The sequence below is a fragment of the Flavisericum labens genome (assembly GCF_045446075.1).
Lineage (GTDB): Bacteria > Bacteroidota > Bacteroidia > Flavobacteriales > Flavobacteriaceae > Flavisericum > Flavisericum labens.
In genome coordinates, this window is the sequence record NZ_JBJJBQ010000005.1 from 1 (window position 1) to 230,686 (window position 230,686).

202 protein-coding genes, 7 tRNA genes and 1 pseudogene (1 of these 210 cut by a window edge) are annotated in these 230,686 nt (G+C 36.1%); 89 read left to right on the plus strand and 121 right to left on the minus strand.

Features of this window, described 5'->3' with window-relative positions; translation table 11 throughout:
- Nucleotides 1-213 precede the first annotated feature (213 nt).
- Nucleotides 214-720, minus strand: coding sequence for a hypothetical protein (locus tag ACIEHO_RS09615; protein ID WP_406971091.1), 507 nt, complete (start codon nucleotides 718-720; stop codon nucleotides 214-216).
- A gap of 80 nt (nucleotides 721-800) precedes the next feature.
- Here ACIEHO_RS09615 and ACIEHO_RS09620 point away from each other — a divergent pair, with 80 nt between their 5' ends.
- Together ACIEHO_RS09620 and ACIEHO_RS09625 are read left to right on the plus strand one after the other, a co-directional pair.
- A complete protein-coding gene (locus ACIEHO_RS09620; RefSeq protein WP_406971093.1) occupies nucleotides 801-1,388 on the plus strand; it encodes a hypothetical protein in 588 nt (195 codons plus the stop codon).
- On the plus strand, nucleotides 1,367-1,555 hold the full coding sequence (locus ACIEHO_RS09625; RefSeq protein ID WP_406971095.1) for a hypothetical protein: 189 nt from the start codon (nucleotides 1,367-1,369) through the stop codon (nucleotides 1,553-1,555). The genes ACIEHO_RS09620 and ACIEHO_RS09625 overlap by 22 nt, the downstream gene beginning before the upstream one ends.
- A gap of 189 nt (nucleotides 1,556-1,744) precedes the next feature.
- Here ACIEHO_RS09625 and ACIEHO_RS09630 read toward each other — a convergent pair whose 3' ends face one another.
- The 4 genes from ACIEHO_RS09630 to ACIEHO_RS09645 all read right to left on the minus strand — a co-directional run bounded on the left by ACIEHO_RS09630 (nucleotide 1,745) and on the right by ACIEHO_RS09645 (nucleotide 4,464).
- Nucleotides 1,745-2,173, minus strand: a complete 429-nt coding sequence (locus ACIEHO_RS09630) for a hypothetical protein (RefSeq protein ID WP_406971097.1) — start codon at nucleotides 2,171-2,173, stop codon at nucleotides 1,745-1,747.
- A 170-nt stretch (nucleotides 2,174-2,343) separates the two neighbouring features.
- A complete protein-coding gene (locus tag ACIEHO_RS09635) occupies nucleotides 2,344-2,796 on the minus strand; it encodes a hypothetical protein (protein ID WP_406971099.1) in 453 nt (150 codons plus the stop codon).
- The gene (locus ACIEHO_RS09640; protein ID WP_406971101.1) at nucleotides 2,793-3,131 is read right to left on the minus strand and encodes a hypothetical protein; all 339 of its coding nucleotides are present in this window, start codon (nucleotides 3,129-3,131) and stop codon (nucleotides 2,793-2,795) included. Before ACIEHO_RS09640 ends, ACIEHO_RS09635 begins: the two co-directional genes overlap by 4 nt.
- Nucleotides 3,132-3,276: 145 nt before the next feature.
- Nucleotides 3,277-4,464, minus strand: coding sequence for a DUF4932 domain-containing protein (locus ACIEHO_RS09645; protein ID WP_406971103.1), 1,188 nt, complete (start codon nucleotides 4,462-4,464; stop codon nucleotides 3,277-3,279).
- Between the two features lie 327 nt (nucleotides 4,465-4,791).
- Between ACIEHO_RS09645 and ACIEHO_RS09650 the strand changes: the two genes are divergently transcribed.
- Nucleotides 4,792-5,247 (plus strand): hypothetical protein, encoded by a 456-nt coding sequence (locus ACIEHO_RS09650; RefSeq protein WP_406971105.1) that lies wholly within the window; start codon nucleotides 4,792-4,794, stop codon nucleotides 5,245-5,247.
- 273 nt (nucleotides 5,248-5,520) lie between these two features.
- Here the strand turns inward: ACIEHO_RS09650 and ACIEHO_RS09655 are convergent, their stop codons facing one another.
- The gene (locus ACIEHO_RS09655; protein WP_406971107.1) at nucleotides 5,521-6,438 is read right to left on the minus strand and encodes a tyrosine-type recombinase/integrase; all 918 of its coding nucleotides are present in this window, start codon (nucleotides 6,436-6,438) and stop codon (nucleotides 5,521-5,523) included.
- A 100-nt stretch (nucleotides 6,439-6,538) separates the two neighbouring features.
- Here ACIEHO_RS09655 and ACIEHO_RS09660 point away from each other — a divergent pair, with 100 nt between their 5' ends.
- Both ACIEHO_RS09660 and ACIEHO_RS09665 read left to right on the plus strand, forming a co-directional pair.
- Nucleotides 6,539-6,919 (plus strand): hypothetical protein, encoded by a 381-nt coding sequence (locus ACIEHO_RS09660; RefSeq protein ID WP_406971109.1) that lies wholly within the window; start codon nucleotides 6,539-6,541, stop codon nucleotides 6,917-6,919.
- 163 nt (nucleotides 6,920-7,082) lie between these two features.
- Nucleotides 7,083-7,159 (plus strand) — tRNA-Ala (locus ACIEHO_RS09665).
- 51 nt (nucleotides 7,160-7,210) lie between these two features.
- Here the strand turns inward: ACIEHO_RS09665 and ACIEHO_RS09670 are convergent.
- The 7 genes from ACIEHO_RS09670 to ACIEHO_RS09700 all read right to left on the minus strand — a co-directional run bounded on the left by ACIEHO_RS09670 (nucleotide 7,211) and on the right by ACIEHO_RS09700 (nucleotide 20,823).
- Nucleotides 7,211-9,406, minus strand: coding sequence for a heavy metal translocating P-type ATPase (locus ACIEHO_RS09670; protein ID WP_406971111.1), 2,196 nt, complete (start codon nucleotides 9,404-9,406; stop codon nucleotides 7,211-7,213).
- A gap of 163 nt (nucleotides 9,407-9,569) precedes the next feature.
- Nucleotides 9,570-11,249: a glycerol-3-phosphate dehydrogenase/oxidase gene (locus ACIEHO_RS09675; protein ID WP_406971113.1), complete on the minus strand. Its 1,680-nt coding sequence runs from the start codon at nucleotides 11,247-11,249 to the stop codon at nucleotides 9,570-9,572.
- A gap of 36 nt (nucleotides 11,250-11,285) precedes the next feature.
- Entirely contained in the window at nucleotides 11,286-12,125 is an 840-nt protein-coding gene (locus ACIEHO_RS09680) for an alpha/beta hydrolase family protein (RefSeq protein ID WP_406971115.1), read from the minus strand.
- A gap of 3 nt (nucleotides 12,126-12,128) precedes the next feature.
- Entirely contained in the window at nucleotides 12,129-14,891 is a 2,763-nt protein-coding gene (locus ACIEHO_RS09685) for a PD-(D/E)XK nuclease family protein (RefSeq protein WP_406971117.1), read from the minus strand.
- Nucleotides 14,892-14,958: 67 nt separating this feature from the next.
- Nucleotides 14,959-16,350: an OmpA family protein gene (locus ACIEHO_RS09690; protein ID WP_406971119.1), complete on the minus strand. Its 1,392-nt coding sequence runs from the start codon at nucleotides 16,348-16,350 to the stop codon at nucleotides 14,959-14,961.
- Nucleotides 16,351-16,473: 123 nt separating this feature from the next.
- Nucleotides 16,474-17,667: a glycine C-acetyltransferase gene (gene kbl / locus ACIEHO_RS09695; protein WP_406971120.1), complete on the minus strand. Its 1,194-nt coding sequence runs from the start codon at nucleotides 17,665-17,667 to the stop codon at nucleotides 16,474-16,476.
- A gap of 21 nt (nucleotides 17,668-17,688) precedes the next feature.
- The gene (locus ACIEHO_RS09700; RefSeq protein ID WP_406971122.1) at nucleotides 17,689-20,823 is read right to left on the minus strand and encodes a UvrD-helicase domain-containing protein; all 3,135 of its coding nucleotides are present in this window, start codon (nucleotides 20,821-20,823) and stop codon (nucleotides 17,689-17,691) included.
- Between the two features lie 125 nt (nucleotides 20,824-20,948).
- Between ACIEHO_RS09700 and ACIEHO_RS09705 the strand changes: the two genes are divergently transcribed.
- The gene (locus ACIEHO_RS09705) at nucleotides 20,949-21,557 is read left to right on the plus strand and encodes a superoxide dismutase (protein ID WP_406971124.1); all 609 of its coding nucleotides are present in this window, start codon (nucleotides 20,949-20,951) and stop codon (nucleotides 21,555-21,557) included.
- 479 nt (nucleotides 21,558-22,036) lie between these two features.
- Here ACIEHO_RS09705 and ACIEHO_RS09710 read toward each other — a convergent pair whose 3' ends face one another.
- The 4 genes from ACIEHO_RS09710 to purN all read right to left on the minus strand — a co-directional run bounded on the left by ACIEHO_RS09710 (nucleotide 22,037) and on the right by purN (nucleotide 26,416).
- Nucleotides 22,037-23,935, minus strand: a complete 1,899-nt coding sequence (locus ACIEHO_RS09710) for an amidophosphoribosyltransferase (RefSeq protein WP_406971126.1) — start codon at nucleotides 23,933-23,935, stop codon at nucleotides 22,037-22,039.
- Between the two features lie 146 nt (nucleotides 23,936-24,081).
- Entirely contained in the window at nucleotides 24,082-25,008 is a 927-nt protein-coding gene (locus ACIEHO_RS09715; RefSeq protein WP_406971128.1) for a PfkB family carbohydrate kinase, read from the minus strand.
- Between the two features lie 207 nt (nucleotides 25,009-25,215).
- Nucleotides 25,216-25,857 (minus strand): ribonuclease H1 domain-containing protein, encoded by a 642-nt coding sequence (locus ACIEHO_RS09720; protein ID WP_406971130.1) that lies wholly within the window; start codon nucleotides 25,855-25,857, stop codon nucleotides 25,216-25,218.
- Entirely contained in the window at nucleotides 25,850-26,416 is a 567-nt protein-coding gene (gene purN / locus ACIEHO_RS09725) for a phosphoribosylglycinamide formyltransferase (protein ID WP_406971132.1), read from the minus strand. The genes ACIEHO_RS09720 and purN overlap by 8 nt, the downstream gene beginning before the upstream one ends.
- Before the next feature lie 185 nt (nucleotides 26,417-26,601).
- On the opposite strand from purN, the gene ACIEHO_RS09730 reads away from it, so the two are divergent.
- From ACIEHO_RS09730 to ACIEHO_RS09760, 7 genes are all read left to right on the plus strand, one after another.
- Nucleotides 26,602-26,835, plus strand: coding sequence for an acyl carrier protein (locus ACIEHO_RS09730; protein WP_008269813.1), 234 nt, complete (start codon nucleotides 26,602-26,604; stop codon nucleotides 26,833-26,835).
- Nucleotides 26,836-26,847: 12 nt separating this feature from the next.
- A complete protein-coding gene (fabF, locus tag ACIEHO_RS09735) occupies nucleotides 26,848-28,098 on the plus strand; it encodes a beta-ketoacyl-ACP synthase II (protein WP_406971136.1) in 1,251 nt (416 codons plus the stop codon).
- A gap of 98 nt (nucleotides 28,099-28,196) precedes the next feature.
- Nucleotides 28,197-28,937: a ribonuclease III gene (rnc, locus tag ACIEHO_RS09740; RefSeq protein ID WP_406971138.1), complete on the plus strand. Its 741-nt coding sequence runs from the start codon at nucleotides 28,197-28,199 to the stop codon at nucleotides 28,935-28,937.
- A gap of 120 nt (nucleotides 28,938-29,057) precedes the next feature.
- Complete coding sequence (locus ACIEHO_RS09745) at nucleotides 29,058-29,543, plus strand: IPExxxVDY family protein (RefSeq protein WP_406971140.1); 486 nt, start codon at nucleotides 29,058-29,060, stop codon at nucleotides 29,541-29,543.
- Entirely contained in the window at nucleotides 29,543-30,988 is a 1,446-nt protein-coding gene (pyk, locus tag ACIEHO_RS09750; protein WP_406971142.1) for a pyruvate kinase, read from the plus strand. The genes ACIEHO_RS09745 and pyk overlap by 1 nt, the downstream gene beginning before the upstream one ends.
- Nucleotides 30,989-31,210: 222 nt before the next feature.
- Nucleotides 31,211-34,621 carry a transcription-repair coupling factor gene (mfd, locus tag ACIEHO_RS09755; RefSeq protein WP_406971144.1) on the plus strand — a complete coding sequence of 1,137 codons (3,411 nt, stop codon included), beginning with the start codon at nucleotides 31,211-31,213 and terminating at the stop codon, nucleotides 34,619-34,621.
- Between the two features lie 34 nt (nucleotides 34,622-34,655).
- Nucleotides 34,656-35,993 carry a TlpA family protein disulfide reductase gene (locus tag ACIEHO_RS09760; RefSeq protein WP_406971146.1) on the plus strand — a complete coding sequence of 446 codons (1,338 nt, stop codon included), beginning with the start codon at nucleotides 34,656-34,658 and terminating at the stop codon, nucleotides 35,991-35,993.
- A gap of 6 nt (nucleotides 35,994-35,999) precedes the next feature.
- On the opposite strand, the gene ACIEHO_RS09765 is transcribed toward ACIEHO_RS09760, so the two are convergent.
- The 9 genes from ACIEHO_RS09765 to ACIEHO_RS09805 form a co-directional block, all read right to left on the minus strand.
- Nucleotides 36,000-36,359: a YraN family protein gene (locus ACIEHO_RS09765; protein WP_406971148.1), complete on the minus strand. Its 360-nt coding sequence runs from the start codon at nucleotides 36,357-36,359 to the stop codon at nucleotides 36,000-36,002.
- Between the two features lie 14 nt (nucleotides 36,360-36,373).
- A complete protein-coding gene (locus tag ACIEHO_RS09770) occupies nucleotides 36,374-38,338 on the minus strand; it encodes a DUF3857 domain-containing protein (protein ID WP_406971150.1) in 1,965 nt (654 codons plus the stop codon).
- A 10-nt stretch (nucleotides 38,339-38,348) separates the two neighbouring features.
- On the minus strand, nucleotides 38,349-40,271 hold the full coding sequence (locus tag ACIEHO_RS09775; protein WP_406971152.1) for a DUF3857 domain-containing protein: 1,923 nt from the start codon (nucleotides 40,269-40,271) through the stop codon (nucleotides 38,349-38,351).
- A gap of 2 nt (nucleotides 40,272-40,273) precedes the next feature.
- Entirely contained in the window at nucleotides 40,274-43,570 is a 3,297-nt protein-coding gene (locus ACIEHO_RS09780) for a hypothetical protein (protein WP_406971154.1), read from the minus strand.
- 168 nt (nucleotides 43,571-43,738) lie between these two features.
- A complete protein-coding gene (locus tag ACIEHO_RS09785) occupies nucleotides 43,739-44,899 on the minus strand; it encodes a metal ABC transporter permease (RefSeq protein ID WP_406971156.1) in 1,161 nt (386 codons plus the stop codon).
- Nucleotides 44,892-46,019, minus strand: coding sequence for an iron chelate uptake ABC transporter family permease subunit (locus tag ACIEHO_RS09790; protein ID WP_406971158.1), 1,128 nt, complete (start codon nucleotides 46,017-46,019; stop codon nucleotides 44,892-44,894). Before ACIEHO_RS09790 ends, ACIEHO_RS09785 begins: the two co-directional genes overlap by 8 nt.
- Before the next feature lie 2 nt (nucleotides 46,020-46,021).
- Complete coding sequence (locus ACIEHO_RS09795; RefSeq protein WP_406971160.1) at nucleotides 46,022-46,801, minus strand: metal ABC transporter ATP-binding protein; 780 nt, start codon at nucleotides 46,799-46,801, stop codon at nucleotides 46,022-46,024.
- A 202-nt stretch (nucleotides 46,802-47,003) separates the two neighbouring features.
- Complete coding sequence (locus tag ACIEHO_RS09800) at nucleotides 47,004-47,909, minus strand: metal ABC transporter solute-binding protein, Zn/Mn family (RefSeq protein ID WP_406971161.1); 906 nt, start codon at nucleotides 47,907-47,909, stop codon at nucleotides 47,004-47,006.
- Nucleotides 47,910-47,918: 9 nt separating this feature from the next.
- Nucleotides 47,919-50,162 (minus strand): TonB-dependent receptor, encoded by a 2,244-nt coding sequence (locus tag ACIEHO_RS09805; RefSeq protein WP_406971163.1) that lies wholly within the window; start codon nucleotides 50,160-50,162, stop codon nucleotides 47,919-47,921.
- 102 nt (nucleotides 50,163-50,264) lie between these two features.
- Between ACIEHO_RS09805 and ACIEHO_RS09810 the strand changes: the two genes are divergently transcribed.
- Nucleotides 50,265-50,918, plus strand: coding sequence for a metal-dependent transcriptional regulator (locus ACIEHO_RS09810; protein WP_406971585.1), 654 nt, complete (start codon nucleotides 50,265-50,267; stop codon nucleotides 50,916-50,918).
- A 179-nt stretch (nucleotides 50,919-51,097) separates the two neighbouring features.
- Here ACIEHO_RS09810 and feoB read toward each other — a convergent pair whose 3' ends face one another.
- The 3 genes from feoB to ACIEHO_RS09825 form a co-directional block, all read right to left on the minus strand.
- Nucleotides 51,098-53,197 carry a ferrous iron transport protein B gene (gene feoB / locus ACIEHO_RS09815; protein ID WP_406971165.1) on the minus strand — a complete coding sequence of 700 codons (2,100 nt, stop codon included), beginning with the start codon at nucleotides 53,195-53,197 and terminating at the stop codon, nucleotides 51,098-51,100.
- Nucleotides 53,190-53,426 (minus strand): FeoA family protein, encoded by a 237-nt coding sequence (locus ACIEHO_RS09820; RefSeq protein ID WP_406971167.1) that lies wholly within the window; start codon nucleotides 53,424-53,426, stop codon nucleotides 53,190-53,192. Before ACIEHO_RS09820 ends, feoB begins: the two co-directional genes overlap by 8 nt.
- Before the next feature lie 643 nt (nucleotides 53,427-54,069).
- Complete coding sequence (locus ACIEHO_RS09825; protein ID WP_406971587.1) at nucleotides 54,070-54,744, minus strand: SCO family protein; 675 nt, start codon at nucleotides 54,742-54,744, stop codon at nucleotides 54,070-54,072.
- Between the two features lie 161 nt (nucleotides 54,745-54,905).
- On the opposite strand from ACIEHO_RS09825, the gene rseP reads away from it, so the two are divergent.
- From rseP to ACIEHO_RS09840, 3 genes are all read left to right on the plus strand, one after another.
- Nucleotides 54,906-56,252, plus strand: a complete 1,347-nt coding sequence (gene rseP, locus ACIEHO_RS09830) for an RIP metalloprotease RseP (RefSeq protein WP_406971169.1) — start codon at nucleotides 54,906-54,908, stop codon at nucleotides 56,250-56,252.
- 73 nt (nucleotides 56,253-56,325) lie between these two features.
- Nucleotides 56,326-56,399 (plus strand) — tRNA-Asn (locus ACIEHO_RS09835).
- 57 nt (nucleotides 56,400-56,456) lie between these two features.
- Nucleotides 56,457-56,528, plus strand: a tRNA-Arg gene (locus ACIEHO_RS09840).
- Between the two features lie 246 nt (nucleotides 56,529-56,774).
- On the opposite strand, the gene ACIEHO_RS09845 is transcribed toward ACIEHO_RS09840, so the two are convergent.
- The 3 genes from ACIEHO_RS09845 to ACIEHO_RS09855 all read right to left on the minus strand — a co-directional run bounded on the left by ACIEHO_RS09845 (nucleotide 56,775) and on the right by ACIEHO_RS09855 (nucleotide 58,351).
- On the minus strand, nucleotides 56,775-56,903 hold the full coding sequence (locus ACIEHO_RS09845) for a T9SS type A sorting domain-containing protein (protein ID WP_406971589.1): 129 nt from the start codon (nucleotides 56,901-56,903) through the stop codon (nucleotides 56,775-56,777).
- A gap of 75 nt (nucleotides 56,904-56,978) precedes the next feature.
- Nucleotides 56,979-57,323 carry a VOC family protein gene (locus ACIEHO_RS09850; RefSeq protein ID WP_406971171.1) on the minus strand — a complete coding sequence of 115 codons (345 nt, stop codon included), beginning with the start codon at nucleotides 57,321-57,323 and terminating at the stop codon, nucleotides 56,979-56,981.
- A gap of 26 nt (nucleotides 57,324-57,349) precedes the next feature.
- The gene (locus tag ACIEHO_RS09855; protein ID WP_406971173.1) at nucleotides 57,350-58,351 is read right to left on the minus strand and encodes an NAD(P)H-dependent glycerol-3-phosphate dehydrogenase; all 1,002 of its coding nucleotides are present in this window, start codon (nucleotides 58,349-58,351) and stop codon (nucleotides 57,350-57,352) included.
- Nucleotides 58,352-58,482: 131 nt separating this feature from the next.
- Here ACIEHO_RS09855 and ACIEHO_RS09860 point away from each other — a divergent pair, with 131 nt between their 5' ends.
- Nucleotides 58,483-59,442 carry a nicotinic acid mononucleotide adenyltransferase gene (locus tag ACIEHO_RS09860; protein ID WP_406971175.1) on the plus strand — a complete coding sequence of 320 codons (960 nt, stop codon included), beginning with the start codon at nucleotides 58,483-58,485 and terminating at the stop codon, nucleotides 59,440-59,442.
- Nucleotides 59,443-59,516: 74 nt separating this feature from the next.
- On the opposite strand, the gene nadD is transcribed toward ACIEHO_RS09860, so the two are convergent.
- From nadD to ACIEHO_RS09880, 4 genes are all read right to left on the minus strand, one after another.
- Nucleotides 59,517-60,095, minus strand: coding sequence for a nicotinate (nicotinamide) nucleotide adenylyltransferase (nadD, locus tag ACIEHO_RS09865; RefSeq protein ID WP_406971177.1), 579 nt, complete (start codon nucleotides 60,093-60,095; stop codon nucleotides 59,517-59,519).
- A gap of 10 nt (nucleotides 60,096-60,105) precedes the next feature.
- Nucleotides 60,106-60,693, minus strand: a complete 588-nt coding sequence (gmk, locus tag ACIEHO_RS09870) for a guanylate kinase (RefSeq protein WP_406971179.1) — start codon at nucleotides 60,691-60,693, stop codon at nucleotides 60,106-60,108.
- Between the two features lie 16 nt (nucleotides 60,694-60,709).
- A complete protein-coding gene (locus ACIEHO_RS09875) occupies nucleotides 60,710-61,567 on the minus strand; it encodes a YicC/YloC family endoribonuclease (RefSeq protein WP_406971181.1) in 858 nt (285 codons plus the stop codon).
- 150 nt (nucleotides 61,568-61,717) lie between these two features.
- Nucleotides 61,718-61,799 (minus strand) — tRNA-Leu (locus ACIEHO_RS09880).
- A 144-nt stretch (nucleotides 61,800-61,943) separates the two neighbouring features.
- Here ACIEHO_RS09880 and ACIEHO_RS09885 point away from each other — a divergent pair.
- On the plus strand, nucleotides 61,944-62,885 hold the full coding sequence (locus tag ACIEHO_RS09885; RefSeq protein ID WP_406971183.1) for a ribose-phosphate pyrophosphokinase: 942 nt from the start codon (nucleotides 61,944-61,946) through the stop codon (nucleotides 62,883-62,885).
- 56 nt (nucleotides 62,886-62,941) lie between these two features.
- Nucleotides 62,942-63,586 carry a 50S ribosomal protein L25/general stress protein Ctc gene (locus ACIEHO_RS09890; RefSeq protein ID WP_406971185.1) on the plus strand — a complete coding sequence of 215 codons (645 nt, stop codon included), beginning with the start codon at nucleotides 62,942-62,944 and terminating at the stop codon, nucleotides 63,584-63,586.
- 527 nt (nucleotides 63,587-64,113) lie between these two features.
- On the opposite strand, the gene ACIEHO_RS09895 is transcribed toward ACIEHO_RS09890, so the two are convergent.
- The 6 genes from ACIEHO_RS09895 to ACIEHO_RS09920 all read right to left on the minus strand — a co-directional run bounded on the left by ACIEHO_RS09895 (nucleotide 64,114) and on the right by ACIEHO_RS09920 (nucleotide 71,531).
- Nucleotides 64,114-64,746: a response regulator gene (locus tag ACIEHO_RS09895; protein ID WP_406971187.1), complete on the minus strand. Its 633-nt coding sequence runs from the start codon at nucleotides 64,744-64,746 to the stop codon at nucleotides 64,114-64,116.
- Between the two features lie 22 nt (nucleotides 64,747-64,768).
- Nucleotides 64,769-65,221, minus strand: coding sequence for a retropepsin-like aspartic protease (locus tag ACIEHO_RS09900; protein ID WP_406971189.1), 453 nt, complete (start codon nucleotides 65,219-65,221; stop codon nucleotides 64,769-64,771).
- The gene (locus tag ACIEHO_RS09905) at nucleotides 65,184-67,742 is read right to left on the minus strand and encodes a CHAT domain-containing protein (RefSeq protein WP_406971191.1); all 2,559 of its coding nucleotides are present in this window, start codon (nucleotides 67,740-67,742) and stop codon (nucleotides 65,184-65,186) included. Before ACIEHO_RS09905 ends, ACIEHO_RS09900 begins: the two co-directional genes overlap by 38 nt.
- Nucleotides 67,743-67,772: 30 nt before the next feature.
- Nucleotides 67,773-69,725, minus strand: coding sequence for a DUF7849 domain-containing protein (locus ACIEHO_RS09910; protein WP_406971193.1), 1,953 nt, complete (start codon nucleotides 69,723-69,725; stop codon nucleotides 67,773-67,775).
- Between the two features lie 293 nt (nucleotides 69,726-70,018).
- Nucleotides 70,019-71,005, minus strand: coding sequence for a hypothetical protein (locus ACIEHO_RS09915; protein WP_406971195.1), 987 nt, complete (start codon nucleotides 71,003-71,005; stop codon nucleotides 70,019-70,021).
- A gap of 85 nt (nucleotides 71,006-71,090) precedes the next feature.
- Nucleotides 71,091-71,531 (minus strand): hypothetical protein, encoded by a 441-nt coding sequence (locus ACIEHO_RS09920; protein WP_406971197.1) that lies wholly within the window; start codon nucleotides 71,529-71,531, stop codon nucleotides 71,091-71,093.
- Between the two features lie 135 nt (nucleotides 71,532-71,666).
- Between ACIEHO_RS09920 and ACIEHO_RS09925 the strand changes: the two genes are divergently transcribed.
- The 11 genes from ACIEHO_RS09925 (at nucleotide 71,667) to ACIEHO_RS09975 (ending at nucleotide 78,539) form a co-directional block, all read left to right on the plus strand.
- Complete coding sequence (locus tag ACIEHO_RS09925) at nucleotides 71,667-72,248, plus strand: RNA polymerase sigma factor (RefSeq protein ID WP_406971199.1); 582 nt, start codon at nucleotides 71,667-71,669, stop codon at nucleotides 72,246-72,248.
- A 4-nt stretch (nucleotides 72,249-72,252) separates the two neighbouring features.
- Nucleotides 72,253-72,999 carry a tetratricopeptide repeat protein gene (locus ACIEHO_RS09930; RefSeq protein WP_406971201.1) on the plus strand — a complete coding sequence of 249 codons (747 nt, stop codon included), beginning with the start codon at nucleotides 72,253-72,255 and terminating at the stop codon, nucleotides 72,997-72,999.
- A 99-nt stretch (nucleotides 73,000-73,098) separates the two neighbouring features.
- Nucleotides 73,099-73,866, plus strand: a complete 768-nt coding sequence (locus tag ACIEHO_RS09935) for a TatD family hydrolase (RefSeq protein WP_406971203.1) — start codon at nucleotides 73,099-73,101, stop codon at nucleotides 73,864-73,866.
- 35 nt (nucleotides 73,867-73,901) lie between these two features.
- The gene (locus ACIEHO_RS09940) at nucleotides 73,902-74,936 is read left to right on the plus strand and encodes an asparaginase (RefSeq protein ID WP_406971205.1); all 1,035 of its coding nucleotides are present in this window, start codon (nucleotides 73,902-73,904) and stop codon (nucleotides 74,934-74,936) included.
- A 75-nt stretch (nucleotides 74,937-75,011) separates the two neighbouring features.
- A tRNA-Ser gene (locus tag ACIEHO_RS09945) sits at nucleotides 75,012-75,099 on the plus strand.
- A gap of 74 nt (nucleotides 75,100-75,173) precedes the next feature.
- Nucleotides 75,174-75,956: a MotA/TolQ/ExbB proton channel family protein gene (locus tag ACIEHO_RS09950; RefSeq protein ID WP_406971207.1), complete on the plus strand. Its 783-nt coding sequence runs from the start codon at nucleotides 75,174-75,176 to the stop codon at nucleotides 75,954-75,956.
- A 29-nt stretch (nucleotides 75,957-75,985) separates the two neighbouring features.
- A complete protein-coding gene (locus ACIEHO_RS09955) occupies nucleotides 75,986-76,417 on the plus strand; it encodes a hypothetical protein (protein WP_406971209.1) in 432 nt (143 codons plus the stop codon).
- A 3-nt stretch (nucleotides 76,418-76,420) separates the two neighbouring features.
- Nucleotides 76,421-77,005 (plus strand): ExbD/TolR family protein, encoded by a 585-nt coding sequence (locus tag ACIEHO_RS09960; protein ID WP_406971211.1) that lies wholly within the window; start codon nucleotides 76,421-76,423, stop codon nucleotides 77,003-77,005.
- Between the two features lie 23 nt (nucleotides 77,006-77,028).
- Nucleotides 77,029-77,502 (plus strand): ExbD/TolR family protein, encoded by a 474-nt coding sequence (locus ACIEHO_RS09965; RefSeq protein WP_406971213.1) that lies wholly within the window; start codon nucleotides 77,029-77,031, stop codon nucleotides 77,500-77,502.
- A 119-nt stretch (nucleotides 77,503-77,621) separates the two neighbouring features.
- A complete protein-coding gene (locus tag ACIEHO_RS09970; RefSeq protein ID WP_406971215.1) occupies nucleotides 77,622-78,308 on the plus strand; it encodes a porin family protein in 687 nt (228 codons plus the stop codon).
- A 12-nt stretch (nucleotides 78,309-78,320) separates the two neighbouring features.
- Nucleotides 78,321-78,539 carry a hypothetical protein gene (locus ACIEHO_RS09975; RefSeq protein ID WP_406971217.1) on the plus strand — a complete coding sequence of 73 codons (219 nt, stop codon included), beginning with the start codon at nucleotides 78,321-78,323 and terminating at the stop codon, nucleotides 78,537-78,539.
- 214 nt (nucleotides 78,540-78,753) lie between these two features.
- Here the strand turns inward: ACIEHO_RS09975 and ACIEHO_RS09980 are convergent, their stop codons facing one another.
- The 12 genes from ACIEHO_RS09980 to ACIEHO_RS10035 all read right to left on the minus strand — a co-directional run bounded on the left by ACIEHO_RS09980 (nucleotide 78,754) and on the right by ACIEHO_RS10035 (nucleotide 92,147).
- Nucleotides 78,754-79,359: a hypothetical protein gene (locus ACIEHO_RS09980; RefSeq protein WP_406971219.1), complete on the minus strand. Its 606-nt coding sequence runs from the start codon at nucleotides 79,357-79,359 to the stop codon at nucleotides 78,754-78,756.
- Nucleotides 79,359-80,819 (minus strand): RNA polymerase factor sigma-54, encoded by a 1,461-nt coding sequence (rpoN, locus tag ACIEHO_RS09985; protein ID WP_406971221.1) that lies wholly within the window; start codon nucleotides 80,817-80,819, stop codon nucleotides 79,359-79,361. The genes ACIEHO_RS09980 and rpoN overlap by 1 nt, the downstream gene beginning before the upstream one ends.
- A gap of 94 nt (nucleotides 80,820-80,913) precedes the next feature.
- A complete protein-coding gene (gene asnS / locus ACIEHO_RS09990; protein WP_406971223.1) occupies nucleotides 80,914-82,347 on the minus strand; it encodes an asparagine--tRNA ligase in 1,434 nt (477 codons plus the stop codon).
- Nucleotides 82,348-82,434: 87 nt separating this feature from the next.
- Nucleotides 82,435-84,825 carry an efflux RND transporter permease subunit gene (locus ACIEHO_RS09995; RefSeq protein ID WP_406971225.1) on the minus strand — a complete coding sequence of 797 codons (2,391 nt, stop codon included), beginning with the start codon at nucleotides 84,823-84,825 and terminating at the stop codon, nucleotides 82,435-82,437.
- A gap of 47 nt (nucleotides 84,826-84,872) precedes the next feature.
- Nucleotides 84,873-86,144: a hypothetical protein gene (locus ACIEHO_RS10000; RefSeq protein WP_406971227.1), complete on the minus strand. Its 1,272-nt coding sequence runs from the start codon at nucleotides 86,142-86,144 to the stop codon at nucleotides 84,873-84,875.
- A 60-nt stretch (nucleotides 86,145-86,204) separates the two neighbouring features.
- Entirely contained in the window at nucleotides 86,205-86,762 is a 558-nt protein-coding gene (frr, locus tag ACIEHO_RS10005) for a ribosome recycling factor (RefSeq protein ID WP_406971229.1), read from the minus strand.
- 49 nt (nucleotides 86,763-86,811) lie between these two features.
- Nucleotides 86,812-87,519: a UMP kinase gene (pyrH, locus tag ACIEHO_RS10010; protein ID WP_406971231.1), complete on the minus strand. Its 708-nt coding sequence runs from the start codon at nucleotides 87,517-87,519 to the stop codon at nucleotides 86,812-86,814.
- 175 nt (nucleotides 87,520-87,694) lie between these two features.
- The gene (gene tsf / locus ACIEHO_RS10015; RefSeq protein WP_406971233.1) at nucleotides 87,695-88,669 is read right to left on the minus strand and encodes a translation elongation factor Ts; all 975 of its coding nucleotides are present in this window, start codon (nucleotides 88,667-88,669) and stop codon (nucleotides 87,695-87,697) included.
- An 85-nt stretch (nucleotides 88,670-88,754) separates the two neighbouring features.
- On the minus strand, nucleotides 88,755-89,528 hold the full coding sequence (rpsB, locus tag ACIEHO_RS10020) for a 30S ribosomal protein S2 (RefSeq protein WP_406971235.1): 774 nt from the start codon (nucleotides 89,526-89,528) through the stop codon (nucleotides 88,755-88,757).
- Nucleotides 89,529-89,721: 193 nt separating this feature from the next.
- Nucleotides 89,722-90,108 (minus strand): 30S ribosomal protein S9, encoded by a 387-nt coding sequence (rpsI, locus tag ACIEHO_RS10025; RefSeq protein ID WP_406971237.1) that lies wholly within the window; start codon nucleotides 90,106-90,108, stop codon nucleotides 89,722-89,724.
- Nucleotides 90,108-90,563 carry a 50S ribosomal protein L13 gene (gene rplM / locus ACIEHO_RS10030; protein WP_406971239.1) on the minus strand — a complete coding sequence of 152 codons (456 nt, stop codon included), beginning with the start codon at nucleotides 90,561-90,563 and terminating at the stop codon, nucleotides 90,108-90,110. Before rplM ends, rpsI begins: the two co-directional genes overlap by 1 nt.
- Nucleotides 90,564-90,749: 186 nt before the next feature.
- Nucleotides 90,750-92,147 (minus strand): Gfo/Idh/MocA family oxidoreductase, encoded by a 1,398-nt coding sequence (locus ACIEHO_RS10035; protein WP_406971241.1) that lies wholly within the window; start codon nucleotides 92,145-92,147, stop codon nucleotides 90,750-90,752.
- 200 nt (nucleotides 92,148-92,347) lie between these two features.
- Here ACIEHO_RS10035 and ACIEHO_RS10040 point away from each other — a divergent pair, with 200 nt between their 5' ends.
- A complete protein-coding gene (locus ACIEHO_RS10040) occupies nucleotides 92,348-94,288 on the plus strand; it encodes a YgiQ family radical SAM protein (protein WP_406971243.1) in 1,941 nt (646 codons plus the stop codon).
- Between the two features lie 8 nt (nucleotides 94,289-94,296).
- Here ACIEHO_RS10040 and polA read toward each other — a convergent pair whose 3' ends face one another.
- Nucleotides 94,297-97,143, minus strand: a complete 2,847-nt coding sequence (gene polA / locus ACIEHO_RS10045; RefSeq protein WP_406971245.1) for a DNA polymerase I — start codon at nucleotides 97,141-97,143, stop codon at nucleotides 94,297-94,299.
- 170 nt (nucleotides 97,144-97,313) lie between these two features.
- On the opposite strand from polA, the gene ACIEHO_RS10050 reads away from it, so the two are divergent.
- Together ACIEHO_RS10050 and ACIEHO_RS10055 are read left to right on the plus strand one after the other, a co-directional pair.
- On the plus strand, nucleotides 97,314-98,543 hold the full coding sequence (locus ACIEHO_RS10050) for a metallophosphoesterase (protein ID WP_406971247.1): 1,230 nt from the start codon (nucleotides 97,314-97,316) through the stop codon (nucleotides 98,541-98,543).
- A 54-nt stretch (nucleotides 98,544-98,597) separates the two neighbouring features.
- On the plus strand, nucleotides 98,598-98,894 hold the full coding sequence (locus ACIEHO_RS10055) for a thioredoxin family protein (RefSeq protein ID WP_406971249.1): 297 nt from the start codon (nucleotides 98,598-98,600) through the stop codon (nucleotides 98,892-98,894).
- 7 nt (nucleotides 98,895-98,901) lie between these two features.
- Here ACIEHO_RS10055 and ACIEHO_RS10060 read toward each other — a convergent pair whose 3' ends face one another.
- The gene (locus ACIEHO_RS10060; protein WP_406971251.1) at nucleotides 98,902-99,549 is read right to left on the minus strand and encodes a polysaccharide deacetylase family protein; all 648 of its coding nucleotides are present in this window, start codon (nucleotides 99,547-99,549) and stop codon (nucleotides 98,902-98,904) included.
- An 8-nt stretch (nucleotides 99,550-99,557) separates the two neighbouring features.
- The gene (locus ACIEHO_RS10065) at nucleotides 99,558-102,869 is read right to left on the minus strand and encodes a glycosyltransferase family 117 protein (protein WP_406971253.1); all 3,312 of its coding nucleotides are present in this window, start codon (nucleotides 102,867-102,869) and stop codon (nucleotides 99,558-99,560) included.
- Nucleotides 102,870-103,020: 151 nt separating this feature from the next.
- On the opposite strand from ACIEHO_RS10065, the gene ACIEHO_RS10070 reads away from it, so the two are divergent.
- Nucleotides 103,021-103,093: transfer RNA gene (locus ACIEHO_RS10070), tRNA-Gln, on the plus strand.
- Nucleotides 103,094-103,169: 76 nt separating this feature from the next.
- On the opposite strand, the gene ACIEHO_RS10075 is transcribed toward ACIEHO_RS10070, so the two are convergent.
- The 4 genes from ACIEHO_RS10075 to ACIEHO_RS10090 form a co-directional block, all read right to left on the minus strand.
- Complete coding sequence (locus ACIEHO_RS10075) at nucleotides 103,170-103,370, minus strand: hypothetical protein (protein WP_406971255.1); 201 nt, start codon at nucleotides 103,368-103,370, stop codon at nucleotides 103,170-103,172.
- A 1-nt stretch (nucleotide 103,371) separates the two neighbouring features.
- Nucleotides 103,372-103,719, minus strand: coding sequence for a hypothetical protein (locus ACIEHO_RS10080; RefSeq protein ID WP_406971257.1), 348 nt, complete (start codon nucleotides 103,717-103,719; stop codon nucleotides 103,372-103,374).
- 3 nt (nucleotides 103,720-103,722) lie between these two features.
- A complete protein-coding gene (locus ACIEHO_RS10085) occupies nucleotides 103,723-104,055 on the minus strand; it encodes a YtxH domain-containing protein (protein ID WP_406971259.1) in 333 nt (110 codons plus the stop codon).
- Between the two features lie 125 nt (nucleotides 104,056-104,180).
- Nucleotides 104,181-104,537, minus strand: coding sequence for an arsenate reductase family protein (locus tag ACIEHO_RS10090; protein WP_406971261.1), 357 nt, complete (start codon nucleotides 104,535-104,537; stop codon nucleotides 104,181-104,183).
- A 58-nt stretch (nucleotides 104,538-104,595) separates the two neighbouring features.
- Between ACIEHO_RS10090 and ACIEHO_RS10095 the strand changes: the two genes are divergently transcribed.
- On the plus strand, nucleotides 104,596-105,060 hold the full coding sequence (locus ACIEHO_RS10095) for a DinB family protein (RefSeq protein ID WP_406971263.1): 465 nt from the start codon (nucleotides 104,596-104,598) through the stop codon (nucleotides 105,058-105,060).
- Here the strand turns inward: ACIEHO_RS10095 and ACIEHO_RS10100 are convergent.
- On the minus strand, nucleotides 105,040-105,762 hold the full coding sequence (locus tag ACIEHO_RS10100; RefSeq protein ID WP_406971265.1) for a DUF3298 and DUF4163 domain-containing protein: 723 nt from the start codon (nucleotides 105,760-105,762) through the stop codon (nucleotides 105,040-105,042). The genes ACIEHO_RS10095 and ACIEHO_RS10100 overlap by 21 nt on opposite strands.
- Nucleotides 105,763-105,868: 106 nt before the next feature.
- Nucleotides 105,869-106,705 carry a THC0290_0291 family protein gene (locus ACIEHO_RS10105; protein ID WP_406971267.1) on the minus strand — a complete coding sequence of 279 codons (837 nt, stop codon included), beginning with the start codon at nucleotides 106,703-106,705 and terminating at the stop codon, nucleotides 105,869-105,871.
- Nucleotides 106,706-106,904: 199 nt separating this feature from the next.
- Between ACIEHO_RS10105 and gdhA the strand changes: the two genes are divergently transcribed.
- The 4 genes from gdhA (at nucleotide 106,905) to ACIEHO_RS10125 (ending at nucleotide 113,847) form a co-directional block, all read left to right on the plus strand.
- Entirely contained in the window at nucleotides 106,905-108,248 is a 1,344-nt protein-coding gene (gdhA, locus tag ACIEHO_RS10110; RefSeq protein WP_406971269.1) for an NADP-specific glutamate dehydrogenase, read from the plus strand.
- Nucleotides 108,249-108,363: 115 nt separating this feature from the next.
- Complete coding sequence (gene porZ / locus ACIEHO_RS10115; RefSeq protein WP_406971271.1) at nucleotides 108,364-110,712, plus strand: type IX secretion system anionic LPS delivery protein PorZ; 2,349 nt, start codon at nucleotides 108,364-108,366, stop codon at nucleotides 110,710-110,712.
- Nucleotides 110,712-111,431: a DNA repair protein RecO gene (recO, locus tag ACIEHO_RS10120; RefSeq protein ID WP_406971273.1), complete on the plus strand. Its 720-nt coding sequence runs from the start codon at nucleotides 110,712-110,714 to the stop codon at nucleotides 111,429-111,431. Before porZ ends, recO begins: the two co-directional genes overlap by 1 nt.
- Before the next feature lie 4 nt (nucleotides 111,432-111,435).
- Nucleotides 111,436-113,847, plus strand: a complete 2,412-nt coding sequence (locus tag ACIEHO_RS10125) for a TonB-dependent receptor plug domain-containing protein (protein ID WP_406971275.1) — start codon at nucleotides 111,436-111,438, stop codon at nucleotides 113,845-113,847.
- Between the two features lie 89 nt (nucleotides 113,848-113,936).
- Here ACIEHO_RS10125 and ACIEHO_RS10130 read toward each other — a convergent pair whose 3' ends face one another.
- Nucleotides 113,937-116,363: a T9SS type A sorting domain-containing protein gene (locus ACIEHO_RS10130; protein ID WP_406971277.1), complete on the minus strand. Its 2,427-nt coding sequence runs from the start codon at nucleotides 116,361-116,363 to the stop codon at nucleotides 113,937-113,939.
- 105 nt (nucleotides 116,364-116,468) lie between these two features.
- On the opposite strand from ACIEHO_RS10130, the gene ACIEHO_RS10135 reads away from it, so the two are divergent.
- A complete protein-coding gene (locus ACIEHO_RS10135) occupies nucleotides 116,469-116,945 on the plus strand; it encodes a regulatory protein RecX (protein ID WP_406971279.1) in 477 nt (158 codons plus the stop codon).
- 71 nt (nucleotides 116,946-117,016) lie between these two features.
- Here ACIEHO_RS10135 and ACIEHO_RS10140 read toward each other — a convergent pair whose 3' ends face one another.
- The 5 genes from ACIEHO_RS10140 to bioB form a co-directional block, all read right to left on the minus strand.
- Nucleotides 117,017-117,532: a DUF6646 family protein gene (locus tag ACIEHO_RS10140; RefSeq protein ID WP_406971281.1), complete on the minus strand. Its 516-nt coding sequence runs from the start codon at nucleotides 117,530-117,532 to the stop codon at nucleotides 117,017-117,019.
- Between the two features lie 63 nt (nucleotides 117,533-117,595).
- A complete protein-coding gene (locus tag ACIEHO_RS10145) occupies nucleotides 117,596-118,456 on the minus strand; it encodes a cupin-like domain-containing protein (RefSeq protein WP_406971283.1) in 861 nt (286 codons plus the stop codon).
- A 188-nt stretch (nucleotides 118,457-118,644) separates the two neighbouring features.
- Entirely contained in the window at nucleotides 118,645-120,075 is a 1,431-nt protein-coding gene (locus tag ACIEHO_RS10150; protein WP_406971286.1) for a flotillin family protein, read from the minus strand.
- The gene (locus tag ACIEHO_RS10155) at nucleotides 120,044-120,673 is read right to left on the minus strand and encodes a hypothetical protein (protein ID WP_406971288.1); all 630 of its coding nucleotides are present in this window, start codon (nucleotides 120,671-120,673) and stop codon (nucleotides 120,044-120,046) included. Before ACIEHO_RS10155 ends, ACIEHO_RS10150 begins: the two co-directional genes overlap by 32 nt.
- Before the next feature lie 331 nt (nucleotides 120,674-121,004).
- On the minus strand, nucleotides 121,005-122,099 hold the full coding sequence (gene bioB, locus ACIEHO_RS10160; RefSeq protein WP_406971290.1) for a biotin synthase BioB: 1,095 nt from the start codon (nucleotides 122,097-122,099) through the stop codon (nucleotides 121,005-121,007).
- Nucleotides 122,100-122,298: 199 nt separating this feature from the next.
- Between bioB and ACIEHO_RS10165 the strand changes: the two genes are divergently transcribed.
- Nucleotides 122,299-123,273 (plus strand): GDSL-type esterase/lipase family protein, encoded by a 975-nt coding sequence (locus ACIEHO_RS10165; RefSeq protein WP_406971292.1) that lies wholly within the window; start codon nucleotides 122,299-122,301, stop codon nucleotides 123,271-123,273.
- Nucleotides 123,274-123,277: 4 nt separating this feature from the next.
- Here the strand turns inward: ACIEHO_RS10165 and ACIEHO_RS10170 are convergent, their stop codons facing one another.
- The 5 genes from ACIEHO_RS10170 to ACIEHO_RS10190 form a co-directional block, all read right to left on the minus strand.
- Nucleotides 123,278-124,435, minus strand: coding sequence for a beta-ketoacyl synthase N-terminal-like domain-containing protein (locus ACIEHO_RS10170; RefSeq protein ID WP_406971294.1), 1,158 nt, complete (start codon nucleotides 124,433-124,435; stop codon nucleotides 123,278-123,280).
- A 63-nt stretch (nucleotides 124,436-124,498) separates the two neighbouring features.
- Nucleotides 124,499-125,764: an adenosylmethionine--8-amino-7-oxononanoate transaminase gene (gene bioA, locus ACIEHO_RS10175; protein ID WP_406971296.1), complete on the minus strand. Its 1,266-nt coding sequence runs from the start codon at nucleotides 125,762-125,764 to the stop codon at nucleotides 124,499-124,501.
- Nucleotides 125,761-126,369 carry a dethiobiotin synthase gene (gene bioD / locus ACIEHO_RS10180; RefSeq protein ID WP_406971298.1) on the minus strand — a complete coding sequence of 203 codons (609 nt, stop codon included), beginning with the start codon at nucleotides 126,367-126,369 and terminating at the stop codon, nucleotides 125,761-125,763. The genes bioA and bioD overlap by 4 nt, the downstream gene beginning before the upstream one ends.
- On the minus strand, nucleotides 126,366-126,779 hold the full coding sequence (locus ACIEHO_RS10185; protein ID WP_406971300.1) for a putative signal transducing protein: 414 nt from the start codon (nucleotides 126,777-126,779) through the stop codon (nucleotides 126,366-126,368). The genes bioD and ACIEHO_RS10185 overlap by 4 nt, the downstream gene beginning before the upstream one ends.
- Entirely contained in the window at nucleotides 126,772-127,932 is a 1,161-nt protein-coding gene (locus tag ACIEHO_RS10190) for an aminotransferase class I/II-fold pyridoxal phosphate-dependent enzyme (RefSeq protein ID WP_406971302.1), read from the minus strand. Before ACIEHO_RS10190 ends, ACIEHO_RS10185 begins: the two co-directional genes overlap by 8 nt.
- A 114-nt stretch (nucleotides 127,933-128,046) precedes the next feature.
- On the opposite strand from ACIEHO_RS10190, the gene ACIEHO_RS10195 reads away from it, so the two are divergent.
- Genes ACIEHO_RS10195 through ACIEHO_RS10205 form a run of 3 tightly spaced genes read left to right on the plus strand, consistent with a single transcriptional unit; the run spans nucleotide 128,047 to nucleotide 129,264 of the window.
- Entirely contained in the window at nucleotides 128,047-128,574 is a 528-nt protein-coding gene (locus tag ACIEHO_RS10195; protein WP_406971304.1) for a DUF2975 domain-containing protein, read from the plus strand.
- Between the two features lie 2 nt (nucleotides 128,575-128,576).
- Nucleotides 128,577-128,783: a helix-turn-helix domain-containing protein gene (locus ACIEHO_RS10200; RefSeq protein WP_406971306.1), complete on the plus strand. Its 207-nt coding sequence runs from the start codon at nucleotides 128,577-128,579 to the stop codon at nucleotides 128,781-128,783.
- Nucleotides 128,784-128,820: 37 nt separating this feature from the next.
- On the plus strand, nucleotides 128,821-129,264 hold the full coding sequence (locus tag ACIEHO_RS10205; protein ID WP_406971308.1) for a DUF3157 family protein: 444 nt from the start codon (nucleotides 128,821-128,823) through the stop codon (nucleotides 129,262-129,264).
- A gap of 7 nt (nucleotides 129,265-129,271) precedes the next feature.
- On the opposite strand, the gene dinB is transcribed toward ACIEHO_RS10205, so the two are convergent.
- The gene (gene dinB, locus ACIEHO_RS10210) at nucleotides 129,272-130,489 is read right to left on the minus strand and encodes a DNA polymerase IV (protein WP_406971310.1); all 1,218 of its coding nucleotides are present in this window, start codon (nucleotides 130,487-130,489) and stop codon (nucleotides 129,272-129,274) included.
- Nucleotides 130,490-130,494: 5 nt separating this feature from the next.
- A complete protein-coding gene (locus tag ACIEHO_RS10215; RefSeq protein ID WP_406971312.1) occupies nucleotides 130,495-133,566 on the minus strand; it encodes a DNA polymerase III subunit alpha in 3,072 nt (1,023 codons plus the stop codon).
- An 87-nt stretch (nucleotides 133,567-133,653) separates the two neighbouring features.
- On the opposite strand from ACIEHO_RS10215, the gene ACIEHO_RS10220 reads away from it, so the two are divergent.
- Nucleotides 133,654-134,418, plus strand: coding sequence for an XRE family transcriptional regulator (locus tag ACIEHO_RS10220; RefSeq protein WP_406971314.1), 765 nt, complete (start codon nucleotides 133,654-133,656; stop codon nucleotides 134,416-134,418).
- Between the two features lie 70 nt (nucleotides 134,419-134,488).
- Here the strand turns inward: ACIEHO_RS10220 and ACIEHO_RS10225 are convergent, their stop codons facing one another.
- The 6 genes from ACIEHO_RS10225 to ACIEHO_RS10250 form a co-directional block, all read right to left on the minus strand.
- Nucleotides 134,489-134,767 carry a F0F1 ATP synthase subunit epsilon gene (locus ACIEHO_RS10225; RefSeq protein ID WP_406971316.1) on the minus strand — a complete coding sequence of 93 codons (279 nt, stop codon included), beginning with the start codon at nucleotides 134,765-134,767 and terminating at the stop codon, nucleotides 134,489-134,491.
- An 82-nt stretch (nucleotides 134,768-134,849) separates the two neighbouring features.
- A complete protein-coding gene (gene atpD, locus ACIEHO_RS10230; RefSeq protein ID WP_406971318.1) occupies nucleotides 134,850-136,358 on the minus strand; it encodes a F0F1 ATP synthase subunit beta in 1,509 nt (502 codons plus the stop codon).
- Between the two features lie 194 nt (nucleotides 136,359-136,552).
- A complete protein-coding gene (locus tag ACIEHO_RS10235) occupies nucleotides 136,553-139,372 on the minus strand; it encodes a TonB-dependent receptor (protein WP_406971320.1) in 2,820 nt (939 codons plus the stop codon).
- A gap of 222 nt (nucleotides 139,373-139,594) precedes the next feature.
- Complete coding sequence (gene glmS / locus ACIEHO_RS10240; protein ID WP_406971322.1) at nucleotides 139,595-141,448, minus strand: glutamine--fructose-6-phosphate transaminase (isomerizing); 1,854 nt, start codon at nucleotides 141,446-141,448, stop codon at nucleotides 139,595-139,597.
- 167 nt (nucleotides 141,449-141,615) lie between these two features.
- Nucleotides 141,616-143,217, minus strand: a complete 1,602-nt coding sequence (locus ACIEHO_RS10245) for a DUF4270 domain-containing protein (RefSeq protein WP_406971324.1) — start codon at nucleotides 143,215-143,217, stop codon at nucleotides 141,616-141,618.
- A 22-nt stretch (nucleotides 143,218-143,239) separates the two neighbouring features.
- Complete coding sequence (locus tag ACIEHO_RS10250; protein WP_406971326.1) at nucleotides 143,240-144,049, minus strand: glycogen/starch synthase; 810 nt, start codon at nucleotides 144,047-144,049, stop codon at nucleotides 143,240-143,242.
- A 200-nt stretch (nucleotides 144,050-144,249) separates the two neighbouring features.
- On the opposite strand from ACIEHO_RS10250, the gene panC reads away from it, so the two are divergent.
- The 9 genes from panC (at nucleotide 144,250) to ACIEHO_RS10295 (ending at nucleotide 154,118) form a co-directional block, all read left to right on the plus strand.
- Nucleotides 144,250-145,101 carry a pantoate--beta-alanine ligase gene (panC, locus tag ACIEHO_RS10255; RefSeq protein WP_406971328.1) on the plus strand — a complete coding sequence of 284 codons (852 nt, stop codon included), beginning with the start codon at nucleotides 144,250-144,252 and terminating at the stop codon, nucleotides 145,099-145,101.
- A gap of 13 nt (nucleotides 145,102-145,114) precedes the next feature.
- On the plus strand, nucleotides 145,115-145,465 hold the full coding sequence (panD, locus tag ACIEHO_RS10260) for an aspartate 1-decarboxylase (RefSeq protein WP_072400238.1): 351 nt from the start codon (nucleotides 145,115-145,117) through the stop codon (nucleotides 145,463-145,465).
- A gap of 4 nt (nucleotides 145,466-145,469) precedes the next feature.
- Nucleotides 145,470-146,423 carry a lysylphosphatidylglycerol synthase transmembrane domain-containing protein gene (locus tag ACIEHO_RS10265; protein WP_406971331.1) on the plus strand — a complete coding sequence of 318 codons (954 nt, stop codon included), beginning with the start codon at nucleotides 145,470-145,472 and terminating at the stop codon, nucleotides 146,421-146,423.
- A gap of 78 nt (nucleotides 146,424-146,501) precedes the next feature.
- Complete coding sequence (locus tag ACIEHO_RS10270; protein ID WP_406971333.1) at nucleotides 146,502-147,653, plus strand: alpha/beta hydrolase; 1,152 nt, start codon at nucleotides 146,502-146,504, stop codon at nucleotides 147,651-147,653.
- 30 nt (nucleotides 147,654-147,683) lie between these two features.
- Nucleotides 147,684-149,042 carry a DNA repair protein RadA gene (radA, locus tag ACIEHO_RS10275; protein WP_406971335.1) on the plus strand — a complete coding sequence of 453 codons (1,359 nt, stop codon included), beginning with the start codon at nucleotides 147,684-147,686 and terminating at the stop codon, nucleotides 149,040-149,042.
- 83 nt (nucleotides 149,043-149,125) lie between these two features.
- Nucleotides 149,126-150,898 (plus strand): MutS-related protein, encoded by a 1,773-nt coding sequence (locus ACIEHO_RS10280; protein ID WP_406971337.1) that lies wholly within the window; start codon nucleotides 149,126-149,128, stop codon nucleotides 150,896-150,898.
- A gap of 54 nt (nucleotides 150,899-150,952) precedes the next feature.
- The gene (gene lhgO / locus ACIEHO_RS10285; protein ID WP_406971339.1) at nucleotides 150,953-152,176 is read left to right on the plus strand and encodes an L-2-hydroxyglutarate oxidase; all 1,224 of its coding nucleotides are present in this window, start codon (nucleotides 150,953-150,955) and stop codon (nucleotides 152,174-152,176) included.
- Between the two features lie 14 nt (nucleotides 152,177-152,190).
- Nucleotides 152,191-153,336, plus strand: coding sequence for a methionine aminotransferase (locus ACIEHO_RS10290; protein ID WP_406971341.1), 1,146 nt, complete (start codon nucleotides 152,191-152,193; stop codon nucleotides 153,334-153,336).
- A gap of 2 nt (nucleotides 153,337-153,338) precedes the next feature.
- Nucleotides 153,339-154,118, plus strand: coding sequence for an amidohydrolase (locus ACIEHO_RS10295; RefSeq protein WP_406971343.1), 780 nt, complete (start codon nucleotides 153,339-153,341; stop codon nucleotides 154,116-154,118).
- Here the strand turns inward: ACIEHO_RS10295 and ACIEHO_RS10300 are convergent.
- Nucleotides 154,111-155,712, minus strand: a complete 1,602-nt coding sequence (locus tag ACIEHO_RS10300) for an Ig-like domain-containing protein (protein ID WP_406971345.1) — start codon at nucleotides 155,710-155,712, stop codon at nucleotides 154,111-154,113. The genes ACIEHO_RS10295 and ACIEHO_RS10300 overlap by 8 nt on opposite strands.
- 58 nt (nucleotides 155,713-155,770) lie before the next feature.
- Nucleotides 155,771-156,448 carry a ComF family protein gene (locus ACIEHO_RS10305; protein ID WP_406971347.1) on the minus strand — a complete coding sequence of 226 codons (678 nt, stop codon included), beginning with the start codon at nucleotides 156,446-156,448 and terminating at the stop codon, nucleotides 155,771-155,773.
- Nucleotides 156,449-156,549: 101 nt separating this feature from the next.
- On the opposite strand from ACIEHO_RS10305, the gene ACIEHO_RS10310 reads away from it, so the two are divergent.
- Nucleotides 156,550-158,094, plus strand: coding sequence for a glycine--tRNA ligase (locus ACIEHO_RS10310; protein ID WP_406971349.1), 1,545 nt, complete (start codon nucleotides 156,550-156,552; stop codon nucleotides 158,092-158,094).
- Nucleotides 158,095-158,173: 79 nt separating this feature from the next.
- Here ACIEHO_RS10310 and ACIEHO_RS10315 read toward each other — a convergent pair whose 3' ends face one another.
- Both ACIEHO_RS10315 and ACIEHO_RS10320 read right to left on the minus strand, forming a co-directional pair.
- Nucleotides 158,174-158,644 carry an Lrp/AsnC family transcriptional regulator gene (locus tag ACIEHO_RS10315; protein WP_406971351.1) on the minus strand — a complete coding sequence of 157 codons (471 nt, stop codon included), beginning with the start codon at nucleotides 158,642-158,644 and terminating at the stop codon, nucleotides 158,174-158,176.
- A gap of 153 nt (nucleotides 158,645-158,797) precedes the next feature.
- A complete protein-coding gene (locus ACIEHO_RS10320) occupies nucleotides 158,798-160,162 on the minus strand; it encodes a saccharopine dehydrogenase family protein (protein ID WP_406971591.1) in 1,365 nt (454 codons plus the stop codon).
- 107 nt (nucleotides 160,163-160,269) lie between these two features.
- Here ACIEHO_RS10320 and ACIEHO_RS10325 point away from each other — a divergent pair, with 107 nt between their 5' ends.
- From ACIEHO_RS10325 to ACIEHO_RS10335, 3 genes are all read left to right on the plus strand, one after another.
- Complete coding sequence (locus ACIEHO_RS10325; protein WP_406971353.1) at nucleotides 160,270-160,662, plus strand: DUF423 domain-containing protein; 393 nt, start codon at nucleotides 160,270-160,272, stop codon at nucleotides 160,660-160,662.
- Nucleotides 160,663-160,709: 47 nt separating this feature from the next.
- Nucleotides 160,710-162,326, plus strand: coding sequence for a phosphoenolpyruvate carboxykinase (ATP) (pckA, locus tag ACIEHO_RS10330; protein WP_406971355.1), 1,617 nt, complete (start codon nucleotides 160,710-160,712; stop codon nucleotides 162,324-162,326).
- A gap of 145 nt (nucleotides 162,327-162,471) precedes the next feature.
- Nucleotides 162,472-164,637 carry a prolyl oligopeptidase family serine peptidase gene (locus tag ACIEHO_RS10335; RefSeq protein WP_406971357.1) on the plus strand — a complete coding sequence of 722 codons (2,166 nt, stop codon included), beginning with the start codon at nucleotides 162,472-162,474 and terminating at the stop codon, nucleotides 164,635-164,637.
- Nucleotides 164,638-164,675: 38 nt separating this feature from the next.
- On the opposite strand, the gene ACIEHO_RS10340 is transcribed toward ACIEHO_RS10335, so the two are convergent.
- From ACIEHO_RS10340 to ACIEHO_RS10350, 3 genes are all read right to left on the minus strand, one after another.
- Complete coding sequence (locus tag ACIEHO_RS10340) at nucleotides 164,676-164,990, minus strand: hypothetical protein (protein WP_406971359.1); 315 nt, start codon at nucleotides 164,988-164,990, stop codon at nucleotides 164,676-164,678.
- A gap of 140 nt (nucleotides 164,991-165,130) precedes the next feature.
- Nucleotides 165,131-165,880, minus strand: coding sequence for a uroporphyrinogen-III synthase (locus tag ACIEHO_RS10345; protein WP_406971361.1), 750 nt, complete (start codon nucleotides 165,878-165,880; stop codon nucleotides 165,131-165,133).
- Between the two features lie 23 nt (nucleotides 165,881-165,903).
- Nucleotides 165,904-166,548, minus strand: a complete 645-nt coding sequence (locus ACIEHO_RS10350) for a DUF4271 domain-containing protein (protein WP_406971363.1) — start codon at nucleotides 166,546-166,548, stop codon at nucleotides 165,904-165,906.
- A gap of 119 nt (nucleotides 166,549-166,667) precedes the next feature.
- Here ACIEHO_RS10350 and ACIEHO_RS10355 point away from each other — a divergent pair, with 119 nt between their 5' ends.
- Genes ACIEHO_RS10355 through ACIEHO_RS10365 form a run of 3 tightly spaced genes read left to right on the plus strand, consistent with a single transcriptional unit; the run spans nucleotide 166,668 to nucleotide 169,291 of the window.
- The gene (locus ACIEHO_RS10355; RefSeq protein ID WP_406971365.1) at nucleotides 166,668-167,390 is read left to right on the plus strand and encodes a polyprenol monophosphomannose synthase; all 723 of its coding nucleotides are present in this window, start codon (nucleotides 166,668-166,670) and stop codon (nucleotides 167,388-167,390) included.
- A gap of 9 nt (nucleotides 167,391-167,399) precedes the next feature.
- Nucleotides 167,400-168,743, plus strand: a complete 1,344-nt coding sequence (locus ACIEHO_RS10360) for a dihydroorotase (protein WP_406971367.1) — start codon at nucleotides 167,400-167,402, stop codon at nucleotides 168,741-168,743.
- Nucleotides 168,740-169,291 carry a DUF4296 domain-containing protein gene (locus ACIEHO_RS10365; protein WP_406971369.1) on the plus strand — a complete coding sequence of 184 codons (552 nt, stop codon included), beginning with the start codon at nucleotides 168,740-168,742 and terminating at the stop codon, nucleotides 169,289-169,291. The genes ACIEHO_RS10360 and ACIEHO_RS10365 overlap by 4 nt, the downstream gene beginning before the upstream one ends.
- Here the strand turns inward: ACIEHO_RS10365 and ACIEHO_RS10370 are convergent.
- On the minus strand, nucleotides 169,263-170,264 hold the full coding sequence (locus ACIEHO_RS10370) for an NAD-dependent epimerase/dehydratase family protein (RefSeq protein ID WP_406971371.1): 1,002 nt from the start codon (nucleotides 170,262-170,264) through the stop codon (nucleotides 169,263-169,265). The genes ACIEHO_RS10365 and ACIEHO_RS10370 overlap by 29 nt on opposite strands.
- 211 nt (nucleotides 170,265-170,475) lie before the next feature.
- Here ACIEHO_RS10370 and tyrS point away from each other — a divergent pair, with 211 nt between their 5' ends.
- Nucleotides 170,476-171,771, plus strand: coding sequence for a tyrosine--tRNA ligase (tyrS, locus tag ACIEHO_RS10375; protein WP_406971373.1), 1,296 nt, complete (start codon nucleotides 170,476-170,478; stop codon nucleotides 171,769-171,771).
- Between the two features lie 126 nt (nucleotides 171,772-171,897).
- Here the strand turns inward: tyrS and ACIEHO_RS10380 are convergent, their stop codons facing one another.
- The 3 genes from ACIEHO_RS10380 to ACIEHO_RS10390 all read right to left on the minus strand — a co-directional run bounded on the left by ACIEHO_RS10380 (nucleotide 171,898) and on the right by ACIEHO_RS10390 (nucleotide 173,837).
- Nucleotides 171,898-172,344 carry a YHS domain-containing (seleno)protein gene (locus tag ACIEHO_RS10380; RefSeq protein WP_406971375.1) on the minus strand — a complete coding sequence of 149 codons (447 nt, stop codon included), beginning with the start codon at nucleotides 172,342-172,344 and terminating at the stop codon, nucleotides 171,898-171,900.
- 48 nt (nucleotides 172,345-172,392) lie between these two features.
- Nucleotides 172,393-173,373 carry a LuxE/PaaK family acyltransferase gene (locus tag ACIEHO_RS10385; RefSeq protein WP_406971377.1) on the minus strand — a complete coding sequence of 327 codons (981 nt, stop codon included), beginning with the start codon at nucleotides 173,371-173,373 and terminating at the stop codon, nucleotides 172,393-172,395.
- Between the two features lie 119 nt (nucleotides 173,374-173,492).
- Nucleotides 173,493-173,837 carry a T9SS type A sorting domain-containing protein gene (locus ACIEHO_RS10390; protein ID WP_406971379.1) on the minus strand — a complete coding sequence of 115 codons (345 nt, stop codon included), beginning with the start codon at nucleotides 173,835-173,837 and terminating at the stop codon, nucleotides 173,493-173,495.
- 206 nt (nucleotides 173,838-174,043) lie between these two features.
- Between ACIEHO_RS10390 and ACIEHO_RS10395 the strand changes: the two genes are divergently transcribed.
- Complete coding sequence (locus ACIEHO_RS10395; RefSeq protein WP_406971381.1) at nucleotides 174,044-174,724, plus strand: response regulator transcription factor; 681 nt, start codon at nucleotides 174,044-174,046, stop codon at nucleotides 174,722-174,724.
- A complete protein-coding gene (locus ACIEHO_RS10400; protein ID WP_406971383.1) occupies nucleotides 174,724-175,767 on the plus strand; it encodes a sensor histidine kinase in 1,044 nt (347 codons plus the stop codon). The genes ACIEHO_RS10395 and ACIEHO_RS10400 overlap by 1 nt, the downstream gene beginning before the upstream one ends.
- Here ACIEHO_RS10400 and ACIEHO_RS10405 read toward each other — a convergent pair.
- Nucleotides 175,750-176,796 carry a glycosyltransferase gene (locus ACIEHO_RS10405; RefSeq protein WP_406971385.1) on the minus strand — a complete coding sequence of 349 codons (1,047 nt, stop codon included), beginning with the start codon at nucleotides 176,794-176,796 and terminating at the stop codon, nucleotides 175,750-175,752. The two genes, ACIEHO_RS10400 and ACIEHO_RS10405, sit on opposite strands and share 18 nt — an antisense overlap.
- Nucleotides 176,797-177,039: 243 nt before the next feature.
- Here ACIEHO_RS10405 and trmB point away from each other — a divergent pair, with 243 nt between their 5' ends.
- The 3 genes from trmB to ACIEHO_RS10420 are packed head-to-tail and all read left to right on the plus strand — an operon-like array spanning nucleotide 177,040 to nucleotide 178,678.
- Nucleotides 177,040-177,714, plus strand: a complete 675-nt coding sequence (gene trmB / locus ACIEHO_RS10410) for a tRNA (guanosine(46)-N7)-methyltransferase TrmB (protein ID WP_406971387.1) — start codon at nucleotides 177,040-177,042, stop codon at nucleotides 177,712-177,714.
- 2 nt (nucleotides 177,715-177,716) lie between these two features.
- The gene (locus ACIEHO_RS10415; protein WP_406971389.1) at nucleotides 177,717-178,346 is read left to right on the plus strand and encodes a LysE family transporter; all 630 of its coding nucleotides are present in this window, start codon (nucleotides 177,717-177,719) and stop codon (nucleotides 178,344-178,346) included.
- A 2-nt stretch (nucleotides 178,347-178,348) separates the two neighbouring features.
- Entirely contained in the window at nucleotides 178,349-178,678 is a 330-nt protein-coding gene (locus tag ACIEHO_RS10420) for an MGMT family protein (RefSeq protein WP_406971391.1), read from the plus strand.
- A gap of 8 nt (nucleotides 178,679-178,686) precedes the next feature.
- Here ACIEHO_RS10420 and ACIEHO_RS10425 read toward each other — a convergent pair whose 3' ends face one another.
- Nucleotides 178,687-179,523, minus strand: coding sequence for a hypothetical protein (locus tag ACIEHO_RS10425; RefSeq protein WP_406971393.1), 837 nt, complete (start codon nucleotides 179,521-179,523; stop codon nucleotides 178,687-178,689).
- Nucleotides 179,524-179,720: 197 nt separating this feature from the next.
- Here ACIEHO_RS10425 and ACIEHO_RS10430 point away from each other — a divergent pair, with 197 nt between their 5' ends.
- The 3 genes from ACIEHO_RS10430 (at nucleotide 179,721) to ACIEHO_RS10440 (ending at nucleotide 181,691) form a co-directional block, all read left to right on the plus strand.
- A complete protein-coding gene (locus ACIEHO_RS10430) occupies nucleotides 179,721-180,857 on the plus strand; it encodes an Mrp/NBP35 family ATP-binding protein (protein WP_406971395.1) in 1,137 nt (378 codons plus the stop codon).
- Nucleotides 180,858-180,908: 51 nt separating this feature from the next.
- Nucleotides 180,909-181,157 (plus strand): NifU family protein, encoded by a 249-nt coding sequence (locus ACIEHO_RS10435; RefSeq protein WP_406971397.1) that lies wholly within the window; start codon nucleotides 180,909-180,911, stop codon nucleotides 181,155-181,157.
- 204 nt (nucleotides 181,158-181,361) lie between these two features.
- The gene (locus ACIEHO_RS10440; protein WP_406971399.1) at nucleotides 181,362-181,691 is read left to right on the plus strand and encodes a 2Fe-2S iron-sulfur cluster-binding family protein; all 330 of its coding nucleotides are present in this window, start codon (nucleotides 181,362-181,364) and stop codon (nucleotides 181,689-181,691) included.
- Between the two features lie 5 nt (nucleotides 181,692-181,696).
- Here the strand turns inward: ACIEHO_RS10440 and ACIEHO_RS10445 are convergent, their stop codons facing one another.
- The 5 genes from ACIEHO_RS10445 to ACIEHO_RS10465 all read right to left on the minus strand — a co-directional run bounded on the left by ACIEHO_RS10445 (nucleotide 181,697) and on the right by ACIEHO_RS10465 (nucleotide 189,099).
- Nucleotides 181,697-182,596: a metallophosphoesterase family protein gene (locus ACIEHO_RS10445; protein WP_406971401.1), complete on the minus strand. Its 900-nt coding sequence runs from the start codon at nucleotides 182,594-182,596 to the stop codon at nucleotides 181,697-181,699.
- Between the two features lie 54 nt (nucleotides 182,597-182,650).
- A complete protein-coding gene (locus tag ACIEHO_RS10450; RefSeq protein WP_406971403.1) occupies nucleotides 182,651-183,403 on the minus strand; it encodes an SGNH/GDSL hydrolase family protein in 753 nt (250 codons plus the stop codon).
- Nucleotides 183,404-183,554: 151 nt separating this feature from the next.
- A complete protein-coding gene (locus tag ACIEHO_RS10455) occupies nucleotides 183,555-187,007 on the minus strand; it encodes a hypothetical protein (RefSeq protein ID WP_406971405.1) in 3,453 nt (1,150 codons plus the stop codon).
- Nucleotides 187,008-187,154: 147 nt separating this feature from the next.
- Nucleotides 187,155-188,333: an acyl-CoA dehydrogenase family protein gene (locus ACIEHO_RS10460; protein WP_406971407.1), complete on the minus strand. Its 1,179-nt coding sequence runs from the start codon at nucleotides 188,331-188,333 to the stop codon at nucleotides 187,155-187,157.
- Nucleotides 188,334-188,439: 106 nt separating this feature from the next.
- Nucleotides 188,440-189,099 carry a tRNA1(Val) (adenine(37)-N6)-methyltransferase gene (locus ACIEHO_RS10465; RefSeq protein ID WP_406971409.1) on the minus strand — a complete coding sequence of 220 codons (660 nt, stop codon included), beginning with the start codon at nucleotides 189,097-189,099 and terminating at the stop codon, nucleotides 188,440-188,442.
- 187 nt (nucleotides 189,100-189,286) lie between these two features.
- On the opposite strand from ACIEHO_RS10465, the gene ACIEHO_RS10470 reads away from it, so the two are divergent.
- Both ACIEHO_RS10470 and ACIEHO_RS10475 read left to right on the plus strand, forming a co-directional pair.
- The gene (locus tag ACIEHO_RS10470) at nucleotides 189,287-189,766 is read left to right on the plus strand and encodes a DUF2383 domain-containing protein (protein ID WP_406971411.1); all 480 of its coding nucleotides are present in this window, start codon (nucleotides 189,287-189,289) and stop codon (nucleotides 189,764-189,766) included.
- A gap of 148 nt (nucleotides 189,767-189,914) precedes the next feature.
- Entirely contained in the window at nucleotides 189,915-190,364 is a 450-nt protein-coding gene (locus ACIEHO_RS10475) for a PA2169 family four-helix-bundle protein (RefSeq protein WP_406971413.1), read from the plus strand.
- 68 nt (nucleotides 190,365-190,432) lie between these two features.
- Here the strand turns inward: ACIEHO_RS10475 and rimM are convergent, their stop codons facing one another.
- The 3 genes from rimM to ACIEHO_RS10490 form a co-directional block, all read right to left on the minus strand.
- Nucleotides 190,433-190,960, minus strand: a complete 528-nt coding sequence (rimM, locus tag ACIEHO_RS10480; protein ID WP_406971415.1) for a ribosome maturation factor RimM — start codon at nucleotides 190,958-190,960, stop codon at nucleotides 190,433-190,435.
- Between the two features lie 159 nt (nucleotides 190,961-191,119).
- Nucleotides 191,120-191,638: a 30S ribosomal protein S16 gene (locus ACIEHO_RS10485; protein ID WP_406971417.1), complete on the minus strand. Its 519-nt coding sequence runs from the start codon at nucleotides 191,636-191,638 to the stop codon at nucleotides 191,120-191,122.
- A gap of 119 nt (nucleotides 191,639-191,757) precedes the next feature.
- On the minus strand, nucleotides 191,758-192,831 hold the full coding sequence (locus ACIEHO_RS10490; RefSeq protein ID WP_406971419.1) for a lactonase family protein: 1,074 nt from the start codon (nucleotides 192,829-192,831) through the stop codon (nucleotides 191,758-191,760).
- A 230-nt stretch (nucleotides 192,832-193,061) separates the two neighbouring features.
- Between ACIEHO_RS10490 and ACIEHO_RS10495 the strand changes: the two genes are divergently transcribed.
- Together ACIEHO_RS10495 and dnaE are read left to right on the plus strand one after the other, a co-directional pair.
- On the plus strand, nucleotides 193,062-193,511 hold the full coding sequence (locus ACIEHO_RS10495) for a ferritin-like domain-containing protein (protein ID WP_406971421.1): 450 nt from the start codon (nucleotides 193,062-193,064) through the stop codon (nucleotides 193,509-193,511).
- Nucleotides 193,512-193,683: 172 nt separating this feature from the next.
- A complete protein-coding gene (gene dnaE / locus ACIEHO_RS10500) occupies nucleotides 193,684-198,072 on the plus strand; it encodes a DNA polymerase III subunit alpha (RefSeq protein WP_406971423.1) in 4,389 nt (1,462 codons plus the stop codon).
- A gap of 71 nt (nucleotides 198,073-198,143) precedes the next feature.
- On the opposite strand, the gene ACIEHO_RS10505 is transcribed toward dnaE, so the two are convergent.
- From ACIEHO_RS10505 to ACIEHO_RS10525, 5 genes are all read right to left on the minus strand, one after another.
- On the minus strand, nucleotides 198,144-198,746 hold the full coding sequence (locus ACIEHO_RS10505; RefSeq protein ID WP_406971425.1) for a MarR family winged helix-turn-helix transcriptional regulator: 603 nt from the start codon (nucleotides 198,744-198,746) through the stop codon (nucleotides 198,144-198,146).
- A 51-nt stretch (nucleotides 198,747-198,797) separates the two neighbouring features.
- Nucleotides 198,798-199,061 carry a DUF2024 family protein gene (locus tag ACIEHO_RS10510; RefSeq protein WP_406971427.1) on the minus strand — a complete coding sequence of 88 codons (264 nt, stop codon included), beginning with the start codon at nucleotides 199,059-199,061 and terminating at the stop codon, nucleotides 198,798-198,800.
- Nucleotides 199,062-199,128: 67 nt separating this feature from the next.
- Nucleotides 199,129-199,362 carry a thioredoxin family protein gene (locus ACIEHO_RS10515; RefSeq protein WP_406971429.1) on the minus strand — a complete coding sequence of 78 codons (234 nt, stop codon included), beginning with the start codon at nucleotides 199,360-199,362 and terminating at the stop codon, nucleotides 199,129-199,131.
- A 128-nt stretch (nucleotides 199,363-199,490) separates the two neighbouring features.
- On the minus strand, nucleotides 199,491-201,056 hold the full coding sequence (locus tag ACIEHO_RS10520; RefSeq protein WP_406971431.1) for a 4Fe-4S binding protein: 1,566 nt from the start codon (nucleotides 201,054-201,056) through the stop codon (nucleotides 199,491-199,493).
- A gap of 22 nt (nucleotides 201,057-201,078) precedes the next feature.
- On the minus strand, nucleotides 201,079-202,389 hold the full coding sequence (locus ACIEHO_RS10525; RefSeq protein WP_406971433.1) for an NAD(P)/FAD-dependent oxidoreductase: 1,311 nt from the start codon (nucleotides 202,387-202,389) through the stop codon (nucleotides 201,079-201,081).
- A gap of 203 nt (nucleotides 202,390-202,592) precedes the next feature.
- Between ACIEHO_RS10525 and ACIEHO_RS10530 the strand changes: the two genes are divergently transcribed.
- The 3 genes from ACIEHO_RS10530 to ACIEHO_RS10540 are packed head-to-tail and all read left to right on the plus strand — an operon-like array spanning nucleotide 202,593 to nucleotide 205,805.
- A complete protein-coding gene (locus ACIEHO_RS10530; protein WP_406971435.1) occupies nucleotides 202,593-203,507 on the plus strand; it encodes a hypothetical protein in 915 nt (304 codons plus the stop codon).
- A gap of 35 nt (nucleotides 203,508-203,542) precedes the next feature.
- Nucleotides 203,543-204,544 (plus strand): glycoside hydrolase family 113, encoded by a 1,002-nt coding sequence (locus ACIEHO_RS10535; RefSeq protein WP_406971437.1) that lies wholly within the window; start codon nucleotides 203,543-203,545, stop codon nucleotides 204,542-204,544.
- Nucleotides 204,537-205,805: a POTRA domain-containing protein gene (locus ACIEHO_RS10540; protein WP_406971439.1), complete on the plus strand. Its 1,269-nt coding sequence runs from the start codon at nucleotides 204,537-204,539 to the stop codon at nucleotides 205,803-205,805. Before ACIEHO_RS10535 ends, ACIEHO_RS10540 begins: the two co-directional genes overlap by 8 nt.
- Nucleotides 205,806-205,808: 3 nt before the next feature.
- Here the strand turns inward: ACIEHO_RS10540 and ACIEHO_RS10545 are convergent, their stop codons facing one another.
- Nucleotides 205,809-209,261 carry a pyruvate carboxylase gene (locus tag ACIEHO_RS10545; RefSeq protein ID WP_406971441.1) on the minus strand — a complete coding sequence of 1,151 codons (3,453 nt, stop codon included), beginning with the start codon at nucleotides 209,259-209,261 and terminating at the stop codon, nucleotides 205,809-205,811.
- A 145-nt stretch (nucleotides 209,262-209,406) separates the two neighbouring features.
- On the opposite strand from ACIEHO_RS10545, the gene ACIEHO_RS10550 reads away from it, so the two are divergent.
- Nucleotides 209,407-210,138, plus strand: coding sequence for a metallophosphoesterase family protein (locus ACIEHO_RS10550; RefSeq protein ID WP_406971443.1), 732 nt, complete (start codon nucleotides 209,407-209,409; stop codon nucleotides 210,136-210,138).
- 95 nt (nucleotides 210,139-210,233) lie between these two features.
- Here the strand turns inward: ACIEHO_RS10550 and ACIEHO_RS10555 are convergent, their stop codons facing one another.
- The 12 genes and pseudogenes from ACIEHO_RS10555 to ACIEHO_RS10610 all read right to left on the minus strand — a co-directional run bounded on the left by ACIEHO_RS10555 (nucleotide 210,234) and on the right by ACIEHO_RS10610 (nucleotide 220,201).
- Nucleotides 210,234-211,325 carry a sialate O-acetylesterase gene (locus tag ACIEHO_RS10555; RefSeq protein ID WP_406971445.1) on the minus strand — a complete coding sequence of 364 codons (1,092 nt, stop codon included), beginning with the start codon at nucleotides 211,323-211,325 and terminating at the stop codon, nucleotides 210,234-210,236.
- A 168-nt stretch (nucleotides 211,326-211,493) separates the two neighbouring features.
- Complete coding sequence (locus ACIEHO_RS10560) at nucleotides 211,494-212,186, minus strand: TIGR04283 family arsenosugar biosynthesis glycosyltransferase (RefSeq protein WP_406971447.1); 693 nt, start codon at nucleotides 212,184-212,186, stop codon at nucleotides 211,494-211,496.
- Nucleotides 212,179-212,877 (minus strand): DUF547 domain-containing protein, encoded by a 699-nt coding sequence (locus ACIEHO_RS10565; protein WP_406971449.1) that lies wholly within the window; start codon nucleotides 212,875-212,877, stop codon nucleotides 212,179-212,181. The genes ACIEHO_RS10560 and ACIEHO_RS10565 overlap by 8 nt, the downstream gene beginning before the upstream one ends.
- A pseudogene (locus tag ACIEHO_RS10570) lies at nucleotides 212,874-213,328 on the minus strand (sterol desaturase family protein); the annotation flags it as partial. The gene ACIEHO_RS10565 and the pseudogene ACIEHO_RS10570, both read right to left, overlap by 4 nt.
- 69 nt (nucleotides 213,329-213,397) lie before the next feature.
- Complete coding sequence (gene arsM, locus ACIEHO_RS10575) at nucleotides 213,398-214,366, minus strand: arsenosugar biosynthesis arsenite methyltransferase ArsM (RefSeq protein ID WP_406971451.1); 969 nt, start codon at nucleotides 214,364-214,366, stop codon at nucleotides 213,398-213,400.
- A gap of 81 nt (nucleotides 214,367-214,447) precedes the next feature.
- Entirely contained in the window at nucleotides 214,448-215,260 is an 813-nt protein-coding gene (locus tag ACIEHO_RS10580) for a purine-nucleoside phosphorylase (RefSeq protein ID WP_406971453.1), read from the minus strand.
- Nucleotides 215,253-215,882 (minus strand): TIGR04282 family arsenosugar biosynthesis glycosyltransferase, encoded by a 630-nt coding sequence (locus tag ACIEHO_RS10585; RefSeq protein WP_406971455.1) that lies wholly within the window; start codon nucleotides 215,880-215,882, stop codon nucleotides 215,253-215,255. The genes ACIEHO_RS10580 and ACIEHO_RS10585 overlap by 8 nt, the downstream gene beginning before the upstream one ends.
- Nucleotides 215,875-216,369 (minus strand): rhodanese-like domain-containing protein, encoded by a 495-nt coding sequence (locus ACIEHO_RS10590; RefSeq protein WP_406971457.1) that lies wholly within the window; start codon nucleotides 216,367-216,369, stop codon nucleotides 215,875-215,877. Before ACIEHO_RS10590 ends, ACIEHO_RS10585 begins: the two co-directional genes overlap by 8 nt.
- Before the next feature lie 3 nt (nucleotides 216,370-216,372).
- Nucleotides 216,373-217,428: an arsenosugar biosynthesis radical SAM (seleno)protein ArsS gene (gene arsS, locus ACIEHO_RS10595; RefSeq protein WP_406971459.1), complete on the minus strand. Its 1,056-nt coding sequence runs from the start codon at nucleotides 217,426-217,428 to the stop codon at nucleotides 216,373-216,375.
- Between the two features lie 119 nt (nucleotides 217,429-217,547).
- Nucleotides 217,548-217,883, minus strand: a complete 336-nt coding sequence (locus ACIEHO_RS10600; protein WP_406971461.1) for an arsenosugar biosynthesis-associated peroxidase-like protein — start codon at nucleotides 217,881-217,883, stop codon at nucleotides 217,548-217,550.
- A gap of 177 nt (nucleotides 217,884-218,060) precedes the next feature.
- On the minus strand, nucleotides 218,061-219,002 hold the full coding sequence (locus ACIEHO_RS10605) for a LamG-like jellyroll fold domain-containing protein (RefSeq protein WP_406971463.1): 942 nt from the start codon (nucleotides 219,000-219,002) through the stop codon (nucleotides 218,061-218,063).
- A gap of 56 nt (nucleotides 219,003-219,058) precedes the next feature.
- Entirely contained in the window at nucleotides 219,059-220,201 is a 1,143-nt protein-coding gene (locus tag ACIEHO_RS10610) for an acyl-CoA dehydrogenase (protein ID WP_406971465.1), read from the minus strand.
- A 93-nt stretch (nucleotides 220,202-220,294) separates the two neighbouring features.
- On the opposite strand from ACIEHO_RS10610, the gene ACIEHO_RS10615 reads away from it, so the two are divergent.
- The 10 genes from ACIEHO_RS10615 to ACIEHO_RS10660 form a co-directional block, all read left to right on the plus strand.
- A complete protein-coding gene (locus tag ACIEHO_RS10615) occupies nucleotides 220,295-221,359 on the plus strand; it encodes an anhydro-N-acetylmuramic acid kinase (protein WP_406971467.1) in 1,065 nt (354 codons plus the stop codon).
- A 416-nt stretch (nucleotides 221,360-221,775) separates the two neighbouring features.
- Nucleotides 221,776-223,002: a Glu/Leu/Phe/Val dehydrogenase dimerization domain-containing protein gene (locus ACIEHO_RS10620; protein WP_406971469.1), complete on the plus strand. Its 1,227-nt coding sequence runs from the start codon at nucleotides 221,776-221,778 to the stop codon at nucleotides 223,000-223,002.
- 11 nt (nucleotides 223,003-223,013) lie between these two features.
- A complete protein-coding gene (gene nhaD, locus ACIEHO_RS10625) occupies nucleotides 223,014-224,414 on the plus strand; it encodes a sodium:proton antiporter NhaD (protein WP_406971471.1) in 1,401 nt (466 codons plus the stop codon).
- A gap of 149 nt (nucleotides 224,415-224,563) precedes the next feature.
- Complete coding sequence (locus ACIEHO_RS10630) at nucleotides 224,564-225,265, plus strand: MotA/TolQ/ExbB proton channel family protein (RefSeq protein WP_406971473.1); 702 nt, start codon at nucleotides 224,564-224,566, stop codon at nucleotides 225,263-225,265.
- Between the two features lies 1 nt (nucleotide 225,266).
- Nucleotides 225,267-225,659: an ExbD/TolR family protein gene (locus tag ACIEHO_RS10635; protein WP_406971475.1), complete on the plus strand. Its 393-nt coding sequence runs from the start codon at nucleotides 225,267-225,269 to the stop codon at nucleotides 225,657-225,659.
- 43 nt (nucleotides 225,660-225,702) lie between these two features.
- Nucleotides 225,703-226,557 (plus strand): energy transducer TonB, encoded by an 855-nt coding sequence (locus ACIEHO_RS10640; protein ID WP_406971593.1) that lies wholly within the window; start codon nucleotides 225,703-225,705, stop codon nucleotides 226,555-226,557.
- Between the two features lie 6 nt (nucleotides 226,558-226,563).
- The gene (locus ACIEHO_RS10645; protein WP_406971477.1) at nucleotides 226,564-227,781 is read left to right on the plus strand and encodes a bifunctional folylpolyglutamate synthase/dihydrofolate synthase; all 1,218 of its coding nucleotides are present in this window, start codon (nucleotides 226,564-226,566) and stop codon (nucleotides 227,779-227,781) included.
- Nucleotides 227,782-227,845: 64 nt separating this feature from the next.
- Nucleotides 227,846-227,920, plus strand: a tRNA-Val gene (locus ACIEHO_RS10650).
- Between the two features lie 231 nt (nucleotides 227,921-228,151).
- Nucleotides 228,152-229,414, plus strand: coding sequence for a site-specific integrase (locus ACIEHO_RS10655; protein WP_406971479.1), 1,263 nt, complete (start codon nucleotides 228,152-228,154; stop codon nucleotides 229,412-229,414).
- 229 nt (nucleotides 229,415-229,643) lie between these two features.
- A protein-coding gene (locus ACIEHO_RS10660; protein WP_406971481.1) for a ParB/RepB/Spo0J family partition protein crosses the window boundary here: on the plus strand, nucleotides 229,644-230,686 show its 5' portion. Its footprint extends 745 nt past the window's final position; only the first 1,043 of its 1,788 coding nucleotides appear in the window; its start codon is at nucleotides 229,644-229,646; the stop codon falls past the right edge of the window.

A 230,686-nucleotide genomic window follows, 5' to 3' on the forward strand; every position in this document is an offset into this window, starting at 1 on the left:
AAGTATTTAAAGATTAATAATCGACCTATGTTTTTTGAATTCAATTTCATTCAGTTTTTCAAATGCACTACAACGGTTTCGTATAACCGTCAGTTACGGGTTAAAGTTACACAAACTTTCGGCAGAGACCGACGGTAGCAATTCCGAGTGGATTCGGACGTAGTCGAATCCGCCGTAATTGCGGTTATACATTGTTGTACGCTGGCTTTTTTGTCAGTCGTCATATTCTGCCAATTCAATTTCCTCATCGTTTGGCAACCAGCCATTATTAATTTTTTCAATCAAGTCAGTCAAATGCCTTTTCACTTTCCGCTTGGTAAAGTCCAAACAAACGACTTTATCAGTTTCCTTAAATCCGTCGAATGCCAAAGTCGTAGCAAACCAAAATCCTTCGCTAAAATTTTGATGAGCTGTTGTAACTGGCGACAATTCATATGCAAATTTCTTTTTTGTACGTAATTCAAAGTCCAATGCTCGTCCAGTTATTTCTTCGTCAAAATACTGTTCAGTCCAATGAGCAAGAGTTCCAGCGCTACAAGTATATGCGACATTTTTATCCATACAAATTTTCACAGCTGGCGGAACTAATTCTTCATCTTCCTTATTTGCTATTGTAAATACAATCCAATCATTTTTCGGCAAAGAATTTTTCCATTCAGAATTATTTCTAACCTGAACGTAATATATTTTCCTTCTATTAATTCTACCTAAAAGTTCCATTTTTCAGCTTGCGTACAACGTTAAAGTATAAGGTTTCGTTGCGTGGGTTAAGCAAAAAACTAATAAATAAAAACAAAATTATGAGTAAACAAATAATTTCTAAAAATACAGAAAATAGTAATGGACTTTATACGTTGTTACCAACTGATAAAAAGGGCGTTGCTGACGTAGGAAGCAAAATATGCACAAAGTGTAACAAAGTTAAATCTATTGATAATTATAGCAAATACAAATACAAGCCAAAAAAAGACGGAACGCAAAAAATAGGAATTAGAAGTTATTGTAACAAATGTAAAAACCAAATGACAAAGGATTGGTTTGATAAAAATAAGGGTTATAAAAAAAAATGGCGAAAAGAAAACCCTGAAAAAGTAAAAGAAGAAAATTTAAGAGCAAAAACAAGAACTGATAAATGGCGAGAAGAAAATAAAAAAGAATTAAAAGTTAAGAAAGCAAAGTATAGATTAAAAAACCTTGAATACATAAAATCTAAAAAACCTTTAGAAGAAAAAAAAGCAATAGAAGAATTGCAAGATAATTATGTTATATCTCAAATAACAAAAAGGTCTAAATTAACAAGTAAAGAGGTTAGGAAATATCCTGAATTAATAGAAGCAAAAAGAATAATAATTAAAACAAAAAGATTATGCAGAACATCACAGAATTAAGAAAAAGCTTAGCAGACAATTACGAAAAAATGAAAGCTGGCGAAATGGAAATTAAACAAGGTAAAGAACTTTCTAATTGTGCAGGAAAAATAATTCAATCTTTAAAAGTTGAATTAGAATACCAAACCTTATTAGGTACAAATAAAGAAATTGATTACTTAAAATAATTAAGAGTGTGCTTATTCATTCAACCGTTTGAGTGAGTCCCTTTTTATTTGTTGGTAACGGCTTGGCTATGATTTGTTGCGTGGTAAGACAATGAATTAGCAAATACACACCTAATAGAAAATCCGCAAGGATTTTCGTAAGCAAGCCAGTACAAGCAATAAATTATAGGTGTTGTTACCACACGTTTTTTATAAATTAATCAAAATAGAATAAGATGTCAAACATAAAAGAGAAACAATTAAACAGGAAAAACAAATATATTCTAAATATTTATAGATGGTGGGTCGGTCTGCTCTGTCGAATCCGACTTTCTGGTCGTCAAGAAGTTGTAATATTTGTTCCTTCTTTTTTATCAAAGAAAGATTTAGAACAACTGTATCCGCAAATAGAATTATCACTCCGAGAAGGATTCCGAGTGACATTGTGGAAATTGTAATAATAAACAAAACTGATTCTATGCAATTATGTTCAGATTCTGATTTTAATGAAACAAAAATAGCTAAAAAAGCAGATGCAATGGTCAATGTGTTTTTTAACCATTCCCTATATACTTTATTTCTTTCGTCTTGTAGGCTTTTTAAATCCTCAAGATGTTTTAGGGTGTCTTTTATTTCCATTGTTTTGTTTTTAGAGTAAGAGTTTAAAATGTGTGGTAACGTTTGGAATATGCGTAGTGCGGGATTTCAAAGCTCCAAACTATCAAATCACACAACTGTTTATTAATTGTTATATCGTTCATATTTAGCACTTTCCCCGCATTACGTATATTTATTGTTGTGCTTAGTTTTTATTCTTTTATCATTGTATCAAGTTCCAATTGAGTCCTAAAAATAAACTCTTCATTTTCTGCGACACCTTCATGTTCAAAATCAACCAATAATTTACATTCCACTTTATATAAATTATCGTCAATTCTTTTCAAAGCTAATCTCTGAATGTCACATGGATTATGGGCACTGCCAACATAAACCGAAATTTCTGTCTCATCTTCAGAGGATGAAGTTAATATAAGGTCATCTAAATCGGTTGGCTCTTTTAGATTAAGATTTAACCATTCAACAACAATTTCAGTCTCTACAGGTTGCGATTCATATTCTAGTCCTGAGTTGAAAGGTTCGAGTGGGATATAAATTCTATGAAATAATGTTTTCTTTAACCCTATGTTTTTATTCTCAATGAAATATATCTCAATTTTTCCTTTTTTAGGCTTAGTCTTATTTTGTAGGTCTACTTTATTCATCTTATCTCATCAATAATATCGCTTGTAATTTCTAATCGATATTTTGGGTTATCAACATTTGAATCAAACGGAACTATCACAACATCAGCCCAAGCAACCTTATCAGGATTACCTAAATAAGGAGATTCTTCAAGTACAAACCATGAATCCCGACCGTCCCATATTAATCTATAACAATGTTTTTTAGTTTTATTAATCCAAATAAAGAATCTTGAACCAAAGGACTCCTCATGATACTGGCTATCTTTTAAAGAATATCCTTTATTCAAAAGAATGCTGTTCATCGCTTCTTTTAGTTGTTCACAGGTTTCCTTTATGTTATTCAGTCTGTCCATAAATTAAGCACAACGGTTTAGGCTATGGGTAGTTGCGTAAATTTAGCAAAAAAATCGCAAGTACGCACGGACTGATAATTCCGCAGGAATTTCAGGGTGGGCGAGTAGAAGCAATTACTTATAGCCATTGTTATGCCACGTTTTTTTATTTTAGTTTTTCATTTACAAATTCTGGCGTGCTTTTCTCAAATACACCTAAAAGTTCGGGAATAAAATCTTTCCACATCGGATATTTTTCTCGGTTATTCTCGAATTCAATTACTTTTTCCTCCAATTGCGGAAGAAAAATAAAATGCTCTAAATTGGTGTGATAATTTCGTAAATAATCAGCCCTTTCTTCATCATTCTGAATTTCGGCTATTCTAATCTCTCCCAAGCGAACAAAACTCTCAACAACATAAACATTCCAATTTTGGATGCCTTTTGTTTCCATTATTTTTTTTAATCGGTCAGTAAATAGATTCGAAGAGTTTTCAATTTGTTTTTGGAAAGGTTCAAGTTCCGAATTGACAAATGAATGTCCAAATTCGTGTATTGTTAAAGTTCTTGCTCTCGGTTGATAATCAAAACCAAAGTGGTCATAATTCTTTTTTGTAGAACCGACCGATACCTGAACGTAAGGGCTCATAATTTCATAAACAATTTTCTTATTGTCTTTTTCGACTGTTGTTCCAATTCCACGTCCTTCATTGTCTTCTATTGGCCAAATCATCATTGGACTTATCAAAGCAACGTATTTTTCTCTGCTATCTCCATAGTATTCCTCCATTGCCTCCGTAAATCCTTTTGGTATGTGAGTTTGAACCTCGTTGATAGCACCACTGTAGAAATTTGCATTTTTAATATAGAAATCATTAATGTTCTCAGTTTGGTAGAAATTGTAAAGTACTTGTAAATAATTTGAAATTAATTTTTCCAGTGCTGTTTTTTTATCGTTTTTCAAATGGGTTTGTGAAAATTTAAAGCCCAAAGGTTTTTGCAAAAGGTCAAATTCTGGTTGCTCTAATAAAATTCTCATCATAACATCGTTGCCATACCCAAAACTCCCCAATGTATCATTAAGTTTGGCTGTTTCAATCGCAATTTTACTTTGGGTCAAATTTCCAAAATCAGTTAGTGCTTTTGCAACTATAGGTTGATATTCCTTACAAGTTTTTAGCTTAAATCCCTCCCATTGTTTGTTAGTTTTTCTATGGTCAATAGAGAGTATCTCGGCAAGAAAATATGTTTCTATATTTTTGTTAAAGTCCGCGCTGAATTTATCTGGTTGTTTTTTTTCTGTTTGGCAAGAAAGGAATAAGGTAAAAATTCCTAAGGTCAATAATTTTTGCATCAAGTTCAGTTTTGTGTTCTATTTTTATAGACGTTATTTTTTGTCAAATGGTTGCCTGATGACAATTTTTTGGTCAAATGTGGCATAACGGTTTGTACATGCTTTGTAGCGTATGCAAGCCGAAAGATAGTAAATAAAAACTGACGTAGAAAATTCGATAGGATTTTCGGAAGTAAAAAGAACCAAGCTATAAAGTATGTATGGTGTTGCCAACTGTACTTCAAAAGCGGTTCAGACGTTCATTGATTTGCAGATAACTTTATTTTTTAGAGCGTAGGCAAATTAATTTTAGTAAAAATTAAAAGATAACACGTAAATTAGTACAAAATGAAAACAGATTTAAAAATGGATAGAATTAAAGAACGACAAAAACTTTCCGCATTAGGGATGTCTTATAGTATTCAACGAATGGATTTATTAATAGTTTCAATAAGTGGAGCTGGAATATATGTATGCTTAGAAACATTAAAATACATTAGCGATAAAGAGTTAAACACTAGTAATTTAATAAAGTGGTCAGGAGGAGTTCTTTTATTTGCTATAATAGTCAATTTTATATCTCAATTTTTAGGGCATAGGTCAAATTTAAACGACTACTTAATGTGCGAAACTAAATTAGACGCAGGTAGTAAAATAAGCAAAAAAGAACAGACAATTATTGATAGATATGACTGTAAGGCAGAATCATATAATAAAGCAACTAATATATTTAACTATGCAAGTGCTTTATCTATGTTCGTTGGTCTAATCCTGTTATTATCATATTTCCTTATGGCTTTCTAGTCGGAGGTCTGCCACCGCCTTTATTTGGTGCTGAGGGGGTTGGAAATTCTCTTTTTAATGGAATAATTTTAGGTTGAGGAGTCGGGTTATTTGGTTTTGGAGTTATTGGTTTTGTCGGTTGTTTTCCCATAATGTTTAAATTTTAATTATAATATTTTAAAAAGTCCGATTTTAAAAAAGGTCGGAAAAAAATAAAGAGATTTCAGTAGTCAGTATAGTAAATGCTTGGTTCAGTATTGTTGGCAACTATATAATAAACGTATTTTATTGCGTTTATTTCCTATTTGTAAATGTATTGAATTTTCCTATCTTTTCGAAAGGACTTTCAATATTTATAAGATTAGTAGTACTTACATGCGTGTAAATCTCTGTAGTCTTAGAACTGTTATGTCCTAATAGCTTTTGTATGTACCTTAAATTGGTTCCAGCATCCAATAAATGGGTGGCAAATGAGTGTCTTAACGTGTGAACTGTGGCTGGAATATTGACGCCAGCTTTCTTTCTGGAGCGATTAAATGTTTGTCTAATGCTGGATACGCTGTATGGCTTTCCATTAACCCCCTCAAACAACCATTCTTTTGGTCTATATAATTTATAATAAGCTCTTAACTGTTCCAATAGACTTGGAGATAACAATGTGATTCTGTCCTTCTTCCCCTTGGCGTTTCTCACCCACACACGCATATTGGAGGAGTCAATGTCTTCAACTTTTAAGTTGATGCATTCAGATATCCTTAAACCACATCCATATATAACTGATAAGATGGTCTTATGCTTTATATTGTTGGTGACATCTATAATTCTTCCCACTTCTTCCATGGATAATACTTTAGGTAGTGTCTTTGACTTTCGTGGTCGGCAAAAGTCATATTGTATCTTAGGTAAGTTCAGGACTTTCTCAATATAGAATTTAATGGCGTTTATGCTTTGGTTCTGGTAGGACGAAGATACATGGCGCATCGTCACCAGTTCTTTATGATAATGCATTATATGGGCTGTAGTGACCTGATGGAGGGGCATTGGGTGTATGTGCTCAAGAAACTGTTTAAACATGTGCAAGTAGGTCTTAATTGTGTTAGGGCTATAATTCTTTAAGGTCAGTTTTTGCATCATTAAATCCATTGCCAACTGGTAGTCAGGCTTTGCGGCTATAACATTAGCAATGGGCGTGAGACTGGAATCGGTTTTCATAGGGTAAAAATCACAATAATTCAATTTAAAACCGTATTTTTAAACGCTTATATACGTATATAGACGTCTAAAAACATGTATTATGCAAATGAAGTTTTGTTTGTCCTGTAATAAGGAACTGGTGGGTAGAACTGATAAGAAGTTCTGTGATGCCCAATGTAGAAGTACCTACCATAATAAAAATAGACCACTACATGAAATAACGATTCAGAGGACCAATAGCGCACTTAGGAGAAACAGGAGCTTACTAGCTCATTTCTGCCCTAGTGGTAAGAGTACAGTAAGGAAAGATGTGTTGATGCAATCAGGCTACCAATTTGGAGTATTCACCCATATATTCCCCTTTAAAAAAGGGACGTATTACTTCTGTTATGATTATGGGTTTCTCCCTATCAAAGATGATAAAGGCATTGAAAAGATGCTCATAGTTCAAAAACAAGATTATATGGAAACATCTGGTTTTAATCCTTGGGCTTTGTAAAGTAAATTTTTAATACTTAAATTATTATAATTTTTTTAAAATGGTGGTGGGTTTTTGTGGTGGGTTTTTGCAATTAAATGTATACATTTGCATAATTTTGCAGTTAAATGCTTATTTACTTAAAATAAGCGAAACGCTTGTAAATACTATACATAAACCAAAAGGGGATGTAGCTCAGTTGGCTAGAGCGCTTGACTGGCAGTCAAGAGGTCGTCGGTTCGAATCCGATCTTCTCCACCAAAGAAAAAGCTTCCAATTTCTTGGAAGCTTTTTTGTTTAAAATTGAATTTTTCATACTTCGTATCGTAATAGCCTTAGTGCATTTAAAACAACCACTAAAGTTGACCCTTCATGCCCTACTACGGCTGGGCCAATGGCAATGGTTCCCATAATTGTTAAAGGCACTAAAATTGCTACCATACCAAGACTAATTATCAAGTTTTGTTTTATAATACGTTTGGCTTTTCGGCTTAGGCCAATAGCAAACGGCAGATTGTTCAACTTATCGGCCATGAGTGCAATATCTGCTGTTTCTAAAGCAACGTCCGAGCCTGCTGCACCCATGGCAATACCAACGGTACTTTTGGCCATAGCAGGAGCATCATTAACGCCATCGCCTACCATGGCCACGCGGCCTTCTTCTTTTTTAAGTTGTTCGATGGCATTTACTTTTTCCTCTGGCAGTAAGCTACCCAAAGGGTCTGTAATCCCAATATTTTTAGCAATGGCATCGGCTACTTTTTGATTGTCGCCAGTAAGCATTATCATCCTTTTAATACCAAGTTTTTTCAAACTTTCCAGGGTTGATTTGGCTTCCATACGAGCAACATCCATAACCGAAATGATACCCAAGTATTCTTCACCCTGATGAACAATCATGGCTGTATGCCCGCCAGACTCCAGCTCAGACATTTTTAAGTCAATCTCTTCTGGAATCTTGGTTTTTGTTAATTCTTCAAAAAGTCTTCGGTTGCCAATGTGAACTATACTTCCATTCCATTCGGCTTGAATTCCTCTAGCTATTAATGCTTTTAAGTTTTCTGCCTCTGGAATATCATTAGTACCCAATTCTTTTGTTCCGCCTTTAACTATGGCTGCTGCTAAAGGGTGATCGCTTAATGCTTCAACCGCAACAGCGACCATTAGTAAATGGGACTTGGTAACATTTCCAAAGGGAATAGCATGGGTTAGGGTTGGCCTACCTTCGGTAAGTGTTCCTGTTTTGTCAAAAGCTATGGCATTTAAGCCACCTAAATCTTCAAGAGGTCGCCCTCCTTTAATCAATACACCTTGGCGAGCGGCGCGGGCAATTCCTGCTAATACTGCACTTGGGGTGGAAATGGCTAAAGCACATGGTGATGCTGCTATTAAAACCGACATAGAACGGTAAAAACTATCTTGAAACGTTTCATCGACAACCAAATAGGCAAATAATAACGCTACGACTAACGCTAGGACAAAAGGAACGTAATATTTTTCAAATTTATCTGTGAGATGTTGTGTGGGCGATTTTTGTGTTTCGGCCTCCTTCACTAAAGTAATTAAACGAGAAAGCGTACTGTCTTTGGCTTCTTTCAATACTTTGATTTCCAAAACTCCACTGCCATTAATGGTGCCTGCAAAAACTCTATGCTCTGGAAGGAGTTTGTTAACTTCATTTTCGCTTTGCCAATTCGGACTGGAACGTTTATCGACAGGCAAACTTTCACCCGTAATGGATGCCTGATTAACAGGACTGCTTCCTTTAGAGACTACACCATCGGCGGCAATTTTTGAATTGGGTTTTACAACGATGATATCCCCTAGTTTTAATTGTTCTATATGTACTTCCGTCAATTCACCATTCTTTTTGACCATGGCCATAGGCGGAGCTAAATCGGAAAGGGCGGCTATGGATTTTTTTGTGCGTTTCATAGCATAGTGCTCTAGGGCGTGACCTAAGCTAAACAAAAAAAGAAGTAAAGCGCCTTCTCCCCATTTGCCTAGTGCAGCCGCACCTATTGCAGCGAACAACATCAAAAAATCTATTTCAAATTTCCCTCTTACTAAATCTTTACCGGCAGTAATAAACGTGAAGAAACCTCCAAAAACAGCTCCGATGATAAAAAGTGTGGTAGAAATGGATTCAGGCATATTTGCTATAAAGGAAAAAACAGCCCCGACACTCCAAAATAAACCACTAATAATGGCAAAATAGAGTTCGGTATTTTCTCCTAAAAAGTAGAGTGGGGAATGGCTGTAGCCAGTTTCTTTCTGGTATTTATGTTCATCGCCGTTTTCTACGTGCAGTATATTTAAGCCTAGGTTTTTGATTTTTTCTAGAATAACGGTTTGGGTGGTTTGACTACTATCCCATTCCAGTTGGGTCCTACCCGAAGCAGAAACAGAAACTTGATTAATGCCTTTTTCTTTTCTCAGTATTTGCTCAATTCTCCGAGCTTTTCGAGAATGATGGACTTTACTAAGTTCTACATGCAGCTTTTTCATATTGGATTAGTAGACATTTCAGAATCTCAAGTGTTTCGTAGAAGTAAATAGCTTGTTTAAAGATATAAATTTTAAATGGGGTAGAGGTATGTAATTAGCTAATTATTACTGCGCACTTCAGCCTTAATTTATACACTAAATATAAGTCTATAATGCGTGTATGTTATTCAAATTCTTTATCATAAAAAGTTGTGGCGTCCTGTATCAAGGTGTTTAAACTTTGTTTTTCTTCCAGTATACGTTTGTCATCCCAATTGAGATATTCAGCCATATCCTCTAAAATGAGCATTGAGTATCTTTTTACACCCGAAATATTGAAAAAAAGGCGTCCTGTCCTGCGTACGAAAAAATCTGTTAGGCTATTTACCATTTCGTTGTTGATGGTGTACCATAATTCGGCACGAATTAACCGTTCCAATGGATGGTCGTTATTAAAATCTTCAGACTTTAATATGATGGTTTCAGCCTGTTTGCCAAATGTTGAGCACAGATATTGAGCACGATAAGGGTTATTAATACCCAAAATGGCGAGTTTTTTTTCTAGCTTGTTTTGGTAAAGGCTAACTTCTGTATCCGATTGAAAAGCTGGACTTACTAGAGGTAGTTGCAAAGTCTTAGAGTTCTCAAAATTTTGCTTCTTATCTGTATCCATTGTTTTTAAAACTGCTTCAATGGCACGTTGTGCCATTTTACGGTAACCAGTAAGTTTTCCACCAGCAATTGAAATTAGGCCACTTTCGGAAATGAATAGCTCATCTTTCCTCGACAGTTCTGAAGGCGCTTTGTTGTCCTCATGGATTAATGGTCTCAATCCGGCCCAACATGATTCTACATCTTCTATGGTCAAATTTAGTGAAGTAAAAACATTATTTATGGCATTGATGAGGTAAAGTGCATCGTTTTTAGTGGCTACCACGCGGTCTAAACTTCCAGAATAGTTGCTATCGGTAGTGCCCACGTATGTTATGCGCCCTCTAGGTATGGCAAAAATCATGCGGCCGTCGGGCACATCAAAGTAAATAGATTGTTTTATGGGGAGTTTTTCAAATGGAAAAACAATGTGTACTCCTTTGGTTATATGCAGGTGCTTATGGGTTAAAGAATGGTCTTTCTTTCGCAAATCATCAACCCACGGCCCTGTAGCCGAAATATAGTGCCGTGCTTTTAGGGTGAATTGATTTTTGGTATTGTGGTCAATGCAATTAAGACTTTTTATTTTAGAGTGTTCATCATAATTGAAGGACTGCATTTCGCAATAATTGATTGCTGTTGTTCCAAATGAAGTGGCCGTTTTTAATACTTCGATGGTTAGCCTGGCATCGTCAGTACGATATTCAGAATAAAGTCCCCCACCTAGCACTCTTGATTTATCGAGTAGCGGTTCTTTCTCAAGGGTTTCTGCTTTATTGAGCATTACCCTTTTATCATCTCCATTTACATCGGCTAAATAATCATAAATTTTGAGACCTATAGTGGTCATTAGTTTGCCGTAGGTACCATTCTTTATTAAAGGGATTAGCATTTTCTCCGGAACCACTAAATGCGGTGCTAATTTGTGTACTATGGCACGTTCGGTGCCCGATTCTCGTACTAAACCAATTTCGAATTGTTTTAAATATCGGAGGCCACCATGAATGAGTTTTGTAGATTTATTACTTGTACCCGACGCAAAATCGTTTTTTTCGACTAGACAGACTTTCAAACCTCTGCTGGCCGCATCCAACGCAATTCCGGAGCCTGTAATACCTCCTCCTATAATAGCCAAATCAAAAGTTTCAGATTGAAGTTTTTTAAGCTGTTCTGCTCTGTTTAAAACTGAAAACCCCAATGTGTCGTCTACCATATGCTAATTTAGTTGATTGAATATAAGCAATTACGCTTATTTTAAAAACGAAATAGTAGTATTTATTACTTGTTTTAAATCTTGCGGGATGGTCTTTTGTTCCCAAGGATGTGAAGCTCCAAAAACGTGATTGGCACCTTTAATTATTTCCAATTTGCTATTTGGTTGCCAGCTGTGGAGGTCTTTGGCCTCTTTAACCTTAACGCTGGTATCGGCATCGCCATGAATAATCAAATACGGAATTTTTAAGTTAGAAACCGCATGCTTAATGTTAAGCCGCTGTTCATTAGCTTTAAAATCTTTATAAAACTGATAATAATGTGGCATTTGTTGTTTGGTTCTTCCGTTTAAAACATATTTTACACCATCTTTTTTCCATTGTTCAGAATCGCCAGAAATGGGTGCTCTACTTCCGTAATCTGAAACGCCTGCCAAACTTACCACTTTTTTAATACGGTTATCTTCTTCAGCATTAATGGTTACAATGCCTCCTGCTCGGCTGTGCCCCATGAGGTATATGGTCTGTTTATCTATTTCATTTTTATATTCAGAAGTACTATCAATCCAATCTATTACGCTTTGTAAATCATCTACTTCTTTGGTATAGTTATTATTTCCGAAGGCTGCCAAATCTGGGAAATCCATGGGTTGTTCAACCGTTCCGCCGTTATGTGAAAAGTTGAATTTTATGAAAAAGAACCCCGCCTGAGCAAATTCTTGAGCCATTAAATCCCAAGCCCCCCAATCTTTAAACCCTTTATAGCCATGGCAAAATATAAGGATGGGTTTTTCAGTTTGGTTTTCATTAAAACACACATCGGCCAAAATGGGCTTATTGTGTTTTCCTGGTATAATAATATTTTTGGTCGCGGTCATGTTCTAAACTTCTTTTTCGATGAAATCTATATCTGGGTTGCATATTTCAATAATTAATTTTTTCAGTTCGGTTTCAAAAGATGAAAGCGTTTCTGGAGTAATTATAGCGTCTTTTTTCTTGCTGTAAGTTGATTCTTTTTTGGAAAACTTTAAAAACCCTGAGCTTAAATTTTTAAATGAAACAATACCAGCCTCAATTGGAAATTTCAGGTCATTAGAAGCCTGCATCATGTACGCATAACTAAGGACTTGAAAACTTTTGCTGTATTTTTTGTAGTCGGTAGTTATGTCTGCCCAATCAACAATTTCTACTTGGTTAGATTCTACTTTGCCCGTTTTGTAATCTATAATTCTAACCATGCCGTTGTATTCGTCCACACGGTCTACTTTTCCTTTTAGTTTTACGGGGGAGTTTAGCTCGGGAATATCGATTTCAATTTCGCTGTTGGCTTCAACAGCAATGATTTTTATTTTATTTCCAGCTTTAATATCCTTGAGCTCCAAATCTAAAAAATTAGAAACATAGCGTTTAGCGATTTCAAAAATGATTAAATTTTTCCCCGTCGAAATATCACCTTGTTTGTATTCATTTCTAAAATGAAAGCTTACGCGTTCTTCAATTTTAGCCTTTAATTGGTTTATGGTTTCGGGGTTTAAAACTTGACCAGTAAGTGGTTTGTAAAAATCTTCCAGAGTGTTATGAACAACAGTACCCAAGGTGTTGGCCGCAACGGTTTCTTCAACATCGTTGTGCTGCCTTATTTTCAAAATACTTTGATAATAAAAATCGATGGGGTTTCTAATGTAGTTCGTTAATGATGATGGCGAAAATCCGGCATTGGCCAATACAGTCAATTGATTTTGTAAGGCTGGAGTTTTCTTGATTTGGTTCTGTTCGTTATGTATTACGGGTACTTTCGGGGCAATTATCTTATGGTTGATGTTGTGTATGCCTTGCAGTTCCAATTGGGTGATAAAACGACTTTTTTCGCCTCCAGTGAGCACATCAGCTTCGGTATTGTAAAGGATATAAACATTTTTAGCACGTTGTAACAATCTGTAAAAATGGTAGGTGTAAACGGCGTCTTTTTCCTTATATGTTGGTAAATTGTTTTCTAATTTTACATCAAATGGAATAAAGGAATTGTTGGTTTTTCCCGATGGTAAAATCCCTTCGTTTACTGAAGAAATAATAACGGTTTCAAAATCAAGCACACGCGATTCCAACATGCCCATAATTTGTAAACCCTGTAGCGGTTCCCCTTGAAAATCTAAGGTTTCCGAACTCAATAGCTCTTTGTAAACACTATGCAAGGTAGCTACATTGTTAATGTGTTGATTTTGCGAATTTAACCGTGAAATTTCATTAAAAAGTACATTGAATCGGTACAAGTATTCCAATGAAAGTAGGTTGGCGCTTTTGTCTTCATCCAAATAATCTTTAATAGACAGAATTAATTTTGAGCAATTTTCGAGAGCGGATTCTAATGAATTTTCCCAATTCGAAAACAGCAAATCAATAATCTCTGAAAATTGAGGAGCAATCTTTTCAAGTTTTTGTTTCGTTAAGTATACCAGATTATTGGTGTCAATGGTTTCCATGATTACAGAAGTATAATCTGTGTTGTCCAAAAAGAATAGCGGTTTAACAAACTGGTGTGAAATAATTTTTACAATATCTTTATAGTAAAAGGACTTTGCTCCTGTTTTTTGTAGTTGAAATAGCGACTCAAATAACGAGGCCAAAGGAATGGACTTTAGGGGAAACCCCATAGTGATATTAAGGGCATTGATGTTTGAAGGAATGGAATTAAGCACTGGAATCAATAAGTTTTCGTCACCTAAAACCACGGCCGTATTCTGTAGAGATGGATGGTTTCGCTGTATTTTTTTTAATAGAGAACCAATATATTTTGCCTGCCCGATATTTTTTGGAATTCCGGAAACAGATATGTTTTTTTCTTCAGAATAGTTGCTTGCTATCCAATTAAACGGATGGTTTTTAAAATATTTCCAATCTTTTTTATGTTGTCTAGTAAACAGACCAGCATCATGATTTTTGTCGTTGAAGAATTCAGCATCAACATCCCAGTAAATGGATGTTGTATTATTTTGTAGCAGTTTTTGGATTATTGTTGATTCAGCCGTGTTTAGCGCATTAAAGCCCAGAAATACATGCTGTTTTCCGCTATTATCCTCAACGTAAGATTCAATATTCTCAACTGCTTCTCGATAAATTAAGCCCTGATAGCCTATTTGATGTGATAATAGATTTTGTGTAAAATGCTTGTAATATTTATGTAGTCTATTCCAGAAGGAAAGATAGTTTTTTACAAAATCTGTCTGGTTTTTTTCAATTGACCAATGGTCGCTTTCAATTTCTTTAATAGCACTTAGATAATTGAAAATCTTGTCTTGTGGAATAAGGTATCGATCAATCTCATTAAAGTCTTGGAGTAGTATTTGTGCCCATTTAGAAAAGGTCTCAAATGAATCTCGTTGAGATCGTTCTGTTAAACCGGAATAGGAGTTATAAAATTCAAAAAGTAGTTCGGTATTCGATATACTTTTTAATTGTGATAATTGCTCAACAAATTCTTCAATACTTAAAATTTCCGGGGAAAACGCTGTTTTTTCTACAACCTGTGGCAATTGATGCTTCAAGAATAAACCAGCCCGTTTACTAGGAACGATAAAGGTTAATGCGGAAAAATTAGAGTTATTTTTTTTTAAGTCTTTTAAAACATCAAAAATGAAAGTTGTCATATTATAAAAATAAAAAACGCCTCGGATATCCGAGGCGTTTTTTAAACATATTATTTAATTATCTTGTTTATTTTACCAAGTTAATTTCTACACGTCTGTTGTTAGCTCTACCAGCTCTAGTTTTGTTAGAATCAATTGGTTTAGCTTCTCCATATCCAAGAGCAGAAAGTCTAAACTCGTCAATACCGTTTTCAACTAAATATTCTTTAACTGAAAGTGCTCTTTTTTCAGAAAGCCCTTGGTTTAATTTTTCACTACCAACGCTATCAGTATGTCCTTCAACTGTAAATTTAGAATTAGGATATTCGTTTAGAATTTTGATAATATCACCTAAAACTTCTTCAGATTGTTTTTTGATTGTAGATTTACCTGTATCGAACAAGATAGTTTTAGCATACTCGTTAAGAGTTTTTTGAACTTCGGCAGTCACTTCAGGACAACCGTCGTTAGCAACAGTACCTTTTACTTCAGGACACTTATCGTCTTTATCTAAAACGCCATCACCGTCAGTATCTGGCCATGGGCAACCATTGTTTGCAGCAGGACCAGCTTCGTTAGGACATTTATCGTCAGCATCAGTTACACCATCACCGTCAGCATCTGGACAACCAGCTAAAGCAGCTAAACCAGCAACTGTAGGACAGTTATCTTTATTATCAGCAACACCATCGCCGTCAGAATCAGGACAACCGTTAAGTTCGGCTAAACCAGCTTCGTTAGGACAATCATCTTTGCTATCTTCAATACCGTCACCGTCAGAATCAGGACAACCGTTGAAAGCTTCTAATCCAGCAACATCTGGACAAGCATCATCTTTGTCATAAATACCATCACCATCTGTATCAGTTCCTCCAAACTTAATAGAGATACCTGCTGTGTGTTGGAAGTGTGTTTGTAAATAATCTTCGAAAGCGTGTTTGTAGGCAGTCTGTAACGTTAAACCAACATTTTCGCTAAACCAAATATTTAAACCTAAAGTACCATTAACAGTACCAGCACCGATTTCATCAATCCAAGTGTAACCACCACCAACACCTACGTAAGGGTCAAGAGTGGTGTCTTGTAGGAAATTATACTTTATTGTTCCGTCTACTCCATAGTAAGACAAATCGTCAACTTTATATACTTCCCCAGTTGTTGTACCTGCTACATCTCCCCAGTTTTCAATTTTATTAAGTGATCCAGTAATTCCAAAAGAAAAACCACTACTTAAGTATTTCGATACAGAAATAGTTGATAAAGATGGTAGGATGTTCCAGTGGTCACTCGCGTTAAAAAATTCATCACCTAATGATTTACCTAAAAAAGCATCACCTACTACGCCATCTCCAGAAGGGAAAGCGTCAACTGCGTTTGCTCCGATGGTAATTTGCCAAGGATTGTTTTCGTCTTGCGCATTTACGTTGCTATAACCAAGTACAAGCAACATAGCGAACAATAATCTGCTAAGATTTTTCATATTCAAAAGTTTAATTTTTAAGTGTTAATTGTGAACAAAAGTAAGTTGTTAAATATTATTAACAAAGACAAATATATAAAAAAATACCACAAATTGACCATTCGTCGATAGTTCAGATTGAATTTAGATAATATTTAAAGCTTTACCTGCATTAGTAAAGGCTTCTATTGCTTTGTCTAAATGTTGCTTAGTATGCGAAGCCGATAGTTGCACTCTAATTCTAGCTTTATCTTTAGGTACAACAGGGAAAAAGAATCCGATAACATAAATACCCTCCCTTAAAAGCATATTGGCCATGGTTTGCGATAGCTTTGCATCATAAAGCATCACGGGAACAATGGCCGAATTACCGTCAATAATATCAAAACCTGCTGTTTTCATACCTTTTTTAAAATAGTTGGTATTCCATTCCAAAGTATCGCGTAAGGCAGTATTGCTGTCCAACATGTCAAAAACCTTTATTGAAGCTCCAACTATAGCCGGAGCCAAAGAGTTTGAGAATAAATAGGGTCTTGAACGTTGTCGAAGCATATCGATTATCTCTTTTTTTCCGGTAGTATAGCCACCCATGGCACCTCCAAGCGCTTTGCCTAATGTTCCGGTAATAATGTCTATGCGGTTTAATACATTTTTTTCTTCAAGAGTTCCCCTACCAGTTTTCCCAATGAATCCAGCTGCATGGCATTCATCAATCATTACAAGGGCGTCATGTTTTTCGGCTAAATCACAAATTTTATCCAAAGGAGCTAACATGCCATCCATTGAGAACACACCATCTGTAACAATAATTTTAAATCTTGAACCGTTCGTGTTAGCTTCTATGAGCTGTTTTTCCAAATCGGCCATATCACTATTTTCGTAACGGTATCGCGCTGCTTTGCACAATCGAACACCATCAATTATGGATGCGTGATTTAAGGAGTCTGAAATTATAGCGTCTTCTTTGCCCAAGAGCGGTTCAAAAACACCACCATTGGCATCAAAGGCAGCGGCATATAAAATAGTGTCTTCAGTTTGATAAAAATTGGCTATTTTTTGCTCTAATTCTTTATGAATATCCTGTGTGCCGCAAATGAAACGCACAGAACTCATGCCAAACCCATGAGAATCTAGAGTATCTTTTGCAGCTTGAATGACTTCAGGGTGGGAAGACAGCCCTAAATAGTTATTGGCACAAAAATTTAACACTTTTTCGCCTGTACTTAAGGTTATTTCGGCACCTTGGGCGGAAGTAATGATACGTTCCTCTTTGTAAAGCCCATTATTTTTTATGTTTTGTAGCTCTTCTTTTAGATGATTTTTCAGTTTTCCGTACATTTCATTACGTTTTACGCAAATTTAAACATCTTTTACCTTAATATCGTCATTTATATAAACTAAGATTTTCTTTTTGATGTTAATATGCATCTCTTCCAAAACATCTTGATACAACTGAAGCTGCTGCGCATGTTTTTTGTCTTCAAAACCAGTTTTATAGTCTATTATAATGCCTTCGTTTTTTGAGTTAACAGCTACTTTGTCGGGCCGAAGTATAATACCTTGTTGGGTAATGATATCGCGTTCGTTGTATGTCGTATATGTTGAAGTATAAAACTCTTCAAGTTTGGGATGTTCAACAATTTGAAGAATAACTTCTTTTAACAGCAAAGCCTGTGAACTATCAATAGCGGATGTTTTTAAGAAATCGTTGATGACAAATTCAACATCGGCTTTTGTTATAATTTTCGCCATAATATCATGGATTAAGTTTCCTTTTTCTATGGCCTCTCTTTGAGCAGAATTCCATAAATAACTTGACTTCGTGACTACTTTTATATTGTGTTGTTCTTTGGCTGTTGAAATAAATTCTTGCTGGAACTGAGTATGTTTTTCTTTTTCTTTGGAAGCAGTTGAACTTTTATGTGGTTTCCCGAAGCTATAGCTTGTTTCTGAATCTTGCCAAATGCCCAGATACTGCAAATAACTTATTAATAAACCGGAGTATTTTTTTGTATTAGCCTCCCCTTTTGTTGAAATATCTTTTGCTGAAACCACATACAATTGTTCTACGGAGCGGGTTAAGGCAACGTATAGCAGATTTATATTATCTAATTCTAATTCAGATTGATGCTTATTGTATATGCGTAATCCCTCTTCGCCAAAAAATTCAAAATCTCTATTATAATTAAGCAAAGTGTGTGTAAAGCCGTGGTATTTATCTGGGTTAATTTGAAACCATTCTTTAGGTTCTTTTTCGCGGTAAATTTCTAAATCGGCATAAGGAAAAATAACAACAGGAAACTCTAACCCTTTTGATTTGTGTATGGTCATAATTTGAACGGCATCCTGCCCCAAGGGAGACACAATGCTCAAGTTGTCTTTCTTTTTTTCAAAATACTCCAAAAACCCAGAGATGTCAGAACCTTTCTTCTGTGAAAAATCTAGAACAACATCCAAATAAAATTGCACATAGCCATTGGTGTTTTTAATCAAATTAAAACTTCTCACAATGGTTTCGTTTAAGTCGTAAAGCGGAAGTTTCAGTAAATCACTAGTTTTTATAAATATATCGTGATTTTTTAAGGATTTCAATAATTCTGAAAAAGTCAACTCAATATGGCTTGCAAAGAAGCTGTGCCTGTCTTCAATTTTAAAATGCTGGGCTAAAAAATTTAAAACCCTAATTTTTATTTCTTTGTTTTTAGGCTGTACCAAAAGTCCTAAAAAATCAATTAAGAAGACCACTTCGGGCGAGTTGTTTAAGAGTAATGTTTCAGAAGAAATAATAGGAATTTGGTTTTGGCTTAAAAAATTGGCCACGGCCACACCCTCTTTTTTCTTCCTGACCAAAACACAAATATTTTCAAATTTAAAACCATTTTTTAAGCAAGTGTTAATTTTTTGCAGTACCTCGTTTGGAAAGATTTCATTTCGGTCGTCGTCTTTATCAATATCTAAAAACGATAGTTGTACATAGCCTTCATGTTCTTTAGTAATGTCCTGTTTCACATTGTTGTACAAATGGCTATAAGCCTTATTATCAAACACCTGATTGGCCAAAAATTTAAAAAGACCGTTATTGAACTCCACCACCTCTTTAAAACTCCGATAATTGGACGGAAGGTTTTCAACGTGTTTATCTACATAAAACGGATTATCTTCATTAAATAGCCCAATAAACTGTTCGGCCTTTCCACCACGCCAACGGTAAATGGCTTGTTTGGCATCGCCCACCAGCATGGCACTTCCGTTTTCTGAAGACAGCGAATTGCTTAATAATGGTACCAAGTTTTGCCATTGCACCACCGAAGTGTCTTGAAATTCGTCAATAAAATAATGTTTGAATTTCTCGCCAATGCGCTCGTAAATAAAAGGTGTGGGCTGTTCTTTAATCTCATTATTAATTATAGAATTAAATTCTGAAATAAGCATTTTGTTTTGCTCTTCCTTTAGCGTAGCTAATTCTTGGTTTATGGAATTTAAGACCGAAAGTGGCGTGATGTTTTTGTAAAACGATTTTAAAAATTTATGATGAAAAACAGCTTGTTTAGTTTCATAAAAGCTTGATGCTATTTGAGGCTGAATTTGCTCTATAGTTGATGCGATACTGTCGGTTACCCGCTTTGGGTAAAGTGTTTTGGTTTCAATATCTTCCTGCCATTTGGCCGTAAAATTTACGTCGAAGTTTTTGCTGCTTAATTTTTCAAAATGTTTGGGCAAGTAGCCGCCTGAAAAATCTCCAAACTCTAGGCCTGCTTCTTCAATTTCCGATAGAACATTTTTTGCTAGTTCAATAATGGTTTTTTCTGTCGCTTTAATGTCACTTTTTAATAGGCTTTTTAAAGATTTAAAATCCAATAAGGTTTTATCTTTTAGAGTTTCAATAAACCGTATGTCATTCTCATTAACTAACTGTTTGGCTATTTTGTTAAAATCGATGGCTACGTCCCAGCTTTTATCATCGTCGGCTTTTTCAATGGCAAAGTCGACTAAAACTTGGGTCAAGTCATTGTTTGTGCCTGCTTTCGAAATTAAACGGTCCACGGCTTCACTTAAAAGGGAATCTTGGTCTAATTCAACCTCAAAATTCAATGGTAATTTTAGGTCGTGGGCAAAGGTTCTGATAATTCTGTGGGTAAACCCATCAATGGTCGATATATCAAAAGCAGCGTAATTATGTAGAATGTTATTCAATAATTTTGCTGACTTCTCATGAAGTTTTACGGGTTCCATTTTCAGTTCTTCACAAATTGATAGAAACATACTGTGGCTCGTCGTTAAAATTTGGGTTTTCGAAAATATTTTTAGGGTTTCAATAATGCGTTCCTTCATTTCGGCAACCGCTTTATTGGTAAAAGTAATGGCCAAGATTCGCTTAAACTCGTAATGATTATTGGATTCCAATAAAATTTTTAAATATTCTTTTACCAGAGTGTATGTTTTTCCACTTCCTGCTGAAGCATTATATATGGTAAATGGATAATTTTTTGACATTAAGATTTCTTTGCTTACAAGATAAAAACTATCAATGGTTTCATAACGATTTATTATTTTTTATTGAGGTGTATTATCCGTAAATTTGAAGGAAATTAAATATTAATAATTTAAAACAAAAAATTATGGCTTTCGAATTACCGAAATTAGGATACAATTATGATGCTTTAGAGCCGCATATTGATGCGCGTACTATGGAAATTCATCATACGAAGCACCACCAGGGATATACTAATAATTTAAATGCTGCTATTGAAGGAACCGATTTAGAAGGAAAATCAATTGAAGATATCCTTACAAATCTGGATATGAGCAACGGTGCAGTAAGAAACAATGGTGGAGGGTTTTATAACCACTCTTTGTTCTGGAACGTGTTGAGCCCAGAGGATAGAGGTTATTTATCTGGTGAATTAAAAGATGCCATTGAGGCTGCTTATGGTTCAAAAGAAGCATTTATTGAAGCATTCAGTAAAGCTGCAGCTACTCGTTTTGGATCTGGTTGGGCTTGGCTTTGTGTACATAAAGGAGGAAAGGTTGAAGTTTGTTCTTCACCAAATCAAGACAACCCGTTAATGCCAGGAGTTGGCTGTGGTGGAACACCTATTTTAGGACTTGATGTATGGGAGCATGCTTATTACTTAAATTACCAAAACCGTCGTCCGGATTACATAAAAGCATTTTTTAACGTAATCAACTGGAATGAAGCTGAAAAACGTTATGCTGAAGCGAAATAATTAGCTTAAAAAATTTAACAATAGCCTGGAGAAGATTTCTTCGGGCTTTTTTTATGCAAAAAAAGAAAATTTATAAAATGAAAAAGGTGAACAGATGTTCACCTTTTTGCCCCAAATCTACCATAAACTTAACCTACTTATGTTATGGTGGTTGACAAGATATAGTAATTAGTAGGTTTGCTGAAATATATTAGTTGAACGGCGTAAATATTGGCTTAACTAGATAGAAATAATTATTAAGATAAAAGGATGGTTGGAAAATAAAGAATAGGGCATTTGGCAAAAAAGCATAAAAAAAGGCGAACAGATGTTCACCTTTTTTTGCCCCAAATCTACCATGAACTTAACCTACTTATGTTATGGTGAGACCAAGTTATGCGTATTTTAGATAAACGAAGTATTTTTTAGATTAAATACATATTTTTAGGATGAAATACATATTTTGTGGTTTTCCTATAATCAAATTATTAATGTCGTAATTAATAGGCTCGTTCTTTGTTGCCTTCATAAAAATTGATGAATGCGCGATTAACAACTCGGTTGCCTCCAACGGTAGGATAATTACCTGTAAAGTACCAATCTCCCAAATGCTCAGGACAGGCTTTATGTAGATTTTCAACCGGTTGAAAAATAATTTTTACCTCGGCATTTATCGATTCGTCACTTAGTAATTCTGAGATTTTATCAGAAATTTGTTCATCTGTAAAAGGGGCGTAAATTTCCTTAACAAAGTTTTGTACGTGTTTGTCGTCTAAATCGGTTTGTTCTATACATTTTTCGTATACATCCTTCACTATACCGTACAGGTTTGCTTCTTTGAGCAACTCTAAAGTCGCTCTGAACGCTATTAAATCTTCTAATCGTGCCATATCAATACCGTAGCAATCTGGATATCTAATTTGTGGCGCCGATGAAACCACAATGATTTTTTTAGGATTCAAACGATCCAGCATTTTAAGGATACTCTTCTTCAATGTAGTGCCACGAACAATACTATCGTCAATAATAACTAGATTGTCGTTTGGCTTAATTACACCATAGGTAATATCGTAAACGTGGGCTACCAAATCATCACGACTGCTATCTTCAGTAATAAATGTCCTTAGTTTTACGTCTTTAATTGCAATTTTTTCCACCCTTGTACGCTCAGATAGAATTTCTGTAACTTTTTCAGCAGATAGTGAACGTTGTCCGTTTAAAATTTTAGCTGTTTTGGTTTTATTGATAAAGGCTTCAGCGGTTTCAATCATGCCAAAAAATGAAGTTTCAGCCGTATTTGGGATATAGGAAAATACCGTGTTTTTGGTGTCATTATCAATGGCTTCAAGTACTTTGGGCATTAATAATTTACCTAACATTTTTCGTTCTTGGTAAATTTCGGCATCACTTCCTCTGGAAAAGTAAATGCGCTCAAAAGAACAAGATTTTCTTTCTAGAGGTTTTAAAATTTGTTTTAACCTAACGTCGCCCGATTTTTTGGTAATAATCGCTTGCCCAGGTTCCAGTTCAATAATATCTTCAAACTTTACATTGAAAACGGTTTGAATCACGGGGCGTTCTGAGGCCACAACTACTATTTCGTCATCTTTGTAATAATATGCTGGACGAATCCCTGCAGGGTCTCTTAAAACAAACGAATCGCCGTGCCCAATAAGTCCGGCCATGGCGTAACCACCATCCCAATTTTTTGCGGCACGCCTTAATATTTTACCCACTTTAAGACGTTCGGCAATAAGTGGCGAGGCTTGTTGTTTATTATAGCCTTCTTTTTTAAGGTCTTTATATATTTTACTAACGGCATCATCTAAAAAATGACCGATTTTTTCCATAATAGTAATGGTATCGGTATATTCCTTTGGATGCTGCCCCAATTCAATAAGATTAGAAAAAAGTTCTTTAACATTGGTCATGTTAAAGTTGCCTGCCATAATCAGGTTTCTGTGCATCCAATTGTTTTGTCTTAAAAAAGGATGAACACTTTCTACACTGTTTTTTCCAAATGTGCCGTAGCGTACATGACCAAGCAAAACTTCACCAATGTACGGGATGTTTCTTTTTTGGGCATCAACATCATCTTTATATTCTGGGTTATCCTCAAAAGCTTTATTTACTCTGTCGTTTATCTGGCCAAAAATATCTTGAATGGGTTGTTGTGCTACAGATCGAACCCTGCTTATGTAACGTTCTCCGGGTTTTGTGTTTAGTTTTATGCTGGCAAACCCAGCGCCATCTTGACCACGGTTGTGCTGTTTTTCCATCATAAGGTACATTTTGTTTACCCCATAAAATGCACTGCCGTATTTTTCTTTGTAATATTCCAAAGGTTTTAAAAGCCTAATTACGGCAATTCCACATTCGTGTTTTATAGCATCACTCATATTATAGATGTTTTCGCTTTAGTCATTAACTTATTCCACATTGTTGATTTTGCAGAATTGGATTTGTTTTTATTCGTTGCTCCTTAACAAAGTTAAACAGAAATGTTGTTCAATTAAAAACGCACCCTGTTTTTGGGCGCGCTGGTTTATGTTAATTCTATGTCAAATTGCGTTAACTGCTTAAACTGCAACAGTCGCTTATGTACTTCGCTGTGCGATAAATTTTGCATGCGCTCTGTGCCAAATTTTTCAACACAAAACGACGCTAATGTTGACCCGTAAATAACGGCATTTTTCATGTTTTCAAAAGATATGTCTTCCGTTTTAGCCAAGTAGCCAGAAAAACCACCAGCAAAGGTGTCGCCTGCTCCGGTGGGGTCAAAAACTTCTTCCAGAGGAAGCGCAGGTGCGTAAAAAACATGCTCATCATGAAACAGCAAAGCCCCATGCTCTCCTTTTTTGATAACCACATATTGTGGTCCCATTTCTTGGATTTTTCTGGCCGCAACCACCAACGAATATTCTCCAGTTAATTGTCTGGCTTCTTCGTCGTTTATCGTAATAACGTCTGCACGTTTTATCACCTTTATTAAATCTTCCAAGGCGCAGTCCATCCAAAAATTCATGGTGTCTAAAATCACCATTTTTGGTTTTTTATCCATTTGGTTTAAAACACCTGCTTGGACGAGCGGATGCAAGTTTCCTAACATCACTACTTCAGCATCTTTATAATCTTCGGGAACAACGGGGTTGAAATCTGCAAGGGTATTTAATTCGGTAATTAGGGTGTCACGCGAATTCATGTCGTTATGGTAGCGCCCACTCCAAAAGAAAGTTTTGCCTTCTTTTACAATTTCAATACCCGAAATATCGATGTTTTTGTTTGATAATAAATCTAAATATTCCTGAGGAAAATCACCACCAACAACCGAAACCGCTGCCGTGTCAACATCAAAATGAGAAGCGGCCAAGCCAATAAATGTAGCTGCTCCGCCCAGTATTTTATCAGTTTTGCCGAAAGGTGTTTCAATAGCATCAAAGGCTACGGTACCTACTATTACTAATTTACCCATGAAAGGTTTCGTGCTTTTTCTTTGCAAATATAATTCTTTTAAATACTATTTAGTCATTAATAAGTGGTATTAACTTTTAATTGATGTTTTTTTAGATGAAGTGTGACTTAATAAAAAATGATGTGTCTTAAGTATAACTGCTGTTATCAACTATAAAAATTGGGGGATGAATTTATTCGTTCTCCGATTTTTTGGCTTTTAACAGGATTATTTCCTTCCAAAATCGGCAGGGATTTCACCCCAGGCTTTGGTTTCCCATTTAACTATCACGGTATTATAGCTATTCTTTTTTAGCCATTCTACAGCGCGGTCTACCAATTCAAATAAGGCTTTGTTTTTGTCGTTGCGTTCTAGCTTAGTATTGCAGGTTTTCTTTTTAACCCAACTTATGGCTGTACGCGAATCGGTATAAATAATACGATTGCTGTTGTTTTTTTTCAACAATGCCAAACCGTGAACGATGGCCAGAAACTCACCAATATTATTAGTGCCTTCCTCAAAAGGCCCCTGAATAAACAATTGTTTTTTGGTTTTTGTATCTACACCACGATATTCCATTTTACCGGGGTTGCCAGAAGAGGCCGCATCAACCGAAATAGAATTGTAATTGGGTTGGCCTATTTTTTTTAGCTGTTCGGCAGAAAGCTCACTTTTAAAAGTTTTGCTTTTGCCAATATAGTCTTTGTAGTTGCTGTTTAAAGCTTTTTTTGCTGCGTCAAAAGTTGAAAAAGATTTGTATTGAGCGCCTTGAAAATTGGTTATTTGTGCTTTGCAATCGTCCCATTTTTCAAAAACGCCTGTTTTGTGGCCTTTCCAAACGGTATAATATTTTTTTTTCTTTTTACTCATTTAACAACTTCTCTACAACTTTCGGGAAATGCACCATTTCCAAATCATGGATTTTTTCTGCTACATCATCAGCGGTATCCGTTGGTAGCACCTCACATTTTGCCTGAAAAATAATGGCGCCTTCATCATAATGCTCGTTAACATAATGAATGGTTATGCCTGTTTCGGTTTCTTTATTTTCAACCACGGCTTTATGCACGTGCATACCATACATGCCTTTGCCGCCAAATTTTGGCAATAATGCAGGATGGACATTAATCACCTTATTAGGGAATTCATCTAAAATAAATTCAGGAAACTTCCATAAAAAGCCCGCCAGAACTATTAAATCTGGTTTAGAAGCTCTTAATATATTAAATACATCGTCAGTTTCAGATAGTGCTATTCTGTTGAAGGCCAATGCGCTAACTTTTAGTTTTTTTGCCCGATCTAAAACTTTGGCATGAGGATTGTTAGTAAGTACCTGAATAACAGACGCATTATCGCTGTTGTGAAAAAACTTAATTAAATTTTCAGCATTAGTACCACTTCCGGACGCAAAAATTACAATACGTTTCATTTTACAGACTATAATATTATGATTATTCGAACAAAAAAAAGAATAATTATTAACAATTAAGAGGGATTATATAAATACTTAAAAGTAATTTTAGTAAATTACGGACACATTTTTAAAGTAAAAGTGTGTTTTAAAATAAAGTTTTTTATTTTTGCCAACTAATTAAAACTTAAAATTAAAAGATTATGTCAGACATTGCATCAAGAGTAAAAGCGATTATCGTAGACAAATTAGGAGTTGATGAGAACGAAGTTGTTACTGAAGCCAGCTTCACAAACGATTTAGGAGCAGACTCTTTAGACACTGTAGAATTAATAATGGAATTCGAAAAAGAGTTCGATATCCAAATTCCAGACGACCAAGCAGAAAACATTGCAACTGTTGGTCAAGCTATATCTTATATAGAAGAAGCAAAATAAGCAAAATACTTTATGGAATTAAAGCGAGTTGTAGTCACAGGATTAGGGGCTTTAACACCTATTGGCAATACCAAAGAAGAATATTGGGAAGGCTTGGTTAGTGGTAAAAGCGGTGCTGCGCCTATAACATATTATGACACCGAAAAGTTTAAAACCAAGTTCGCTTGCGAGCTTAAAAACTTTAACGTTACTGATTTTATTGATAGAAAAGAGGCTCGTAAAATGGACAAGTTTGCACAATACGCCATGGTGGCGGCAGACGAAGCCATTGCGGATTCTAAACTAAATTTAGATGAGGTAAACAAGTTACGTGTTGGTGTTATATGGGGAGCAGGTATTGGAGGTTTGGAAACGTTTCAAAATGAGGTGATGAATTTTGCCGCAGGTGACGGAACTCCAAGATTCAACCCTTTCTTTATTCCAAAAATGATTGCTGATATAGCACCAGGAAACATCTCTATAAAACATGGTTTTATGGGACCAAATTACACAACGGTTTCAGCATGTGCATCTTCAGCCAATGCTATGTTCGATGCTTTAAACTCTATACGTTTAGGGCATACAGATGTGGTAGTAACAGGAGGAAGTGAAGCAGCGGTTACCATTGCGGGTATGGGTGGTTTTAATGCTATGCATGCTTTATCTACAAGAAACGAAAGTCCAGAAACAGCCTCACGTCCGTTTGATGCAACCAGAGATGGTTTTGTGTTGGGAGAAGGTGCTGGGGCACTTGTTCTTGAAGAATATGAACATGCAAAAGCCAGAGGCGCAAAAATATATGCAGAGTTTATTGGAGGCGGATTGTCTTCAGATGCGCATCATATGACGGCTCCTCACCCAGATGGAATTGGTGTTATTGCAGTGATGAAAAATTGTTTAGAGAATGCAGGCCTAAAACCAGAAGATGTAGACCATATCAATACACATGGTACATCAACACCGTTAGGTGATGTGGCCGAGCTTAAAGCAATTTCAGAAGTATTTGGCAGTCACGCAAAAAATATAAATATCAATTCAACAAAATCAATGACAGGGCACTTACTTGGTGCTGCTGGAGCTATTGAAGCTATTTCAACCATTATGGCTATGGAAAACGGTATTGTGCCGCCAACCATTAACCACAAAACGGTAGACGAAAACATTGATCCAGAATTAAATTTAACCTTAAACAAGGCTCAAAAGCGCGACGTAAAAGTAGTAATGAGTAATACATTTGGATTTGGCGGTCACAACGCTTGTGTAGTATTCAAAAAAATAGATTAAATCCCGAATGAGATAAACCATAACGATAAATTAAATTTTACATTAAAATGAACCATGGTTTATTACATCTGACATTAAAATAAAATATTAATACTCAGATGAAAAGCATTCGCAACATATTAAATTCCCGTTTTAAACGCAGCGGGAATTTTTTTATGGAACTAAATAAGATTTTAGGATTTAAGCCCAAGAATATAAGGTACTACAAAAAGGCCTTTACCCATCGTTCTATGAATATCAAGGACGAAGAAGGGAATCCGTTTAATTATGAAAGGCTAGAGTTTTTGGGAGATGCCATGCTTAGTTCTGTCATTGCATCCCATCTTTATGTAGAGGTGCCCAGTGGCGACGAAGGTTACTTAACCAAAATGCGTTCTAAGGTTGTTAGCCGCGAGCATTTAAATGAACTCGGTAAAGATTTAAATCTTATCGATTTAGTACAAAGCAAAATTCCTGCGGGGCAGTTTGGTGATAATATTCATGGTAATTTGTTTGAAGCTTTGGTGGGTGCCATCTTTCTAGACCGAGGTTATAAATACTGTGAAAAGTTTATCTATAAACGCGTAATTATTCCTTATGTAGATATCCAAAAGCTGGAAGGTAGAGTAATAAGCTACAAAAGTTTGCTTATAGAATGGTGCCAGAAAGAAAAGAAAACCTTTGGTTACAACGTCTATGAAGATACTGGTAATGACGATGTAAGGCATTTTTCTGTTAAGTTATCCATAGACGATAAAGTGGTAGCCAAAGCAAGGGCTACTTCAAAGAAAAAAGCTGAAGAAAAAGCATCAAAACGCGCCTTCTTCGCTTTTCAAAGTAAAATGTCTAAAATGATTTAGGCATATCTTCCTAAAAGTCATTCACTACAACGTTTTAGTTATTTTTGTTGGTAAGATTAGTGTTAACTTAATACAATACAATTTTATAAATATTATATTTACGAAATTTTAAAACGAGTTATGGCTGTTCACAAACTTGTTCTTGATGATGCTTTTGATGATGCAGTCTTTGTGCTTTTGGCCATACATTGTCGATTAGAAGATTATCGCTTGGCTTATCTTTTAAACAAAAATTTAGGAGTTTCCCTGGCGAGAAAAGATAATGATATCGATAGTATAAAGAAGCAAGCATCGTATTCAATTTATGAATGGGAAGACGAAAGACAGCTTATAACTTGGAGTTTGGTTTCAAATATTTGTAAAACAGAAGAAATTAAGCAAACAAATCAAAAGTCGTTATTCGACACTGAAGAAAAAATAATAAAGACATTTCATTTATTGCCAGAACACAAAACTGTAAACTATTTTTTGAAAATTGATGGTGACTTCGGTCAACACAAAGAAAAATATATTTTAGAAACTATTTTAAAAATACCCCAAATAGCAACAGCATACAGTATTGATTCTAGCCAATTGAAATCTAAAGACAATTTAATTTTTAACTAATGTCAGCAGCACAGAAAAAAACCAAAATAGTAGCAACCCTAGGTCCGGCTACAAGCACAAAAGAAGTTCTAAAAGGCATGCTTGAAGAAGGCGTAAATGTATTTAGAATAAACTTCTCTCATGCCGATTATAAAGATGTGGAAGAACGTATCAAAATGATACGCGAACTTAATAAAGAGTACGGATTCACAGCAGCTATATTGGCTGATTTACAAGGCCCGAAACTTCGTGTGGGCGTTATGAAGGAAGAAGTAGTTGTTAACCCTGGCGATGAAATAATATTTGCTACCGGCGAACGCTTCGAAGGCACCAAAGAGCGTGTTTACATGACTTACGATAGGTTTCCACAAGATGCAAAACCGGGTGAGCGTATTCTTTTAGATGACGGAAAACTTATTTTTGAAGTGGCTTCAACCGATAAAAAATCTGAAGTAAAAGCCAAAGTGATTCAGGGTGGGCCATTAAAATCTAAAAAAGGAGTTAATCTTCCAAATACCAACATCTCTCAACCCGCATTAACTGAAAAAGATATTGAAGATGCCATTTTTGCCATCAAACAAGATGTTGATTGGATTGCGCTTTCCTTTGTTCGCCATGCTGAAGATTTAATGCAACTACGCGATTTAATTAATAAACATACCAAACACAAAATTCCAATTGTAGCCAAAATTGAAAAACCCGAGGCCGTTGAAAATATTGATAAAATCGTGGCGCATTGCGATGGTATTATGGTAGCTCGTGGTGATTTGGGTGTTGAGGTTCCTGCTCAGGAAGTGCCGCTCATTCAAAAACAACTGGTGTTACGCGCAAAAAAGGCCAGAATTCCGGTAATTATTGCTACACAAATGATGGAAACCATGATTTCCAGCCTAACGCCTACACGTGCCGAGGTAAACGACGTGGCCAACTCGGTAATGGATGGCGCCGATGCCGTAATGCTATCTGGTGAAACATCGGTAGGTGAATATCCGGTTCAGGTTATCAAACAAATGGCCGATATTTTAAAAAGTGTTGAAAACTCCGAATTAATCAAGGTGCCACAATTACCACCTCACATTCGTACCAACCGTTATATTACAAAATCAATTTGTTATCACGCGGCCAATATGGCTAACGAAATTAGCGCCAAAGCTATTTCTACACTTACAAATAGTGGTTATACGGCGTTTCAAATTTCGGCTTGGAGACCGTCGTGCCATATACTAGTATTTACATCCAACCAGCGTATTTTAACCAGATTGAGTTTGCTTTGGGGCGTTCGTGCATTTTATTACGATAAATTTGTGAGCACAGACGAAACCATTGAAGATGTAAACGCCATTGCTTGTAAAGAACGTTATTTAGACGTTGGAGATATGGTTATCAGCTTAGCAGCTATGCCAATTCAAGCCAAGGGTATGGTAAATACACTTCGTGTTACAGAAATAGAAACTTGTAATTTTTAAATAATTATTTTGGGCGTTACCCCAAAAGGGGTCGGGCTTTCCATTATATCTTTTAAACAAAACGTGCTGCAAACCGCAGCACGTTTTGTTTAAAAGGATGCCATTTCAATCCCTAACGCATGGCAGAACAAACTTCAACTTTTCAAAAAATATTGAGAAATTTAGCGATAAACCAAAGAAAATAATCCGAAACCTTATATTTGCACCTCAAAACAAAATGAGGTGAGTAAAACCACTATCTCGCAAATTTTTTCACAGCTTTTGCAAACGCAAAAACTGCGAAAAGCTATTGCCCAAACCCAAAGCAAAACCCATTTAAAGGGGCTTGTAGGGTCTTCATTATCCTTTGTTGTTTCAAATGCTTTTAAAGAAGTCCAAAAACCTTTCTTAATGGTTTTTAACGATAAAGAAGAGGCCGCACATTACTTAAACGACTTGGAGCAACTTTGTGACGAAAAGAACGTATTGTTTTATCCGGGTAGCTATCGCAGACCCTATGATATTGAGGAAACCGATAACGCTAACGTATTGTTGCGTGCCGAAGTTTTAAATCGCATTAATTCGCAAAAGAAACCGGCCATTATCGTTACCTACCCCGATGCCCTTTTTGAGCAAGTGGTTACTAGACGAGAGTTGGAGCGAAACACATTAAAAGTTTCCGTAAACGATAATTTGTCCATCGACTTTATTAACGAAGTTCTTTTTGAATATCAATTTAAACGTGTAGATTTTGTTACCGAACCCGGCGAGTTTTCGGTGCGTGGCGGAATTGTAGATGTGTTCTCGTTTTCGAATGATAAACCTTACCGGATTGAATTTTTTGGCGATGAGGTAGACAGTATCCGGACATTCGATGTGGAAACACAATTATCCATCGAGCAAATTAAAAAAATCAACATTATTGCCAATGTGGCCAATAAGTTGATGGAAGAAAAACGTCAGAGTTTTTTAAAGTATATCGCCCAAAAAACGGTGGTGTGTATAAAAAACACCGACTTGATGTTTTCAAGAATAGATGATTTCTATACCAAAGCAGAAGATGCTTTTAAAAATCTTTCATCAGATATAAAACATGCCGAACCCAGTGAATTGTTTTGTGATTCGGCATTATTAAAAAAGCAATTATTGGAATTTTCAATAGTTGAGTTTGGTTCTTCGGCCGTTTTTCAAAATAACGTCATTGCTAGCGCAGAGAAGCAATCTGCTTCAGAGGAAGGGATTACTTCGTCGAAAACGCCTCGTAATGGCGAAATAGAATTCAAAACCACGCCACAGCCGTCATTCAACAAGCAATTCAATTTGCTTATCCAAGATTTAAATGAAAATCACAACAAGGGCTATACCAATTATATTGCCTGTGGAAGTGAACAACAAGCCAAGCGCTTCCATGATATTTTTGATGATTCCAATCTAGAGGTTAGCCCGTATAACACGGTTATTTTATCGCTTCATCAAGGATTTATAGATCACGATGCGAAAACAGTTTGCTATACCGACCACCAAATTTTTGAGCGTTACCATAAATTTCATCTTAAAAGCGGTTATGCCAAAAAGCAGGCCATTACCTTAAAGGAACTCACCAATTTAGATATTGGCGATTACGTCACCCACATCGATCATGGTATTGGCCGTTTTGGAGGGCTTCAAAAAATAGATGTTGAAGGTAAAAAGCAGGAAGCCATTAAGTTAATTTATGGCGAGCGCGACGTATTGTATTTAAGCATCCATTCGCTGCATAAAATCACTAAGTTTAACGGGAAAGACGGTAAACCTCCAAAGATTTACAAACTGGGCAGCAAAGCCTGGAAAACCTTAAAACAGAAAACTAAAGCCCGTGTAAAACACGTAGCTTTCAATCTCATAAAACTTTACGCCAAACGTAAAGCCGAAAAAGGATTTCAGTATAACCCGGATAGTTATATGCAACACGAGTTGGAGGCTTCTTTTATTTATGAAGATACGCCAGACCAAAGTACGGCTACGGCCGATATAAAAGCCGATATGGAAAGTGAACGCCCCATGGACAGACTGGTTTGTGGAGATGTAGGTTTCGGTAAAACAGAGGTGGCCATTCGGGCAGCGTTTAAGGCGGTTGATAATGGCAAACAAGTGGCCGTTTTAGTGCCAACAACAATTTTAGCTTATCAGCATTACCGAACGTTTAGGCAACGTTTAAAAGATTTCCCGGTAACGGTAGATTATCTTAACCGTTTTAGAACTGCCAAAGAAAAACGTGAAACTTTAGAAAACTTAGGAGGAGGAAAAGTCGATATAGTCATTGGCACGCACCAATTGGTAAATAAGAATGTAACATTTAAAGATTTAGGACTTTTAATTGTTGACGAAGAACAAAAATTTGGGGTGGCCGTAAAGGAAAAGCTAAAAACCCTTAAGGAAAATGTTGATGTGTTAACATTAACCGCAACACCTATTCCCAGAACCCTCCAGTTCAGTTTAATGGCTGCTCGCGATTTATCTGTCATTACTACACCACCACCAAATAGATATCCCATTGAAAGCCATGTAATTCGATTTAATGAAGAAACCATTCGTGATGCAGTAAGCTATGAAATTGAGCGTGGCGGGCAAATTTTCTTCATTCATAACAGAATTGAAAATATTAAAGAGGTTGCCGGCATGATTCAACGTTTGGTACCAGACGCCAAGATTGGAATTGGTCATGGGCAGATGGAAGGCAAAAAGCTTGAGCAGCTCATGCTTCAATTTATGGATGGCGCTTTTGACGTCTTGGTAAGTACCACGATTGTTGAAAGTGGTTTGGATGTGCCCAATGCCAACACCATTTTTATTAACAATGCCAACAATTTTGGATTGAGCGATTTGCACCAAATGCGAGGTCGTGTAGGGCGAAGTAACAAGAAAGCATTCTGTTATTTTATTACTCCAGAATATTCGGCCATGACCGATGATGCTAGAAAGCGAATTACTGCCCTTGAGCAATTTACAGAACTTGGTAGTGGATTCAACATCGCCATGAAAGATTTGGAAATTCGTGGTGCTGGGGATTTGTTGGGTGGAGAACAAAGCGGTTTCATAAATGAAATAGGATTTGACACCTATCAGAAAATATTAAACGAAGCCATTGAAGAACTTAAGGAAAATGAGTTTAAAGAGCTGTACAATGAATCCGAAGACGATAAAGTCTATGTTAAGGATGTAACTATCGATTCCGATTTCGAGCTACTTTTTCCAGATAGTTATATCAATAATATTACCGAACGTTTAAATCTGTACACCCAATTAAATAACCTAAAAACAGAAGAAGAATTGCATACTTTTGAAAACGATTTGATAGATCGATTTGGAGAATTGCCTAAACAAGTGACTGATTTGTTAAATAGTGTCAAAATAAAGTGGTTAGCAACCAAAATTGGATTTGAAAAAGTGGTGATGAAAAAGGAAAAATTGATTGGATATTTTTTAAACGACCAGCAAAGTCGTTTTTATCAAAGCAAAAATTTCACGAAAGTGTTGCAGTTTGTTCAAACGCATCCAAACGCCTGTAAAATGAAAGAAAAACAAACCCGAAATGGTTTGCGTTTAATGCTTACTTTCGATAACATTAAAACAGTAAAACAAGCCTTAGAAGCTTTGCAACCTATTGTGGCTTGATTATTGTTTTTAACAAAATAAATGAGTTATTAATTTGAAACGATTATTTTTTTTAGCGGTTTTATTTCCAAGTTTAATTTGGGCCCAGCACACCATCAAAGGTGTGTTTTCTCCACCCGAAGATTATAATGTCGCACTTTTGTATAAAGTAACGCCAACGGTATCAGAGTATGTGGGTAATTCTGAAATACAAAAAGAAGGTTGGTTTGAGTTTAAGTTAGATTCAACTGCCAAGAAAGGTATATACCGTTTAGTTTATGCTATTCCTCAGGAAGATTATAATTTCGATATTATCTACAACGGAAAAGAAAGTATAGAACTTGCTTTTAACTCTGAAACGGGTGTGGATTTCATAAAATCGGCTGAAAACAAATTATTGGCATCTTACACTAACAGCATGTCATTGGTTACTCAAAGCATTGGTAATTATTTTAGTCAAGAAAGTCAAGATACGACGGCGTTAAAGGCAATTTTCAAAACACAAAGAGAAACTCAGTTGAATTATGAAAAAGCTGCTAAAGGCTCAATTGCGTTGGAGTTTATAAAAGCGAACAAGCCTTTTATTCCAAATAAGGTGTTAGATGTGGAAACATATATAAAGAAGTTAGAAGCGCATTATTTTGACCACATAGACTTCACCAATAAAACACTACAAAGTTCTGGTTTATTTCAAGAAAAGATGCTGAACTTTGTCTTTGGCATGTCTTCAGAAACCAAAGATGATGTTGAAACTTACAAGGAGAATATTGATTTGTTTTGTGTTAAAATGAAAGCTGCTCCGATAAAAGTAAAACGAATTTTATTGGTCGATTTATGGCAGCAAATGGCCGATTTGGGGTATGAAGCGGTTGCCAACCATATTTCTGAAAATTATTTGATGGATATTGCCGTGGCACTTAATGATCAAGAGTTACTGCATACGCTCATTTTATACAAAGATACTTCTATAGGTAATGAAGCCCCCAATTTTAATGTAGAGGTTAAAGAAAATGGAAAATTGGTTTCTAAAAAATTGAGTGATCTAAATGTAGCCAAAAACTATATTATTGTTTTTTGGAGTAGTACATGTCCGCATTGTTTAGATGAAATTCCACAATTGTTCGAGTTTGAAAAAAAACAAGAAAAAGGCAAGGTTAAAGTTGTTGCCATTGCCCTTGAAGACGATCCTTATCAATGGAAGAGCCTAACTTATGACCTTCCTAGTTTCATTCATGTTTATGGCGAAGGAAAATGGGATAACGAGATTGCTAACCAGTATGGCGTAACTTCAACCCCAACGTACTTCATTTTAAACGAGAAAAAAGAAATTGCCGCTAAACCAGTAACTTTTGAGGACTTGAAGGCGTTTTTTGATACTGAAGATAAAGATTAGCGTTTGTCAAAAATGATAAAATGCATTTTCTAAATGCTCAATTCTATAGCCTTTTCCTTCTTTTACAATGGCTATAATATCAAAACGTACCTCTACATCTAATTCGTTTACGGTGACGTATTCGTTAACGGCTTTTACTAAGCGCTGAATCTGTTTCGGTTTTACAAAATCTTGTGGATTGCCAAAATCGGTCGTGGATCGGGTTTTTACTTCAATAATAGCCAGCGTATCATTTTTCTGGGCGATAACGTCAACCTCGGCTTTGTCAAAACGGTAGTTGCGCTCAATAACATCATAGCCATTTTTCAGTAGAACATCTACCGCCAATTGTTCGCCTTTTTTGCCAAGTTGGTTGTGTTGAGCCATTTCTTAAAATGAGCTTATATCGGCTCAAAAACAAGAACCAATTTATTGAAATCTGCAGCGCTGTTGATTACAGTTCTGTAATCTTCGTAATTCTCCGTTGCTATTATATTTTCTCTGTAATGCTCGTCGGCAGTAATGGTTAAAAGGTTATTGTCAAGTGCAAAATAAGAGTGGAAAATAAGTGTTTCTTCTCCATTTTTCATAAACGAGTTTTTTATATTGATATCTTCTAAATTAGCTATCTTATAACCTTCAGGAATTGTTATGTTAATTGTTCTGTAGTAACTTCTTGTAAATTCATTTTCAACAGGAAGTACACGTTCTTTTTCTTGATAAAGTTGCATTTGTCTACCAATTAAATCGCCAACTTTTAAAAGGTACTTTTTGCCAGCGTTTTCAACTAATGCCTCTGTGTTAAAATCTATAATAAATTGAATCGGTTCAACCCCAAATAATTCTGGATCGTCATTTATAATTTCATTATTTGTAATGTTTATGTCTTCGTTTATATTTTTTGCAAACCCTTCAATTAATTCTTTCTTTGCTTCATCCTTAGTTAAATGGATGTATGGTTGAAAATACATGGCATAGTAACCTGTCATAGAGCGATGGAGCTTGACCAAACAATTTGAAATATTATTCTTTTCAAAATCTACATCTATTTTCATTTTGTCGACCGTTTTGTCTGCCTTTATCGGTTTAACGTATTTAACCTTACCAAGACCAGACACAAAATCACCAACTTTAACTTCTTTTATGAAAAGACCATAATTGTCGGTTAAATAGGCAGGAGGAAAGCCATATCTTGAGTTTAATTCTATAGGCGATAAGTACTTTTTTGATTTATTGAAGTAGATTAAAAAATCAGTTAAAAAATTGTTGGCTTCAAAATTTTTATCAAACTTTAAATCCTGTCTGTTACTGGTAAGTACTATTTCATGTTTTATATTGAGAGTTTTGAATAACGCGGCATATAGCTTTAGCAAACCTACTTCGTTAGCGATTTTTTTATTTAATATTTCATCTAAGTCTTTAAAATTACTACTGCTGTCTTCGGTAACATATACATTTGATTTGATAAAGAATTCAAGTTTTCTAATGAGAGCTTCTTCATTTAGTTCTTCATCTTTTGTAGCTTCTTTGATGAATTTTTTAAGTAGATTTTGTGTTTTTCCCTTTAATTCATCATAGTAAAAAGCATAAAGATTTTGGGCAACTTTACCATAGGAAGATATGTCTTTGGAGTTATCGGCAGTATTTCTGTCGAGTTTATAAACAATAGCTTTTTTAGACGCATTGTAGGCTGAAACTTCTTCATTTTCTAACGACTCTATTTGGTCAATTTTTAAATTCCAGTGCAGTTTGTCTTTAGAAATTGTGTCTCTGGTTATTTCTGGAGTGTCATTATAGGTTTTAAATTCGAATATTAAATTGTTTGGAGCGAATAAATCGAACTCCACATTGTTTTTTTTGTAATCTGATTGCAACGTGATTTTATTGCCCTTGTATCTTGGATACCTCCTAACTACATAGTAGTATTCTATAAAACTTCCTTTTTCTATACCTTCAAAAGCAAAAAACTTATAGTTGCGACCTGTTTCTTCGTCTTGCGCCGTTAGTATTTTGCTTTCGTCCAATTCAATAATTTCACCATTCTTGTTTATAACTCTAGCCCTGTTAACTTTAAGTTCGGAGTTTGAAGTATATGGTAAATACACTTTATTGTAATCTTCAATTTTATCATCAGAATTTAACCATAAAACACGGTGCTCTAAAAAGTACTCAACAAGCCCTTCTTCTTGAAAGAAAAACTCAGTGAGTATTTTGTCTTTCACGGCGATAATGGGGTCTTCAGTTCCTTTTGCAATAGTGTATGAAGGGTTTTCATTCCATGAGTAATTGATGTAAAACGGTTTATTCTGAGATAATGCTATGTTTAAAAAGAATAAAAGTGCTAAAGTTAGTTTTGATTTTGGCATGTAAGATGATTTAAGATTTTTTTAATACAATAACCTCTTTATAAGCTTTTTCTATTTTTTTTATGAGCTTATTAACTTCCTTTTGTTGATTAAGGTTTAGGCTAATTGAATTTAAGCTATAGGTATGATTGTATTTAATTACGTTGTGGTTTATCTCGTAATCAATACTTGCATTCATGTAATCGTTAGACAGGTTAATGTTTTTTGGAATATAATTTAGTTTATAGCCTGCTGGAATATTTAAGTAAGTTGTGTAGTTTAAGTAGTTGGTATGCTCGTATTCAATATCATTTTTTCGGTCTTCTTGAGTTTTGTAAGCCGATAAGTCTTTATTTAAATTTAAATTGAGATAAATTTCATCTCCCATTTTCTTAGCATAACCATTAATTGTAAAGTCATAAATTATGATTAAGTTCTTTTCGTAATCAAATTTATTGGTTTCATTAAAAGAATGAATTAAAAATTTATTATTCCCTTTTTGCAATCTGGAATTATAAAACTCTTTTATTTTTTCCTCGGTTGTTTTTTCCTCTAAAAAGTGAAACGTATCCATTTTGTTGTACCCAGCAACTTCTGCTTTGGACTGTCCTACCAAGTTTTCATCGACTAAGTTTATTGTAGTTGTATCTATAACGGCGTTTTTTATAGCAGGCATTATCGGTACTTTTTTGATAATAAAATTAGATGCTCCATTAGCAATTAAAGCCTCTTTACCTTGAATAAATGAGGTTGGGTACGCAATAGACTGGTATCTTCCTGTGGCATCTAAAAAGTATGTATGACCATCTTTACTAGTATAAGATAAAATCATGTGATTGTCGACCATAGGAGTTGGTAACTCTTCATAGCTATAAGGTATGCTTCTAGTGCCAATCCAGGTTAAGTCTCCTTTTATACCAGCAATCTCTAACATTCGGTATAGAATACTGGAATTATCCTTACAATCGCCATATTTTTTTTGAAACACTTCGTTGGCCTGTCTTGGCACAAATCCGCCTAGGGCATACTCAAAAGCAATATATTTTATGTTTTTTTGAGTCCAATAATAAATAGACTTTACTTTCTCTAAGTCGCTAGTTTTATCGGCCGTAAGTTTGTTAACAAGGCTTATAAGTTCTTCATTTGGTTTGTCGTTATTTATGTCTTTTACCAATGAGTAATACCAACCGTACAAGTCTGAAACATTCTTGGCCAAATGAATGTCGGTATCATTAGATTTATATGATGTTATAATTGGCACAATATGAGGTAGAATCTTTTTATAAGTTGGAGTGTTTGACTCATATTTATATTCATCCATATGTTTTAATTCCCATGTGTAAATATTTGTTCGTCTTTTTTCGATCTTGTTGAAGTTGATATTTAAGGAATCTGTATTAAAAGCTTTAAATGTTAGATTTACATCTTTATCGGCTACAATAGTAACTTTGTTATTGACGATAGGTGAAAAGTCACCAAAATAGAATGGGCTTAGAAAACGTGGGTTTTTAACATTTTCAGAATACTTTAATACAGATTTAGCGCCTTTCTTAAGATTCGGAAAAATAAAAGTTAAGGATGTATTATCATCATAAAATGAACGGTCTAGTTCATCTTTTTCCTTAAAATCGGTTACTTGAATTTCTTTGTATTTACCGTCTGAATATGTAAATGAGGATGCTTCTACTTTATCTAATTCAAAAAAGGATGAGAAATTTAATGCTTTTTTGGAATTGTAATTTGCTCCTTCATCTAAATATAAGTCTTCTTCAAAAAACTCTTGGGTAATATCTATCTTACCAGAATTAAGCTTTATGGTTACCATGGTATTTTGATTGACCCTAACGGATTTTGCATTTGGATAGAGCTTTTTGTAAAGGTTGAATTCTGCAGATTCTTGAGCAAAACTGCAAAAATATGATAAGCATAGTAAGTTTATAAGTATGAAGCGCATATCTAGTAGGTTTCAGATTTGTATATTTCTCCGTTAAAGTAAAATTCTTTCTTAACTAGTTTGTTGTTTTCATTATAGTACTGCATTTCTCCAGATTCTTCACCATTTTTATAGTTAATTACTTCTTTAGGGTTACCGTTTTTATAGTATTTTTTTACCGGACCTTGTAAAATCCCCATTTGATAATTGCTTTCGTTTTTTATTTTGCCATTTTCGTAATATTCAATGTTAAGGCCATTATATTCGTTATCTACAAAATGCATTTCTTCCTTTAGTCGCCCAGAATAGAAATATATCTTATAAGAGTTTATTAAATCACCATTCTTATACTCCAGTTCTCTGGCAATATTCCCGTTGCTAAAGTAGCTCGTTATTTTTGCAGTTTCATTGATAATGGGAACCATAGGTAATTCTTCAGAATTTTTGTCTAAATAACTGTACCCTATAAAAGCACCATGGCTATAATGTCTTATGAGTTGAAGGTTTTCTGATGGATCGTAAAAAACTGTTTTTCCATGTAAAGCGTCGTCCTTATAATCAGTGGTTCTTGCCTTTTTACCGTTTTCGTGAAACCTAACCCAAGTTTTTATCCTTTTTCCATATTCATAGAATAATTGAGCTTCAATTGACCCATCTTTGAAATAATTAAGGCATTCACCATGAAGGTTGCCGTTTTTGTAATTCATAACACTCTCTATTGTGCCGTCTTCGTAGAACCATGTCCATTTTCCATCTTGGGCACCGTTTGTATAATGGCCTTCAATAGACTTATTGCCGTAGAAATCGTAACCTAAATATGGCCCATGTTTTACACCGTTCACGTATTCAATAATTACATCGGTTTTTCTATTATTATTTAATAATTCAATCGTAAAATTATTAGACTCTGGTTTGTAATGAACCGTATGAATAATATTGTCTTGGTTATCATAGTATGATTCTTCTAACAATTTACCATATTCATATCTACTAGTGTGCTCTAGTTTTCCATCAACACTATAAAATGCTTGAACGCCATGTAATTTATCTTTATGATAAAAGTTTACAGTTTGTAGAGAACCATCTATGAAATAAGAGCGCCATTCACCATGACCTGTCCCATTTTTATACCATCCTTGTCTTTTTAGTTGACCATTTTTAAAGTAGTCCACATAATACCCAGACAAGGAGTCGTTTACATAGTTGCTAATAGCCTCGGCCTTTCCATTATTGTGGTATGTTATATACTCACCTGTAGCTTTGTTTTCAGAGTAGCTTCCCTTTTCTGTTAAAACACCATTTTTCGAGAAAAACTCCCAATAACCTTCTTTCCCTCCTTTAATATCATATAGTCCTTTGGAAGAAACATTACCATTTGGATGGTGTCCAGTGAACTGAAACTCTCCGCCTTTTTTTCTGCCTTCGCTTAAAATGTTTCCGTTTTTATCGTAGTATTTATATTCTATTATTTCCCCTTTTCTGTATAGATAGTCGTAGTAGAGTTTGCCGTCGGTATCAAAGTATTTGTATTCACCATCAAGGTCTCCTTCGTTGTAAGAAAAACTCGATTGCAAGGTGCCGTCACGGTAATAAGATTTCCAAGGTCCGTTGTAATAATTTTCAGAGCCTTGTCCTTCTTCATAGGTATTGCCATTAGTATAATAACTTTTGTAGTGACCGTTTAGCTCGCCTTCTATATAATTTGCTTCGCTAGATACTTTTTTATTGAAAAAGTATTTTTTTTCGATTCCTTGCCTCTTACCATTTTTAAAGGGCATTTCAGCATAAACCGTCCCGTCTGCGTAATACTCAAGGGCCAAATCACTTATTGAACCATCTTTATATGGAATGTTAAATTCAAGTAAATCTTCACCTACCGGAAAGTATGATTGATATATTCCGTCCAATTCTCCATTTTTAAAAAACTTTTTTTGAATTAAGGCTCCCATGTCGTTGTAATATCTATACTCTCCACTTAGTTTGTTATTTAAGTAATTAGCCTGAACATAAGGTTTGCCGTTTTCATAAAAGAGTTGGTTTTTACCCTCTAAAATGCCAATTTTATAGGTAGCGGTCTCTTTTGTTTTTCCATTGCTGTAGAGCCACGTCCACTTGCCTGTTCTTTCTCCGTTATCATCATAGGTGCCAAACGACATTAATTGGCCGTTTTGATTATAAAAATTCCATTTTCCAACGCTCACGGTATTGTTCATTTTTCCAATAGCTTGAACATATCCGTTATAATAATTAAAAGAAACCTCCTGTTTTTTATCTTGGATGACAATGGTGTTGTTTTTTAAAATGTCATACCATTTAGGGTAGAACAAATCCATAAATCCCTTGATTTCTTTTTCTTTTTGCTTTATAATTTTTACATATGTTTCGTTTTGAATTGAGTATGATAGAGTGTAAGTGAAATTATCGAATAAATTATTTTCTTTAACCCACTGGAAAAAAGGAACGTATTTTTTATCCCAAAATCCATCGCCTCCTTCAAAACCTTCAAGCTGCGTTATTAGAGCATGGTTTTGTCTGGTTAGTGAAATGTTGATTTTGTTACCTGTATCGTAATTTTCGTTTAGAGCAACTTTATTGGTTAAAACTAAATCGATATCTTCAAAATATTTGTCGTCATCAGAGATTTGTAAGTTTAATTTTGCGATATTTTCATTTTTTTCAGCAACCAAATTATTTAAAGACTTTAAAGTGTCGAACGCACCGTTTTCATCAAAAGTTAAAATTAAATACATATTGTAGCACATTAGTGCTTGAGACATGAGTTCTTGGTTATAACAGATATTTCCCAGCTGAAGATGTGACTTGGCATAAGTTGGGTTGAATAAAATGGCCTGCTGATATGCATAAACGGCTTCATTAATTTTCTCAAGTTCTTCAAAAGCAACCCCTTTATTATACCATAACAGGTAATAATTAGGATAGGTTTTTAAGCCTTCATTATAAATTTGAATAGCTTCATTGTACTTATCAAGTGACGCTAATGCCAGGCCTTTATTTATGTAAAAGGATAAATTAGAATCGTAGTTATTTAGGCGCAAACCTTCATCGGCAACTTTTATTGCCTCTTCATATTTTTCAGAATTTATTAAGTAATACGATTTTGAAATTAAAACACTCGCATAGGTAGAGTCGTTTTTGTTGATTTGGTTTAAAATTTCAATCGTTTTTTCATAATCATTCTCTTGTATAGCTTTTGAAGCTTGAGAATAGACATTGTCATAATCTATAAACGGGATTTTTTCTTGTGAAAAATTTGGAAGTGATACTAAAAGATAAAGGGCAAAAGTTAATTTTTTTGTCATCGGTATTGTTTAGTTGAACGAATTGTGCGAAAAATTACATTTTTTTACTGACTTTTTAAGCAAAAAAATCAATTTATAGTTTAAATGCATAATTAATTGAGGAATTGTGTTATTACATCAGCCCCTTTTTAAAGTACGGGGTATTAAAGTTGGAATATTTTAAAAGTACTAACCCCTAAACAAAAAGAAATCATCTTTCATATGCTCAATTTTGGCATCTTGATTTGTAATAATGTAGTCTATGGCCTGTGAGGTAAAAAGATTGCCTTTTTCAGTTAAAGAAACAATATTCTTATCTAGTTTAATCATGTTGTTTTTAATTGCTAGCTCTAGAACCGTTTTACTGCGGACTTTTTGCCAATTAATATGCTCGTTAAGGTGGTTAACATGGCGTTCACTTTCTTCCTTGTGGTTTTTTAAGTGCAACAAAAACGTGAGTAAAGATACCTCTATACGTTGTTGTTTTTCTCTGTATAAAACCGCTATAATACCTTTATTTGGTGCAAATAGGTAAACTGCTAGAAATAATATACCCAGCATGGTGGTGATAGAACCAGCAATAGAGGCATCGAGCACATGTGCTAACCAATAGCCGGAGATAGCGCAAAAAACCCCAAACCCAATAGCATAAATTAGCATACGTTTTAAATCGGTTGTGAGTAAATAGGCCGCTGCTGCCGGGGCAATCATTAGGGCAACAACCAAAATAGCACCAACGGCATCAAAAGCGCCAACGGTTGTGATAGACGACACCGTCATTAAACCATAGTGAATAAAAGTTGGTGAAAACCCTAGAGAGGCAGCTAATCCCGCATCAAAAGTGCTTATTTTTAATTCTTTGAAAAAAGCAAAAAGCAAGGCGATGGTTATGACTAAAATACTTCCGATAACCCATAAAGATTTTGGTCCTACATCAACTCCAGCAATAATCAATCTGTCAAAAGGAGCAAAGGCTAATTCACCCAAAAGAACGGCATCAACATCTAAATGAACATCGTTTGCATTTTTTGCTATGAGAATAACCCCAATGCTAAACAAAATTGGAAAGACCAAGCCAATGGCGGTATCTTCTTTTACTAACCCTGTTTTTTGAATATATTCCACCAAAATTACAGTAATAATTCCTGTTATGGCGGCCAAGAGGATAAGCAATGGTGAGTTCAGGTCTTGCGTGATGAAAAAACCAACGACGATACCAGGTAAAATGGAATGGCTAATGGCATCACTAATCATGGCCATTTTTCGCAATACCAAAAATGTGCCTGGAATGGCACATGCTATGGCCACCAAACTTGCAATTAGTTGTATTTCTATTTGCGCACTACTCATGGGTTTTGTGTTGTTGGTTGTACAAATTCGTAGCAGTTTTAAAGCCTTCCTCTGTCAAACTCCACATATTGCCTTCTAATACTACATAGTTTTTGTTTACTAGTTTTTGTAAAGTGCCCTTCGTGTATCCGTGGAAATTGTTAAGGATTTTAATGGTATGCGGATGCGAAATATTATCGTGAGTGGAGGCAATACGGTACATAAAGGCTAATGTTTTATGAAGCTCTAAATCTCTACGGTTTTTTATAAATCGAATTTGTTTAAATAAAAGTCCACGGCTAGGTGAAAAAATAAACGAGAATAGCACAAAAACGCCAGCAACAATTACAATAACTGGCCCAGTAGAAAGGTTATTTTGACTAGCACTTATGGCGGTGCCAAAAACTCCTGAAAATGCTCCAAAAACAGCTGCTAAAAACACCATAGTGCTTAAACTGTTGGTCCATTGTCGTGCTGCTGCTGCCGGAGCTAAAAGCATGGCACTCATTAGCACTACACCTACGGTTTGCAACCCTAAAACGATGGCTAAAACAATAAATGTGGTGATTAAAATATCAATAAATTTAGTGTTAAAACCCAGTGTTTTTGTGTAATCGGCATCAAAAAGAAGAATTTTAAATTCTTTCCAAAAAAGTAAAAGAACAAGCAGGCAAATACTAGTAACGATGGCCATAAGCCAAACATCGCTTTCAACAAGCGTTGCTGCTTGTCCGAATAGATATTTATCAAGTCCGGCTTGATTAGCATTGGGTTGTTTTTGAATAAAGGTGAGCAATAACATACCGAAACCAAAAAATAATGAAAGAATAAGCCCCAAAGCTGTGTCTGATTTTAAGTGGGTTTTACTGATGATGCTGCGAATCCAGAAGGTGCCAATTAAACCGCTAATTAGCGCTCCAAGAAGAAGCAAATTGCTATCTTTTGTTCCGGAAATCAAGAAGGCTATGGCGATTCCAGGGAGCGCAGCGTGCGAAATAGCATCACCTAAAAGGCTTTGTTTTCGAAGTACTGCAAAACTGCCCAACATACCCGTAACGGCACCGAGAATAGCCGTTCCTAGCGTAATGGTTCTGAGGGTATAATCAGAAAAAAGGAGTTTTATATATTCTGTTATATCCATTTTTATTCCTGAATACTAACTTTGTAATTAATGCCGTAGGTTTTGGTTAAGTTATCGTCGTTGAAAATATCTTTAATCGGCCCTGTAGCAATTTTTTTAACGTTTAAAAAGGTTACCCAGTCAAAATACTCGGGAACCGTTTGTAAATCGTGATGTACCACAATAACCGTTTTTCCAGCTTTTCGCAATGCTTTTAAAATGTTGATGATGGCAATTTCAGTAGAAGCATCAACACCTTGAAAAGGTTCGTCCATAAAATAGATAGATGCATTTTGCACCAACGCTCTTGCCAAGAAAATACGTTGTTGTTGTCCGCCAGATAGCTGACTTATTTGACGGTTTTTAAAAGGTAGCATGCCTACCTTTTCAAGTGCTTCCAATGCTGATTTTTTTTCTTTTTGCCCCGGACGTTTTATCCATCCTAAACTTCCGTAGGTACCCATCATTACCACATCTAATGCTGTAGTGGGAAAATCCCAATCTACACTTCCTTTTTGGGGAACGTAGGCTACTAATTCGCGTTGTTTTTCGTAGGGTTTGCCATAAATGCTAACGCTTCCCGCAATGGGCTTTAAAATACCCAAAATGGATTTTATGAGCGTGGATTTTCCGGCACCATTGGGCCCTACTATAGCCATAAGTATGCCTTCGGGAATTTCTAAATCGATATCCCAAAGTACTGGTTTATAGTTGTATGCTACGGTTAAATCGTCTACTTGTACAGCAATGGTTCCAGCGGAAGCGGGAGTCTCCTTTAAGTTTTTATCTTTTTTTTGTAACATAATTTATTTTTTTATGTTCATTTTGTCTTGATACAAAACGAACCAAAAATCATTTCAAAAATAGGAAATTGCTAAAGCATCATTCTCTTTAAGAGTTTCGCGACTGCACTCTTTCGTTCATTATTTCTCATTTTTGATGGTTCCGACAATGTCGGAATTTGGGGTTTGGTTTTCTAATGTGACTATTAGTTTACTTGCTAACTTACTTTAACGCCTTTACAATGGTATTTACATTGTGCTTAAACATGCCAATGTAAGTGCCTTCATCCGTGCCTGCATTTCCTAAGGCATCAGAGAACAGCGAGCCACCAATTTCAACATTGTGTCCTTTTGAATTCACCGCGGCTTGTAAGGCTTCGATGGTACGTTTTGGCACCGAACTTTCAACAAATATGGCTTTTACTTGTTTTTCTATAATAAATGCAGAAAGTTTTTGTACGTCTTGAACTCCAGCCTCGGTGGCCGTTGAAATACCTTGTAAGCCAACAACCTCAAAACCGAAAGATTTTCCAAAATAATTAAAGGCATCGTGCGCCGTAACTAAAATACGTTTTTCCTTTGGAAGGGCGTCAATTGTGGTTTGCAATTCTGCTTTCAACGCATTGAGTTTCTCAATATAATGGTTAGCATTAGCCTGAAAAGCTGTTTTTTGTTCTGGAATGATTTCTGAAAGCTTATCAGCTACAAAATGTGCGGCTTGTATCCAATAGTCTACATTAAACCAAATATGTGGATCGTAGTTGGATGCAAAATATTCTGAACCAATTAAAGTGTTTTTGTCCAGCGCATCGGAGATGGCAACCGTTTTTTGAGTTCTCATTTTTTCGAAAACTTCTACCAATTTACCCTCTAAGTGCAAACCATTGTAAAAAATAATATCGGCACTTGCTAATTTGTTAACGTCTCCCTCGCTGGCTTTATAAAGATGTGGGTCAACCCCGCTTCCCATAAAACCTTGTAGATTAATATGCTCGCCACCAATATTTTTAACCAAATCGGTTATCATGGTGGTAGTGGCGACTACGTTGAATTTGCCGTTGGACTTTTTTTCGTTTTTACAACTTAAAAATAGTGCTATAAAGGCTAGAGTGAGTATTTGTTTGTTCATTGATCAAATTTAATTTAAAGTATATCGTAATCCAAAAAATAGTCGTCTTCCTTGGTTCGGCCCATATACATAAGAAGGGTCAAAGGTTAGGGCATATGGGTTGTCGCTGGTGGCTATTGCATTACCACTATTGTCGAACTGTACATTTTCATCAAACGGATCTTGAGACCTGGCTATAATGAAAGGGTTGCCTTTGTTGGGGGTCCAATTAAGTAAGTTTTTCACACCACCATAAATTTCAAAATTGTTTAGGCCATCAAATGTCAGTTGTATGTTTTGTATGCTCCAGAACGGTGAATCTTGTAACCTGGGATCTAAATCGCCCAAAAGCGGTAAACGCATGGGGCCATAAAGGTTTCCGGTGTAATCTAAAACTAAATTGTATTTGTAGTTTTTATATGAAGCAGCCCATGTTCCTGTAAAGCTTTCAGTTAAAATTTGTCGTTCTGTAACACCGTTTTCAGTTTTCGATACGTCTTGGAGTGTAGCGCCTGCAAGTAATTTAATACCGTTGGAAAACATAGCGTCTATATTGAGACTAACCCCTTGGCTTACCGCTTTACCATTTAAATTATCATAAATGATTTGGTTGGGGTTGGTGTCATAGTCGGGTAAAATTAAATTGGTAAAATGGGTATACCAAGCCGAAGCATCTAAGCCTATAATAACTCCGCTTTTGGTAAATAATTTGGTTAGATAATTAAGATTGACGTTGTAAGAGCGTTCAGGTTTTAGGGCTTCAGTTATCACAACATCGCGTGCTCCCGTGAGTGCAGCATGTTCTTCGGTAAATAAATTGACTACCCTAAATCCGGTACCTGCATTAATACGAAAAATGTCATTTTTTGTGGGTTTGAATTTATAAGCTATTCGTGGGGTAAAAATATTACCGTGTCTTTTATCGTAATCGTAACGAGCTCCCAAAAGCAGGTTGTGTTTTTCACTTAACTTCAATTCATCTTGAACAAAGAATGACGGTATAACAATTTCATCGGCTAATGGAGTAGCAGGCGTATTGTCATTATAGAAGTTATACCGTGCTGCAGTACCAAACAATAAATCATGATTCTCAATTGATTTGTCCCAAGTAAATTGACCAAAACCAATTCGCTGCGTCGCTAAATAGGGCACATTGCCGTATACCGAATTTTGGTCGTGATTGGTATAAGAAAACTGAAAGAGTACTTTTTCTTCAACAGGCAATTGGTATTTGCCCAAAATCTCATAACGTTTGGTATAAATACTTTCACCATATACATCACTTCCTCCGCGATAGGATGGATTCCATTGCATTTCGCCGCCCCAGCGGTCTTCGTAAAAAAAGCGTCCGGCCATAGAGAATACCCTATTGTTATTGCGTCTGAAATTCCATTTTTGAAAAATAGAGATTCGATCTTGCAGGGTTAAATCAGTAAAATTATCATTATTGTTGTCTATCGGGTTACTATAATTAAAGTAATTAATACCAGTTAGAACATCGGTTTTAAGACCCAACTTAGCTTTAAAACCAAGGTCTATATTGGCTTCCCCCCAACCTGAAACATAGCTGTCTGCAAAAACTCTAGGAGCATGTTCAGGAAGTTTGGTGATTATGTTTATGAGCCCCCCTACAGCTTCGCTGCCGTATAATGAGGATGCGGGTCCCTTTACAATTTCAACTTGTTCGATAAGTGAGTTTGGAATACCCGACAACCCATAAACCGTTGAAAGACCGCTAACTATGGGCATTCCGTCTATTAAAACCAAAGTGTAAGGGCCTTCTAAACCATTAATGTGAATATCGCCCGTGTTACAAACGTTACAGTTAATTTGTGGGCGAACACCATTTACGTTTTGAAGGGCCTCAAAAATATTAGGTGTTGGGTTTTTCTTTAAAAAAGTAGGTGTATAAACTTCAACAGGAACGGGACTTTCTAATCGTGATACCGCTTTTAGGGTTCCGGTGACAACAACCTCGTCGAGCATTTCCGATTCCTCTAAATGAAAATCAATATTTATGTTTTCTTCGTTTATTGTAACACGTTTTCTTTGAGTTTTATAACCGGTAAATGATACCAATATGGTGAATTTTCCTGTTTCTACTCCTTTTATAGTGTAAAACCCATTTTCGTTTGCCATGGCCCCTTTTGAAGTTTCTTTAATGAATACATTCGCGAAAGCTAGTGGTTCACCATTAGAATAAACCCGACCACTGACTTCTTGCCCGTACAAGGAAAATGAGACAGTGCTAATTATAATTATAAGGTATTTCATAGATTAATATTTTTGCAAATATAAATATTAATTTAGATTAATCTAAAAATAGATTTAAAATAATGATTAAACTATATTTGTGAAATAATTAAACTAAATATGATTACGCTAACAGAAGAAAATTATATTAAAACTATATACCAACTTGGTAGATATGGCACATTAACCGTAAGCACTAACAGTATTGCGGAAGCTATTGAGACCAAAGCATCGTCGGTGACTGATATGATTAAAAAGTTGGCAGAAAAAGGCTATGTTAATTATAAACGATATCAAGGTGCGACGCTTACCTCGAAAGGAAAGAAAATAGCATCCGATGTGGTTAGAAAACACCGTTTGTGGGAAGTGTTTTTGGTTGAAAAGCTTAATTTTTCGTGGGATGAAGTTCATGAAATTGCAGAGCAATTAGAGCATATAAAATCTGAAAAACTAATTAACGAATTAGATAAGCTATTGGATTATCCTACCCATGATCCGCACGGAGATCCTATACCAGACAAATCGGGAGATATTAAAAAAACAGATAAAGTTTTATTATTTAATTTAGCTAAAAACACCAAAGGGGTTTGTGTTGGGGTTAAAGACACTTCCTCAGCGTTTTTAAAATATTTGGATAAACACAAAATAGCTTTAGGATCTGAAATTAGCGTAATTTCTCGGGAAGATTTTGACGACTCTATGGTTATAGAAATAAATGGTAGCCAAATAAGTATATCTCAAACCGTGGCAAACAATTTATTTGTTATTGAAGAGTAGTTTTCTTTCTTTAAAGTTTAATGACATCCACAATCATCATTGCCACAGGCTTTTTTCGATTTGGCTTTTTTCCAAAAGAATTTTTTCACTAAAAAAAGAAGCGCAAAGGCCAGTGCAGCAATTAATAATATATTTTGTAGAAAAGTGTTCATAGTAATTTAGTCGAAATTAAACTACTTTCATTTCAAAAGTTGAAAAGCAACTAATGCCGCTACATATGCAATACCGGTCATGACCACAAGTTGCAATGTTGGCCATTTCCAAGAATTGGTTTCGCGCTTAACAATGGCCAGTGTACTCATGCATTGCATAGCGAAAGCATAAAAGAGCAATAATGAAATACCAGAGGCAAAATTAAACAATGGCCCGCCTAAAATGGGGTTTACTTCGGCCGCCATTCTGTTTTTTATGGTAGCTTCATCATCGTTGCCAACACTGTAAATGGTTGCCAACGTTCCAACAAATACCTCACGGGCCGCAAAGCTGCTTACAATGGCAATACCAATTTTCCAATCGTAACCCAGTGGTCTTATAACAGGTTCTATGGCTCGACCTGTTATGCCTATAAATGAATGTTCTAATTTGAAAGATGCTACATGCTGTTGTAAATCTTCGTCCGAAACATTTTGGGAGGCATATTCTTTTGTAACAATTTCTTCAGCTTTATTGAAATTATCTCCTGGACCATAAGATGCCAAAAACCATAGTATGATTGAAATGGCCAAAATAATTTTTCCAGCTCCAAATACAAACGATTTTGTTTTTTCTATAACGGTAAGCGCCACATTTTTAAAAAGCGGAAGTTTATAATTGGGCATTTCAACCACAAAGAAGGTTTTACTTCTAATTTTTAAAACTTTATTTAGAATGTATGCCGAACCCACTGCTGCCCCAAAACCCAAAAGGTATAAAAGCATTAATGTTAAGGCTTGGTAGCCTAAACCAAAAAATCGGCCCTCTGGAATCACCAAAGAGATAATAATTAAATAGACAGGAAGTCTGGCAGAGCATGTAGTAAATGGTGTTACCAAAATGGTAATCAAGCGTTCTTTCCAGCTCTCAATATTTCGGGTGGCCATAATGGCTGGAATAGCACAGGCAGTACCTGAAATAAGAGGCACAACACTTTTTCCGCTCAACCCAAAGCGCCTCATGATGCGATCCATTAAAAAAACCACGCGACTCATATAACCGGTTTCCTCCAAAACGGAGATGAACAGAAACAAAAATGCTATTTGCGGAATAAAAATAACAATACCGCCAAGCCCAGGAATAATACCTTCGGCCAATAAATTGGTAAAGGCCCCTTTTGGCAGTTGGTTTTTTGTCCATTCGCTAAGTGAGGCAAAAGCACTATCAATAAAGTCCATGGGAACACTCGACCAGTCGTAAATGGCTTGAAACATGGTGAGTAAAATGACGAAGAAAATAGTATAGCCCCAAATTTTATGGGTTAAAATCCTATCTAACCTAGTACGTAAATCTTTAGCCAGAGATAGGTCAATTGTTTGGCCAACTTTAAGAACGTCATTTATAAACTGATAGCGTTTAATGGTTTCTTTTTGCTGCATGCGCTTTAAATCGGCCTCGCTTTTTGTTTTAAAATCTGCTACCGAACCAATAACGTTTCTGTCCGTTTTTCCGAAGTTTACATCTTGCGTTATAACCAGCCAAAGTTTATACAGCAGTTGGTTTGGGAATGCTTTTCTTAGTCTGTCAAAATAGTCTTTGTCAATTTCTGACGCATTTAGGCATGGTACCGAAGAAATGTCTTTGTAATTCGTAATTAAGTTTTTTAGGTTATCAATACCCACTTTTTTTCTTGTACTTATTAGCGCTATTTTTGTTTTAAGACGTTCTTCCAGATATTCAATATTTAACGAAATACCCTTATAAGTCATGCGATCGGCCATATTAATGACCAAAATAGTTGGAATTTCTAGATCCTTAATTTGCGTGAATAGTAAAAGATTCCGTTTTAAATTTTCAACATCGCTCACTACAACAGCAACATCAGGAAAATCTTTATCGTTTTTATTCAGAAGCAATTCTATAACAACATTTTCGTCCAGAGAGGAGGCATTCAAACTGTAAGTGCCAGGCAAATCGATAATATGGGCTTTAACACCGCGTGGTAGTTTGCAAATACCTTCCTTTTTTTCGACCGTAATGCCAGGGTAATTGCCTACTTTTTGATTTAAGCCAGTTAGAGCATTAAAAACCGATGTTTTTCCAGTATTGGGGTTTCCAATAAGCGCAACATTAATCTGTTTACCCATTTGTTATTCTTTCTATTAGAATATGATTGGCGGTTTCTTTTCTAATGGCCAAATGCGATCCATTAATATTTAAGTACATGGGGTCTTGAAATGGCGCCACTTGAACAAGCTTTACGGTATTACCTGGCAAGCATCCCATTTCTAAAAGTTTTAGTGGAATGTGTATGGATGAAACATCGGTAATAATGGCAACTTCGCCCCGTTTTAAATGTGCTAAAGTATCTTGCAAGCTTATTTAGATTGATTTTAAAGAAGCAAAAATAAGGTAAAAGTTTAGAAGTATAAAAGTTTTAAATATAAATAATTTTTTGGGCGTTACCCAAGGGTCGGGCTTTTCGCTGTATCTTTTACTTTCTGTCATTCCTGCGAATGCAGAAATCCGGCAGTAATAAGTTTCGACCTATAAAAGTTCTGGCTCTTTTTTTAGAAAAAGTAAAAGGATGCCACTACAATCCCTAACGCAACCACTGCTAACTATGTCATTATTGTATATATATAACGTTTTTACTCGCTTTTAAGTTAATATAGTATATAAATGTGCCAGATCTGTTGTTTTCAACCTGATTGACAGTAGCTTATCTTTGCATCATAAATAATTACATAATGTAATGTGCCTTAATAATAAAATGGATATTGATGAAAACTTGACAAGGCAAATTACATTTTAACTTTTAAAGAACGTAAAAATTTTAATATGAAAACAAGTAACAGTAGCAGAAACAGTATAGCAACGGAAAGTAAAGTTGGTACAAAAACGAAACAATTTAGCAATGCAAGTTCATTAGTTTGGAACAATAAAAGACGTTATAAATAATTAAACATCAAATTACAAAAAAGCTCTTTTTTTAAAGAGCTTTTTTTATATGCAATAATTAGTTTTGGTATTCTTCTTTCAAAATAGCAATATCATTAAGTAGTTGCTCAATATCTTCAGTATTAGTGCCATCATAAAACCCTCTTATCTGCCGTTCTTTATCAATTAGCATAAAGTTTTCGGTGTGAATCATATCGTAAGGCCCGTCAAACGGATTGTCCTTTACGGCCAAATAACTTTTTCTGGCCAAATCGTAAATTTGTTCTTTATCGCCAGTTACCAAATTCCATTTTTTGTCGTTCACACCTTTTTTTAAAGCGTAACGCTTTAGTTGTGCAACACTGTCAATTTCTGGAGTTACGGAGTGTGAAAGCAACATCACCTCGTCATCGTTTATTATTTCCTTTTGAATGTCTACCATGTTGTCGGTCATAATGGGGCAAATGGTTGGGCAGGTCGTGAAAAAGAAATCAGCTACATAAATTTTGTCCTTATAATCGTTTTGAGTTATGGTTTTTCCATTTTGGTTGGTCAACCTAAAATCGGCTATTCTATGATATTTTTTTTTGTAATGAAGCGTGCTGTCTACCAATTCTGTACTTACCATAGTTGGTTGGTAAATAGGTAACGGGTGGTAAACATTTAGGGTGTTGTAAATTAAGAATACAATAATCGCCGAAATGGCTAGAAAAACAATGGCAAATAGTTTGTAGTCCTTAAAAAACGATAACATTGAGATATAAATTTCCACAAAAATACAATGAATTTTCCGTTGTAAAAATTGAAGCCTGTCTTAAATTACAGTTAAAAATGCAAAGCATTCCTCGATTGTCTTTTATAAAGTTGGTTTAAAAGCTTACTTTTGTGCGATTATAAAAAATTGTTAGACTATATATGGAGTTTGTTATAAAAATATCTCAGTTTTTAATGAGCCTTTCTTTGCTAATTGTTCTGCACGAATTGGGGCATTTTATCCCGGCGAAGGCTTTTAAAACTAGAGTTGAAAAATTTTACCTGTTTTTTGATGTCAAGTTTTCGTTGTTTAAAAAGAAAATAGGCGACACTGTATATGGTATTGGTTGGTTGCCGCTTGGGGGTTATGTGAAAATTTCGGGAATGATTGATGAAAGCATGGATACTGAACAAATGTCGCAAGAACCACAGCCATGGGAATTTCGGTCAAAACCTGCATGGCAACGTTTAATTATTATGTTAGGTGGTGTAACGGTGAATTTTTTATTGGCTATTTTAATATACATTGGAATGAGCTTTTTTTACGGCGAAAGTATTCTGCCCGTTGAAAACATAAAAGATGGTTTGGATATAGAAAGTACAGTGGCCAATAAGGCCGGCTTACAAACAGGTGATAATATTTTGGCTGTTGATGGTGAAAATATTGAAACCTTCTCGCAAATTTCTGAGAAAGTATTGTTTGGCAAAGAGATATTGATTGAAAGAGATGGTGTAAAGTCGACCATCCAAATGCCCGAAGATTTTCTTGCACAGCTAATGGATTCTAAGGAGCGAGGCTTCATCAATTTAAGACAGCCATTTGTTGTAATGGAAGTGCCAGATACTTCTTATAACATGGCCAGTGGGTTAAGAAAAGGTGATCTTCTTTTAGCTTTGGGTGATTATCAAACCAAATACGCCGATCAAGTAAAAGATGCATTAGACGACTTAAAGGGCCAAGAAGTAACAGCCATTGTAAAGCGAAAAGACGAAAATATAAATTTACCTTTAAAAGTAAGTGAAGATGGTAAGTTGGGTGTTGTTTATGCTAGGGCATCAACCCCAGAAACCCTAGAAGCTTTAGGGTATTACGATTACGAAACCAAAGATTACGGTTTTTTTGAAGCGTTTCCTGTAGGTTTAAAAAAGGCTAAAGATAAAATGACATCCTATTGGGATCAACTCGGAGCTATATTCACCCCGAGCACAGGAGCCTATAAAGGAGTTGGAGGTTTCAAAGCTATTTACGATATCTTTCCTAGTTTTTGGAGCTGGCAAGTATTCTGGAGTATTACAGCGTTTTTATCAATAATGTTGGGCGTGCTAAACCTACTTCCTATACCGGCATTAGATGGTGGCCACGTGATGTTTTTACTTTATGAAATGGTGTCGGGAAGAAAGCCTGGTGATAAGTTTATGGAGTATGCCCAAATGGTGGGGTTCTTTATTTTAATAGCATTGGTTTTATTTGCTAATGGTAACGATATATATAAAGCTATATTCAATTAAAATTTTTTAAAAAAGTTATTGCGATAACTAAAAATATATATATATTTGCGCTCGCAAAAGCGAAACAATACTTTCCTCAGTAGCTCAGTTGGTTAGAGCATCTGACTGTTAATCAGAGGGTCGCTGGTTCGAGCCCAGCCTGAGGAGCAAATAAAGACTTTACAGAAATGTAAGGTCTTTTTTGTTTGAAGTAATATTTTTAACGGCTCCATAGTTCAAGGGATAGAACAAGAGTTTCCTAAACTTTAGATCCAGGTTCGAGTCCTGGTGGAGTCACTAAAAATACTGGACTTTCCAATCACAGGCTTGTTGCTTCAACAGGTCTTTTTTTATTCTATACTATTTAATGGGAATTTGCAACTTACTTTTTATAAAAAAGCAAACCTAAAGGTGTTGATTATACTAAAAACATACAATCAATTGTTTACAAGACTTTAGGTCAAGTAATTATTTTCTGATCTAACTTCTATTTAAAATTTTAAGTTGTCGGTTTGTACTTAAATCCAATATAAACTAATAATATTATTTCTTAATTAGCTTTTTAAAGGCTAGACCGTTTTGTCCAATTATTTTAACCATATAAACACCAGAACTAAGGTCGCCTAGTTCTATAATAGAACCTTCAGTAGATTTTATACCCTTATGCCATATTTATTTTGCTGTTTTTGGGTTCCTAGCAGAATCACTAGTTTTGAATAGAATTAAACGAATAATTCGAGAGTGCGTTTATTTATCAGACCAAACAGCCAATTCATTGCCAGAGGGGTCAGTAAAATGAAATCTTCGCCCACCGGGGAATGAGAAAATGCCTTTTGAAATAGCACCTTTAGCTTCTATAATTTTACTTTTTATCAGGTTAAGGTCTTCATGGTACAAAACAACCAGTGCGCCGTTTATAATTTTATGATCTGTTTTTTCAAAACCCCCTTCAATTCCGCTATGTGAGAAAGCGACATACGTGGGGCCATAATCTGTAAAACTCCAGCCAAAAGCTTCGGAGTAAAATTGTTTGATTTCCTCCAAGTCATTGGCCTTAAACTCAACGTAATTTATATGGCTGTTTTTAGGCATAAAGAGGTTTTAAAGTATTAAAAATATCAATCCAACTTTTCAGTTAGTTTTTTAAAAACCTTTTTAGGGTTTTTGTTTTCGTAAAGAATATCGTAAACCGCATTAATAATAGGGGTTTGTGCCTTTTTATTATTTTTTTCGTTAAGTAAATAAGCACTTTTTGTGGCGTAATAACCTTCGGCAACCATACTCATTTCCATTTGAGCTGATTTCACAGTATAACCCTTGCCAATCATATTGCCAAACATACGGTTTCGCGAAAACACCGAGTAGCCCGTTACCAGCAAATCGCCCAAATAAGCCGAGTTGTTAATGTTACGTTTCATTTTATGCACCTTTTTAATGAAGCGCTTCATTTCACGAATGGAATTGCTCATCAAAACACTCTGAAAATTATCGCCATAACCCAATCCATGTGCAATTCCAGCGGCGATGGCGTAAATGTTTTTCAGCATTACAGCATACTCAACTCCAATAATATCATCGCTGGTTTTGGTGTTTATGTAATCGCTACTCAAATTTTCCGCAATGGCTTTGGCTTTGGTTTCATCAGAACATGAAATAGTTAGGTATGATAAACGCTCCAAGGCTACTTCCTCTGCATGGCAAGGCCCAGCAATTACGGCAATGTTGTCGTAAGGTACTTTATAAGCTTCGTGAAAATGCTCGCCCACTAATAAACCCGTTTCTGGCATAATACCTTTTACGGCAGACACTATAATTTTATTTGAAATATCAACATTAAGTTTTTCAAGCTCGCTATGTATAAAAGCTGACGGGATAACAAATATTAAAACATCGGCATATTCTGCAATTTCATTAATGTCGTTACTTAGTTTTAGTTGCTCTAAATGAAATTCTACCGAACTTAAATAATTGGGGTTATGTTGCTCTCTTAAAAGATGTTCTTTGGTGTAAACACTGCGCATGTACCAACCAATTTCATCTAAGTTTTCGCAAAGCATTTTTACAATGGCCGTAGCCCAGCTACCTGCTCCAAAAACCGCATATTTTAATGGTTTATCCATAAAATTTAAAATGTTGTTTGTTCAAAAATACGCAAAATATTACTCATTTTTTTCATTGCAAAATATTGGCCGTTTGTTTTTTGGCACGCGTTTTGAAACTCTGTAACTAGAAACCCTAAAAACGTTTGATTATGAAGACTATAAAAATACTATTAAGCTTTGCTTTATTCGCTACATTATTTACTTCCTGTTACCGAGAAGTTATTGTAGAGGAGCGGGTAATCGTAGATGATTATGTAGAACCAGGAATATCAGTAAATCAATTACTAGCTTCTTACGAGTTATGGTATGTTGATATTAATGAAACCTTGGGTTATGGTGAAACCCCGTTTTTACAAAAAGCGTTTACTATCTCGTTTAGAAACGGTGTGGTTTATGCAAACAATAATATTGTAGGGTTGGGTAATAGCGGAAACGGTTTTGGTATTGACGTTGGGGAATACGAAGCATACGATATGATACTTGATGTTTCGCACGATATTGATGGGTTTTCAACCTTTGATGTTTATGAAATAGATTATAATACCATTGAATTATATAATCCTAATAATGATACGTCTTACTTTTTGGAGGGTTACCAACGCTCTAATTTTGATTATGATTTTATGTTCTATGATAACATCCATTACTTTCTTCAGGAATATGAAGCCTGGGAAAAAACATATACTAGTGATTATGGTGCTTTAAATGAATTTGATAACGAAAACTATTTGCAGTTTTTAGCGGGAGGAAACGACTCTACTTTTAGAAGTTCGCAAAACGAAATAGGAATGAATGCCATGGATTTATACTGGGATTATACTGGAATTTACGGTGTAGATAATATTGCTGGAGATGATTATTTAAAAACTTTAACATTAGATTATGATTCTTGGGGCAATGAATATTTTGAATTGAGCGTTATAAATGACGGAAAGATAGAATTGTTCCACCCAGCATCTGAAACGGTTTATGAATTTGAAGGCAGAGGATATATTCAATATTTAAAATCGGGAGATTCAAAAGGAAAAACTAAAACGCCTAAAAATGAGATGCGTAAGTTTAGAAAAGAAAAAGTAGACAACCCGCGAGAAAATACTAGGGTTAAATAAAAATTTTGGTTGGTTATTTAGTTTAGGAACCGTTTAAAGCATTATGTTTTAGGCGGTTTCTTTTTTTATTTGAATTACTTATAAAAATTCATTTCATCCAGATACTTCCAAACATGTTTAGGAAGCATGGGTTGTACATTTTTGCCAGCCTTTACCGATTTTCTAATAAAGGTTGAGGACAGTTCCATTATTGGTGCATCAATCAAGTGGATTTTTTCATGGCCATCAAATTGAGTTTCTATTTTGTTTTTGGAAATACGTGGATACACGTAAATATGATGATTTTCTAAAATAACCTCATAATTTTTCCACTTGTGAAAGCTCTTTAGGTTGTCCGCTCCCATAATTAGTGCAAATTCGTGATCAGGAAATTTTTCTTGTAAATAAACCAACGTGTTTATCGTGTAGTTGGGCTGAGTTAAGTTAAACTCGATATCACTGGGTTTAAGCTTGGAGTAATCTTTGGTGGCCAGATATACCATTTCCAAACGTTGGTAATTATCTAAAAGTGTGCTTTTCTTTTTAAAAGGATTGTGCGGTGTTACCACAAACCATACCTGATCGAGGTCGGTATGCTCTGCCATATGGTTGGCAATTACTAAATGACCAACATGTATAGGATTAAAAGAGCCAAAAAATAAACCTACTTTCAAAATATTTAATTTAGGAATTTATAAAATCTTGAACTTTGTTGTGCGCTTCCTTTAATGCATTTTCCAAATCATCATTAATAATAATAGTGTCGAAAAGGGGAGCTGTAGCTAGTTCTGCTGATGCTTTGGCAACGCGCATGTTTATTTTATCTTCGCTTTCTGTTTTACGTTTTTTCAAGCGAATTTTTAGTTCGTCAATACTCGGTGGTTTTACGAAAATAGCCAATGTTTCTTCAGGGAATTTTCTTTTTATTCGTAGCCCACCAGATACGTCAATATCAAAAATAACGTTTTTACCTTTTTCCCAAATGCGCTCTACTTCGGTCTTTAAAGTGCCGTAAAAATTATCGCGATAAACTTCTTCCCATTCTAAAAACTCATCATTCTTGATTTTGCTTTTAAATTCTTGGGCAGATAAAAAGTAATAGTCTTTACCGTTAACTTCTGTGCCTCGCTTTTCTCTGGATGTTGCCGATATTGAAAATTCTAAATTTAAATCGTCCAATCCAAGTAAGTGCCTCACTATTGTGGTTTTTCCAGAGCCTGATGGTGCCGAAAACACAATAAGTTTACCTTGTTTTTTACTTTGTTGATTCAATATTCTAAACTTTTTGTTAAAGTACGTTCAATAATTGTTCCTTTATTTTTTCCAATTCATCCTTCATTTGCACCACCAATTGCTGCATGGGCGCATAATTACTTTTTGATCCAATGGTATTGATTTCGCGACCCATTTCTTGACTGATAAAGCCTAATTTTTTTCCGTTGGATTCTTTTGAATTAATGCTTTCTGTAAAATAATTGAGGTGGTTTTTTAGGCGTACTTTTTCTTCGGTAATATCAAACTTTTCAATGTAGTATATCAATTCTTGCTCAAATCGGTTCTCGTCGTATTTCTCTCTTAATTCCTCAACGCCTTTTAACAAGCGTTCGCGAACGGCCTCAACGCGCTCTGGGTCAATAGCAATTACTTTTTCAAGTATGTTGTCTATAGATTCAACGCGGTTATTAAAATCTTTTTCAAGTACCTTCCCTTCATCCAAACGATGGTTAATTAGGTCGTCCGTAGCGTTATCTATTTCGGCTTCAATGGCTTTCCATTCGTTTTCATCAATTTCTTCTCGAACTGTATTTAGAGCATCTGGAAAACGAACAGCCATTTTTAAAAGTTCAAGTTCATCAGCAGTCACAATCTGTTTTAACTGAGCCATGTATTGCTTTACAATGGGAGTATTGATTTGCGTTGAAGTATCGTCGGCTGTGGTTTCCACATAAATTGAGAAATCTATTTTTCCCCTAACCAGCTTATTGGCAAGTCTTTTTCTAATAGCTAGCTCTTTTTCTCTGTAAACAGAGGGCATTCTTGCATTCAAATCCAAGTTTTTACTATTCAGGGATTTAAGCTCGATTGTTATTTTTTTTGTGGGAAGTTGCAATACAGATTTTCCGTAACCTGTCATCGAATAGATCATAAATGCGTTTTTTAAGAGGTACAAAGGTAATTATAAAACCTGAGTGATAGAAAATTGAATGAAAAATGAAATATTTAATTTTAAAAAATTAAAGTAGGCTTGAAAGTAATCAATAAAAAAGCCTTTAAATAATATTAATTAAAGGCTTTGTACTCAAGGTGGGAATCGAACCCACACTTCCGAAGAAACTGGATTTTGAATCCAGCGCGTCTACCAATTCCGCCACTTGAGCAATTTTGGACTGCAAAAATATATAATTTTTCGATATTACACACAAAAATACCTAGCAATATACTTTTTAGGTTAAAATAAATACATAAATTTGCACCTCATTTAAAATAAGGTTTGATTTTACACCAAAAACAACAAAGTAACCATGCCTATTGTGATAACAGAAGCTAAAATTTTCGCATGTACACAAAGTAAAGTGCTCGGCGAAAAAATTGCAAAAGCCTTCGGGGCCGAGCTGGGCAATGTTATTACCTCTACATACAGCGATGGGGAATTTCAGCCATCCTATGAAGAGTCTATTCGTGGTACGCGAATTTTCATTATTGGCTCTACAAATCCAGGACCAGAAAACTTAATGGAAATGCTGCTAATGATTGATGCAGCAAAACGTGCATCAGCAAGGCATATTACAGCGGTGTTACCTTATTTTGGGTGGGCAAGGCAAGATAGAAAAGATAAACCCCGAGTGCCCATTGCAGCCAAGTTAGTTGCAAAAATGTTAGAGGCAGCGGGTGCAACCCGTATTATTACGATGGATTTGCACGCCGATCAAATACAAGGGTTCTTTGAAAAACCGGTTGACCATTTATTTGCTTCAACTGTGTTTTTGCCATATCTGAGAAGTTTAAATTTAGATAATTTAACTATTGCATCGCCAGATATGGGAGGTTCAAAAAGAGCCTATGCCTATTCAAAAGCGTTACAAAGTGATGTTGTTATTTGCTATAAGCAACGTGCCAAGGCCAATGTTATTTCCCATATGGAACTTATAGGTAATGTTGAAGGCAAAAATGTGGTTTTGGTAGATGATATGGTAGATACTGCTGGAACCTTAACTAGAGCGGCCGATTTAATGATGGAACGTGGCGCACTTAGTGTTAGAGCTATTTGTACACACCCCATATTATCTGGAAAAGCTTATGATAATTTGAATAATTCAAAATTAGAAGAGTTGATAGTAACAGATTCTATACCTGTAAAACCTTTAAGTGATAAAATTAGGGTTATAAGTTGTGCAGACTTGTTTGCCGAGGTTATGGAGAAAGTACATAATAACAAATCTATCAGTTCAAAATTTGTAATGTAGTTTAATGAGCAGCTACATAAAAGAAGAGTAATAATTAATAACTATAAATTTTAAAAATGAAATCAATTACAATCAACGGATCTCAAAGAGAAAGCGTGGGCAAAAAAGCAACAAAGGCCTTACGTAATGCTGGTCAGGTTCCTTGCGTATTATACGGAGGAGACAAGCCAGTACATTTCTCTGCACCAGAATTGGCTTTTTCTAAACTTGTATACACAGCAAATGCGCATACAGTTGTGATTGAGCTTGACAATGGTACAACTTTAAGCGCTGTACTTCAAGACATTCAGTTTCACCCAGTAACCGATAGAATTTTACATGTAGATTTCTATCAGTTATTTGATGACAAAGAAATTTCACTAAATATTCCTGTTCGCCTTGTAGGTAACTCAAGAGGTGTTAAAAACGGTGGTGTTTTAAGAAAAAACAACAGAAAGCTACGTATAAAGGCTTTACCTGCTAGCTTACCAGATTTTATCGAAATCGATATTACACCATTAAAAATTGGTGATAATGTTTCGGTTGGCGATTTGCCAAAAGATGGTTATGAGTTTTTACACTCCGATAATACTGTTGTTTGTCAAATTAAAACTGCAAGAACAGCTATCCTTGATGATGAGGATGAAGAAGAAATTGAAGGAGAAGAAGGAGCAGAAGGAGCAGAAGCACCTGCAGCAGAAGCACCTGCAGCTGAAGAGTAGATATTTATTTACTTTAGGATTAAAAAAAAATCTCTTGGAGTATCAACTTCAAGAGATTTTTTTGTGGTAGATTGTTCTTAACTCTGCTAACACAATAAAAATTACTAACTAAACTAAATAAAATAAGCAAATATATTAATGGAGATAATTGCAATGACTAAGACTACTAATCCAATGACACAAAATTTGGTTAGAAAATTATTCTTTTTTTCCATTAAGGCGTCCATGTTTTATTGATTTTTAAATTTTAAATACTCTGCACCATTATGGTGCAGAGTCCTTAAAAAATCCTCTCTCAAAAGAATTAATTAATAGCACCATAAAGATAGGTTGAGCCGTTAACAAAAAAAATACGCACTTCTACGTAATTTTAATCTACTATATATTTCATTAAAAAACTGAAGGCTCTAAATCATTACGATTTAGAGCCTTCTTTAATTCTCCCTAAGAACTAATTAATAGCACAATAAAGATAGTCAATATATTCGTTACAAAAAATACGCAGTACTACGTATTTTTATAATCAACTAAAAATATTTTTTGTTTAAGTTGGCCCAAATGGAAAGTGATGTGGGTTTATTGTCGAGGTTTAACTTGTGTACAATGTTACTTCTGTGCTTATCTACTGTCCTTATAGAAATGGAAAGTTCGTTTGCTATTTCTTGACTCGTCATGTTTTCAGAAATCAATTTTACAATTTTTAATTCAGATTTGGTAAGGCATTCTAAAATTTCTGGTTTTTGTTGTAAGCCACTTGTTTTTAAATAATCTGCTATTTCTTCACTAAAATATTTAGTTCCGTTCTTTACGTGGTCTATGCACGTTTCTATTTCCTCAATAGCAAATTCTTTTAAAATATAACCATAAACGTTATATGCCTTAGCCTTGTCGTAAAGTTCTTCTTCCTTGTCAAAAGTTATCAAAATAACCTTAGTGGGCAATTGATTTTTTTTACAGTCTTCGGCAATCTCTAAACCTGTTTTAAGCGGCATTCTAATATCAAGAATAGCAATTTCGGGTTTAAATTTCACGATAAGGCTATATGCTGTGTTGCCATCTTCTGCACTGCCAACAATATGGTGCCCTCTTGAGGTTAAAAAGTCCGTGAGACCGCGAAGCATAAGCGGGTGATCGTCTGCTATGACAATAGTGTTGTTCATTAAAAACCTAGAGAGAGATTAATTAATTTGTTTTTAAATATAAATATTTCTTTTGATAATCAATTACGGCTTTTGCTTTTTTTAAAATATCTGCGCCAATTATACCATCAACAGGTTTGGAATTATGTTCCGTAAGTGCTGTATTAACATGCGTTAGATTGAACAAAACCAAAACCACTTTGTTGTTTGACCACTTTCCTATTTTTATTTTATTCTTTTTAGACATTTTGGTCTCCATATTTATGGCGCCAGCCCCAGCAGCTTTTATAATGGAGTCTTCGGCTTTTAGCTTAAAGGTTTCAATGCCTTCAAAGCCAACGCACGAGCTTGAAGCACCCGTATCTAGAATAAACCGTCCTTTTTTGCCATTAATTGAAGCCTTGATTTCAAAGTGGTTGGTCTTTGTAAGGTGCAGCTTCACTTTGGTGTATCCTTTTTCAATAAGAAATTGTTGAAGTGACTTGGTCTCGCTCATTTTTACGGTTTTTAAAGGATAAAAATAGAGCAATAGAAACAATTAATATCCCAAAAAAGATATAAAATAGGGGGCTATTTGGCTTTTCGGGTTCTAATGAACCATAATAAACAAAAGCGCCCCAATAGTAAGGTGATTTTTTGGCGTTGCTTATGGAAGCGTTTTTGAGATAGTCAATTTTAGATTGGGTGTTGGCTATAAATACCGATTGGTTTTCACTAAAATTTTTGTAGAACGATTTCATGATTTGAGACGTGGATAAATCGTTTATTTGCCAAAGCGAAAAAAGTAGATTTTGTACGCCAGCATATTGAAAACCGCGCGCTATGCTCATGGGGCCTTCGTCTTTATAGAAGTTGCCCAATCCTGTATCGCACGCACTTAAAACCGCTAAATTGGCGTTGAGGTCAAGGCTATATAGTTCATTTATAAAAATATCGCTATCGTAAAAGGAAAGTGCCGCAGGGCGAGCGTGCGTAGAGAGGTGCAAAATGTTGTAATCATTACTTTTTTCAATGAAATTTTGTTTACTGGCATTGGTGTTCATTAAAATGTCTGCAGACATTTCATCTTTAATAATATTGGCTTCATTTTTTGAAAAATTAAGTGCTTGCTCGCTTCCTTCAAAAACTGGGAAAAAACCTAAAACAGTATTTCCGTTTAATGAGTTTTTGTTGTTTAAATACATTGTAATGCTGGAGTTGTAGGATATGTTTTGTGAAAATACCAAAAAGGGCATTTTAGAAAACGAGCTAGCAGAAGTTTCTTGAGTTAATAATGCTTCAAAAGGGATGAAGTTTAGAAAACCGTCTGCAATTATCATTACATTTTTATTCGAATTTATAGCCTTAAAATTCAATAGGCTATAAATGCCAAAGGCTTGTTTCGTAAAGCTTGAAATATTGTTATTGATAATCGATGAATTATAAAAAAGACTTATAAAATCTAATATTTCTTTTTCAACGGAAGGTGTTTTGGGTATTCTATTTAGGTCAATTTTATCTTGTGAAACTATAAATTGATATATGTTGTTTTTACCATAAAAATATTCAACTAAAGTCGCTTGGTCCTTTTTAAGTTTTTGCTGTAAGTCCTCTAATGAAAAATAGTTTTGGTCAGTTGAATACTGTTCTGAAATATTCTGTTTTAGGCGTTTTAATTCCAAACTGACATCACTTAGTTGTTTGTTGTATTGATTGATTTTCGAAACACGTGTATCGCCAAGATGTTCTTTAACCAATAAACTGGTAATATGTTCTTGTTTTTTAAGAAGGTTGAATTCTGTTTGTAAAAGTGCATCGTTAGGGAATTTCTTGAGGCGTAATTTTTTTAAAAACATGTCTCTTAATGAAGAAGCCTTACTATTTTCTGCATACTGAAGTGCTTTAAAAACATAAGATTTGTTGTTTGTTTTTTTAAAATTTCCAAACAGTATGTCAATGCACTTTTCACTTCTTACTCTATCGGCAGTTTGGTTTAATATTTTGGTTTCCTGAGAGGTCCAATTTTTGCGCAATAGCTGTGAAACATAAAAACTGAGGTCAAAATATTGTAAGGCGTTCTCTGGTTTTGTTTCGATTTCCGCATATAAATCAAAAATATCAATAAAGGTGTTTTCGGCGTATAAATTCGATTTTGAGGGAGGTAAACTGCCATTAAAATCAGAGATTAAGGTCTTTAAAGCCGCTTGTAAACTTTTTAAGGCCATGCGTTTTTTGTCCAACAACATATAAAGTTGAGCTTCTTCCAAATAAAGTTTTGATTTATAACGTGCAGACAGTTTATTGTTAGAAAACCGTTCGGCTTTCACTTTTTTAAACCATTCTAAGGCGCTTTCGTATGTTTTGTCCTGTAATGCTATCCTGTATTTTTTTTCGCTATCAAGCGGAATAGGGACATCTTCGTAGCTTGAAATCTGCCCAAGCGCGATTTGGCTATCGATATTTATTTTAATTAATTTTTGTTTTTGAAGCTTTGTACAATTTGGTTTTTCGGCATAGTCAGAGGTTAATTTTATAACCGTTAAATGCCTTCCTAAAGTCTGGTAGAGTTTTGCCAAATTAATGGCTCCGCTAATTTGGTGCTTACTGTTATTGGTTTTTTCAGCCAAAAAAATGTATTGTTTTATGGTGCTTTCGGCATTGGTATAATCCCCTGTTTTGGTGTATAAATTACCCAAAGGTTTCATACAACTTTCAATAATATCGAAATCCGAAATAGTGGAAAGTTCATGTTCATTAAATCGTTGCAATGCATCCTCAAAAATGGTAATGGCTTCTTTTAATTTTGAAGTTGAATTTAAATAATACCCTTTATGGCATTGTAAAAACACTAATGCCAATTGTTCGTCTTTAGTTTTTATTTGCTTTTTGAATTGAGCTTCTTGTTGATTTAAGGTATTAAGGGACGTTTCATTTTTGTTGGTGATAAAAGTTTCGGCCGCGACATAAATATCCTCTTCTAGGTTTTGGGAAAAACCGAAGGCAGATAAAAATAAAAGGAGCACAAAAAGATTATTCATTTTAAGTGAGGTGCCAAACGACACTTAGTTTTAGAATTTCCAAATGGCGTAAAACTGCCAATAGTTAAAATCGTTTTCAAAATTCATGATATATCTTGCACCCAAACTGGGTCCAATTCTAGCGAAACCAGCAGTGGCTTCAAACAATAAACCTGTACGTAAATTGGTAAACGATTTGCTTTCGCTATTGGTTTCTTCCATAGTGTTAAAAACAGGAGCATCGGGTTGAATACCTTCATATTGCTCGATAAAAATATCTTGCTGCTGCTTTTCGCTAATTGAAATGGTATTTTGTAAACCAGCACCCAAACCTATGTAATTGTTGACGTTGTAGCGCAATAAAACGGGAACATCCCAGTCGATGTTTTCATAGGAAGTATCTGTGGTGGTACGTTGCCTAAACCGAAATCCCGAAGCATCTTGCACAAATTCTTCTTCAGCTGTCGTATCTAATTCGTAGTTATGAAAGTTATTCATTAGCTCCACTTGCCAATACCAACGGTACGATTTGTAGGGCGACACCGTGGCCCCAAAAAAGTAGCTTTCGGAGTTTTTTAAATCGGAAAATGAATTGTAGCCAACCTTGGCTCCAATGGAAATGCCCGGCATAAATCGGGTCGTGGAGTAATTAGTGATAATCGGGTCGTTTTTATCAAAAATAATGGCCGTACGGCTTTTGGTTTTTTTCTTATGAAAATCTTTAGCAAACTTGATTTTATATTTTACAAAACCCTTGGTACTGTCGTACTCCTTTACGTTTTTTTGCTCACTACCTGGTAGGTAAATATTTTTGAATGTGAAAATAGCTTGTGTATCGGTAAATGCCGTGTCCAAACAACTGTAAAGCACCTCTCGTTTTGGGCAGATATCACATTTGGGGTACATGTCGGTGACCTCTAAAGTCGATTTGTCTAGCATGTCTGGAATGTCGGTTTCCAACCGAATGGTGCGCGCAGGCCCTTCGCCATTATTCTGAAATTTAATCTTGTATTTTAAGGTTTTAAAACGCACCAGTCTGTAATTCATAATAGTACCGTTTGATGACATTTTGTTGGGGTCGTGCGAGGTAACTATTTCCATTTCCATGTCTTTAACCTTGTGGTTGTCGTAATTAGCATCGGGCACGTAAACACCGCGAACCGAAATAATGGCACTGGTGTCTTTAACCATTTCAGGCGTGGTTTTTAAACTGACGAAAATATTGCGTTCCTCCTCAGGCTCCATACCATCAAACTCTAAAACTTGCCAGTTTCTGTAAAGTGATTGTGCCTCGTTTATTGTAGCTGGTAAATTCTTCCTTTCAGTAGAATCTTTTGGGATTTGTTGTTGTTCAATCTTAATATGACCCAATGAAGCCAAAAGAGTGTTTTCATCATTTATTTTATTGGTGAATGCAAACGCATCGGTTGAAATCGCTTTTTCATTATGATAAGTTCGGGTTTCTAATATTTTAAAGTTATCGGCTTTGTATTTAAGCTCATTGTAAAACAGATATAGTTTCCCGTTGGTCTCGTATGATTTGATGTTTTTGTAGCGCATAATAAGAACAAGTTCTTCTCCAGGTACAGGTTCGCGGTTGCGCTTTAAAATGAAATCTTCCGTCATGGTTGCGGTATCTTCATAATCGGCAGTTACTGAATTTACCGAAACCTTTTTTGGGCGCGTAGTTGGTGGTTTGCCTGTATCGTAATTATTGGTAGCCCATAATTTAACCTCGTATTCGCCTTTATTTTTGTAAATGTGCTGCGGATTTTCTTCGGAGCTGAAATGGCCATCGCCAAATTCCCAGTAATGGGTATAAAACGCTTTTGGAGCACCAGCTATTTGATTTAAGCGTGGTGTTTCTGGGGTGAAATTCACCTCGTTACCATTAGTTTCGGTCTTTATGGTGGCTGTTCTAACCAATGTGTCGTTAAGAATTTCTTGAGCCGAAGCACATAAAAAACTTGCCAAGGATAAAATAGTAAATATGTAAGTTTTCATTGTAGATTCAAGTTTAAAGGTTGATAAATATACGAAAAGAGGCGTTTAAGAATATACATGGCTATATTTTGATGTTTGAGGCAATGACAACAAAATTGGCCATTACAATCAAAACAATACAAATAATGATTATTATGTAAATAGCCCTTTTCATATGATTATATCAACTGAAGTTTGGTTTTGTTACCCTTCAAAAACGAAAAACCAGAAACACGAGGTTTCTGGTTTTAATAAGTAGGCTAACTATTTGGGGTTAACCATGTTTAAGTAGGTATTTGAAAATTGGTAAATATTTATGGTAATCCATTAATTATGGTTTCAAGTTGTGATTGTGTTACAATTGAAGTTTCGCCTTCTGTAATGGTAATAACACCGTTTTCAACAATAGTCACACCTTGTATGGCGTATTTCCAATCGTTTGCAGATTCTGTTACAAAGATTACATGGCATTCCAATCCGATAGGAATTTGCCCGTAGTGTTCGCTAAATAAACCATCTATTGGGTCATAAGTATCCAGGTTGGCCAAGCCTGCGTCTTCACCATCGTATGATAAAAACACCGAACAATTCGTATTGTCATATCCTTCTGGAACATCAACCAAAATTGTGGTTTTAGGTCTTGGATCGTTGTAAAAACGGTCTACGTTGCTCCAGCCAAAATCTCCAATAAAAGCATAGTATTGATTGCCTTCGGTAAAAACGCCACGTCCGCCTTGAGGTCCTGTTCCGTCTTCGTCTTTGACTTCTTCCCAGGCTAGGTCGCCATCTTCATCAATAGTCCCAGTCCATAAGATCATATCGTTGTCTGGATCGCCAGTTAATTCAGTTGGAATTCCCAATTGGATAGCACAAGAAGTTTCTAAGGTGGCACCGTTTTGTGTGGCTTCAACAAAAAACTCACCACCAGAAATTAATAGTGCTCTATCTCCGTTTGGCATAACGCCCATAGTTGGTTTGTTGGTTACTAGCATGCTTGCTTTGTCAAACAATTCAACAAATTCTAAATCTACTTGCCCCGTCACCGGATTTCCGTTTTCAGTTAAACAAGAACCGTTAATACCAATGGTTACACCATTTTCTGACGTTAAGTTTATCCAACCGTCCTCGGCGTTAAATTGAAAAGTTTGCGTTAGGTCTTCTAAGGCTTCGTCTTGTAAATTTTCAAAATCTTCAGCAGACGGGTAGAAAATAATGTCGGCGTCGTCGTTGTTTTTACTACAGCTTGTAAATACTAGAGCTGCTAATAATAATGTTCCTAAAATGTGTTTTAAATTCTTCATGATAAATGGTTTTAAATTTGTTATTCAAGTTTATATCAACAGGGCAACTTTTTTGTTACCCTGTTTTTGGATTTTTTTTAAAATTTTATTGTTGAGGTTGACTAATGATGATTTTAGATACAATAGCATCACCCGAAGCTACTAGTTCAATCATTTTGTTGGCATAAGCTTTGTTTGAAGCATAACCTTTGGCTTTACCAGTTTTGGTTTCAACTTCCCAGAAATAGTTTCTTTGGGCGCTGCTGTTCAATTCAGACTTTAAAACTAAATAGCTCTTTATTTCTTTGCTTCTTACTGCTTCGCCTGAACTTGATAGCGCCATCATGTTTTTTGCTTCATTTAATGACAAGGCTGTTCCTGAATAGGTGCTTTTGGTGGTTTCAACTTTCCATTCAAAAACTTGGGCGATGGCGTTTTTAGTTATTTCTACAGTTTCAATACTGCTAAGGGCCTCATTTTTGTTAGTAGCATTTATGTTTAAGATTGACAATACTACTGTTCCGATAATTAAAATTGATTTTTTCATGATTTCTAATTTTTATGGATTAATTAAATTTTTCTTTTGCCGTTTTGGCTGTTACACCCTTATATCAAAACCATTTGAAAATTGTTACCCTTTTATTTGAAAGTTTTTTTACTTTAGTAGCAAATACAAGGGTTAATGGGCGAAAAAAAAATTCATGAAGACCAGAAGTATGTTGACGGATTACTTCAAAACAACTCGTTTATAATTCAGGCTATTTACGATAAGTTTGTGCCCAAAGTGGTAAACTACATTAAACAGAACAGTGGCGATGCCGATAAGGCGCAAGATGTGGTTCAAGACACATTGATAACCATTTACAACCAGGCCAGCCAGAAAAAATTACAATTAACCTGCCCGTTTGATGCCTATTTTTTTCTGTTGTGCAAGCGTAAATGGTTAAACAAACTAAAAAAATCTTCCAATAAAGAGGTAACAATTAACGAGGAAGTCTTATCTAAAGATGACGACGCCCAAGAACTGGCTTTTGAAACCTCGGTATTTGATGAAAAACAAGCCTTATTTGCTGAAATGTTTAAAAAGTTGGGTAATGCGTGCCAAGATTTGTTAAAGGCTACTTTCAAAATAAAATCCATGGAAGAAGTCGCTAAAAGTTTAGGTGTAAGCTATGCCTATGCTCGCAAAAAGAAATCGTTGTGCATTGGTAAGTTAACCGAACTGGTTCAAGGGTCGCCTAAATTTAACCAACTTAATAATTGATGCCATGGAAGACCAAAATTATATACTGTTTGAAGCCTATCTATCTAAAGAATTAACTAAAGGTGAGGTAGTGGATTTTGAATCTAGATTAAAAACCGATGCCGATTTTAATCAAGCATTCAACACTTATAAAGAACTTAACTCTTTTTTAGAACATAAATATCAAAATGAAGAAGCTTCTTTAGCTTTTGAAGATAATTTGAAGAAAATCTCAACAGAATATTTTAATAAAGAGAAAACCCTTGGTGAAAATAAAGGAAAAGTAAGACGCTTCAATTTTTATAAATATGCCATTTCCGCCTGCGTTGTTTTGCTTTTCGGAATATTTATGTTCAACCAGTTTTCAACACCAACGTATTCTGATTATAACAATTACGGAGCCATTAGTTTGAGTGTTCGAGGAGAAAACGATGCGCTTTTAAAAACTGCTGAAACAGCTTTCAATAACAAAGATTTTGCTAAAGCCGATGAAGCCTTTAAAAGTCTTTTGGAATCAGATTCTAATAATTCGGAATTAAAATTATACCGAGCCGTTTCAAATATTGAATTGAATAAATTTGAAATAGCCGAAGGTTTGTTAAACCAAGTTCGTAACGGTAATTCAGCATTTAAAAACAAAGCGACTTGGTATTTGGCATTAAGTAAATTAAAGCAGGAACAAAACGATGCCTGTTTGGAAATTTTGAAAACCATACCAGAAGACACAGACGATTATAAACGGGCGCAAAAACTGATTGGGAAGTTGGACTAAACAAGTTCAGGGTGACATGGGTTTTATAATCAGATTACGTGTAAATAAAAAGCATTTAGAAAGTCACCTTAATAAAGGTGGCTTTTATATTTTTGCAGCATGATAATTACAGATACCCACACCCATTTATACAGCGAAGCTTTTGATGAAGACCGAACCGAAATGATAAACCGTGCCATTGAGCAGGGTGTTTCCCGATTTTTTATTCCGGCGATTGATTCTACTTATACAAAAGCCATGCTTAAATTGGAAAGTGATTTTCCAGAACATGTTTTTTTAATGACAGGGTTGCACCCAACACATGTTAAAGAAAATTATCAAGAAGAACTGAAACATGTAGAAGAGATGCTGGATAAACGCAACTTTTATGCGGTCGGAGAAATTGGTATTGATTTATATTGGGATAAATCGACTTTAGAGATTCAGAAAATAGCATTTAAACATCAAATTCAATTGGCCAAAGAATACAAACTGCCCATTGTCATTCATTGTCGCGAGGCGTTCGATGAAATTTTTGAAGTGTTGGAAACTGAAAAGAGTGATGATTTATTTGGCATCTTCCACTGCTTTACCGGAACATTAGAGCAAGCCCATCAGGCGTTGTCGTATAATATGAAGTTAGGCATTGGCGGTGTAGCTACATTTAAAAACGGAAAAATTGATAAATTCCTCAATCAAATCGATTTAAAACACATTGTTTTAGAAACCGATGCGCCGTATTTGGCACCAACGCCATATCGCGGAAAGCGAAATGAAAGTGCTTATGTATTAAAGGTGATGGAAAAATTAGCTGCCATATATAATGTATCTTTAGAAGAATTAGCAGCTGTGACCACCCAAAATTCAAAGAACGTTTTTAATGTTTAACTAATCGCTAAAAGCCAGCAGCTATAGGCAATTTTATGAATAACAAAAAACCAAATATACTCCTTATATATACTGGTGGAACCATTGGTATGGTAAAGGATTTTAAAACGGGTTCACTTAGAGCCTTTAATTTTAAAAATCTTTTAAAGCGCATCCCTGAATTACAGTTGCTAGATTGCAATATTGAGACAGTGTCTTTTGAAAATCCCATAGATTCCAGTAACATGAATCCAGAATACTGGGTTCAGATTGCCGAAATAATAGAGGGTAATTATACTGAGTTTGATGGTTTTGTAGTGTTACACGGTAGTGACACTATGAGTTATACCACTTCAGCCTTGAGCTTTATGCTGGAAAACTTAGCGAAACCTGTTATTTTTACAGGGTCGCAACTGCCTATCGGTGATTTACGCACCGATGCCAAAGAAAACTTAATTACTTCAATTCAGTTGGCATCTATACAAAATAAAGGAAAGCCCGTTATAAAAGAAGTGTGTTTGTATTTTGAATATAAGCTATACCGTGGCAATCGAACCACCAAATTAAATGCTGAGCATTTTCAGGCTTTTGCTTCAATGAATTATCCTGATTTGGCAGAATCTGGTGTGCATCTCAAAATTAATAATGAATACTTGTTTCATCCCAACCTAAATAAGAAGTTCACTGTTCATAAAAAACTTAACGATAACATTGCATTGATTAAACTGTTTCCGGGCATTTCGCAATCCGTTATAAAAAGTGTTTTTAATACACCAGGATTAAAAGCGGTAATCATTGAAACTTATGGAGCTGGTAACTGCACTACTGAAGATTGGTTTGTAAATATTTTGCATGAGCAAATTTCAAAAGGCATATATATTATTAATGTCACGCAGTGTTCTGGTGGAAGTGTTATTATGGGGCATTACGAGACCAGTAGTCAATTGAAGAAAATAGGTGTAGTTTCAGGTAAAGATATTACCACTGAAGCGGCACTGGCTAAACTCATGTTTTTATTGGGACAAAATAATTTTGATGATAACACGTTCAAAACCATATTCGAAAGGCCATTATGTGGAGAAATCTCATAAAATTAACGGTCAAAATTTTAGCAATCGAAGTTTTTTTTGTTATTTGAACCCCGTAAATTAAGATGATTAATATACAGAGAGGTGGCCGAGTGGTCGAAGGCGCACGCCTGGAAAGTGTGTATACTCCAAAAGGGTATCGAGGGTTCGAATCCCTTCCTCTCTGCTGTTATTTTTACTCTTAATTGTTTTTTTTTTAATATCTTTAACACTTTAACTAATAAAATTAAGATCTAGAACATGAAAAGATTATTTTCAATCCTTGCCATAACTGGAATAATGGCATTCGGAACGGCTAATGCAACGACAATTGCAAACACGAATGCTGCTGTTACAACTACTGTAACCGTAGCTCAAGAAGAAGATGAAACAGCGCCTGCAGCTGAGGAATCACTAGGATTTCACCAAGAATTAAAGAAGCGTTTTATTGAAGGGGGTGCAGGATTTATGGGCATCGTACTTCTATGTTTAATTTTAGGATTAGCAATTGCCATCGAAAGAATTATCTTTTTAAATCTTTCAACCACCAACACAAAAAAATTAACTCAAGAAGTTGAAGATGCATTGTCTTCTGGAGGTGTAGAAGCAGCCAAAGAAGTTTGCAGAAATACAAAAGGGCCTATCGCCTCAATTTTCTATCAAGGGTTGGATAGGACGGACGAAGGTTTGGATGCTGCCGAAAAAGCTGTTGTGGCTTACGGAGGAGTTCAAATGGGTCAATTAGAGAAAAACGTGTCTTGGATTTCATTATTTATCGCCCTAGCACCAATGCTTGGTTTCATGGGTACGGTAATTGGTATGATTCAAGCGTTTGATAAAATTGAAGCGGCTGGAGATATGCAACCGTCATTAGTAGCTGGTGGTATTAAAGTAGCACTTTTAACAACGGTATTCGGTCTTATAGTGGCTATTATACTTCAAATTTTTTACAATTACATTATTGCTAAAATTGATAGTATTGTTAACGATATGGAAGATGCTTCTATCACGTTAATGGATCTATTAATAAGAAACAAAAAGTAATAATAGTAATAATTGAAAACTAATAAATTATGGGTTTACATAAAATATTAAAAATAGTAGCCTTTGCTCTGGCCATTATTGGTGCGATTTTTGCGCTAATGATTATCGCTGGGGATGAAGAAGGTGCTCAAAGTATGAGCGGGAATATGCTGTTTGTAACCTACGCAGTATTAGGCTTAGTACTTTTATTGGTCATATTGTTTGTTTTAAAAGGCTTATTTGCTGGGAATATTAAAAAAACATTATTGACGGTAGGCGTATTTCTGGGTATTATAGCTATCTCTTACGGGATATCTTCAGGTACAGATTTAGATTTAAAGCCATTCACAGATAAAGGTGCCGATGTTACTGAATCAACATCTAAAACAGTAGGAGCTGGATTATATGCGTTTTATATCCTTGCTGTTGTGGCAATAGGGTCGATGTTATATAGCGGAGCAAAAAAAATATTTAATAAATAAACTATGGCAAAAAGAGCAGCACCAGAAGTAAATGCAGGCTCCATGGCCGATATTGCTTTCTTGTTATTGATTTTCTTTTTGGTTACAACAACTATTGAAACCGACTCAGGTTTAAATAGGAAGTTGCCACCCATTGAAGAAACTGAACCTCCAATTATCAAGCAAAAAAACATATTTACTGTTTTATTAAATGGTAAAGATCAATTGCTTGTCGAAGATGAAATTATGGAGTTAAAAGATTTAAGAGCAGCAGCCAAGGAGTTTTTGGATAATGGAGGCGATGGGTCGTGCAGTTATTGTAAAGGAAATAAAGATTCAGACTCTTCAGATAATCCAGATAAAGCTATTATTTCGTTAAAGAACGAGCGAGAAACCAAATATAAAGCGTATATCTCGGTTCAAAATGAACTTGTAGCTGCATATAATGAGCTGAGAAACAGAAGAGCTGAAGAACTTTATGGTGAATCATTCACGGAAATGGAAGCAAACCATGCAGATGTGAATTGGCCCGGAAATAAAGCAAAGCTTAAGAAGCAAATCGAGCAAATAAAACTTGATTACCCTCAAAAGCTTTCAGAAGTTCAATAGATTAAAATTTAACATTTAATAATATGTCTAAATTTAAAAAGAAAAAGGGAAACGATATACCAGCAGTAAATACAGCTTCGTTACCAGATATTGTATTTATGTTATTATTCTTCTTTATGGTGGCCACGGTAATGAGGCAAAATACCTTAAAGATTGAGAATAATTTGCCCTATGCAGACCAAGTAGAAAAACTTGATAAAAAAGATTTGGTAATGTACATTTATGCAGGAAAGCCAAGTGCCAATTATACGCAATATGGTTCTGAAACTAGAATTCAGCTGAATGACGATTTTGCCAATGTTAGTGATATCGCTTCTTTTATAGCAGAAGAGCGTGCGTCAAAACGAGAAGAATTGGTACCGTTTTTAACTACGGCATTAAAAGTAGATAGTGATGCCAACATGGGGCTTATTGGAGATATTAAATATGAGTTACGTAAGGTTAACGCACTTAAAATAAATTATACTACCAAAAAGGGAAGTGCGCTAGATAACTAATAATTTATACTCTTAATTTTATATTAAAGGCGTTTTGAATTTTTCAGAACGCCTTTTATGTTTAATACCATTAAATTAAAATTTAGTGCTAAATTTGATTGGTATAACATTTATTCTTTATGAAACGTTTTCCCTTAATCTTATTGATTTTTTGTTGCATTGGTTTTGCTCAGGATGTAGTTGAAAAGGAAGTAGATTCCCTTTACAAAGAAGACCACTTTTATGCTGGGGTAACCTATAACATTTTGGCAAATAGACCATCAGATTTAAGGCAAAGTGGTTTTTCATTAGGTTTTCATTTGGGCTTTATAAAGGATATGCCCATCAATAAGAAGAGGACTTGGGCCATTGGGCTCGGGCTCGGGTATTCTGCAAATTCGTTCAATCAAAACCTTTTGGTAAGTAAAGGTAATAACGGTAATTTCAATTACAGTATTATAGAAGATAGCAAGACATTTGCCAAGAATAATATGTCTTCACATATAATAGAAATTCCGATTGAATTTAGATGGAGAACTTCTACACCAACAGAATATAATTTTTGGCGTATTTACACCGGGTTTAAGCTCGGTTATTCATTTATAAATACCGTTAAGTATGAAGGAGGTTTAGGCAACATAAAATATAACGACAATGATCATTTCAATAATTTGCAGTATGGCATTACATTAAGCGCTGGTTACAATACTTGGAACTTACATCTGTATTTTGCCCTAAATCCTATTTTTAATAAGGACGCACAATTGAATAACTCTAATATAAATATGAACGCTTTAAAAATAGGTTTGATGTTCTATATTTTATAATCTTTAATTGTTATGAGAACAATATTTTATTTAGTATTAATAACAATTATGCTTTCTAATTGTGGAAATAAACAAAAGGAAAAATCGGTCGATAACTTGGACTTTACCAATAATCAAGAAGAATTTGCTGAAAGGATATCCCACAAAATACTTTCAGCTCAGAAAGCGGATGGTTTTTATATGTTTTCTAAGGGAGAGGCTACTTCGAGAATGATTGACGGATTAACCTAAAACCTTCAAAAAAGAACATATACTAAAATAAAAAATATTTTCGGAGACTACCAGAGCCTAAAATTAGATACTGTTTTTCAAATTACAAAAGATAATACTTATCAGGTTTATAGATTTAAAGGCAGTTTTGAAACTACTGATGAGGTTGAAGTTAGAACTGTACTTGATTTGGATGTTAAATTAGCTGGGTTTTTGAAATATTCACTTTAAGATTTTACAGCCAATAATTCACTAATATGATTTGTGGTATCACGCCAAAAAATACGCCAAGAATTAGTTCCTTATAATTATGTGCATTTAAATGTAAACGAGACGTGGCAATGGCTCCCATAACAATACACATGATGGCAAGCGTGCTGTTGATGTTTACATTAAAGTGTATGCTAAGTGCCGCAAAAAACATGAATACCGCCGAAATGGCAATCATATGAAGGCTAACTTTAAATTTCATAATGGCCATTAACAAACAGGCCATATTTGAAATAAGTATGCCTATAAAGAAAAAATATAGTTCGGCGGATAATGAGGGTACAATAACACGTTGCAATACAACTATTAATATAGTACCGTATAAAATTAAAGGATAAATTCTTTCTCTTGTTGTTTGAAGGTGAATGGATTTAGCTTTTCCTAAAGTTTTTAAAAGGAAATATATTAGAATGGGTAATGCAACCGTCAATAAAGCAAGCGATATTAGCTTACCATGAATAACATCTTCTGTAACAAACCTGGGGGAAATCTTAAAATAAAACCATACCCCAAAAATAGGCATGAATAGCGGATGAAAAATATACGAGATACTTTTTAAAAGCTTATCCATTATATTTTTTTACGTAATCGAGCTACTGGAATATCAAGTTGCTCTCTATATTTGGCAACCGTCCGCCTAGCGATAGGGTAACCTTTATCTTTTAATATGGAAGCTAAATTTTCGTCGGTTAAAGGTTTTTTCTTGTTTTCTTCTTCAATAACGGTTTCCAAAATCTTTTTAATTTCTCTAGTAGAAACATCCTCTCCTTGGTCGTTTTTCATTGACTCTGAAAACAACTCTTTTATAAGTATGGTGCCGTAAGGCGTATCGACATATTTACTGTTAGCAACACGAGATACTGTAGAAACATCCATGTTGATTTCATCAGCAATATCTTTTAGAATCATGGGCTTTAAATTGCGTTCATCGCCCGTTAAAAAGTATTGTTCTTGATAATGCATTATAGAACTCATGGTTACAAACAAAGTTTGTTGGCGCTGTTTTATGGCTTCAATAAACCATTTGGCCGCATCTAATTTTTGTTTGATAAACATGACAGCATCTTTCTGCGATTTCGATTTGTCTTTGGCGTCTTTATACCCCTTTAACATATTGTTGTATTCCCTCGATACGTGAAGCTCTGGCGCGTTTCGGCCGTTGAGGGTTAACTCGAGTTCACCATCAATAATTTTAATGGCAAAATCGGGTACCACGTGCTCAACAATTCGGTTATTTCCAGAGTAAGAGCCACCTGGCTTCGGGTTTAAATGTTCAATTTCTGAAATAGCACCTTTTAGCTGCTCTTCAGTAATATCAAACTTTTGAAGTAGTTTTTTGTAATGCTTTTTGGTGAATTGGTCAAAGGCATTATCGATGATATTAATGGCTAAATCAGTGTCTGCATTTTTTTCTTTTCGATGCAATTGAATACTCAAACACTCTTGCAAATCTCTTGCGCCAACCCCAGCTGGATCTAATTGATGTACCTTTTTTAAAACCTTTTCAATATTTTCTTCAGTAGTATAAACGTTTTGAGTAAAGGCCAAATCGTCCATGATGTCACTTAATTCCCTTCTTATATAGCCACTTTCATCAACACTTCCAACTAGAAATTCTGCGATATCCCGCTCTTCCTCATTCAAGCGATACGTGTTTAGCTGGTTTAGTAAATGTTGAGTAAACGATGTTCCAGCGGCATAAGGCATGTTTTTATCATCGTCATCACTGCTGTAATTATTGCTTCGTGTTCTGTAATCGGGTACTTCATCATCACTTAAATATTCATCAACATTAATTTCTCCGGCATCGATGGTTTCGTTGTCGTTATAATCGTCTGCCGAGTTGTCAAAATCAGATTCCAAATCATTGGGTGCTTCCTCCTTACCACCTTCAAGGGCTGGGTTTTCTTCTAACTCTTGCTTTAAACGCTGCTCAAATGCCTGCGTGGGCAGCTGAATCAGTTTCATCAGCTGAATTTGCTGCGGCGATAGTTTTTGCGATAATTTGAATTGTAAATGTTGTTTAAGCATGGTTCAATTTAAGCGTATTACCCAAAGATAAAAAAAGCAATTTACTTATGATTTTTCTATTTTTGATTTAAAAATTTAAGCTATTGTTTAGCAACTAAAATTCAGCATTTTGAGGTGTTCTTGGAAACGGAATCACATCTCTAATATTGCTCATTCCTGTGGCAAACATCACTAAACGTTCAAAACCTAGACCAAAACCTGAATGTACTGCAGTACCGTACTTTCTCAAATCTAAATACCACCAAAGTTCTTCCTCAGGAATATTTACAGCGTCCATTCTTTGTTTTAAAACGTCTAAACGTTCTTCACGTTGCGCCCCTCCAACAATTTCACCTATACCAGGAAATAGAATGTCCATGGCGCGAACTGTTTTGCCATCGTCATTCAAACGCATATAAAAGGCTTTAATATTTGCTGGATAGTCAAATAAAATTACGGGACATTTAAAATGCTTTTCTACCAAATAGCGCTCGTGTTCGCTTTGCAAATCGGTGCCCCATTCGTTAATTAAATATTTGAATTTCTTTTTCTTGTTTGGTTTACAGTTGCGTAAAATATCAATGGCTTCGGTATAGCTAACCCGTTTAAAGTGATTGTCGGTTACAAATTTTAATTTTTCAATTAGCGTCATTGAGCTACGCTCGGCCTGAGGCTTTGTTTTATCTTCATCTTGAAGGCGTTTGTCTAAAAACTCAAGATCTTCACTATTATTGTCTAAAATATACTTTATAACCGATTTCATAAAGTCTTCGGCCAAATCCATGTTTCCAGCCAAATCCATAAAGGCAACTTCAGGTTCTATCATCCAAAATTCAGCTAGATGTCGCGATGTATTTGAATTTTCTGCCCTAAAGGTCGGACCAAATGTGTATACTTTACCAAGTGACATGGCATAAGTTTCGGCTTCTAATTGTCCAGATACAGTAAGATTGGTTTCCTTTCCAAAGAAATCTTCAGAATAATCAATATTACCCTTATCGTCTTTGGGTAGATTTTTCACATCGAGGCTAGTCACTTGGAACATTTCACCAGCACCTTCGGCATCGCTGCCCGTTATAATGGGTGAATGCATGTAGTAAAAACCGTTGTCGTTAAAATATTTATGGATGGCAAACGAGAGTGCCGAACGCAAACGCATAACGGCACTGAATGTGTTGGTTCGCGTGCGTAAATGAGCATTTTCTCTTAAGAACTCAAAAGAATGTTTTTTTGGTTGAATGGGGTAGGTTTCTGGGTCTGAATCACCTAAAACATCCAATTCCTCAACTTTTATTTCTACTTTTTGGCCTTTACCTTGGCTTTCAACCAACTCGCCTTTTACATGTATCGCGGCACCTGTAGTAATACGTTTTAATAGGGACTCATCAAAGTTTTCAAAATCTACTACACATTGAATGTTATTTAAGGTTGATCCATCGTTTATAGCAATAAAGCGGTTGGCCCGAAAAGTTCTTACCCAACCTTTTACTTCAACTTCAGGGATAACAATGTCTTCTGTTAAGAGCTGTAAAACTGTTTTGCCTTGCATGAATATAAATTTATACTGTAAATATAAAGGTTTCAATTATGAAAATTCAAATTCTAAAATTCAAAATTTTGTAATGTGAATTTCAATTTATTGATCTTCTTCGTCTTCCTCTGGAATGATATTGATGGAAGGCTCTCTAAGCACTTGTTTGTTAGCGATACTTCTTTCTAATGATAATAATAGCGACGGTAGAAGAAGTAAGTTAGACAACATGGCAAAAAGTAAGGTAGCAGAAACTAAAGCACCTAATGCTACCGTACCACCAAAATTGGAGATGGTGAATACCGAAAAACCAAAAAACAGTACAATAGATGTGTAAAACATACTTACTCCGGTTTCGCGAAGCGCACCGTAAACAGATACTTTAATTTTCCAATTGTTAGCTTGCAATTCTTGGCGGTATTTTGCTAAAAAATGAATCGTGTCATCAACCGAAATACCAAAGGCAATACTAAACACCAAAATAGTTGAGGGTTTTATAGGCACACCCAAATAGCCCATTAATCCGGCCGTTATCAATAGTGGTAATAGATTTGGTATTAACGATATAATAATCATTCGTGCAGACCTAAACATGTATGCCATAAACAATGCAATTAGAAGGATGGCCAGAGATAATGAAATGGCTAAATTCTTAACCAAATATTTGGTGCCTTTTTGGAATACGAGTGCTTTGCCTGTTAAGGTGACATCGTACCGTTCTTCGGGAAATACTTTATCGATTTTTGTTTGAAGATTTTCTTCTATGCGTTCCATTTTATCCGTACCAATGTCCTTCATAAATGTGGTGATACGAGCATACTGTCCAGTGCTGTCCACAAAATTTTGAAGCATATCTACGTTAGAGGAAGAGTTTTTTGCATACGATAAAATGAAACTGTTTTCTTGCGAAGTAGGCAGTTGATAAAATTTGGTATTACCATTATAGTAAGCCTGTTTGGAGTATTTCACCAAACTTACCACGGAAATGGGTTTTGATAATTCTGGCGTTTCAATAATCAAATCCTCAAGCTCGTTCATACGCTTAAGAGTAGAAAGTTTCATCACTCCTTTTTTACGTTTGGTATCGACCATGATTTCCAAAGGCATTATACCATTGAATTCTTCCTCAAAAAAACGAATGTCGTTTACAAAATCAGATTCTTGAGGCATATCTTCAATTAAACTGCCTGATATCTTTATTTGGTAAATGCCTATAATACTTATGGCCACTAAAATAACCGCCGTAAAATAAATAGTAATACGCCGTTGCCTTACCATGCGTTCCATCCAATTCACAAAGCCGCCTATCCAGCGTTTATTAAGGTGTTCTAAATGGCGGTCTTTTGGGTATGGTAAAAAGGTATAGATTATAGGAATAATGAGCAGACACAAAATAAAAATAGCTAAAATGCTCAATGATGCCACAACACCAAATTCTTTTAAAAGCTTGCTTTCCGTAAGAATAAAAGTAGCAAAACCAGAGGCCGTGGTTACGTTGGTCATTAAAGTGGCGTTACCTATTTTAGTAATTACCCTTTGTAATGATTTTACCTTATTACCGTGCAACTTAACTTCGTGCTGGTATTTATTGATTAAAAATATGCAGTTGGGAATGCCAATTACAATAATTAGCGGTGGAATAAGTGCTGTTAAAACTGTTATTTCATAATTCAGTAATCCAATGATGCCCAAGGTCCACATCACCCCAATACATACCACAACGAGTGAAATAAAAGTGGCCCTAAAAGATCTAAAAAAGAAAAAGAATATAACCGAGGTAACTAAAAGTGCTGCAAATATGAACTTGCCAATTTCGTCAACAATATTTTTAGAGTTTAGAGTTCGAATATAAGGCATCCCTGAAACTCTAACGTCTAGATTGTAATCGGCTTCAAAACTTTCTATTTTGGGCATGAGCACCTTAATCACAAAATCTTTTCTGGCCGATGTGTTAACAATGTCCTTTTTTAAATAAATGGCACTCCTAATTGTTTTGGTTTCTTTATTAAATAGGAAATTGTCATAAAACGGATACTTTTTAAAAAGTTCGTCTTGCAAAGTTTCAATCTCAGATATCGATTTTATGCTATCGGTAATAAAAGGCTCTAGTTTAAACTTAGCGTTTTCGGTATCCTTAACTAATTTTTGGAGGTCTTTTATAGAGATGACCGTTTCAACAGCTTCGTTGTCTTTAAAACTGTGAGAAAGTTTATTCCAAGCATTTATGTTTTCAACCGTAAATAAGCTACTGTCTTTTACGCCAAGTACAATCAGATTGCCTTCTTCACCAAAAGTTTCTAAAAAATTATTGTATTTAATGTTAACCTCGTGGTCATCTGGCAGTAAATTTGCCTCGGTATAGGTAAGACGCATGTTTTCCCACTTTTGGCTCAATAGAAAAGTTGCTATGATAATGCCAACAAGAATGATGATTTTATTGCGTAAAATCAATCTTGCCACAACATCCCAAAAGTCTTTTGTAAAAAGTTTTAACATGCTCTAATTAAGAGTTGCGCAAAGGTAGAAAAAACAAGTATAATACATCATATTGAGACGTTAAATGTAAATTTAAAAGCAACATTATCGTCAATTTGGGGCAAATGGTAAGCACCATATCGATAGGTAAAGCTAATGCCGAAACCAAATAATAATTTATTGAGCTCGAAGCCAGATTCAGTATAGCCCTTTTTCAAAGAGTTAAAAGTGATATTTTGATGTCTTTCTGGGTTTTTCATGTCGCCGATGGCGTAGCGTGTAATTAACACGAGTTGTGGTTTATAACGTTCGGAAATGTTGAATGGTTTTAAGAAGTGTTTAAATTGAACGGTGGCAAACTTATCAGAAAAAAACTCATTGAAATACATCGTTTCAAAACTGTTCAAACCTGCTACCGAAAAGCGCTGTAATATGGTTTCTTTGGTAATATTGTTGGGGTAGGCATGGTATAAATGGGTAAGTGGTGTGTTACCATTGGCGATTCCTGAAACCAATGTGATTTCTGAAAAATTATCGGGTTCATTTCCAAATTTGTAAAGGGTTCTAAAATCGAATTTTGAAAAGCTAAAATTACTTTTAAAAATATTGTTGAAATTCTTGGTGTATTGAAAAGTAAACTTGGGGTATCCTTCTTCGGTTTGCTTTATCCCTTTTTCGGAAGTAGAAATTTTACTGAATGGATCCCATTGAAGCGCAACTTTTCCAAGGCTCAAATCGAAAGAGCTTATAGGGCTGACATTTAAAAGGTAGCTGTAATTGTATGTTGGGTGTATATTACTTACCGAAAATTCGGCTTCAGTAATTAGTTTATAACTAATCTGATGCTGGAACGACAATGATGTTGTAATGTGCCTATGAAACAGGTTGATGTTAAGTAATCGAGGTTCAAAAAACTGAAAAAATCGCCCGTCTGTTAAAAATTCCGTGCTTCCAGTTTCTTGTAAGTCATCAGTATAAGATAAGTTTACCCAACTGTTTGTTTTTTCAGAAATTCTAAAACCGCCTCCAAAACTATATTTAAAGCGATGATCCCTAAACCCATAAACTACATAAGTGTTGAGTCTGTATTTTTCTGAAAAACGCTTATTTGTTAATCCACCAAGACCAGTACGAACTCCCTCGTATTGATTGAATTTAATTAAATACCTTAAATCTGCATTAAAATATTTTGTTGGAAAATAACCATTACCAATACTCTTTAATAATTCACTTTTTTTAATGGAATCTTGTTGGGGTTGTCTCTCCGTTTCGTGTTGCATTTGAGATTGCCCTAAGGTAGAAACACCTATGGAGATGAGAAAAATAAAGCGTTTAAGCATTGAAACAACCTGGATAAATTACTAAGGGTAAAAAAAAGCGACTTGATTGCCGCCTTTAATTTATACTGTCATGATTTCTTTTTCTTTATGTTCAAAGAGCTCATCAACTTTCTTAACGTAAATGTCGGTTAATTGTTGTATGTCAATTTCAGCGTTACTTTTGGCGTCTTCAGAGACATCATCTAATTTTTTAATGTCGTTCATGGCATCTTTTCTTGCTGTTCTGATGCTCACCTTGGCGTCTTCAGTTTCAGCTTTTGCCTGTTTGGCCAACGTAATTCTGCGTTCTTCAGTTAAAGGTGGTACATTAATAATAATGGTTTCACCATTATTCATTGGGTTAAAACCAAGATTGGCGTAAGCTATACCACGCTCAATTTCTTGTAGCATGCTTTTTTCCCAAGGCTGAACGGTAATGGTTCTGCCATCTGGGGTGTTAACATTTGCTACTTGGTTTAAAGGTGTTTGCGTACCGTAATAATCTACCATTACGCTACCTAACATAGCCGGGCTCGCTTTACCCGCTCTGATGTTAACAAATTGTTTTTTTAGATGGGTAATAGCGTTGTCCATCGCCTCTTTGGTGCTATCTAATATAAATTTTATTTCTTCGTTCATTGTATAAGCTTTTAAATGAAACTTTAATATTCAAAAATTACGCCAAAAACTAAACGTTGACTACCGTACCGATGTTTTCTCCTGAAACTACTTTTAGCAGGTTGCCTTTTTTGTTCATATCGAAAACTATAATTGGTAATTTGTTTTCTTGACTTAAGGTGAAGGCAGTGGTATCCATTACTTTTAGGCCCTTACTCAACACATCGTCAAAGGATATAGAGTTGAACTTAACTGCACTGGTATCTTTTTCGGGATCCGTGTTGTAAATACCATCAACACGTGTTCCTTTTAATATCACGTCGGCCTCCACTTCAATGGCACGCAATACGGCCGCTGAATCTGTTGTAAAATAAGGATTTCCGGTTCCACCGCCAAAAATAACAACACGACCTTTTTCTAAGTGACGCATGGCCTTTCTCCTTATAAAAGGTTCAGCAACTTCATTTATTTTTATGGCTGTTTGTAATCTTGTTGGTATGCCGGCATCTTCTAATGCGCCTTGCAAAGCTAAGCCGTTTATAACCGTGGCCAGCATACCCATATGGTCTCCTTGAACGCGGTCCATGCCTTTACTGGCTCCTGCAACGCCTCTAAAAATATTGCCACCACCAATTACAATAGCTACTTCAATGCCTTTGTCTGTAATTGTTTTTATGTCTTGGGCATATTCGGCCAAACGTTCAGGGTCAATACCGTACTGGCGGTTACCCATTAAGGCTTCGCCCGATAATTTAAGGAGTATTCTTTTATATTTCATTTAGTTTGTTTCATGAACTTGTGCAAAACTAAGCAATTTTTTTTTCATTTAAATTTTTAGATATGTTGAAATTGCGATTAATTTTTTTAGGTTATGGGTATAAAAAAACCACCATTCTAAATCATATAGAATAGTGGTTATGTATTAAAAGATTCCTGATTATACAGGAATTGGTTTATCCTACTGTAGCACGTTTAAAACCTGCAATTTCAACTTCTCCATAAGAAGAAACATATTCAGCAACAGTTTTCTTTTCATCTTTGATGAATTTTTGATCTAATAAGCACTGCTCTTGATCTAAAGTGGTGTTGTCTGAAATGAAACGCTCCATTTTACCAGGTAAAATTCTGTCCCAAATTTGTTCTGGTTTACCTTCAGCTTTTAATTCTGCTTTGGCAGCTTCTTCAGCTTCAGCTATAACTTCAGGAGTTAATTGCGCCATAGAGATATACTTAGGTACATTTTTAAGTGTTTTACCTAAACGACCTAATTCAATATTATCTTTTTCAATAACAGCAATTCTAGCTTCGGTTTCTGATGCAACATAAGCTGGGTCAAAATCTTTATAAGATAATGAAGTTGCTCCCATTGATGCTACTTGCATGGCAACGTCTTTTACTAAAACATCAGCATTGTCAACTTTTGCAGATAAACCTACTAAAGCAGCAATTTTATTAATGTGAACGTATTGACCTACGAAAGGCGCTTCTAATTTTTCAAAAGCTGTGATGTCTAGTTTTTCACCAATGACACCCGTTTGTTCAACTAATTTATCGGCAACAGTCATTCCGTCGAAATCTGCAGCTAAAAAGGCTTCTTTAGAATCGCAGTTTAGAGCAATTTCAGCCAATTGATTAGCTAGAGCCAAGAAGTTTTCGTTTTTACCAACAAAGTCAGTTTCACAACCCAAAACTATAGCTACCCCTGCAGTTTCTTCTGCATTTATTTTAGCAACAGCGGCACCTTCAGAAGAATCTCTGTCGGCTCTTTTTTCTGCTACTTTTTGTCCTTTTTTACGCAATACCTCGATAGCTTTATCGAAATCGCCTTCAGCTTCAACAAGGGCCTTTTTACAGTCCATCATACCGGCACCGGTAGCTTGTCTTAATTTGTTTACTTCAGCTGCTGTAACTTTTACTGTAGTACTCATAGTAATTTATAATTTAAAAAAGTCGTTTAATTTATTTCAACGAAGAAAAGAATCAAACGACTTAATCATGTTTTGTTAATGTTATTTATTCTTCTTCTTCAGCAACAGCTGCTTTAGCTGGTGCTTTTTTAGCTTTAGGAGCATCTTTTTCGGCCGTTGCAGCGTCTTTTTCTGCTTTACGTTCTGCCAAACCTGTTGCTACCGCAGAGGTTACGTGAGATAAAATTTTATCTATCGATTTAGAAGCGTCATCGTTTGCTGGGATAACATAATCAACTTGACGTGGATCTGAGTTGGTATCAACCATTGCAAAAATTGGAATGTTTAATTTTTGAGCCTCTTTAATCGCGATGTGCTCACGTTTAATATCTACAATAAACAACGCAGCTGGTAAACGAGTCATGTCGTTAATAGAACCTAAGTTTTTTTCTAACTTAGCTCTCAAACGGTCAACTTGTAAACGCTCTTTTTTAGATAATGTGTTGAAAGTACCATCTTTCTTCATTCTATCGATAGAAGCCATTTTCTTAACAGCTTTTCTGATAGTAACAAAGTTGGTTAACATACCACCTGGCCATCTTTCTGTGATGTAAGGCATGTTGATTTCGCTGGCTTTTTCAGCAACAATATCCTTTGCTTGTTTTTTTGTTGCAACGAATAAAATTTTACGACCTGAAGCTGCAATTTTAGCAAGTGCTGCTCCGGCTTCATCAATTTTAGCCGCTGTTTTATAAAGGTTAATGATATGGATGCCATTACGCTCCATATATACGTAAGGCGCCATGTTCGGGTCCCACTTACGTGTAAGGTGTCCAAAATGTACACCTGCTTCTAGTAATTCTTTTACTTCTACTGCCATTTTTGTAATAGTTTACGTTCTGTTGAATTAGCAATGATTAAGTGGTCATTTTACTAATCGCCTTAATCATTTAGATGCTAAACTAAGTCCTGTTTTTTATAACTAGGAACAACAAATAACTGTTTTAAATTTTTTAAATTTCAACAAGACTGCTTTACCGTAAAAGGTTTTCACAATCATGTTGATTATGATATTAACGTTTAGAGAACTGGAATTTCTTACGAGCTTTCTTCTGTCCGTATTTCTTACGTTCTACCATTCTTGGGTCTCTTGTTAACAGCCCTTCTGGTTTTAAGGTCAATCTGTTTTCAGCATCAACCTCGCACATAGCGCGAGAAATTGCTAGACGAACCGCTTCAGCTTGTCCAGTAATACCACCTCCATTTACATTTACGGTAATATCAAAGTTGCTATCATTGTTAGTCAAAGCTAATGGTTGCTTTACTTTGTACTGCAAGGTAGCTGTAGTAAAGTAATTAGCTAAGTCTTTTTTGTTAATGGTTATGTTCCCTTTTCCTGGGGCAACATAAGCACGAGCAACAGCCGTCTTTCTACGGCCAATTTTGTGAATTACTTCCATTAATTAAATTCGTTTAAGTTAATTGTTTTTGGTTTTTGTGCATCATGAGCATGTTCTGAACCAACAACAACTGTTAGATTACGGAATAAATCTGCCCCTAATTTGTTTTTAGGCAACATTCCTTTTACTGATTTTTCTACTACTCTTGCAGGGTCTTTTCCGTACAATTCGGTAGCAGTTAAACTTCTTTGACCTCCAGGGTACCCAGTGTGACGAATGTACGTTTTGTCGTTCCATTTGTTACCAGATAAAGTGATTTTGTCGGCATTGATAACAATTACGTTATCGCCACAATCTACATGAGGTGTGAAGTTTGGCTTGTGTTTACCTCTTAAAAGTTTTGCAACTTTAGAAGCTAAACGACCAAGCGCCTGACCTTCAGCATCAACTAAAACCCACTCTTTATTTACAGTAGCCTTGTTTGCTGAAATCGTTTTGTAGCTTAATGTGTCCACACTAATGATTTTTTAATTATTAAACATTCCTCTCTCAAAAAGAGTTTGCAAATTTACGATTATATATTTGATTACCAAATAGTGGAGACAGATTATTTCAGATAAAAAATGAAGCCATAAATGGCTGTTACTTAAATGTCTAATTTTTTATCTTTTTAAGTTTAATGCCAGGTTTGTAAATGGTATTTAAATTCTCTTGGCTCTTGGCTTTAAATTGGTCAATTCGGCTATTTTAATAGGCTCACAAGACTCTATACTTTTTGTTGCGGCAACACCTATGAGTACTGACATAGCACCATCCCTAATGCCAGCCGAACGCCCATAGGGATCATCCATATTGGGGTTGGCGAATATTTTTTCATGCAGCCTTTTGTCGCCACCGCCATGGCCACTGCGTTCCATGGGTACGGTTATAGTTTTAAAATCGTTCCATAGGTTGTGGATTATTATAGGTTCGTATTGAAGTGCTTCCTTAGAAGTTTGTTCCATTTCTTTGCGGTGCATTTCGGCTTGGTTCACGGTGCTGTTTTCATGATATGGTATGTGCATCCAAGCTTCAATACGGCCTTTGGTACCGTTAAAGGCAACCTTCCAACCTTCAAAAGGAGAATATGTGGTAAGCGAATAATTTAGGGTCACGTTGTTTTCATACTTCACCTGAGCCGACATTTTATCGTAAATATTAATATCTTTTCGGAACAGACAATTGTCTCTAATATATCCATCGTATTTTTCATTGTTCACATATAAATCCATCATTCGTTTGTTCTTGGTAATATCCCAGTAAAAATCACAATCTTTTTTATGCTCGCAAGAACGGCAACTATCTCCTGAGAAAGCATTGTTGTTTCCATAATGCTCTAAGTCGCCATATGCAAAAACTTCGTTGGGATCTGAGTCTATCCACCAATTCAATAAATCAAAATGATGCGTAGCTTTATGTACCCAAAGGGTTCCACTATCTTCCCTTTGTCCGTGCCATCTCCTAAAATAGGAAGCTCCATGGTAAGTGTTAAGGCACCAATTAAAATCTACCGAAGTTAATTGGCCAATGGTGTTTTTGGCTAAAAGTTCCTTTATTTTGGTATTATATGGGCTCCATCTGTAATTAAACCCAACTATTAAGTTTTTACTGGAGCGTCTTTCGGCATCAATAATGGCTTGGCATTTGTCTTCGTCTGTGGTTAGTGGTTTTTCCGTCAGTACATCACAGCCCAAATCCAAACCTTTTATTATAAATTCGTGGTGGATTGAATCTTTAGTGGTAACAATTACCAAATCGGGCTTGGTTTGCAGCACCATTTTTTCAAAATCTGTAAACGTAGGGCAATTTACTCCAATGTAAGATTTAGCATATTCTAGCCTCCCGGGGTTATGGTCGCACAACCCAACGAACTCTAGTATTTCTGAAAATTCATCTACCAAACGTTTACCCCAAAAGCTCGTGCCTCTTATTCCAGTACCTACTAAAACTACTTTGAGTTTTTCTTTTTTTGAACTGAAGCTGAATGCAGAAACGGGCAGAGCCATTCCGGCGGCAAGAAGGCTAATTGAGGATAAAAATTGTCGTCTAGAGTTATTCATAATTTAATGTCGTTTTGGTTTGTTGGTGTCTATAAATATAGTTGAAATTATTGAATGTTTTAATAGTAATTTTGGTTAATAGGATTTTTGGATCTTGCTTTTAAGTGTTGGTTTTTAAACGAATACATGGAGTTACCCTATTTGGAATTATTCTAACTTATTGAAAATAAGAGTTTATTTTTAATTACTTTTGCTGCGCTATGCAAGAGTTACAACTTTCAGATTGGTTGCCTACTACAAATAAAGAGGTAAAAATTCGCGGATGGGAAGAATTAGATGTTATCCTATTTAGCGGCGATGCCTATGTAGACCATCCTTCGTTTGGGCCGGCCGTTATTGGTCGTATTTTAGAAAGTTTAGGGTTACGAGTAGCTATTGTGCCACAACCCAATGTTAACGATAACCTTCAGGATTTTACAAAATTAGGAAGGCCAAAATTGTTTTTTGGTGTTACTGGCGGCTGTATGGACCCTATGGTGAGCAACTATAACGCCAATAAAAAACGTAGAAGCAAAGATGCTTACACACCCAATGGCGATATAGGGTTTAGGCCCGATTATGCCACAACCGTTTACTCGACCATTTTAAAGGAAAAATGGCCAGATGTACCAGTTTTAATTGGTGGTATTGAAGCGTCTTTGAGAAGAGTAACCCATTATGATTATTGGAGTGATAAGTTGATGCCCTCAATTTTGGAGACATCAAAAGCCGATATGTTGGTTTATGGCATGGGCGAACAACCGCTACGTGAAATTGTGCGTTTGTTGCTTAGAGGCGTACCGTTTGATAGTTTAAATACCATTAGCCAAACCGCTGTTTTTGTTAAACAGGATGAAAAAATCCCAAAAAACAGTAACTGGGAGGATGTTGAAATTGTTTCGCATGAAACCTGTCTGGCCGATAAAAAAGCTTATGCGTCTAACTTCAAAATTATTGAGCAAGAATCAAATAAGTTGGCGGCGAGGCGTATTTTTCAAAAAGTAGGTGATAAAACCTTAATGATTAATCCGCCTTATCCCACCATGACGGAAGAAGAAATTGATGCGTCTTTCGATTTGCCATATACGCGGTTACCACACCCAAAATACAATAAACGCGGACCTATTCCAGCGTTTGAAATGATTAAGTTTTCCATCAACATTCACCGCGGTTGTTTTGGTGGTTGTAGTTTTTGTACCATTTCGGCACACCAAGGTAAATTTATTGCTTCCCGAAGTCAGGAATCTGTTTTAAAAGAAGTGGATACGGTAGCGAATATGCCGGATTTTAAAGGCTATTTAAGTGATATTGGAGGCCCAAGTGCTAACATGTACAAAATGAAGGGCAAGGTTCAGGAGATATGTGATAGATGTGTCGCTCCCAGTTGTATCTCACCGGTTATTTGCAGCAATCTGGATACGTCGCACAAACCATTAACCGATTTGTATCAAGCAGTAGATAGCCATCCAAAAGTAAAGAAATCGTTTATTGGAAGTGGTATCCGCCATGATATGCTGGTGCCCGAATTCAATAAAAATGTAGATCCAAAAGAGTTAGACGATTACACCGAAGAGGTTATGACCAAACATGTTTCCGGACGGTTAAAAGTGGCGCCCGAACATACTAGTGACCCGGTGTTGAAACTAATGCGTAAACCATCGTTTAGCTATTTCCATAAGTTTAAAGAACGCTTCGACAAGATTAATATCAAGAAGAACTTAAACCTTCAACTTATACCATATTTCATTTCCAATCACCCCGCATGCGAAGCCGAAGATATGGCCAATCTGGCAGCCGAAACCAAGGATATGGGCTTTCAGCTGGAGCAGGTTCAAGGTTTTACACCTACACCTATGACCGTAGCTACGGTTATATATTACAGCGGCTACCACCCATATACACTTAAAAAAGTAAATACGCCTAAAACACCCAAGGAAAAAGACGAGCAACACCGTTTTTTCTTTTGGTATAAAGATGAAAACAAAGCTTGGATAAAAAAGACACTCAATAAATTAGGGCGTCAGGATTTGTTAAAAGTACTACTTCCCGAGAACGAGAAATGGCGTAAAAATAAACCTAGTAAACCTAAGCATACTTTTGATGATGCTGTGCCTTTTAATAAGCGGAAAAATAAGGTTAAGTATAAAAAAAAGAGGAAGTAGTTCTTTAATTAATGTGCCTCTAACCAATTATCACCAATACCCAAATCAACATCCAAAGGAACATCCAATTTATAGGCGTTTTCCATTTCGGTTTTTACCAATTCTTTGATTTCTTCCAATTCAGGTTTGTAAACATCAAACACCAATTCATCATGCACCTGAAGGAGCATTTTGGTTTTAAAATCGCCCTCGCTCAATTTCTTGTGAATGTTTATCATGGCAATTTTAATAATATCGGCCGCACTACCTTGAATTGGGGCATTAACTGCATTACGTTCGGCTGCGCCCCGAACCACAGCATTTCTAGAATTGATATCTTTTAAATATCGGCGCCTCCCTAAAACCGTTTGGACATAACCATGGTCTCGAGCAAAATCAACTTGTTTACTAATGTAATTTTTAAGTTTTGGATAGGTTTCGTAATACGTGTCAATTAGTTCTTTGGATTCACTTCGCGATAAATTGGTTTGATTGCTCAATCCGAAAGCAGAAACCCCATAAATAATTCCGAAGTTTACAGTTTTAGCGTTGCTTCGTTGCTCACGATTTACATCTTCTATAGCTACATTAAATACTTTTGAAGCCGTTGACGCGTGAATGTCTTCACCATGTTTAAATGCCTCAATCATGGTTTCTTCTTGGCTTAAGGCAGCAATTATACGCAATTCTATTTGACTATAATCTGCTGCTAATAATAGATAGTCTTCATTTCTCGGAACAAACGCTTTACGCACTTGTCGTCCACGCTCCGTACGGATAGGGATGTTTTGCAAATTAGGATTGTTACTGCTTAAACGGCCCGTGGCAGCAACGGTTTGCATATAATCGGTGTGAATGCGTTTGGTTTCAGGGTTTACCTGAAGTGGTAAGGCATCAACATAGGTGCTTTTTAATTTTGAAAGCCCCCTAAAGTCTAAAATGCTCTGGATGATTTCGTGGTCTTTGGCCAAATAACTCAAAACATCCTCGGCGGTTGAATATTGCCCAGTTTTGGTTTTTTTTGGTTTGTCTACTAACTTCATTTTTTCAAATAAAACCACACCCAATTGTTTTGGCGATGCAATATTGAATTCTTCGCCAGCAGCTTCGTAAATATTTTTCTCAAGGGTTAAAATATCACTGTTAAGCTCTTCTGATAATGAGTTTAAGAAATCTTTATCTAGATTGACACCTTCTAATTCCATAGCCGATAAAACACGTAAAAGAGGAATCTCAATGTCATCAAATAGAGTTTGGGTATTGGCCGCACCCAATTCGCTTTGAAAATGTTCTTTAAGTTGAAGTGTAATATCGGCATCTTCAACAGCGTATTCGGTTTGTTGTTCCAAAGGCACCTCGCGCATCGATTTTTGGTTTTTTCCTTTTTTGCCAATTAAGGATTCAATGGAAATAGGTGTGTAATTCAAGTACGTTTCTGCTAAAACATCCATATTGTGTCGCATATCTGCGTTGATGAGATAATGTGCCAACATGGTGTCGAACAATTTGCCTTTTACTTCAATATTGTATTTGGCCAATACCTTAATGTCGTATTTTAAATTCTGACCAATTTTTTCAATGCTTTCGCTTTCAAAAAACGGACGCAGCAGTTCGATGAGTTCTTGTGCCTCACCTTTGTTCTCTGGAAACGGTAAGTAAAACCCTTTGCCAGTTTCCCACGAAAAAGAAATACCGACTAACTCAGCAGTCAGCGGATTTATACCTGTTGTTTCGGTGTCAAAACATACCGAAGGTTGATTCATTAAATTTTTAATGAACAGTTTGGTTGCCATACCAGATGCCACACTTTGATAAAAATGTGAGGTCGTTTCTGCAGTTTTTCTGGTGTAATCAGAAATTGTTTCAGAAGTTTCAGCTTCTCCATCATTACCAAAAAGAGAAAACTGACCGGCACCGGCAGTGGAAGTCTGTTTCGGTTTTGGAGTACTTTTAACTTTGGTTTCGGCGGTAGAAACTTTAGTTTCTTCCCCCGGAGCGAAGGTTTTTAAGAAATTTTCGGTAAGCCTTCTAAATTCTAAATCCTGAAAAATGTGTTTTACAGCTTCAATATCTGGTTCAGACATTTCAAAATCGGTTTCATCAAATTCCACTGGAACGTCCAACATAATCCGAGCTAATTTCTTTGAGAGCAAACCTAATTCTTGATTGGCCTCTACTTTTTCTTTCATTTTTCCTTTTAGCTCATGGGTGTTTTCAAACAAACCTTCCATACTGCCGTAAGCCTTCAGGAACTTTTTTGCTGTTTTTTCACCTACGCCTGGCAACCCGGGAATATTATCACTAGAATCACCCATCATGCCTAAAAAGTCAATGACCTGTTCGGGTCGCTCAACCTCAAACTTTTTTTGTACTTCGGGGATGCCCCAAGTTTCGTAGCCACCGCCAAACGATTTTGGGCGGTACATGAAAATATTATCAGAAACTAATTGTGCAAAATCTTTATCTGGTGTTACCATAAACGTTTGATAACCTTGTTTTTCGGCTTGTTTGGAAAGTGTGCCTATAACGTCATCGGCCTCAAAACCTTCTTTAACTATAATGGGAATATGCATCGCCTTTAAAATATTCTGGATGTAGGGCACTGCCACTTTTATGGCCTCGGGAGTTTCATCTCGGTTGGCTTTGTATTCTTCAAACATTTCAACACGGTCGGCACTACCACCTTTATCAAAACAAACAGCTAAATGGTCTGGGCGTTCACGCTTAATAACATCCAAAAGAGAATTCATAAACCCCATGATGGCCGAGGTGTCTATGCCTTTACTGTTAATTCTTGGGTTTTTTATAAAGGCATAATAGCCACGGAAAATTAAAGCGTAGGCATCTACTAAAAATAGGCGTTTTTGTGCTGACATGAATTGTATTTTGAAAGAAACGTAAAACTACAAAAAGTTATGGTGAAAACGGAATTTATAAAATACGGATTTGTAACCCTTTAAATTTTAAATTCTTAACAATTAGTTAAATAAATTCTTCGATTCTCTATTGGCTAATAATACTGTTATCTTTGATTAAAAAAGGACGCATGCTTCGCTGGATACTATTCATACTTTTTTATGCCGTTATTGTATTTTATGGATTTCAGGCTGTAAAAACTATAACCAAAACCCCTTGGATTAACTACCTGTTTATCGTAATGGCGGTAATTATTGCCGGGAATTTTATTATTCAATTTACGGTATATTCCGAGGGGCGCGTGCTAAATCCGGCTAAGAGCTATGCCTTCGGATTTCTATTGGCGTTTATCTCGCTGGGGCTTGCGTTAATCCCTTTGCTTTTAGGTGAAGATATTATCAGAATCATTTACGGCCTCTACGATAAATTGGTAACCAAAAATGACGGGTTTTATATGGCTTCGCGCCGAAAGTTTATCAGTCAAATTGCATTGGGTGTTGCTGCTATTCCGTTTGCTTCATTGTTATATGGGATGTACAAAGGCAAGTACCGATTTAGGGTTTTAAATTATACGCTACATTTTGAAGATTTGCCAGAGGCCTTTGATGGCTATAAAATCACCCAAATAAGTGATATTCATTCAGGTAGTTTTGACAACAGAGAAAAGATTGAATACGGGATAAACCTAATAAACGAGCAAAAATCAGATACCATATTTTTTACTGGTGATATGGTAAATAACAAATCTTCTGAAATGTTACCTTGGAAAGATTTGTTTAGTTCATTGAAAGCAAAAGATGGTGTGTTTTCCATTTTAGGAAACCATGATTATGGCGATTATGTAAGGTGGCCATCTAAAGAAGCGAAAATTCAAAATCTTGATGATTTGATCCAATTACAAAAGGACATGGGATTTAAGCTTTTAATGAACGAAAGCCGATTTATTGAAAAAAACGGACAAAAAATTGCCGTTGTTGGCGTTGAAAACTGGGGGCGCGGCGGATTTAAAAAGGCCGGTGACTTAAAAAAAGCCACTGAAAATATTGACACCAATGATTTTAAAATATTATTGAGCCACGACCCTTCACACTGGGAAGACGAGGTGATTAAAGATGGTGTGCATTATCATTTAACCTTAAGTGGGCATACACATGGTATGCAGTTTGGTATTGAAATTCCTGGGTGGGTAAAATGGAGTCCGGCAAAATGGCGTTATAAATACTGGGCGGGTATTTACGAAGAAATGGGGCAATACATTAATGTTAATAGAGGTTTTGGCTATTTAGGTTATCCTGGACGCGTTGGTATATGGCCAGAAATAACTGTAATAGAGCTTAAAAAGGGCTCAAGTGATGCATAATTGCCCAGAAATGCTATATTTGTATAAGAGCATATGTTTAATAAACAATAAAGTATGTCTAAATTTGGGGAACTCATTGATGTAGATATTCCGGTTTTATTAGATTTTTATTCGGAATTGGATGAGCAAACGAGCGAAATGCATCTGATTTTAAGAGACGTCGCAGCTGCTTTGGGTGATAAGGCCAAGGTCATTAAAATTGATGTTGAAAAAAATCGAGAACTTGCCGAAGCCTTGCGCGTTAAAACCTTGCCTACACTTATTATTTACAAAGACGGTGAAATGAAATGGCGCCAAAGTGGTGATCAAGAAGCCAATAATTTAATTGGTATTGTAAAGGAATATCTTTAATTATCTTTTATAAACTTTCAAACAAATAACCTTTTTTATTGAAATACTTAAGGACTTTGGGTAAAGCATACTGCATGTTTTTTGACGCTTTTATGCTATCATGAAACACAATAATACTGCCAGCCATGGCTTTGTCAATTACATTGCCCATACAAGCCTTAGGTGTAATAGTTTTATCCCAATCAAAAGACAGTACATCCCACATAATGATTTTATAGCCTTTTTCAATGAGTTCTTTACCTTGTTTAGGCTTAATTTGCCCATAAGGTGGTCTAAACAAATTTCGAGTTCTGTGTTCTGAATTCTCAATTTGTGAATCTATTATGTTTTGGGTTGCCTCAACCTCATCTAAATAATCATCGGTTTTGTTTTTCCAGCCTTTAATGTGATTGTAAGTATGATTACCGACCGAGTGCCCATCACGAACAATATCTTGGAAAATATCGGGGTGCTTTTCAATATTATTTCCAATGCAAAAAAAGGTGGCTTTGGCTTGGTGTTGTTTTAAGATTTTTAAAGTCCAATGAGTGATTTCTGGGGTTGGACCGTCATCAAAAGTTAAATAAATAATCTTTTCATTATTTGGAACATCCCAAACATAATTCGGAAACATTTTTTTTGCAACCTGAGGTGTTTTTATGGGGATAAAATCCATATTCCAAATTAGTTAACACTATCCATTTCAATTGGTAAACTGGTATCTAGTGGTAAGTCTCTCTCTATTGGTTCAACTTCAGGTTCTTCACCTCCGTAAAAATGGCTGAATGATCTTAAATAGTTATTAAAGATATTACCTTCCTCTTTGGCAAACTCTTTATCGTACCTAGATAATACATCAACAAGTGCTTTGTAACGGCTAATATCCGTGTAAATATCTTCAAATAGACGTTCTTGATTTCGGGTTTTAAGACTGCCGTAATACTTAAGGTTTTCCTGATATTTTTGAGCCACTTTTTTAAACAGTGTTCGGGCCTTTTCTTTGCTTCCAACTTCGTAATATGCTCCAATATATGGTTCTAGTAAGGTATAGAATCCAAAATGTTCTACTGGCATATTTTCCATAGCGATATCGGCAATTTCTTCTGCTTTATCCAGTTTTTTCTCATTTAAAAGTTGTTGGATTAAACGAGCCAAGTTTCCTCGATAGGTAATGGAATTTTTACGTGTTTCTGGGTCGTGGTAAATATCAGGGCTACCACTGTTACCCCAATCCCATTTCTTCACTTTTTCATACATTAAATCACTATCAACACGGCCCATGTCAAAAGGGTTGGCACGGTCAATTGCCGTTTTTATAGGAACAAGCTTGTAACAGAGTCCGTCGAGTTGTAAATAATCTTTCATCCATATATAATCGTCATCACCAAAGCTTCCGCCAGTAAAATATATGGGGCGTTTCCATTCGTTGTTAGCAATAACATCGAGCATGAGCAAACGGTTTTTATAAAGGGCTCCACCGGAAACGGTAATATCTATATAAGGTACAATGTCGTCCGCGTTTTCTGGTTTTACGATACCCGATTTTAGCACATTTTCTTTGCTTACAGGAATGCGTAAATGTGGCGTAGGCAAGTATGTAGCATTTAAATCTTGTGAACGTACCTGCGATATATCAACACCACGTTGTTCTAATATGCGCTTATATTTTGTTCTTGGGTCTTTACTGGCAACAAAATTTAAAAAACGCTTAACTGTTAATGTATCTGGAATAACTTGTTGAATAACAATATAATCGTTGGTGCCATATTTGTAAAGGTCGTGCGTAAGTTGCGACGGAATAGGGTCACTCTCATATGCCTTACGTTTCATTTGGTCAATGTACCAATCAGTTTGGAACAAGCTGGTATTGACAACACGTACGTCGGTACGATAGCCCTCTATTTCTTGGGCATACCAAAGCGCAAAAGTGTCGTTGTCGCCAATAGTAAATAATATGGCGTTCTCGGCACAAGAGTCCAAATACTTTCTGGCCATAGACCTAGCTGTGTATTTGTTGGATCGGTCGTGATCGTCCCAATTGTTCGCTGCCAAAATACCAGGAACCAATATGAGGCAAACCACCGTAATTATTGGAGCGGCGAGTTTTTGGGGAATATAAGTTTTTAGTGCATCATAGATACCGTAAACTCCAAAGCCTATCCAAAGTGCGAATACGTAAAAAGAACCAACCACAGAATAGTCGCGCTCTCTTGGCTCAAATGGCCTAACATTGGTATAAACCTGTATGGCGACCCCTGTAAAAAGGAAAAATACCAACATTACCCAAAATAACTTTTTGTCTTTATTGAATAGGAAGAAAAATCCAATTAAGCCTAAAATTAAAGGTAGCAAATAGTAAGTGTTTCTGGCTTTGTTGTTTTTTGCATCGCTTGGCAAATTATCTTGAGAAAGGCCTAAATGCCATTCATCCAGGGGCTCTATACCCGAAATCCAATTACCGTGGTTATCGTATTTACCTTGAATGTCGTCTTGTCTTCCAGCAAAATTCCACATAAAGTAACGCCAGTACATATAGCCCAATTGGTACTCGAAAAGATACTCGATATTACTGGCTAACGACGGTTTTTCTATGTCTATATATTCTTTAAATTGTTTTAGGAAGTTATGATAGTCTTCGTAGTCAACATTTCCTCTGTTTACATCTCTTCTGAAATTGCTCACTGAAGTACGAAGCTCGTTTTGCATTTGGTACTCGGGCTTCAACTTAAAATCTAGAAAACCAGAGAACATCATGTAATTTTCGGCATGTTCGCTACTCCACATACGCGGAAGAATAGAAGCATGTTCAGAGTTATAATTTTGTTTGGCGTTTTTGTAGTCATTAACAACTACATATTCACCTTTTTCTTCGTCTCTTTCGTATTTTGGTTTATCGTCTATGTACGGGTTGTTTTCGTCTAAATAGGCATATTGATCAGTAAATTGTGGCCCATAGAACAAATGTGTTTCGGGGTATTGCTCTAAATTATAATAAGCTAGAAGCTCCCTGGCACTCGACGGGTTGTTTTCGTTAATCACCACATTGGCATTAGCCCGAATGGGCAGCATCAACCAAGACGAAAAGCCAACAATGATGAAAGTGACACAAAGTATACCTGTGTTGAGGTGCACATACCCTTTTTTACGTGTAAATCGCAAGCCGTAGTTAATCAAGCCAATTAAAACAATACCGGCAAATATGGATCCTGAATTAAAAGGCAAGCCAATAGTGTTAACGAAGAATATTTCAGTAGCACTAAATATTTTAAGAATATTGGGAGCCAATAATTTGAAAACAAACAATAAAATACCAACAGAAACCACATTGGCAATAATGAAGTTTTTTACAGTAACCTTTTTATAATTTTTAAAATAATAAATAAGCCCAATTGCAGGAATAGTTAATAATCCCATGAAGTGAACCCCAAATGAAAGCCCAATAACAAAGGCAATTAAAATAAGCCAGCGGTTACCGCGTGGCTTGTCCATATCTTGTTCCCAGCGGAGACCTAGCCAAAATAGAATGGACATGATTAAAGTGGCCATCGCGTAAACTTCAGTTTCAACGGCATTGAACCAAAAAGAATCGGTAAACGAAAAGGCTAAACTGCCAACTAAACCACTACCCAAAATGGCCATGGCTTTGTTCTGAGACATTTCTTCAGTGGTAACGACTATTTTTTTAAGAAGCAGAGTAATGGTCCAGAACATAAACAGAATGGTGAATGCACTGGCAACGGCACTCATCATGTTCATCATCCAACCAATTAATTCGGTATTTCCAAAAGTAAAAATCGAAAAGAACGCTCCCAACATTTGAAAAAGTGGTGCTCCTGGTGGGTGGCCCACTTGTAGTTTGGCCGAGGTTAAAATATATTCTCCGGCATCCCAAAAACTTACCGTAGGTTCAACTGTTAAACTGTATGTGATAAGCGCAATTAAAAAAGAGAACCATCCTAAAATGATATTCCATTTTTTAAAGTTGAAATGTGCCATGAATATCTGTGTTTATTTACAAGGGCGAATTTAACAATAAATACTTTAATGCAAATGTTTTTAAGTAAACGTTAAGTCTTTACAATTATTTTTTTGATAAAATACTTGTACAAATAAAACTTTGTACTAAATTTGCACCCTCAAACGGAATTGGCCTATGGTGTAACTGGCAACACGTCTGGTTTTGGTCCAGAAGAGTCTAGGTTCGAGCCCTAGTAGGCCAACGTTAATTTAAAAAGTCCTTGCTTTTCAGCAAGGACTTTTTGTTTTTGGTATTTACTAGAATAGCATTATTTTTTTCTATTTCATTAATTTTTTCAATAGCACAAATCCACCATATTTTCCAATCATCTTCAGGGCAGACTGAACCCAATTTAAAGGTTTGAAACTTTCTTTATACTCTTGCTTTATTGATTTTAATTCTTCCCAAGCGATTTGCCGTTCTAAATCTAAAATTTTTAGATCGCGTTCAAGGCTTTCAGAATTGTGATAGGTTTTCATATTAACTGAAAAATTTTTTCGATAATTTCTTAATTACATAATTGTTGATATGCTTTCTTAATCGGAATAATATTAACGACAGGATTAAAAATAAAATTCCGGTAGAAACAAATCCTAAACTTAGGCTATTAAATGCCCTACCGATTGAAAAAGCCAGAGCCACTGCCATAAAACTAACGCCAATTAAGGCGAGACCACCTATAAGCATAATCTTCAATACCATGCCAACAGAAATGGTTAACTGCTCAAAAATTTTTAGTTTAAAGTACTTGTAGGAGGATTCGAGATACTTTTTGCCTACTTTTGATGCTTGAGCGTTTGTTTCGTTAATTGAATCAATTAAACTCATTTATTACGACGTTTTTTGTAGCCTTTTGTTCTTTGCTTTTAAGTCTTTAAGTTTGCTTTCGAGGGCTGTTATAACATCCTCAGCTTTATAGCTGGCATCAGAAACTATAGATTCAATATCTTCATTAATGTCTCTTTTTTTTGTGCTCGCAGTGGTTGCAATCTGTTCTTTCAAGGCGTCTGCCTTTTCTGCCAATTTATCTTTAGTGGCCTGAGCTTCATCAGCTATTCTTTGTCTGGTATTGCTTCCTTTGTCTGGTGCAAATAAAATGCCTAAGGTTGCTCCCAAAGCGGTTCCGGCTACTATGCCTAAAAATGTACTTCCGTTATTGTTCATGATTTTTTGTTTTATTCGTTAAACTTAATTTCTCCTAATAATTTACTTCATAAGAGTGGTTTAACTTAACTTAATACATTTAAATTGTGCCGTATTTAAAATTTGTAATCATTATGGGCGATAGTTCACTGATTTCCTAAGGCGGTTTTTGTGGCTTCAACCGTTTTTTTAGAACTGCCGATAAATATTTGTTCATATATAATAATTACTGGTCGGCTCAAAAAAGTATAATGCTGTAAAATATAGTTTTTAAAGTCGCGCTCGGTTAGGTTTTGGTTTTTCAGGTCCATTTCTTTGTAAAGCTTTGCCCGTTTACTAAAAAGAGCTTCGTAGCTTCCAGCAAGTTTTTGCATGTCTTCCAATTGTTTAACTGTTATTTCCTCACTTTTTATGTCTTGTAAAACAAATTCTGAAGATAAATCGAGTTCTTTTAAAATGCGAGTACATGTGCTACAGGTTTTTAAATAGTATACTTTTTTCATAAGATGATATGTTTCTAAAAAACAAATTAAAACTATATTTATCGAAAAATTAAATAAGATGGATTTTACATTTCAGGTTTTAAACAATATTCGCAAAATTTTTGGTGAAATAATAGAGAATAATTCTTTGGAAGACTTAAACAAAATTCCCGAAGGTTTTAATAATAATATTATTTGGAATATCGGTCATGTTGTGGTTACCGAACAATTGCTAGCATATAAACTATCTGGTTTAGAGCCAAATGTTTCAGGTGAAATGATTGATAGCTACAGAAAGGATTCTAAACCCGAAGGCAGTGTTTCTCAGGAGAAGGTAGATGAAATAAAAGCATTGCTTTTTTCAAGTATAGAAAAAACTGAAGAAGATTACAATAACAGACTTTTTAAAAATTATAATTCCTATACCGTTTCAACAACCGGCAATACACTAACCAATATAGATGAAGCGCTGCAATTTATTTTAGCGCACGAGGGCATTCATTACGGTTATGTATTGGCACTTTTAAAGGCTGTTAAAGACTAAATACGATTCGGCTTTTTCAAAAGGAATTTTAAATTCAATAATTCCAGTGGAATAGGGCGCAATTTCGTAAGTGTTGTAAAGTAAGACCAAACCGTCTTTAGTATAAGCTATGTTGGCTGGTAATTGATAATCCTTAGCATCAAAAACGGCATTGTCTTTTTCAGCAATGCTTTTGTCAAAATAGGGTTTGGCCAGTATTTTGAATGCGGAGATGTCGGTTATTAACTGCTCGTTGGTTAACTTTTGCCCATTTTCAGCATTAAAATTTAAAAAGGAAATATTAGATATCCCATGAGCTCCGCCCGTATTGACGTAAGAAGTAATGGCAATGCTTATAATTTCGGGTGATTGATAAACAACTTCGCCGTCTATTTGTGCTTCCCATGGTATTTCGGTCTCTGGAAAATCGTTTATGAATTGCTCGTATTCACTATTAAAATTATCAATACTTTCTTTAATGGATTTTGAAATGTTGCTGTTTGGTTCACCTATGGATAATGCTTTCGATATAGACTTGCTTATCTCGCCATTTATTTGGTCAGCTATTATTTTGTTGCCTATAGCTTCAGGAACGTTCACCTCAACAATATGATTGGTTTTGGTTGAAATACTTACTTCAGAAAAAGAGGTTTTAACTTCATCAGTACAAGATGAAAAAGCTAGAAAAATGCAGATAATAAGGGAATAGTGATTTTTGAACATAACACAAGATTATATTTTAACCTTAAAGGTAATTAATGTGTTTTAATGATCTATAAAAACTTGTTGTTAAAATATGAAAAACCAGAGAAGGAAGGGAGGATATTGCTTAATCCAAATAATAAACATAGCCAAAATTTAGCCAAACCAACCAATCATCATTTCTGTCATAATCCCTCCAGTTGTGATTTAAGCCATCAATCCAATCACTAAAGTAGTATTGCCATCTGAGGTCAAGCATTAAGTCTGAAAGTTTTGTGAGTTTATAGCGTACACCAACACTTGAAACAACAGACCACGTACTGCCACTTTGTTCACTAATTGGATAAGGGTCAACTCCTGGAGTATATGTTTGTTGATCAAACCAATACGTGTAAAAATTTGAAGAGTCGTAAATGTCACCGTATGCATTAGGATTGGGGTTGTTGTATTTGGTTTTAGCTTTTGGATTAAAAGATGTGTAATGCGCGCCTAAACTTACAAAAGGTGCAAATCTATAAGCAAAGGCTTGAAAGGAACGAATACTTAATGGGAAATATTCCAATTGCATTCCAATATCAAAGTTTTCTGCTACACCGCTGTGGGCTCGAAGTTTATCTGCTTCAACGCTAGTTTTATCAGGCTGTACCCAAAACCCATGATGGTCGAGAATTGTTTTATTCCAAGATATTTCACTTCTTAATTTAAAATGGTCATTAAAATAGGTGTCTGTAGTGTAACAGTTACAGTCTGCACTGTAGGCAAAACTAATGTAATGAATAAGCCCAATACCAATCCCGGTGTTTCCTAAATTTGTTTTTTCCTCATTTCTACTGCCAAAATCGGAACGAAACTCTACAGGGCCTGCTATAACCCCTATTTCGTGAGAAAAACCCAGTTGAGCAAAGACCGTTTGAGCATAAGCAAACAGTAAAAGCCCACAAACCAAAGATTTTAAGTTAAGCATAAAAAGGTATAATTTTTATAGAGGGCGTTACTAGGGACAAATATATAAAAACTAGGAATAGAAACAAATAGTAATAAATTCAGCTAGAATATGATAAAATATTTATTGTGAAATTATAAAAAATAATGTATTTTTTTTGAAGATAATGTATATTTGTAGCTATTAATTGCTTTTTTTTAAATTTTATATAGTAGAAAGTATGAAACAGACTATTGATGAGTTTTTGCAACTTGTAAAAAAAAGAAACGGCCACGAGCCCGAATTTTTACAAGCAGTTGAAGAGGTTGCGGAGACCGTAATCCCTTACATAGTGAATAACGATATATATTATGGGAAAAATATTCTTCTAAGAATGGTCGAACCAGAACGATTAATTTCATTCAGGGTTTGTTGGGTTGACGATAGTGGAGAAATACAAGTGAACCGTGGGTATAGAGTGCAAATGAATTCTGCAATTGGTCCCTACAAAGGTGGTTTGCGTTTTCATCCTTCCGTTAATGCCAGTATCTTAAAGTTTTTGGCCTTTGAGCAAGTGTTTAAAAATAGTTTAACCACATTGCCCATGGGCGGTGGCAAAGGAGGTAGCGACTTTGACCCTAAAGGGAAAAGTGATAACGAAATTATGCGGTTTTGCCATGCTTTTATGAGTGAATTATTCAGGTTTATTGGGCCAAATACTGATATACCCGCTGGCGACATAGGTGTAGGCTCAAGAGAGATTGGTTTTTTGTTCGGTAAGTATAAAAAACTAAAAAATGAGTTCACTGGTGTGCTTACTGGTAAAGGTATGTCTTGGGGTGGTTCTCTAATTAGGCCAGAGGCCACGGGGTATGGTACTGTTTATTTTGCCCAAAAGATGCTTGAAACTAAAGAAGATGGTTTTGAAGGGAAAAAGGTAGTTATTTCTGGTTCTGGAAATGTGGCCCAGTATGCTGCAGAAAAGGTCCTTCAGTTGGGGGGAACGGTTTTAACGCTTTCAGATTCTGGTGGCTATATTTATGATTCCAATGGTATCGACGAAGAAAAATTGGCCTTCGTGATGCGTTTAAAAAATGAAAAAAGAGGTAGAATAAAAGAATATTTGGATAAGTATCCTAACGCAGAATACCATAAAGGAAAAACACCGTGGGATGTGACTTGCGATGTGGCGTTACCCTGTGCTACTCAAAACGAGCTAAAGGAAGATGATGCCAAAACACTTATCAAAAATGGTTGCATTTGCGTAAGTGAAGGTGCCAATATGCCATCAACTAATGGTGCTATTTCGGTATTCCATAAAGCTAAAATATTATTTGCGCCAGGAAAGGCATCTAACGCAGGAGGAGTGGCTACGTCTGGATTGGAAATGACTCAAAACTCCTTGAGATATAAGTGGACACGAGATGAGGTTGATACTAAATTAAAAGATATTATGTACGACATCCATGCATCTTGTTTGGAATATGGCAAGGACGATGACGGGTATGTTGACTATGTTAAAGGTGCCAATATTGCTGGGTTTGTAAAGGTAGCTGATGCGATGTTAGCTCAAGGTATTGTTTAAAGAAACTTCATATAAATTAAAGCTTCCTAATTTAGGAGGCTTTTTTTTTAAAAATATATTATTTTCAACTAAAACTCGTTACTTATAAATATATTTGAACTTTCGAATAATTATCATGTTTAAAAGAGTTTTATGTTTTTTTACCTGTATTGCTCCGCTGCTAGTGTTTGCCCAAGATTTTTCGGCACTTTGGGAAGGGCATTTTTCTTATTATGAAATAAAGGATGTCGCTCAGGGCAATAACAAGATTTATGTAGCTGCAACAAATGCCATATTTAGCCTAGATACTGACACTAATGAAATGACCGAAATCACTACAATAAACGGTCTTTCAGGTGAAATTATTTCAACAATATTCTATAGTGAAGATTACCAACTTTTGGTTGTGGGTTATGAAAACGGACTAATTGAAATTGTTTTCGATAATGATGATGAGGTACTATCTATTGTCGATATTCTGGAAAAACCAACTATACCCGCCAAAGACAAAAAGATTAATCATTTTAACCTCTACCAAAATGTTATTCACGTTTCTACAAATTTTGGTATTTCTGTCTTTAATTTAGAGCGATTGGAGTTTGGTGATACTTATTTTATTGGTAATAGTGGTGGCCAAGTTAATGTAAGTCAAACAGCTGTCTTGGGTGATTATATTTTCGCTGCCTGTCTTGATGGTACTGGTATAAAAAAAGCATTGGTGGATAGCCCCAATCTTATCGATTTTCAAAATTGGCAAACCATTAATTCCGGCAATTGGCGTTCAATAGAAACAGGAAACGATAATTTGTTTGCCATTAATACAAACAATAAGATTTATCAAATTATAAATGATAACATAAGTGAGTTGTCTTCGTACTCGTCTGTTCCTAAGGATTTAAGATTTGTTGACGGTAATTTAATTGTTACAACGACAAATAAGGTTTGGGTTTACGATGAAAATTTTAATGTAATCTCAGAAATTCCGATTAATGATTCTTTTGATACCAAATATACTGTAGGGACAATCGATTCTGAATATATTTACATAGGTTCTGCCGATTTCGGAATTCTAAAAACGTCCTTCTTGAACCCAGTAACCTTTGAAGAGATCCATCCAGATGGGCCATTATTAAATATTCCTTTTTCTATCCAAACCGAGCCGAATGGTTTGTGGGTTGCCTATGGAGAGTATGGTTTGTATTACAACCCTTATCCATTAAATAGTCGAGGCATTAGTCACTTAAGTAATGGAAAATGGGTTAATAATAGGTATTCTGAATTGTTTGAGGCTAAATGTCTTAATAGTATTGCTGTTAATCCGTTCAATAATAATCAAGTCTTTATCAGTTCGTTTTTTAGTGGTTTGCTAGAAGTAAATGATGATGTACCCACTGTGTTATATAATGAAACCAATAGTGGCCTAGAGTCCTTGATTCTTCCCAATGACCCAAATTATGTTGATATAAGAGTGGGGCCTTCAACTTTTGATAAGGATGGCTTACTATGGTTAACTAGCGGACTAATCGAAAACCAATTAAAGTCATACAACCCATCAAATAACCAATGGAAATCGTACCCTCTTAAAGATATTATTGCAAACCCATCTGATAATAACGGTTTTGGAGACATTGTAATTGACAATAACAATACCAAATGGATGGCTTCAGCTTTTAGTTTTGGGGTTATTGCATTTAACGAAAATTTAGGTGATCGTGGTATTAAGGCTATTTTTAGAGAAGAAGAAAACATGCTACCTTCGCCTGTGTCAGCTTTGGCTTTAGATAACAGAAGCCAATTATGGATTGGTACTGAGCGGGGAATACGCGTATTATACAACACGGGCAATTTTTTTGATGATAACTCACCTGAGGTAGATGAAATTATCATTGAAGAAGACGGTGTTGCAAAAGAATTACTGTTTCAACAATACATCTCTGATATTAAAGTTGATGGCGCCAATAATAAATGGATTGGTACTGTTGATTCGGGTTTGTTTTACTTTTCTCCAAACGGTCAAACTACCATATTCCATTTTACAAAAGATAATTCACCATTGCCATCAAACAGCATTAGGGATATTTCTTTAGATGAAAATAATGGTACCGTTTATATCGCCACCACAAAAGGCTTAGTGTCTTTTCAATCGGGTAGTTCTGGTACTTTAGAAGACTTGGAAAGCGCACATGTTTACCCGAACCCAGTTCGTCCCAACTTCGATATAGTTGAAGAGAAGGTTAAAATCAAAGATATTTCAGAAAACGTAAATATTAAAATTACCGATATTGAAGGGAATTTAGTGGCTGAGGCCCAGTCTAGGACTAACCAAAGATATACAGGTTATAATTTAGAAATTGATGGTGGAACGGCTTACTGGAATGGAAAAAACCTAGCCAATAATGTTGTGTCTTCCGGAGTGTATTTGGTAATGCTTTCAGATCTTGAAACTTACGAAACCAAAGTCTTAAAATTAATGGTGGTGAGATAATGCTTATTACTACAAACGCCATTGTTCTCTCTAAATTAAGATACAAAGACAACGACTTGATTGTTAAATGCTACACCCAACAATTGGGCTTAGTGAGTTTTTTACTTAGGGGTGTATTAAAAAGTAAAAAGGGAAATACTAAGGTGGCTTATTTTCAATTGCTATCTCAGTTACAAATTGTTACTGCATATAAAAACAATAGGTCTCTGCATTCTCTTAAAGAGGTTAGACCAAACCACATTTATACAAGTTTGCACACCAATATTTTGAAAAGTGCTATCGTCATGTTTTTATCCGAGGTGCTTTCAAGTACATTGCAGGAGGAGGAGCAAAACGAAAGTCTCTATAGTTTTTTGGAAAGCGCGCTTTTATGGCTCGATACGCAATTTGAATATTCCAATTTTCATTTGTTATTTTTGATAAAACTTACTAAGTATTTGGGTTTTTACCCAGATCTAACTAATATGGAATGGCATCATTTTAATTTGCAAGAAGGCAGATTTGAGTTGAAACCTAGTAATAAATATAGCTTTGATGGCGATAATTTAATATTATTAAAAAACCTTTTGGGCACAACATTTGATACATTAAATAATATAAAAATCAATGTTAGACAAAGACAGGCTTTTTTAGCAATGATTTTGAAATATTACGAGTTACATTTGGGTAGTTTCAAAAATCCAAAATCTTTACAGATATTAAATCAAGTTTTTAGTTAAAAACATGAAGTTTAAATTTTCTTTATTTTTCCTTTTTCTGATTTCTATATCTTTTTATGCCCAAAATATAAAAGTACTAAACAGTGCCACCAAAGAGCCTATTTTTGGTGTGGCTATATATAATATAGATAAGTCCAAAAGTGTTATTACCAATTTTAGGGGCGAGGCCCAGCTTGATGAGTTTTTAAACACAGAAGTTATTTATTTTAAACACCTTTCGCATGTTTTAAAAAAACTAACCAAAGAGAAAATAGGGAAATCCAATCGCGTTTTTTTAGTTTCAAACACTCAAGGTTTGGAACAGATTGTTATATCGGCATCAAAATTTAAACAGAGTAGAAAGGACGTTCCGCAGAAAATCGTCAATGTCAGTGCCAAGAATATCCAACTTACAAACCCACAAACTAGTGCAGATTTATTGGAAAGCACTGGGCAAGTTTATATTCAGAAGAGCCAGTTGGGAGGTGGAAGCCCCATGATAAGAGGGTTTTCAACCAACCGGTTGCTCATTACCGTTGATGGCGTAAGAATGAACAATGCTATTTTTAGGGGCGGAAATCTTCAAAATGTTATAGCTCTCGACCCGTTTTCAATAGAAAACACTGAAGTTACCTTGGGTTCGGGCTCTGTTATTTATGGTAGTGATGCCATTGGTGGGGTGATGAGTTTTTATACCCAAAGCCCAAAGCTCTCGTATTCCGATTCATTGCAATTTCGGTCTAATGTTGTGGTTAGATATAGTTCAGCTAATAATGAAAATACAGGGCATTTCGATTTTAATTTAGGTTTTAAAAAATGGGCCTTTATTACCAACGTCACATATTCCAATTTCGGTGATTTAAGAATGGGAAGCCATGGCCCACAAGATTATTTGAGACATGAATACGTGATTAAGACTGATGAAGGCGATATAGTTGTGGAAAACAGCGATCCATTGGATCAAAAATTTTCAGGTTATAATCAGTTTAATGTTATGCAGAAGGCGCATTATGAACCCCATGAAAATTTAAGTTTCGATTTGGGTTTTTTTTATTCAACGACATCCAATGTGCCACGATACGATCGATTGGTTCGATACAGAAATGGTAATTTACGTTCTGCGGAATGGAACTACGGACCACAAAATTGGTTTATGTCCAACTTACAAGTTACCAAATTGAGCAGTAATTCCAACTTATATGATAAGGTAAAGGCCACCATGGCCTATCAAAATTTCCAGGAAAGCAGGATGGACCGAAATTACCAATCTTCAATACGTAATATCCGTGAAGAATCTGTTGATGCTTATTCCTTTAATTTAGATTTTGAAAAGACTATTAGCCCAAAAACCAGGCTTTTTTATGGTGCAGAGTACGTTTACAACAAAGTTTGGTCTGAAGGAACAGAAGAAAACGTCGCAACCGGAGAAGTTAAACCTGCCGTATCAAGATATCCCAATGGTGCCAGTTGGCAGTCAGCTGCAGCCTATTCCAGTATCAAGTACAAGCCTAATCCCAAATTTGTATTGCAGTCGGGCTTACGGTTTAACCATGTGATTTCTTCAGCCGACTTTTCAGAAAACAACACCTATTTAAACCTGCCTTTTAAATCTTCAAAAAATGAAGCCTCGGCACTTACCGGAACTGCAGGTATCAGTTGGTCCCCTAGCTCAATAATGCAATGGAGGCTTAATGCGTCATCGGCTTTTAGAGCTCCAAATATTGATGATATTGGTAAAGTATTCGATTCAGAACCTGGGTCGGTGGTTGTGCCCAACGAAAGTCTGAGACCTGAATATGCCTATGGAGGCGAACTGGGTTTAGTCTTAAATTTTGAAGGGAAGCTCATACTCGATATGAATACTTATTACACCTATTTGGATAATGCTTTAGTAAGACGCGATTATTATCTAAACGGCGAAAGCGAGGTGCTTTATGACGGCGAGATGAGTAATGTACAGGCCATTCAGAATGCATCGAAAGCTTGGATTCATGGTTTTGAGGTAGGACTCAAAATGCCCTTAACCAAAACCGTTAACTTAACCTCGCAATACAATATTATAGGTGGAACCGAAACGGCTGGAAACATAGAGGTGCCTGTAAGGCATATTGCGCCAAATTTTGGAAACACCCATTTAACATGGCAATTAGAAAAACTAAAGCTAGATGTGTTTGCCCATTATAATGGCGATTTATCCTTTAATCAATTGGCGCCATCAGAAATTGGGAAAGATTACATATATGCCTTAGATGCCAACGGAAACCCCTATAGCCCATCGTGGTACACGCTCAATTTTAGGGCTCAATACCATGTAGTGCCTTCAACAACCATAACGGCTGGTTTCGAAAATATAACCGACCAACGCTACAAAACTTATTCTTCTGGAATTGCAGCTGCAGGGCGCAATTTTATTTTGGCTTTAAAGTATAGTTTATAACGTCATTCTGAGCGCAGCGTGAGAATCTGTTGAAATTGTAGTTATTCAATCAAGAGATTGCTACATCGTGCCTCTTCGTAATGATGTATTTATTTTTTAATCGCCTTTTCACTTAAAATGACACCGTTAGAAAGCTCCACTTTTGCAATGTAAACCGAACCTTTAAGATTTGAAAGCTGGTAGATTTCAGAGTTGTTTTGTCCTTCAAACTTATAAAGTTGTCTGCCAAACAAATCAAAAATCGCAACCGTTTTAATACCTAGTTGGCTAGGTGCTATAAACTGAACATTGTGGTTATCTAACTCAATAATTTTTAATTGGCTCGGGTAAACCAAAGTATCGGTTGTTGAAAGCGCCTTGTCAGAGAATACAATTTCAAAACGGTTGTTAAATTCACCGGTTTCAGAAGTAAAAGTATAATCGGTAGCCGATAAATTATGTACGGTATTCATCTGATTATCCTTTAAAAATATCGAATTGTTATTTAAGAAATCGCCTTCCAGCTTTGCAATGGATAAGGTGTAAAGCGTTGCCACATCAATCGTGGTGCTAAAACCAAGTTTAATCACTTCGTCCTCATTGATACTGTTAACATTTTTTCCTTGAATAGCAAATTTCTCTGTTGCACCTTCTATTGTAGAATATAAAGCGGCACCTCGGGTTGGGTATTTTGGTGCATCGTAAGCCATTCCGTCATAAATATTGGTTGCGCCGCTTAAATAACCAACCAGTATTTGATTAAATACACCATTATCGGAAGTTAATTCAACCCATAATTTATTATAACCCGAATTCGATTTTTTCTGCTTACCATTGCCTTTAAAAAACTCGGTGTTTGCCGTAATATCTGTAACCCGCATGGAATTGTTAAAAACAATATCAGAAGTGTAAATATCACCTGAAAATAGGTTAGCAGGAGCTGAGTTGGACATTGCAACAAAAAAGCCTTGGCCGGAAGGAATGGCTCTATGGCCAGAAGGCATCACGATTGCAGTAGTGCCGTCGCCACCAGTCGTTTCTCCTGTCATATTAATAATGGCATAATCGTCATTGGAAAAATTAAGTTTTTGATTACCATTAGTTGTTGATGATGGCAATGTGTTTTGCGACCATAAAAATATGGCGCCATCTATTGTAGAAACATTACTATTGGCGGCCAAAAATAAATCAGCATCAATAGCAGAAGGATATGGGTTCCCTATAAAATTCCAGTTGTTATCGTCTGGTTCTGAGTCGTTTCTGTAAATAGAAATTTCATATTCACCGTTGTTGAAATCGCCTTCGAATGTAAACCTAAATGTTTTGTTGGATGGGGCAGGGTTAAAATCGTAAGCGAGCTTAGTTAATGTTGTGGCATAGCCAATACCGGGCTCCATTATAGTATTTCCAGAAACCCATTGCCAATCATTGTTGTCATCATCTATATCGTCTTGTCCTGGAGTTGTTGTGTCATCATTATTATTGACTTCTGCGTAAGAATCTAAAAAGTTTTTGCCATTAAAAATATAACGTCTTTCCGGATTAGAACGATCTATGGCGTTTGCAAACTCAGCACCAGAAACAGGCGAGCTCCAATAAGTATATTCATACCAAGCATTCATTGGTGCAGTTTCTTTGTAAACCCTCATGATACCGTTATTGGTAACAATGCCCAAATCATTATTTTGAACAAAATTACCTTGTGTATCAACAAATAACTCGCCATCAACAGTTACATCGTTTTCAACTTCTACATAACTACTGTTGCCTACGGTTAGTCTGTGTGTTACGTTTACTGTTAGACTACATGCACTAAAATTACCGTCAGTTGAAGAATCATAATCTGCATTAATTATAGCTTTAGTGCTTGAATCAGGATTAGATGGAGACCAGTTTGTTCCATCCCAAGTTACAGTTCCGCCAAGACAAGGTGCTAGTGTTACTGTGCCGCCTAAGCTAAGATCATTACCTGCTAATCTGCCTATCGCAAATGTTCCTAAGCTATTGGTTGCACCCCACCCATATAATCTAAAAGTTACTGTTGTGCCAGAAGCAACATCTTGCAACTCAGTAATTGCTGATAAGTCAATTTGAGTTTGAGCCGTGCCATTACCACCTACGGTAGTATACGAAAAGGCACTTCCGATGTCGATAAAATTAACACCATCGACGCTATACCGCCAAATAAATGTTTTTGGCCCTGTATTTGACCTTCTAAAAATGGCATCAAGTGTACTTAATGAAACTTGATAACCAGCAGATGCAGAAATCTGAAATTCTAAATATTCGTTATTAGTAATAGCGTCTGTCTGAGTTCCACCATTAATAAATGTATCTGAAGCAAAAGTATCCCCTATGTTATCAGTGCTCAAGCCACTGCCACGACTTAAAATAGACATGTTTAAATTCAGGTCATTGGTGGTAGCATTGACTGCAATCTCACTACCTGTATTTCCATCCATTTCCCAAGCTACAATTTGCCCAAACCCTAAATTAAAAGTCAGTAAAGCAAAAAGAATAAACGTGATTTTTTTCATACTTGTTAAGTTATTTAAAACCTGAACTTCGGGTTTACTCAGTACAGCAGATTTGGTTTTATAAGTTTTTAATTTATTATCAATTTCAATTATTACATTTGGGGCATGCAGGCACCCAAAAAAACGTATACGCTACAAGAAGCCACCAAAAAGCTGGAGCGTTATTGTGCGTATCAAGAACGTTGTCATCAAGAGGTTCGGCAAAAACTGGAAGCTATGCACATGATACCCGAGGCTATCGATGTGATTATAGTCCATTTGTTAGAGCATAACTTTCTTAACGAGGCACGTTACGCCAAAACATTTGTAAGCGGTAAGTTTAAAATCAAGAAGTGGGGGCGACGCCGATTAATTTTTACGCTAAAACAAAAAGGCGTTAGCAAAGTTAATATAAATCAGGCACTTTCAGAAATTTCGGATATAGAATATTTCGAGGTATTCAATGGATTAGCCGAAAAAAAAGCCGATTCGATACACGACAAAGATGTTTTTAAAAAGCGAAAAAAACTAATTGATTATCTGCTCTACAGGGGCTGGGAATCACATTTGGTTTATGAAAAAGCCAATGAATTGGTTAAATAAGAATGCCAATTTGCACTAGAAAAAGCGGTTATTATAGATTATAACCACTTTTTATATATCTTAAAAAGTTTTTACAGGTTAAATGATGCACCCAAATTAACCGTAAACTGGTTGTGCAGTTTTTCGGGCTGGGTTAACGTTTCGGTTTTATATTTGGCAAAAGGCACATTAAGCTCGGTGTAAATACCAAAGCCATCTGTAAAAAAGTAACGTGCGCCAAGATGGCCACCAAAATTCTTAAGGCCAAGGCTTAAACCAGGGTAAACATCAAAATTTTCATCAACATTTATAACGTTACCGAGATTGGCATTAAAACGGGCGCGAACATCAAAACGATTATCAAAACCAGCGTTTAAATCTTCGTTGGCGTTGTTCTTTAAATCGTCATTTATTCCTAAAAGGTAGGTTGATGATATTCCAACTGAAATATTTTCGCCAATACCAAAGTCGTAGCTTAAATTAAGTCCGGTACCGTTGTCCTGAAGATTAGTACCTACTTGAAATTTATTGTCGTTTTGGCCAATAAAGGCTTGAGAGTTTCCAAAATAAGCGCTTAATACGGCAACTAAAAAAATAAACTTTTTCATCATTTGAGTTTTAAATTTTAGAAGGCAAATATATTATAAGTTTTACAATAACGACGTATAAAACTACAAATGCTTATGGGTGTTTTTTATGGCTTTTTCGTTTTTCCAGTCAATCCATTTTTGTTTTTTTATGCGGCGCATCATATTGTCGTAATTGCGCATTATAAAAACGTTATAAACTGCTTTGCCAAAGTTTTTTGGATTTCTGGCAATGGCACGTAAGCTCATGGAAAATCCAGGTGTAATGTAGCGCATGTAGTGCCAATACCCTTCGGGCATATAGAGTACTTCACCATGGTTAAGTTCTGCTTTATAACCTTTGGCTTTTTTAAGCATGGGCCATTTTTTAAAATCAGGATTGTTAAAATCGATGTCTTCGCGGGTAATTAGCGAATGCGGAATTTTATATAAATAATTGTTTTGGCCTTGGTCGAACAAAATGATTTGCTTTTTACCTTCAAAATGAAAATGGAAAATGTTCGCCAAATCAATATCGTAATGCATGAAGGTATGTGAATTTTGTCCGCCAAAAAACAACATAGGGATGCCTTTCATGAGGCGTAATCCAAAATCGGGGAACGAAAAATCGTTTTGTAACTCTGGGATTTCCTTTAGCGCATTCCATAAAAATATGCGGTATTTTGTTGGTTCGCGTTTCAGTAAATCGATGTATTCTCCCAACTTCATCTTAGCATGCGGTTCGTTAAAACCATCGCGATAATCAACTGGCCTATCATCGTAAAGCGGAATGTTAATATTGCCACCAACTTGTTTAATGTAATCTAAAGTCCACTTGGTGTAAGCTGGCCAGTCTTCTATATAGCGCTCTACAATCACAGGTTTTTGTGGCTTGAAGTAGTGCTCTAAAAAGTCTGCTTTGGTAATGGTTTTTACCCTAGGAATATCTATTAAGTTTAATGACAACGATTAAAAGTTTAGTGGGCTAAAGTTAAGAAAACGATACCAAATGTAAATAGTGTAAAGAACCTTTCTTCGTAAAGAAGGAAGGCAGGATACACACCATTTACCTTCAATTGTTACAAATAATCATAGACTTTGGTGGTCGGGTTTTCCAATGTTTTAGGTGCTACGGCCAAATAAAAGTTTGAGTTTTATTCCGTTTTTTTAGTATTCCCTGCTTTTTTGATGGGAGTCTCTTTATTTTCAGCTTTTACATCTTTGCCTTTTAAATATTCAGGCAGTTCCATACCGGCCATATTAAACATTTCTTGCAAAGGAGGTACGGATTTGTACATGCCAGAAAGGAAATTGGCCGTTGAGGATTTTCCGTTTTGGCCTCCACCATTTTCCCATACGGTAACCTTGTCAATTTTAATGTTTTTTATGGCTTCAGCTTGTGTTTTAACCAATTCGGGTAACTTATCGGCAATTAAAAGCAACACGGCATCTTTTGAATTGTTACCAGCGGCCTTTACAATTTGGTCTAAGCCAGCAGCTTGTTTTGTTAATACTTCGTATAAACCTTCTGCTTCTGCTTGTGCCTTAAATAAAATGGCGTCAGCTTCACCTTTAGCACGTCTTCTAATCCGCTCCGCTTCCGCTTCGGCGTCAATTTCAACTTTCTTTTTATCGATTTCGGCAGGGACAATAACATCGGCCATTTGTGAAGAGCGTTCTCTTTCTGCTCTTGCGGTTTCGGCTTCTTTTTCAGCGGCATAGGCTTCTTCTAAAGCTTTTGCCCCTTGTACTTTTTCTGAGGCGATGGCAACACGTTCTGCTTCTGCTTCTCTTTGACGACGCAATGAATCGGAATTTGCAACAGCAATTTTCGCTTTATTTTCACCTTCTACGGCTTGTGCGTTTGCTGCGGCTACTTGAGTTCTTTGGTCTTGTACGGCATTCGCCTCACCAATAGATCCATCTCTGTTTTTCTCTGCAACCGATTTACGAGCGGCGTTTATGGCATGAGCGGCAGCTTCTTTACCAAGTGCTTCAATATAGCCTGATTCATCAACAATATCAGTAATATTTACGTTTATGAGTTTTAGACCTACTTTTTTAAGTTCAGATTCTACACTTTGAGAAATATTTGTTAGGAATTTGTCCCTATCGGAATTAATTTCCTCGATATCCATAGATGCTACAACCAAACGTAACTGACCAAAAATAATCTCTTTTGCCAACTCTTGAACATCGTTCATTGATAGGCCTAACAAACGCTCTGCTGCGTTTTGCATAACGCCAGGTTCGGTAGATACACCAATTGTAAAACGTGAAGGAACATTAACACGAATATTTTGTTTTGAAAGTGCATTTACAAGATTAACTTCAATAGAAATAGGCGTTAAATCAAGAAACTCATAATCTTGAATTACTGGAAAAATAAAGGCTGCTCCACCGTGTATACATTTTGCAGATTGACCGCCGCCAACTTTACCGTAAACAACTAAAATTCTATCTGAAGGACAGCGTTTGTAGCGTCTTACTAAAATAATCAGGAATAAGAATATAAATAATACCGCAAAAATTAGAGCAAGCGGTAACCCAAAGCTAGAGCTCTGAAGAGCCATCAGTAATTTCATAAGTTTTTTGTTTTATTGGTTCAATTGGTTTTATTGTTCTGTCTACTATTAAAATACCGTTGTTTGTTACATCAACCACTTTTATTATGGTGCCAGATTTTAAGGGTTCAAAAGAATCGGTAAGTGCATCCAATTCACGCAAAGCACCTTGGACTCGTACCGTTACTTTTCCCATTTTGGAACGGTTGGCGCCAATGGTTAAATACACCTCACCAATGGCGTTAATGGCATTTTTGTATTTTAAAGTACCGCTATCAGTAAGCTTTCTCATAAAATAAAACATGGCTGCCATAACTACCATCATAAGTAATCCAGAAAATGTGGAAATAATGAAGATTAAAGGTTTTGATAAACCAGCATCTATGGAAGCAACACCGCTCCAGCCGAAAATGGTAAAGAATCCCACTAAATTTTTAAAGGTGATAAATTGAAATCCGATTCCGGTATCAGAATCTACATCAGAATCTAGGTCTTCTATTTCACCAGCATCACCTCCAACAAAGGCTAAAATAACCACGATGATAAAGACAAATGATGCCAGAAAAGCAATGAGCCAATAAAATTTTGAAAGAAAATCTAAATTTGAAAACCACTCCATAGAATAAAAAATTAATGAAATAAATGTAGGTTTATTTGTATAGCCTTGCAAGTTTTATTGACTGTTTAATTCACCTTAATATACATTAATATACATTGTTATTATTTTAACTAAATCGTTAAATCATGATTAGTAGACATGTTATTAGTAGTTAACAGGAAACTTTTGTTACAGCTTTTATAAAAAGAAAAGACCAGATAATATTTCTGGTCGTATTTGTGAACTGAGTGTTTTAATTAAAATCATGAAGCAACTTCAAAATTAAACTACCTAGCAATATTGGTTCCCTGAAACTTAAACAATTACTTATTTTTCAAAACGGTACCAGAATTTATTTGGTAACCTTTGCTTTAACTTTTGCAGCTTCGTTGCGATCGATAGTATGCTCGGGTCTTGTCCATTTTGGTTTTTCGCCCAATGCCTCAAATTGTGAATCTTTAGCTTCAACGGTCTGTGGCTGCATCTTTTTAATAAAGGGCTTTTGTGGGTTTAATCCTAAAAGTTTAAACATTTCCATGTCCTCGTTAACATCGGGATTTGGCGTAGTTAATAACTTATCACCCGCAAAAATAGAATTAGCGCCCGCAAAAAAGCACATGGCCTGGCCTTCACGAGTCATTTGTGTACGGCCTGCACTAAGGCGCACTTGGGTTTCGGGCATTACAATACGGGTTGTGGCTACCATACGCAGCATTTCCCAGATGGAAACGGGTTTTTGGTCTTCAAGCGGTGTACCATCAACTGCAACCAATGCATTAATGGGTACCGATTCGGGTTGCGGATTTAAGGTAGAAAGTGCTACGAGCATCCCAGCTCTGTCTTCAATCTTTTCACCCATACCAATAATACCACCACTGCATACAGTGACATTGGTTTTACGCACGTTGTCAATAGTTTCCAAGCGATCTTCAAAACCACGTGTGGAAATCACTTCTTTATAATATTCTTCCGAAGAATCTAAATTATGGTTATAGGCGTATAAACCTGCTTCTGCCAGACGTTTGGCTTGGTTTTCAGTAATCATGCCAAGCGTGCAGCACACTTCCATTTCCAATTTATTGATGGTGCGAACCATTTCTAAAACTTGGTCGAATTCTTCGCCATCCTTTACATTACGCCATGCAGCACCCATACAAACACGCGAACTTCCACTGGATTTAGCACGTAACGCTTGGGCTTTTACCTGTTTAACGCTCATTAAGTCATTACCTTCAATATCGGTATGGTAACGTGCGGCTTGCGGACAATAACCACAATCTTCTGGGCAACCTCCAGTTTTAATGGATAACAACGTACTTACCTGTACCGTATTAGGATCGTGGTGCAAACGGTGAATGGTGGCCGCCTCGTAAAGCAGCTCCATTAAGGGTTTGTTGTATATGTCCAGAATTTCTTGTTTGGTCCAGTTGTGTCTTGTCTCGCTCATAAATTCCGTTTGTTAGTTGTGGTCAAAAATACTAATTAAATCTTTTATAGCTTATCTTTTTATAAAGTAAATATACTAGTGATAAAGCTTGGTTTGTAGCTAATTTAGAAGAAATTTTGCGTACTTTGGTATAATCAATTAACCTATTAACTATATTAACATGCGCTTATCTATTTTTCTGCTACTTACTATAACTGTTATGAGTACTACGGTTAGTGCGCAAAACGTTCCTACGCTATTTTTAATTGGCGATTCAACGTGTTCTGATTATAATGCTTCTGTTTTTCCAAGAACAGGTTGGGGAACAACTATAGGGGAGTATTTTGATAATGGTGGCATAAACTTTGATAACCGTGCAAAAAGCGGGCGAAGTTCTAAAAGTTTTTATGATGAAGGGTCATGGACTCCTGTGATTAATGATATTCAGTCTGGAGATTTTTTAATCATACAGTTTGGACACAATGATGAAAAAACCAGTGACCCTGTAAGGTATACAGACCCATATACCACGTATCAAGAATATTTGAAAAAATATATTGATGAAGCAAGGGCCAAAGGTGCTTATCCTATTTTGGCAACCTCAATTTATAGAAACTATTGGAACGGCGATGGTGCGACTATGAAAGACTCTCATGGTGATTACCCGCCTGCCATGCGTACTTTGGCTACAGAAGAAGATGTGCCGCTTGTTGATGCTCATGTCCTATCAAAAACTTTGTTTGAATCTTTAGGGAAAACTTATACAACCTATGAAGTTTTTATGAATTTAGAGGTAGGGGAGTTTCCTAATTATCCATCTGGAAATTCAGATAATACCCATTTGCAGGAAAACGGGGCTTATAAAATGAGTGAGGTTATAGCTAATGATTTAAGTGAGTTAAGTCAATCTTACAATTATCTTTCGATTTTTAGCGAAAACGCTTTGGGAACAGAGACTTTCATCACTGCCAACCAACAAATTGGTTTAGAAAGTATAAATAAGCAAATAAAGATTAGCAGTAATACTGTTATTGAACATTTAATTATTAACGATTTATCGGGGCGCATACTTTTTCAAAAGCACAACTTATTTAATTTAGATATTAATGCCGAAAGTTGGAGCAGTGGTATTTATTGTGTAAGATTTTATTCGACCGGAAAATTATCTTCCAAAAAATTTATTGTATCAAATTAAAATTCTAGTTTTTACTTAAAAGTATACTCACCGCATTGCCCCCAAATCCCACGGCATTCACTAAAATGTTTTGAATTCTTGTAGGTGTTTTTTGGTTTTCTAAATAAGGAACACCAATAAATTCTTGGTTTTGCAACATTAAAACGGCAAGTTCAATGCTTAAAGTGCCCGAGGAGCCAAAGGTATGGCCGATTTTCCATTTGTTGGAAGTTAATGCAGGAAGGTTATTTTTAAAAACCGCTTCAATAGCTTTATATTCTGAAATATCACCTTTTATTGTTCCCGGTGCGTGCATCACAACTACATCAATTTCTTTGGAATTTATTTGGCCTAAGGCCATCTTCATCGATTTTTGAAAACATTGGGCATCGCTGGAAATGGAAATGTTGTGTTTTAAAATTTCCGTGGCATACCCAAAACCATTTATTAAAGCTAATGCATTGTCTAGTCTTCCCTTTTCTAGGCATACCATGGAAGCACCTTCGCCCAAAACCATCGTATTTTTGGTTTTATTGAGGTCCAAAGCACGGCATGGGAATGCGCTACTTTCTTTCGAATATATTTTTAAAGCTTGCATTTGTGCAACGGTAAAAGGCGTTAACGGGGCTTCGCTACCACCAACTAAAAATTTGGAGCACATGCCCGAATTTATCCACGCAATACCATTTAACACGGCATGCAGTGCCGTTGAACAGGTTATAGAATGACTTATTTCTGGGCCTTCGGTTTGCAAATCGTGGGCTACCCACGATGAAATATTGCCCAAAGTTGTAGTGGGCGAGCTTAGTGTTTCAGCTTTGTTGTTTTTTAAAAATAATTTGTGGTAAGTTTCAAAAAGTCCGGTTGCTCCGCGAGAAGAACCAATATTAATTCCAAAATTATCAGATGTGGCCCAGTTAGCTTGTTTTACAGCTTTACGTGAGGCATAAATAGCAAAAAGAACCGAATCGTCGAGCGACTTGTATTTAGTGTCTGATTGTTTTAATTTTTCAACTTCTTGTCTGGCCTCTGCGGTAATTTCAGCTACCAAAACATCTTTCCCCAAAAGGTTTTTTGGGGTGATACAATGCCGTTCAACTTTATAGCTTTGCCATGCTTCGTCAATAGATTTTCCTAAGGGAGAAATGGATGAAATAGCCGTTATTGAAATTGGTTTTTGCATAGTGTTTCTTGTGTTGACCTTATTTTTTGCGAATAAACTCAGGTTAACTTTTGGGAGGCAAATTTACACTATTGATAAAGAATCCTCGATAACTTGGTATACTTTTTCTAATTGCTTTTTGGTGATAACGTAGGGCGCTTGGATATAAATGGTGTTACCCAAGGGACGTAAAAACACCCCGTTGTCCATAAAAAATTTAAAAAGTTTATCGCGGAGATTACCGTAGCGCTGCATTTTCACATCTAAATCAAGGGCTAAAATAATCCCCATTTGTCTCATGTCTTTTACTTTGGGGTGATTTTTTATTCGGTTGCCGAAGGTTTGGTGTGAAGCGATAATCGTTTTTATGTTATTCTCAATGTCTTCAGATTGTAATAATTCGATACTCGCTAATGCCGCAGTACATGATAGTGGATTGGCGGAATAGGTATGCCCATGAAAAAGGCCTTTGGCAATATCGTTGCTATAAAATGCATCATAAATTTTCTGCGAGCATGTCGTAAGCGCCATAGGTAATAAGCCTCCAGTTAGTGCTTTGCTCAAACACATAATATCGGGCGGGGTTTCCATGTATAGCGATGCAAAGTGTTTTCCAGTTTTGCCGAAACCTGTCATGACCTCGTCGGCCACGGTTATAACATTATGGTTTTTGCAGAAGTTTAGAATTTGGTTTAAACCTTCGGGATTGTGCATTTTCATGGCAGCAGCACCCTGTACTAAAGGTTCGTAAACAAAACCAGCTACCTTATGATTTGAAATCAAGTCTTGCAGCATCTTTAATATAACATCGAGGTTTTTGCCGTTGGGTACTGGAATACGTTTTACTTCTAAAAAGAAATCTTCAAAAGGGCCATTGTAAACGGATAGGCCAGAAACGCTCATAGCTCCAAAGGTGTCGCCATGGAATCCGTCTTCAAAAGCAATTAGCGTATTACGCTTTTCGCCTTTGTTAAAGTGGTATTGCAAAGCCATTTTAATACCAATTTCAACGGCTGTTGAACCATTATCGCTAAAAAATATTTTATTCTGATTGTTCGGGAGTACTTTGACGAGTTCTTCGCTTAGCTTTATGGCAGGTTCGTGGGTAAATCCGCTAAAAACTACTTGGTCTAGTTGCTGCATTTGGTCCACAACCTTGTTAGTTATGTAAGGGTTACAGTGACCATACATACAGGTGTACCAAGATGCTATAGCGTCAATATAGTTGTTGCCGTTTTCATCGGTTAAAACACAGCCTTTAGCTTTGGTAATTGCTATGGCATCGGGGTGCAATTTGTGCTGGGTTAATGGATGCCAGAGGTGTTTTTTATCTCTTTTACTTAAACTCATAATTTTTCCCTAAATAGTTCAGCATACTCTTTCACTACATTTTTATCGAAATAAGGTTCTTCTTCAATTCTTCCAATAATTGGAACATTGGTCATTTTTTTGATTATTGATTCCGTCGATTCGTTCTCTTTTCCGCTAAAGATAATCGAAACATCAAAACCTTTTTCTTTTAAAGCATTTATGGTTAAAAGCGTGTGGTTGATACTCCCTAAGTAATGCCTTGAAACGACGATGACTTTGTAATTAGGTTCAATTAAATCGAATACGGTTTGTTCATTATTTAAGGGAACAAGTAATCCACCAGCACCTTCTATAACTAAATGGCTTTTTGTTTTGGGAGGTTTGATGTTTTTTAGTTCAATGCAAATACCATCTATTTTTGCAGCAGCATGAGGACTCATCGGTGTTTGCAAAGCATAGGCGTTTGGGTGGAATTTTGATTTGGTATTTGAAACCAAAGCCTTTACTTTTTTCGTGTCGCAATTGTTCAAATCACCAGCTTGAACAGATTTCCAATAATCGGCCTGCAAGGCTTCTGTTATAATTGCCGACACAATTGTTTTGCCAACGTCGGTTGAAATTCCCGTGATGAAATAGGTGTTCATTTTAAGTCGAATTCTGTTTTACAAGCTTCACATTTGTATTTATGCCTTGTATAAAATGGGAGCGATGAAAATAAAAACCCAAAAATAAACCAGAATAAGGATTTAACATCCTTTATGGTTGAAAAAAGTTCTATTTTTTCGCTTTTACAACTTGGGCAATGAATTGTATTGCCTTCATCATCAACAGAATATTTATTTATGGATTCCAAAATGTGCTGTGCCTTCAGCGCTTGGTGTGATAGCACTTTTAATTTAACCCCTCCAATGGCATTGCTCACCAAAGGATCGGTGTCGATTGTGAAGTTATCAGACAAAAATACTTGAATCCCTTCGGCTTCTAAACGCCCTTTTATAATTTGTGCTTCCGTAGAATATTGAAACCTAGCTATAGTTTTAAACGTATCATTCATGTTTAACAAAAGTAGTGAGTAGCTTTAAGACTTCCGAAATTTCTTGTTCGTTATTGAATGCATGTAAGCAAAAACGTAGGCGTTCCTGACCTTTTGGTACAGTTGGCGATAAAATAGGTTTAACATCAAAACCTTTTTCTTGGATATTTTTAGCAATGGATTTCACATTTTCATTCCCTGAAATAATGCAGCAATGAACGGCAGATTGGCTTTCAATAAATAAGTGGTAAAGATTATTTGCAATCATATCAGACTTAAAGCATGTAATATTCTCGTCGAGTTTTTTACTGCTTTTTGTTTTAGTTAGCTCTTGGTAAGCAGATTGTATGGTGGCCAAACTATGTGGTGGTAATGCTGTAGTGTAAATAAGACTTCGTGAAAAATTTACCAAAAACTGTTTTAAGATTTCACTTCCTAAAATTGCGGCACCATGGCAGCCCAGTGCTTTTCCGAAAGTTATTATTCTTGCAAAAACGTCGTTTTCTAGTTTAAAATGTTGAATCAGACCAGCACCTTTTTCACCAAAAACACCAACAGCATGGGCTTCGTCAACTATAAAATAAGCTTGGTATTTTTTACATAGTTTTGAAAGCAGGATAAGGTCTGGAGAATCACCGTCCATAGAAAACACCGATTCAGTGACAACATAAATGTTATGCTGTGATTCTGAAATAAGTTCAGCATGACGAAGGAGTAGTTTTTCTAATACATCTAAATCGTTATGTTTAAATTTATAGGCTTTGGCATGGCTCATTAAAATACCATCGCGAATGGAAGCATGAATAAATTCATCATAAAAAATAATATCGCCACGCTGTGGAACACTCGAGAAAAATCCAATATTGGCATCGTAGCCCGAATTAAAAATTAAAGCAGACTCGCTTTGATGAAATTCACTAAGTTGGGATTCTACAACATTATAAAGTTGATGATTTCCTGAAAGCAAACGCGAACCTGTTGCTCCATTTTGTTTTATGTTGTGGTCAATTAAAAATTGGTGGGCGTTATTAAAAATGATTTCGGACTTCGAAAACCCTAAATAATCGTTGGATGAAAAATCAATCAAATCACTTTGTACTCTAAGTTGGCGTAAGGCATTATTCGCTTTTCGCTCTTGTATATTAACTTGTATTTTTTTGGGGAAGTGTTTCATTTCAAACAAATATAAATAATGCCTTCGGTATACATGATGTAAAACTATTTTAATTTAAAATTATTGTTATTCGATAATTTGTATATATTTGTTATTGTTAAACAATAATTAAATATGAAAAAGCTCGCTTATATATCTTCTGTAATATTATTTTACAGTATTGCAACATTGCTAATTTTTGTAATGGTGTTTTCAATACTATCGTATGTAGAATATAAATTTGAACTGCAAATTCCTTTTGTTGATATTATAGGTAGCAAAGGAAAAGTTCATGTTCCTTTATTAAACCTACATATTAATATTCCGTTTAACTATTCTGTTCTTATTATGTGGATTGTAATGCTTTACTACCTTATTTATTTTTACTTATTTAAAGAGTTTTTGAAAGTATTTGTTAGTAAGAAGGTATTTGAGTCGAAATCATTAAAACGATTGAAGTTTTTCTTGATAATGAACTGTATCCCTTTGGTTTATATCGTTATATTTTCATTTCAATTTCTGAAAAAAGGTGCGTCCTTTCGTCTTCATGATGATTATTTTATTGTTTTTGCCCATCTAATAATAGCTTTTCTTATATATCTATACTTAGATGTATTGAAAAAAGGAAAACATATACAAGAAGAAAACGACTTAACCATATAACTATGGCCATTATTGTAAACTTGGATGTCATGCTCGCCAAACGCAACATGAAAAGCAAAGAATTGGCAGAAATCATTGGTATAACCGAAGCCAACCTTTCTATTTTAAAATCAGGAAAAGCAAAGGCAATACGGTTTTCAACATTAGAAGCCATTTGCAAAGCTTTAGATTGCCAACCAGCAGATATTTTGGAGTATGTTGCAGATTAAAATTTGTACTTTTGGGTTTATTCTAAATACATTTGCTATGAAAATATATGTCCTGTTTCTATTTTTATTTGTGTCGTTCTTTGGTTTTACCCAAAACAATTATATCGTAAAAACCGAAGATGGCAGGCGCGTTTTGTTAAAAGCCGATTATACTTGGGAGTATATTGATGCGGAAACACGCGAGGCAAAAACTAATGAAAAGGAAATTTCCAAACCTGATAATGGTTGCGATTTAGGAGCCGATTTTGAAGAGCCTAAATTAAACAACAAAATACAAAATCAATTAAAAAAAGGCCGTGCTACCATTGACCATATAAAAACCAAAGTGGCTAAAGATTACGAATGTACGATAGCTGAGGTGGTGTTACTTTCGGCTTCCGAGCAAAAATCAAAAGGTGTTTATACGTTTTGTGCCAATGGAAAGAAAGTTACGTATAAACGCACGGGACATGCTATTATTGAAAAGGGGAAGCTTTTTTAGAATTAATTTACCGTCGCCTATTAGCCAATAAAGGTGGTGGTTCTCCCGTAAAAGGGTTCCAACGGCTAATGCTTTTAGCTTCCATGCCGGCTGCATTTATAACAGCTCTATCGCCATAACGCTCACGCATTTTATCAATGGCTTGGCTTAAATGCAGTTGTTTTTCGTTGTCTTCAAATAGGTTTATTTGGTGTCCGCCTTCCACTAAATGGCTAAATTTCACACCAATTAACCGAACCAAAAGCCTACGGTTGTACAGTTTTTTGTATAAATCTAAAACCACGGGAATAATAATGTGGTCCATAGAGCTATATGGAATACGCTGCTGTTGGGTATAGGTTTGAAAATCGGAATACCGAATTTTAAACGTAATACAAGCGGTTAGTTTATTGCCGCGGCGCAGTTGGTAAGCCAAATTTTCGGCCATAGCAATAATAATACCTTTTAGTTTGGCCACATCGGTGGTGTCTTTATTAAACGTACGCTCGGTTGAAATGGATTTTCGTTCGTGGTACTGAACAACGGGGCTGTTGTCTATACCGTTTGCCTTTTTCCATATACTTAATCCATTTTTGCCCAGTACGCGGTGCATAAGTTCCATGGGCATATCTTGTACGGTTTTAATCCGTTTTACACCCAAATCACATAAGGCTTTGTAGGTAACGTTGCCGACCATAGGTATTTTTTTTACTGAAAGCGGCGCCAAAAAGGGCTTTTCGGTACCCGAAATAATACGTATTTCATTGTTGGGCTTGGCTTCGCCTGTTGCGATTTTAGAAACGGTTTTATTAATTGATAATCCAAACGAAATGGGCAACCCGGTTTCTTTTATAATACGTTGGCGCAATCCTGAAGCCAGTTTTTGGCAGCCAAAAAACTTGTCCATGCCCGTAAGGTCTATGTAAAATTCATCAATTGATGTTTTTTCGTAAAGCGGTACGGTGTCTTTAATAACCTCGGTAACGTTTTTAGAAAACTTGGTATAAATGCCAGAATTACCACGAAGAATAATAGCCTCCGGACACAGCATTTTAGCCATACGCATGGGCATGGCCGAGTGGATGCCAAATTTTCGAGCTTCGTAACTGCAGGATGCCACAACACCCCTATCGGAAGTACCACCAATAAGTACCGGTTTTCCGTTAAGGCGACTGTCTAATAAGCGTTCGCACGATACGAAAAAGGTATCTAAATCCATATGAACTATAGAACGGTTGTAATTCATAAAACTCAAGTTTTGAGATAATCTAAAGGTTCTGAATGTTTCAAAGTCTTTGGAACCATGGGCGATAGTTTCGATTTATGGTCTGCAAAACTCTTTTTATTTTGAAATGTGTCATTAACAGAATTTACGGCATAACGCGGGTCTTCTATTGTGGCCACACGTTCCATGTTTGAAACTTCAATGGTAACACAATCAAATTCTACCATAATTTTCCCAGTAATGGTGTACACACCTTTTCCACGGAATGGAAATTTTGCCGCTATGGGCGGAAAGTGTACGGTATCGATAAAATGGCCGTCGTAGTCTAAAAACGTACCGAAGTGCATGCTTTTTCCGTTTGATGTTTTGGTGTTTTTTGTGGTAACCAAATAACCTTCAATAGTGATGGTTTTATTCTGAAAATCGATTAGATTTTTCGCCCTCAGCGGGTTTGATGTTGGCACTTGTAATAGGTGAAACGGATTGCACAACGGAAAGCCCAACAGTTCCATTTCATCAAAAGCATTTTCTAAACCCGTACTTGTAAGTTGGGGCGTTTTGTAGTTGATACGTTCGGTTTTAAATAGTGTTATCACATGCTCTTCAACTATAGTTTTACTGATTTTAAGGTGTGCTTCCCAAAGTAATTCACGTTTATTGATTCCTGTAAAACGAAAGGCGTTAATTTTTATGAGTATTGAAATCTGTTCAATGGAAATGGGTACACGTTCAATAAAATCATCCAAACTTTTAAAAGATCCATTTTTTTTGCGTTCAGTAATAAGTTTATGTGTTGTTTTTGTTTCTAGGGCATGTAAGAACATAAATCCTAAATAGATGGCGTTTCCTTTGATAATAGCAATATCGAAACTTTGGTTAATGGAAGGCGGCTCGATAATGGCACCGTGCATTCTAGCTTCGTGTACATACAGTTCGGTTCTATAAAATCCGCCAAAATTATTAATGGTGGCCACCATATATTCCAGAGGATAATAAGCTTTTAAAAATAGGCTTTGGTAACTTTCTACGGCGTAAGAAGCAGAGTGTCCTTTTGCAAAGGCGTAACCGGCAAAACTTTCTATCTGGTTCCAAATCTCGTTAATTATATTTTCGGGTTCACCCTTTTTCCTACAGTTGTTAAAAAACAAATCTTTTACTGCTAAAAACTCATCGCGCGAACGAAATTTACCCGACATGCCCCGGCGTAATTTATCGGCTTCACCTAGGCTTAATCCTCCAAAAATGTGGGCGACTTTAATAACATCTTCTTGATAAACCATAACGCCGTAAGTTTCGGGCATGATTTTAAGCAGAACGGGATGTGCATTTTTACGGCGTTCGGGATGCCTATAGCGTAAAATATACTCACGCATCATCCCGGATTTGGCAACACCTGGACGTATTATGGAACTTGCCGCTACCAAGCCCAAATACGTATCGACTTGCAGTTTTTTTAGCAGCATGCGCATAGCGGGCGATTCTACATAAAAACAGCCAATAGCTTTAGCATTCCTGAGCAAATGCTTGATTTTTTCGTCTTTTTTAAAGCGTTTAATATCATGAATATCAACCGGTTTTTTTTCAGGATTGTTGTGTTTTATTATTTCTACGGTGTCTTTAATTTTTCCCAATCCACGCTGACTTAAAATATCAAACTTGTAAAGCCCGATGTCTTCTGCAACAACCATATCAAAATGAGTGGTGGTATAGCCTTTTGGCGGTAAAAATGTGGCGGTGTAATAATGAATGGGTTTTTCTGAAATAATAATACCACTGGCGTGAATACCTAAATAGTTGGGAAACCCTTGAATGTATTTGCTGTATACCAATACAAGGCGCGATAGTTTATCCAAGTCGTTCACTTTGTATCGTCCGCGGGTAAGTAAATCCATTTCAGCTTTTGGTAAACCAAACACTTTTCCCAATTCACGCACCGAAGCCTTAAATTTAAAGGTGTTATAAACCGCTAAAAGCGCTGTGTTTTTAAAGTTTTTAAATATGAATTGGGTGATGTCGTCACGGTCCGTCCATGAAAAATCGATATCAAAATCAGGTGGGTTTTGCCGAAATAAATTAATGAACCGTTCAAAATATAAATCGAGTTCTATGGGGTCTACATCGGTAATTCGAAGCAAATAGGCTACTATACTATTGGCGCCACTACCGCGGCCAACATAAAAATAACCTTTGCTTCGGGCGTACTTTAAAATTTTCCAATTGATTAAAAAATAAGGAACAAAGTTTTTCTCGTTTATGACTTTCAGTTCTTTTTCAATGCGCTCAAAAATACGTGCCCCTGGCTTTTTATAGCGGTAATGCAAACCTTTATAGGTGAGATTTTTTAGTAATTTAAAATCTAATTGGGTATTGTTGGTATATGTTTTTTGGTTGTTTGGAGTTTCTGGGAAAAATTTAAAATCAATGGCGCATTGATTCATTAACTGCTCTGTGTTTTCAACAAGTTTCGGGTATTCCTTGTAGGTGTCGCAAAGCTCTTGATAAGGAAGCATCATGTCGTTGGCACTGCCTTCTTCGGTTTTTGAAAGCTTGCTCAATAAGGTATTGTTATCAATAGCCCGCAATAAACGGTGGGTATTAAATCCTTTTTTATTTTGAAAAGAGACCGTTTTTAAAACAACCAGTTTGTGTTGGAGTTTGTTCCATTTTGAAAATTTAAGCGCGTTGAGGTCTTTTGGTTTAATTCCTAAATATTCGTTGGGTTTTAAGAGGTAATCTTTTTCTTTTTTATAGGGGTAAATCACATAGCAATCATCAATTTGTTGTTCTGGCTGTTCGGGAATTTTCAGTTCTTGATTGTGTAAAAATGTAGATAGGTAGTTATTTATATTTTTAAAACCATCATTGTTTTTCGCTATTAAAATGAACTGCTGTTGTGCTCCATTTCTAAAATCAACACCAAGAATGGGTTTGATTTTATATTTATTGGAAAGACGCACAAAATCTAAACACGCCGAGGTGTTGTTAATATCGGTTAGTGCCAAAGTGCTGGCGCCATGTTCTGAAGCAATGGCAAGCAATTGTTTGGGTGCAATGGTGCCGTAGCGTAAACTATAATATGTGTGACAATTTAAATACATAGTAATTATTGGATTTGTAAAATTAGCTACTATATGTAGTTTTTGTTGCTTATATTTGTAGCAAATAATGTTAAAATTTATTTTAAGATGAAGCACATTCAGTTTAACATAAAACACTTACGAAGCCTTAAAAAGTTTTCTCAAGAACGCTTTGCTGAAGAATTACAATGGACGCGCTCCATGGTAGGGTCTTACGAAGAGGGGCGCTCAGAACCGCCAATAGACCGATTGATTGAACTTTCAGACTACTTTGATATTCCTATAGACATTTTGGTGAAAAACGATTTACGAGCGGCAAAAGACACCTCGTTTATAGAAGTTGGAAACAAACGTGTGCTGTTTCCGGTAACAGTAAATGAATCTAACGAAGATTTAATTGAGATTATACCTGCTAAGGCTTCGGCCGGTTACCTTCAGGGTTATGCCGATCCCGAGTATATTGAGCAGCTTCAAAAAATAAAATTACCGTTTTTGCCCACGGGTACACATCGGGCTTTTCCAATAACGGGAGATTCTATGTTGCCCGTAAAAAGTGGTTCTTTTGTAGTCGCCAAATTTGTTGATAGTATTGACGATGTAAAAAATGGAAGAACCTATGTTGTGCTTACCGAAAATGATGGTTTGGTGTATAAGCGAGTGTACAATAAAATTAAGGAAAAAGGCTGTTTAGAATTACATTCTGATAATAAAATATACCAACCGTTTGATGTTAAAGTGGAGGATATTATTGAGATTTGGGAGTTTACCTGCTGCATCAATACGCAAGAATATGATAAAGATGAACTAAAACTGAGCAGTATTATGAATATGTTTCAAGAACTTAGGGTTGAATTAGAAGCCTTAAAACGGTAGTATCACAAAATAAAAAAATGCCAAACTTTTAAGTTTGGCATTTTTTTATTTATTATAAATATAAAGTGTCTTAATCTGCTAAAACGATTACTTTATTATCTTTCATTTCTATGGTTCCAGAACTTATTTTTAAAAGGGTGGTATTATTGTCTCCCTTAGAAAAATTATCTTGAACTTCTTCGTGTAAAGTAATGTTGCCTGAAATTTTAACAAAACCTTCTTTTAAAGAAGAAACAATAGCTGCGTGATTGTTTAACATCTGAAAATCACCATTTACACCTGGCACAGCAACAGATTCTACTTCGCCGCTAAATAAGGTTGCTTCTGGAGATACAATTTCTAAATACATATTTTTTTAGTTATTGGTTACTGGTTTTTGGTTATTTGTTGTTGGGGTTTCTAGCAACCATCAACTAACAACCATTAACCAATTATGCTTCAGCTAACATTTGATCACCAGCTTCGATAGCTTCTTCAATAGTTCCTTTAAGGTTAAACGCTGCTTCTGGTAGGTGGTCTAATTCACCATCCATAATCATGTTAAACCCTTTAATGGTTTCTTTAATATCAACCAATACTCCTGGGATACCTGTAAACTGCTCGGCTACGTGGAATGGTTGAGATAAGAAACGTTGTACACGTCTTGCTCTACCTACGGCCAATTTATCTTCTTCAGATAATTCTTCCATACCAAGGATGGCGATAATATCTTGTAATTCTTTATAGCGTTGTAAAAGCTCTTTTACGCGTTGTGCACAGTCGTAATGTTCTTTTCCTAAAATATCGGCTGTTAAAATTCTAGATGTAGAATCTAACGGGTCTACCGCAGGGTAAATACCAAGCTCAGCAATCTTTCTTGAAAGCACCGTTGTAGCATCTAAGTGGGCAAAAGTTGTAGCAGGAGCAGGGTCAGTTAAATCATCCGCAGGTACGTAAACCGCTTGTACAGATGTAATAGAGCCTTTTTTAGTTGAAGTAATACGCTCTTGCATCGCACCCATCTCTGTTGCTAATGTTGGTTGGTAACCTACTGCAGAAGGCATACGACCTAAAAGTGCAGATACCTCAGAACCAGCTTGTGTAAAACGGAAGATGTTATCTACGAAGAAAAGTACGTCTTTTCCTTGTCCGTCGCCAGCACCATCACGGAAATACTCAGCAATAGTTAATCCAGAAAGTGCCACACGAGCACGTGCTCCAGGAGGCTCATTCATTTGTCCGAATACGAAAGTTGCTTTTGATTCTTTCATTTTAGATTTATCAACTTTAGATAAATCCCATCCGCCTTCTTCCATAGAGTGCATAAAATCATCACCGTAACGGATAATACCAGATTCAAGCATCTCTCTTAAAAGATCATTTCCTTCACGAGTTCTTTCACCTACACCAGCAAATACTGATAAACCACCGTGACCTTTTGCAATATTGTTAATCAACTCTTGAATCAATACCGTTTTACCTACACCGGCACCACCAAACAATCCAATTTTACCACCTTTTGCGTAAGGCTCAATCAAATCGATTACTTTAATACCTGTAAATAATACTTCGGTAGAAGTTGATAAATCTTCAAATTTAGGTGCTTCACGGTGAATAGGTAAACCAGCTTTTCCAGCTTTTGGTAAATCACCTAATCCATCAATGGCATCACCAATTACATTAAACAAACGTCCGTAAATATCATCACCAACAGGCATTTGTATAGGTGCTCCAGTAGCTGTAACTTCTACACCTCTACTTAAGCCATCAGACGAATCCATTGCAATTGTACGTACGGTGTTTTCTCCAATATGGGATTGTACTTCTAATACTAATAAAGAGCCATCGGGTCTTTTAATTTCTAATGAATCGTAAATTTTTGGAAGTTCAGAATCAGCACCGAATTCAACATCGATAACCGGACCTACTATTTGTGCAACTTTACCTGTAACTTTAGACATTACTTATGTGTTTAATATTATGCGATTTAATTGTGTGAAAACAATTTAAGTTTTCGGCTGCAAAGATATATTTTTTAATTTAAAATGAAAGTTGTTTTTTTAGGTTTTTTGGAATAAAAAAACACCTCAAAATTTGAGGTGTTTTGAAAATATAAATTACAGTGGTTTTCTTGTTGGAATTGATAATCAATCCATTAATTATTGATAGTCCAAGAAACGTAATATTGAGAACCTATAAAAGGTGAACCTACTGCACTTTGGTATTCTTTCCCTCCTAAATTAGTAGCCCCTATTTTGAATATTGATTTCATGGATGGCACTGAATAGTTTATTTGGGCATCAACAACGGTTCTTGCAGGTATAATAGCATTAGCTATAGTTGCTTGCCAGAAATATTCATCACTCCAACGAGCATCCACATTAAACCCGAAATTTTTGAATAATTCAGGATTTCTTAAAGATACTTTTACTTTATGTTCTGGTGTATTGAATCCTGCACTAAAATCTGGGTCAGTTGATTGGTCAAAATCTAATTTTGCATAGGTGTAATTTAGTCCGAAATTAAACTTTTTAGCAATTTTTGTGGATAAACCAATAACACCACCAAAAGAACTTATGTCAGCCGATGAATTCGTATATACGTTAAAAACTTGAAAATTTCCTGTTGCAACATCTACTACACCAGACATGTCTGTTACAGATCCTGTTTCAGGCGTGACAACAAATTTCTGAGCAGCAAAATTGTCATAGGTATTGAAATAGGCATTAAAATCCACAGTTACAAGCCCTATGTTGCCACGATACCCAATATCAAAAGCCGTCACTTTTTCTTGTTCAATAAGAGGGGTTATTCCAGTACCTTGCACGGGCTCTAAAGGTGTTGTGCCTCCGCTAGCTGCAAATGCTTGTACTGAATTTAATGTGTAAGAATTGAAATAGGCGTCTCTTCCTGTTAAAGTTGTATTTGGTAATCTTCTGTCTAAATTATCAGGAGCAGCTCCTACTAAAATGGCCCTGCCAACATCAAACCCAATAAACAGAGCTTGCGTGTCAGGATTTCTAAATCCTGTTTGCAAGGATGCTCTAAAATTATGTTGTTTGTTTTCCCCGGCGGCATAAACTAAAGAAACTCTTGGTGAGTAACTACCATCAAAAAACTCATTTTTATCATATCTAATGGAGGCAGTAATTTTTAATCTATCATCCATTAATTTTTTTATACCTTGTAAATAAGCACCATATTCGCCGTAATCTATGGAACCATCGTAATCTGTAAACACACTTCCACTAGAATTTAATGAATATTCTCTGTATTGCCCTCCTATTTGCAGGTCTATAACGTTATTAAGTAAATCTTTAAAGTTATAATTACCATCTACTATGTCCATTTTAGATTCGTCTACTAGTTTAGATCCGGTTGTTATGTCTGGGTCGTTTGTAACTTTATTAAAAAGAGATATAAATTCAGGCGTACCTGGTTGAGGTGTATAATTAGCGTCTGCAAAAGTTCTGGCACCAGCATGTAACTGAGATTGAGTTGCCGGGTCGTTCGGGTTGCCGCCACCACCTAATATTTGTCCAGCACCTTGAGCATAAGCAGCTGCATAAGCTCCAAACCATTCTGAAGCACCTACTTTATTCATATTAATTCCTGTAAAACGCATGTCATATGAGTTACCAGCATTTTCTATGGTTGTATAGCCTCTAAGGAAAAAATTATCGCCTCTAAATTCTAATTTGTGTTGTTGTAATGCGAAATCTTTTATGGCATACCTATTTGATCCTTGATATATAGAAGAGCCTTTTCCTATTTTAGAACTCCAAATAACTTCGGTATCATTGCCAAAAGGTCTGTAGTTTAATGTAAAGTATGCCTTGATGCTTTCAGCTTTATAGTCGGTTAAATCAGATTCTTTATAGCCTGTTCTCGCTACGTTTACAGCAGGAACTAATGCACTTGCACCTGTTGGTAAAATTCCATTAGCTTCTAAAAACTGGGCAACTTCATTAAGATTTTGTGGTTCACCAGGTGCGTTTGCGGCTAAAGCTACTTCATCCCCATATATATTTAATCCGTCATGAGCTGGATCTGATCTGAAGGGTAAAATAGCATCGGCGGTTCCTACAGGGCCTAACACATATTCGTTATCGTCTGAAGCAAACCAATCTGTGCCTCTTAAGTATGAAAATGATGCCTTTGCAGCAAATTTATCACTAAATGCATGGGCAGCCCGAATACCAAAATCATGAAATTGGTTATCGCCAGCCTCATCTTGCACAGTTAAACCTGTTTTTACATAGGCACTGACTCCTTGGTGATCAAAAGGATTTTTGCTAGTCATAAATAGAATACCATTAAATGCATTTGCTCCGTATAGTGCTGAAGAAGCTCCAGGTAATATTTCTACGCTACTTATATCTAGTTCGCTTAATCCTAGAATATTTCCTAAAGCAAAGTTTAACCCTGGAAGTGAATTATCCATACCATCTACGAGTTGAACAAAACGTGTATTAGCAAAAGTTGCAAATCCTCTAGTATTAACAGCGTTAAAGGTTAAACTTCCTTTATTAACATCTACGCCCTTTAAGTTTTCTAAACTAGAGTAAAAGTCCGGTGACGATGCAAATTTTATATCTTTAATATCAAGTCTTTCAATAGTAACAGGAGATTCTCTTACACTTTCTGGTGTTCTTGATGCTGAAATAACAACTTCATCTAAGAAATTCCCTTCTTTTAAGATGAAATTTATAGTTTGATTGTTTTGCGTTATTTTTTCAGTTGCCGTTTCAAAGCCAACACTGCTAGCCTGAATAGTAAAAGGAGGATTCTGGCTGTAAGTTAAACTGAAGTTTCCATCAAAATCTGTAACGGTACCGGTGGATGTTCCAATAACAATGATATTCGTGCCAGGAATAGGTTGCCCACTGTTATCTAATACAGAACCAGAAATGGTTGTTTGGGCATGGGTTATACCGCCAATAAAGAACAACAAAAGGGGGAGAAATGTTTTCATTAAATATGAATTTAGTTTAAGATTTTTCGTGTTAAGATAAATATATTGATATTATTCAAGCTAAAAATATAAAAAATTATGCGCGCATAGTATATTTTTAACAAAAATAGCCTTGTTTTCATGAAAAATGAATAAAAAACAAGGCTATATAATAGGGATTAGTATAATTTAATAATGAAATTGTACTGATTCATTAGTTTGGTATAAATGTTTAAAACATTACTACTCTACAGTAACAGATTTTGCCAAGTTACGAGGTTGGTCTACATTTTTACCTAGCATAACCGCAATATGATAGGATAATAATTGCAGGGGAATTGTAGTTAAAAGAGGCGAAAGTGACTCTAGTGTTTCAGGTACTTCGATTACGTGATCTGCTAATTGCTTTACTTGCTCATCACCTTCAGTAACTATAGCAATAATTTTTCCTTTTCTGGATTTAATCTCTTGGATATTGCTTACTACCTTTTCGTAATGTCCTTTTTTTGTAGCAATTACAACAATAGGCATATTTTCGTCAATCAAGGCAATAGGCCCGTGTTTCATTTCGGCAGCAGGATAACCTTCAGCATGAATGTATGAGATCTCTTTTAGCTTCAATGCGCCCTCAAGGGCAACGGGGAAATTATAGCCCCTTCCTAAATACAAGCAGTTGCGTGAATCTTTGTAGACGTCGGCAATCATTTTTATAATAGCATCCGACTCTAATGCTTTTTCCACCTTTTTTGGAATCATCTCTAACTCTAAAAGGTGTTGCCGGAAATCAGAACTACTAATGGTGCCTTTAGCTCTAGATAGCCTTAAGGCCATTAGGGTTAAAACAGTAATTTGAGTTGTGAATGCCTTTGTTGAAGCCACCCCAATTTCTGGCCCCGCATGTGTGTAAGCACCGGCGTGCGATTCTCTAGCAATAGATGATCCTACTACGTTACAAACACCAAAAACAAAAGCACCTTTAGATTTAGCCAATTTTATGGCCGCCAAAGTATCCGCAGTTTCACCTGATTGCGAAATGGCAATAAGTACATCGTTTTCAGTTATTACTGGGTTTCTATACCTAAATTCAGAAGCATATTCTACTTCAACCGGTATTCTTGCTAAATCTTCAAAAATATATTCGGCAACTAAACCCGCATGCCATGAAGTTCCGCATGCTACTATGATAATACGGTTGGCGTTAAGGAATTTTTTCATGTTGTCTTCAACCCCTGCCATTTTAATAATGGCTTCGTTCCTCAATAATCGCCCTCTATAAGTGTCTTGTATGGCTTTAGGTTGTTCATAGATTTCCTTAAGCATAAAGTGCTCATAACCCCCTTTTTCAATTTGCTCCAGGTTTATTTGAAGCTCCTGTACATAAGTATCGACTAATGAATCGTCCTTGATTTTTCTGATTTTTATGCCTTTATGGAAGCGTATAACTGCCATTTCTTCGTCCTCTAAATACACGGCGTTTTTGGTGTATTCCAAAAAAGGAGAAGCATCACTTGCAATAAAAAATTCATCTTCGTTTCTTCCAATTCCAATGGCTAATGGACTGCCCAAACGAGCCACCACGACTTCTTCTGGTTTGTTTTTATCGAAAACAGCAATTGCATAAGCCCCAATTACTTGGTTTAGGGCAACTTGAACTGCTTTTCCAAGCTTTACGCCTTCTTGCTTTTTTACGTCTTCAATTAAATTGATTAAAACCTCTGTGTCGGTATCTGATTTGAAGGTGTATCCACGAGATTTTAATTCTTGTTTTAGTGATTCGTAGTTTTCAATAATGCCATTGTGAATGATAACTAAATCACCGGAGTTTGAAAGATGCGGGTGTGAGTTTATATCGTTTGGTACACCGTGGGTAGCCCAGCGCGTATGGCCAATACCTACATTTCCGTGTCTTGTTATTTCTTTTTCAGATAGGTTTTCTAAATCGGCTACTTTTCCTTTTGTTTTCGAAACTTTTAGGTCTGTGCCATCAAAAAGAGCAATACCTGCACTGTCGTAACCTCTATATTCAAGTCGTTTAAGACCTTCAATAATAATAGGGTAAGCTTCCCTAGGGCCTAAATATCCTACAATTCCACACATGGTTTTTTGTTTTAGTTTTTAGGGTTAATGAGTTTAAAACAAATATGTTAAATAAAAACGTATAAAAGTTATTTATTATATGATTTATTGTTTTATACTATAAAATTCACTTTTAAACATTAAAATGGGATTTTACACCAAGAACTATGGTAGCATAGTGTAAACTACTATTTAGGTTCTGTATAAAATACCTTGAACTTTAACCTTTTGGTTACGTTAACAGATTCGTGACTTCCATGGAGTACGGTTCCGCGTGGACTTATTATCGCGGCTGACGGGATACCAGTTACCTCATCATCAGGATTTAAAATTTCTGAATTAGAGGTGTAGTTAACGTTGTTTGAAAGCACTAAACCTATTTTGGTATTGGTTGAATCACGCAATAAAATATTTTTTAAATGCTCAGTGAGACGAATTTTATATTTTCCAGAAATAGTATCTCTTAGGCTCAAGCTAATAAACTTTGAACTAAAGGGCGATTGGGTATTTGTCGATTGATCAAAATCGTAATCGATTAGGGGGATGTTGTTTTCAATATCGTAAGCATAGATACGATCGTATTTGTGATATTCGCTGCCGTAATCACCGTTTATGGCTTTACTCATATCTTCATAAACTTCTAAATATGCTTCGTTAATAAGTTTAATAGGGACTTCTCCATCCGTAAATTTATTTTTAAAATCATCTAAGCTGTTGTTAGGGAATAAGTCTACAACTGCCATAGAGCCTTCTTGGCCTTTTAAGTATAGGTTTGCATCTCCCTCGGTTGGGTTGCCGTTTTGCAAAGGATTGGTAAAATCGTTTATAAAGGTGTTTAATGTATTCCCAGAAAAGTTTAAGGTGTAAGTTGATTGTAAACGAGAATCTGCTTCGCCATAGGAATAATAAATGGTAACATTGGAGTTTACGTTAGTTAAATTCAAAAGTGCCATTTGGCCATCGTTTTCGATGGCTTCGGCCTTAAGGTACAACCCTCTGAAGTAATTTTTAAAGTTACTTTGATTACTTAAAACCGCATCACCTTCTTTATCAATTATTATGTTTTTCCAATAGTTTTTCGCGTCATCAGATTTTAAGATTGCTCTATAGGATGGAGCGCTAAAAGTTGCAGTAGTGTCGGTCTCGGTTCTTTGAACAAGAACGGTGGCAGCTGATGATGGTAGAATAGTATCTGATAGAATCAACTCGCCCATGTGGTTATCAAAATTTATGGTTGTAGTTTTTGTTAGTGCCGAGTTTAATCCGCTAATGGCATTCGAATAATAGTTCTGAGTAGATGCTGCACCACCACTAGGGTCAAAATCTCTTAAAAAGTAGTTATTTTGGTAAATGGACAGTTTGATTTCAGCATTCCTGTTCCCGAAAACAGAATCTAGCTTATAAAGAGAGTTACCATTTTCATCAGATCCAATAACGGAACTATAATACGGTATATTTATAACAATAGAGTCTATAACAGGGTTTTCGCCAAAACTTGGACTAAAACTTGATGGCACTAATTGTGTAATTATACTTGCCGTAGTATTTCCAAAAGATGGGTCGTAGAAAAAGCCTAATAAATTTGAGGCCAAATTATCAATTTGCAATCCTTCAAGCTTTTTGCTATATGCCGCCACGGGCAGTATGGTGTCTTTGGGGTTAAAATTAGCATTTTCGTCCCCTAAAACATCACTGTCTATATTGGCAAAATCTTTATCGCATGCAATAAATAATGTGACGATGAGTAGGATAAAAAATGAGAAATTGAGGAATTTTATAGGTCTTTTCATAGGTGCTTAAAGAATAAAATGGTTAGCTTAAAACGGCTTCGTTAAAAAAGCTTGTGTAAGCTTCACCAAATTCATCCTTCGTTTTATATTCTAAAATTGGTTTTTCTGAGGCTTTGATATACGCTCCCAGAGTTTCTGGGATATTTTCAGAACCAACAATTAAGGCATCAGAGTAATCAATGGCAATTTTCATTAAATTATTATATGATGGTTCCTTCAAAGGTTTAATGGCGTCTTCATCAATATTGTCGAATTTAATTTTGTTTGCCATGTCTTTATTTAACGTATCATCAAAGCTTTGATTGTAGATAGAGGTAACAATTTTACTTTCGTTAAACAAAGGCTCATCTTTGTAATATTCTTTAAGATATAGCGGTAATAATGAAGCCAACCAACCATGAACATGTATAATATCTGGTGCCCAATTTAATTTCTTTACTGTTTCGATAACACCTTTGGCAAAGAAAATAGCTCTCTCGTCGTTGTCTGGAAATAAATTTCCGTCTTCATCGGTTAATGTGGCTTTGCGCTTAAAATATTCGTCGTTATCGATAAAATAAACTTGTATACGTTCTTTAGGGATAGATGCTACTTTTATAATAAGTGGCATATCTAAATCATTTACCACTAAATTGATGCCTGATAGCCTAATAACTTCGTGCAGTTGATGCCTACGTTCGTTAATGTTGCCGTACCTAGGCATGAAGATTCGTATTTGTCCCCCCTGTTGATTCACCATGCGTGGCGCTTCAAATGACATTGATGAAATTTCGGTTTCTGGTAAATAGGGCACTACTTCAGATGATACATACAATATCCTCTTATCTTTCATATGATTCGTTTTGTGTACTTTTTAATTTTAGACCAATAACAGTTGCTATCGAATTTTTTAAATGAAATTATTGAGCTAATTTCTAATGAATAGAACGTCTAGCTTTTAAATTTCGCAATAAAAAACACGCAAAAGTACAAAAATTTATGCAGATTGCCTGTAAAATCTTAAGTTTGCACGCGTTAATTTTTTATTAAAAAGTGGAAATTTACAAAGAGAAACAACAAATTAAACAGGCTGTTAATCAATTAAAAGCCCAAAAGCAATCTATTGGTTTGGTCCCTACCATGGGTGCATTGCACGAAGGTCATTTGCAACTGGTGAAAAAAGCCTTAGAGGAAAACGACACCGCTATTGTGAGCATTTTTGTAAACCCTACACAATTCAATAATCCAAGCGATTTAGAAAAGTATCCCAGAACATTAGAGAACGATGTGCGATTATTAGATAATGTAAGTGCTAACCGAATCTTGGTATATGCGCCTACGGTAGAAGATGTGTACGGGAAAAATCCCGTTTCAGAGCAATTTGATTTTGACGGATTGGAATACGAAATGGAAGGCAGGTTCCGCCAAGGGCATTTTGATGGTGTGGGAACCGTTGTAAAGCGTTTTTTTGAAATTGTAAAACCACATAATGCCTACTTTGGAGAAAAGGATTTCCAACAATTACAAATTATAAAGAAACTGGTTGAAAAGTACCATATTCCTGTAAATGTTGTGGGCTGTAAAATACAACGAGATCCTGATGGTTTGGCTATGAGCTCGCGTAACACAAGGCTAAAACCAGAGTATAGAAAAGTGGCGCCTTTTATCTACAAAACATTAAAGGCAGCCAAAAAATATTTTGGCACAGAAAGTGCTAATAAAGTAACGGAATGGGTTGAAAAAGAGTTTGCTAAAAACGGTTTGTTAGAGTTGGAATATTTCATCATTTCCGAAACGGAAACCTTAAAACCCGTAAAACGAAAATCAAACAAAAAAAACTATAGGGCTTTTGTTGCCGTATATGCTGACGATATTCGACTTATTGATAATATCGCATTAAATTAATTATCTTTGCAGCATGCAAATTCAAGTAGTAAAATCTAAGATTCACAGAGTTAAGTGCACGGGCGCAGAACTAAATTATATTGGAAGTATAACCATTGATGAGGATTTAATGGATGCCGCCAACATTATACAAGGCGAAAAGGTTCAAATCGTTAATAACGATAACGGCGAACGCCTGGAAACTTATTGTATTCCCGGTCCTAGAAATAGTGGTGAAATTACGCTTAATGGTGCTGCCGCCAGAAAAGTTTCGGTGGGAGATACCTTAATTTTAATCACTTATGCTTTTATGGATATTGAGAAAGCAAAAGTGTTTAAACCATCTTTGGTGTTTCCTGATGAAGCCACCAATTTACTTAAATAAACTTTTGAAATACAACATAAAAAGAATATTAAAAATTTCACTCCCACTTTTACTGGGAGTTTTTTTGGTTTGGTATTCGCTGTCGAGGGTATCGTTAGTAGAACTGCTCGAATACGCTAAAAATGCCAATCATACTTATATTCTTGCTGGCATGTTTTTAGGTTTGTTAAGTCACTTGTCGAGAGCTTATCGATGGCGGTTTCAGTTGGAGCCCATGGGCTATAAAATAAAGTTTGGTAATAGTGTCATGGCGGTTTTTGCAACCTATTTAATTAACTACACTATCCCAAGGGCGGGAGAGGTAGCTCGAGCATCCATCGTTACCAATTACGAGGGTGTTCCTTTTGAAAAAGGTTTTGGTACCATCGTGGCCGAACGTATTGCAGATATGCTTGTTATGCTTGGCATAATTACAATTACGCTTTTCCTTCAATTCGACTTTATTTATGGTTTTTTTGCCCAAAGGTTTAATCCTGTAAAAATTGCAGCGGTATTGGTTGTTATTTCCGTGCTTACATTTTTATTTTTCAGGATATTGAAGAAAAGCAACTCAAAAATAGCATTAAGAATCAAGGCTTTTGTTAATGGTTTAATAGAAGGCGCACTGAGCATTTTTAAAATGAAAAATAAGTGGGCATATATTTTACATACTTTATTTATCTGGGGCATGTATGTACTGATGTTTTATGTTACGTCTTTGGCGCTGGATGAATTACATGGTGTATCGCTAGGAGCTATTTTAATTGGTTTTATATCGGCTAGTTTCAGTATAGCAGCTACTAATGGCGGTATTGGATCATATCCATTAGCTATTTATGCAGCGTTTTCTATTTTTTCAATTCCAGAGGAACCTAGTATTGCTTTCGGTTGGATTATGTGGGCATCGCAAACCTTAATGATTATAATCTTTGGCGGGTTGTCACTTATCTACTTGCCTATTTTTAACAGAAAAAAGTAGATTCTAGTTAAAAACTTACTTTTAATCTCTACCTATATTTATTACCTTGCCTGAATTAAACTCAAATCATTTCAAAAAATGAAGAAATCTGTCATTTTCTTTTTGTTCTTGTTAATAACTTCAGCTCAAATTGAAGCTCAAGTAAAATATGAGACGTTTCAATCTTCTAAATTAGGAGAGGAACGTCAGATAAAAATTCAATTGCCACGAGGTTACAGTTCAAACGATGATAAAACATATCCTTTGTTTATTGTGCTTGACGGCGATTATATGTTTGAAGCCGTTGCAGGAAATGTAGATTATTTTTCTTATTGGGAAGATATGCCTGAAGCCATTGTGGTAGGGGTTAACCAATATGGAAAACGGTTTGACGACACGCTTTATTCCGAACAAAATTCGTTGCCTATAGAAACGGGTGCTGCGTTTTTTGAGTTTGTTGGTATGGAACTAGTACCTTATTTAGAAAATAGCTTTAGGATTGGTAACTTCAAAGTGGCCGTTGGGCATGGTGAAAGTGCGAACTTCATCAATTACTACCTGTTAAAACCAAAACCATTATTTCAAGCTTATGTAGTGATAAGTCCAGAATTAGCACCTAATATGTTAAGTTATATTCCTGAGGTTTTAGGTAAAATACCATCCAAAACCTTTTATTATCTGGCCAATACAAAAAATAATTCGGAGTCTATTTTGCAAATGACGAACGCTTTAAATTCTGACATATTGGCTTTAGAGAACGAAAACCTAGTCTACGATTTTGATAGTTTTGAAGGTGCATCACATTATTCGGTTCCAACCCACGCTATACCAAGTGCCATAGAAGGCATTTTTAAAGTTTTTCGACCTATTTCAAAGGAAGAGTATAAAGAGGTCATCCTTGAATTGGAAATATCTCCGGTACTTTATCTTCAAGAAAAATATCAAGCCATTTCAGATTTATTTGGTATCGACAAAAAGATATTGATTAATGATTTTAGGGCTGTAGCTGCGGCTATTGAAAAGAATGAATGGTTTGAGTATTACGAAGAACTTGGCAAAATGGCCAGAAAAGCATATCCTGAAACCATATTGGGCGGTTATTATTTAGGACGTTTTTATGAGGAAACCGGGGAACCAAAAAAGGCTATGCGGACTTACCAATCAGCCTATGCATTTGAGGAAATAGCCGGAATCACAAGAGATGAGGTTCTTGAGCGAGCCGACTCAATTAAAGAAGATTTTGGGTACTAAAACATATTTCCAATTCAACTCAACAATATAATGGCAAAAGTAAAAACTACTTTTTTTTGTCAAAACTGTGGCACACAATTTTCCAAATGGCAAGGGCAATGCAATGCGTGCAAAGAATGGAATACCATTGTAGAAGAACTGGTGCAAAAACCTGAAAAATCAGATTGGAAATCTCCCACATCTGTGGTAAAAAGAAAAGCAGTTCCGTTAAGAATAAACGAAATAGATACATCCAAAGAACCCCGTTTAAATACATTTGATAATGAATTGAACCGTGTTTTAGGTGGTGGTATCGTTCCAGGGTCGCTAACACTTTTGGGGGGTGAACCAGGAATAGGGAAGAGTACGCTATTACTGCAAATTTCTTTAAAACTACCATACAAAACGCTTTATGTCTCTGGCGAAGAAAGCCAAAAGCAAATAAAAATGCGTGCTGAGCGCATTAATCCGGAAAATTGCAATTGCTATATTTTAACTGAAACAAAAACCCAAAACATTTTCAAGCAAATTGAAGATTTAGAGCCAGAAATCGTCATTATAGATTCCATACAAACCTTGCATAGCGATTATATTGAATCGTCTTCTGGAAGTATATCTCAAATTAAAGAATGTACTACAGAGCTAATCAAGTTTGCTAAGGAAACTGCCACTCCCGTGCTTTTAATTGGTCATATAACCAAAGATGGAAACATTGCAGGGCCTAAAATATTGGAGCACATGGTCGATACGGTTTTGCAATTTGAAGGCGATCGTAATCATGTTTTTAGAATTCTAAGAGCTCACAAAAACCGATTTGGTTCCACTAACGAGTTGGGTATTTATGAAATGCAAGGTTCTGGTTTACGTGAGGTCTCCAATCCTTCAGAAATATTAATATCAAAGAAAGACGAAGAACTGTCAGGTAATGCTATTGCTGCCACATTAGAAGGTATGCGCCCACTCATGATTGAGGTACAGGCTTTGGTAAGTACTGCCGTTTACGGCACACCTCAACGCAGTGCAACAGGCTTTAATGCCAAGCGTTTAAACATGCTTTTGGCGGTTTTGGAAAAGCGTGCAGGTTTTCGATTAGGAGCCAAGGATGTTTTTTTAAATATTACAGGAGGAATCACTGTTGACGACCCTGCCATTGATTTGGCCGTCGTAGCTTCAATTTTATCCTCAAATGAAGATGTTGCCATTCAAAAAGATTTTTGTTTTGCTGCCGAGGTCGGGCTTTCTGGTGAAATTCGACCTGTTCAACGGGTAGAACAACGTATTTTAGAGGCCGAAAAACTCGGTTTTTCCACAATTTTTGTCTCTAAATACAATAAAATTTCACTTAAAAATACAACAATAAAAATACAATTGATTTCTAAAATAGAAGATTTGGTTGACTTCATAGTTTGATTTTCCTGTGATTTTAAGTGTTATATATTTGAAGAATATACTTGAATTAAAAGGTTGGTCTCGTTCGGGACTCAAAATGTATAATGAAAAACCTATTAGAATATTATAAAAATTATTTAGATAAATACCAGTCGGAAGTTAAGAAACTCTATAAGCAAATGACGCTGCTTAGTATGCTGCGATTATTTGTTTTTGTGGCTTCGGGTTTTGGTATTTACCTGTTTTTTGACGTATGGAAACTTGCTTTAATAATTGGAATTTTGGGAGTTTTAAGCTTCATTTATTTGCTTTCAAAATATACCGACCTTAAAAAGAAAAGGGCACTAAACAGAGCCCTGGTTGATATCAACAAAAGTGAAATCAAAATAGCTTCTGGCGATTTTCACGATAGGGACAAAGGTGTTCAATTTCAGGATTCAAATCATTTTTACAGCCTGGATATTGATTTGTTTGGTCGCGGATCGTTTTATCAATTTATTAACCGAACCACTACTGCAGAAGGTGCCCAAAAATTGGCAAATATTTTAAAGGCTAACAATACGAACAGCATAGTTTCAAGACAGGAAGCCATAAAAGAATTGGGGACTAAACTTGAGTGGCGACAACACTACTCGGCAACTTCAAGCTTGGTACATGTTGAAACTCCAGTAATACAAATAATTAATTGGTTTCAAAACCATAAATCTTTTTTGCCAAAAGCGATGTCATGGCTGCCCTTAGTGTTTAGCATAGTTTCCGTAGTTACTTTTGGTCTGATTTTATTTGGAGTTATTTCCAATCCATCCTTTTTGGGCTATTGGTTGCTTCTTGGCTTAGGTGTTATAGGACTATTTCTTAAAAAAATAAATGTATTGGCTTTAAACACCGATAAAGCTCGAGACACCTTTCGCCAATATGCCTCTCTGTTGGATTTAATTGAAAATGCTTCATTTTCTTCGGAATTATTAAAAGAAAAGCAACAGCAAATTCAGCTGAAAAATGAAAAAGCATCTGCTATTTTCAAACAGTTTTCAAAATCGTTGGATGCACTGGATAATAGAAACAACCTCATTGGAGCTATTTTTGGTAACGGTTGGTTTTTAACCGATTTGCGTAACGCTCATCACATCGAAAAATGGATTGGCCAATACGGCAAAAAGGTATCAGATTGGTTTGAAGTCGTTGCGTTTTTTGATGCTTATAACTCGTTGGGCAATTTTGCTTTTAACCATCCAGATTTTGTGTTTCCTAAGATCGTAAATAGTGAAACCACCATAAAAGCCAAAGCTTTGGGGCATCCGTTATTAAACAGAGAAAAGCGTGTTGACAGTGATTTGACGATTGAAAACGAACAATTTTTTATTGTAACTGGTGCTAATATGGCTGGTAAAAGCACCTTTTTACGAACAGTTTCTTTACATATTGTCATGGCAAACATTGGGCTTCCGGTTTGTGCTAAATCGAGTCTTTATGCGCCAGTGAAACTTATAACTAGCATGCGAACCACGGACTCATTAACCGACGACAGTTCGTATTTCTTTTCAGAACTTACTCGACTTAAATATATAGTTGATGCCATTAAGATAGAACCGTATTTTATTGTTTTAGATGAGATTTTAAAAGGCACCAACAGCACCGATAAAGCTATTGGTTCCCGTAAGTTTGTTGAAAAGTTGGTAGCATCTTATGCTACAGGAATTATTGCTACCCACGATTTAAGTTTATGTGAAATTGAAGATGAGTTGGAAGACGTAAAAAACTACTATTTTGATGCTGAAATTATTAACGATGAACTTCATTTCGATTACAAATTAAAACAAGGTGTTTGCAAAAACATGAACGCTTCATTTTTATTGAAAAAGATGGATATCGTATGAAGCTGTTTCTTCTTAAAATTATTGGTAATTTAAAGGTGAAAAAATTCATCTATATTGGAGTCAGAAAAAATATATGATATTACCATAGTTGGAGGTGGCATAGTTGGCGCTGCAACAGCTTATAAAATTCAATTGAAATACCCTCAATTGAAACTGTTGCTTATTGAAAAGGAAGAGCAATTGGCCAATCACCAAACGGGTAATAACTCGGGAGTGATTCATTCGGGTCTGTATTACAAACCTGGTTCGGCGAAAGCTAAAAATTGTGTTGATGGTAGAAAGCAATTGGTGGGATTCGCCAAAAAATATGGTATTAAGCATGACGTATGCGGAAAAGTAGTGGCCGCAGTCGATGAAAGCGAGTTGCCATTTATGGATGAAATTTTTCAAAATGGATTAGCCAACCAAACTGAAGGCATCGAAAAAATTAATGCAAATCAGTTAAAAGATATTGAGCCCTATGTAGAAAGTATTGGTGGTATTTGGGTCCCTTGCACAGGGATTATCGATTTTAGAGCAACTACCGAAAAACTGGCAGAACTGGTTTTGGCCAGGCAACCTAAAAGTAAAGTGGTTTTAGGTGAACGGGTTGAAAACTGTATTCATCAAGTAGAAAAAAGTAGAGTAATTACTTCAAAGAATGAGTATAACACTGAACATGTTATTTTTTGTGGAGGCTTGCAAGCAGACCGATTGGCTAAGAAAGATAACGTAAAACTCAACGAAAAAGTAGTGGGTTTTAGGGGCGATTATTATAATTTAACAGAGCAGGCAAAAGGAAAAGTGAAAAACCTCATTTACCCTATTCCAAATCCTGCCTTTCCATTTTTGGGCGTTCATTTTACGCGGATGGTAAATGGAGATATTGAGTGCGGTCCCAATGCTGTACTGACATTCAAAAGGGAAGGTTATGGCAAGACTGATTTTAACTTGGCAGATACAGTTGATGCCTTGTCGTATTCTGGAACCTGGAATTTGTTGTTTAATCATACCAAATTCGCCATTAACGAATACAGAAGGGCCTTTTCCAAAAAGCTGTTCTTAAAAACCTTGCAGCGCTTAATTCCGTCCTTGTTAATCGAAGATATTGAGCCTGGACGAGCCGGCGTTCGTGCCATGTTGCTAAAGGAAGATGGCGCTATGCAAGACGATTTTAGAATAGAATTCAACGGTAAAAGCATCCATGTATTAAATGCCCCATCGCCAGCCGCTACAGCTTGTTTAGCCATTGGAGACCGTATTTGTGAAATGGCCACCCAATATTTCAATTTGGATTGAATATCTTTATCATTATGCAACATTCATCAAAACTCCCCCATGTGGGCACCACCATATTTTCTGTAATGAGCGCTTTGGCGGCAAAGCACGGTGCGATTAATTTATCGCAAGGCTTTCCCGATTTTAAGAGCGATCAAAAATTGATTGATTTAGTGAATAAAGCCATGAATTCGGGCTGCAACCATTATGCGCCAATGCGAGGCCATTTAGGTTTGCGAAAGGCCATTGCTGAAAAAACAGAATTAGTTTATGGTGAAAGTTACCACCCTGAAACCGAAATTGTAGTTACTGCTGGAGCTACTCAAGCTATTTTTACGATTATTTCAACCTTTATCAAGCCCAAAGATGAAGTGATTGTATTTAAGCCAGCATACGATAGCTACGAACCAAATGTGGAATTAAATGGAGGTATTCCGGTGCCTGTCCAACTGGAAGCTTCAAATGGTTTTAAGGTGGATTGGAGCGCTGTAAAGGAAAAAATTAATAGCCGAACCAAAATGATTATCATTAATTCACCTCATAATCCAACGGGTTCTATTTTTTCTAAGGATGATATGGTGCAACTGCAAAAGCTTACCGAAAACACCAATATCATTGTATTGAGTGATGAGGTTTATGAACACATGCTTTACGATGGCGAAAAACACCAGAGCGCATGTATGTTTCCAGGTTTAAAGGTGCGAAGTTTTGTGGTGTCGTCTTTTTGTAAAACCTTCCATAATACAGGCTGGCGCGTGGGTTATTGTTGTGCTCCAAAAGATTTGATGGACGAGTTTTTAAAGGTGCACCAATTTGCCGTATTTTGCATCCACCACCCAACGCAGCAGGGTATTGCAGATTACATGCAAGAACCGGAGCATTATTTGCGACTGTCCGGTTTTTATCAAGAGAAAAGAGATTTGTTTTTAGATTTATTAAAAGATTCAAAATTTGAATTCAACCCTTCAAAAGGCACCTATTTTCAAGTTTTGGATTATTCGAAAATTACTGAAGAATATGATGTTGATTATGCAAAACGCCTAACCATTGAATCTAACGTAGCTTCCATTCCGCTGTCGGTTTTTAACATTAACAATATTGATAACAAAGTCCTTAGGTTTTGTTTTGCAAAAAAGAATGAAACATTAAAAAAAGCAGCGGAAATTTTAAATAGAATTTAGTCATGCAAGAACAACTAAAAGTAGCCTTAATTCAGTCCGATTTGGTTTGGGAAAACCCAAAGCAGAACCGGGAAAATTTCACCAAAAAAATAAATAGTATTTCACAACCAATTGATGTGGTGGTATTGCCCGAAATGTTTACCAGTGGCTTTACTATGAATGCAGAAAAGGTTGCAGAAACGATGCAGTGCAGTACCGTAGCTTGGATGAAACAGATGGCGAAAAATTCAAATATGGCTATTGCCGGTAGTTTGGTGATTTCTGAAAATAATAAATTCTACAATCGATTTGTATTTGTCGCGCCTTCTGGAAAAATTTCGTTTTATAATAAGCGACATACCTTTACTTTAGCTGGCGAGGATAAAATCTATTCAGCTGGTTCGGAACAAGTCATTATCGACTATAAAGGATGGAAAATTTGTCCTCAGGTATGTTATGATTTGCGTTTTCCCGTTTGGGCCAGAAACGTTGATGGCTATCATATTTTAATCTATGTCGCCAATTGGCCAAAGCCTAGAATTTCGGCTTGGGAAACCCTGTTGCAGGCCCGCGCCATAGAAAATATGAGTTACTGCATTGGCGTGAATAGAGTGGGAGTTGATGGTATTAATATTGAATACTCGGGCCAATCTAGTGCTTATGATGTTTTGGGAAATAAAATGACCGCATTTGAACCCAAAAAAGAACAAATGGAAATTGTTATTTTAGAAAAAAGACATGTTGAAGCCTATCGTAATAAGTTTAAATTTTTAGACGACCAAGATTCGTTTAAAATCATTTAAATTGAAGGGTTTCTTGAATACCCCAGTCTGCCCTAATTTCCACATCTTGAAAATAGCTTACTTTTTCAGGCTGAACGCTTTTTAAATAATTCCCGGTATCGAATTTTTGATTACCGTTGGTATCGTGAATCACTCTGATGGAGTAGGTTCCTGGTGAGATATTGAAGAAGTCAATCGGTCCTTCTTCAGTAGGATAAGTTTCATAAAGAACCTTTCCTTTAGTGTCAGTTAGTTGAACGATTAGAGGAAATTCGGCATTGACCATTGTAAATCTTACATAACCAAAATCTGAAGCATTTTTGGTTTTCATTGAAACATTTATGGTGTCATTTTTATTATCAAAAAATCCAGTAAAAGCCTCTGGAAGCATTTGCATTTTATAACTATTATCTTCGGTTTTTTCAAACTGAAAGGCGTAAGTATTAGTAATACTGTCATAACGGGTTAAGAAATCTACAAAAGTAGAATCTTTATCCATTATCGATATTTTAGATTTATCAAAATTAGTAAATGGTGTGGTTCCTGAAACTTTTAATTCTTCGTCAACCGCAATAGTGCCAGACGGAACGGCTTTTATGGTTAATGAGTCTCTTTTTTGTTCACTGATGCGTACCGTAAAATCTTTTTCAAAGGTGGGGTGTGTTACTTTAAAATTAAGCGAATCTACTTCCAAACGGGGTTTATACCAAAACATTAACGAATCTGTCTTTTCATCTTTCGTGATGCGGTATTCAAATTCAGGAGGTGTTTCCGATAAAATTTTAATGTTCATGTTTTCATAACTGCCCTCATAACCAAATGCAATTTTTTCACCTGTTAGCAATCTCGGTCTTGTCGCTCTAAAATCTAAATTTTCTTTGAATAATTTAAGAGTGTACGACGTGTCGGTTGGCACCTCAATAAACCCTTCATGAAATGCAATTTGGTCGACTTTTTGTTGAAATTTATTGTCGCCGTTGTTATCCTTTAGCGCAATGAGTTTGTAGGTTCCGGGTTTAATGTTTTCAATGGTAAAAGTGGTCAAACTATCCAGTGTGTTGGTAATATATTTTGGTTTTTCTTTATATATAATTGAATCTGAATAGGTGGAATCCACCTCATAAAGTGCCACATTAACAAAGGTTTCGGGTTGTTTTAAAAGGGCATCTACAATGTTTCCTTTTACTTGAAGTGAATCGATATAATCGCCAGTGGAAAAGACATAGCGGTAGTATGGGTAAGGGTTGCCTTCGTTATTGTCGGTAATGCTATTTCCAAAATTAAAGGCGTAGGTGGTGTTTGGTTGCAGCGTATCATAAATTTTAATGGTAATGTATTTACTGGCACCTCCCAATGGTGTTACGTTTGGTTGGGTGTTCATGGGTGGCGAAATAATCAGCTGCTTTTGCAGGTCTTTAATTTTGATGAACTCATTAAAATAGATTTCAATTTCATCGCCTTTAAAATTGGTGCTATAATTCTTCGGAATGGATTTTACAATCTTAGGAGGTGTAACATCTTTAGGGCCGCCTTCTGGTCTTCCGCGATTAGCACAATTGGCTAATATAACACCAATAAAAACGGTTAATACAAAGTTTAAAAGGGTTTTGTTCATCAACAATTTTAAATTTTTACAAACCTACGTAATTTTGAACATATAACGCATAAGCGAGTTAAGCTATTGCTATGGTAGCTATGCTGATTTTTAAATTCTGGTCTTTGTTTAAAACGGCAATGCAGGCTTCCATAGTTGCACCGGTGGTGATGAGGTCGTCAACCAAAAGAATGTGTTTGTTTTTTAAGCTGTTGGGCTTGTTTATGGCGAAAAGTTCGTTGCTGCTATCCCAGCGGGAAAAACGACTTTTTATGGTTTGCGATTTGGTGTTGGTGACTTTTATTAAAACATCGTCTTTATATTCAGCATTCAGAGCTGTAGCAATTTGTCTTCCGAACTTGGTCACTTGATTGTAACCGCGTTTTTTTAATTTTTTTTGGTGAAGTGGTACTGGGATAACTATGTCAATATCGTTGTAGGCTTCAATTGTTTTTAGTTCACCGCCTAGCCAATTGCCTAGAAAAAAACCGATGTTTTCTTGACCACGATACTTCAAGTTATGGACAAGCTTCTGCACCTTCCCTTGCTTTTCAAATCTAAAAAGTGCTGTGCCATTTTCAATTTTGGCCCGGCCGTAAAGTACTTTTTTTATAGCTTCACTATCGTCAAAATGAAAATTGGTAACAGGTAGGTCATGCCGGCAATCTATGCAAATGTCTTGTTCGTTATCATTCAGCAAATTGTTACATGCAAAACATACTTTTGGAAAAAATAGATTAACAACAGATTTTAGCATGGACTTTAAGCTCTTAAACCGTAAACTTAAATAAAAAATAAACACCTACTTATTTTTTAATAAAAAGCCATTAGTTTAAAGCGGTTTTTTATTTTTGCAGCATGGCAAATCAAGACGATCAATTTAAAAAGGTAATCTCTCACGCAAAGGAGTATGGTTACGTGTTCCAAAGTAGTGAGATTTACGATGGATTAAGTGCAGTTTATGACTATGCACAAAACGGTGCAGAATTAAAGAAAAACATCCGTGATTACTGGTGGCGTGCCATGGTGCAGATGAATGAAAACATAGTGGGTATTGATGCTGCTATTTTTATGCATCCCACCACTTGGAAGGCTTCTGGCCACGTTGATGCGTTTAATGATCCCTTGATAGACAATAAAGATTCTAAAAAACGCTATCGTGCAGATGTGTTGATTGAAGATTATTGTGCTAAAATTGAAGCCAAAATTGATAAAGAAGTAACGAAAGCTGCAAAACGCTTTGGTGACGCTTTTAATAAAGAAGAATTTATTACTACCAACCCACGTGTTTTACGAAATCAGGAAAAGATAAATACAACGCTTTCGCGGATGGCAAAATCGTTGGAGAATGAAGATTTGGCAGATGTAAAGGCACTTATTGAAGAACTTGAAATAGCCGATCCTTTAACAGGTAGCAAAAATTGGACGGATGTAAAACAATTCAATTTGATGTTTGGAACTAAGCTGGGCGCTTCGGCAGAAAGCGCCATGGATTTGTACTTGCGACCAGAAACGGCTCAAGGTATTTTTGTAAACTTTTTGAATGTGCAAAAAACCAGTCGTTTGAAAATTCCGTTTGGTATTGCACAAACAGGTAAAGCGTTTAGAAATGAAATTGTTGCGCGTCAGTTTATTTTCAGAATGCGTGAGTTCGAACAAATGGAAATGCAATTTTTCATTAAGCCTGGCACACAAAAAGAGTGGTACGAGCACTGGAAAGAAACGCGACTTAATTGGCACTTAAGTTTGGGTATGGGAGAGGATAATTACCGTTTCCATGACCATGAAAAATTAGCGCATTATGCCGATGCCGCCGCGGATATTGAGTTTAAATTCCCATTCGGATTTAAAGAATTGGAGGGTATCCATTCTAGAACTGATTTTGATCTAAGTCAGCATGAAAAATTCTCAGGCAAGAAACTACAATATTTCGACCACGAGGAAAATAAAAGTTATGTGCCTTATGTGTTAGAAACATCTATTGGTTTAGACCGTATGTTTTTAGCTGTGTTCTCGAATTCATTGCAAGAAGAAGAACTGGAAAACGGTACGACCAGAACCGTTTTAAAATTACCAAGTGTTTTGGCTCCAGTAAAAGCGGCTGTTTTACCATTGGTTAAAAAAGATGGTTTGCCAGAAGTAGCGCGAAAAATAGTGGAAGAGCTTAAATGGGATTTCAATATTATTTATGATGAAAAAGATGCTGTTGGGAGACGCTATAGAAGACAAGATGCCAACGGAACACCATTCTGTATTACAGTAGACCATGATACCTTGGAAGATAACAGTGTTACCATTCGCCATAGAGACACCATGGAACAAGAGCGTGTAAAAATTGATGATTTAAGAGATATCATCAAAAAAGAAGTGGACGTTCGAAATTGGTTAATGAAAATGAAGTAACGAGATATGTTATATCGAATTAGGTTCAACATTTCATAAAAACATAGAAGACCTGAGCAGTAATGCTCGGGTTTTTTATTTAAATATGTATTTGCCTATCAATTTGCTGGTTTAAAGAAATAAGCGATTCTGTTCTTTGGACTCCAGAAATAGTTTGAATATTTTTATGAAGCAAATACATTAAATGGGTATTGTTTAAACTGATGAGTTTTATAAAAAGACTATAATTGCCAGTAGTATAGTGGCATTCCAATACCTCAGGAATACGTTTTAAGGCTCGAACAACTTCGTCGGTATTGGCAGCTTTATCTAAATAAATGCCAACGAATGCTAATGTGGAATAGCCCAAAATTTCATGGTTAATAACAAATTTTGATCCAGAAATGAGTTTCGATTTTTCCAATTTCCGTAAACGTTGGTGAATAGCAGCGCCTGATATGCCCACATTTCGGGCAATTTCTAAAATAGGCGTACGGGCATCCTGCATTAAGGCACGGAGTATTTTTTTATCGATTCCGTCAATAGTAAACGTTTTTTGCTTTTTGGCCATAGTTATAGTTTCAGTCTAAAATATAAAAGTAGTTATTTGCTTTTAGATAAAAACTAAATTTAATGAAAGAGATTTTAATTGTCTGTTTAACAAAATCTGATTCCCATTTCGAAGATTCTCACGCTATCGCTAAGAATGACATAGCATTAAAATTTAAAGATGCAGTGGATTGTATCCCAAATAAGGCACTTCTTTTTCATTGAATCGAATGCTATGATTTTCTAATTCTTTTAAAATGGGTTGGTACACTTCTTTTGTAATGGGTATTTGTACGCCAGGAGTTTTAATTTTTCCATTTAAAATACCTAATGTGGCTATTGCAACCGGAAGTCCAACAGTTTTTGCCATGGCCGTATAAGTTTGGTCTTCGCCCAAAACAACCATATTGGCGTCTATTTGGTATTTTTTACCCTCTAGCTCGTAACCAAATTTGTGGTACATCACAGTCATATCTTTGTCGTTTTTGGAGAGCGTCCATTTTTCTTCCAGTATTTTTTGAAGAATTTGGGCCGGTGTTGCATTTTTTAGCTCAACACGTTTTTTTGGGTTGAAAATATTAAGTTCCATCAGTTTGTCCCAAACCATATCATCTTGGTCGATTTTTAATTGATGTCTCAATTTGAGTTCCACAGAATCAGATGGGCTGTAGGGCAAAAAAGCGTTTACAAAATCACGGTAGCTCATATTTTCGCTATCTTCTATAGTGTAGCTGTCATCGGTCATTCCAAGTACAACAAAAATATTCCAGGCTCGGCTAAAGCCCACGCGCCGCATAGTACCTCTGTATAAAGTCTTTACGTTTTCTAATCCGTAGGCGCTTTGATATTTTAAGGAATCACGATTGGCATAAGCCTCAAATCGACCAAAACCATCAATATCCAAAAACTCGGTACGCCTGAACAAGCGGTTATAAGGAATATATTTATAAGCTCCTTCTTGTAAAAACTTGGCCACGCCACCTTGACCAGCAGTAACTACGTTTCTTGGGTTCCATGTAAACTTGTAATTCCAAAGGTTGTTGTCGCTTTCGGGAGCAACTAAACCGCCAGTAAAAGATTCGAACAAGATTATTTTTCCGCCTTGGTCTCTAATCCGATCTAAAACATGCATGGCACTCATATGGTCAATACCAGGGTCAACACCAATTTCGTTCATTAAAATGAGCCTTTTTTTTATGGCTTCTTCGTTTAAATCTCGCATTTCTGGGCTAACATAAGATGCCGTTACCATGTTTTTATTCAGGCGTATGCAGTCTCTGGCAACAATAATGTGAAATCGAGCTGGCAACATAGAAATTACAATATCGGCCTGGTTTATGGCTTTTTCTCTTTGAGAATTGTTAAACACATCCAAAGCCATGGTTGTAGCATTATTATGGCTTCCGATTATTTTTTTGGCCATATCGGTGTTCAAATCGGCGATGGTAACAAAAAGTTCCTCCTCAACCGATTTGCCTAATAAATACTTCAGCAGATACGACGTAGATTTTCCAGAACCAATAACCAAAATATGACGCATTCTTAAAATCATTAAATTAATTTAATTCTAGTTTAATGCTAAAATAAGGATTAATTTTACGAAATTTGCAATTAATAAAAGTATTTATTGAGAATAACATATTTATAATGAATAAAAAAATTTTACTGACAGGCGCTATTTTGGGTGCTACAGGTGTTATTTTTGGAGCATTTGGAGCCCATGCATTAAAAGCTTTGGTTTCTGTTGAAGCGCAACAATCTTTTGAAACAGGAGTTCGGTACCAAATATATCATGCATTTTTTTTGTTATTTGTTGGAAGCGTGCCTTTTATAGATGAAAAGTTAAAAAACACATTGTTTTATTTAACACTTTTAGGTGTTGTGTTATTTTCTGGTTCAATTTATGGATTGGCGACCAATGATTTAACAAGTTTCGACTTTAAAACTATTGCCTTAGTTACTCCAATAGGCGGATTGTGCATTATTATTTCTTGGTGTCTTCTTATTATAAAATTTTTAAAAATGAATACTGAGCACTGAATCAATAAACATGTCACTTTTAAAATAAACTTCTTAAACAAAAATATATGCCAAAGAGTAATCCAACTTCAAAAACAATTTCTTTAGATAATTACGGTATTAAAAATGCCACAATAAGATATCAATTGTCTCCTGAAGATTTACATAAAATTACCGTTGAAAAAGGTCAGGGTGTAGAGACCTCATCTGGTACTTTGGCCATTAATACTGGAGAATTTACTGGGCGTTCGCCCCAAGATCGATTTATTGTGAAAGATGATATCACAAAAGATAGAATCTGGTGGGGCAATATCAATATTCCGTTCGATCCCGATGCCTTTGATGCTTTGTACGGTAAAGTAGTAAAGTACTTGTCAAATAAAGAAATTTTTGTAAGAGACTGCTATGCGTGCGCCGATGCAAATTATAAAACGAACATTAGGGTAGTTAATGAATACCCATGGAGCAACCTGTTTGCTTATAACATGTTTTTACGCCCTAATGAAGAGGATATTAAAAGGTTCAATCCAGAGTGGGTTGTTATAAATGCGCCTGGCTTTAAGGCCAATGCTGATGAAGATGGAACACGACAACACAACTTCGCTATTTTGAATTTTACCAAAAAAGTGGCGCTGATTGGTGGAACTGGATATACCGGAGAAATAAAGAAAGGCATCTTTTCTGCTTTGAATTTTATCCTTCCTGTAGACAAAAACACCTTGCCTATGCACTGTAGTGCCAATGTGGGTAACGCAGGAGATACGGCTATTTTCTTCGGACTTTCAGGAACAGGGAAAACAACTCTGTCAACCGACCCCAATAGGAGTTTAATTGGTGATGATGAACACGGTTGGACTTCAGAAAATACTGTTTTTAATTATGAAGGAGGATGTTATGCTAAAGTTATCAATCTTTCAAAAGAGAATGAGCCAGAAATATATAGAGCCATAAAAAAAGGGGCTATTCTTGAAAATGTGGTTTTAGATAAGAAAGGCAATGTGGATTTCGCAGATACTTCAATAACGCAAAACACGAGGGTGAGTTATCCCATTCATTACATTGAAAATATTAAGATTCCTTCTATTGGTAAAAACCCTAAAAACATATTTTTCCTCACTGCTGACGCTTTTGGAGTAATTCCACCTATTTCAAAATTGACCCCTAGCCAAGCAGCTTATCATTTTATTTCCGGTTATACAGCTAAAGTAGCAGGAACAGAAGCAGGTGTAGTTGAGCCTGTACCTTCTTTCTCGGCCTGCTTTGGTGCGCCGTTTATGCCCTTGCACCCTTCAAAGTATGCTGAAATGTTAAGCAAAAAAATGATTGAGGCAGGTGTAAATGTATGGTTGGTAAATACAGGTTGGACTGGAGGTCCATACGGCGTGGGGACAAGAATGAAACTAAAATATACCCGAGCTATGATAAATGCTGTGTTAAATGGCGATTTGGGCTTGTATAATTATGATGATTACCACATTCATTCCGTATTTGGAGTAGCCCAACCCAGAACCTGTCCTGGTGTGCCCACCAGTGTTTTAAGCCCTAGAGCCACTTGGAATGACGATGAGGCATATTACACTACGGCTTTTAAATTAACCAATGCATTCAGAAATAACTTTAAGAAATTTGAAGCCCATTGTAGCGAAGAAATTAGGCGAGGTGGTCCGCAACGCTATGCGTTCTAAGAACACCCTTTGTTGGCTTCAAAACAATTAACTAAATATTGTGATCTAGAGTCATGGTTTTTATGTAATTTGTAATGCCCTTCTTTGGTTTTTTAAGGGTACTTCCTTATTTGATAGCTATTAATTAATATTTAAAACTATCGTTATGAATAAAGTTTTTATAGTATTCCTTTTGGCAATACCTTGCCTTATTAAATCACAAAACGTAACTAAACCAGAATTGCTTCCTCAACATGTAGTTGTAGATACCTATCATGGAGTTGAACTTGAAGACCCTTACCGCTATGTGGAAAATTTAGATGACCCCAAGGTGCTTTCCTGGATGCGAGATAATGCCAATTATGCAAATTCGGTTTTAAATAGTATTTCGGGCAAGCAGAAGATATTTGATAAAATGAAGGAATTGGTAGAAAGGCGGGCCGCTTCGGTGTCCAATCTCCAAATTACGGATGATAACATGTATTATTATTTAAAGCGTGTACCAGGTGAAGAAATTTCTAAAATGTATAAACGAAACGGATTTGAAGGAACAGAAACGTTGTTTTTTGACCCAACAAAGTATCAAGCTGAAGCTGGTAAAACTTATACTATTGCGTCAATAACACCAAATATATTAGGAGATAAAATTGCTGTAAGTGTTGCGCCAAACGGATCTGAAAACCCGGAACTGCTGCTGTTTAAAAGTACAGGAGAGCAATATGATGAAGTTCTAGATTTGGCGAGGGCTATTTCATGGCGAGCAGATGGGGAATCTTTTTATTACAACAAATTAAATTCACCAAATGTTTCTGATATGAACCGGAAAATTTATACTTCGGTGTTTGTTCATAATGTAGGTCAAGAACAATCTGAAGATCAGGTTGTTTTTTCAAAAAGCAACTATGAAAATTTAGGTATCAAGGAAATGGAAATACCTTATGTTTTATATTCAAAAGATGCTGATGCGGATTTTTTGTACGCTAGTTCTGTTGATAAGGACATGAAGTTGTTTATGAACGCTGGTAAAGGCGAGCTAAAGAATTGGCAATTGGTTTTAGGAAGAGATGATGATGTTATCAAGAGTTCGGCTACGTCAACGCAGATATATTATTTAACATATAAAAATGCCCCAAACTATAAAATAGTCAGAGCGCCTATTGAAGTGCCTGCATTTTCGAATGCTAAAATTGTGGTAGAAGAATCGGCTTCAGAAATTATCACTGGTTTTAGTGTTACCAAAGATGGGTTGTACTATACCACGGTTAATAATGGTGTTGAAGCAAAAGTATATTACTTAGAGGAAGGAAAAAGTAAAGCAAAAGAACTTAACCTGCCTTTTGCTGCTGGTGAAGCATCTGTATCTAGTAAAGGAAGTGAGTTTGGAGAGGTTTGGGTTTCTATTTCTGGTTGGACTTCTCCCGGAAAAAGGTTTCTGTATGATCCAGAAGAAAATGCTTTTACCCATCAACAGATGTCATCATTTGTTGAATATCCAGAATTAAACAATTTAATAGCCAAGGAGGTTGAGGTGAAATCGCATGATGGTGTTATGGTTCCTGTGTCTATAATTTATAACAAGGATTTAAAACTAAATGGAGAAAATCCAGCAGTAATTTACAGTTATGGTTCTTACGGAAACTCAACATCACCTTTTTTTAGCCCAATTACTTTAGCTTATACATTGTATAATGGGATATTGGTTGTGCCCCACATAAGGGGTGGTGGTGAATTGGGTGATGCTTGGCATAAAGCTGGTCAAAAATTGAATAAGCCCAATACTTGGAAAGATGCCATTGCTACAGCAGAGTATTTGGTTAAAGAAGAATATTCAAACCCAAACAAAATATCAATTTTTGGAGGAAGTGCAGGGGGAATTTTAGTTGGGCGATCAATTACCGAGCGGCCCGATTTATTCGTAGCAGCAGCGCCTTTGGTTGGAGCCATGAATACAGTACGCATGGAGGAAACGCCAAATGGCCCAGTAAATATTCCTGAATTTGGCACAGTAAAAGATTATGACGAGTTTAAGGGTTTATTGGCTATGGATTCTTATCACAATTTAAAATTAGGAACAGATTATCCAGCCACTCTAATTACTGCTGGCATGAACGATCCTAGGGTAATTGCATGGCAGCCGGCAAAATTTGCAGCTAAAATGCAACATGATAATAATGGAGACTCCCCAATTTTATTTTTGACCAATTTTGAAGGTGGACATGGTGGACGTACAACATTAACACAAGCATTAAATGATTTTGCTAATGTTTTCTCATTTTTCTATTGGCAATCCGGTCACCCAGATTTTAAGTTAAAAAAATCAGTGAAGGATTAAAAAAACAAAAAGAGCGATTTAAAAATCGCTCTTTTTGTTTAAAGAATAATGATTAGAAGCAAAATAATAATGATAGCGCCACTTGAAATGTAAAGACCATTCCCAGATCTGCGAACCGCCTTTTTCATTGTTCGGACTTCTTTACGCAATTCTTTTCTTTCACCACGACTTAAATCAGACTTGTCCATGTCTTTAATCTCATTAAGCCGATTAAGCATGGTTCTTATTTCAGTAGGGATTTCGTTCGTTTTTTCTTTGGTATGTACAGGTGGGTTTTCATTGGCCAATGCTGTGTTAGGAATCAAAGAGAATGACAATAGCATTATTAAAATGTAAACGGTTTTTTTTCTCATAATCTTGCTGTTTTTGAATTGTGATTTGTATAAATATACGAGATATCAAGCAATTTCTGCTTAGTTTTTGATTTTCTTAAACAAAAAAAGGGGTGATTTAATTTTTAAATCACCCCTTTTTTTTATATTTTAATTAAGGTTTATTTTCCCTTGTTAACCTTTTCAATATATTTTTCTAAAGCCATCGTCATAGATGGTGTTTCTGGTGTTGGTGCAGAAATATCTACACGCAATCCTTTTTCTTTTACCGCATTAATGGTTGTGTTTCCAAATACGGCAATTCGGGTGTCATTTTGCTTAAAATCTGGAAAATTTTGAAACAGTGATTCAATTCCAGATGGACTAAAAAATACTAAAACGTCATAGGTAACATTTTCTAAATCCGATAAATCGCTAACAACAGTTTTGTAAAAAGTAGCCTGTTTCCAATTTACTCCTAAAGCATCTAAAGTATTAGGCACTTCAGGTTTTACTTTGTCTGTGTTAGGTAATAAAAACTTTTCGTCTTTATATTTCTTGATTAATGGTGAAAGTTCTGAAAATGTACGTTTCCCGACATAAATTTTACGCTTTCTGTAAACCACATATTTTTGAAGATAATACGCCACAGCCTCAGATTGGCAAAAATACTTCATAGTGTCTGGCACTTTAAAGCGCATTTCTTTTGCGACTCTAAAGAAGTGGTCTACAGCATTTCTACTGGTCAGGATTATGGCCGTATAATTGTTAAGGTCGATTTTTTGATGTCTGATTTCTTTTGCCGATACACCTTCGACATGAATGAAGGGTCTGAAATCAATTTTCACGCGTTGTTTTTCCTGTAAGTCGAAATAGGGCGAGTTCTCAATTTTTGGTTCAGGCTGAGACACTAAAATTGTTTTCACTTTCATAAGGGTAGGCTGTTTTTTTTCTTTTATTTATCGATAAACACCTTGTATAAAATCACATAGGGTGCGATTTCGAGAGCGCAAAGATACAAAATAAAATAAAATATGTTGTGTTTTATTAAATTTAGATGTGATTTCAAAGAACTTAAAAGCCCAATTATATTTAGAATAAGCAGCAAAATAATGATGACGTAAACTAATATGGCACTCGGTGTGAAGCTATAGAGCATAAGGGCATTAATAGGAAGCAATATAAGCCCCAAATAATTTTTAAAACTTATTTTATGGAATATATATTGGTCTATTAACTGGTCAATTTCAAAAAGACTGCCAATTAAACGCTCTATTAGTACTTTAACTAAAATTAAGCTAACAATGGCAACAAGTAGTTTAAACATATCGTTCAACGAAAGGGTGGTATTTGATATGTGTCGCACACTAATAAGGCAAAAAACCAAAACGGATAATACTAAATTGCCAAAAAGGAGTGCGTCAAACTTATCAAAGAATTTTTGGTCGCGCGAGTAAATTTTTAAATACTTGTCGTTTCCCAAGACCAAAATAAAATCTTCAAAACGCTTAGGTGAAGTAAGTTTTGCTGCAGCGACTACCGCCAAACCTATCACGAGAAGTACGGTAAATAATTCATTTGAAATAATATGACGTAGCATGGTGTAAAATTATTATATATTTTGAATATGGGTTACATTATTAAATAATATTTAAAAAAAATAAACGCTTATTAATGTACATTTGCAAAAACTAACGGAAGCTTTACCGAAACCTAATTATGGCCGAAATAGTTGTAATTATCCCTACATATAACGAAATTGATAATATAGATGCTATTATCAGGGCAGTTTTTTCGCAATCGGAGAACATACATGTTTTAATAGTTGACGATAATTCGCCAGACTTAACAGCTTTGAAGGTAAAGGAACTTCAAACAGATTTCCCCAATCGATTGTTTTTAGAGGTAAGAGAAGAAAAGGCGGGGCTAGGAACAGCTTATATCCATGGATTTAAATGGAGCCTCGAACGAGCATATCATTATATTTTTGAAATGGACGCCGATTTTTCACACAATCCTAATGACATTATGAGGCTCTATGAAGCATGTCAGACTGAAGGTGCAGATATGGCTATCGGTTCACGATATATTAGAGGAGTAAATGTGGTGAATTGGCCCATGGCCAGAGTGTTGATGTCTTATTTTGCGTCAAAATATGTGCGCTTTATTACTGGTATGAAAATTCAGGATGCCACGGCCGGGTTTGTTTGTTATAAACGACATGTTCTGGAAACCATAAACCTAGATAAAATAAAATTTATAGGCTATGCCTTTCAAATTGAAATGAAGTTTAAAGCCTATATTAAAGATTTTAAAATTGTTGAAGTACCTGTTATCTTTACTGATAGAACGAAAGGTGAATCAAAATTAAGCTCAGGAATTATTTCAGAAGCCATTTTTGGAGTGATTTCAATGAAAATAAAAAGTTTATTTAAGAAATAGGATTTTTTTATGAAAAAAACTACCCTTATAAAAAATGCCAATATAGTAAATGAAGGACGCGTTTTTAGCGGAGACATTCTTATTGAAGGAGAATATATAAAAAAGATAGACGATTCTATCAGTGCTAAATCATCTGAGGTGCATGTGCTTGATGCCGAAGGGAAATATGTTTTTCCTGGCGCTATCGACGACCAAGTACATTTTAGGGAGCCAGGGCTAACGCACAAGGCCAATATTGAAACCGAAAGTAAGGCGGCTATTGCAGGTGGTATTACATCATTTATAGAAATGCCCAATACTAACCCGCAAACCACAACGGTAGAAAAACTGGAAGAAAAATTTGATATTGCTGCAAAAACATCGTTTGCCAATTTTTCTTTTATGTTTGGCGGAACTAACGATAATTTAGATGAAATTTTAAAGCTTCAAGCCAATCAGGTGGCGGGTTTAAAATTGTTTTTAGGCTCTTCAACAGGTAATATGTTAGTTGACAATCCAGAGGTTTTGGAGAAGATTTTCAAAAGTACCGATATGCTTATTTCTGTACACTGTGAAGATGAAGACACCATTAAAAAGAATTTTAAAAAGTATCATGATAAATTTGGTGATGACATTCCTGTAAAATACCATCCTGAAATTCGAAGTGAGGAAGCTTGTTATCTGTCCTCTTCTAAAGCGATAGAGCTGGCGAAAAAAACAGGGGCTCGACTACATATTTTCCATCTTTCCACAGGAAAGGAAACCCAGTTGTTTACCAATAAAATTCCTTTGAAGGATAAAAAAATTACTTCAGAGGTTTGTATTCACCATCTTTGGTTTTCTGACCAAGATTACGATAAAAAAGGCACGCTGATAAAATGGAATCCGGCCGTAAAAACCGCTGAAGATAGAGAGCTGTTATGGGAAGCTTTACTTGACGACAGGATAGATGTTATAGCAACAGACCATGCGCCACATACTTTAGAAGAGAAAAGTAACGTTTATACTGATGCACCTTCTGGTGGGCCATTAGTGCAGCATGCACTGCCTGCTATGTTGGAAATGTACCATAAAGGAAAAATATCGTTGGAAAAAGTGGTTGAAAAAATGTGCCATAACCCAGCGATTTTGTTTGAAATTGAAAGGCGTGGTTATGTTCGCGAAGGATATTTTGCCGATTTGGTTTTGGTAGATTTGAATAGCCCATGGACGGTAAAAAAGGAAAATATTTTGTATAAATGTGGATGGTCTCCATTCGAGGGCTCAACGTTTAGGTCTAAAATAACACATACTTTTTTAAATGGTAATTTGGTATATCAAAACGCTAAGTTTGGTAAAGTAAAGTCTGCTAAACGACTAACATTTAATAGATGATTTTAAGGAAATTGATTTTATGTTCTTCACTACTTTTAATAGTAGTTTCATGCAATAGATTAAAAGGACCAGATAAACCAAAAAACCTAATTTCTAAAAAAGAAATGGTTAATATTTTAATTGATGCCAAGCTGGTTAATTCTGCAAGTTCGGTCAATAAAAATATTATGCGAGATAGTGGCGTGGTTATTAGTAATTATGTGTTTAAAAAACATAATATTGATAGTTTGCAATTTGTTCAAAGTAATGATTATTATGCTTTTCATTTAAAAGATTACGAATATATTTACAATCAAGTTTCAGATAGTTTAGAAAATCTTAAAATGGCGCTCAAAGAACAGGAGGCCGAAGAATGGAAGTTGCAAACAAAACGGGGAGAAGACTCTTTAAAGGCTATAAATAAAGATTCAACCCAGATTTTAAAAGTTATAGATTCTCTGGCTATGGAAAAAAGAAAGGATTCCTTAACTGAAACTTTTCTTCAGCAGAAATTTGAACAGCACAAAATGCTTATAGAACCTATTTTAGATACTGTTCGCCCACGGTAGTAATGGCCTTTTCGATATCTTGAAATTGATAACTTAAAGAGTTCTTTATTTTGTCACAGTTATAATGCTTAATCGTTGTTAGCGATTTTGCTAACTGTTTAGTTAATTGCCTGCGTCTTCCAAATATTTTATGCATTAACCAATCAATTCGCCAAGCTATGTTAAGTAATGTTCGGCTTATTTGTTTTTTTGGAGGTTTTGCTTGGACAGCAATCGCCATGGATTGGAGGAATTTTTTGTAAGACCAATTTTCCGCAACCAAAATATACCGTTCGTTTTTTATGCTGCTTTCCATTAAAGAAATCATCACTTGGATCACATCTTCTATCGCAACAAGACCTATGCTACCCGAAGTATAAAATTTTAAACCTTTACGTGCTCTTTTAAATATACTTCCCGATCCATAATTCCATATACCAGCGCCAATAATAACTCCAGGGTTTACAATTACGGCGTCTAGGCCCTCTTGGGTGCCACGCCATACTTCCATTTCTGCGCCGTACTTTGTTATGGCATAAACATTATTGTCGGCCTCGGGATTCCAAAAGGTGTCTTCTGTTATTGGTTTATTTCCAACGGTGCTGCCTATTGTGGCAACGGAGCTGGCATAACATAATTTTTTTATGTTATTAGATATGGAAAGATTAACAATATTTGCCGTGCCTTCAATATTAGTTTTTCTTAAAAGGTGATATTTGTCGGGTTCAAATGATACAAAAGCAGCACAATGGTAAACCTTTGTGACGCCTTGAAAAGCTTCGGTTAGTGCCGGAATGTCTAAAATATCGGCTTCAACCCAATCGATAGCATTAAAAATAGATTCGTAATTATCTGTATAACAAGAGAAAACGCTTTTGGTTTTATCAAGTTTGCGTTCGTTTCTGAAAATGGCCCTGATGTTCTTGTGCTCATTCGCCAATTTATAAAGTAGATGGGCGCCAACCAATCCTGTTCCTCCTGTTACTAAAATCATTTAACGAAAGTAATGAATATTTCAAATTATATAGATTTAAATTTAGCTAGGAGAAATTCATTACTTAGATTCCCGTGAAACGGGAATGACAGTTTAAATCGAAACCTTTCACAAGTTCAAGGAGTTTATTTTCGAGTAAAGAAATATTCATAATAGCTCAGTAATTATACCCGTATTTTTATCTTTGCATTGTTTTTTAAAAAGTACCACCATGATAAAGAATTTTGTAGAAGAATTAACTTGGCGAGGCATGATACAGGATAGTATGCCAGGCACCGAAGAACACTTAATGGAAGCCATGCGCATGGCTTACGTGGGTATAGATCCTACAGCCGATTCTTTGCATATTGGGCACTTGGTTGGTGTTATGGGGCTTAAACACTTTCAGTTGGCCGGCCATAAACCGGTAGCTTTAGTGGGTGGAGCAACGGGTATGATTGGCGACCCTTCTGGGAAATCGGCCGAACGTAACCTTTTGGATGAAAAAACACTTAGGCACAACCAAAATGCTATAAGAGAACAATTATCTCGATTCTTGGATTTTGATAGTGATGCCGAAAATGCTGCCATTATCGTAAATAATTACGATTGGATGAAGAACTTTTCGTTTTTAGAATTTATTCGAGATGTGGGCAAGCATATTACGGTAAATTATATGATGGCTAAAGATTCGGTTAAAAAAAGACTGTCTTCTGAAGCTTCAGTAGGAATGAGCTTTACCGAGTTCACTTATCAACTTGTACAGGGCTACGATTTTTTACATCTCTACCGCGATAAAAGTTGCACCCTTCAAATGGGCGGTAGCGACCAGTGGGGTAATATTACTACTGGTACTGAGTTGATTCGTCGTATTGATTCTGGAAAGGGCTATGCGCTAACTTGGCCTTTAATAACGAAGGCCGATGGTACTAAATTCGGAAAAACCGAAGGCGGTAATATTTGGTTGGATTCAGAACGTACCTCACCATATAAATTCTATCAATATTGGCTAAACACCAGTGATGTTGATGCAGAAAAGTATATTAAAATCTTCACCTTTTTAACCAGAGAGGAAATCGAAGAATTGGTAAACTCCCATAAAGAAGCACCACATATGCGTGTTTTGCAAAAGCGTTTGGCTGAAGAAATCACCACTATGGTGCATTCTAAGGAAGATTTGGAGAACGCCATAAAGGCAAGTAATATTCTTTTTGGAAAATCTACAGCCGAAGATTTAAAACAACTTAACGAACAAACGTTTTTAGATGTTTTTGACGGCGTGCCACAAACCCAATTGGCAAAATCTGAAATTGAAGAAGGTTTAGATGTTATCGCTGCTTTGGCGGAAAAAGGTGGGTTTTTAAAATCGAATGGTGAGGCCAGAAGAGCACTAAAAGAAAACTCCATTTCGGTCAATAAAGAAAAGGTAAAAGACGATTACAGCATTACTTCAGAAGATTTAATAAACAATAAGTTCGTATTGCTTCAAAGGGGCAAAAAGAATTATTTTGTTTTACAATTTGAATAAAATAAATAAGGCTCGAATTTAAATTCGAGCCTTATTTTTAACAAACCAAACTTAATAACTAAATTTTTCTTTATCTTAGTTATTGTATTTTGACGTATATTTTGATGAAACCTTACAGCTTATAGGTTATTTTTTAAATTTTATTTTTTTCCAATTGTCATCTGCTTCTTTTTGAAGTTTATGGGTGTCTTTTTTATTCCATAATTCTAATGTGTTTGTTCCCCAAGCATTATAAAACAGGTAAAGCTTGCCATCTTCTATTAAAAATGTTTCAGGGTCAATCGAAACTTTGTCACTTTTTAAGGCTACGGCATAAGCACAATATCCGCCGTACTGCGGAACATACTTCTCGGGATTTTTTAAAAACGTGTTTAGGTTTTCTTCTGAATAAAACCTGTAATCAATACCGTCATATGTTGTTTCAAAGTCTTTGCCCCCTTTGAGCGCTTGATTGCTAAAATAGGCTACAACATCATATCCGTTGGCCATAAAACCTTTTTTTGTGTTGTAGTCTATGTCTTGGGCAGAAACCGTTGCTGTAAACAGAAGAAGGAAGAACAGTGAATTTTTCATGGAATGGGTTTTCTAATCAGTCTAAAATATAACCATACCTTACAATAACTAGAGCGCCATGAGGTTGCAACCGCGAATATCTGAGTTGTCAAAACGGCCTATAACTTCAAAAGTACCGTCTTTGTTTACTCTACCCAAATCTTGCGTAGCGATAAATGAACAAGAATTGATGTTCGCTAAATCAATAATATTTATTCCACCTGCTTTTTCGTGGGTGTTTAAGGTTAGCGCATCTTCGGTGTCACGGGTCAATACTTTCATCCATGGGGGGCTTTCAAAAACACCGTTACCTTTGGAATAGGCCTGGCTTAAAAGTTCGGTCATGCCATACTCGCTATGGATTTCTTTTACACCAAATCCACGTTTTAATTTATGGTGAAGTTCTGCACGAATCATTTCTTTTCTTCTACCTTTCATACCACCCGTCTCCATCACTATGGTGTTTTTTAGATTGAATTGATGCGCCTCAATTAAATCCAATAATGCAAAAGAAACTCCAACGAGCAATATTTTTTTTCCTTCAGCATCCAGTTTTATTAACTGATTTTTTAAGTCTGAAATATTGTTTAAGTAAAACCCGCTTTCAATGCGCCCAGATGCTTTTATTAAGGCATCAACCATGAAAATAAGCGAGGAACCTTCGCGTTCTAGATAAGATGGCAGCAATGCCAAGACTACATAGTCTTCTATATTTTCATAAAAATTCTGAAAGCCTTTTGTGAAACTTTTTTGGTAAATTGTTAAATCGGTTACCAAATGTTTGCTTGGAGTGCGGCCTGTTGTGCTAGAGCTCGTAAATGTGGTTTCAATAGCGGCTTTGGAGCTAATAACATTTCGGGTTTTAAAAAATTGAATGGGTAAAAACGGAATGTCTTTTAAAATTTTTACCTCGCTTGGATGTATGTATAGCAAATCGCAAAACGACCTATAAACCCTATTGTTTTCAAACTGAAATTTAAAAATTTGTAGAGCTATTTTTTCAAATTCGCTTGAAGATTTTATGTTAAATATAACGTTATGGTCTATCATAAAAATTTTATGATTTTTTTGATGAATTTAACTCTAGATTTTTACCAACACAAAAGTAGGTAAAATAAAAAAGCGTTACCAAACAAGTAACGCTTTAAGATTATGGTTGAAAATTAAATCTATTTTATTATCAATTTTCGGGCTTCACTAATATTGTTTTGCGTAATTTTTAAGATATATATGCCTGGGTTTAGTTGCGAAATATTCAATTGTTTTCCTCTCAAAACAGTGGCAAAAATTCTTTTTCCCAAAACATCATAAAACTCAATGTTTTTGTTTGTGTTTAAATTAGACTTAATCGTTAAAAAAGTGTTGGTAGAACTGTTTATCGGGTTGGGATAAATCGCAAGACCTTCAATACTCTCAGCTGCCGATATAGCATCTGCTTTGTTTTGCGCTGCGACTTCACGTTCAGAAAACAATAAAAAGGCTAAAAATAAAAATGTTAAGTAGGAATTTCTCATAAGCTTCAATTTGGTTAAGTAAAGTTATTAGACCTAATCAAAATTAATGCCAAAACATTGTTAAAAACACTGGTTTTCAGGCGAAAAATTGATTAAAGGTTAATTTATTGTAAGTTGGTTGTTATCATAACGTTATTAATAAAAGGTTTTAATAAGAATAATGTTATTAGTTTTATCTTTACTTTCATAAATTAGTAGTTGACAAAATGAAAAAGAAAGACATGAAAATATTACTGGTTGATGATGAGCCAGATATCTTGGAAATTATAGGGTATAACTTGAGTAATGAAGGTTATCAGGTAATTACTGCCGAAAATGGACAAGAAGGCGTAAAAAAAGCCAAAAAAGAAATACCTCATTTAATTATCTTGGATGTAATGATGCCTGAAATGGATGGTATTGAGGCTTGTGAAATCATCAGGAGAAACCCAGACTTAAAAAATACCATTGTTGCTTTTTTAACGGCTAGAGGAGAAGACTATTCCCAAGTGGCGGGGTTTGATGCTGGAGCAGACGACTATATTACCAAACCAATTAAACCAAAGGTTTTAATGAGTAAGGTGAAAGCACTTTTAAGAAGGTTTAAGGAAGAAGATGTTGACGATACCCTCAAGGTGGGCAGTTTAGTTATAAACAGAGACGAATACAAAATCACTTCAAAAGGAAAGGAGATAATATTGCCACGAAAAGAATTTGAATTGTTATCTTTATTGGCATCAAAACCCGGTAAAGTTTTTAAGCGAGATGAAATACTAGACAATGTTTGGGGCAATGAGGTGGTTGTTGGGGGCAGAACCATTGATGTGCACATTAGAAAGCTACGCGAAAAACTGGGTGATGATAGTTTTAAAACCATAAAAGGCGTTGGCTATAAGTTTGTCGATTAATGCAGACAAAATTTAAAAAATCATACCGGTTTGCGATAAAAACATCGCTCTACATCACCATGTATATAACACTCCTAATGAGTGTTTTTTTATATTATTTCTATGAGTTTAAGTGGTATCAAGTTTTGGGAATATCCATTAGCTTGTTTGTGTTCTGTTTTTTAATTATTCAGTACAGTGTTGAACGGTTTATTTATAAAAGAGTAAAAAGAATCTACGATGATTTAACTTTGCTAGAATCGGTCGATTTGAGTAGAGGTCCTATTACTACCGATATGCGTACCCTTACCCAAGAAATTGACAAGTTTGCCAGAGATAAAAAAATTGAGATTGAAACCTTAAAAGTTCGAGAGGAATACCGGAAGGAATTTTTTGGCAATGTATCTCACGAATTAAAAACCCCCCTTTTTACGGTACAAGGTTATATACTTACCCTTATAGATGGCGCTGCTGAAGACAAGGTTATCAGGGATAAATACTTGAATCGTGCTAGTAAAGGCATTGAAAGACTAGGTTATATTGTTAAGGATTTAGATATGATTACCAAGCTAGAAGTTGGTGATTTGAGGTTGAAAATTGAAACTTTCGATATCGTCGAACTCACAAAAAGTGTTTTCGATATGTTGGAAATGAAAGCCGCTAAGAGGAAAATTACCATGACTTTTGATAGAGACTATCCGAACCCCATAATGGTGAATGCAGATAAAGATCGTATTCAACAGGTGTTAGTTAATTTGGTAGTCAATTCGTTAAAGTATGGTAGCCAGAAAGGGACTACCGAAATCAGTATAGAAAACCTAATTAAAAATAAAGTGATTGTTCGCGTAACCGACAACGGCGAAGGTATTGAAAAAGTGCACTTGCCAAGGTTGTTTGAGCGTTTTTACCGTGTTGATAAAAGTGGCTCAAGAAAAGAAGGTGGTTCTGGTTTAGGGCTTTCTATTGTGAAACACATTATAGAAGCCCATCAAGAAAAGATATACGTAGAAAGCGAGTACGGAGTGGGTAGCGAGTTTTCCTTTACCTTAGAAAAGGCTAAATAGATTACTATAATTCATATTAAAACTAAAAGCTTTCAGTCCTATAAAATCATTGGCATTATTCAGTTTTTCGATAGTGAATTCATTTTGTTTACAACTGGGCACCAATTTCATTTCAGTAAGCCTTTCTGCTAGATACTCTTGTTCATACTGCCCTGGAGTGGGAATGAAGAATGCCTTTTTGTTAAGTTTGGCCAAATCCATTATCGTTGTGTAGCCTGAACGAGAGAGAACCAAGGTGCTTTCATTTATGGTTTTCTCAAGTAAATTAGAGGTCATAAAATTATATATGGTCATATTGCCCATAATTTGTATACTCTGTTCTTGCTCCATAACGCCTTTTACAAAAACCACTTTTCCTTTGTAGTTTTTTAGCTCAGAAAAAAGCTTTTTTTCAAGCATAGTACGCTGAGGTTCTGGTCCAGAAATTAGCACCATCAAATCGTTCTTTGTTTCACACTGAATAGGAGTAAACCGGCTTAAGGGACCAATATATTTGGTAGGAATATCAATAGCTTTAACATGCCCCAATTTCCCACTTAAATTTAAATCGCCTTCAACATCCGGAACCCAACAAAAATCAAATTTTTTTATAAATTTTTGGTGCATTTTGGTGCTAAGCCATGTGGTATTTCCGCTTAAAACATTCAGTTGGTGTGTTATGAAAACCGAGGGCACTTTTTTGCTACGCATACCCAAACGGTTATCCGAAATAATCCCTGCGATATCGTTATGTTCCAAAATAGTATTGAGAGCCCTTTTTTCAGCCATGATAGCTCTCAATAGTTTTGGCGAATCTTTTAAAAGTTTCAACTTAAAAAGTTTTCCGTTTTTGGAATACGTAATATTGTAAGAAGGTAACTCAATAGACGACAGGTTTGGGAATTCCTTCCGCAAAAGCGACAGGGCAACGCCATCGCTAGCAATTACAGGAACAAGCCCTTGCTCCATTAGAGCCTTTATTATTGGAATGCACCTTGTCGCATGACCGAGCCCCCAATTTAAAGGAGCAACTAAAATTCGTTTTTTCATTAAAATAATAATGGTATTATCAATCTGGGGTCAGGCTATATTCGTTTGTTCTATTTTTATTTTTTCGAATTCATGAATATAAATATTGTAATACTCGTTTACCCCTGCGTTGACGAGTTCAAACAAACCGTCCCATCCTTAGTACACTTTTTTGCCAAATTCAAAAGTAAGGTTAGTGGGGCTGTTGGATATTTCCTTAATTTTACCAAAAATAAAATAATAATAAGAAATAGTTAACAAACCTTGGGAAGCAAAAACAAACTTAAAAGATTTAGAGAAAACGATACATTTGGAAATGTGTTCCAGCCATCACGCGATGATTTGGTAAGCTCAAATTTTAATTTGAAGGGCGACTGGCGAAATGAGTTTTTTAAAAACAACAACCCTTTGGTGTTGGAATTGGGCTGTGGTAAGGGAGAGTATTCGGTTGCATTGGCCCAAAAGTATCCTGATAAAAACTTTATTGGTATCGATATAAAAGGTGCCCGATTTTGGCGGGGAGCCAAAACAGCTGTTGAAGAGAATATACCCAATGTGGCCTTTCTTCGTATTCAAATTGAGCTAATCGAGTATGCATTTGCCGAAAACGAGGTTGATGAAATTTGGATTACTTTTCCCGATCCCCAAATAAAATATAAGCGAACTAAACACCGTATGACCAATACCACCTTTCTTCAACGATACAAAAAGGTGTTAAAACCAGAAGGCGTAGTAAACCTAAAAACCGATAGCGAATTTATGCACGGATATACCTTGGGTTTATTACATGGAGAAGGGCATGAGGTTGTCTATGCCAACCATAACGTTTACAAACAAGAAGGAAGCCCAGAAGATGTGACAGGTATACAAACCTTTTACGAATCGCAATATTTAGAGCAAGACAAACCAATTACGTATATTCGATTTAAAATTAAATAGAAGTGAATATCACGCTTATCTTTTTTTTAGGGGTTGTTTTTGCACTCGTTGGTGTTGTTCCACCTGGACTGCTAAATATGACTGCAGCAAAAATTAGCCTAAAAGAAGGCCATGTGCGGGGTATTATGTTTTCTATTGGTGTGTGTGTAGTGGTTTTTGGGCAAACCTATTTAGCCTCTATTTTTGCGCGCTATTTAAGTAAGCATCCCGAAGTAATTAGCGTTTTAAGAGGTGTGGCGTTGGTTATCTTTATTTTGATAACCATTTACTTTTTATTTATTGCCAAGTCTGCACCAAAACAGCAAATTGAGCCTAAAATGAAAAGTAAGCACAGCCGTTTTTTTCAAGGTATGTTGCTTTCAGGAATCAACGTTTTTCCTATCCCCTATCAAGCATATATTACAATCACTCTGGCATCGATAGGGTGGATGTCTTTCGAACAGATAAATATTATATCTTATGTGGCCGGAGCAGGTACCGGAACGTTTGTTACATTGTATATGTATATTTTCTTTTTCGATAGAATAAAAGACAAATCTTTTACGAGCCAAAAAAATATGAATTTGATTATTGGAGGAATTACAGGTATTATATCTATCGTTACTCTAATAAATATTATTCAGGATTTTTAATTATGAAACCTGAAACCTTAAATTTTTTTGATAAAGTTTACGAGGTAGCCGAACAAATCCCCTTTGGACGGGTGACAAGTTACGGAGCTATTGCCAATTACTTGGGTGCTGCCAAAAGTGCCCGTATGGTGGGTTATGCCATGAATAGTTCTAAAGGGAAAGACGTTCCGGCTCATAGAGTAGTAAACAGAAATGGCTTGCTCACAGGCAAACAACATTTTGATGGTACCAACTTAATGCAACAACTCTTGGAAGGTGAAGGTGTTGAGGTGTTGGATAACCAAATCCAGAATTTTAAGACAGTGTTTTGGGATCCATCAAATGAATTATGATTTATATTTTAGAGGTATATTCCAACGCCAAGTGTAATCATTGAAAACCCTTGACTTCCAATCTTAAGGCGTTCGTAGCCCCCAGTAAATTTGTATTGGTTGTGGTGGTAATTGAGTAATCCATTAAATTTGTTGACGGTTTCACTATTTATTAGTGTTTGGTTGAATTTAATTTCAGCACTTAAAGGCTTCGCAAAAAACCACTCTGCACCTAAGCCATAAGTAAACCCAAATTCGTTTACGGTGCCATCAATATATGAAGCGCCCAAGCCCCACCAAGCATCAAACTTTTCAGTACGTACACGGTGATATTTAGCAATCATGGAGTAAATAGCTAAATTGTCAGTCCCAAAATTAGGGTTGTTTTCCCATAGTTGAAGGTAGTCAGCCTCAAGGCTAACTCTCTTTAAAAATCGCATTTCTAAATTTAGGTGCGTGCCTTTTAGCCTATTGTTTTCTGAGATGTATCTGCCGGACAAATCCGTTCTAAAAATACTGATGTCTTCACTCCAGGTATAATCATAATTACCTTTGTTGGAGTTGTAATAAGGGTATTTTGTAATAAACGCGTGACTTGCTTTGCCTTCTAACTCAAAAGGGCTTTCTATGGCAAGGGCATAAGCTGTATAGGTGAAAACCTGAATAAAAAAACCGCCAATAATTTCAGTTAAAAAACCAATATCGTCATCGGTGTTAATTTCGCTATTACTGTATTCCGATTTAGGGTTTTCAGAATCACTTTCTCCATTCTTTACGCTTTCTTCGGCCTTTCCAATTTTACTTTGCGAAAAACTTGATGTGCCAAACAAACATGCAACAATAAAATAGGTGATAATTTGTTTCATGACACATATTTAAGAGTATGTGTTTAACCACATAAATTATGCCGTTTTTGCATTTTCGGGCCCATTGTTTTAAAAAAGCACTAATTCATATATATAACTAAACCCAATGTAGATATAGTTAAAACTTCTAATGCCAAGCTTCTGTCTTATAGCTTTATTGCATATATTTGCATTTAGATTGATTCTTAATAAAAACAATGAAACTTAATAAAAAAGATATATTAAAAGCGCTTGAGAGCATAACAGTTCCTGGCGAAGGACAAAATATGGTGGAAAGCGGTGCAGTGACAAATGTGGTGACTTTTGGCGATGAGGTTATTGTAGATATCACCATAAAAAATCCAAGTTTACAGGCTAAAAAACGTACCGAGGTTGATATTTTAAAGACCATCCACGAGCAGGTTTACGAAAAGGCAAAAATAAAGGTGAACTTAAAAGTTGATGCTCCCGAAAAACCAAAAGCTAACGTAATAAAAGGAAAGCCTATACCCGGAATACAAAATATTGTTGCAGTAGCGTCGGGTAAAGGTGGTGTTGGTAAATCTACCGTAACTGCAAATTTGGCGGTTTCACTTTCAAAAATGGGTTTTAAAGTTGGGGTGTTAGATGCCGATATTTACGGCCCTTCTATTCCTATTATGTTCGATGTGGAAGCCGAAAAGCCTTTAGCCGTAAATGTTGAAGGAAAATCGAAAATGAAACCCATTGAGAATTATGGTGTCAAAGTACTGTCTATCGGGTTCTTTACTCAGCCCAACCAAGCGGTAGTATGGCGTGGGCCTATGGCAGCAAAAGCGTTAAATCAAATGATTTTCGATGCCCATTGGGGCGAATTGGATTTCTTGCTGATTGATTTACCTCCAGGTACTGGCGATATTCATTTAAGCATTATGCAATCCTTGCCAATAACTGGAGCGGTTGTGGTAAGTACCCCGCAAAATGTTGCTTTGGCAGATGCTAAAAAAGGAGTGGCGATGTTTCAACAAGAAAGCATAAATGTGCCTGTTTTAGGAATTATTGAAAATATGGCGTACTTTACTCCTGAAGAATTACCATATAACAAGTATTATATCTTTGGTAAGGAAGGAGCCAAAAACCTGTCGGAAGATTTGAATGTGCCATTTTTAGGAGAAATTCCGTTGGTACAAAGTATTCGAGAGGCAGGCGATGTGGGACGTCCAGCAGCTTTACAAACAGCGACGCCATTAGAGCGGTCTTTCGAAAAACTAACCCAAAATGTAGTTGAGGAAGTTGTGAGGCGTAATGATGATTTACCACCAACCGAAGCGATAAAAATAACGACTATGGCCGGGTGTTCGGCTGTAAAGAAATAAATGTATTTTAACCTTTAGTAATTAAGGTGAAATAATTACAACTAAACAAGTATGACTTCAAAAGAATTAAGAGAAAAAGTAGAAATAGCCCTAGACGAGATACGGCCGTTTCTTCAAAGTGACGGTGGCGATATTTCATTATTGGGCATTGAAGACGATAAGTTGGTAAAAGTCCAGTTAACGGGAGCTTGCGTAGGATGCAGTGTTAACCAAATGACGTTGAAATCTGGCGTTGAAATGACTATTAAAAAGCATGCGCCACAAATTGAGCAGGTGGTCAATATCGAAAATTTAGTCTAAAACGCACTTTTAAACTGTTAACTTTTCAATCAGAATATCTTTCCAATATAAATAGGCATTTGAAAATAAAGGAATTTTATCGATTCTTTATTTTTTTAGACCTTCTTTTAAATTGGGTCATAAATTCTCTTAAAATAAATACACTTACCTTAAATTTGTGGCACGAATTATGACGTGCTTTAATTAAAATTCAAAACGCAAGCAATGAGCGACATTAATATAAAAATCACCGATAGAGACGGGGTTACCCACGAGATTGTAGCTCCAACAGATATGGCCATGAACCTAATGGAAGTGGTGCGTTCTTACGAACTTGCTCCTGAAGGAACCATTGGGATTTGTGGAGGTATGGCTATGTGTGCTTCGTGCCAGTGTTATGTATTGAGCAATCATGATTTGCCTGAAATGAGCGATGATGAAGATGCTATGTTAGCCGAGGCTTTTGATGTACAAGATAATAGCCGATTAGGATGTCAAATTCAGATGACTTCTGAAATGGAAGGTCTAGAGGTGGAACTTGCCCCAGAGAGTTAAAAAAGTTAAGTGGTTTTATAATCCGTCAATTTTCTCGGGCCTTCAAGTAAAACACGAACGATTTGTAGTGTTCCGTCATCTTTAGTGGCAATTTGCCATTTAATCAACGAAATTTCACCGTTTTCAATTTCAATACCTGTGATGCTTCTGGGGTGCACACAACTACCATCATTAAAAAAAGCGATGTCTCCAGGTTCGGGAAATCGTGGACGGTGTGTATGCCCGACAACAGTGAGTAAATTGTTGTTTTCGGTAATCCATCTTTTGGTTCGGCGTTCTACTTTAATAAGTTCCTTGTAGTTTTTTGCAGGACTTGTAGGGTCAGCAATACCCATTACATTTAGAGGTTTCCAGAGGATACGAACCATAAAACGGCTCCATTTCCAAAAAAGGTAGTTCCACCAATCGGCTTGATGCCCGTGCGTTAAAAACAGTTTCTGTCCTGTTCTGCAATGTTTTAAAATAATACCTTCATGGTATGTAATATCTCCAAATAATTCTACTTCTTCCCCAACTTTTGGGTCAAAATAGGTAGACAAATGCTTTTTAACATAATTGGGGTCGCGATATACCATATCGTGGTTGCCCCATATGATGTGCAAACGGCTGTCCTTGTGGAACAACTTCATTAACATATACACATTTTTATGGGCGCTGAGAATAGATTCAAACGACAAATTTTCCCAAAGCTCATCGCCATCACCAAGTTCACAGTACTGGAAACCTTCTGCATAATAATGTTTTAAAGCATGAAAATAGATGTTTCGGTTGTTCGCAAAATCGTCGGCAAAACTATTGTCTCCACGGTGACAGTCACTAAATAAAATGAATTTACTATCGTCGTCAAAATCAACAACTTTAGCATTTTTATAAGCACTATCTAATCTTTTCTTGGATGAAAACATAAAGTAAATGTAAACAAAAAAAGGAGCGGTGGAAAAGAAAAATAATAGTTACAATTAATCCTTAAGTTTTTCTATGGCTAAAGGAAGTATCCGTTGTACAAATTGACTATACGCCAATTCCGAAGGATGCAAGCCGTCAGACGCGACCAAAGCGGTATTATCTAATCCCATTCTAGTTATATCTGTGATGTTTACAAAGCTTATATTATTGGTCTCACAATAGTTTTTAGCAAAGCTGTTGTATTTATCAATATCATTGGAAATATCTTGATTGCCGCGCCCAAAAGGCGTGAATGCATAATCGGGTATCGATACGACAATCAAATTCTTTTTGTCTCCTTTGGCATATAAAATGGCCTTGCTAACGAGACTTGGAAACTCCATTTGGTATATTGAAAATGGTTTGTTCTGGTATTGGTTGTTTACGCCAATAAGAAGCGTGACTAGATTGTAATCATTGGATGGTATTTCGATGTTTAAAGCCTGAATTAAATCGGAGGTGGTCCAACCGGTCGTGGCAATAACTTTCAATTCAAAAGTGTCATCCGAATTAAATTTTGGAATCAGACTATCTTTTAATTGTTCTGGAAATTTACACGAGTCGCATACACTTTGGCCAATTGTATAACTGTCGCCTAAGGCTAGAAATTTGTAAGTTGTAATAGTGTTATTATCTTCTTGTTTTTCAGGAGTTTTATAGGTGTCAGGGCTGGGTGTTTGATTATTGTCAATATCATTAATTTCTTGGCTTGGGCTACAGCCAAAGCACAAAACCGTCATTAGAAGGACATATAGTTTCTTTTTCATTTTAATGTTTTTCCTTAAAAATACGAATTAATTCAGATATTTATTTTAACGCTAAACGCATCTGTTTGAATTGTTTTATAAATAAAGCCTGTTGAGTACATATTTTAACAAATATGCTTCAACAGGCTTTTAGTTAGGGATGTTTTCGAATTTATTTACGACATAATGGGTCTGCTCCTATGGTGCCAACCAAGCTACTCAAATAGTCTTCAGATTTTACTTTAATGTATAATTTTTGAACATTTTCCAAGCGTTGTTTTATGTTCATTTCATCTACCAAGACATCATTATTTGGGTCTGTAATAAATGCTTCTAAATAATCAATTTGAGAGCCGTAATATTTAATGTCTTTTTGTTGTTTTATTGCTAATCTTTCATTGTACCAGTCAGCGTTTAAAACATAGTCTCTATCAAAATATTGTCGTAATTCGGGGTCGTTAATATGTTTGCCTTCGTAGTTGCCGTAAGCCATAATGTGCAACAGTATTTTTAAAGGCGGTATAGCGGATTCAATGCTACCATCTTCAAAATAGTTTAAGGCTACTTTTTGCTGCGCTTCAACAATGTTGTTGATACCATCAACATAATCTTCAATACCCTGAAGTTCTGGTTTTAGCATTCTTTCACTAAATACAGCTGTAGGCTCATCGAACAACCTATTTAAGCATAGCAAAGCAAAAGTTTTTGTTATTCTGTAACCTAATCTACTTGCTAATACCTTTTTACCTTCATACTCAAAATCTTCAAGTTTTTCTAAAGAACCATTGTTGATAAGGTTTTTAGGGTCTCTATCTTCAGGAGCCATTCTTGCCCAAATCTCAGGGATTAATAAACTGACATCATGATCTATTTTGTTTTCTGCACCAACGTATCCAGCAGCTGTACTAAACCCGTTAGATTCAGTTAAGATGTGCGCTAGTAAAGCATTGTTTAAATCGGTTGTTGGCGTTAACATATTAAACGGCGCCTTTGTTAGCGCACCTTCAGTTCCTGCTCCTGTGGTTGATGGCGATTTACCTGTTAAACTACAAATGAAATCCATAAATAATTCAGGTGCTTCTTGATAATGTATGGGGTTGTAAACGGCTAGTGGTCTAATACCTGCTTCTTTATCAACAGGGTTGTTTCTTCTACCTGGTAAAACAGCATTTACAACATGAATCACGGGGTCGTCCAGTTTAATCTTTCTTTTTAATCGAACACCCATGTCCGATATGTAAGATGCTTCGGTTTCTTCATAAAATCTATTAGGTTCTAAATACCGCGGGTTTTTAGTTGGTAATCCATCTTCCACAATTCTTGGGTGCGATGGTAATACGAACTGTACGTCCTCTTCATCGCTATCTATAATTTCTTTGATGAAATCTTTAACAGGTTGTGTGTACTTATCATAATTAATAGTGTCTTCATAAATTTCAATGGCATCCTTCTTATTTAACATTTCGTAGTTAGTTAAAAATCTGCCATCCGAAATTATATCTAATTCTGCACCTTTATCGTAACCCCTTACAATGGCCTCATCTGGTCTTTGGAACAAATGAGCCTCGCAGTTTATTAAAACTTTTACACTTTTATTAAGGTATTCTGGGTTTAAATCTTTAAACTTATTTCTAGGAAGCGTGATAGACGCCGTAATATCATCTTCAGTTTGAATTTTTTCACAAGCTGAAAAGTCTGAACGTAATTTATTCAACATCCAGTTGCCTTTTTGGTTAAACCCTATTCTTACATAACTACCAACTACCGGAGTGTGGTTGTATAGCAGCGCAGTACCTTTATCTCCATTGATTATGTCAACGGTCATCATATCTTTCCAGTTAAGGTTGGCACCATGGGCCTGTCTAAACAATCGTTTCACAAATAACACTAATGAGCGTACGTGAACAGGGATGTTTTTTAACCATTCATTAAACTCATCTGAGTTTTCTTCTGAAGGTGTTAGCAGTTTTACAACAGAGCCTAAAGTTCTTTTTTCACTTAGGAATGATCTTGATTTTGGTCTGTTGGGGTCTTTATCTTTCCATCTGGTAGAGTAATTAAACTCAATAATTTCGTCAGCTTTCTTAAAATCCTCTTCTATATCGTGAATATTGAACACGCTATAGGTAATGGCGTTCTGCATAGATTTAGAAATCTCTGATTTTCCACCTCCTGAAACGGTGCATGGTTTATGGCAAAATACACCTTCTGGATAGGTTTCAATAATTCGCCATAAGTTGATGGACTTGTGTTTTTCTAACCTGAGTTTATTTCCAGATGGATGCATATAGGTTTTAAAAGGCGACAATTTTAATTTTTGTTCCTTTCCTTTATATTGCCAAGTGATACTGTTTGTGTTCGTATCGAAATAAGACGATTCTGGTATGTAAACGATGTTGGGATATTGGTTGTCTATCGCATAATTTTCAGGTTTAACTTCAATTCTATCCGCTAATAATCTTTTTACATCTTCAAAAGTATGGTCGAGTCCGTAGTATTGATTGTAATCATTACAATTTACAGTATTGCCCATAACACGCCTTGCATAAGCTATAGCCCCGCCAGCATGTTCTTCTTCTAACATCCCGTATAAATTAGCTGAATAACTAATTTGGGTTTTAATTTCTTTTTTAGAGTAGCCGTAATAATTGTCGGCAATTAAGGTGACTACAACACCTCTATCGTCTCTACATGTAATTTTAAAAGCGCCGCCGTCATTATAAAGTTCGTTTTCATCTATCCAGCACATACCATCTTTTTTCTGACGGTCTGTAGCATCATCAAAATGAGGAAGACCTACGTCTTTCTTTTTAAGTTTTAATAATTGTGGTGCCAGAATAATACACCCCGTATGCCCCGTCCAGTGCTCTGGGTCTAATGCCGCATCATTATGGGCTAAATTAGGGTTACCCGCATTACCAAAAATGTTTTCAACGAAATCTAAATTACTTACCAAAGAGCCAGGAGCAAAGAAGCGAACTTCTAATGATTTTTCTGCAATAACACCTTTAACTTCTGGGCAAACAACTGGTCTTAAAAGCATTGAGACCATGATCTTAGCTTTATTTTCTTGATTTGATGTAAACGGAAGCGTGTTTAAATCGTCTGAAGGTTTAAAAGCTTCGTTTAAAAAGTGAGCTAAAACTACTTTTGGTACTTCTTTTTTATCTAATGGAACTGGTAGTGGGCCTTCAACAATATGGAAAGTTCCTTTTGTTGTTCTTTTATCATGCAAAGGGTTGTTTAAAATCCCTTGTTTTAATCTTTTAGAATTTACTAAATCACTCTCAAATGAATCGCCATCAGGGGGTAAACTAGCTTCTCTTGTTTGCCCTTTTTTGGAAAGAATTAGCGTATCATTTGGTAGTTTATATGATTTGTCTACCTGTACATCTTTTAAATAATCGTCTATAAAATCTTGGATTCTCGAGTCGGCAGGTGCAAGATGGTCTGCCAAAAGTCTAGATTTTTCTCTAAGACTCATTATGAGTGGTCGAGTTGTTTTTTCGAATTCGGGATCGCAAAATTTTTCTTTGCTATCCGCTTTGTCTTTAAAAACGGGTTGACCAAGGGCTGCTAATTGTAAATTGATAAATTGAATAATGTCTTTTCTGGATTCTTCCATGATTATCTTATTTTTTTTATTGCTCATATACCTTTTATGAAAAATTAGGACAAATTTAATTACATCACATTATATAAAAACTGTCAATTGTCATATTGCAGTATATTTTTAAAGAAAACTTTGCGTGTGATGATAAAATAAACAGGTTTACTTAAACGCATTCAAACCCGTAATATCCAAGCCAGTTATAAGCAAATGAATGTCGTGAGTGCCTTCGTATGTGATAACGCTTTCCAAATTCATGGAGTGCCTCATAATACTATATTCACCTGTTATACCCATGCCACCCAATATTTGTCTGGCTTCTCGGGCAATAGTAATGGCCATATCAACATTGTTGCGTTTTGCCATAGATATTTGTGCAGATGTGGCTTTGTTCTCATTACGCAAAACACCCAAGCGCCAAGTTAATAGCTGGGCTTTGGTGATTTCGGTAATCATTTCTGCCAATTTTTTTTGTTGCAGCTGAAATTGCCCAATTGGTTTACCAAACTGCTTGCGTTCTTTGCTATATCGTAAAGCGGTGTCGTAGCAATCCATGGCGGCTCCAATAGCACCCCAGGCAATGCCATAGCGGGCGGAGTCCAAACATCCAAGGGCCGCACCCAATCCTGATTTTTCAGGCAGTAGATTTTCTTTTGGGATTTTCACATTATCGAAAATAAGCTCGCCAGTAGCAGAGGCTCTTAACGACCATTTATTATGAGTTTCTGGTGTTGAAAAACCTTCCATGCCACGTTCCACCAATAGACCATGTATACGCCCGTTTTCGTTTTTTGCCCATACAACTGCAACATCGGCGAAAGGTGCATTACTAATCCACATTTTAGCGCCGTTTAATAAATAATGCTCGCCTTTGTCTTTAAAGTTTGTAACCATGCCACTGGGATTGCTGCCATGGTCGGGTTCTGTTAGTCCAAAGCATCCTATCCATTCGCCAGACGCTAGTTTGGGTAGGTATTTTTGACGTTGTTCTTCATTACCATATTTCCAAATGGGATACATTACCAAGGAAGATTGCACCGAAGCTGTGCTGCGAATACCAGAATCGCCCCTTTCAATTTCTTGCATAATTAAACCATACGAAATTTGGTCTAGTCCAGCGCCACCATATTCTGTTGGTATGTAGGGGCCAAAAGCTCCAATTTCAGCCAGCCCTTTAATTATTTGGGTTGGAAATTTTGCTTTTTGAGCATAATCTTCAATAATGGGAGATACTGCTCTTTTAACCCATTCACGTGATGCGTTACGAACCAGCTTGTGCTCATCGCTTAGTAATTCATCTAAATTATAATAGTCTGGTGCTTGAAATAAGTCTGGCTTCATCAAGATTGATTTAAGTTGTTTTTAAGAAAATAATCAATAAATCGCAATAATTTTTACGGATTTACCATTGTTTCTTCTCAAATTTAAATAATCTTTATTGATTTAATCACATTTTCAAATAGAAATCTTTGGTTAAATTAATATAATCTTCGGTGTATTGATGTCGTGAAGTTTCAATGATTAATGCTTCTTTTTTTATTTCGCTTTTATGAAATGAAAATTCAATCAAGCTACGTTTTCTTTCTGAAGTTGGTGTACCTTTTACATGCAAAATCCGATTTGGAAAAAGCTCGAATCTAGATGCGATTTTGATAAATTCAAGTTCTTCTTTAAAAGGTATGACCACCGAAAAAACACCTTCATTAGATAATAACATAGCCACACATTCATTTAAATGTGCAAAAGACATGGCATCTTGAAAACGGGCCAAATTACGCTGTTTGTTATCACCTTGATAATTTTCAGAATAAAAAGGAGGATTACAAATTATCAAATCATATTTATCGTCAATTTCATCGGCAAATTCTTCAATTGAAGCGTGGTAACAAAAAAGCCTATCACCCCATGGCGATTGTTCAAAATTATCCACGCATTGCTCGTAGGCGTTGTTGTCAATTTCCAAAGCATCAATAATTTCAGCTTGACAACGTTGGGCGAGCATCAGCGACAAAACACCAGTTCCAGCACCAATATCTAATATGGAAAATGGATTTTGCTTTATAGTTGCCCAAGCCCCAAGTAATACTCCGTCGGTGCCAATTTTCATCGCGCACCTTTCTTGGTTTACGCTAAATTTTTTGAATAAAAAAGTAGATTGCGGCATTTGTGATGGTATGTTAAAAGTGTCGGTTGTAAAACGTTAAAATGTTTTAAATTTTATAAAACAGTGTTAAAATAAGGCTAATTAGTCATCTTTATTTTAGTTTAGAGTCGTATATAAAAAAAGCCTAAAAATGATTCAAGGAATAAAGGTAATGAGGAATAAAGAGAAAGTGTTGAAAAAGTTAAACGATTTGTTGGTTACCAACAACGAACTTGAAAATATTTATGAAGAAGCCTTGAAGGCAAGTGAGGACGATTCCCTGAAAATTTTTTTTGAGGACAGAAAGGAAGACCGTAAAACTTATAATGAACAATTAATTTTGGAGATAGAGAATTTAGTTGGAGATTCTAATTTCTCAAAAACTGTAGGCAAAGATTCTTATAAAGTGTCGATGAATTTTAGAGGCTTAATTTTTTTAAAAAATCATAGTCTCATTGTTAAAGAAGTATGCAGAATAAAGCAAATAAGTATAAATAAATATAACGCTTTGTTAAGCGAATTAAACTTGCCATTGTCGGTATGCAAATTGCTATCTGAGCAACGTGATAATATCCAATCTCATATGAACGCCATAAAACGCTTAGAGCATCTAATTGTAAAGGAAGTTTAAGGTTAAATTCGATAAAGTGCTGGTTGTAATATAGTTAAAATGGCAAAAAGCCATCAAAAAGTTGGAAAATTGTAAGGTTTTAACTAATTTCCTAAGCTCAACACTTTTATGCATCCGATTTTATTAACCCTAAACCCCCCAAAAAACGATGAAAAATTCAAATCCAACTATTGCTCAATTAAATGAACTTTTAGCCATTAATTATGAAGCGGAAAAAGTCTATTTACATGCTTTAAATCAAGTTGAAAGTGAAGATTTAAAACATTTTTTTAGAGCTAGGGCCTTTGAAAGAAGTGAGTTTTGTCGGTTTCTTGGTGCCGAAATTATTCAAAAGGGAGGGCAGCCAGAGTACCTCGACCAACGGAAAGGTGGTTTTGATAAGCTCTGGGTCAAGTTTAAGCAAGTTGTTTCCAAAAAAGACGAGTATGCCATTTTTGACGAAGTCTGTAAAATTAAGACTTGGAGTGTCAAGAAGTACAACAAGGTTCTGAAAAAATTCAGGTTCTCTGAAAATATTTCGCAGTTGTTGCAAAATCAGCGAGATACACTTGAAAGAAGTATGCATTCTATGCAAATTGGAAATAGGAGAATTGCTTAAAAAAGCTAGTAGAAAAAACAAAGGCCAACCTTTTAAGGTTGGCCTTTGTTTTTTCTGCTTTTTATATTCTATTGAATATATAGGTCAATCAGTCCCTCTGGTGTTTCAACTAGAATAGTTTTTTTGTCACGGTCTACTTTAATGATAAATTCATCATTCATAGGAATCAAAATTTCCATCCCATCTCTATCTATTTCAAAAACGGCTTGTGCTGTAGAATCGTTTATGGCTTTTATGATGCCCACTTTACCGAAATTAATATCTTCAATAGTAAAATTAATTACCTCGTGGAAATAAAATTTGTTACCCTCTAGCTTTGGTAGCAATTCTAATGGCAGGAACATTTTACTTTTCATGATAGAATCGGCATCTAGCTCAGTGTCAACATCTTCGAATTTTATGCGGAGCAAATCAGATTTATGTAATTGCGATTTTTCAATAAAAAACGGAACAAGATTGTTACGGAGCTCTAAAAAAATAGCATCCAAATTTTCGTAAATTTCGGGTTGGTCGGTGTCAAGTTTCGCTAAAACTTCACCCTTAAAACTGTATTTTTTAACAATTTTCCCTAGATAAAAACAATCTTCTTTATTCATGACATTTTTTTTGTCAACCTCAACTCGTTTCAGGTTCTAATAATAGTTATGATGTTTTTTTGAGATGCTGAAACAAGTTCAGCATAACACAAAAAACTTTTTTGCATAAAAAACTCCGATAGTTACCCATCGGAGTTTAAAAGTATAAAAAATAAATTTTTATTCTTCTTCGTTTGAAGCTTCAGCTTCAGCAGCAGGAGCATCCTCTTCAGTTGCTTCTTCTTCAACTACAGGAGCTGCGGCAGCAATTCTAGCTTCGTTAACTGCTTTTTCAGCAGCTAAGGCCTCAGCTTTAGCTTTAGCTTCAGCTTCGGATAAACCATCAGCTTTAGCTTGAATCTTAGCTTCTTTTTCCTCTGCCCAAGCTTTGAATTTTTCTTCTGCTTGTTCTTCGGTTAAAGCACCTTTTCTAACGCCGCCTACAAGATGGTTTTTTAACAACGCACCTTTGTAAGATAAAATATTCTTAGCAGTGTCAGTTGGTTGAGCACCATTTTGCAACCATTTTACAGTACCATCAATGTTTAATTCAACAGTTGCTGGGTTGGTGTTAGGATTGTAAGCGCCTAATTTTTCAAGGTATTTACCATCTCTTTTAGCGCGCGCATCTGCGGCTACGATCCAGTAATAAGGTTTTCCTTTTTTACCGTGTCTTTGTAATCTAATTTTTACTGGCATAATAATTAATTATTTGAGGTTCTCGACCTCGGTTATTAATGAGGGCGCAAAGATACTTTATTATTTTTAATAAACAATGCTTTTTTTGAAACGAAATTTAAGGCTATTAGTATTGATATTTAAAACAATAGGCAAACTGGTGTAGGCGATTTTATGTCATGTAAAAAAGACAATGTCCCGTTTTTTTGGTTCACTTTAAAAACAGAAATATTATTGCTTTTTCTGTTGGCTGCCAGTAGAAATTTTCCCGAAGGATCTAATGTAAAGTTCCTAGGCCAATTACCATGAACGCTAATATTCTGTATCTTTTTTATTTTGCCATTTCGGATATTTCTTTTGAACACGCAAATAGAGTTCTCGCCTCGGTTAGAGCCGTACAAAAAACGCTCGTTATTTGATAAATGAATGTCTGCACAAGAGTTTTTACCTTGATAATCATCACTTAGAGTAGTGTCGAAATCTATTTTTTTAAATCCTTTTTTCGTTTTTTTAACTGAATTTATCGAACTGCCATATTCGTTAATGATATAAATGAATTTTCCATTTTCACTAATTGAAAAATGTCTGGGACCTGGGTTGTCCGGCATATCAACAATTTTAGGATTTGCTAGTTCATATTGGTTGTTTTTCAATTGGTAATGGTACACGGCGTTCCTTCCTAAATCGGCAACAAATAGGTCGTTTTTAAAAATTTGGGCAGAATGCGCATGCGATTTTTCGTTATCAATATTATGGTCAAAAACTTGGGTGGCTTCACTTAAAGCACCAGCGTTGTTAATATTATAAAGTGAAACCGTTCCGCCATTATAATTAGAGACCACTACTTTTGTTCCTGATTCATTAACTGCAATATGGCAAGGGGATTTTCCATGACTATTTGCCATGTTTATTAATGTAAGCGTGCCATCGTTATTAATTTTGTAAGCAGTAACATAATCTGATTTTTCAGAATTAGACGATCGGTTTACCGAATACATAAACTTTCTGTTTGGAGAATAAGCCAAAAAATTTGGGCTTTCGATGCTCATTGCTAACGTTTCGTTGGTGATTTGGCCATTTTCGGTGTTGAATTCGTAACGGTAAATGCCCTCGCTGTCTTCATCGGTAAAAGTACCAACATAAAGCGGAATGTTTTGCGAATAAGCACTTCCTAGATTGATTATAAAAAACAGCGCGGCTAAAAAAGTTTTCATATACGATTGGTATTTTTTCAAAAATAAAGTTTTTATTTTTAAGTGCTTTAATATGTTGTTGAGCATATTTGTTAAAATGAAACGGTTGGTTGTTAAATAAAAGATTTATCCGCTAAAGTTTGTTAAAAAACTTGACTTTTATGGTCTTGTACCTTATCTTTTTAAAGCCGATGTGAAACAATACACATCCTTAAAGAATATATTGAAATTTAAAAAATGAAAAGGATATTATGAAGTACACTGAAGAAATTTCAAACAAATTGAATGAATTATTAGTAAAGAATTATGATGCTGAAAAAGGCTATATTAATGCTGTTGAAAACGTTGAATCTCCAACCTTAAAAATCTTTTTTCAACGCAGAGCGAGAGAGCGAAGCGAATTTGCAAAAGAACTAAGGACAGAAATTTTACGATATGGGCAAGAACCCAAAGAATCGGGAAGTTTTAAAGGAGCCGTTCATAGAAATTGGATGAGTTTAAAATCCTTATTCAGTTCCAACGATGAAGAAGCCATTCTTGAAGAAGCCATTAGAGGCGAAGAATCCAGCCTTGAAGAGTACAATGAAATTCTCAAGGATAAAACGCTGCCCCCAAGTATTGACTCTCTGTTAATTAATCAGAAAAAAGCCATACAGGCAGCCATTAATACCGAAAAAGTACACGAAGAATTAGTGTCTTAAAATACTTTAGTTGGTTAGTGTAAAACACCTAATCTTGGAAAATGCCAAGTTGGGTGTTTTTTTTGTTCAAAACTCATAACAACTTCAATTTAAAAACCTATCATTTCTATGTATTTTTATGCTCTTCGTTTTACCTAAAACGGCTAACACATCAATTCATAAATATTAAGGAATGTACTTAATTTTCGATACAGAAACTACCGGATTACCAAAGCGCTGGGATGCACCAATAACAGATGTAGACAACTGGCCACGCTGTATTCAAATAGCCTGGCAGCTACACGATGCTATGGGAAATTGTATTGAAAGTCAAGATTATTTAGTGAAACCAGATGGGTTTAATATTCCGTATGATGCTGAGAAAATACACGGTATTTCAACCCAATTAGCCGAAGAGCAAGGTGTGCCATTGGCAGAGGTGTTAGAAAAGTTTAATGCTGCTTTGAAGAAAACGAAGTTTGTGATTGGGCAAAATGTTAAGTTCGATTTGAATATTATGGGTGCCGAATTTGTACGTGGTAATGTTGAAAACCCACTGCAAGAATTACCCGTTTTAGATACCTGTACTGAGCATACGGCACAATTGTGCCAAATCCCTGGAGGGCGCTATGGTAAGTTTAAATTACCAACTTTAACTGAGCTACACGAACATTTATTTAATGCCCCTTTTGCCGAAGCGCATAATGCTACTGCCGATGTTGAGGCTACAACCCGCTGTTTTTTAGAACTCATCCGCTTAGAAGAATATACCAAGGAAGAACTGGATGTTGAACCCGATTATTTTAAAAATTTCAAGGAAGTCAATCCTTCTGAAATTCAACTTATTGGGCTTAAGCACATTAATTTAAAAAAGGAAAGTGCCAAAATACAGGAGCGCATTAAAAAAGCGTTTGAAACGAGTCTTTCAACCGAAGATCTCAAACAAAACAGGTCGGAATTGGCCGATGTTGAGTTTGCACACCTACACAACCATTCGCAGTTTTCGGTGTTGCAATCTACCATGAGTGTCGCCGATTTGGTAAGTGCTGCAGCCAAGCATAATATGCCTGCTGTAGCCTTGACCGATCATGCTAATATGATGGGGGCTTTTCATTTTGTAAATGCTGTGAGCAACCATAACAAAGGTGTAAAAGCAAAAATTGAAGCCGCCCAAGAAACAGGTGAGCAGGTTGATGCCAAAGAGATAAAACCTATTGTGGGTTGTGAGTTTTTTGTTTGTGAAGACCATACCGATAAATCCCGAAAAGATAACGGTTACCAAATCGTGCTTTTGGCAAAAAACAAAAACGGTTACCATAATTTGGCAAAATTGTCGTCTCATGCTTTTGTTGATGGATTTTATTATTTGCCACGAATTGATAAAAAACTTATTCAGCAGTACAAAGAAGATATTATTGTTCTTACCGGTAACCTATACGGTGAAGTACCCAGCAAAGTGTTGAATGTTGGAGAAAATCAAGCTGAGGAAGCCTTGCTTTGGTGGAAACAAGAATTTGGCGACGATTTGTACGTTGAATTGATGCGCCATAACCAAGAAGACGAAAATCGCGTTAATCCCACTTTAGTTGAACTGGCTAAAAAACACGAAGTAAAGCTGGTTGCGACAAATAATACCTATTATCAAAATAAAGAAGATGCCAACGCACACGATATTTTATTGTGTGTTAAAGACGGGGAAAAGCAGGCAACACCAATAGGTCGCGGTCGCGGTTACCGTTACGGTTTACCCAATCAAGAGTACTATTTTAAGTCTTCCGACGACATGAAAAAATTGTTTCAGGATATTCCGGAAGCAATTCTCAACGTTCAAGAAGTTATTGATAAAGTAGAAGCTTTTGTGTTGGCTCGTGATGTGCTCTTGCCTGCTTTTGATATTCCCGAAAAATTTAAGCACGACGAAGACTTGGTTGATGGGGGAAAGCGTGGTGAAAATTCATATTTACGTCACCTTACCTACGAAGGAGCCAAAAAGCGTTATGGCGAACCACTTTCTCAAGAAGTTACGGAACGTTTGGATTTTGAGCTTAGTGTTATTGAAAATACAGGGTATCCGGGCTATTTCTTAATTGTGGAAGATTTTATTCGTGAGGCTCGAAAGATGGATGTTTCGGTGGGACCCGGTCGTGGCTCTGCAGCAGGGTCTGTAGTGGCATACTGCCTTTGGATTACCAACATTGACCCGATGATGTATGATTTGCTTTTTGAGCGTTTCCTTAATCCAGACCGTGTGAGTATGCCAGATATCGACATCGATTTTGATGATGAAGGCCGAAGTCGGGTGATGGATTACGTGATTGAAAAATACGGGGCTAACCAAGTGGCACAAATTATCACTTACGGAACGATGGCTGCAAAGTCTTCCATTCGTGATACGGCCCGTGTATTGGATTTGCCACTTTTTGATGCCGATAGAATAGCGAAGCTTATCCCTAATATGTCTAAGCTGAACAAAATTTTTGGTTTGGATGAAAAAGAATTGGGAAAGAAATTTAGGGCTGAAGATTTAGAAAAAATTAACGAGCTTTTAAATATTGCCGATGGTAGCGATTTACAGGCTGAGACCGTAAACCTAGCTAAGGTACTAGAAGGCTCGGTTAGAAATACAGGAATTCATGCCTGTGGAGTTATTATAACACCCGATGATATTACCAAGTTCGTTCCTGTTTCCGTGGCCAAGGATTCCGATTTGTATGTTACCCAGTTTGATAACTCGGTAGTGGAATCAGCAGGGCTTCTAAAAATGGATTTCTTAGGGTTAAAAACACTCACCTTAATTAAAGATACGGTTAAGATTGTTAAAGCAAAGCATGGTGTTCAATTAGATCCCGAGTCTTTTCCGCTTGACGATGAAGAAACCTATGCTTTGTTCCAACGCGGTGAAACCGTTGGGGTGTTCCAATACGAATCGCCCGGCATGCAAAAACACCTCCGCGATTTAAAACCCACCGTTTTTGAAGATTTAATTGCGATGAATGCTTTATATCGTCCAGGGCCTATGGAATATATTCCAAGTTTCGTTCGTAGAAAACACGGTGATGAGGACATTGAGTACGATTTGCCAGCCATGGAAGAGTACCTCAAGGAAACCTACGGGATTACGGTTTATCAAGAACAGGTAATGTTACTGTCGCAAAAATTGGCCGATTTCACAAAAGGTGAAGCCGATGTTTTGCGTAAGGCCATGGGTAAAAAACAAATTGCGGTACTCGCAAAAATGAAACCCAAATTTATCGAACAGGCCGGTGCCAATGGCCATGATGCCAAAGTTTTAGAGAAAGTCTGGAAAGACTGGGAAGCCTTTGCGAGTTACGCCTTCAATAAATCGCACTCTACCTGCTATGCTTGGATTGCCTATCAAACGGCTTATTTGAAAGCCCACTATCCCGCAGAATACATGGCGGCTGTACTTTCCAATAATATGAACGATATTAAGCAGGTAACATTCTTTATGGAAGAATGTAAGCGCATGAAATTGGATGTACTTGGTCCCGATGTTAACGAAAGTTACTATAAGTTCTCGGTGAATAAAGATGGTGCGGTACGTTTTGGAATGGGTGCCATTAAAGGTGTTGGCCATGGTGCAGTAATGACTATTGTTGAAAACAGAAAAGAAGATGGCCATTATAGATCTATTTTCGATTTGGCTAAACGCATTGATTTGCGCGCAGCCAATAAAAAAGCTTTTGAAAATTTGGCTCTAGCTGGAGGCTTCGATAGTTTAGGTGATACCCACCGTGCACAATATTTTCATGATGAAGGCGATGGAATCACTTTCTTAGAAAAGGCCATCAAGTATGCGCAAAAGCACAAAGAGAATGAAAATTCGGCACAGGTAAGTTTGTTTGGAGAAGCCAGTGAAGTTCAAATTGCCGAGCCAGAAGTGCCGCCGTGCGAAGAGTGGGGCACTATGGAAAAACTAAGCAAAGAGCGCGAAGTAGTTGGTGTTTATATTTCTGGGCATCCGTTGGATGATTTTAAACTTGAAATGAAAACTTTTTGCAATGCCAAAGTGGGGATGTTCAATAATTTGGAGCCTTATGTGAATCGTGAGCTTGTCTTTGGTGGCGTGGTTACCGATGTACAACATCGCGTAAGTAAACAAGGAAAGGGCTGGGCATTATTCACTGTTGAAGATTATACAGATAGTTATGAGTTCCGAGTTTTTGGTGAGGAATATTTAAAATTTCGTCACTTTTTAATGAACAACAATTTCGTATTTGTAAAGACATTTGTTCGTGAAGGTTGGATAAACAAAGACACAGGTAAACGCAGCGATCCTAGGTTGCAGTTTAATAATTTTCAGTTGTTACATGATGTTATGGAACAGTATGCCAAAAAACTTTCTATACAGATCGAAATTAATGATTTGAATGAACAGAAAATAACAGCATTAAAGGAGCTTGTTAGTTTACATCCAGGAAATAAAGTGCTCAATTTTGTGATTTACGACACCAAAGAAAAGATGAAACTGAATATGCCCAGCCGAAGGCAAAAAGTAAAAGTGAGCCAAGAATTGATAAATGAATTACAAGCCCAAGATGTGAGGTTTAAGTTAAACTAATTGTTTGTGGTCATTATTAGGCGTTACATTAGAAACGACATAAGAATAGGCCGAAATATTTTTTTTAAGTTTTACCGTTCTTCAAACTCTGGGCAATCAAGCCGAATGTCGGTGTTTAATAATTCTTTTTCAAGTAGATTACAGAAATGTTTATTTTCAGTATTCTCGTAAAACTTACAGCCATAACAGGTGCGCTGTACAGTTAAAACGCCAGTTCGATTGAGCTTATAAATAAGCAGACTTAGCGTTTTAAAGGTGTCTTCCAGTTCGTTATTGTCTATATTTTCTAATTGTGCTTTTAAGGGTTGGGCAAAATTTTCAGTTTCAGAAATTATGTTTACACCGGATCCCGCTAGTTGTATAGCGTAGCTTCTACTGTCGGTTGAAGAAGTTACTTTTTTAATCAGTTCTTTTTTTTCCAATACCCGAACCGCATCACTTATGGTGGGCTTCGTAACGTTAAATTCTTTGGCTAGGTGACTCACATTACAAAACTCCAATTTATGGTAATTGATAAAAATGAGTATTTGAATTTGAATGGGGCTTAAACCTAATAATTTTGCCTTTTCCCAAAGTAAAACTTTAAATACTTCTGAAATACGCTCTAAACCCGCCACAATTTTACTGGATAGGTTTTGCTGCTGAAAATCTGGATTGAATATACTGTCGCTCATAAAATTAAAAGTCCCCTAGGTAACGGGACAAAGTTAGTAATCCTAATTAAACTAATGGCAATTTTCCATTTCAATAATTGCATAACTATTTTTTTTAATGGAGGCAATTATTGATTCTGTGGCTTGTTCTATATGGCAAAGCCGACATTCGTTTGCGGTTAATTGCGAGGTTTCAAATGGCTTGGTATTTAGATAGTGCTTGCCGAAGTTAAAAATGGTTTCTTGGTCTTTTAGTTCGATAGGTACAAGAATATCTAAATGTATTATCGTGCCGTTGCTTCGTTTTACATAAGTTTCCCAAACTGCAATTTTCATCTAGTTTAGTTTTTAGAAGTTAGGATTCCTTTTGTAAGATAGGAATCCTAACTAATTTGGTTGAAAATTATCCTTTTACATCGGCCATTGAAGCACCAAAGTTAATATGGAGAACATTGCCGTTAGGGGTAACCAATGCAGGTACAGATTTTACTCCAGCGTTTTCGGCTTCTGGAATTCTGGAGGCACTTTCGGAAAAATGTACGATTTCTACATTTTCAGATCCAATTAAATTTACAATGTCGTGCTCTGCACTGAGACAAACTGGGCATCCAGCGTGATAGAAAATTGACTTACTCATAATGTTATTTTTTTAAGAATTAATAAAATAATATAACAAATATAGTAAGGAATCCTAACTAATAAAAATATTCAGGTAATTATTTTCTTAAAATTCTTTTGAATTACCTTAATTAGTGCTTGGATGTTTTACCTATTATTTACCAAATCCATCAAATCAACATTATTGCCCAAAAGGATTTCGTTGGGATTAATTCGGCCTTTCATACTGTCATTCTCTAATTTTAAAACACCACGCGGACAAACAGCAGAGCAAATGCCACAACCAACACAGCTGGAACGAACAATGTTTTCGCCTTTTTGGGCATAAGCCCTAACATCTATTCCCATTTCACAATAGGTGGAGCAGTTCCCGCAAGAAATACACTGTCCGCCATTGGTTGTAATCCTAAATTTTGAAAATAACCGTTGCTGAAAACCTAAAATAGCGGCCATAGGGCATCCAAAACGACACCACACACGGTTACCAAAAATGGGGTAGAACCCAGTGCCAATCACCCCAGAAAAAATGGCGCCGATTAAAAACGAATAGGAAGAACGTAGAGTTTCACTTTTAAATAAAAATAGTTTGGTTTCCGAGCTAAACAAGTGAATCCCGATTAGAACGATTATAATCACAAAATAACCAATGGCTCCGTATTTTGCGTCTTTTCCTAATTCTTTTCTCTTAAAAATCATGGTTAGTGCAAAAACCAAAGTTAAAAACCCAGCAACCGAAAACAGAAAGACATCACGGGTTAACCAATATTTATTTGGGTCGTAGCCCAAATACGTATAAATAACGGCAGTAGTCATTAGCACCACAAAAACTAGAACACTGTGAATAACCCATCGCTCTACACGCCAGGCAAAAAGGCTTTTATCACTTAATTGCCTGAATGAGTCTCCGGCAGTTTCGGCCAATCCACCGCAACCGCAAACCCACGAGCAGTACCAGCGTTTTCCAAATTTATAGGTAAGAATAGGTGTGATGACAAAAACAGATAGCACACCGAAAATAAGCATAGCTAAACCAATGGTCCCTCCATTTATAAACGAGTTTATCCGGTACTGTTCAAAGTTGTAATAGTTGAGTGGCCAAATGTTTTTGAGGTCGTAATAAGGTAAATCAGAATTCATAACATACATGAATTCGGGTATTAAGAAGGCAAAGGCCAATTGAAAAAACATCACAGAAATAGTACGGATTTGTTCGTATTTATTGTGGCGGTATTTGAGTATAAATTTATATCCGAAAATTAAAATAGCCACGGTATAAAGTGTTCCGTAAACAAACCACTGGCTCGCTGGTCTTCCACTTAAAAATTGACTTAAGGGATCGAACAATGAAATTAGTCCAGTATTAGCCTCCCCAGAAGGTGTTTGCCCCAAATATTGCGGATAAAAATAGAGCACAATATAAAAGCAAGTCAGAACAATACCAGTAGCCCAGGCCAAAACACCTCTTGAAGAAATGGATTTAAACCAAACCGCATCATTTTTAATGCCTTCTAATTTGGTTAAATACAAATCGTTCGAAAATATTATAGTGGCAATAGTGATAAGCCCTAAAGCTAAAGTTAAGAACAAGGTTTTATTAGGGAAATTCAAATTGAATAAAGCCAGAGCTAAAATAAAAAGACCAACAGAACCGATAAACACGGCTATTTTTTGTTTAGTTGATAAATGACTTATTTCGGGTTTGGTTAATGACATATCACGAGAACATTAATGATTTTTAAACAGTTTCTGGAGTTTTAATTTCCTTATGATAGGCTATAAAAATATCTTTTTCATAGTTTTTATAAAACTCGGGGTCGAAGTTGGCTTCAGTTAAATGTTGCATCACGTAATCTAAATCACGTTTTTCGTTTAGCCATTTATCAATAACCTCATGGCGCATCCTAATTCCGAAGGTGTTTATGCCTAAAAATTCATTTGAGTTTTGGTTATAGCAAACTGTAATGCATTTGGTGTCGTCTTCATATTTCCAATGGAAGTGGGCTTCATTTCCCCTTGGTTTATTAAAAACCCAGCCATAGGTTTGATATTCAATGTCTAAAAATTTTGCGGAATTAAACCAATGTCCGGGGTTGTATTGAATACGGTTCCCGCAAATGGTTTGAGCTACGGTTTCACCCATCATGCGTCCGGTGTACCAAACGGCTTCAATTGGGCGACGCTGGCCAATGGGTTCATGTTGTTCGGCGCAATCACCTATAGCATAAATATTTTCAATATTCGTTTCTAAAAAGCGATTTACTTTTACGCCTTTGCCCGTTTCGATACCAGAATTTTTTAAAAAATCAATATTTGGTGATACGCCAGGGGTCAACCCTACCACATCGCACAGTATTTCTTCACCTGTTTCTTTAATAATTACAGACTTCACTTTGCCGTTTTCATCCGATTTTATTTCTCTTAAATTGGTGCTTAAGCGTAAATCGATGTGATGGTTTTTTATATGCCGGTTTATCATTTCGCTTTCACCTTCTGGTAAAACACCGTTCCAAAAACTAGATTCTCGAACTAAAAATGTCACAGGAATATTTCTTGAATTCAGCATTTCGGCCAGTTCAATTCCAATAAGCCCCCCACCAACAATTACGGCTCTTTTGCAAGTTTGGTTGTTCGGTGCATAATGTTCTAGGTTTTCTAAATCCTGTTTGTGGTACATGCCCATAACACCTTTTAAATCTTGGCCGGGCCATCCAAATTTGTTGGGTTTGCTGCCTGTGGCAATAATAAGTTTATCATATTTTAATGTATCGCCATCATCAAAATGGAGCGTCTTGGCGTCTGAATCAATTGATTTTACAAAACCTTTTTTTAGGTCGATGTTGTTTTTCTTCCAAAACCAATTTTCGTAGGGTTGGGTGTGCTCAAATTTCATATGCCCCATGTACACATACATTAGCGCTGTACGCGAGAAAAAATAATCTGTTTCAGCAGAAATAATAGTGATTTTTTTATTGGAAATTTTTCTAATATGTCTTGCAGCGGTAACGCCAGAAATGCCGTTTCCAATAATAGCAATATGTTCTTCCATATTTTGTTGGTTATGCCCTAATTGGTCGAAGCTAAAGATAATAACTTATAGTGAGCCTATTAATTTAGAACGACTTTAAATTTAGAAGTCATTGTAAGTATTATTAAATTTTATAGACATGAAAAACCCTATACAGTAAATGTAAGTTATCTAACATTTTATTCGACTTAAAAGCCGTTACTTGTAAATCAATTAACGACGGAATGAAAAAACTAAAGACACTTTTTGTATTTGTAATGATTACATTTGTGGGCTTTTCACAAGAAGACCCAGAAACTGACCAACGGAGTAACATCCAGACCTACACACCTTCTAAGCTCTTGAAAAAAGGACAGTGGGATATAAAATGGTTTAATAATTTATACACGGAAACCAAGGATTTATTTGGAACGAATGGAGCAAAACAAAGCATTCCCAGAAACACATTTTTTACGTCTACCGTTGATATTTTTTCGGGCATTTCGGATAATAATAATTTTAACATAGGGGTGTTATTAGAGTTTAGGTCCAACGTTATTAATGGCCGTAAGGCCTTCGATGTGTTTAAATTTGATGGGGAACCTGGTTCAGCGCGCTCTGGTTTTACTTCTTTCGCTCCTGCAATAAAATTTAACCCGATAAAAAGTATTTCAAATTTTACGGTTCAAACGGCTTTTCATATTCCTCTAGTCGATAATGAGGTTGAAAATAATGTGTATTTAGATCAAAAAGGGTTGATTCTTCAAAATAGATTCTTTTATGATTACAGTTTTTCCAATGGCGATTGGCAGTTGTTTTCCGAGCTGAATACCGAATTTAATTTTGGAAAAAAAATAGAAAGAGATATCAATGGAGCTCAAATTGGAGGCAGTTTTGCCAATAATAGTTTGAGGTTAACCCCTGGGGTGTTTTTAAGTTATTTCCCCAGTTCAAAATTCACTGTTTTGGCCTTAGCGCAACACTCACAGTTGTTAGATTTAGGTAATAATTTTTCACAAGATTTCACAGCTTTGGGCGGTGGCGCTAAGTATCAAATAAGTGAAGTTTTAAATATTGAAGCGCTTTACACCAACTTTGTTAGAGGCACGAGTACAGGTCTTGGAGAAACTTTTAATATAGGGCTGAGAGCCTTGTTTTAAGATTTAATAGTAAATTAGGAACTTAAACGATTTTTATGAATAAGCTTAAGTTCTTATTGTTAATTCTAAGTTTTCAATCCTGCGCCGCACAAATCCAAAAAATAAATGGCGTAAGTTTCGTGGCTTCTAGAGACACAATCAACAAAAGCCATGTAAGTTATGTAGTTGAAATTAATGCTAATTACGCCGCTGTAATGCCGTTTGGTTTCATTAAAAATTTGGAGCATCCAGAAATAATTTTTAATACTAAAAGACAATGGTTTGGTGAAACTAAGAGAGGAGCTAAACAATATGTTAATACCTTAAATGAGCAAGGCATTAAAATTATGCTAAAACCACAAATTTGGGTATGGCGCGGTGAATTTACGGGACGTATTAAAATGAATAGTGAAGCCGATTGGGAGCTTCTAGAAAACTCATATTCAAAGTTTATTTTGGAGTTTGCGCAACTGGCCCAAGAAATGAAAGTCGATATATTTTGCATAGGCACCGAACTTGAAAAATTTGTTGAACACAGGCCAGAATATTGGAGTCAATTAATTGATGAAGTTAAAGAAATATATCACGGAAAACTTACTTATGCTGCGAATTGGAATGAATTTAATAAGACACCTTTTTGGAGCATGTTGGATTTTATAGGAATTGATGCTTATTTTCCCGTTAGCAATAGTAAAACCCCAACTGTAAAGGAATGTTTAAAGGGCTGGGAACCGCATAAAAAACTGATTATTAAAACAGCAAAACAATATAATAAACCCATTTTGTTTACAGAGTTTGGCTATAGAAGTGTTGATTATTCAGGACTAGAGCCTTGGAAAAGTGACCGGAGCATGACGGAAGTAAATCTCGAGGCCCAGACCCATACCACGCAAGCCTTGTTTGAAACATTTTGGAGTGAAGATTGGTTTGCCGGTGGGTTTATTTGGAAATGGTATCATAATCATAATAAGGCAGGAGGCAAGAATAATTCAAGATTTACGCCTCAAAATAAACCAGTTGAAGCCTTAATAAAAAAACAGTTTAGTTTAAATGAGTAATGCATTACGTTTTTTTTTAACACTAGGGTGTTTGGTCATGGCATTACAAAATATCGAAGCTCAAGATAAGTTTATAAGCGATTTAAAAATCCAGGGAAACAAGAGATTAAAAACGTCTTTCATAAAACGAATATCCTCAATAAAAAGCGGCGAGGTTTTAGACTCTTTGGTTATTGAACTAGATATAATTCGGTTGAAACGTTTGCCTTCGATATCCCACGCGTCTTACCAAGTTTTTCCTGTCGAAGAAAATCAGTATAATGTATACTATAATATTGTTGAAAATTTTACGCTTATTCCATCAGTTAATGTTTATACTACTGATGAAGACGAGTTTGCTTATCGCCTCGGTTTGTATGAGTTTAATGTTTTAGGGCGAAATATTATTTTTGGGGGATTTTATCAAAAGGATATTTATAGTTCCTATGCCCTAAATTTTCGAGCACCGTATTTATTTTCAAACCGGTTAGGACTTGCCTTAAATTTTCAAGATTTAACAACGCAAGAACCAGTTTTCTTTGATGATGAAACCGCCAATTACAAATACCGAAATAAGTCAATTGAAATTATGGGCCTATTTCAATTTGATTTAAAAAACAGACTGGAATTAGGCTTAAACTATTTTATAGAAGATTATAGCTTTAAAGGTGAAAACATTAATAACAGACCAGAATTGAATGTGCATAAATGGTTGTTAAAAGGAATTTATGATTACAACAAATTGGACTATTTCTATCAGTATGTTACTGGGACAAGGAATCAGTTTAATTTTCAATATGTGACTTCTACCAACGATATGTTGCCCGATTTTTTTATTGGTTGGAACGATTTTTTTTATTTTAAAAGATGGGGTGAAAAAGGAAATTGGGCCACAAGAATGCGAGTGGGGTTTTCAACAAATGATAAAACACCGTTTGCCCCTTTTTCCGTTGATAATAATTTAAATGTTAGAGGTGTTGGAAATACTATAGATAGAGGAACTGGTACTATAGTTTTTAATACAGAATTAAGGCAAACACTTATTGAAAAAGGGTGGTTTGTTTTACAGGGCAATGCTTTTATTGATGCGGGTTCTTGGCGAAACCCTGGTGGTGATTTAAGTGATTTTACAAAGATGGAAAACATGAAGGTTTATCCCGGTTTGGGCCTAAGGTTTATTCATAAAGAAATTTATAACGCTATTTTTAGAATTGACTACGGCTATGGCATTACTAAAAATGCCAGTAAGGGTTTTGTTTTTGGTATTGGGCAGTATTTTTAACCGTTATTCCAATATTAAAACTAAATCATCTGCATTGACCATAATTCCTGCTTTTAAAGCAATTTTCTTAACCGTTGCAACTGCATTCGCCGTAATGGTGGTTTCCATTTTCATAGCTTCGATAATGAACAAGGGTTGGTTTTTTGCTACTTTTTCACCACGTTTTACCAAAATGGTTGACAACATACCTTGAAGCGGTGCGCCAATTTGGTTACTGTCTTCTTTGTCAACCTTAGCATGTTCAACCTTTTCAACTTTTATAGCATTGTCTTTAATTTCAACGCTTCGCCCTTGTCCGTTTAATTTGAAATATACCGTTACCATACCGTCACTGTTTGGTTGTCCAATAGATTCTAAGGTGATAAGTATGCGTTTCCCTTTGTCGATTTCTACGATGATTTCTTCACCTATTGCCATGCCGTAAAAGAAATTTTTAGAAGGCAAATTCATCAGGTTATCGTATTTTAAATGTTTGTTATATGCATCGGTAAACACTTTGGGGTATAGTTGATAAGATAGAAAATCGGTATATTCAATCGTTCTACTCAAATCCTGTTCAAATATCTTTTTGAAATCTTTGTACTCTTGTTCCAAATCTAACGGCGGCATATGTGCGTTAGGTCGGTCAGAATATGGTGTTTGGCCTTTTAAAATGATTTTTTGAAGGTCTTTTGGAAACCCACCGACTGGTTGTCCCAAATCACCTTTGAAAAAATCAACCACCGATTGCGGAAAGGATAAAGTTTCCCCTTTTTCAAGAACATCTTGAATGGTGAGATGGTTGCTCACTAAAAATTGCGCCATATCCCCCACTACTTTCGAACTAGGCGTTACCTTAATAATATCGCCAAAAAGTTGGTTGACATCGCTGTACATTTGGGTAATTTCATGAAACCTGTCTTCCAGACCAAGAGCACGTGCCTGTGGTTTTAAATTGGAATATTGTCCGCCAGGAATTTCATGTTTAAAAACCTCACCCGAACCTGCTTTTAGGCCCGATTCAAAAGGGTAATAATATTCCCTAACGGTTTCCCAATAATTGGAATATTCGTTTAAGGAATCAATATTGATATGGCTTGCTCTGTCCTGAAACTTGAGCATTTCAACCACCGAATTAAAATTGGGCTGGGAAGTTAAACCTGATAATCCTCCTAAGGCCACATCTACCACATCAACACCCGCTTCAATAGCTTTTAAATAAGTAGCTGCCTGAATGGAAGAAGTGTCATGGGTATGCAAATGCACAGGAATTTTCAGTTCAGATTTTAAAGCTGAAATTAATTCGTAAGCGGCATAAGGTTTTAATAAGCCCGCCATGTCTTTTACGCCCAAAATATGTGCACCTGCGTTTTCAATGTCTTTGGCGAGATTAACGTAATATCTTAAATCGTATTTTTTATTCGCAGGGTCTAAAATATCGTTAGTGTAACAGATAGACCCTTCCGCTAAACCTTGTGTTCGCGTGCGTACGTGCTCGATACATGGTCCAAGAGATTTCATCCAATTTAAAGAATCGAAAATCCTGAATACATCAACACCGTTTTCCCAAGCATGTTCAACAAATTCACCAATTAAATTATCTGGGTACGCCTTGTAACCCACACCATTTGAACCTCTAATAAGCATTTGTAATAGTAGATTGGGCATCGCTTTTCGTAATAGGCGCAAGCGTTCCCAAGGGTTTTCTTGAAGAAATCGTAAGCATACATCAAATGTAGCACCGCCCCAAACTTCCATGCTAAAAATATCGGGGTGGTTTTTGGCGTACCCCTCAGCTACTTCCAGCATATCGAAAGTACGCATTCGGGTAGCCAATAAACTTTGGTGGGCATCGCGCATGGTGGTGTCAGTAAAATGAACTTTCTTATCATTTTTTAGCCATTCAGCGAATTTGTCCGGTCCTAATTTGGTTAACAAGTTTTTTGTGCCTTCGGGGTGTTCCGCATAAGCTTCAAACTTGGGTACTTTTGGCTTTACAAAGGTTTTAGAGTGGTCGATTTCTTTAACATCAGGATTACCGTTAACAATAATATCACCCAAATAAGTGATTAGTTTTGTGGCTCTATTTCTAGGGGCTTTAAACTCAAATAAGTCTGGGTTTTGTTTTATGAAATTAACGGTGACCTTACCCTGCCGAAAGGTTTCGTGTTTTAGAATATTGTCGAGAAACGGCATATTGGTTTTTACCCCTCGAATTCTGAATTCAGCCAGCGCCCGACGAATTTTTCTGCTGGCACCGTCCAGGGTTCTGCTATTCGCAGTAACCTTGACTAACATAGAATCAAAAAATGGTGAAATTTTAGCGCCTTGATAAATGCTTCCAGCATCCAATCGGATACCGAAACCTGATGCGCTCCGGTATGCAGAAACCGTTCCGTAGTCTGGTTTGAAATCGTTCTGTGGATCCTCTGTAGTAATACGACATTGCAGGGCATAGCCATTTATTTGTATCGATTCCTGATTGGCAATTTTTATTTGTTCATCGCTGAGTTTGTAACCGCCAGCAATAAATAATTGGGTTTTTACTAAATCGATGTTGGTAATGACTTCTGTAACGGTATGTTCAACCTGAATTCTAGGATTAACCTCAATAAAATAGATGGAATTATCATCGTCAACTAAAAACTCTACGGTACCAATATTATTATAATTTACAGCCTTACAGATCTTTAGGGCATAATTGTAGAGTGCATTTTTGGTTTCCTCTTTTAAACCGAATGATGGCGCAAACTCAATCACTTTTTGGTAGCGTCGTTGCACCGAACAATCACGCTCAAAAAGATGCACGGTATTCCCATGGCTATCGGCCACTATTTGTATTTCAATATGCTTTGGGTTTTCAACAAATTTTTCTAAAAAAACGGTATCATCTCCAAAGGCATTTAAAGCTTCACGTTTACTTTCGGTATAAGCTTTTTTTAGTTCTTCTTCGTTTCTAATAACACGCATACCTCTTCCCCCACCACCAGAGGCCGCTTTAAGCATAATAGGGTAGCCAATTTTTTTGGCCTCGGAAACAGCAATTTTTACATCCTTTAAAGGTTTTTCGTTACTTTTAATAATGGGTATTTGGTTTGCAATGGCTACTTCTTTTGCAGTGATTTTGTCACCCAAGGATTTTAAAACTGATACCTTTGGCCCGACGAAAATAATACCGCTGTCTTCGCAAGCTTGTGCAAAATTGGCATTTTCAGAAAGGAAACCGTAACCGGGATGAATGGCATCGGCACCATTTTCAATGGCAATTTTTATAATCGCATCAATATCTAAATAAGGTTTTAGCGGTTCGTTGTCGTCGCCAATTTGGTAAGATTCGTCCGATTTGTATCGATGTAGCGAATAGCGGTCTTCATAGGTGTAAATACCAATGGTTTTTACATTAATTTCGGTACAGGCTCTAAAGATTCTAATGGCAATTTCGCCACGGTTGGCAACTAAAACTTTTTTTATTTTCATGCGATGTATTAGTTAGTTTTGTAAATAGCTTGCATAAAATACGAATTTTAGTTAGTGATTGTAAATCATTTTTAAACATAATTTAATATTCCACTTGATTATTATGTTATGAAACCCTTAGTTTTGCCGAAAACAATATGAGATTATGCGAGTTTTAGCAATAGGAGATATTCATGGCGGATTAAAGGCCTTAATACAGGTTTTAAATAAAATGCAAGTTAACGATGAAGATGCCCTTATTTTTATGGGTGATTATGTGGACGGTTGGAGTGAATCGGCACAAGTCATTCAGTTTTTAATCGAACTTTCTGAAAAAATAGATTGTGTATTTATAAAAGGGAATCACGATGTGTGGTGCGAAGAATGGTTACGTGATGGCGATGTAAACCCAACTTGGTATATGCATGGTGGAAAAGAAACCATGGAAAGTTACGAAGGGTTTTCAAATGGGGCTAAAAAGATACACTTGCAGTTTTTTGAGAATCTGAAGATGTACCATTTGGATGACAAAAACCGATTGTTTTTGCACGCGGGATTTACATCGATGCATGGCGTTGAAAAGGAAGTATTTCAAACCACATTGTATTTTGACAGAACCCTTTGGGAAATGGCCTTAACCATGGATAAAAGTATTGAAAAAGATTCACCGTTATTTCCAAATAGATTAAAACATTACAGCGAAATTTATATTGGGCACACACCAACCACAAATTTTAATTCTGACCTGCCGATGAATGCCACCAATGTTTGGAATATTGATACGGGCGCTGCATTTAAAGGGAAATTAACGGGTATTGATATTAACACCAAGACGTTTTGGCAAAGCGATAATTTGCCGATTTTATACCCGAATGAATCGGGGCGGAATAAGGTGTAAGTCTTATAATTAGCTATTATGGGGAAGCTTATAACTTACTTTATGACTATCTGGTATTCGTCGAATTCAGCAATCAGATAAATAAGGAGTCCTTTTTATTCACTAATATTAATTATTTGATAAGCTTCAGCTGTTCCGTCGCCGTTAGAATACCCTTTAAATTCAATTGTAGATTTTTTCTTCAACAAATAACTGGACTTGCCTGAAATATTCCCTGAATATGGCAAAAGTGTTACTGGGGTTTCCTTTAAATTGGTTATTTTAAATTTTTTGTTGTAAAAATTTCTGGGAAGAACTAAGGTGTTCAATGGAGAATTAGATGGTAAAATAAAGGTATCTTTGGTTAAATCCCATAAATCGGAATTTTGGTTTTGAATTTCAAATGAGCCCCCAACTTGAAGGTTTTGACCTATGCTCATATTTTGATACACATCAAAGTATCTTTGACCAAACTTGTACAAATCAACTCCATCAAAATGGACATTAATTCCTGGTCCTGATTTAACAGTGTTTAAACCTTCTGATCTCACGTAAGCCACATATTTTCTGCTTATTACATTTTCATAACATAGAGCGGCTGCTCTCCAAATTTTATAAACAGGGTAATCATGAACTATTTCACCAAAAAGAAAGAAATATTTGTCTTTTTCATATTGAGGCAAAGACTCAAGCAAATCCAATCTTGCGTTCAATTTAAAAATATAATTTGGGTCTTGCGAATTGCTTTCCCCTTGATGCCATAAGTGAACGTTTACTTTTGTAATTCCGGATGCTTGTATTTGGTCTACTAACATTTGATGCCTGTCCACACTTCCTTTTTTTATCCATTCTTCGATGGGCTTGCCTCCTAATGCATTTAAAATTATCTTAACAACACCTCCATAAGTTTCTTGATATTTTCGAGCAAAATGAAAATAAATGTTATCATAATTTGGTTTTAAAATTTCCCAATTAGATTTAGAATTATTCCATATAAAAACATTTTTGTTTGGCTTTATATCGAAGGGAACTATATTGGGGTCTGTAGCTGTCATGTTACTTTGCCCTTCTGCTATGATGACAAATTCTTTTTTAGAGTTGATTTTCACCTCTTTGTCTGAAAAATCACCTGCATGATCATGAGTGCCAATAGCAAATGATACAATAGTAAAAAAGAATGTAATTGCAGATAAAGTTTTTATTTTCATTATGTTACATTTTAGTCTTTTGTGATTCCATTGGGAAAACTTACGATATTTGATTTTTGTAAAATTATACAATTAAACCTTTTAATTATTATAATAAAATATTTTACTTTACTTCTTTTTGGAATAATAGTTCATTCCAAAAATTTAATTTATAAATATCAACTAAAGTTATAGTTGTTTTTTTTTATAATAATCTTGTAAGCTTTCTGCCTCAGCCCCAAACCACTTTCTCACATAAATAGACCAATAGAGGTATTGCAATTTCCAGATACCGTGTTTTCGGTACATTCTAGCTGAAGTATATAATTTTTTGTTGATGACGGTAAACTGATTTTGGGAGTACAATTCATTGATTAAAATGTTATCCTCATAAATGAGATATTGTTCATCATACCCGTCAATTTCATTAAAAAGTTTTTTGGTAATAAATTGACTTTGATCACCACCTCGGCAGGCTCGCCAATTAAATTGGGTAAACCAACTGGCCAATTTAAGCCACCAATGGGTGCTGTCAAATTGCATTCTAAAGCATCCAGCTTTATTTCCCTTTTGTACTTCGTTTATAATAAGTTGGTCGAAATGTTTTGGAGGAAAAGAATCAGCATGTAAAAAATAAAGAATGTTTCCCGTAGCGTGTTTTGCTCCAAAGTTCATTTGTTTGGCTCTGCCTTTTTCAGAATTTAAAAGGGTGACATTTTTAAAATTAGAAACTATTTGTGTTGAATCGTCGGTACTTCCGCCATCAACTACAATAATGTCAGCAATATGGTTTTGGGTTGAATTATCTTTAATGTGCTGAAGCAATTTCGCGATAAATTCAGCTTCATTTAAAATAGGAATGATTATGGAAATTTTATTCATTCAGATCCCAATTGTAATCTTTAAAAGTTTTTTTTGCTTTAGTTGAAATTTCAATATCCGAATACTGATTTAAAAAATCAATCAAACTTCCGTTTTTTTCGAAATCTTTAGAAAACCATTGAAATATTTTTGAAAGCTTTAGCTTATTTTTGGAAATTTCATTTCTGCCTGAATCGTTTAAAAATTCTTTTGTGGCTTTGGTTAGCTGACGATCTAACTGTTCTGCGGTAAAAGCTTCGTTTTGAAGTTTGGGACAAGAAAAAGATGCGCAAACTATAGCGAAATGAATGCGGGGTTCACCCATATTCCGTAATATCTCGTGCTCAATCTCATCTAGATTAAATGATTTTTTACCCAATGTCCATAGACGTTGCTTCCACGGATTTTTTATGTCCTTTATACTTTTAATGGGGTAGTGCTTTAAAATTAAATCAATAGTAAGTGCATTGTATGCATTGATCCAATAGGCTAATTTTTCATTTTCGCTCCAATCCTCATTGGGTGTGTTTTCTCCCAAATAGTTTATGTATTGGGTTATGTCGCCTTGGTTGTTTTTTAAAGATTTGTAGTTAACATTTCCCTTTTCGGAAACATAATCTTTTAATATGTTGTTCCAAGCATCATGACTAACTTTCTGTGCATTGATGTGACTTATTGAAAAGACTAATAAAGCAAAAAAGATGTTTCTCATGATTTTGGTTTTGATAAAGAATACAGTTCTTGTTCAACAAAGTGTTTAGGGAAACTTTCGTCATTTTCAAAGGCCAATTCGATGTCGCGTCCGTTGTACGGTACATAATTGGTTTTAAAGATGTAATCCCAAACACCGAGTGTTAGTCCATAATTTATGCCAAACCTAACTTTTTCAGGAAGTTTTTTGGCGTGGTTCCAAATGTGCATTTTAGGATTGTTAAGAATATACTTTAAAAATTCGTAGTCCCAACCCAGAAAGGCTTAGCTTAAATGCCCAATAGCAATGTGAAAAAATAAACAACAGCAACATTATGCGCACTGTAATTGGCAACTAAAGCCAATGGAATATATAGCAACGATTTGTAAACTCCTGGTTCCATCTAATGGTAGCGCAGGTGGGCGGCAAATCCCATTTCTTTAACCGAGTGTTGTACTTTGTGGAAATTCCAATAACCTAAATAAGAGTTTTTTATAATGTCTAGATATCTATACATGAAAATGCCTTAATAATCTAAAATCTAACAACATCCTCCGCCGTCGTAATGAAAGGTAGACTCGCTTATAAAAATATCGTCCCTCTTAAGTGAATCCAAGGCTCCAGCTGTTTTATCGCAAATAGCCAAGGGTTGGTTTTTGAGTAAAACATGCCCTTTGTTATCATCAAAATAATCGCTTTCACCGAAATAGATTGCTGCTTTTCCTGTAAAAATGCATGGGCCGTCGGTTGGCATAGGGTCTTTTATGGCAGCTACTTCAATGGATTCGATGTAAATTAATTCATCTGTCGGGTAGTGCTTTGGGTCTAAAATCCTGTAAGGTTTTCTGGCTCTTATTTCGATGGTGCCAAAGCCGGCATCGGTTAGTGCTTTTACATAATCTTTTATGGGAAGGCTACCGCTTAGGCATAAAGCCCGCAGTCGCTCATCGTTGCGCAGCGTTTCGTTCATGGCTTGCTCACATGTGGGGTCGCTCATTACTAATTTGCCATGTGGTTTTAAAACACGGTACATTTCTGCAATGGCTTTTTTTAGGTCTTCGGCTTTAAAAATGTTAAACAAACAGTTCTGTGCCGCAACATCAATACTGTTGTCTTTCACGGGTAAATTTAAGGCATCTCCCTTTTTTAAATTGACAAACTCACTTTTAAACCAATCATTCTGTTTTTCGGCTTCTTTGAAATTTTGGCGTGAAGCCTCCAACATTTCATCAACTACATCAACACCTACAACGCCATTTTTTGTTCTGTTAAAATAAGAAAATTGCAAAAGTTCCATGCCGCCACCAACTCCTACATAAAGCATTTTTGGGTTGTTTGATAAATCACGTGCATGCACTGTAGAGCCACAACCATAATTCATTTCCTGCATGATTTTCGGGATTTTTAATCCAGGTAATTCCCATATGGGATTGGTGGTGCAGCATAACCCAACATCAGGTGTTAATGCTGCTTCTTTATAGACGTCGAATGTGGTTTCTAAGTAGCTCATGTTTTAAGTTTTTTGTCATTGCGAGCAATAAAAGAGGTGGCAATCTTTTGATGGGATTCCCACACTTCGTTCGGAATGACGTTATAAAGTCTCAATAAGTTGATGGAATATTTTTACTAAATGCGGTTCTGCTTTTTCGGCACTGGCAATAATATCTTTGATGTCAACAGGTTCTAGGTTTTCTGGGTCGCATTCATCTGTTAAAACTGACACGGCAGCTACTTTTAATTTTAAATGATTGGCCACAATTATTTCCGGCACGGTGCTCATGCCCACAGCATCGGCACCAATAAGTTTTAGCATGCGGTATTCTGCCCGGGTTTCAAGCTGTGGTCCAACCACACTGGCGTAAACACCTTCGTGCAATTTAATATTATTGGCCTTGGCAATGGTTTTTAATGTTGAATTGATTTCAGCATCATAAGGTGCGCTCATATCGGTAAAGCGTTCACCTAAAAGTTCAACACCTTTAAAAGCTAATGGTGAACTGCCCTGAAGGTTTATGTGATCCTCAATAAGCATTAATTCACCTTTTTTGAAATCTAAATTGATAGCACCGGCGGCATTGGAAACCAAAAGGGTATGGATGCCCAACTTCTCCATAATGCGCACTGGGTATGTTACATCCTGAAGTGAGTAGCCCTCGTAAACGTGAAAACGTCCCTGCATAACTACAACAGTTTTATCTGCGATTTTGCCATAAATGAGTTTTCCTTCGTGAAATTCTACCGTTGCCGTTGGGAAGTTAGGGATGTGGTTGTAGCTTACTTCGCTAATAATGTCGATGTCTTCAACAAGTTGTCCTAAACCTGTACCGAGAATAATGCCTATTTCAGGTTTTTCGAAATCTTTCCCTTTAAGATAATTTACTGTTTCTTCAATAACTTTAATCATGTAAATGCTTTATTTTTTCTTGTAATTTTAAATTTAATTGATAAAATTTTGAATCGATTAAATCTTCAAAGGTATCAATGTCGTTTAAGGTTTCTAAAGTAGTAAAAGTTATGTTGTTTTCTCTTAACTGTTTTAATGTTTCTGTTAGCAAATGCGGTTGGCTCCACGGCTTATTTTCAAAAATAAACGGATGCATTTTGCTGAGACCGATAAGGTAGTAGCCACCATCTTCGGCAGGGCCAAAAACAGTTTCATGCTGGTTTAGACTTTTTAATCCTTGGTTGATGTGGTGCGATGAAATTTCGGGTAAATCTGAACCAATTAAAACGATGCGTTCGTAACCATCTCGAAAGCCTTTTTTAAATGCATTGTGCATGCGTTCACCCAAATCTTTACCTTCTTGAACCGCTTTGTACGCGTCTTTCCATTTGGTGTTGACGATGGCATTAGAAAAGTAAATATGAATATCGGCCGATAGCTTTTCCGTAGCTTTTTCGGTTACTTTTACCAGTTCGCTATATACCTCAAAAGCGCCTTGGTTGCCAATGGTTTTGGCCAATCTGGTCTTTACTTTTCCTAGTTTTATGTTTTTCACAAAAACGATTACCAGTTCTTTATTCATAAACTTTTATGCCTTTTTTTAACCATTTTCCCCATGCTTTTGAAAAAACATGTACGCTGTCGGTTTGTTTTTCATTGGAATTGTAAACCGGTAAGTTGTTGTTTTTCCATTCAAAAATACCGCCATATAAATTTTGAACATTGTTATAGCCCGCTTTTTTTAGCTTAAAGGCAATATCTTCAGAGCGAATTCCCAATGAACAATATACCACCACTTTTGAATTTTTTTCGGGTACTTTTTCTTTAAATTCTTCGAGATTAAAAAAATCGTAACCAATATGTATGGCATTTTTTAAGTGGCTCGTTTTATATTCATATACTTCTCTAGCATCCAATAAAACAACTTGGTTTTGAATGGTGTCGAGAACATTAACGGCAATATAGGGAATGCTGTCGCTGTTGTGTTTATTCAATAGTTTCTCAAGCGTTTTTTGCGAAAAACACAAGGCTGACGATAATAAAATAATGTAGGTGAAGAATTGTTTCATGAGTTACGCTACACTTCCTTGGCAGCTACTTCCGGCACCGGCCGTACAACCGTAGCAATGTTGTGAAATAACAATATCCCTTCCTTCCAGAAGCCCTTCGTTGTATTCTGAAATGTGTTTTACTTTACTGTTTATACCCAATTCGAGCATTTGGTTAAAATCGCAATCATATAAATAACCATCCCAACTTACCGACAGTGTGTTGGTACACATTACATTTTCAACCGCCATGGGATTGTAAGCTTCTACCAAAGCGTACATATAGTCTTCATAATTTTCTGAGGCGATTAAATAGTCTAAAAACCTAGAAATAGGCAGATTGGTAATGGCAAAGAGGTTGTGGAAATGAATATTGAAATCGTCTTTTAATGCCTTTTTAAAATCTTTTTCCATGGAAGCTTGGTCGCCTGGTAAAAACGCCCCTGACGGATTATAAACCAAATCTAAACGTAAAGTGCTATCTGGCATGCCGTAGCCTACGCTATTGAGCATTTTTAAGGCTTCAATGGACGTGTTAAAAACACCATCACCCCGCTGTTTGTCTGTTTTTCCACGAGTCCAGTGGGGCATTGAGCTCACTACATGCACATTGTGCTTTTTAAAGAATTCGGGTAAATCATTATATTTTTTGTTGGCTTTTATGATGGTTAGATTGGAGCGGACAATAAAATCTTTTATACCAACTTTTGAAGCCTCATCAACAAACCAACGGAAATTGGGGTTCATTTCTGGCGCGCCGCCTGTTAAATCGAGTGTGTGGGCACCAGTACTTTTAATGACTTCCAAACATTGTTGCATGGTTTCGCGCGTCATGATTTCCTTGCGGTCTGGGCCTGCATCCACATGGCAGTGGGTACAAACTTGGTTGCACATATAGCCTACATTGATTTGAAGAATTTCAAGCTTTTTGGCCTTTAAAGGAAATTGCCCTGTTTCATCAATTTTGTTTTTAAAAGTGGGTAAATCACCACTTTGAAAAATGCCATTAGACAGAATTTCAAGCTGTTTGTTGCTATTTGCTAGGGCGCTTTCGCGTTTATGTAAAGATTTTGTTGCCATTAATTGTTGTGTTCTTTTCGAGTTGGGTTTTACGTTAGGGATTGAGGCATTTGTTGAAGCTCCCCGACGAAGGAGGGAGCGACTGCCGAAAGCCCGACCCTTGTGGTAACGCCCAAACTTTAACCATCTAATTTATTCACTTTATTCATCATTTGTACGCCATGCACCAATGACGCACCACCACGAATGGCACTTGCCACATGCAAAGCTTCCATCATTTCTTCTTTGGTAATGCCACGTTGCAAACCGTCTCCGGTATAGGCGTCGATACAATATGGGCACTGAATAGTGTGCGCAACGGCCAAGGCAATCAAGGATTTTTCTCTTGCTGTTAGTGCGCCTTCTTCAAAAACTTTGCCGTAATACTCGAAAAATTTGTCGCCCAGTTCTTGATTCCAGTCGCTTATTTTTCCGAACTTTTTAAGGTCTGCTGGGTCGTAGTATGTTTTTTGCATAAAGATATTTTTGTCTAAAATATATAAATCTGTTGGTTTAAGTCGGTATGAAAATGCAGACTTAACAGAAAATCAAGTTTTTTATGCCTTAAATAAGATTGATGATAAATTGGAATGCTTGCAGAAAATTGATTAAGAAGTTGATAGAAGTTAACAGTGCTCCGAAATTTTTTTCAATTAATTGGTTATAACTACTTTTTTAATAGTGGTTTGGTTCTGGTAATTAATAACCAAAAAGTATATGCCTGATTTTAGATTATTTCGACTAATCTTCAATTCGTGTAAGCCTTGGTTTTGGAACCCATTAAAAAGGCTGTTTATTTCTGAACCGACTGTGTTAAATATTTTAATGGAAATATTTGATGCTTGGCTTAATTGGTATTTGAATGCACTGGTTGAGTTTATAGGATTGGGAGAAATTTTACCAAATAATTTAATTCTGCCGCTCTCCTTTGTTCCTAATACTTTATCGACTGTCATAAACTCTTCGGGAGGTAAGGCATCATGAGTAACTTTTACAGAGTGAATAGCCCCTTTAAACCAAGACACTTGGTTTAGTCTAACGCCCAATGAGGTATGGCCAGAACTAACTTCTTGGTAGTTTACATGGCCTTCCAATTCTTTTGAGCCGTTAACATAATGTTCCATAGTGCCGTTTTTATAAACCAAAGCCGCGTGCATCCAATTATCTAAACTATGCACATATGAATAATCCAACAAAGCTTGATTTGATGCGCCAGATTTTATAAATGTATCTAAACTCCAGTTTTCATCGTTGTTGTTTCTCAGCTCTATAAGAATTCTGTTATTGTCATCTTGTTGGCAATGCAAAAATCGTTGCTCGGTTCCTCCGCCCGAGTAGGGTTTAAAAATTATTTCAACAGTGAAAGCCGTAGCTCCTGCCATAGGATTATTGTCTACTATTAGTCCATCGGAAATTCCGTTGAATTCAATGGCCTTGCCAAGTTCTGTTTCAATTATCTGTGGGTTTCCAATAACTTGAACACTACTACCTCCAATTTCGGTAAGATTGTCAACATGCCATGTTACATTAGTAGTTTGGGCGTTGGAAATGAAAAATACTAGTGTCGATAAAACGAGTAGAAGTTCTTTTTTCAAATTAATAGGTTTTCAAATGTTAGCTGATTTCAGCAAAGTTATGGGATTGTTTAATACTAATCTCTTATCAAACTACGCGAAATCACAATTTTTTGAATTTCGGAAGTGCCTTCGTAAATCTGTGTGATTTTGGCGTCGCGCATTAAACGCTCCACATGGTATTCTTTTACAAAACCATTACCGCCATGTATCTGGACAGCTTCAACGGTGTGGTCCATGGCTACTTGCGAGGCGTAAAGTTTAGCCATAGCGCTACTTCTGTCGTAGTTGTTGCCTTGGTCTTTGTCCCAGGCCGCTTTCATTACCAACAAACGAGCGGCTTCAATATCGGTATACATATCGGCCAACTTAAAGGCAATGGCTTGGTGGTTGCAAATTTCGGTACCAAACGCTTTTCGTTGCTTAGAATATTTAAGAGCTAGTTCGTAGGCGCCCGACGCAATTCCTAAAGCTTGTGAGGCAATACCAATTCTTCCTCCAGAGAGGGTTTTCATGGCAAAACGGAATCCAGAGCCATTAGTGCCAATGCGCTGCGATTTGGGTACTTTTAAATCGTTAAATTGAAGGGTGTGGGTGTCGCTACCACGGATGCCTAATTTATCTTCTTTGGGCCCCACGTGAAAACCTTCCATACCTTTTTCAATAATAAAAGCATTGATACCGTGCGAGCCTTTATCTCTATCGGTTTGTGCAATGACAATATAAACATCGGCACGACCACCGTTGGTAATCCAGTTTTTGGTGCCGTTAATAAGGTAATGGTCGCCTTTGTCGATGGCTGTGGTGTGCTGGGATGTCGCATCGCTCCCGGCCTCGGGTTCGCTTAAACAAAATGCGCCAACAAACTCGCCCGTAGCCAACTTAGTTAAGTACTTTTCTTTTTGTTCTTCGCTACCGTAAGCTTCGAGGCCGTAGCATACCAACGAATTATTTACCGATACAATTACCGATGCCGATGCATCAACCTTAGATAGTTCTTCCATAATGAGCACATACGATAAGGTGTCCATGCCACTTCCGCCGTATTTGGGGTCGACCATAACACCCAAAAAGCCTAAATCTCCCATTTTTTTGACTAGCTCGTCTGGAAATTGTTGTTTTTCATCACGTTCAATAACACCAGGAAGCAGTTCATTTTGAGCAAAATCTCGAGCAGCATCTCTAATCATTAAGTGTTCTTCTGAAAGGCTAAAATCCATAATTGATAAATATTTTGTGTTTTTGATAAAAAATATTTACAAATATAGCTTTTTGTTGTTAATTTTTTAATGGCTTTGTTATTTTTGTCTGGTATGAAAAAAAACGAATATCATGTGGTTGGGGTTATGTCGGGAACCTCTTTGGATGGAATCGATTTAGTTGAAGCCAATTTTTATTTTGATGATTCATGGCGATTTGAAATAGTTCGTGCTGAAACCATTTCATATAACAAGAAGTGGCAACAAAAGTTAGCTGGACTTGTATCGCTTTCATTGGAAGAGTTGCGTGGTATCGATAAGGGTTACACCGTTTTTTTAGCCGAAGTAATAAAAGATTTTATCAAAAAAAATAATATCAAAAACATTGATGCCGTCTGCTCCCATGGTCATACGGCGTTGCACCAGCCCGATAAAAAACTAACGCTTCAAATCGGAAATCTACCGAAAATTACGGAAATTTTAAATGAAACTGTAGTTTGCAATTTTAGGGCTCAGGATGTTGAGTTGGGGGGGCAAGGGGCACCTTTGGTGCCTATAGGTGATAAGCTTTTGTTTCCTGAATATGATTATTGTTTGAATTTGGGAGGTTTTGCCAATATTTCAACCGAAATGAACAACGAAAGAATAGCCTATGATATTTGCCCAGTAAATATTGTTCTGAACCATTACGTAAGGGAATTGGGTTTCGGTTTTGATGATGGTGGGCAAATTGCTTCAAAAGGAGAGGTGAATACATTGCTTCTAACCGAACTTAATGCGCTTGATTTTTATGCAGAAAAACCGCCAAAATCTTTAGGTTTAGAATGGGTGAAGAAAACGGTTTTTCCATTAATAGATAATTTTGAATTGGAGACAAGAGATATACTGAAAACTGTTGTTGAGCATATTGCAATTCAAATATCTTCGCAAATTGCTTCAAAAAATAATGCAACTATTCTAATAACGGGTGGTGGTGCCTACAATACGTATTTAATCAATCGAATTAAAAGCTATTCTGAACAAAATATAGTCATTCCAGAAAACAAAGTCGTCGAATTTAAAGAAGCCCTTATCTTTGGTTTTTTGGGGGTTTTAAAACTCCGTAATGAAGTGAACTGTTTTCAAAGTGTTACTGGGGCTTCAAAAGATCACAGTTCGGGGGAGGTATTTCTTCCTTAATATTTATGTAAGGGATGCATGTGGTCGCAAGAGACATTTATAGCACCGTAGCACTTTGGCAGGTGGGGTATTACAATATTAAGACGTTTTCAGTAATATCATCAAAATAGAGGCGCTAAACCTCCTGCGGCTTCTATGTCGAACAGGGACAAGGATTACTGATTTATATCGTTTTCGTTTTTTAATTTGGTGAAATTCGCTGGTTTATTTGTCTGTAATAATTTTTTTATACTATCTTCTTCATTAAATAAGGTACTTATATATGCGAATTTAATCTTAAAGGGCTTATAGTTTTTTTATATTTGTTACCGTAAAAAATTTAATTTTCTATAATAATGAATCAGTTGTAGCTAAGATTTAATACACTTTCAGGAAAAATTAAACAGAAAGAGCAATCAATTGATTAGAAAATAGGAATGAAAACATTATTAAAAAGGTACGAAAACAAAGCGCCCGAAATAGTTTTTAACTGGAAAGATTCCGAAACAGAAGCAGAGGGCTGGGTGGTTATAAATTCATTGCGTGGTGGTGCTGCCGGAGGTGGAACAAGGATGCGCAAAGGCTTGGATTTTGACGAGGTACTGTCTTTGGCAAAAACCATGGAAATAAAATTTACGGTTTCTGGTCCGCCCATCGGAGGGGCAAAATCGGGTATTAATTTTGACCCGAACGACCCAAGAAAAAAGGGTGTTTTAGAGCGTTGGTACGCCGTGGTATCGCCATTGCTAAAAAGTTATTATGGTACCGGTGGCGATTTAAATATAGATGAAGCCCAAGAGGTTATACCAATTACAGAGGAGAGTGGTGTTTGGCATCCTCAAGAAGGAGTCTTTAATGGGTATTTCAAGCCTACAGAAGCCGATAAAATTAATCGAATCGGACAGCTTCGACAAGGAGTTATAAAAGTGATTGAAAACCCGTTGTATTCACCAGATGTATCCAGAAAATATAAGGTGTCTGATATGATTACAGGTTTTGGAGTAGCTGAGGCCGTAAAACAGTACTATAATATTTACGGAGGTTCTGTAAAAGGTAAACGAACCGTTGTGCAAGGTTTTGGTAATGTAGGAGCAGCAGCGGCCTTTTATTTGTCACAAATGGGAGCTAAAGTAGTTGGGATTATCGATTCCGCTGGTGGATTGATTAATGAAGATGGTTTTACATTTAATGACATAAATCATTTTTTTCTTGCTAAAAAGGGTAATACTTTAGTGGCCGAAAATTTAATTCCTTTTGAGGAAATCAATGAAAAAATATGGTCTCTAAAAACCGAGATTTTTGCACCCTGTGCAGCTTCAAGGCTTGTAACCATACATCAAATAGACGAAATGATTGATAGCGGACTAGAAGTAGTGTCTTGTGGTGCCAATGTGCCTTTTGCCGATAAGGAAATTTTCTTCGGACCTATTATGGAACATACCGACTATAAAGTAAGCCTAATTCCAGATTTTATTTCAAATTGTGGTATGGCAAGGGTTTTTGCTTATTTCATGGAGCGCAAAGTACTCATGACAGACGAAGCGATTTTTAATGACACGTCGAACAGAATTAAGGAAGCGATACAGAAAATTTATAATAAAAATAAATTAAAAACAGAAATTAGTGCAACAGCTTTTGAAATTGCATTAAAACAAATTATCTAACACTAAATTATATGGAATCAGCAATTATCTTGGTATTTGTTATGGGCTATTTAGCCATCACTCTAGAACACAGTATTAAAATTGATAAACTTATACCAGCTTTGGTGATGATGGCCATTTGTTGGGCGTTAATTGCTTTTGGTATTGATAGTTTTCCGCAGTGGTTCGATTCTGGTAAGCACGCTTTATTGGAGAATTTTGGTCTTTTGGGCCATGAAGAAAAGATGCATCTCATGGAAGAAACCCTGTTGCATCATTTAGGAAAAACCTCAGAAATTCTGGTGTTTCTTTTAGGTGCTATGACCATCGTTGAAATTATTGATTATTTCGACGGTTTTTCAACAATTAAAGGGTTTATAAAAACAAAAAAGAGAGGCAAGATACTTTGGATTTTTGCAATTTTGGCATTCATTTTATCTGCCATTATAGATAACCTAACAGCAACTATCGTACTAATTTCTATCCTTCAAAAGATTGTGAAAGATAGAGACGTGCGTATTTGGTACGCCGGTTTGATCATAATTGCCGCCAATGCCGGGGGTGCTTGGTCGCCAATTGGAGACGTTACAACCACCATGCTTTGGATTGGTAATAAAGTAACCACAGGGCATTTGATAGGATATTTATTAGTACCATCATTTTTATGCATGGCTGTACCAACATTTATAGCTACGTTTTTACCAGCTTTTAAAGGTGAATTAGAGGTGCCAGAATCAGATAACAAAACGAAACCTCGTTTTAGTGCCACCATGTTGTACTTAGGATTGGGCGCTATTGTGTTTGTACCTATTTTCAAAACAGCTACGCACTTGCCTCCTTATGTAGGAATGATGTTGTCTTTGGGGATAGTTGCTACTTTTGCCGAGATTTATAGTAGCTCTAAATTTAGCATGACCGAATACGGCGCTGAAGAAAGTGAATTGCACGCACACCACAGCCCTGTTCATTATTCTCTTTCAAAAATAGAATTACCAAGTATTTTGTTTTTCTTGGGAATTTTAATGGCGGTTGCAGCTTTAGAGTCGTTGGGTATTTTATTCGGTTTTGCGGCGTCATTACAAGAAAATATGCCGATGTTAGGTACAGAGATTCATCCTGGAGGACATGAAGGCGTTTCAGATATAGTGGTTTTATTACTTGGTGTTGGCTCGGCCATTATTGATAACGTGCCTTTGGTGGCCGCGAGTTTAGGTATGTTTCATGAGCCCATGGATAACGAGTTATGGCACTTTATTGCTTACTCGGCCGGTACAGGTGGTAGTATGTTAATTATTGGTTCTGCAGCTGGCGTTGTGGCCATGGGAATGGAAAAAATAGATTTTTTCTGGTACTTGAAAAAGATTGCTTGGTTGGCCTTTATTGGCTTTATAGTGGGGGCTGCAGCATTTATGGTAACCAGAACATTGTTCTAAAACCTGCAGTTTAACGATATTTAAAATGGAAAGATTTGTGTATTTTACAAATCTTTCCATTTTTGTTTATGTAAATAATACTTAAAATAATTTTTATTATACTTTAGCGAAAAAACAAGCGTTATACAGTTGCATTAAATTAATAATATATGCTTAATACATTGATACAAAACACACAAGAAGGTGTAGAGGTGCCTCTAGATGGTGAATCTGTTGAAAAAACACTCTCAATAATTGAATTAATTAGTAGTGGTGGTGTAGCCGGACAAGTAATAATTGCCGTTCTGTTTTTATTGCTGGTTGGTGCCATTTATATTTATTTTGAACGCATTTTTGCAATAAAAGCAGCATCAAACGTTGATGCCAATTTTATGAATCAAATTAAAGATCATGTGAGTAATGGTAAAATTGATTCGGCCCAAATACTTTGCGCTCAGGTTAATTCACCCGTTTCTCGATTAATTGGCAAGGGGATTTCCAGAATAGGCAAGCCTCTCGCCGATATCAATACAGCCATTGAAAATGCAGGTCGATTGGAAATATACGGTTTGGAAAAAAACATTAGTATTTTGGCAACCATATCGGGTGCTGCTCCAATGATTGGATTCCTTGGTACGGTAATTGGTATGATTTTAGCCATATTCGAATTGGCTAATGCTGGAGGAACCATAGAAATGGACGTATTGGCAAGCGGACTTTATACCGCCATGACCACTACAGTTGCCGGTTTAATTGTAGGTATTGTAGCCTATATGGCATACAACCATCTGGTAGTGAAAACCGATAAAGTGGTTTATAAAATGGAAGCCAATTCGTTAGAGTTTTTAGATCATCTAAACGAACCAACATAGTATGAATTTTAGAGGAAGAAATAAAGTTACACCAGAATTCAATATGTCGTCCATGACGGATATTGTATTTCTGCTCCTTATCTTTTTTATGATAGCTTCTACTTTGGTAACCACTAATGCCATCGATATTTTATTGCCAAAGGCCAGTGGGAAAACCGAAAACAAAAAATCGGTAGCGGTGAGTATTAAAAAAGATTTGACCTACTATATAGACCAAAAACGTGTTGGTGAAAGTGTGTTGGAAAACGAACTGTTAGCCTTGCTTTCTTCAGAAGAAAAACCTACCATTGTTTTGCGTGCTGAAAAATCTGTACCCGTTGAAAATGTAGTAAAGGTTATGGATATCGCCAATAGAAACAAATTCAAGGTGATTTTGGCAGTAAAGCCGAAGTAAATAAACTTGTTACCTAATATTTTACTTCAAGAAGTTTAAAATGATGAAGTACTTTAAAACCAAACATGAGAGAAACTCAGCGAAATTAACCGCTTTAATTACGGTTATTATCATATTGCTGTTGTTTGTGGTTGGAACAAAGTATATGGATCCACCAGAAGAATATGGTGTTGCCGTTAATTTTGGTAATTCCAAAGTTGGTAGCGGAAATGTTCAGCCTACAAAACCTGTGAAATCAGAGTCTAAAAAAATAGAACAGCCACCTCAACCAGATGTTTCTAAGTCAGAACCAGAACCAGCAAAATCTTCAGAAGTAAAAGAAGAAGTTTTAACAGCTGATAACGCCGAAGAAATTGCCATAAAAAAACAAAAAGAGGCAGAAGCCAAGGCTAAGGCCATTGCAGAGGCCAAGGCAAAGGCAGAAGCGGAAAGAATAGCCAAAGAAAAGCGTGAGCAGGAAGAAAAAAAGAAAAAACTGGACGCCCTAATAGGTGGTGTAAGTAAATCTGAAGGTACAGAAACGGGCAGTGAAGGTAACGACAGCCAATCTGGAGATAAAGGCCAATTGGACGGCAACCCGTATGCGCCGAGCTATTTTGGTGGACAAGGCACAGGGAGTGGTGGTGTTGGTTATGGATTAAATGGTCGGGGAAGGGCTTCGTTTAAGAGATTGAAACAAGATTGTAACGAGTCTGGGATGGTAATCGTGAAAATAATTGTTAACCAGAGTGGTAATGTTATTGAGGCCGTTCCTGGTGTAAAAGGCACTACAAACACGGCGCAGTGTTTACTCGAACCAGCTAAAAAAATAGCTTTATCCCATAAATGGCCTTCCGATTCCAAAGCGCCTACGCGTCAAATCGGCTTTGTGAGTGTTAACTTCCAATTAAGTCAGTAATTAAAAATGACATACCAAAACACATTGGACTGGATGTTTTCGCAACTTCCCATGTACCAGCGTCAAGGTAGCGTGGCGTTCAAAAAAGATTTATCGAACACACTAAAACTTTCAAACCACTTAAATTTCCCCGAGAGGAATTTTAAATCCGTTCATGTTGCAGGTACCAACGGAAAGGGCTCTACGAGCCATATGTTGGCATCGGTTTTACAAGAGGCAGGCTACAAGGTGGGTTTATATACCTCGCCACATTTAAAAGATTTTAGAGAGCGGATACGGATTAACGGAGAGCCGGTTAGAGAAGAATTTGTTATCGGTTTTATTGAGCGGAACAAACCGTTTTTTGAAGAAAACCGATTATCATTTTTTGAAATGACCATCGGTATGGCGTTCGAATATTTTTCTGAACAGAAAGTCGATATAGCTATTGTGGAAGTCGGTTTGGGTGGCCGATTGGATTCTACTAATATTATCACACCTGAGGTCTCGGTTATTACCAATATCGGGCTGGACCACACCCAGTTTTTAGGAACTACACTTAAGGAAATAGCGTTTGAAAAAGCGGGTATTATTAAACCTAATATTCCATTGGTTATTGGTGAAACACAAAATGATACGACACCTGTCTTTAAAGAATTAGCGGAGAAAAACGACTCTGAAATTGTATTTGCAGATAGTGTATCCCATGATTCGTATAAATCAGATTTGGTGGGGAGTTATCAGCAAAAAAACATTAAAACCGTAGTAGAAACCATTAAGGTTTTACGAAGAAAAGGATACCATGTTTCTGAAGAAAACCTAAAGACGGGTTTGTTGAATGTAGCTAAAAACTCAGGTTTGCTAGGGCGCTGGCAAGTTTTAGGGGTCAGTCCTAAAGTGGTTTGCGATACGGGTCATAACCGCGAAGGCTTAACGCTAGTGATGCAACAGATAGCAGAAGAATCTTTTAAAAAACTACATGTTGTTTTTGGAGTGGTTAACGATAAAGATTTATCTTCAATAGTAGATTTATTACCCAAAGAGGCCACGTTCTATTTTTGTAAACCAGATATTCCCAGAGGCTTGGATGCTGAAAAATTAAAAGACATATTTTTTGAATATGGCTTAAAAGGAAAGGCTTATAATTCAGTTAATGAAGCTTATAAAACAGCAGTAAAACAGGCCAATGAAAACGATTTTATTTTTGTTGGTGGCAGCACATTTGTGGTAGCCGAAATAATTTGAAATTTTATTAAAAAAGTTTTTGCAATATTAAAAACTAGCTTATATTTGCACACGCTAACAGCAAGGGCGCGTAGCTCAGTTGGTTCAGAGCACTTGGTTTACACCCAAGGGGTCAGGGGTTCGAATCCCTTCGCGCCCACTTTAATAGTTCAAAGGAAAACAAAACCTTGCATATCTTATTGATTTGCAAGGTTTTAATGTTTTAGGGCATTCATTTAATTTGGTTTGATTTTATATGTTTTGGTCTGCAATTCGGTTAGTAAATTTTTTCTAGAAAAGTGTTAACCGAATAAGGTTGCAACTATTTGAATTACAATGTTTTGAGGTTTGGCTTTCGTAGGTGATTTTCGTTTAATTTAACACAAAACCTATGAGAACTCGGTCAACATTTTCCATCAGCTTTTGGATAAGCACTTCTAGAAGAAAAGATGACACTGCAAAAATTTATGCTCGAATAACTATTGATTCGCAGCGGGTGAACTTAAGCCTGAAATATACTATTCCAATTGATGTATGGGACAGCAAAGCTTCAAGGGTAACTGGGCGCTCCAATGAAGCTCAACAAATAAACAACTATTTAAAGGAAGTCGAATCTGAACTTTTTCAGTGTTATAGGGAGCTGCGTTCAACTGCACCACATGTTACTCCCCAGATGGTCAAGTCCAAATATTTAGGAGAAGATGAAGGTCAGATGACCTTAACTGCGCTCTTTGAGTATCATAACAATCATAGTGCCCATCTTTTAAGTAAGGCTACAATTAGTCACTATAAGACCACTCAAAAATATTTACTTAAGTATATTAAGAAACAATACAAAAGCAATGATTATAAATTGTCTTTGTTGAACCACACTTTCATTGTTGGTTTTGAGACATTTTTGCGAAAATTACATCCAGCACATTATCATGGCAAGTTGTCCAATAACGGGGCTATGAAGCATATTCAACGGCTTCGAAAAATGACAACGATGGCCGTTCATAATGAGTGGCTTGAAAAAAATCCATTTCAAAAGTTCAGAATTAGAATGGAAAGAAAAGAGCGCGAATACTTGACCTTGGAAGAACTTCAGAGTATTCAAGAATATTGCACTCCTATAGAACGATTGCGGATTGTAAAGGATTTGTTTGTGTTTAGTTGCTATACGGGTATTGCTTATTGTGATGTAATGAATCTTGGAGAGGATAATATCGTGATGGGTATTGATGGAAAACATTGGATAAGTACTAAAAGGCTTAAAACAAAAAATACTTTTAAGCTTCCTTTGATTGGACCAGCCTTGTCTATTATTAAAAGATATCACTACCACCCCAAACGAAAAGAAGGTAGTTTGTTCCCTAAAATATCCAATCAAAAATTGAATAGTTATTTAAAGGAGGTGGCAGATGCCTGTGAAATAAACAAAAACCTCACTTTCCACATGGCCAGGCATACCTTTGCTACAACCGTTACTTTAAGCAATGGAGTACCTATAGAGACTGTTTCCAAAATCTTAGGGCACAGTCATCTGTCTACGACCCAGATTTATGCACGGGTATTGGATAAAAAGATAAGTGAAGATATGAGTAGTTTGGAATCAAGGTTCGAATCCAATATTTTAGGTTCGAATCCATTAGAAAAGACAATTCAACATTAATTTAATGGGGGGCTATAGTCGATTTGAAATCTACTAAATTAAGTTCAATAAGAAGTTTTTATCACACAATATCCCCGCAAGTTAAACCCGTAAAATACTTCCGTCAAAAGACTTCGGCATAAATCCGGCGTCCTCTCCCTCGCTTGTTTATTCCGATTCCTTTTGAGCCAAGATTTTATCTTCCGTTTGGTCCGCTGCTCAAATATTGTTTAACTAAAATTTGAGTATTATGACAACAAAAGCAAGTACCCCAAGAAAGCGCAGGAGCGGAAAGGCGGCTGCCAACAAAGTACTGAACGGCAAAGGAGCCCAAGTTCTCCAGATCCAGGAACTGCCCATGGGCAAAATTGAGCCCGATCCCGGACAGCCAAGGAAGACCTTCGATGAAAAGTCCCTAGGCCTGCTTTCCCAAAGCATCAAGGAACATGGCGTGCTCCAGCCCATCACGGTCAGGGAATCCGGAAAGGGCTTTACCATCGTCATGGGCGAACGCCGCTACCGGGCCAGTAAGCTGGCCGGAAAGAAAACGATTCCCTGCATGGTCCGCAATTATGGGAGTGGGGATGTCCTCGAAGTCCAGATCATCGAGAACCTGCAACGGAAAGATGTGGAGCCTACCGAAGAAGCGGAGGCCATTGCCTATCTGCATGAAAAGCATTCCCCGGGCGAAATCGCAAAGCGCCTGGGGCGGACGGACAATTTTGTTCGGCAACGGTTGAAATTGGCCGGACTGATAGACGGTTTCAAGCAGTATGTACGTAATGGGGAGATGACGATATCCTTGGGTGTGGCCGTGGCCCTTTTTGAACCGGAGGAACAGCAAATGATGCTGGAGGCCATGGACGGTGAATTCAACGCCAATAGGGTAAAAAGAATGGTCGAGGAACAGACCTATGACCTACAGAATGCGCCCTTCGATGTTTCGGACAAAGCATTGGCACCAAAAGCGGGTGCCTGTACCGAATGCCCGTTCAATGCCGCCAATCAGGGCAACCTGTTCGGCGAGGGCAAGATGGTATGCACTAGGTCGGCCTGCTTTGAATCCAAAAAGTCGATGTCCCTTATGAAACTGATTGAGAGGTGCAAAAAAGAGAACAGGCTGTTCATCCCCGAGATACGGAAATATTGGCTCGATGACGAAAACAACCGGGCCATCGTTTCACTGCTCGAAAACAAGGGGCTGAAAGTCCATTTGCTGGACGAGGTGAAGACCATTGAAGCACCCGTGGAACCGACCATGGGTTCGGTAAGGCACGAGCACCGTTTCTACGA

Excerpts from the sequence above, each read along its gene's own strand:
- ACIEHO_RS10550 (WP_406971443.1), top strand. The coding sequence starts at position 209,407 with ATGCGAGTTTTAGCAATAGGAGATATTCATGGCGGATTAAAGGCCTTA.
- rseP (WP_406971169.1), top strand. The coding sequence starts at position 54,906 with ATGGAGTTTGTTATAAAAATATCTCAGTTTTTAATGAGCCTTTCTTTG.
- ACIEHO_RS10040 (WP_406971243.1), top strand. The coding sequence starts at position 92,348 with ATGCAAGAGTTACAACTTTCAGATTGGTTGCCTACTACAAATAAAGAG.
- ACIEHO_RS09745 (WP_406971140.1), top strand. The coding sequence starts at position 29,058 with ATGGCTGTTCACAAACTTGTTCTTGATGATGCTTTTGATGATGCAGTC.
- ACIEHO_RS10055 (WP_406971249.1), top strand. The coding sequence starts at position 98,598 with ATGTCTAAATTTGGGGAACTCATTGATGTAGATATTCCGGTTTTATTA.
- ACIEHO_RS10555 (WP_406971445.1), bottom strand. The coding sequence starts at position 211,325 with ATGAAAATAAAAACTTTATCTGCAATTACATTCTTTTTTACTATTGTA.
- panD (WP_072400238.1), top strand. The coding sequence starts at position 145,115 with ATGCAAATTCAAGTAGTAAAATCTAAGATTCACAGAGTTAAGTGCACG.
- ACIEHO_RS09685 (WP_406971117.1), bottom strand. The coding sequence starts at position 14,891 with ATGACAACTTTCATTTTTGATGTTTTAAAAGACTTAAAAAAAAATAAC.
- rnc (WP_406971138.1), top strand. The coding sequence starts at position 28,197 with ATGAAAAGCATTCGCAACATATTAAATTCCCGTTTTAAACGCAGCGGG.
- ACIEHO_RS10640 (WP_406971593.1), top strand. The coding sequence starts at position 225,703 with ATGAAGTACTTTAAAACCAAACATGAGAGAAACTCAGCGAAATTAACC.
- ACIEHO_RS10300 (WP_406971345.1), bottom strand. The coding sequence starts at position 155,712 with ATGAACAAAACCCTTTTAAACTTTGTATTAACCGTTTTTATTGGTGTT.
- ACIEHO_RS09805 (WP_406971163.1), bottom strand. The coding sequence starts at position 50,162 with ATGAAATACCTTATAATTATAATTAGCACTGTCTCATTTTCCTTGTAC.
- ACIEHO_RS09710 (WP_406971126.1), bottom strand. The coding sequence starts at position 23,935 with ATGAGTGATGCTATAAAACACGAATGTGGAATTGCCGTAATTAGGCTT.
- glmS (WP_406971322.1), bottom strand. The coding sequence starts at position 141,448 with ATGTGTGGAATTGTAGGATATTTAGGCCCTAGGGAAGCTTACCCTATT.
- ACIEHO_RS10435 (WP_406971397.1), top strand. The coding sequence starts at position 180,909 with ATGACTTCAAAAGAATTAAGAGAAAAAGTAGAAATAGCCCTAGACGAG.
- ACIEHO_RS09700 (WP_406971122.1), bottom strand. The coding sequence starts at position 20,823 with ATGTCAAAAAATTATCCATTTACCATATATAATGCTTCAGCAGGAAGT.
- ACIEHO_RS10235 (WP_406971320.1), bottom strand. The coding sequence starts at position 139,372 with ATGAAAACATTTCTCCCCCTTTTGTTGTTCTTTATTGGCGGTATAACC.
- tyrS (WP_406971373.1), top strand. The coding sequence starts at position 170,476 with ATGATAAAGAATTTTGTAGAAGAATTAACTTGGCGAGGCATGATACAG.
- ACIEHO_RS10620 (WP_406971469.1), top strand. The coding sequence starts at position 221,776 with ATGAAAACATTATTAAAAAGGTACGAAAACAAAGCGCCCGAAATAGTT.
- ACIEHO_RS09875 (WP_406971181.1), bottom strand. The coding sequence starts at position 61,567 with ATGATCTATTCGATGACAGGTTACGGAAAATCTGTATTGCAACTTCCC.
- ACIEHO_RS09795 (WP_406971160.1), bottom strand. The coding sequence starts at position 46,801 with ATGTTACAAAAAAAAGATAAAAACTTAAAGGAGACTCCCGCTTCCGCT.
- pyrH (WP_406971231.1), bottom strand. The coding sequence starts at position 87,519 with ATGAAATATAAAAGAATACTCCTTAAATTATCGGGCGAAGCCTTAATG.
- ACIEHO_RS09995 (WP_406971225.1), bottom strand. The coding sequence starts at position 84,825 with ATGTTAAAACTTTTTACAAAAGACTTTTGGGATGTTGTGGCAAGATTG.
- pyk (WP_406971142.1), top strand. The coding sequence starts at position 29,543 with ATGTCAGCAGCACAGAAAAAAACCAAAATAGTAGCAACCCTAGGTCCG.
- arsM (WP_406971451.1), bottom strand. The coding sequence starts at position 214,366 with ATGAGCTACTTAGAAACCACATTCGACGTCTATAAAGAAGCAGCATTA.
- tsf (WP_406971233.1), bottom strand. The coding sequence starts at position 88,669 with ATGAGTACTACAGTAAAAGTTACAGCAGCTGAAGTAAACAAATTAAGA.
- ACIEHO_RS09905 (WP_406971191.1), bottom strand. The coding sequence starts at position 67,742 with ATGAATAATCTTTTTGTGCTCCTTTTATTTTTATCTGCCTTCGGTTTT.
- ACIEHO_RS10490 (WP_406971419.1), bottom strand. The coding sequence starts at position 192,831 with ATGAAAACTTTTTTAGCCGCGCTGTTTTTTATAATCAATCTAGGAAGT.
- ACIEHO_RS09675 (WP_406971113.1), bottom strand. The coding sequence starts at position 11,249 with ATGGTAGACGACACATTGGGGTTTTCAGTTTTAAACAGAGCAGAACAG.
- ACIEHO_RS10405 (WP_406971385.1), bottom strand. The coding sequence starts at position 176,796 with ATGAAAAAACGAATTTTAGTTGCTCCTTTAAATTGGGGGCTCGGTCAT.
- ACIEHO_RS10310 (WP_406971349.1), top strand. The coding sequence starts at position 156,550 with ATGGCAAATCAAGACGATCAATTTAAAAAGGTAATCTCTCACGCAAAG.
- ACIEHO_RS09785 (WP_406971156.1), bottom strand. The coding sequence starts at position 44,899 with ATGAGTAGTGCGCAAATAGAAATACAACTAATTGCAAGTTTGGTGGCC.
- ACIEHO_RS10050 (WP_406971247.1), top strand. The coding sequence starts at position 97,314 with ATGCTTCGCTGGATACTATTCATACTTTTTTATGCCGTTATTGTATTT.
- ACIEHO_RS09960 (WP_406971211.1), top strand. The coding sequence starts at position 76,421 with ATGGCAAAAAGAGCAGCACCAGAAGTAAATGCAGGCTCCATGGCCGAT.
- ACIEHO_RS10390 (WP_406971379.1), bottom strand. The coding sequence starts at position 173,837 with ATGAGAAATTCCTACTTAACATTTTTATTTTTAGCCTTTTTATTGTTT.
- pckA (WP_406971355.1), top strand. The coding sequence starts at position 160,710 with ATGCCAAAGAGTAATCCAACTTCAAAAACAATTTCTTTAGATAATTAC.
- radA (WP_406971335.1), top strand. The coding sequence starts at position 147,684 with ATGGCAAAAGTAAAAACTACTTTTTTTTGTCAAAACTGTGGCACACAA.
- ACIEHO_RS09935 (WP_406971203.1), top strand. The coding sequence starts at position 73,099 with ATGATAATTACAGATACCCACACCCATTTATACAGCGAAGCTTTTGAT.
- ACIEHO_RS10610 (WP_406971465.1), bottom strand. The coding sequence starts at position 220,201 with ATGGATTTTAGCCTTTCAGAAGAACACTTAATGATTAGAGATGCTGCT.
- ACIEHO_RS09615 (WP_406971091.1), bottom strand. The coding sequence starts at position 720 with ATGGAACTTTTAGGTAGAATTAATAGAAGGAAAATATATTACGTTCAG.
- ACIEHO_RS10135 (WP_406971279.1), top strand. The coding sequence starts at position 116,469 with ATGCAGGCACCCAAAAAAACGTATACGCTACAAGAAGCCACCAAAAAG.
- rpoN (WP_406971221.1), bottom strand. The coding sequence starts at position 80,819 with ATGCTTAAACAACATTTACAATTCAAATTATCGCAAAAACTATCGCCG.
- ACIEHO_RS10515 (WP_406971429.1), bottom strand. The coding sequence starts at position 199,362 with ATGAGTAAGTCAATTTTCTATCACGCTGGATGCCCAGTTTGTCTCAGT.
- ACIEHO_RS09730 (WP_008269813.1), top strand. The coding sequence starts at position 26,602 with ATGTCAGACATTGCATCAAGAGTAAAAGCGATTATCGTAGACAAATTA.
- porZ (WP_406971271.1), top strand. The coding sequence starts at position 108,364 with ATGTTTAAAAGAGTTTTATGTTTTTTTACCTGTATTGCTCCGCTGCTA.
- ACIEHO_RS10355 (WP_406971365.1), top strand. The coding sequence starts at position 166,668 with ATGGCCGAAATAGTTGTAATTATCCCTACATATAACGAAATTGATAAT.
- ACIEHO_RS10185 (WP_406971300.1), bottom strand. The coding sequence starts at position 126,779 with ATGAATGATACGTTTAAAACTATAGCTAGGTTTCAATATTCTACGGAA.
- ACIEHO_RS09975 (WP_406971217.1), top strand. The coding sequence starts at position 78,321 with ATGAGAACAATATTTTATTTAGTATTAATAACAATTATGCTTTCTAAT.
- ACIEHO_RS09855 (WP_406971173.1), bottom strand. The coding sequence starts at position 58,351 with ATGGATAAACCATTAAAATATGCGGTTTTTGGAGCAGGTAGCTGGGCT.
- ACIEHO_RS10585 (WP_406971455.1), bottom strand. The coding sequence starts at position 215,882 with ATGAATAAAGAACTGGTAATCGTTTTTGTGAAAAACATAAAACTAGGA.
- ACIEHO_RS10085 (WP_406971259.1), bottom strand. The coding sequence starts at position 104,055 with ATGAACAATAACGGAAGTACATTTTTAGGCATAGTAGCCGGAACCGCT.
- ACIEHO_RS10000 (WP_406971227.1), bottom strand. The coding sequence starts at position 86,144 with ATGCTTAAACGCTTTATTTTTCTCATCTCCATAGGTGTTTCTACCTTA.
- ACIEHO_RS09895 (WP_406971187.1), bottom strand. The coding sequence starts at position 64,746 with ATGAACAACACTATTGTCATAGCAGACGATCACCCGCTTATGCTTCGC.
- ACIEHO_RS09965 (WP_406971213.1), top strand. The coding sequence starts at position 77,029 with ATGTCTAAATTTAAAAAGAAAAAGGGAAACGATATACCAGCAGTAAAT.
- ACIEHO_RS10655 (WP_406971479.1), top strand. The coding sequence starts at position 228,152 with ATGAGAACTCGGTCAACATTTTCCATCAGCTTTTGGATAAGCACTTCT.
- ACIEHO_RS10295 (WP_406971343.1), top strand. The coding sequence starts at position 153,339 with ATGCAAGAACAACTAAAAGTAGCCTTAATTCAGTCCGATTTGGTTTGG.
- ACIEHO_RS10520 (WP_406971431.1), bottom strand. The coding sequence starts at position 201,056 with ATGTCATTAACCAAACCCGAAATAAGTCATTTATCAACTAAACAAAAA.
- ACIEHO_RS10105 (WP_406971267.1), bottom strand. The coding sequence starts at position 106,705 with ATGCTTAACTTAAAATCTTTGGTTTGTGGGCTTTTACTGTTTGCTTAT.
- ACIEHO_RS09765 (WP_406971148.1), bottom strand. The coding sequence starts at position 36,359 with ATGGCTCAACACAACCAACTTGGCAAAAAAGGCGAACAATTGGCGGTA.
- ACIEHO_RS10195 (WP_406971304.1), top strand. The coding sequence starts at position 128,047 with ATGAAAAAGCTCGCTTATATATCTTCTGTAATATTATTTTACAGTATT.
- ACIEHO_RS10340 (WP_406971359.1), bottom strand. The coding sequence starts at position 164,990 with ATGAGAAAAAAAACCGTTTACATTTTAATAATGCTATTGTCATTCTCT.
- purN (WP_406971132.1), bottom strand. The coding sequence starts at position 26,416 with ATGAAACGTATTGTAATTTTTGCGTCCGGAAGTGGTACTAATGCTGAA.
- ACIEHO_RS09690 (WP_406971119.1), bottom strand. The coding sequence starts at position 16,350 with ATGAAAAATCTTAGCAGATTATTGTTCGCTATGTTGCTTGTACTTGGT.
- ACIEHO_RS10325 (WP_406971353.1), top strand. The coding sequence starts at position 160,270 with ATGAATAAAAAAATTTTACTGACAGGCGCTATTTTGGGTGCTACAGGT.
- ACIEHO_RS10095 (WP_406971263.1), top strand. The coding sequence starts at position 104,596 with ATGGATTTTACATTTCAGGTTTTAAACAATATTCGCAAAATTTTTGGT.
- polA (WP_406971245.1), bottom strand. The coding sequence starts at position 97,143 with ATGTCAGCACAAAAACGCCTATTTTTAGTAGATGCCTACGCTTTAATT.
- ACIEHO_RS09650 (WP_406971105.1), top strand. The coding sequence starts at position 4,792 with ATGAAAACAGATTTAAAAATGGATAGAATTAAAGAACGACAAAAACTT.
- ACIEHO_RS10060 (WP_406971251.1), bottom strand. The coding sequence starts at position 99,549 with ATGGATTTTATCCCCATAAAAACACCTCAGGTTGCAAAAAAAATGTTT.
- ACIEHO_RS09645 (WP_406971103.1), bottom strand. The coding sequence starts at position 4,464 with ATGCAAAAATTATTGACCTTAGGAATTTTTACCTTATTCCTTTCTTGC.
- ACIEHO_RS10155 (WP_406971288.1), bottom strand. The coding sequence starts at position 120,673 with ATGGAGTGGTTTTCAAATTTAGATTTTCTTTCAAAATTTTATTGGCTC.
- ACIEHO_RS10535 (WP_406971437.1), top strand. The coding sequence starts at position 203,543 with ATGAATAAGCTTAAGTTCTTATTGTTAATTCTAAGTTTTCAATCCTGC.
- ACIEHO_RS09930 (WP_406971201.1), top strand. The coding sequence starts at position 72,253 with ATGGAAGACCAAAATTATATACTGTTTGAAGCCTATCTATCTAAAGAA.
- ACIEHO_RS10485 (WP_406971417.1), bottom strand. The coding sequence starts at position 191,638 with ATGCCAGTAAAAATTAGATTACAAAGACACGGTAAAAAAGGAAAACCT.
- ACIEHO_RS10225 (WP_406971316.1), bottom strand. The coding sequence starts at position 134,767 with ATGTATTTAGAAATTGTATCTCCAGAAGCAACCTTATTTAGCGGCGAA.
- ACIEHO_RS10455 (WP_406971405.1), bottom strand. The coding sequence starts at position 187,007 with ATGGAAGAATCCAGAAAAGACATTATTCAATTTATCAATTTACAATTA.
- kbl (WP_406971120.1), bottom strand. The coding sequence starts at position 17,667 with ATGTACGGAAAACTGAAAAATCATCTAAAAGAAGAGCTACAAAACATA.
- ACIEHO_RS09630 (WP_406971097.1), bottom strand. The coding sequence starts at position 2,173 with ATGGAAATAAAAGACACCCTAAAACATCTTGAGGATTTAAAAAGCCTA.
- ACIEHO_RS09775 (WP_406971152.1), bottom strand. The coding sequence starts at position 40,271 with ATGCGCTTCATACTTATAAACTTACTATGCTTATCATATTTTTGCAGT.
- rpsB (WP_406971235.1), bottom strand. The coding sequence starts at position 89,528 with ATGGCAGTAGAAGTAAAAGAATTACTAGAAGCAGGTGTACATTTTGGA.
- ACIEHO_RS10245 (WP_406971324.1), bottom strand. The coding sequence starts at position 143,217 with ATGAAAAGACCTATAAAATTCCTCAATTTCTCATTTTTTATCCTACTC.
- ACIEHO_RS09900 (WP_406971189.1), bottom strand. The coding sequence starts at position 65,221 with ATGAGCGAGACCAAGTCACTTCAACAATTTCTTATTGAAAAAGGATAC.
- asnS (WP_406971223.1), bottom strand. The coding sequence starts at position 82,347 with ATGCAAGGCAAAACAGTTTTACAGCTCTTAACAGAAGACATTGTTATC.
- ACIEHO_RS09940 (WP_406971205.1), top strand. The coding sequence starts at position 73,902 with ATGAATAACAAAAAACCAAATATACTCCTTATATATACTGGTGGAACC.
- ACIEHO_RS10080 (WP_406971257.1), bottom strand. The coding sequence starts at position 103,719 with ATGAGTTTAATTGATTCAATTAACGAAACAAACGCTCAAGCATCAAAA.
- ACIEHO_RS09800 (WP_406971161.1), bottom strand. The coding sequence starts at position 47,909 with ATGAACAAACAAATACTCACTCTAGCCTTTATAGCACTATTTTTAAGT.
- recO (WP_406971273.1), top strand. The coding sequence starts at position 110,712 with ATGCTTATTACTACAAACGCCATTGTTCTCTCTAAATTAAGATACAAA.
- ACIEHO_RS09950 (WP_406971207.1), top strand. The coding sequence starts at position 75,174 with ATGAAAAGATTATTTTCAATCCTTGCCATAACTGGAATAATGGCATTC.
- ACIEHO_RS10465 (WP_406971409.1), bottom strand. The coding sequence starts at position 189,099 with ATGAAAATTGGCACCGACGGAGTATTACTTGGGGCTTGGGCAACTATA.
- ACIEHO_RS10165 (WP_406971292.1), top strand. The coding sequence starts at position 122,299 with ATGAGTACTACGGTTAGTGCGCAAAACGTTCCTACGCTATTTTTAATT.
- ACIEHO_RS10220 (WP_406971314.1), top strand. The coding sequence starts at position 133,654 with ATGAAGCACATTCAGTTTAACATAAAACACTTACGAAGCCTTAAAAAG.
- ACIEHO_RS10345 (WP_406971361.1), bottom strand. The coding sequence starts at position 165,880 with ATGAAAGTGAAAACAATTTTAGTGTCTCAGCCTGAACCAAAAATTGAG.
- ACIEHO_RS10315 (WP_406971351.1), bottom strand. The coding sequence starts at position 158,644 with ATGGCCAAAAAGCAAAAAACGTTTACTATTGACGGAATCGATAAAAAA.
- ACIEHO_RS09925 (WP_406971199.1), top strand. The coding sequence starts at position 71,667 with ATGGGCGAAAAAAAAATTCATGAAGACCAGAAGTATGTTGACGGATTA.
- ACIEHO_RS10385 (WP_406971377.1), bottom strand. The coding sequence starts at position 173,373 with ATGATAGACCATAACGTTATATTTAACATAAAATCTTCAAGCGAATTT.
- ACIEHO_RS10170 (WP_406971294.1), bottom strand. The coding sequence starts at position 124,435 with ATGCAAAAACCAATTTCAATAACGGCTATTTCATCCATTTCTCCCTTA.
- ACIEHO_RS09915 (WP_406971195.1), bottom strand. The coding sequence starts at position 71,005 with ATGAAGAATTTAAAACACATTTTAGGAACATTATTATTAGCAGCTCTA.
- ACIEHO_RS09825 (WP_406971587.1), bottom strand. The coding sequence starts at position 54,744 with ATGTTATCGTTTTTTAAGGACTACAAACTATTTGCCATTGTTTTTCTA.
- bioB (WP_406971290.1), bottom strand. The coding sequence starts at position 122,099 with ATGAGCGAGACAAGACACAACTGGACCAAACAAGAAATTCTGGACATA.
- ACIEHO_RS09720 (WP_406971130.1), bottom strand. The coding sequence starts at position 25,857 with ATGAGTAAAAAGAAAAAAAAATATTATACCGTTTGGAAAGGCCACAAA.
- ACIEHO_RS09680 (WP_406971115.1), bottom strand. The coding sequence starts at position 12,125 with ATGACCGCGACCAAAAATATTATTATACCAGGAAAACACAATAAGCCC.
- ACIEHO_RS10150 (WP_406971286.1), bottom strand. The coding sequence starts at position 120,075 with ATGAAATTACTGATGGCTCTTCAGAGCTCTAGCTTTGGGTTACCGCTT.
- dinB (WP_406971310.1), bottom strand. The coding sequence starts at position 130,489 with ATGAATTACAACCGTTCTATAGTTCATATGGATTTAGATACCTTTTTC.
- ACIEHO_RS09655 (WP_406971107.1), bottom strand. The coding sequence starts at position 6,438 with ATGAAAACCGATTCCAGTCTCACGCCCATTGCTAATGTTATAGCCGCA.
- ACIEHO_RS10090 (WP_406971261.1), bottom strand. The coding sequence starts at position 104,537 with ATGAAAAAAGTATACTATTTAAAAACCTGTAGCACATGTACTCGCATT.
- ACIEHO_RS10350 (WP_406971363.1), bottom strand. The coding sequence starts at position 166,548 with ATGCTACGTCATATTATTTCAAATGAATTATTTACCGTACTTCTCGTG.
- ACIEHO_RS10335 (WP_406971357.1), top strand. The coding sequence starts at position 162,472 with ATGAATAAAGTTTTTATAGTATTCCTTTTGGCAATACCTTGCCTTATT.
- ACIEHO_RS10290 (WP_406971341.1), top strand. The coding sequence starts at position 152,191 with ATGCAACATTCATCAAAACTCCCCCATGTGGGCACCACCATATTTTCT.
- rimM (WP_406971415.1), bottom strand. The coding sequence starts at position 190,960 with ATGAATAAAGAAGATTGTTTTTATCTAGGGAAAATTGTTAAAAAATAC.
- ACIEHO_RS09920 (WP_406971197.1), bottom strand. The coding sequence starts at position 71,531 with ATGAAAAAATCAATTTTAATTATCGGAACAGTAGTATTGTCAATCTTA.
- ACIEHO_RS10540 (WP_406971439.1), top strand. The coding sequence starts at position 204,537 with ATGAGTAATGCATTACGTTTTTTTTTAACACTAGGGTGTTTGGTCATG.
- ACIEHO_RS10560 (WP_406971447.1), bottom strand. The coding sequence starts at position 212,186 with ATGAATAAAATTTCCATAATCATTCCTATTTTAAATGAAGCTGAATTT.
- ACIEHO_RS10530 (WP_406971435.1), top strand. The coding sequence starts at position 202,593 with ATGAAAAAACTAAAGACACTTTTTGTATTTGTAATGATTACATTTGTG.
- ACIEHO_RS09770 (WP_406971150.1), bottom strand. The coding sequence starts at position 38,338 with ATGCCAAAATCAAAACTAACTTTAGCACTTTTATTCTTTTTAAACATA.
- frr (WP_406971229.1), bottom strand. The coding sequence starts at position 86,762 with ATGAACGAAGAAATAAAATTTATATTAGATAGCACCAAAGAGGCGATG.
- ACIEHO_RS09620 (WP_406971093.1), top strand. The coding sequence starts at position 801 with ATGAGTAAACAAATAATTTCTAAAAATACAGAAAATAGTAATGGACTT.
- ACIEHO_RS10580 (WP_406971453.1), bottom strand. The coding sequence starts at position 215,260 with ATGATTAAAGTTATTGAAGAAACAGTAAATTATCTTAAAGGGAAAGAT.
- ACIEHO_RS10565 (WP_406971449.1), bottom strand. The coding sequence starts at position 212,877 with ATGAGAAACATCTTTTTTGCTTTATTAGTCTTTTCAATAAGTCACATC.
- ACIEHO_RS10190 (WP_406971302.1), bottom strand. The coding sequence starts at position 127,932 with ATGAAACACTTCCCCAAAAAAATACAAGTTAATATACAAGAGCGAAAA.
- ACIEHO_RS09635 (WP_406971099.1), bottom strand. The coding sequence starts at position 2,796 with ATGAATAAAGTAGACCTACAAAATAAGACTAAGCCTAAAAAAGGAAAA.
- ACIEHO_RS10510 (WP_406971427.1), bottom strand. The coding sequence starts at position 199,061 with ATGAAAATTGCAGTTTGGGAAACTTATGTAAAACGAAGCAACGGCACG.
- ACIEHO_RS10495 (WP_406971421.1), top strand. The coding sequence starts at position 193,062 with ATGAAGTACACTGAAGAAATTTCAAACAAATTGAATGAATTATTAGTA.
- ACIEHO_RS10470 (WP_406971411.1), top strand. The coding sequence starts at position 189,287 with ATGATTCAAGGAATAAAGGTAATGAGGAATAAAGAGAAAGTGTTGAAA.
- ACIEHO_RS10505 (WP_406971425.1), bottom strand. The coding sequence starts at position 198,746 with ATGAGCGACAGTATATTCAATCCAGATTTTCAGCAGCAAAACCTATCC.
- ACIEHO_RS10425 (WP_406971393.1), bottom strand. The coding sequence starts at position 179,523 with ATGAAACAAATTATCACCTATTTTATTGTTGCATGTTTGTTTGGCACA.
- ACIEHO_RS10600 (WP_406971461.1), bottom strand. The coding sequence starts at position 217,883 with ATGCAAAAAACATACTACGACCCAGCAGACCTTAAAAAGTTCGGAAAA.
- ACIEHO_RS10370 (WP_406971371.1), bottom strand. The coding sequence starts at position 170,264 with ATGATTTTAGTAACAGGAGGAACAGGATTGGTTGGCGCCCATCTACTT.
- ACIEHO_RS10140 (WP_406971281.1), bottom strand. The coding sequence starts at position 117,532 with ATGAAAAAGTTTATTTTTTTAGTTGCCGTATTAAGCGCTTATTTTGGA.
- ACIEHO_RS09640 (WP_406971101.1), bottom strand. The coding sequence starts at position 3,131 with ATGGACAGACTGAATAACATAAAGGAAACCTGTGAACAACTAAAAGAA.
- ACIEHO_RS10100 (WP_406971265.1), bottom strand. The coding sequence starts at position 105,762 with ATGTTCAAAAATCACTATTCCCTTATTATCTGCATTTTTCTAGCTTTT.
- ACIEHO_RS10200 (WP_406971306.1), top strand. The coding sequence starts at position 128,577 with ATGGCCATTATTGTAAACTTGGATGTCATGCTCGCCAAACGCAACATG.
- ACIEHO_RS10460 (WP_406971407.1), bottom strand. The coding sequence starts at position 188,333 with ATGAAGCCAGACTTATTTCAAGCACCAGACTATTATAATTTAGATGAA.
- ACIEHO_RS10475 (WP_406971413.1), top strand. The coding sequence starts at position 189,915 with ATGAAAAATTCAAATCCAACTATTGCTCAATTAAATGAACTTTTAGCC.
- ACIEHO_RS10250 (WP_406971326.1), bottom strand. The coding sequence starts at position 144,049 with ATGAAAGATAAGAGGATATTGTATGTATCATCTGAAGTAGTGCCCTAT.
- ACIEHO_RS10065 (WP_406971253.1), bottom strand. The coding sequence starts at position 102,869 with ATGGCACATTTCAACTTTAAAAAATGGAATATCATTTTAGGATGGTTC.
- ACIEHO_RS09705 (WP_406971124.1), top strand. The coding sequence starts at position 20,949 with ATGGCTTTCGAATTACCGAAATTAGGATACAATTATGATGCTTTAGAG.
- feoB (WP_406971165.1), bottom strand. The coding sequence starts at position 53,197 with ATGGGTAAACAGATTAATGTTGCGCTTATTGGAAACCCCAATACTGGA.
- ACIEHO_RS10445 (WP_406971401.1), bottom strand. The coding sequence starts at position 182,596 with ATGTTTTCATCCAAGAAAAGATTAGATAGTGCTTATAAAAATGCTAAA.
- ACIEHO_RS10590 (WP_406971457.1), bottom strand. The coding sequence starts at position 216,369 with ATGAAACAATTCTTCACCTACATTATTTTATTATCGTCAGCCTTGTGT.
- rpsI (WP_406971237.1), bottom strand. The coding sequence starts at position 90,108 with ATGGAAGTAATTCACAAAATTGGCCGTAGAAAGACGGCTGTTGCTCGT.
- fabF (WP_406971136.1), top strand. The coding sequence starts at position 26,848 with ATGGAATTAAAGCGAGTTGTAGTCACAGGATTAGGGGCTTTAACACCT.
- ACIEHO_RS09860 (WP_406971175.1), top strand. The coding sequence starts at position 58,483 with ATGAAGACTATAAAAATACTATTAAGCTTTGCTTTATTCGCTACATTA.
- ACIEHO_RS10205 (WP_406971308.1), top strand. The coding sequence starts at position 128,821 with ATGAAAATATATGTCCTGTTTCTATTTTTATTTGTGTCGTTCTTTGGT.
- ACIEHO_RS09850 (WP_406971171.1), bottom strand. The coding sequence starts at position 57,323 with ATGCCTAAAAACAGCCATATAAATTACGTTGAGTTTAAGGCCAATGAC.
- ACIEHO_RS10305 (WP_406971347.1), bottom strand. The coding sequence starts at position 156,448 with ATGCTAAAATCTGTTGTTAATCTATTTTTTCCAAAAGTATGTTTTGCA.
- ACIEHO_RS10450 (WP_406971403.1), bottom strand. The coding sequence starts at position 183,403 with ATGAAAAAGAAACTATATGTCCTTCTAATGACGGTTTTGTGCTTTGGC.
- dnaE (WP_406971423.1), top strand. The coding sequence starts at position 193,684 with ATGTACTTAATTTTCGATACAGAAACTACCGGATTACCAAAGCGCTGG.
- ACIEHO_RS10270 (WP_406971333.1), top strand. The coding sequence starts at position 146,502 with ATGAAGAAATCTGTCATTTTCTTTTTGTTCTTGTTAATAACTTCAGCT.
- ACIEHO_RS09980 (WP_406971219.1), bottom strand. The coding sequence starts at position 79,359 with ATGGATAAGCTTTTAAAAAGTATCTCGTATATTTTTCATCCGCTATTC.
- atpD (WP_406971318.1), bottom strand. The coding sequence starts at position 136,358 with ATGTCTAAAGTTACAGGTAAAGTTGCACAAATAGTAGGTCCGGTTATC.
- ACIEHO_RS10400 (WP_406971383.1), top strand. The coding sequence starts at position 174,724 with ATGCAGACAAAATTTAAAAAATCATACCGGTTTGCGATAAAAACATCG.
- ACIEHO_RS09955 (WP_406971209.1), top strand. The coding sequence starts at position 75,986 with ATGGGTTTACATAAAATATTAAAAATAGTAGCCTTTGCTCTGGCCATT.
- gdhA (WP_406971269.1), top strand. The coding sequence starts at position 106,905 with ATGAAACAGACTATTGATGAGTTTTTGCAACTTGTAAAAAAAAGAAAC.
- ACIEHO_RS10630 (WP_406971473.1), top strand. The coding sequence starts at position 224,564 with ATGCTTAATACATTGATACAAAACACACAAGAAGGTGTAGAGGTGCCT.
- ACIEHO_RS10380 (WP_406971375.1), bottom strand. The coding sequence starts at position 172,344 with ATGAAAAATTCACTGTTCTTCCTTCTTCTGTTTACAGCAACGGTTTCT.
- ACIEHO_RS10215 (WP_406971312.1), bottom strand. The coding sequence starts at position 133,566 with ATGTATTTAAATTGTCACACATATTATAGTTTACGCTACGGCACCATT.
- ACIEHO_RS09885 (WP_406971183.1), top strand. The coding sequence starts at position 61,944 with ATGCCTATTGTGATAACAGAAGCTAAAATTTTCGCATGTACACAAAGT.
- ACIEHO_RS10615 (WP_406971467.1), top strand. The coding sequence starts at position 220,295 with ATGAAAAAAAACGAATATCATGTGGTTGGGGTTATGTCGGGAACCTCT.
- ACIEHO_RS09970 (WP_406971215.1), top strand. The coding sequence starts at position 77,622 with ATGAAACGTTTTCCCTTAATCTTATTGATTTTTTGTTGCATTGGTTTT.
- arsS (WP_406971459.1), bottom strand. The coding sequence starts at position 217,428 with ATGGCAACAAAATCTTTACATAAACGCGAAAGCGCCCTAGCAAATAGC.
- ACIEHO_RS09625 (WP_406971095.1), top strand. The coding sequence starts at position 1,367 with ATGCAGAACATCACAGAATTAAGAAAAAGCTTAGCAGACAATTACGAA.
- ACIEHO_RS09910 (WP_406971193.1), bottom strand. The coding sequence starts at position 69,725 with ATGAAAACTTACATATTTACTATTTTATCCTTGGCAAGTTTTTTATGT.
- ACIEHO_RS10320 (WP_406971591.1), bottom strand. The coding sequence starts at position 160,162 with ATGCGTCATATTTTGGTTATTGGTTCTGGAAAATCTACGTCGTATCTG.
- ACIEHO_RS10130 (WP_406971277.1), bottom strand. The coding sequence starts at position 116,363 with ATGAAAAAAATCACGTTTATTCTTTTTGCTTTACTGACTTTTAATTTA.
- ACIEHO_RS10035 (WP_406971241.1), bottom strand. The coding sequence starts at position 92,147 with ATGAATAACTCTAGACGACAATTTTTATCCTCAATTAGCCTTCTTGCC.
- ACIEHO_RS10635 (WP_406971475.1), top strand. The coding sequence starts at position 225,267 with ATGAATTTTAGAGGAAGAAATAAAGTTACACCAGAATTCAATATGTCG.
- ACIEHO_RS10645 (WP_406971477.1), top strand. The coding sequence starts at position 226,564 with ATGACATACCAAAACACATTGGACTGGATGTTTTCGCAACTTCCCATG.
- ACIEHO_RS10075 (WP_406971255.1), bottom strand. The coding sequence starts at position 103,370 with ATGAAAACCTATCACAATTCTGAAAGCCTTGAACGCGATCTAAAAATT.
- ACIEHO_RS09780 (WP_406971154.1), bottom strand. The coding sequence starts at position 43,570 with ATGACAAAAAAATTAACTTTTGCCCTTTATCTTTTAGTATCACTTCCA.
- bioD (WP_406971298.1), bottom strand. The coding sequence starts at position 126,369 with ATGAACACCTATTTCATCACGGGAATTTCAACCGACGTTGGCAAAACA.
- ACIEHO_RS10360 (WP_406971367.1), top strand. The coding sequence starts at position 167,400 with ATGAAAAAAACTACCCTTATAAAAAATGCCAATATAGTAAATGAAGGA.
- ACIEHO_RS10420 (WP_406971391.1), top strand. The coding sequence starts at position 178,349 with ATGAAACCTGAAACCTTAAATTTTTTTGATAAAGTTTACGAGGTAGCC.
- ACIEHO_RS10280 (WP_406971337.1), top strand. The coding sequence starts at position 149,126 with ATGAAAAACCTATTAGAATATTATAAAAATTATTTAGATAAATACCAG.
- ACIEHO_RS10365 (WP_406971369.1), top strand. The coding sequence starts at position 168,740 with ATGATTTTAAGGAAATTGATTTTATGTTCTTCACTACTTTTAATAGTA.
- ACIEHO_RS10125 (WP_406971275.1), top strand. The coding sequence starts at position 111,436 with ATGAAGTTTAAATTTTCTTTATTTTTCCTTTTTCTGATTTCTATATCT.
- ACIEHO_RS10395 (WP_406971381.1), top strand. The coding sequence starts at position 174,044 with ATGAAAAAGAAAGACATGAAAATATTACTGGTTGATGATGAGCCAGAT.
- ACIEHO_RS10430 (WP_406971395.1), top strand. The coding sequence starts at position 179,721 with ATGAAACTTAATAAAAAAGATATATTAAAAGCGCTTGAGAGCATAACA.
- ACIEHO_RS09890 (WP_406971185.1), top strand. The coding sequence starts at position 62,942 with ATGAAATCAATTACAATCAACGGATCTCAAAGAGAAAGCGTGGGCAAA.
- bioA (WP_406971296.1), bottom strand. The coding sequence starts at position 125,764 with ATGAGTTTAAGTAAAAGAGATAAAAAACACCTCTGGCATCCATTAACC.
- ACIEHO_RS09715 (WP_406971128.1), bottom strand. The coding sequence starts at position 25,008 with ATGGGTAAATTAGTAATAGTAGGTACCGTAGCCTTTGATGCTATTGAA.
- ACIEHO_RS10545 (WP_406971441.1), bottom strand. The coding sequence starts at position 209,261 with ATGAAAATAAAAAAAGTTTTAGTTGCCAACCGTGGCGAAATTGCCATT.
- ACIEHO_RS10440 (WP_406971399.1), top strand. The coding sequence starts at position 181,362 with ATGAGCGACATTAATATAAAAATCACCGATAGAGACGGGGTTACCCAC.
- ACIEHO_RS10525 (WP_406971433.1), bottom strand. The coding sequence starts at position 202,389 with ATGGAAGAACATATTGCTATTATTGGAAACGGCATTTCTGGCGTTACC.
- ACIEHO_RS09670 (WP_406971111.1), bottom strand. The coding sequence starts at position 9,406 with ATGAAAAAGCTGCATGTAGAACTTAGTAAAGTCCATCATTCTCGAAAA.
- ACIEHO_RS09790 (WP_406971158.1), bottom strand. The coding sequence starts at position 46,019 with ATGGATATAACAGAATATATAAAACTCCTTTTTTCTGATTATACCCTC.
- nhaD (WP_406971471.1), top strand. The coding sequence starts at position 223,014 with ATGGAATCAGCAATTATCTTGGTATTTGTTATGGGCTATTTAGCCATC.